General features: G+C 67.7%; 206 protein-coding genes, 1 other RNA gene, 2 pseudogenes and 1 riboswitch (2 of these 210 only partly in view). Of the genes and pseudogenes, 125 read left to right on the top strand and 84 right to left on the bottom strand.

Annotated features, from left to right (window positions below; genetic code table 11):
* Positions 1–75 carry the 3' portion of a thiamine pyrophosphate-requiring protein gene (locus JSQ98_RS08445; protein WP_211649214.1) on the top strand. 1,731 nt of this gene lie to the left of the window's left edge, so 75 of the gene's 1,806 nt are visible here — the last part of the coding sequence; its start codon lies off the left edge, out of view; it ends in the stop codon at positions 73–75.
* Positions 76–149: 74 nt separating this feature from the next.
* Positions 150–1,544, top strand: a complete 1,395-nt coding sequence (locus tag JSQ98_RS08440; RefSeq protein ID WP_211649213.1) for an aldehyde dehydrogenase family protein — start codon at positions 150–152, stop codon at positions 1,542–1,544.
* Positions 1,545–1,636: 92 nt separating this feature from the next.
* Here JSQ98_RS08440 and JSQ98_RS08435 read toward each other — a convergent pair whose 3' ends face one another.
* Positions 1,637–1,810 carry a CsbD family protein gene (locus tag JSQ98_RS08435; RefSeq protein ID WP_211649211.1) on the bottom strand — a complete coding sequence of 58 codons (174 nt, stop codon included), beginning with the start codon at positions 1,808–1,810 and terminating at the stop codon, positions 1,637–1,639.
* Positions 1,811–2,018: 208 nt separating this feature from the next.
* Here JSQ98_RS08435 and JSQ98_RS08430 point away from each other — a divergent pair, with 208 nt between their 5' ends.
* Together JSQ98_RS08430 and JSQ98_RS08425 are read left to right on the top strand one after the other, a co-directional pair.
* The gene (locus JSQ98_RS08430) at positions 2,019–3,278 is read left to right on the top strand and encodes a ferrochelatase (RefSeq protein ID WP_249290784.1); all 1,260 of its coding nucleotides are present in this window, start codon (positions 2,019–2,021) and stop codon (positions 3,276–3,278) included.
* 308 nt (positions 3,279–3,586) lie between these two features.
* The gene (locus tag JSQ98_RS08425) at positions 3,587–3,805 is read left to right on the top strand and encodes a hypothetical protein (protein ID WP_090152320.1); all 219 of its coding nucleotides are present in this window, start codon (positions 3,587–3,589) and stop codon (positions 3,803–3,805) included.
* A gap of 29 nt (positions 3,806–3,834) precedes the next feature.
* Here the strand turns inward: JSQ98_RS08425 and JSQ98_RS08420 are convergent, their stop codons facing one another.
* From JSQ98_RS08420 to JSQ98_RS08410, 3 genes are all read right to left on the bottom strand, one after another.
* Positions 3,835–4,329, bottom strand: a complete 495-nt coding sequence (locus JSQ98_RS08420; RefSeq protein ID WP_090152316.1) for a MarR family transcriptional regulator — start codon at positions 4,327–4,329, stop codon at positions 3,835–3,837.
* Positions 4,330–4,452: 123 nt separating this feature from the next.
* A complete protein-coding gene (locus JSQ98_RS08415; protein ID WP_211649209.1) occupies positions 4,453–4,917 on the bottom strand; it encodes a BLUF domain-containing protein in 465 nt (154 codons plus the stop codon).
* A gap of 1 nt (position 4,918) precedes the next feature.
* Positions 4,919–5,158, bottom strand: a complete 240-nt coding sequence (locus JSQ98_RS08410; RefSeq protein ID WP_090152312.1) for a hypothetical protein — start codon at positions 5,156–5,158, stop codon at positions 4,919–4,921.
* A 1,059-nt stretch (positions 5,159–6,217) separates the two neighbouring features.
* Here JSQ98_RS08410 and JSQ98_RS08405 point away from each other — a divergent pair.
* The 5 genes from JSQ98_RS08405 (at position 6,218) to JSQ98_RS08385 (ending at position 11,540) form a co-directional block, all read left to right on the top strand.
* A complete protein-coding gene (locus tag JSQ98_RS08405; RefSeq protein WP_211650471.1) occupies positions 6,218–7,792 on the top strand; it encodes an SDR family oxidoreductase in 1,575 nt (524 codons plus the stop codon).
* 90 nt (positions 7,793–7,882) lie between these two features.
* Positions 7,883–8,380: a MarR family winged helix-turn-helix transcriptional regulator gene (locus JSQ98_RS08400; RefSeq protein ID WP_211649207.1), complete on the top strand. Its 498-nt coding sequence runs from the start codon at positions 7,883–7,885 to the stop codon at positions 8,378–8,380.
* An 80-nt stretch (positions 8,381–8,460) separates the two neighbouring features.
* Positions 8,461–9,990, top strand: coding sequence for an MFS transporter (locus JSQ98_RS08395; RefSeq protein ID WP_211649206.1), 1,530 nt, complete (start codon positions 8,461–8,463; stop codon positions 9,988–9,990).
* A gap of 33 nt (positions 9,991–10,023) precedes the next feature.
* The gene (locus JSQ98_RS08390) at positions 10,024–10,329 is read left to right on the top strand and encodes a biopolymer transporter Tol (protein WP_211649205.1); all 306 of its coding nucleotides are present in this window, start codon (positions 10,024–10,026) and stop codon (positions 10,327–10,329) included.
* A gap of 95 nt (positions 10,330–10,424) precedes the next feature.
* Positions 10,425–11,540, top strand: coding sequence for an FUSC family protein (locus tag JSQ98_RS08385; RefSeq protein ID WP_211649204.1), 1,116 nt, complete (start codon positions 10,425–10,427; stop codon positions 11,538–11,540).
* Positions 11,541–11,793: 253 nt separating this feature from the next.
* Here JSQ98_RS08385 and JSQ98_RS08380 read toward each other — a convergent pair whose 3' ends face one another.
* On the bottom strand, positions 11,794–12,783 hold the full coding sequence (locus JSQ98_RS08380; protein ID WP_200332230.1) for an LLM class flavin-dependent oxidoreductase: 990 nt from the start codon (positions 12,781–12,783) through the stop codon (positions 11,794–11,796).
* 71 nt (positions 12,784–12,854) lie between these two features.
* Entirely contained in the window at positions 12,855–14,621 is a 1,767-nt protein-coding gene (locus JSQ98_RS08375; RefSeq protein WP_211649203.1) for an acetyl/propionyl/methylcrotonyl-CoA carboxylase subunit alpha, read from the bottom strand.
* 121 nt (positions 14,622–14,742) lie between these two features.
* Between JSQ98_RS08375 and JSQ98_RS08370 the strand changes: the two genes are divergently transcribed.
* From JSQ98_RS08370 to JSQ98_RS15055, 4 genes are read left to right on the top strand one after another with little or no spacing between them, the layout of a single operon-like run.
* Positions 14,743–15,198: an FAS1-like dehydratase domain-containing protein gene (locus JSQ98_RS08370; RefSeq protein ID WP_336661816.1), complete on the top strand. Its 456-nt coding sequence runs from the start codon at positions 14,743–14,745 to the stop codon at positions 15,196–15,198.
* A complete protein-coding gene (locus tag JSQ98_RS08365; protein WP_211649201.1) occupies positions 15,195–15,620 on the top strand; it encodes a MaoC/PaaZ C-terminal domain-containing protein in 426 nt (141 codons plus the stop codon). The genes JSQ98_RS08370 and JSQ98_RS08365 overlap by 4 nt, the downstream gene beginning before the upstream one ends.
* Positions 15,620–16,810, top strand: coding sequence for a UDP-N-acetylmuramate dehydrogenase (locus tag JSQ98_RS08360; RefSeq protein WP_090152278.1), 1,191 nt, complete (start codon positions 15,620–15,622; stop codon positions 16,808–16,810). The genes JSQ98_RS08365 and JSQ98_RS08360 overlap by 1 nt, the downstream gene beginning before the upstream one ends.
* Before the next feature lie 6 nt (positions 16,811–16,816).
* The gene (locus JSQ98_RS15055; protein WP_211649200.1) at positions 16,817–17,542 is read left to right on the top strand and encodes a DUF2520 domain-containing protein; all 726 of its coding nucleotides are present in this window, start codon (positions 16,817–16,819) and stop codon (positions 17,540–17,542) included.
* Between the two features lie 40 nt (positions 17,543–17,582).
* On the opposite strand, the pseudogene JSQ98_RS15395 reads toward JSQ98_RS15055, so the two are convergent.
* A pseudogene (locus tag JSQ98_RS15395) lies at positions 17,583–17,627 on the bottom strand (hypothetical protein); the annotation flags it as partial.
* Here JSQ98_RS15395 and panC point away from each other — a divergent pair.
* Both panC and panB read left to right on the top strand, forming a co-directional pair.
* Positions 17,626–18,411, top strand: a complete 786-nt coding sequence (panC, locus tag JSQ98_RS08350; RefSeq protein WP_346728753.1) for a pantoate--beta-alanine ligase — start codon at positions 17,626–17,628, stop codon at positions 18,409–18,411. The pseudogene JSQ98_RS15395 and the gene panC sit on opposite strands and share 2 nt — an antisense overlap.
* 1 nt (position 18,412) lies before the next feature.
* On the top strand, positions 18,413–19,258 hold the full coding sequence (panB, locus tag JSQ98_RS08345; protein ID WP_211649199.1) for a 3-methyl-2-oxobutanoate hydroxymethyltransferase: 846 nt from the start codon (positions 18,413–18,415) through the stop codon (positions 19,256–19,258).
* Between the two features lie 3 nt (positions 19,259–19,261).
* Here panB and JSQ98_RS08340 read toward each other — a convergent pair whose 3' ends face one another.
* The 3 genes from JSQ98_RS08340 to JSQ98_RS08330 form a co-directional block, all read right to left on the bottom strand.
* The gene (locus JSQ98_RS08340) at positions 19,262–20,629 is read right to left on the bottom strand and encodes an O-acetylhomoserine aminocarboxypropyltransferase/cysteine synthase family protein (protein ID WP_211649197.1); all 1,368 of its coding nucleotides are present in this window, start codon (positions 20,627–20,629) and stop codon (positions 19,262–19,264) included.
* Entirely contained in the window at positions 20,626–21,984 is a 1,359-nt protein-coding gene (locus JSQ98_RS08335) for a MalY/PatB family protein (RefSeq protein ID WP_211649195.1), read from the bottom strand. The genes JSQ98_RS08340 and JSQ98_RS08335 overlap by 4 nt, the downstream gene beginning before the upstream one ends.
* Before the next feature lie 191 nt (positions 21,985–22,175).
* Entirely contained in the window at positions 22,176–24,293 is a 2,118-nt protein-coding gene (locus JSQ98_RS08330; RefSeq protein WP_211649194.1) for a trypsin-like serine protease, read from the bottom strand.
* A 299-nt stretch (positions 24,294–24,592) separates the two neighbouring features.
* Between JSQ98_RS08330 and JSQ98_RS08325 the strand changes: the two genes are divergently transcribed.
* On the top strand, positions 24,593–25,015 hold the full coding sequence (locus tag JSQ98_RS08325; RefSeq protein WP_211649193.1) for an META domain-containing protein: 423 nt from the start codon (positions 24,593–24,595) through the stop codon (positions 25,013–25,015).
* Here the strand turns inward: JSQ98_RS08325 and JSQ98_RS08320 are convergent.
* Together JSQ98_RS08320 and JSQ98_RS08315 are read right to left on the bottom strand one after the other, a co-directional pair.
* A complete protein-coding gene (locus tag JSQ98_RS08320; RefSeq protein WP_211649187.1) occupies positions 25,012–26,109 on the bottom strand; it encodes an N-formylglutamate amidohydrolase in 1,098 nt (365 codons plus the stop codon). The genes JSQ98_RS08325 and JSQ98_RS08320 overlap by 4 nt on opposite strands.
* 54 nt (positions 26,110–26,163) lie before the next feature.
* A complete protein-coding gene (locus JSQ98_RS08315; RefSeq protein WP_090152239.1) occupies positions 26,164–26,643 on the bottom strand; it encodes a putative ATP-dependent zinc protease in 480 nt (159 codons plus the stop codon).
* 25 nt (positions 26,644–26,668) lie between these two features.
* Here JSQ98_RS08315 and JSQ98_RS08310 point away from each other — a divergent pair, with 25 nt between their 5' ends.
* A complete protein-coding gene (locus tag JSQ98_RS08310) occupies positions 26,669–27,862 on the top strand; it encodes a RimK family alpha-L-glutamate ligase (RefSeq protein WP_090152235.1) in 1,194 nt (397 codons plus the stop codon).
* Between the two features lie 20 nt (positions 27,863–27,882).
* Here the strand turns inward: JSQ98_RS08310 and JSQ98_RS08305 are convergent, their stop codons facing one another.
* The 3 genes from JSQ98_RS08305 to JSQ98_RS08295 all read right to left on the bottom strand — a co-directional run bounded on the left by JSQ98_RS08305 (position 27,883) and on the right by JSQ98_RS08295 (position 30,362).
* Positions 27,883–28,614 carry a YceI family protein gene (locus JSQ98_RS08305; RefSeq protein WP_211649186.1) on the bottom strand — a complete coding sequence of 244 codons (732 nt, stop codon included), beginning with the start codon at positions 28,612–28,614 and terminating at the stop codon, positions 27,883–27,885.
* A 148-nt stretch (positions 28,615–28,762) separates the two neighbouring features.
* A complete protein-coding gene (locus tag JSQ98_RS08300) occupies positions 28,763–29,719 on the bottom strand; it encodes a diacylglycerol/lipid kinase family protein (protein ID WP_211649185.1) in 957 nt (318 codons plus the stop codon).
* Positions 29,720–29,753: 34 nt separating this feature from the next.
* Positions 29,754–30,362, bottom strand: coding sequence for a hypothetical protein (locus JSQ98_RS08295; RefSeq protein WP_249290782.1), 609 nt, complete (start codon positions 30,360–30,362; stop codon positions 29,754–29,756).
* A gap of 61 nt (positions 30,363–30,423) precedes the next feature.
* Between JSQ98_RS08295 and JSQ98_RS08290 the strand changes: the two genes are divergently transcribed.
* On the top strand, positions 30,424–32,043 hold the full coding sequence (locus JSQ98_RS08290) for a deoxyguanosinetriphosphate triphosphohydrolase family protein (RefSeq protein ID WP_211649184.1): 1,620 nt from the start codon (positions 30,424–30,426) through the stop codon (positions 32,041–32,043).
* The gene (locus JSQ98_RS08285) at positions 32,036–32,674 is read left to right on the top strand and encodes a class II aldolase/adducin family protein (protein ID WP_090152218.1); all 639 of its coding nucleotides are present in this window, start codon (positions 32,036–32,038) and stop codon (positions 32,672–32,674) included. The genes JSQ98_RS08290 and JSQ98_RS08285 overlap by 8 nt, the downstream gene beginning before the upstream one ends.
* 29 nt (positions 32,675–32,703) lie before the next feature.
* Here the strand turns inward: JSQ98_RS08285 and JSQ98_RS08280 are convergent, their stop codons facing one another.
* The 6 genes from JSQ98_RS08280 to JSQ98_RS08255 all read right to left on the bottom strand — a co-directional run bounded on the left by JSQ98_RS08280 (position 32,704) and on the right by JSQ98_RS08255 (position 39,725).
* Positions 32,704–33,390, bottom strand: coding sequence for an NUDIX hydrolase (locus JSQ98_RS08280; RefSeq protein WP_211649183.1), 687 nt, complete (start codon positions 33,388–33,390; stop codon positions 32,704–32,706).
* Between the two features lie 39 nt (positions 33,391–33,429).
* A complete protein-coding gene (locus JSQ98_RS08275) occupies positions 33,430–33,786 on the bottom strand; it encodes an acyl-CoA carboxylase epsilon subunit (RefSeq protein WP_336661804.1) in 357 nt (118 codons plus the stop codon).
* The gene (locus tag JSQ98_RS08270; protein ID WP_090152492.1) at positions 33,783–35,375 is read right to left on the bottom strand and encodes a carboxyl transferase domain-containing protein; all 1,593 of its coding nucleotides are present in this window, start codon (positions 35,373–35,375) and stop codon (positions 33,783–33,785) included. Before JSQ98_RS08270 ends, JSQ98_RS08275 begins: the two co-directional genes overlap by 4 nt.
* 85 nt (positions 35,376–35,460) lie before the next feature.
* A complete protein-coding gene (locus JSQ98_RS08265; RefSeq protein WP_090152211.1) occupies positions 35,461–36,798 on the bottom strand; it encodes a coiled-coil domain-containing protein in 1,338 nt (445 codons plus the stop codon).
* A gap of 94 nt (positions 36,799–36,892) precedes the next feature.
* Entirely contained in the window at positions 36,893–37,627 is a 735-nt protein-coding gene (locus JSQ98_RS08260) for a PspA/IM30 family protein (protein ID WP_090152208.1), read from the bottom strand.
* Between the two features lie 64 nt (positions 37,628–37,691).
* A complete protein-coding gene (locus JSQ98_RS08255; protein ID WP_211649182.1) occupies positions 37,692–39,725 on the bottom strand; it encodes a TPM domain-containing protein in 2,034 nt (677 codons plus the stop codon).
* A gap of 65 nt (positions 39,726–39,790) precedes the next feature.
* On the opposite strand from JSQ98_RS08255, the gene JSQ98_RS08250 reads away from it, so the two are divergent.
* Positions 39,791–40,669: a biotin--[acetyl-CoA-carboxylase] ligase gene (locus tag JSQ98_RS08250; RefSeq protein ID WP_211649180.1), complete on the top strand. Its 879-nt coding sequence runs from the start codon at positions 39,791–39,793 to the stop codon at positions 40,667–40,669.
* A gap of 15 nt (positions 40,670–40,684) precedes the next feature.
* Here the strand turns inward: JSQ98_RS08250 and JSQ98_RS08245 are convergent, their stop codons facing one another.
* Together JSQ98_RS08245 and JSQ98_RS08240 are read right to left on the bottom strand one after the other, a co-directional pair.
* A complete protein-coding gene (locus JSQ98_RS08245; RefSeq protein ID WP_346728752.1) occupies positions 40,685–42,223 on the bottom strand; it encodes an amidohydrolase in 1,539 nt (512 codons plus the stop codon).
* Positions 42,224–42,419: 196 nt separating this feature from the next.
* Positions 42,420–43,853 carry an amino acid permease gene (locus JSQ98_RS08240; protein ID WP_090152488.1) on the bottom strand — a complete coding sequence of 478 codons (1,434 nt, stop codon included), beginning with the start codon at positions 43,851–43,853 and terminating at the stop codon, positions 42,420–42,422.
* A 177-nt stretch (positions 43,854–44,030) separates the two neighbouring features.
* Between JSQ98_RS08240 and JSQ98_RS08235 the strand changes: the two genes are divergently transcribed.
* Positions 44,031–44,711: a TetR/AcrR family transcriptional regulator gene (locus JSQ98_RS08235; protein ID WP_346728751.1), complete on the top strand. Its 681-nt coding sequence runs from the start codon at positions 44,031–44,033 to the stop codon at positions 44,709–44,711.
* Positions 44,712–44,821: 110 nt separating this feature from the next.
* On the opposite strand, the gene JSQ98_RS08230 is transcribed toward JSQ98_RS08235, so the two are convergent.
* Both JSQ98_RS08230 and JSQ98_RS08225 read right to left on the bottom strand, forming a co-directional pair.
* A complete protein-coding gene (locus JSQ98_RS08230; protein WP_211649177.1) occupies positions 44,822–46,234 on the bottom strand; it encodes an APC family permease in 1,413 nt (470 codons plus the stop codon).
* Between the two features lie 38 nt (positions 46,235–46,272).
* Entirely contained in the window at positions 46,273–47,919 is a 1,647-nt protein-coding gene (locus JSQ98_RS08225) for an amidohydrolase (RefSeq protein WP_211649176.1), read from the bottom strand.
* A gap of 161 nt (positions 47,920–48,080) precedes the next feature.
* On the opposite strand from JSQ98_RS08225, the gene JSQ98_RS08220 reads away from it, so the two are divergent.
* Positions 48,081–48,785 carry a TetR/AcrR family transcriptional regulator gene (locus JSQ98_RS08220; RefSeq protein ID WP_211649175.1) on the top strand — a complete coding sequence of 235 codons (705 nt, stop codon included), beginning with the start codon at positions 48,081–48,083 and terminating at the stop codon, positions 48,783–48,785.
* Here the strand turns inward: JSQ98_RS08220 and purU are convergent.
* Positions 48,782–49,669, bottom strand: a complete 888-nt coding sequence (gene purU, locus JSQ98_RS08215; protein WP_211649174.1) for a formyltetrahydrofolate deformylase — start codon at positions 49,667–49,669, stop codon at positions 48,782–48,784. The genes JSQ98_RS08220 and purU overlap by 4 nt on opposite strands.
* 124 nt (positions 49,670–49,793) lie before the next feature.
* On the opposite strand from purU, the gene JSQ98_RS08210 reads away from it, so the two are divergent.
* The 9 genes from JSQ98_RS08210 (at position 49,794) to ccsB (ending at position 58,676) form a co-directional block, all read left to right on the top strand.
* The gene (locus JSQ98_RS08210) at positions 49,794–52,064 is read left to right on the top strand and encodes a carbon starvation CstA family protein (RefSeq protein WP_211649173.1); all 2,271 of its coding nucleotides are present in this window, start codon (positions 49,794–49,796) and stop codon (positions 52,062–52,064) included.
* Positions 52,065–52,268 (top strand): YbdD/YjiX family protein, encoded by a 204-nt coding sequence (locus tag JSQ98_RS08205; protein ID WP_346728750.1) that lies wholly within the window; start codon positions 52,065–52,067, stop codon positions 52,266–52,268. It begins immediately after the preceding gene.
* 80 nt (positions 52,269–52,348) lie between these two features.
* Positions 52,349–52,436: riboswitch (ZMP/ZTP riboswitch) on the top strand.
* A gap of 47 nt (positions 52,437–52,483) precedes the next feature.
* Positions 52,484–53,767, top strand: coding sequence for a serine hydroxymethyltransferase (gene glyA / locus JSQ98_RS08200; RefSeq protein ID WP_211649172.1), 1,284 nt, complete (start codon positions 52,484–52,486; stop codon positions 53,765–53,767).
* A 3-nt stretch (positions 53,768–53,770) separates the two neighbouring features.
* Entirely contained in the window at positions 53,771–54,646 is an 876-nt protein-coding gene (locus tag JSQ98_RS08195; RefSeq protein WP_211649170.1) for a bifunctional methylenetetrahydrofolate dehydrogenase/methenyltetrahydrofolate cyclohydrolase, read from the top strand.
* A gap of 91 nt (positions 54,647–54,737) precedes the next feature.
* Complete coding sequence (locus tag JSQ98_RS08190) at positions 54,738–55,463, top strand: VTT domain-containing protein (RefSeq protein WP_211649169.1); 726 nt, start codon at positions 54,738–54,740, stop codon at positions 55,461–55,463.
* A 17-nt stretch (positions 55,464–55,480) separates the two neighbouring features.
* Positions 55,481–56,128 (top strand): DedA family protein, encoded by a 648-nt coding sequence (locus JSQ98_RS08185; protein WP_211649168.1) that lies wholly within the window; start codon positions 55,481–55,483, stop codon positions 56,126–56,128.
* A gap of 67 nt (positions 56,129–56,195) precedes the next feature.
* Entirely contained in the window at positions 56,196–56,576 is a 381-nt protein-coding gene (locus JSQ98_RS08180) for an ArsR/SmtB family transcription factor (protein ID WP_211649167.1), read from the top strand.
* 57 nt (positions 56,577–56,633) lie between these two features.
* Complete coding sequence (locus JSQ98_RS08175) at positions 56,634–57,626, top strand: SRPBCC family protein (protein WP_211649166.1); 993 nt, start codon at positions 56,634–56,636, stop codon at positions 57,624–57,626.
* 108 nt (positions 57,627–57,734) lie between these two features.
* Complete coding sequence (gene ccsB, locus JSQ98_RS08170; protein ID WP_211650469.1) at positions 57,735–58,676, top strand: c-type cytochrome biogenesis protein CcsB; 942 nt, start codon at positions 57,735–57,737, stop codon at positions 58,674–58,676.
* A gap of 30 nt (positions 58,677–58,706) precedes the next feature.
* Here ccsB and JSQ98_RS08165 read toward each other — a convergent pair whose 3' ends face one another.
* The 5 genes from JSQ98_RS08165 to JSQ98_RS08145 form a co-directional block, all read right to left on the bottom strand.
* Positions 58,707–59,345 carry a chlorite dismutase family protein gene (locus tag JSQ98_RS08165; protein WP_211649165.1) on the bottom strand — a complete coding sequence of 213 codons (639 nt, stop codon included), beginning with the start codon at positions 59,343–59,345 and terminating at the stop codon, positions 58,707–58,709.
* 59 nt (positions 59,346–59,404) lie between these two features.
* Entirely contained in the window at positions 59,405–59,719 is a 315-nt protein-coding gene (locus tag JSQ98_RS08160) for a metal-sensitive transcriptional regulator (RefSeq protein WP_090152154.1), read from the bottom strand.
* A gap of 19 nt (positions 59,720–59,738) precedes the next feature.
* The gene (gene rarD / locus JSQ98_RS08155; RefSeq protein ID WP_211649164.1) at positions 59,739–60,647 is read right to left on the bottom strand and encodes an EamA family transporter RarD; all 909 of its coding nucleotides are present in this window, start codon (positions 60,645–60,647) and stop codon (positions 59,739–59,741) included.
* A 3-nt stretch (positions 60,648–60,650) separates the two neighbouring features.
* Positions 60,651–61,103, bottom strand: a complete 453-nt coding sequence (locus JSQ98_RS08150) for a GNAT family N-acetyltransferase (RefSeq protein ID WP_200332283.1) — start codon at positions 61,101–61,103, stop codon at positions 60,651–60,653.
* A 170-nt stretch (positions 61,104–61,273) separates the two neighbouring features.
* The gene (locus tag JSQ98_RS08145) at positions 61,274–62,356 is read right to left on the bottom strand and encodes an ABC transporter ATP-binding protein (protein WP_090152476.1); all 1,083 of its coding nucleotides are present in this window, start codon (positions 62,354–62,356) and stop codon (positions 61,274–61,276) included.
* A gap of 264 nt (positions 62,357–62,620) precedes the next feature.
* Here JSQ98_RS08145 and JSQ98_RS08140 point away from each other — a divergent pair, with 264 nt between their 5' ends.
* Entirely contained in the window at positions 62,621–63,835 is a 1,215-nt protein-coding gene (locus JSQ98_RS08140; RefSeq protein ID WP_090152143.1) for an NADP-dependent isocitrate dehydrogenase, read from the top strand.
* A 215-nt stretch (positions 63,836–64,050) separates the two neighbouring features.
* Here JSQ98_RS08140 and JSQ98_RS15390 read toward each other — a convergent pair whose 3' ends face one another.
* On the bottom strand, positions 64,051–65,046 hold the full coding sequence (locus tag JSQ98_RS15390) for a LacI family DNA-binding transcriptional regulator (protein ID WP_346058360.1): 996 nt from the start codon (positions 65,044–65,046) through the stop codon (positions 64,051–64,053).
* A 202-nt stretch (positions 65,047–65,248) separates the two neighbouring features.
* On the opposite strand from JSQ98_RS15390, the gene JSQ98_RS08130 reads away from it, so the two are divergent.
* From JSQ98_RS08130 to JSQ98_RS08100, 7 genes are all read left to right on the top strand, one after another.
* Positions 65,249–66,937, top strand: coding sequence for an ABC transporter substrate-binding protein (locus JSQ98_RS08130; protein ID WP_234037525.1), 1,689 nt, complete (start codon positions 65,249–65,251; stop codon positions 66,935–66,937).
* Between the two features lie 28 nt (positions 66,938–66,965).
* Positions 66,966–67,916, top strand: coding sequence for an ABC transporter permease (locus tag JSQ98_RS08125; protein ID WP_211649161.1), 951 nt, complete (start codon positions 66,966–66,968; stop codon positions 67,914–67,916).
* On the top strand, positions 67,913–68,848 hold the full coding sequence (locus JSQ98_RS08120; protein ID WP_090152131.1) for an ABC transporter permease: 936 nt from the start codon (positions 67,913–67,915) through the stop codon (positions 68,846–68,848). Before JSQ98_RS08125 ends, JSQ98_RS08120 begins: the two co-directional genes overlap by 4 nt.
* Positions 68,848–69,693 carry an ABC transporter ATP-binding protein gene (locus JSQ98_RS08115; RefSeq protein WP_211649159.1) on the top strand — a complete coding sequence of 282 codons (846 nt, stop codon included), beginning with the start codon at positions 68,848–68,850 and terminating at the stop codon, positions 69,691–69,693. The genes JSQ98_RS08120 and JSQ98_RS08115 overlap by 1 nt, the downstream gene beginning before the upstream one ends.
* The gene (locus JSQ98_RS08110) at positions 69,690–70,565 is read left to right on the top strand and encodes an ABC transporter ATP-binding protein (protein WP_211649158.1); all 876 of its coding nucleotides are present in this window, start codon (positions 69,690–69,692) and stop codon (positions 70,563–70,565) included. Before JSQ98_RS08115 ends, JSQ98_RS08110 begins: the two co-directional genes overlap by 4 nt.
* Positions 70,566–70,632: 67 nt before the next feature.
* A complete protein-coding gene (locus tag JSQ98_RS08105; RefSeq protein ID WP_211649156.1) occupies positions 70,633–71,697 on the top strand; it encodes a C45 family autoproteolytic acyltransferase/hydrolase in 1,065 nt (354 codons plus the stop codon).
* 299 nt (positions 71,698–71,996) lie between these two features.
* Positions 71,997–72,653: an FMN-binding negative transcriptional regulator gene (locus JSQ98_RS08100; RefSeq protein WP_211649154.1), complete on the top strand. Its 657-nt coding sequence runs from the start codon at positions 71,997–71,999 to the stop codon at positions 72,651–72,653.
* A gap of 49 nt (positions 72,654–72,702) precedes the next feature.
* On the opposite strand, the gene JSQ98_RS08095 is transcribed toward JSQ98_RS08100, so the two are convergent.
* The gene (locus JSQ98_RS08095) at positions 72,703–73,722 is read right to left on the bottom strand and encodes a LacI family DNA-binding transcriptional regulator (protein ID WP_211649152.1); all 1,020 of its coding nucleotides are present in this window, start codon (positions 73,720–73,722) and stop codon (positions 72,703–72,705) included.
* A 211-nt stretch (positions 73,723–73,933) separates the two neighbouring features.
* On the opposite strand from JSQ98_RS08095, the gene JSQ98_RS08090 reads away from it, so the two are divergent.
* Genes JSQ98_RS08090 through JSQ98_RS08060 form a run of 7 tightly spaced genes read left to right on the top strand, consistent with a single transcriptional unit; the run spans position 73,934 to position 81,271 of the window.
* Positions 73,934–75,586 carry an ABC transporter substrate-binding protein gene (locus tag JSQ98_RS08090; RefSeq protein WP_211649150.1) on the top strand — a complete coding sequence of 551 codons (1,653 nt, stop codon included), beginning with the start codon at positions 73,934–73,936 and terminating at the stop codon, positions 75,584–75,586.
* A 12-nt stretch (positions 75,587–75,598) separates the two neighbouring features.
* Positions 75,599–76,570, top strand: a complete 972-nt coding sequence (locus tag JSQ98_RS08085) for an ABC transporter permease (RefSeq protein ID WP_211649148.1) — start codon at positions 75,599–75,601, stop codon at positions 76,568–76,570.
* Positions 76,567–77,439: an ABC transporter permease gene (locus JSQ98_RS08080; RefSeq protein WP_211649146.1), complete on the top strand. Its 873-nt coding sequence runs from the start codon at positions 76,567–76,569 to the stop codon at positions 77,437–77,439. Before JSQ98_RS08085 ends, JSQ98_RS08080 begins: the two co-directional genes overlap by 4 nt.
* Positions 77,436–78,314, top strand: coding sequence for an ABC transporter ATP-binding protein (locus JSQ98_RS08075; RefSeq protein WP_249290780.1), 879 nt, complete (start codon positions 77,436–77,438; stop codon positions 78,312–78,314). Before JSQ98_RS08080 ends, JSQ98_RS08075 begins: the two co-directional genes overlap by 4 nt.
* Positions 78,311–79,084 (top strand): ABC transporter ATP-binding protein, encoded by a 774-nt coding sequence (locus JSQ98_RS08070; RefSeq protein ID WP_211649144.1) that lies wholly within the window; start codon positions 78,311–78,313, stop codon positions 79,082–79,084. The genes JSQ98_RS08075 and JSQ98_RS08070 overlap by 4 nt, the downstream gene beginning before the upstream one ends.
* Complete coding sequence (locus JSQ98_RS08065) at positions 79,081–80,154, top strand: endo-type 6-aminohexanoate oligomer hydrolase (RefSeq protein ID WP_211649142.1); 1,074 nt, start codon at positions 79,081–79,083, stop codon at positions 80,152–80,154. The genes JSQ98_RS08070 and JSQ98_RS08065 overlap by 4 nt, the downstream gene beginning before the upstream one ends.
* 10 nt (positions 80,155–80,164) lie before the next feature.
* Positions 80,165–81,271 (top strand): C45 family autoproteolytic acyltransferase/hydrolase, encoded by a 1,107-nt coding sequence (locus JSQ98_RS08060; RefSeq protein WP_211649140.1) that lies wholly within the window; start codon positions 80,165–80,167, stop codon positions 81,269–81,271.
* 171 nt (positions 81,272–81,442) lie between these two features.
* On the opposite strand, the gene JSQ98_RS08055 is transcribed toward JSQ98_RS08060, so the two are convergent.
* A complete protein-coding gene (locus tag JSQ98_RS08055) occupies positions 81,443–83,098 on the bottom strand; it encodes an amidohydrolase (protein ID WP_211649138.1) in 1,656 nt (551 codons plus the stop codon).
* Positions 83,099–83,111: 13 nt separating this feature from the next.
* Positions 83,112–84,374 (bottom strand): MFS transporter, encoded by a 1,263-nt coding sequence (locus JSQ98_RS08050; RefSeq protein WP_211649136.1) that lies wholly within the window; start codon positions 84,372–84,374, stop codon positions 83,112–83,114.
* Positions 84,375–84,533: 159 nt separating this feature from the next.
* Here JSQ98_RS08050 and JSQ98_RS08045 point away from each other — a divergent pair, with 159 nt between their 5' ends.
* Positions 84,534–85,565 carry a LacI family DNA-binding transcriptional regulator gene (locus JSQ98_RS08045; RefSeq protein ID WP_211649134.1) on the top strand — a complete coding sequence of 344 codons (1,032 nt, stop codon included), beginning with the start codon at positions 84,534–84,536 and terminating at the stop codon, positions 85,563–85,565.
* Between the two features lies 1 nt (position 85,566).
* Here the strand turns inward: JSQ98_RS08045 and JSQ98_RS08040 are convergent, their stop codons facing one another.
* Both JSQ98_RS08040 and JSQ98_RS08035 read right to left on the bottom strand, forming a co-directional pair.
* Entirely contained in the window at positions 85,567–86,637 is a 1,071-nt protein-coding gene (locus tag JSQ98_RS08040; protein ID WP_211649132.1) for an LLM class flavin-dependent oxidoreductase, read from the bottom strand.
* A gap of 76 nt (positions 86,638–86,713) precedes the next feature.
* Positions 86,714–87,082 carry a DUF2568 domain-containing protein gene (locus JSQ98_RS08035; protein WP_211649129.1) on the bottom strand — a complete coding sequence of 123 codons (369 nt, stop codon included), beginning with the start codon at positions 87,080–87,082 and terminating at the stop codon, positions 86,714–86,716.
* 310 nt (positions 87,083–87,392) lie between these two features.
* Between JSQ98_RS08035 and JSQ98_RS08030 the strand changes: the two genes are divergently transcribed.
* The 7 genes from JSQ98_RS08030 to JSQ98_RS08000 all read left to right on the top strand — a co-directional run bounded on the left by JSQ98_RS08030 (position 87,393) and on the right by JSQ98_RS08000 (position 96,899).
* On the top strand, positions 87,393–88,607 hold the full coding sequence (locus JSQ98_RS08030; protein ID WP_211649127.1) for an amidohydrolase family protein: 1,215 nt from the start codon (positions 87,393–87,395) through the stop codon (positions 88,605–88,607).
* Between the two features lie 217 nt (positions 88,608–88,824).
* Positions 88,825–90,276: an ABC transporter substrate-binding protein gene (locus JSQ98_RS08025; RefSeq protein WP_346728749.1), complete on the top strand. Its 1,452-nt coding sequence runs from the start codon at positions 88,825–88,827 to the stop codon at positions 90,274–90,276.
* A 27-nt stretch (positions 90,277–90,303) separates the two neighbouring features.
* A complete protein-coding gene (locus JSQ98_RS08020; RefSeq protein WP_346728748.1) occupies positions 90,304–91,350 on the top strand; it encodes an ABC transporter permease in 1,047 nt (348 codons plus the stop codon).
* Entirely contained in the window at positions 91,347–93,893 is a 2,547-nt protein-coding gene (locus tag JSQ98_RS08015) for an ABC transporter ATP-binding protein/permease (protein WP_211649126.1), read from the top strand. The genes JSQ98_RS08020 and JSQ98_RS08015 overlap by 4 nt, the downstream gene beginning before the upstream one ends.
* A 77-nt stretch (positions 93,894–93,970) precedes the next feature.
* Positions 93,971–94,573: a hypothetical protein gene (locus tag JSQ98_RS08010; RefSeq protein ID WP_346728747.1), complete on the top strand. Its 603-nt coding sequence runs from the start codon at positions 93,971–93,973 to the stop codon at positions 94,571–94,573.
* Positions 94,573–96,261, top strand: a complete 1,689-nt coding sequence (locus JSQ98_RS08005; RefSeq protein WP_249290779.1) for an SPFH domain-containing protein — start codon at positions 94,573–94,575, stop codon at positions 96,259–96,261. Before JSQ98_RS08010 ends, JSQ98_RS08005 begins: the two co-directional genes overlap by 1 nt.
* 41 nt (positions 96,262–96,302) lie before the next feature.
* Complete coding sequence (locus JSQ98_RS08000) at positions 96,303–96,899, top strand: PH domain-containing protein (protein WP_090152017.1); 597 nt, start codon at positions 96,303–96,305, stop codon at positions 96,897–96,899.
* Between the two features lie 24 nt (positions 96,900–96,923).
* Here the strand turns inward: JSQ98_RS08000 and JSQ98_RS07995 are convergent, their stop codons facing one another.
* A complete protein-coding gene (locus JSQ98_RS07995) occupies positions 96,924–97,454 on the bottom strand; it encodes a YqaJ viral recombinase family protein (protein WP_234037590.1) in 531 nt (176 codons plus the stop codon).
* Between the two features lie 426 nt (positions 97,455–97,880).
* Between JSQ98_RS07995 and JSQ98_RS07990 the strand changes: the two genes are divergently transcribed.
* The 11 genes from JSQ98_RS07990 (at position 97,881) to JSQ98_RS07940 (ending at position 111,924) form a co-directional block, all read left to right on the top strand.
* The gene (locus tag JSQ98_RS07990) at positions 97,881–98,603 is read left to right on the top strand and encodes a response regulator transcription factor (protein ID WP_249290778.1); all 723 of its coding nucleotides are present in this window, start codon (positions 97,881–97,883) and stop codon (positions 98,601–98,603) included.
* A gap of 508 nt (positions 98,604–99,111) precedes the next feature.
* Positions 99,112–99,621 (top strand): 50S ribosomal protein L10, encoded by a 510-nt coding sequence (gene rplJ / locus JSQ98_RS07985; RefSeq protein ID WP_058593907.1) that lies wholly within the window; start codon positions 99,112–99,114, stop codon positions 99,619–99,621.
* A gap of 77 nt (positions 99,622–99,698) precedes the next feature.
* Positions 99,699–100,076 (top strand): 50S ribosomal protein L7/L12, encoded by a 378-nt coding sequence (gene rplL / locus JSQ98_RS07980; protein WP_010154996.1) that lies wholly within the window; start codon positions 99,699–99,701, stop codon positions 100,074–100,076.
* 228 nt (positions 100,077–100,304) lie between these two features.
* Positions 100,305–102,041: an ABC transporter ATP-binding protein gene (locus JSQ98_RS07975; protein ID WP_211649125.1), complete on the top strand. Its 1,737-nt coding sequence runs from the start codon at positions 100,305–100,307 to the stop codon at positions 102,039–102,041.
* Positions 102,041–104,077: an ABC transporter ATP-binding protein gene (locus JSQ98_RS07970; RefSeq protein WP_211649124.1), complete on the top strand. Its 2,037-nt coding sequence runs from the start codon at positions 102,041–102,043 to the stop codon at positions 104,075–104,077. The genes JSQ98_RS07975 and JSQ98_RS07970 overlap by 1 nt, the downstream gene beginning before the upstream one ends.
* Positions 104,078–104,162: 85 nt before the next feature.
* Positions 104,163–104,259, top strand: an RNA gene (gene ffs / locus JSQ98_RS07965) — signal recognition particle sRNA small type.
* A gap of 77 nt (positions 104,260–104,336) precedes the next feature.
* Positions 104,337–105,809 carry a phytoene desaturase family protein gene (locus JSQ98_RS07960; protein WP_090152001.1) on the top strand — a complete coding sequence of 491 codons (1,473 nt, stop codon included), beginning with the start codon at positions 104,337–104,339 and terminating at the stop codon, positions 105,807–105,809.
* Positions 105,810–105,904: 95 nt separating this feature from the next.
* Positions 105,905–108,805, top strand: a complete 2,901-nt coding sequence (locus JSQ98_RS07955) for a DNA polymerase III subunit gamma and tau (protein ID WP_211650462.1) — start codon at positions 105,905–105,907, stop codon at positions 108,803–108,805.
* 76 nt (positions 108,806–108,881) lie between these two features.
* Positions 108,882–109,478: a recombination mediator RecR gene (recR, locus tag JSQ98_RS07950; protein WP_211649123.1), complete on the top strand. Its 597-nt coding sequence runs from the start codon at positions 108,882–108,884 to the stop codon at positions 109,476–109,478.
* Between the two features lie 70 nt (positions 109,479–109,548).
* A complete protein-coding gene (locus JSQ98_RS07945; protein WP_090151979.1) occupies positions 109,549–110,826 on the top strand; it encodes an aspartate kinase in 1,278 nt (425 codons plus the stop codon).
* Between the two features lie 39 nt (positions 110,827–110,865).
* Positions 110,866–111,924, top strand: coding sequence for an aspartate-semialdehyde dehydrogenase (locus tag JSQ98_RS07940; protein ID WP_211649122.1), 1,059 nt, complete (start codon positions 110,866–110,868; stop codon positions 111,922–111,924).
* Between the two features lie 92 nt (positions 111,925–112,016).
* Here the strand turns inward: JSQ98_RS07940 and JSQ98_RS07935 are convergent, their stop codons facing one another.
* Positions 112,017–112,952, bottom strand: coding sequence for a metallophosphoesterase (locus JSQ98_RS07935; protein ID WP_211650460.1), 936 nt, complete (start codon positions 112,950–112,952; stop codon positions 112,017–112,019).
* 8 nt (positions 112,953–112,960) lie between these two features.
* On the bottom strand, positions 112,961–115,657 hold the full coding sequence (locus JSQ98_RS07930; protein WP_249290777.1) for a transglycosylase domain-containing protein: 2,697 nt from the start codon (positions 115,655–115,657) through the stop codon (positions 112,961–112,963).
* 111 nt (positions 115,658–115,768) lie between these two features.
* Here JSQ98_RS07930 and sp36 point away from each other — a divergent pair, with 111 nt between their 5' ends.
* On the top strand, positions 115,769–115,942 hold the full coding sequence (gene sp36 / locus JSQ98_RS07925; RefSeq protein ID WP_141653254.1) for a Sp36 family protein: 174 nt from the start codon (positions 115,769–115,771) through the stop codon (positions 115,940–115,942).
* A 1-nt stretch (position 115,943) separates the two neighbouring features.
* Complete coding sequence (locus JSQ98_RS07920; protein ID WP_090151968.1) at positions 115,944–116,420, top strand: RidA family protein; 477 nt, start codon at positions 115,944–115,946, stop codon at positions 116,418–116,420.
* Between the two features lie 114 nt (positions 116,421–116,534).
* Here the strand turns inward: JSQ98_RS07920 and acs are convergent, their stop codons facing one another.
* Complete coding sequence (gene acs, locus JSQ98_RS07915; RefSeq protein ID WP_211649121.1) at positions 116,535–118,523, bottom strand: acetate--CoA ligase; 1,989 nt, start codon at positions 118,521–118,523, stop codon at positions 116,535–116,537.
* A gap of 214 nt (positions 118,524–118,737) precedes the next feature.
* Between acs and JSQ98_RS07910 the strand changes: the two genes are divergently transcribed.
* The 7 genes from JSQ98_RS07910 to tmk all read left to right on the top strand — a co-directional run bounded on the left by JSQ98_RS07910 (position 118,738) and on the right by tmk (position 126,032).
* A complete protein-coding gene (locus JSQ98_RS07910; protein WP_211649120.1) occupies positions 118,738–119,760 on the top strand; it encodes a TadA family conjugal transfer-associated ATPase in 1,023 nt (340 codons plus the stop codon).
* 3 nt (positions 119,761–119,763) lie between these two features.
* Complete coding sequence (locus tag JSQ98_RS07905; protein WP_346728744.1) at positions 119,764–120,726, top strand: type II secretion system F family protein; 963 nt, start codon at positions 119,764–119,766, stop codon at positions 120,724–120,726.
* A 158-nt stretch (positions 120,727–120,884) separates the two neighbouring features.
* Entirely contained in the window at positions 120,885–121,184 is a 300-nt protein-coding gene (locus JSQ98_RS15035) for a DUF4244 domain-containing protein (RefSeq protein WP_249290776.1), read from the top strand.
* Positions 121,184–121,540 carry a TadE/TadG family type IV pilus assembly protein gene (locus JSQ98_RS07895; RefSeq protein ID WP_090151959.1) on the top strand — a complete coding sequence of 119 codons (357 nt, stop codon included), beginning with the start codon at positions 121,184–121,186 and terminating at the stop codon, positions 121,538–121,540. The genes JSQ98_RS15035 and JSQ98_RS07895 overlap by 1 nt, the downstream gene beginning before the upstream one ends.
* The gene (locus tag JSQ98_RS07890) at positions 121,537–122,337 is read left to right on the top strand and encodes a M23 family metallopeptidase (RefSeq protein ID WP_211649118.1); all 801 of its coding nucleotides are present in this window, start codon (positions 121,537–121,539) and stop codon (positions 122,335–122,337) included. The genes JSQ98_RS07895 and JSQ98_RS07890 overlap by 4 nt, the downstream gene beginning before the upstream one ends.
* Before the next feature lie 179 nt (positions 122,338–122,516).
* Positions 122,517–125,363, top strand: coding sequence for a type I DNA topoisomerase (topA, locus tag JSQ98_RS07885; protein ID WP_211649117.1), 2,847 nt, complete (start codon positions 122,517–122,519; stop codon positions 125,361–125,363).
* A gap of 36 nt (positions 125,364–125,399) precedes the next feature.
* Entirely contained in the window at positions 125,400–126,032 is a 633-nt protein-coding gene (gene tmk, locus JSQ98_RS07880) for a dTMP kinase (protein WP_211649115.1), read from the top strand.
* 79 nt (positions 126,033–126,111) lie between these two features.
* Here tmk and JSQ98_RS07875 read toward each other — a convergent pair whose 3' ends face one another.
* Both JSQ98_RS07875 and purL read right to left on the bottom strand, forming a co-directional pair.
* A complete protein-coding gene (locus JSQ98_RS07875; RefSeq protein ID WP_211649114.1) occupies positions 126,112–126,516 on the bottom strand; it encodes a PepSY domain-containing protein in 405 nt (134 codons plus the stop codon).
* Between the two features lie 817 nt (positions 126,517–127,333).
* Positions 127,334–129,664, bottom strand: coding sequence for a phosphoribosylformylglycinamidine synthase subunit PurL (gene purL, locus JSQ98_RS07870; protein WP_211649113.1), 2,331 nt, complete (start codon positions 129,662–129,664; stop codon positions 127,334–127,336).
* A gap of 188 nt (positions 129,665–129,852) precedes the next feature.
* Between purL and JSQ98_RS07865 the strand changes: the two genes are divergently transcribed.
* From JSQ98_RS07865 to JSQ98_RS07845, 5 genes are all read left to right on the top strand, one after another.
* Complete coding sequence (locus tag JSQ98_RS07865) at positions 129,853–130,938, top strand: hypothetical protein (protein ID WP_211649112.1); 1,086 nt, start codon at positions 129,853–129,855, stop codon at positions 130,936–130,938.
* A 366-nt stretch (positions 130,939–131,304) separates the two neighbouring features.
* On the top strand, positions 131,305–132,285 hold the full coding sequence (locus tag JSQ98_RS07860) for a siderophore ABC transporter substrate-binding protein (protein ID WP_211650456.1): 981 nt from the start codon (positions 131,305–131,307) through the stop codon (positions 132,283–132,285).
* Positions 132,282–133,304, top strand: coding sequence for an ABC transporter permease (locus JSQ98_RS07855; protein ID WP_090151938.1), 1,023 nt, complete (start codon positions 132,282–132,284; stop codon positions 133,302–133,304). The genes JSQ98_RS07860 and JSQ98_RS07855 overlap by 4 nt, the downstream gene beginning before the upstream one ends.
* A complete protein-coding gene (locus JSQ98_RS07850) occupies positions 133,297–134,325 on the top strand; it encodes an iron chelate uptake ABC transporter family permease subunit (RefSeq protein WP_211649111.1) in 1,029 nt (342 codons plus the stop codon). The genes JSQ98_RS07855 and JSQ98_RS07850 overlap by 8 nt, the downstream gene beginning before the upstream one ends.
* Positions 134,326–134,365: 40 nt before the next feature.
* Entirely contained in the window at positions 134,366–135,127 is a 762-nt protein-coding gene (locus JSQ98_RS07845) for an iron ABC transporter ATP-binding protein (protein ID WP_211649110.1), read from the top strand.
* A gap of 70 nt (positions 135,128–135,197) precedes the next feature.
* Here JSQ98_RS07845 and JSQ98_RS07840 read toward each other — a convergent pair whose 3' ends face one another.
* The gene (locus tag JSQ98_RS07840; RefSeq protein WP_211649109.1) at positions 135,198–136,469 is read right to left on the bottom strand and encodes a glutamyl-tRNA reductase; all 1,272 of its coding nucleotides are present in this window, start codon (positions 136,467–136,469) and stop codon (positions 135,198–135,200) included.
* 114 nt (positions 136,470–136,583) lie between these two features.
* Here JSQ98_RS07840 and hemE point away from each other — a divergent pair, with 114 nt between their 5' ends.
* From hemE to JSQ98_RS07805, 7 genes are all read left to right on the top strand, one after another.
* Complete coding sequence (gene hemE, locus JSQ98_RS07835) at positions 136,584–137,696, top strand: uroporphyrinogen decarboxylase (protein ID WP_200332351.1); 1,113 nt, start codon at positions 136,584–136,586, stop codon at positions 137,694–137,696.
* Complete coding sequence (locus JSQ98_RS07830) at positions 137,686–139,122, top strand: protoporphyrinogen/coproporphyrinogen oxidase (RefSeq protein ID WP_283242024.1); 1,437 nt, start codon at positions 137,686–137,688, stop codon at positions 139,120–139,122. Before hemE ends, JSQ98_RS07830 begins: the two co-directional genes overlap by 11 nt.
* Before the next feature lie 25 nt (positions 139,123–139,147).
* A complete protein-coding gene (hemC, locus tag JSQ98_RS07825) occupies positions 139,148–140,173 on the top strand; it encodes a hydroxymethylbilane synthase (RefSeq protein ID WP_211649105.1) in 1,026 nt (341 codons plus the stop codon).
* A complete protein-coding gene (locus JSQ98_RS07820; protein WP_211649103.1) occupies positions 140,170–141,009 on the top strand; it encodes a uroporphyrinogen-III synthase in 840 nt (279 codons plus the stop codon). Before hemC ends, JSQ98_RS07820 begins: the two co-directional genes overlap by 4 nt.
* Complete coding sequence (gene hemB / locus JSQ98_RS07815; RefSeq protein WP_200332357.1) at positions 141,006–141,992, top strand: porphobilinogen synthase; 987 nt, start codon at positions 141,006–141,008, stop codon at positions 141,990–141,992. The genes JSQ98_RS07820 and hemB overlap by 4 nt, the downstream gene beginning before the upstream one ends.
* Positions 141,993–142,081: 89 nt before the next feature.
* A complete protein-coding gene (hemL, locus tag JSQ98_RS07810) occupies positions 142,082–143,437 on the top strand; it encodes a glutamate-1-semialdehyde 2,1-aminomutase (protein WP_200332359.1) in 1,356 nt (451 codons plus the stop codon).
* 99 nt (positions 143,438–143,536) lie between these two features.
* Entirely contained in the window at positions 143,537–144,109 is a 573-nt protein-coding gene (locus JSQ98_RS07805; protein WP_211649102.1) for a GNAT family N-acetyltransferase, read from the top strand.
* 42 nt (positions 144,110–144,151) lie between these two features.
* Here the strand turns inward: JSQ98_RS07805 and purQ are convergent, their stop codons facing one another.
* From purQ to JSQ98_RS07790, 3 genes are all read right to left on the bottom strand, one after another.
* Positions 144,152–144,859, bottom strand: a complete 708-nt coding sequence (gene purQ / locus JSQ98_RS07800; protein WP_090151905.1) for a phosphoribosylformylglycinamidine synthase subunit PurQ — start codon at positions 144,857–144,859, stop codon at positions 144,152–144,154.
* Positions 144,856–145,158, bottom strand: coding sequence for a phosphoribosylformylglycinamidine synthase subunit PurS (gene purS, locus JSQ98_RS07795; RefSeq protein ID WP_211649101.1), 303 nt, complete (start codon positions 145,156–145,158; stop codon positions 144,856–144,858). The genes purQ and purS overlap by 4 nt, the downstream gene beginning before the upstream one ends.
* A 101-nt stretch (positions 145,159–145,259) precedes the next feature.
* Entirely contained in the window at positions 145,260–146,180 is a 921-nt protein-coding gene (locus tag JSQ98_RS07790) for a phosphoribosylaminoimidazolesuccinocarboxamide synthase (protein WP_211649100.1), read from the bottom strand.
* A gap of 225 nt (positions 146,181–146,405) precedes the next feature.
* Between JSQ98_RS07790 and JSQ98_RS07785 the strand changes: the two genes are divergently transcribed.
* Positions 146,406–147,251 (top strand): SRPBCC family protein, encoded by an 846-nt coding sequence (locus tag JSQ98_RS07785; protein WP_211649099.1) that lies wholly within the window; start codon positions 146,406–146,408, stop codon positions 147,249–147,251.
* A gap of 116 nt (positions 147,252–147,367) precedes the next feature.
* Here the strand turns inward: JSQ98_RS07785 and purD are convergent, their stop codons facing one another.
* A complete protein-coding gene (purD, locus tag JSQ98_RS07780; RefSeq protein ID WP_211649098.1) occupies positions 147,368–148,621 on the bottom strand; it encodes a phosphoribosylamine--glycine ligase in 1,254 nt (417 codons plus the stop codon).
* Positions 148,622–148,658: 37 nt separating this feature from the next.
* Between purD and JSQ98_RS07775 the strand changes: the two genes are divergently transcribed.
* The 4 genes from JSQ98_RS07775 to JSQ98_RS15385 are packed head-to-tail and all read left to right on the top strand — an operon-like array spanning position 148,659 to position 150,124.
* Positions 148,659–149,048, top strand: coding sequence for a sterol carrier family protein (locus tag JSQ98_RS07775; protein WP_090151892.1), 390 nt, complete (start codon positions 148,659–148,661; stop codon positions 149,046–149,048).
* The gene (locus tag JSQ98_RS07770; RefSeq protein WP_211649097.1) at positions 149,045–149,458 is read left to right on the top strand and encodes a hypothetical protein; all 414 of its coding nucleotides are present in this window, start codon (positions 149,045–149,047) and stop codon (positions 149,456–149,458) included. The genes JSQ98_RS07775 and JSQ98_RS07770 overlap by 4 nt, the downstream gene beginning before the upstream one ends.
* 30 nt (positions 149,459–149,488) lie before the next feature.
* Complete coding sequence (locus tag JSQ98_RS07765) at positions 149,489–149,683, top strand: twin-arginine translocase TatA/TatE family subunit (protein ID WP_090151888.1); 195 nt, start codon at positions 149,489–149,491, stop codon at positions 149,681–149,683.
* Between the two features lie 33 nt (positions 149,684–149,716).
* Positions 149,717–150,124, top strand: coding sequence for a Sec-independent protein translocase subunit TatA/TatB (locus JSQ98_RS15385; RefSeq protein WP_346058063.1), 408 nt, complete (start codon positions 149,717–149,719; stop codon positions 150,122–150,124).
* A gap of 80 nt (positions 150,125–150,204) precedes the next feature.
* Here the strand turns inward: JSQ98_RS15385 and JSQ98_RS07755 are convergent, their stop codons facing one another.
* Positions 150,205–150,660, bottom strand: coding sequence for a MepB family protein (locus JSQ98_RS07755; RefSeq protein ID WP_211649096.1), 456 nt, complete (start codon positions 150,658–150,660; stop codon positions 150,205–150,207).
* Positions 150,661–150,691: 31 nt separating this feature from the next.
* Positions 150,692–152,152 carry an amidophosphoribosyltransferase gene (gene purF, locus JSQ98_RS07750; protein WP_211649094.1) on the bottom strand — a complete coding sequence of 487 codons (1,461 nt, stop codon included), beginning with the start codon at positions 152,150–152,152 and terminating at the stop codon, positions 150,692–150,694.
* A 136-nt stretch (positions 152,153–152,288) separates the two neighbouring features.
* Between purF and purM the strand changes: the two genes are divergently transcribed.
* Positions 152,289–153,398 carry a phosphoribosylformylglycinamidine cyclo-ligase gene (gene purM, locus JSQ98_RS07745; RefSeq protein ID WP_211649092.1) on the top strand — a complete coding sequence of 370 codons (1,110 nt, stop codon included), beginning with the start codon at positions 152,289–152,291 and terminating at the stop codon, positions 153,396–153,398.
* A gap of 218 nt (positions 153,399–153,616) precedes the next feature.
* Here the strand turns inward: purM and ispD are convergent.
* Both ispD and JSQ98_RS07730 read right to left on the bottom strand, forming a co-directional pair.
* Positions 153,617–154,911: pseudogene (gene ispD, locus JSQ98_RS15505) on the bottom strand (2-C-methyl-D-erythritol 4-phosphate cytidylyltransferase).
* Between the two features lie 88 nt (positions 154,912–154,999).
* The gene (locus JSQ98_RS07730) at positions 155,000–155,485 is read right to left on the bottom strand and encodes a CarD family transcriptional regulator (protein ID WP_090151879.1); all 486 of its coding nucleotides are present in this window, start codon (positions 155,483–155,485) and stop codon (positions 155,000–155,002) included.
* 163 nt (positions 155,486–155,648) lie between these two features.
* Here JSQ98_RS07730 and JSQ98_RS07725 point away from each other — a divergent pair, with 163 nt between their 5' ends.
* Positions 155,649–156,266 (top strand): DNA modification methylase, encoded by a 618-nt coding sequence (locus tag JSQ98_RS07725; protein WP_211649087.1) that lies wholly within the window; start codon positions 155,649–155,651, stop codon positions 156,264–156,266.
* 102 nt (positions 156,267–156,368) lie between these two features.
* Here JSQ98_RS07725 and JSQ98_RS07720 read toward each other — a convergent pair whose 3' ends face one another.
* Both JSQ98_RS07720 and JSQ98_RS07715 read right to left on the bottom strand, forming a co-directional pair.
* The gene (locus JSQ98_RS07720) at positions 156,369–157,064 is read right to left on the bottom strand and encodes a response regulator (protein ID WP_090151872.1); all 696 of its coding nucleotides are present in this window, start codon (positions 157,062–157,064) and stop codon (positions 156,369–156,371) included.
* Positions 157,064–158,317, bottom strand: coding sequence for a sensor histidine kinase (locus tag JSQ98_RS07715; RefSeq protein ID WP_211649086.1), 1,254 nt, complete (start codon positions 158,315–158,317; stop codon positions 157,064–157,066). Before JSQ98_RS07715 ends, JSQ98_RS07720 begins: the two co-directional genes overlap by 1 nt.
* A gap of 136 nt (positions 158,318–158,453) precedes the next feature.
* Between JSQ98_RS07715 and phoU the strand changes: the two genes are divergently transcribed.
* From phoU to rlmB, 3 genes are all read left to right on the top strand, one after another.
* Positions 158,454–159,095, top strand: a complete 642-nt coding sequence (gene phoU, locus JSQ98_RS07710; protein ID WP_090151867.1) for a phosphate signaling complex protein PhoU — start codon at positions 158,454–158,456, stop codon at positions 159,093–159,095.
* Positions 159,096–159,227: 132 nt separating this feature from the next.
* Positions 159,228–160,682 carry a cysteine--tRNA ligase gene (cysS, locus tag JSQ98_RS07705; RefSeq protein WP_090151864.1) on the top strand — a complete coding sequence of 485 codons (1,455 nt, stop codon included), beginning with the start codon at positions 159,228–159,230 and terminating at the stop codon, positions 160,680–160,682.
* Positions 160,679–161,677 (top strand): 23S rRNA (guanosine(2251)-2'-O)-methyltransferase RlmB, encoded by a 999-nt coding sequence (gene rlmB, locus JSQ98_RS07700; protein WP_090151861.1) that lies wholly within the window; start codon positions 160,679–160,681, stop codon positions 161,675–161,677. Before cysS ends, rlmB begins: the two co-directional genes overlap by 4 nt.
* 62 nt (positions 161,678–161,739) lie before the next feature.
* Here rlmB and JSQ98_RS07695 read toward each other — a convergent pair whose 3' ends face one another.
* Complete coding sequence (locus tag JSQ98_RS07695) at positions 161,740–162,771, bottom strand: hypothetical protein (protein ID WP_211649085.1); 1,032 nt, start codon at positions 162,769–162,771, stop codon at positions 161,740–161,742.
* A gap of 315 nt (positions 162,772–163,086) precedes the next feature.
* Between JSQ98_RS07695 and JSQ98_RS07690 the strand changes: the two genes are divergently transcribed.
* The gene (locus JSQ98_RS07690) at positions 163,087–163,929 is read left to right on the top strand and encodes a glycosyltransferase (RefSeq protein ID WP_211649084.1); all 843 of its coding nucleotides are present in this window, start codon (positions 163,087–163,089) and stop codon (positions 163,927–163,929) included.
* Positions 163,930–163,932: 3 nt separating this feature from the next.
* On the opposite strand, the gene JSQ98_RS07685 is transcribed toward JSQ98_RS07690, so the two are convergent.
* On the bottom strand, positions 163,933–164,802 hold the full coding sequence (locus JSQ98_RS07685) for a siderophore-interacting protein (RefSeq protein ID WP_211649083.1): 870 nt from the start codon (positions 164,800–164,802) through the stop codon (positions 163,933–163,935).
* A gap of 98 nt (positions 164,803–164,900) precedes the next feature.
* On the opposite strand from JSQ98_RS07685, the gene map reads away from it, so the two are divergent.
* A complete protein-coding gene (gene map / locus JSQ98_RS07680) occupies positions 164,901–165,674 on the top strand; it encodes a type I methionyl aminopeptidase (protein WP_211649082.1) in 774 nt (257 codons plus the stop codon).
* Here map and JSQ98_RS07675 read toward each other — a convergent pair.
* The 8 genes from JSQ98_RS07675 to JSQ98_RS07640 form a co-directional block, all read right to left on the bottom strand.
* Positions 165,631–167,760 carry an acyltransferase family protein gene (locus JSQ98_RS07675; protein ID WP_211649081.1) on the bottom strand — a complete coding sequence of 710 codons (2,130 nt, stop codon included), beginning with the start codon at positions 167,758–167,760 and terminating at the stop codon, positions 165,631–165,633. The two genes, map and JSQ98_RS07675, sit on opposite strands and share 44 nt — an antisense overlap.
* Before the next feature lie 95 nt (positions 167,761–167,855).
* Complete coding sequence (locus JSQ98_RS07670; RefSeq protein ID WP_211649079.1) at positions 167,856–168,986, bottom strand: ATP-binding cassette domain-containing protein; 1,131 nt, start codon at positions 168,984–168,986, stop codon at positions 167,856–167,858.
* Positions 168,970–169,836, bottom strand: coding sequence for an ABC transporter permease (locus tag JSQ98_RS07665; RefSeq protein ID WP_211649078.1), 867 nt, complete (start codon positions 169,834–169,836; stop codon positions 168,970–168,972). The genes JSQ98_RS07670 and JSQ98_RS07665 overlap by 17 nt, the downstream gene beginning before the upstream one ends.
* On the bottom strand, positions 169,833–170,579 hold the full coding sequence (locus JSQ98_RS15380; RefSeq protein ID WP_211649076.1) for a DapH/DapD/GlmU-related protein: 747 nt from the start codon (positions 170,577–170,579) through the stop codon (positions 169,833–169,835). Before JSQ98_RS15380 ends, JSQ98_RS07665 begins: the two co-directional genes overlap by 4 nt.
* Positions 170,576–171,571: a Gfo/Idh/MocA family oxidoreductase gene (locus tag JSQ98_RS07655; RefSeq protein WP_211649075.1), complete on the bottom strand. Its 996-nt coding sequence runs from the start codon at positions 171,569–171,571 to the stop codon at positions 170,576–170,578. The genes JSQ98_RS15380 and JSQ98_RS07655 overlap by 4 nt, the downstream gene beginning before the upstream one ends.
* 46 nt (positions 171,572–171,617) lie before the next feature.
* A complete protein-coding gene (locus JSQ98_RS07650; RefSeq protein ID WP_211649074.1) occupies positions 171,618–173,627 on the bottom strand; it encodes a DUF6541 family protein in 2,010 nt (669 codons plus the stop codon).
* A complete protein-coding gene (locus tag JSQ98_RS07645) occupies positions 173,624–173,998 on the bottom strand; it encodes a DUF2304 domain-containing protein (RefSeq protein WP_211649073.1) in 375 nt (124 codons plus the stop codon). The genes JSQ98_RS07650 and JSQ98_RS07645 overlap by 4 nt, the downstream gene beginning before the upstream one ends.
* Positions 173,999–174,004: 6 nt before the next feature.
* Positions 174,005–174,700, bottom strand: coding sequence for a glycosyltransferase family 2 protein (locus JSQ98_RS07640; protein ID WP_090151793.1), 696 nt, complete (start codon positions 174,698–174,700; stop codon positions 174,005–174,007).
* Between the two features lie 216 nt (positions 174,701–174,916).
* Here JSQ98_RS07640 and JSQ98_RS15375 point away from each other — a divergent pair, with 216 nt between their 5' ends.
* On the top strand, positions 174,917–177,214 hold the full coding sequence (locus JSQ98_RS15375) for an LGFP repeat-containing protein (RefSeq protein ID WP_211649072.1): 2,298 nt from the start codon (positions 174,917–174,919) through the stop codon (positions 177,212–177,214).
* A 6-nt stretch (positions 177,215–177,220) separates the two neighbouring features.
* Here the strand turns inward: JSQ98_RS15375 and JSQ98_RS07630 are convergent, their stop codons facing one another.
* Positions 177,221–177,682 (bottom strand): DapH/DapD/GlmU-related protein, encoded by a 462-nt coding sequence (locus JSQ98_RS07630; RefSeq protein WP_211649071.1) that lies wholly within the window; start codon positions 177,680–177,682, stop codon positions 177,221–177,223.
* 118 nt (positions 177,683–177,800) lie between these two features.
* Between JSQ98_RS07630 and JSQ98_RS07625 the strand changes: the two genes are divergently transcribed.
* The 10 genes from JSQ98_RS07625 to JSQ98_RS07580 all read left to right on the top strand — a co-directional run bounded on the left by JSQ98_RS07625 (position 177,801) and on the right by JSQ98_RS07580 (position 190,224).
* Positions 177,801–178,766, top strand: coding sequence for a dTDP-glucose 4,6-dehydratase (locus JSQ98_RS07625; protein ID WP_211649070.1), 966 nt, complete (start codon positions 177,801–177,803; stop codon positions 178,764–178,766).
* Positions 178,766–179,875, top strand: a complete 1,110-nt coding sequence (locus tag JSQ98_RS07620) for a DegT/DnrJ/EryC1/StrS family aminotransferase (protein ID WP_211649069.1) — start codon at positions 178,766–178,768, stop codon at positions 179,873–179,875. The genes JSQ98_RS07625 and JSQ98_RS07620 overlap by 1 nt, the downstream gene beginning before the upstream one ends.
* Before the next feature lie 37 nt (positions 179,876–179,912).
* On the top strand, positions 179,913–181,070 hold the full coding sequence (locus JSQ98_RS07615) for a glycosyltransferase family protein (RefSeq protein WP_211649067.1): 1,158 nt from the start codon (positions 179,913–179,915) through the stop codon (positions 181,068–181,070).
* A gap of 96 nt (positions 181,071–181,166) precedes the next feature.
* Complete coding sequence (locus tag JSQ98_RS07610) at positions 181,167–182,279, top strand: DegT/DnrJ/EryC1/StrS family aminotransferase (RefSeq protein WP_211649066.1); 1,113 nt, start codon at positions 181,167–181,169, stop codon at positions 182,277–182,279.
* Positions 182,280–182,298: 19 nt separating this feature from the next.
* Positions 182,299–183,507, top strand: coding sequence for a glycosyltransferase family 4 protein (locus JSQ98_RS07605; RefSeq protein WP_211649065.1), 1,209 nt, complete (start codon positions 182,299–182,301; stop codon positions 183,505–183,507).
* An 82-nt stretch (positions 183,508–183,589) separates the two neighbouring features.
* Positions 183,590–185,368, top strand: coding sequence for an ABC transporter ATP-binding protein (locus JSQ98_RS07600; protein WP_211649064.1), 1,779 nt, complete (start codon positions 183,590–183,592; stop codon positions 185,366–185,368).
* 41 nt (positions 185,369–185,409) lie between these two features.
* On the top strand, positions 185,410–186,594 hold the full coding sequence (locus tag JSQ98_RS07595; protein WP_211649063.1) for a glycosyltransferase: 1,185 nt from the start codon (positions 185,410–185,412) through the stop codon (positions 186,592–186,594).
* Complete coding sequence (locus JSQ98_RS07590; RefSeq protein WP_211649062.1) at positions 186,591–187,724, top strand: glycosyltransferase family protein; 1,134 nt, start codon at positions 186,591–186,593, stop codon at positions 187,722–187,724. Before JSQ98_RS07595 ends, JSQ98_RS07590 begins: the two co-directional genes overlap by 4 nt.
* 76 nt (positions 187,725–187,800) lie before the next feature.
* Positions 187,801–188,925, top strand: coding sequence for a glycosyltransferase family 4 protein (locus JSQ98_RS07585; protein ID WP_211649061.1), 1,125 nt, complete (start codon positions 187,801–187,803; stop codon positions 188,923–188,925).
* A gap of 9 nt (positions 188,926–188,934) precedes the next feature.
* Complete coding sequence (locus JSQ98_RS07580; protein WP_211649060.1) at positions 188,935–190,224, top strand: nucleotide sugar dehydrogenase; 1,290 nt, start codon at positions 188,935–188,937, stop codon at positions 190,222–190,224.
* A gap of 66 nt (positions 190,225–190,290) precedes the next feature.
* On the opposite strand, the gene JSQ98_RS07575 is transcribed toward JSQ98_RS07580, so the two are convergent.
* The gene (locus tag JSQ98_RS07575; RefSeq protein WP_211649058.1) at positions 190,291–191,280 is read right to left on the bottom strand and encodes a glycosyltransferase family 2 protein; all 990 of its coding nucleotides are present in this window, start codon (positions 191,278–191,280) and stop codon (positions 190,291–190,293) included.
* Entirely contained in the window at positions 191,277–193,127 is a 1,851-nt protein-coding gene (locus JSQ98_RS07570; protein WP_211649056.1) for a LicD family protein, read from the bottom strand. Before JSQ98_RS07570 ends, JSQ98_RS07575 begins: the two co-directional genes overlap by 4 nt.
* A 133-nt stretch (positions 193,128–193,260) precedes the next feature.
* On the opposite strand from JSQ98_RS07570, the gene glf reads away from it, so the two are divergent.
* Entirely contained in the window at positions 193,261–194,400 is a 1,140-nt protein-coding gene (gene glf, locus JSQ98_RS07565; RefSeq protein ID WP_211649055.1) for a UDP-galactopyranose mutase, read from the top strand.
* Here glf and nhaA read toward each other — a convergent pair.
* The 7 genes from nhaA to JSQ98_RS07535 form a co-directional block, all read right to left on the bottom strand.
* On the bottom strand, positions 194,397–195,728 hold the full coding sequence (nhaA, locus tag JSQ98_RS07560; protein WP_211649054.1) for a Na+/H+ antiporter NhaA: 1,332 nt from the start codon (positions 195,726–195,728) through the stop codon (positions 194,397–194,399). The genes glf and nhaA overlap by 4 nt on opposite strands.
* 97 nt (positions 195,729–195,825) lie before the next feature.
* The gene (locus JSQ98_RS15245) at positions 195,826–195,957 is read right to left on the bottom strand and encodes a hypothetical protein (RefSeq protein WP_283242023.1); all 132 of its coding nucleotides are present in this window, start codon (positions 195,955–195,957) and stop codon (positions 195,826–195,828) included.
* Positions 195,958–196,002: 45 nt separating this feature from the next.
* Positions 196,003–197,397 (bottom strand): sugar nucleotide-binding protein, encoded by a 1,395-nt coding sequence (locus JSQ98_RS07555; protein ID WP_211649053.1) that lies wholly within the window; start codon positions 197,395–197,397, stop codon positions 196,003–196,005.
* A gap of 2 nt (positions 197,398–197,399) precedes the next feature.
* The gene (gene rfbB / locus JSQ98_RS07550) at positions 197,400–198,401 is read right to left on the bottom strand and encodes a dTDP-glucose 4,6-dehydratase (RefSeq protein ID WP_090151743.1); all 1,002 of its coding nucleotides are present in this window, start codon (positions 198,399–198,401) and stop codon (positions 197,400–197,402) included.
* 79 nt (positions 198,402–198,480) lie between these two features.
* Complete coding sequence (locus tag JSQ98_RS07545) at positions 198,481–199,395, bottom strand: glycosyltransferase family 2 protein (RefSeq protein ID WP_090151844.1); 915 nt, start codon at positions 199,393–199,395, stop codon at positions 198,481–198,483.
* Positions 199,395–201,362, bottom strand: a complete 1,968-nt coding sequence (locus JSQ98_RS07540) for a DUF6541 family protein (RefSeq protein WP_211649052.1) — start codon at positions 201,360–201,362, stop codon at positions 199,395–199,397. The genes JSQ98_RS07545 and JSQ98_RS07540 overlap by 1 nt, the downstream gene beginning before the upstream one ends.
* Positions 201,362–202,156 (bottom strand): glycosyltransferase, encoded by a 795-nt coding sequence (locus tag JSQ98_RS07535; protein ID WP_211649051.1) that lies wholly within the window; start codon positions 202,154–202,156, stop codon positions 201,362–201,364. The genes JSQ98_RS07540 and JSQ98_RS07535 overlap by 1 nt, the downstream gene beginning before the upstream one ends.
* A 93-nt stretch (positions 202,157–202,249) precedes the next feature.
* Between JSQ98_RS07535 and JSQ98_RS07530 the strand changes: the two genes are divergently transcribed.
* Entirely contained in the window at positions 202,250–203,230 is a 981-nt protein-coding gene (locus tag JSQ98_RS07530) for a glycosyltransferase (protein ID WP_211649050.1), read from the top strand.
* A 6-nt stretch (positions 203,231–203,236) separates the two neighbouring features.
* Here the strand turns inward: JSQ98_RS07530 and JSQ98_RS07525 are convergent, their stop codons facing one another.
* The 5 genes from JSQ98_RS07525 to JSQ98_RS07505 all read right to left on the bottom strand — a co-directional run bounded on the left by JSQ98_RS07525 (position 203,237) and on the right by JSQ98_RS07505 (position 208,561).
* Positions 203,237–204,478: a polysaccharide biosynthesis protein gene (locus JSQ98_RS07525; protein WP_211649048.1), complete on the bottom strand. Its 1,242-nt coding sequence runs from the start codon at positions 204,476–204,478 to the stop codon at positions 203,237–203,239.
* Positions 204,475–204,915, bottom strand: a complete 441-nt coding sequence (locus JSQ98_RS07520) for a DUF2304 domain-containing protein (RefSeq protein WP_211649047.1) — start codon at positions 204,913–204,915, stop codon at positions 204,475–204,477. Before JSQ98_RS07520 ends, JSQ98_RS07525 begins: the two co-directional genes overlap by 4 nt.
* On the bottom strand, positions 204,912–205,646 hold the full coding sequence (locus JSQ98_RS07515; protein ID WP_211649046.1) for a glycosyltransferase family 2 protein: 735 nt from the start codon (positions 205,644–205,646) through the stop codon (positions 204,912–204,914). The genes JSQ98_RS07520 and JSQ98_RS07515 overlap by 4 nt, the downstream gene beginning before the upstream one ends.
* A gap of 47 nt (positions 205,647–205,693) precedes the next feature.
* Entirely contained in the window at positions 205,694–206,557 is an 864-nt protein-coding gene (gene rfbA / locus JSQ98_RS07510; protein WP_211649045.1) for a glucose-1-phosphate thymidylyltransferase RfbA, read from the bottom strand.
* Between the two features lie 99 nt (positions 206,558–206,656).
* Positions 206,657–208,561: a glycosyltransferase gene (locus JSQ98_RS07505; protein WP_211649044.1), complete on the bottom strand. Its 1,905-nt coding sequence runs from the start codon at positions 208,559–208,561 to the stop codon at positions 206,657–206,659.
* Positions 208,562–208,713: 152 nt separating this feature from the next.
* Here JSQ98_RS07505 and deoC point away from each other — a divergent pair, with 152 nt between their 5' ends.
* On the top strand, positions 208,714–209,415 hold the full coding sequence (deoC, locus tag JSQ98_RS07500; protein ID WP_346728742.1) for a deoxyribose-phosphate aldolase: 702 nt from the start codon (positions 208,714–208,716) through the stop codon (positions 209,413–209,415).
* 146 nt (positions 209,416–209,561) lie between these two features.
* Complete coding sequence (locus JSQ98_RS07495; RefSeq protein ID WP_211649042.1) at positions 209,562–211,136, top strand: HNH endonuclease signature motif containing protein; 1,575 nt, start codon at positions 209,562–209,564, stop codon at positions 211,134–211,136.
* On the opposite strand, the gene JSQ98_RS07490 is transcribed toward JSQ98_RS07495, so the two are convergent.
* The gene (locus JSQ98_RS07490; protein WP_200332461.1) at positions 211,124–211,495 is read right to left on the bottom strand and encodes a hypothetical protein; all 372 of its coding nucleotides are present in this window, start codon (positions 211,493–211,495) and stop codon (positions 211,124–211,126) included. The two genes, JSQ98_RS07495 and JSQ98_RS07490, sit on opposite strands and share 13 nt — an antisense overlap.
* Positions 211,492–212,871 carry an O-antigen ligase family protein gene (locus tag JSQ98_RS07485; protein WP_211649041.1) on the bottom strand — a complete coding sequence of 460 codons (1,380 nt, stop codon included), beginning with the start codon at positions 212,869–212,871 and terminating at the stop codon, positions 211,492–211,494. Before JSQ98_RS07485 ends, JSQ98_RS07490 begins: the two co-directional genes overlap by 4 nt.
* A 71-nt stretch (positions 212,872–212,942) precedes the next feature.
* On the opposite strand from JSQ98_RS07485, the gene manA reads away from it, so the two are divergent.
* The 5 genes from manA to JSQ98_RS07460 all read left to right on the top strand — a co-directional run bounded on the left by manA (position 212,943) and on the right by JSQ98_RS07460 (position 219,494).
* Positions 212,943–214,265 carry a mannose-6-phosphate isomerase, class I gene (manA, locus tag JSQ98_RS07480; RefSeq protein WP_211649039.1) on the top strand — a complete coding sequence of 441 codons (1,323 nt, stop codon included), beginning with the start codon at positions 212,943–212,945 and terminating at the stop codon, positions 214,263–214,265.
* A gap of 57 nt (positions 214,266–214,322) precedes the next feature.
* Complete coding sequence (locus JSQ98_RS07475) at positions 214,323–214,934, top strand: hypothetical protein (protein ID WP_430413598.1); 612 nt, start codon at positions 214,323–214,325, stop codon at positions 214,932–214,934.
* Positions 214,934–215,872: a bifunctional riboflavin kinase/FAD synthetase gene (locus tag JSQ98_RS07470; RefSeq protein WP_211649037.1), complete on the top strand. Its 939-nt coding sequence runs from the start codon at positions 214,934–214,936 to the stop codon at positions 215,870–215,872. Before JSQ98_RS07475 ends, JSQ98_RS07470 begins: the two co-directional genes overlap by 1 nt.
* A 252-nt stretch (positions 215,873–216,124) precedes the next feature.
* A complete protein-coding gene (locus tag JSQ98_RS07465; RefSeq protein WP_200332467.1) occupies positions 216,125–218,284 on the top strand; it encodes a DEAD/DEAH box helicase in 2,160 nt (719 codons plus the stop codon).
* Between the two features lie 172 nt (positions 218,285–218,456).
* A complete protein-coding gene (locus tag JSQ98_RS07460; RefSeq protein ID WP_211649034.1) occupies positions 218,457–219,494 on the top strand; it encodes a 6-phosphofructokinase in 1,038 nt (345 codons plus the stop codon).
* Between the two features lie 31 nt (positions 219,495–219,525).
* Here JSQ98_RS07460 and JSQ98_RS07455 read toward each other — a convergent pair whose 3' ends face one another.
* A complete protein-coding gene (locus tag JSQ98_RS07455) occupies positions 219,526–219,801 on the bottom strand; it encodes a mycoredoxin (RefSeq protein ID WP_090151690.1) in 276 nt (91 codons plus the stop codon).
* Positions 219,802–220,065: 264 nt separating this feature from the next.
* Between JSQ98_RS07455 and JSQ98_RS07450 the strand changes: the two genes are divergently transcribed.
* From JSQ98_RS07450 to ilvA, 5 genes are read left to right on the top strand one after another with little or no spacing between them, the layout of a single operon-like run.
* A complete protein-coding gene (locus tag JSQ98_RS07450) occupies positions 220,066–221,436 on the top strand; it encodes an inorganic phosphate transporter (RefSeq protein WP_211649032.1) in 1,371 nt (456 codons plus the stop codon).
* A complete protein-coding gene (locus tag JSQ98_RS07445; protein ID WP_090151685.1) occupies positions 221,433–221,729 on the top strand; it encodes a hypothetical protein in 297 nt (98 codons plus the stop codon). The genes JSQ98_RS07450 and JSQ98_RS07445 overlap by 4 nt, the downstream gene beginning before the upstream one ends.
* 23 nt (positions 221,730–221,752) lie before the next feature.
* Positions 221,753–223,168, top strand: a complete 1,416-nt coding sequence (locus JSQ98_RS07440) for an aldehyde dehydrogenase family protein (protein WP_211649031.1) — start codon at positions 221,753–221,755, stop codon at positions 223,166–223,168.
* Positions 223,169–223,203: 35 nt separating this feature from the next.
* Complete coding sequence (locus tag JSQ98_RS07435; RefSeq protein ID WP_090151678.1) at positions 223,204–224,400, top strand: AI-2E family transporter; 1,197 nt, start codon at positions 223,204–223,206, stop codon at positions 224,398–224,400.
* On the top strand, positions 224,397–225,668 hold the full coding sequence (gene ilvA, locus JSQ98_RS07430; protein WP_090151674.1) for a threonine ammonia-lyase: 1,272 nt from the start codon (positions 224,397–224,399) through the stop codon (positions 225,666–225,668). Before JSQ98_RS07435 ends, ilvA begins: the two co-directional genes overlap by 4 nt.
* Before the next feature lie 259 nt (positions 225,669–225,927).
* Here the strand turns inward: ilvA and JSQ98_RS07425 are convergent, their stop codons facing one another.
* The gene (locus tag JSQ98_RS07425; protein WP_211649030.1) at positions 225,928–226,527 is read right to left on the bottom strand and encodes a TetR/AcrR family transcriptional regulator; all 600 of its coding nucleotides are present in this window, start codon (positions 226,525–226,527) and stop codon (positions 225,928–225,930) included.
* 329 nt (positions 226,528–226,856) lie between these two features.
* Here JSQ98_RS07425 and JSQ98_RS07420 point away from each other — a divergent pair, with 329 nt between their 5' ends.
* Entirely contained in the window at positions 226,857–228,572 is a 1,716-nt protein-coding gene (locus JSQ98_RS07420) for an amidohydrolase (RefSeq protein WP_211649029.1), read from the top strand.
* Positions 228,573–228,599: 27 nt separating this feature from the next.
* Positions 228,600–230,012 (top strand): APC family permease, encoded by a 1,413-nt coding sequence (locus JSQ98_RS07415; protein WP_200332485.1) that lies wholly within the window; start codon positions 228,600–228,602, stop codon positions 230,010–230,012.
* Positions 230,013–230,076: 64 nt separating this feature from the next.
* On the opposite strand, the gene greA is transcribed toward JSQ98_RS07415, so the two are convergent.
* Positions 230,077–230,111, bottom strand: the final stretch of a protein-coding gene (gene greA, locus JSQ98_RS07410; RefSeq protein ID WP_090151660.1) for a transcription elongation factor GreA. 451 nt of this gene lie beyond the right edge of the window; 35 of the gene's 486 nt are visible here — the last part of the coding sequence; its start codon lies off the right edge, out of view; its stop codon occupies positions 230,077–230,079.

Genomic DNA, 230,111 nt, shown 5'->3' with positions numbered 1-230,111 from the left:
GAAGGCGCTCGCGGCACCGAGGCGCTTCGTCTCCTCGAAGCGTACGAGCACATTGCCGCAGCCGCTGAGCAGTGAGGCCCGCGCTGGCAACGGCGCACAGCCCGACCACCGAGAACTCCCCACCAACCACTGATCCAAGTACAGAAGGGATGCGCGTGCATCAGAGCGACACGAACGCAGCCGCCGAGAGCGAACTGCACATCACGAATCCGGCGGACGGCACGAGCGTCGGCAGCATCGCTAAGACCGGGGAGGCCGAGATCCGCGAGACCATTCAGCGTGCGCGGGAGGCGTTTCCCGGATGGCGGGGAACCTCGGCGGGCGAGCGAGGACAGGCGCTTCGCGCAGCCGGTCGCGCGCTGGCAGAACGTGAAGCGGAGGTCGCCGAGCTCCACCGCCGAGAGACGGGGAAGGATCTCGAAGGCGCGCTCGGCGGAGTGCGGGCAGCTGTGGACACCCTGCTGCAGTACTCCGAACTGGCACCCGTGCACCGGGGGAAGAGCCTCTTGGGCTCTGGCACGTCGCTCGACGTGATGCGCCCAGAGCCCCGCGGGGTCGCCGCGATCGTGACGCCGTGGAACGACCCGGTCGCGGTGAGCGCCGGTCTGCTCGGAGCCGCGCTCGCGATGGGGAACACCGTCGTCCACAAGCCGAGCGAGCGCTGCCCGCACCTGGGAGTGCTGCTGGGTGAGATTCTCGCCGAGCACTTCCCGCACGGCGTGCTCTCGACCGTCACCGGCGGCGCCCGAGAGGGCGAGGTGCTCGTCGGCTCTGCAGAGGTGGACCTCGTCGCCCACGTGGGATCCACGCATGCCGGTGAGCGGATCGCGCGGAGCGTCGCGCTCACCGGAGCCCACCTGGTGCGCGAGAACGGCGGAAACGACGCCTTGATCGTCGATTCCGGCGTTCCCGTGCAGTGGGCTGCCGAGCAGGCGGCGATTGGGGCGTTCACGAACGCCGGCCAGATCTGCACCTCTGTCGAACGCATCTTCGTCCATCGCGACATCGCGGCCGACTTCATCGATGCGCTCGCCGCCGAGGCGCAGCGATGGGACGCCGAAGAGCGTGTTCCTCCGCTCGTCGACGATCGGATGCGGGACGAGGTGCATGAGCAGGTGCGCTCGGCGATGGATCGCGGGGCGCGAGCGCGCGTCGGCGGTGTGGTGCCGGAGGGGCCGGGGAGTCGGTATCCCGCCACGGTGCTCGAAGCGTGCACACCCGACATGGCCGTGATGCGGGAGGAGACGTTCGGACCCGTCGCTCCGGTCATGGTCGTCGATGATTTCGCGGAGGCGCTCGAGCGTGCCGCAGCAGACGAGTACGGTCTCTCGGCGTCGGTGCTGACGTCGAGTCTGGGGCACGCCAACGCCGCGATCGATCGCTTGGCGGTGGGTACCGTGAAGATCAACAACGTCTTCGGTGGCGCTCCCGGAGGGGCCGCTCAGCCTCGCGGCCGCAGCGGCGCCGGGTTCGGGTACGGGCCGGAATTGCTGGACGAGATGTCGACGGTGAAGGTCGTGCATCTCGAATCAGTGCCCGAATAGCGTGGTGCAGGCCGCCGCTCGAAGGAGGGCCTCACGCACAGGGGTGGGGCGCGGAACTCACGTTCCGCGCCCCACCTGCGTACTCCCGAGAATCACTTCTTGAAGGCGTCCTTCGCCTTTTCGGCGGCCTGCTTCATATCGGCCTTCGCCTGATCGGCGCGCCCTTCAGCTTCGAGCTTCTCGTTGCCCGTCGCCTTGCCAGCGGCTTCCTTCGCCTTGCCGCCGAGATCTTCAGCTGCGTTCTTGATCTTGTCGTCGAGTCCCATGATGATCCCCTTTCGTCGGTTGGTTCGGGCCGGAGCCCGCTTGCGGTGACACCACCGCGATCCAACACTTCCTTTGTAACACAGTTTCTTTCTCATTTGCTGAGAGGCGTCCATCTCGTGAGCCGGTGCCTGCTGCTGAGAAGCCTGGCAAGAGTGCTCATAGATCAGATCTATGCTGATTGGAGCAGGTGTGATGGGAGGAACCGTGATGGACAGTAGTGACGCATCGTTGACCGAGAGCGCTCCAGGGGAAACGGGCTACCGGCCTACGGGTCGCCGGGAGACGAAGCCGCCCGCAGCGACTCGGGTGCATCTCGACCCGGGCGCACGCGTGCCGAGTGCGACCTCTGCGACGAAGGACGGACCAGAGCACACCACAGTGCCGTTCGCCTACGACGCGATCCTGCTCTCGGGGTTTGGCGGCCCGGAGGGTCAGGACGACGTGCTGCCGTTCCTGCGCAACGTCACACGCGGGCGCGGAATCCCGGATGAGCGTCTGGAAGAGGTGGCGCACCACTACCGGCACTTCGGCGGCGTGAGCCCGATCAATGATCACAACCGGGAGTTGCTCTCGGAGCTGCGCTCGGCACTGAGCGCCGCGGGCATCGACCTGCCCGTGTACTGGGGCAACCGCAACTGGGCGCCGTATCTCGATGAGGCGCTCGCAGCAGCCGCCGCGGACGGGGTGCGCACGATGCTGGCGATTCCGACGAGCGCGTACTCCTCGTACTCGTCGTGCCGTCAGTACCGGGAGGACTGGGCGGATGCGCTCGAGAGTGCTGGCCTGCAGGAGACGCTCCGCATCGACAAGGTGCGGCAGTTCTTCTCCCATCCGGGCTTTCTGCAGCCGTTCGTCGAGGGGGTGCGTGCCGGCGTCGAGCAGGCGCTCGCCGCGGGGAACCGCGGGGATCAGATCGAGATCATGTTCGCGACGCACAGCATTCCGACCGCTGACGCCGAGCTGTCCGGCGCCGGTCTCTTCCCTGACTCTGATGGCGGAGGGTACGCCGCGCAGCACCTGGCCGCAGCCGCCGAGATCATCGCTCAGGCCGCCCCGGAGTTCTCGTGGCAGTTGGTGTATCAGTCCCGTTCCGGCCCGCCGTCGCAGCCGTGGCTCGAGCCCGACATCAACGACGCGATCACTGCACTCGAGGGCCGCACGGCTGTGGTCATCGTTCCGCTCGGGTTCGTCAGCGATCACATGGAGGTGATGTGGGATCTCGACGAGGAGGCGACGGAGACGGCGACCGAGCGCGGGCTCTGGGTGACGCGCGTGCCCACTCCGGGGGTGCACGCCGCGTTCGTCGAAGCCCTCGTCGATCTGGTGCAGGAGCGCATCGAGGGGCGGCCGGTCGAGGAGCGTGCGAACGCCACGTCGATCGGTCCGTGGTTCGACGTCTGCCGCCCCGGGTGCTGCGAGAACCCGCGGCTCGGCTTCAAACCGGCGATCGCAGGGTTGCAGCCCTAAGCGAGGTGATCTGAGCCGCCGTTGCGCTCGCGTGTTCGCGGGATGCAGCGGCGGCTCGACGCTCGCGGGAGAGCGTGGCCCCTCGCGAAAATTGGATTTGGTTTAAGAAAGAATTAAAGTCAACTTCTTACCTTTCGCGGCGCGCCGCGTGACCGAACTGTGATCTCCTGGCACGCTACCGGTGGAGTCGGTGACGGCGACTTTGATCCGCGGACCCCTCGAACGGGTGCGCGGCGACCGATCAATGGCGCACCGGCACAGCCTCAGTGAGCCGTGCGCCCGAGGGGAGACCAGCGTTGCAGTACCCGATGAGCCCGAGCGAACTCGCCGATGAACTCGGCCACACCCCAGGGGTGCATCCCGGGCATCGCGTGCGCAAGTTTCTGCGCCTCCGCTACCCCGATCATCCGAGCCACCAGCCCTGGGTGCTCGATGAGCAGATGGCTGATGCCGTGCGGGCGCACTTCGAAGTGCGCAGTCACTTCGACCGCCGGGCGGGTCGGCGACCGCGGCTCCTCGATCGGTAGCTCGGGCCGGCCACCCCCGGCCTCAGCGGTCACGCGACGTCGTTCAGTGCGGCGGTGAGTTCGCCGAGCACGCGAATCGTGGTATCCACGTCCTTCTGCGGAATGCCGTTCGCGGCGGCGATCAGTGCGGCATGATGCTCTTCGAACGCGGCATCGACCTCATTGATCGCGACCCCGGTCGGCTTCAAGAACCGCGCGCGCCGGTCGGTCGGGTGCGGATCACGCGTGACCAGCGACTTCTTCACGAGGCGGTCGATGACGTTGGTCACATTCGCGCTCGACGTCTTGAGCATGGTGATCAGATCCTTCGGGCTGATCGGCTGCCCGCTGCGGTCGGCCTGCACGATGTAGCGCAGCGCGCGCAGGTCCTGACTGTGCAACCCCGACTGATCGAGCGACCGGGCCTCCTGGCGCTGCTGGGCGCCTCGCAACTGCTGCATCGCGGTGATGAGCGCGCGCGCGGAGTCCGTGATGGGCTCCGTGGAGTACAGATGCTCCTCTTCGCTGCTGATGATGCTCTTCACGACACTTCCTTCACGCGCGTATTCTTGGTCCCCTGACCATTTTAAGTCAGGTTTTAGTACAGAATACGACTATTCCAGTGCCTGCGAGCTTCCGGTCGCCTGCGACAGCGGCTTTCCGACTGGTCAGCGAGCGGATCGAACTTTGAACCAGAATGTGAGCTCGCTCGCCGCGCGAGCGGTGATCACGTCATCTGCGCCCTGCTCGAGGTCCGTGAACGTATCGCGGAACCCCGCGGGAACGGGTGTCTCGGTCGTGCGCATGCGCTGATACCCCATGGTCCAACTGGAGAACTGCCGCTCCGCGATGCGCTCGTCGATGAGAATGCGCACGTCCGTGTGGCGCGGGTCGGCCTCGATATCGGCCATGAGTTCCGCGACGTGCTCTTCGGAGCCTTCGAGGAACTGGATGAAGCTGCCACCGCGGTACGAGAGCATGCCAGTCACACCCAGTGCCTCGTTGCGCGCACGCGCCTGCAGCAGCAGGGCGTCGAGTTCGGCATCGTTGAAGGGGGCGACGGCGACGCTCGAATAGACGAGCGACTTGAGCGTCTCGGTGCGCGTCTCGGTGGATGCGATGTTGGTCTGCATATCAGGCGACTCCTGTCTGTTCGAGAGCGGCGAGCGATGCGTCGCTCAGCGCGGCCATCGCGCTGTCGAGCTCCGAGTACTGCCCGACCGGACGAGAGAACTGGTTGCAGACCACGTACATGCCGGATTCCTCGATATCGATGAAGCCGAGGAACTCGCCGTCCCTGCTCCCGACGAAGAAATCGTCTTCGATTCTCGCCCACGTGATCGCTCCCGCGAGGCTGCTCGTACTGACGTTCATTGCGTACCTTTCAAAAATGCCATCGACACGAAGTCGCACAGAACGCGATGGGCCACAGCGAGGGGGCGACGCGAGTCGCCCGCAGCAATCTTATCGCTCACGTACCGCGGCCGACAGGATAGGTCGCGCCATGCCTCCGTGTGGGCCGCGACGTGGGAGGCATGTCGCTTGTCACGCCGGCCTGAGCGCGATACCGTCGCACGCGAGCAGGAACGTACTGCCACGGCGACCAAGTGACCTCGGGCCGCGGTGCGATGACGATCTCGGGGGGAAACGACGAACACGAACGCGCCGCCAGTCCCAGCGCCTCGCGCGTCGACGAGCGCCCCGGCCGAGCGCCGCTTCAGCACCGTGCGGCGCCTGGCCTGGTGGGCCGCGGATTATGTCTACGCGGTGCGCCGGCAGGCTCGCGCGCTCTGGGATCGCTCGGGTCCGCGCGATTTCCTGAACGGCTCGGAATCGCCGGTCGTCGTGATTCCCGGCGTGTACGAACCCTGGCGGTTCATGCTGCCGCTGATCCGACGGCTGCATCGCGACGGGCACCCCGTGCACGTTCTCGACCCGTTGCGCAACAACCGCGTTCCGGTCGCCGAGGGGGCGCGAATCGTGGACGAGTATCTCGCCGCGGCCGGGCTGGCCGACGTCGTGCTCCTGGCGCACAGCAAGGGCGGGCTCATCGGCAAGCACGTGATGGCGTTCGGGCGGCACGCCGACCGGGTGCGGTCCATGGTGGCCATCGCCGCTCCGTTCGGCGGATCCCGGTACGCGCGATACCTGCTCGGGCGCACCCTGCGTGCGTTCTCCCCTGTCGACCCGACCATCGTGCTCCTCGCCGAGGCTCCTGAGGTGAATGCGCGCATCGTCTCGGTCTACGCCCGGTTCGACCCCCACATTCCCGAAGGCAGTGAACTCGCGGGAGCGCGCAACGTGCCGATCGACACAGGAGGGCACTTTCGCGTCCTCGACAATGTCAAGACCATCGCGGTCGTGCGGGAAGTCGCGGATCATGGGGTGGAGCGCGAGACGGGTGCCGTCTCGGCCGATGATGTGGGGGAGCGGATGAAGAGCAGCGCAGATCGTTCAGGGGGCGAAGAGGGCCTCAGCGCCCCGACCGGGCAGGAAGAAGTGCTTCGTGCGATCCCTCGCCCCGATGGGGAGATGCCGCGAGTGCTCGTGCTCGGAGCGACCGGGTATCTCGGCGGGCGGCTCATGCCGCGTCTGCTGAATGCGGGATATCGCGTGCGCACGCTCTCTCGCTCGGAAGAGCGCATCCGCGCCTATCCGTGGTCGGAGGAGACGGAGATCGAGGTCGGCGACGCGGGCGATGCCGAGGCGATGGCCAGGGCGGTGCGCGACGTCGACATCATCGTGTACCTGGTGCACTCGATGTCGAGTGGGGCGGAGTTCGCCGAGAAGGATCGCGAGATCGCCGAGAATGTCGCCGCACGGGCGCGCGAGGCCGGGGTGTCGCGCATCGTCTACCTCGGGGGCCTGCACCCCGAGGGGGTGCGGCTCTCTCCCCATCTCGCGTCTCGCACAGAGGTGGGAGAGATTCTGCTCGCCTCGGGAGTGCCGACGCTCGAACTGCAAGCCGGGGTCGTGATCGGATCGGGATCCGCATCGTTCGAGATGGTGCGCCATCTCACGGAGGTGCTCCCGTACATGCCGGCCCCGAAATGGGTGCGCAACTTCATCCAGCCGATCGCGGTGCGGGATGTGCTGCACTACCTGCTCGCCGCGGCACGGGTGGAGCACGACGTCAATCGAGCGCTCGACATCGGTGGGCCAGACGTGCTCAGGTACGGGCAGATGATGAACGGGTATGCCGTCGAGGCGGGTCTGCCTCAGCGAGGAATCGCATCCCTGCCGGTGCTGACCCCCCGGCTCGCCTCGCACTGGGTGGGGTTGGTGACGCCGGTGCCGACGTCGATCGCCCGGCCGCTCGTCGAGTCGTTGCAGCATCGCTGCGTCATGCAGAACCACGACGTCGATGCGATCCTGCCGCAACCGGAGCACGGCCTGACTCCCTATCGCGAAGCCGTGCGGCTCGCGCTCGGCCGGATCGAAGTCGACGGGGTCGAGACGAGCTGGGTCGACGCTCGCGTCGCTGCGCCGAGCGAGCCCTTGCCGAGCGACCCCGAGTGGGCGGGGCGCACCGTCTTCACCGATCAGCGCGAGCGCGAGTCGACGGCGTCCCCCGATGCGGTGTGGTCGGTGATCACGCAGATCGGCGGTGAGACCGGCTGGTACTCGTCACCGCGGCTCTGGGCGCTGCGCGGCTGGTACGACCGCATCACCGGGGGTGTGGGGCTGCAGCGCGGGCGGCGCTCGCGCACTCGGCTGGTCGTCGGCGACGCCGTCGATGTGTGGCGCGTCGAGTCGATCGAGCCCGGCCGTCTGCTGCGACTCCGTGCAGAGATGCGGGTTCCCGGGCTGGCGTGGCTCGAACTGTCCGTCGAGCCGACGGGCCGCGGTTCCGTGTACCGGCAACGCGCGGTGTTCTTCCCGCGCGGACTCACGGGCCGGCTGTACTGGCTCGCAATGCTGCCCTTCCACGGATTGATCTTCAGCGGCATGGTGGCGCGCATCGTCGGTCTGGCGGAGGAGGAGCGCAGTCGTGGCGCTGATAGCTGAGACGACCTTTTGATTCAGCAATTAGACTGCATATAACTTGTGTAATATGCTGAGTATCGAAATGGAGTGGCGCCTGCTGGAGGGGTGACGATGCCGCAGAACATCATCTTGAACGAATCGGAGCACCTGTACGCGCCCGAGCCCGCCTCGGAAGCCGGACGGGCGCTCTCGGCCGCGCTGCTGCGGATGCGCCGGGCGGAGCAGCGCCAAGAAGCCAGAGCGCTCGGGCTCTCGGGTCTCTCCGATCTCGACCTGCGTGCGCTCCGATACCTCGTGCAGGCGACGAGGGACGAGCGAAACCTCGGGCCGAAAGACCTCATCGGCATGCTCGGCACGTCGAGCGCGAACGTGACCAACGTGGTCGATCGACTCGTGAAGCGGCACCTCGTCGCGCGGGTCGAGCACCCCAGCGATCGTCGTGCCCACTACCTGCGGCCCACCGCGACGGCGATCTCCAACGTCGAGGCGATCTTCATGCGTCACCACGCCGCGCTCGTCTCCGAGATCGAGGAGATCGACGACGCGGATGCCGGCACGGCGGCGCGGGTGCTCGAACGATTGACCCGAGCGCTCGACGAACTCGACTGACCTCTCAACCCTCCCACCACCTTCCATCACCGTGGTCTCGCATTCGCCTTCCATCGATGCGGAAACCGAAGGAGCAGCGCATGCACATCCCACCCGATTCGAACGGCGCCGGAGCCTTCTGGCGAGGATGGTTCGCTCGCTTCCAGGCGAAGAGCGCTGAACCCAGGCGGCTCACCGTCGACGATGTCCACGTCGTCGACCGTCCCATGCTCAAGCGCGCGATCGCCGGGACGGTCGTCGGCAACCTCATGGAGTGGTACGACATCGGGATCTACGGGTACCTCGCGGTCATCATCGGTCGCGTGTTCCTCCCCGAAGCCTCGGGAGGGGCGCAGGCGCTCTTCTCCCTCGGCGTCTTCGCCGTCACCTTCGTCGCCCGCCCGCTCGGCGGCGTCGTGCTCGGCCAGCTCGGCGACCGAATGGGTCGGCAGAAGGTGCTGGCGTTCACGCTCATCATGATGGCGGCCGCGACCTTCCTCATCGGCGTCCTGCCCGATTACTCGGTCATCGGCGTCTTCGCCCCCATCCTCCTCATCGTGCTGAAGCTCGCGCAGGGGTTCTCGACCGGCGGCGAATACGCCGGGGCCACGACCTTCATCACCGAGTACGCACCCGATCGGACGCGCGGCTTCTACGCCTCGCTGCTCGACATGGGTTCGTACCTGGGCTTCGCGATCGGCGCCGCGTTCGTCTCGATCCTGCAGCTGACCGTCTCGGCAGAGGCCATGGAAGGCTTCGCCTGGCGCATCCCGTTCCTCGTGGCGCTGCCGCTCGGCCTGATCGCGATCTACTTCCGCCTCAAGATCGAAGACACGCCAGCGTTCAAGGAGGCGCGCGACGCGGCGGAGCGCGCCACGGAATCCGCCGAGGCATCGCCGGAAGCCCCGAAGAGCGTGCTCGCGCTGGTCCGCGCGTACTGGCGCGAGCTGCTCACCGCGTTCGTGCTCGTCGCCGCCGCGAACACCGTCGGGTACGCGCTCACGTCGTACATGCCGACCTACCTCACCCAGACCCTCGGCTACGACGAAGTGCACGGCAATCTCCTGACGCTGCCCGTGCTCGTGGGAATGGCACTGTGCATCCCGCTCACCGGCAAGCTCTCCGACCGGATCGGTCGACGCAAGGTGCTCTTCATCGGCTCGAGCACCGCGATCGTGCTCGCCGTTCCGGCCTTCCTCTTCATGATGCACGGCGAGACGTGGTCGACGCTTCTCGGGCTCGCCCTGCTCGCCGTGCCCGTGACCTTCTACGTCGCCAATCTTGCGTCTTCGCTGCCCGCGCTCTTCCCGACCTCATCGCGATACGGCGGAATGGGCATCTCGTACAACCTCTCCGTCGCACTCTTCGCGGGGACCGCGCCGGTGATCATGGAATCGCTCGTGCAGCTCAGCGGGTCCGCGCTGGCACCGGCGTTCTACGTGATCGGCACCTCGATCGCGGGCTTCGTCGCCGTCGCCCTGCTGAAGGAATCCGCACGGCGCCCGCTTCCCGGCGCCATGCCCAGCGTCGGCACCGATGCAGAAGCGGCTGCACTCGTGGAAGGACAGGACACGAACCCGGATCTCGACCTCGACGAGTTGTTCCCGGAGCGAACCGCGGACCAGGCGTAGCGACCCGGCCGCACGCGATCCCGCATCGAAACCATGAACGCAACCAGCGGACCCGAGCGCACCCCAGACGGTCGGCACATCATCGTCGGCGGACGCCGATGGCGAGCCATGGATCCGGCACTGCCCGAACGCCTCACAGCGCCGCTGAAGTCGGAACTGGGCAGCGCGCGCTCACGCATTCGCACCGCCCCCGACGACGCAGGGCGCGCGGCCCTCAGGGACCGCGTGCAGCTCGCCAAGGAGGGGCTCGGAGAACGCGGCACCGCATGGTGGGAGATGGACGAGGGCGACCGCACCTCGAGAGCGGAGGATCGACTGCGACGCCTGCAGGAGGAATGACGACGGGAGCATGACGGCGGAACGGGGGCTAGCACGTCCGTCCACGGTGACCAAGGGGGTGTCTGCGACCGCCCCCGCCCGGGCATGCTCATCCTGTGCCGAATGGTGAGCGAACCGAGACCTCGCGCGTGGCGGTCGTGCTGCGCCGCGGGCTGAACACCGCGCGACCGATCTTCACGCGCTTTCGCCTCCTCCTCGCGCTCAAAGCCGCGATCGGGGTGACAGCCGCCTGGCTGATCGGGCGGCTGCTCCCGGGCGAACTGAACGAGTACGCGTACTACGCCCCGCTGGGCGCGCTGCTCGGGGTGGCGCCGACCATCGTGAGCTCGGTGCGCACGAGCGTCGAGCTCATCACCGGCATCGTCATCGGGTTGGGCATCGGATGGGTGCTCGTCGCGACCGGCAGTCCCTGGTACGTGCGCGCGCCCGTCGCCGCCGGCCTCGGCATGCTCATCGCGGGCGTGCGCAAGCTGGGCGAGGGCCGATCGTACGTCGCAATCGCCGCGGTGTTCGTGGTGATCATCGGCGCGGGCGACCCCGACTCCTACGTCGCGGGGTACGTCGCGCAGTTCGGGATCGGCTTGTTCGTCGGCACCGTCGTCAACCTCGTGTTCATCCCGCCGCTCATGTACGGATACGCCCGATCGCGCATCGCCGACTTGAAGAGCGATTTCGCTGCCGCCGCGGAAGACCTCGCAACGGTGCTCACGACGGCGTGGCCGCCGGATCGCGCCGACTGGCTCGACGACGCCCGTCGTCGTCAGCGCTCCGTCGACGACGCGGAGGAGATGGTGCGGGAGGCGAAGGAGAGCGGTCGCGGCAATCCGCGCAACATCTGGCGGCGGTTCGACGCGTCGAGCGATGACGCCGATATCGAGGCGCTGCGCTACGTCGGGCTCAGGCTCGCCGATATCTCAGACGCGCTCGGGGGCGCGATCTGGCATCAGCCCGTGGCTGTGACGATTCCCGACGAGGCGATCGATTCGCTCGGTCGAGCGCTGAGCGCACTCGCCGAGTACATCCGCGCGTGGAACACGGACGTGGACGTCGACGAGGCGCGGGAGACGTACGCCGCCGCAGTGCAGGATGTCGGCGACGTGTTCGAGCGGGCCGAGACCGAGTCCGGCTTCGGCACCATCGTCTTCGCGCTCCGCAGCATGCTGGGGCGCATCGACGAGCGCATCGAGGAGTCGAGCGCCGCGGCGGAGTGAGGCCGGTCCGCCGTTCGGCAGCGCTGCCGCGCCTCCGCGCCTCTGCGCCTCCGCGGCTCCGCGGCAATCCCCACCGCAGCCGGGTCACTTGGAGAGTGTGTTGCGCCAGGTCGACGGGGCGACACCCTCCCCAAGTGACCCGGCTCTGATGGAGCGGGAGGATCGGACGGAGCGGGTGGCTCGGACGAATCGGGCGGAGCGGGAGGAGCGGGCGGTGCGGGCGGCTCGGGAGAACCGAGTCGAGCCGACCGGCCTAGGCCTGCGACGCGATTGCGGCGATGCGCACGGACTCGAGCTGCTCGGCCCGGGTCGGCGCGATGTGCACCGTGACGAGTTCATCGACATCGGCGAATTTCGCGAACGCCTCGAGTTCTTCGTGCACGCGAGTGGGGCCGCCGATGGCGGTGTACTGCATCATGCCGCGGATCTCCCGCCCGGCGGGCGTCTCGATCAGCTGCGACGCCTCGTCGAAGGTGAGCTCGCGTTCACGGCCGCGCGACAGGAAGCGCCGCACACGATCGACCTCGGCCCGCGCGAACAGGGATTCCGCTGCGGTGTCAGTGTCGGCCGCCACCACGTTGATGCCCGCGCTCGCGTAGGGTTCGGGGTGGGCCTCGCTGGGCACGTACTGGGAGCGGTAGTGCTCGATGGCCGCTTTCAGCGCCTGCGGCGCGAAGTGCGACGCGAACGAGTAGGGGAGGCCGTACTGAGCGGCAAGACTCGCGCCGAACAGGCTGGATCCGAGGATCGTCAACGGCACCCGCGTTCCGCGCCCGGGGTATGCGTTCACCGCATTGCGCGGCAGCTCGTCCGAGAGGTACCGCTGCAGCTCCGCGACGTCGCTCGGAAAGCTCTCCGCCGCCTCGTAGGTACGGCGGAGCGCGCGGAATGTCGCACCGTCCGTTCCGGGGGCGCGACCGAGGCCGAGATGAATGCGCCCGGGGTGGAGCTCGGCGAGCGTGCCGAACTGCTCGGCGATGACGAGCGGGGAGTGATTCGGGAGCATGACGCCGCCCGCGCCGAGGCCGATCGACGCGGTCTGCGACGCGATGTGGGCGATCAGCACGGACGTCGCGCTCGAAGCGATGGACGGCATGTTGTGATGCTCGGCGTACCAGATGCGGCGGTATCCGCTGGCTTCCGCCAGTCGTGCGACGTCGACGGAGTGCCGGAATGCGTCGGCGATCGTACCGTCCGCTTCGACAGTCGCCAGATCCAGAATCGAAAGCGGGGTTGCAGTCATGGTGAGTGCAACCCCGCTCGATCAGCGCCTATTCCTCGGCGGCGGCCTCAGGCGTACGCCGTCAGCTGAACTCAGGCCGGGTCGATGATCGACAGCAGCAGGTGACCGTTCGAGACCGTCTGGCCGACCGGCGCGTCGACGCCCGCGACGACGCCCGAACGGTGCGCGTAGATCGACTGCTCCATCTTCATGGCCTCGAGTACGAGGAGCAGATCGCCCTCTGCGACCTCCTGGCCGTCTGCGACGGTCACCTTCACGACGGTGGCCTGCATCGGGGCAGCGACGCCGTCGCCGGCCGAAGCGGCGATGCCGGCTCCCTTGGCGCGGCGGGGTGCGGGCCCGCGGGTGACCTCCTGGTCGACGAGGGGCAGCAGCGTGGCGGGCATCGTGACCTCGACACGGCGGCCCTCGACCTCGACGGTGACGCTGCGGCGCTTCGCGTCCTGACCGATCGGGGGCACCTCGCCCTCCCAGGGCTCGATGTCGTTCTCGAACTCGCGCTCGATCCAGAGGGTGTAGACACCGAACGTGCCGTCGGGCGCGGTGAACGCGGGATCGCGCACGATCTTGCGGTGGAACGGCAGCACCGTTGGCAGGCCCTGGATCTCGAATTCGTCGAGCGCGCGGCGAGAGCGCTCCAGCGCTTCCTCGCGGGTCGCGCCGGTGACGATCAGCTTGCCCAGCATCGAATCGAAGGCGCCGGAGACGACGTCGCCCGACGCGACGCCCGTGTCGATGCGCACGCCCGGCCCGGCGGCCGGCTTGAACAGTGCGACCGGGCCTGGGGCGGGGAGGAATCCGTTCCCGGGATCCTCGCCGTTCAGCCGGAACTCGAAGGAATGGCCGCGGGGTTCGGGGTCGGCGTAGTCGATGGTGCCGCCCTCAGCGATGCGGAACTGCTCGCGCACGAGGTCGATCCCGGTGACCTCCTCGGAAACGGGATGCTCGACCTGGAGGCGCGTATTGACCTCGAGGAAGGAGACCGTACCGTCTTTCGCGACGAGGAACTCGCAGGTACCGGCGCCGACGTACCCGACCTCCGCGAGGATCGCCTTCGACGCCGCGTAGAGCTGGGCGTTCTGGTCATCGGTGAGGAACGGGGCGGGCGCCTCTTCGACGAGCTTCTGGTGCCGACGCTGCAACGAGCAGTCGCGGGTGGAGACGACGACGACGTTGCCGTGCTGATCGGCGAGGCACTGCGTCTCGACGTGGCGCGGCTTCTCGAGGTACTTCTCGACGAAGCACTCGCCGCGACCGAAGGCGGCCACGGCTTCACGGGTCGCCGACTCGAAGAGCTCTGCGACCTCGTCTCGTTCGTATGCGACCTTCAGACCACGGCCGCCTCCGCCGAACGCCGCCTTGATCGCGATCGGGAGACCGACCTCATCGGCGAAGGCGAGCACCTCGTCGGCGTTCTGCACCGGGTCGCTCGTGCCGGCGGCGAGCGGTGCGCCGACCTTCTCCGCGACGTGGCGTGCCGAGACCTTGTCGCCGAGACGCTCGATCGCGTCGGGGCCCGGCCCGATCCAGGTCATGCCCGCATCCATGACGGCTCGCGCGAAATCGGCGTTCTCTGCGAGGAAGCCGTACCCGGGGTGCACCGCATCGGTGCCGGAACGCCGTGCGATGCCGAGGATCTTCTCGATGACGAGGTACGTCTCGCTGCTCGTGGTGCCGCCCAGCGCGTACGCTTCGTCGGCGAGCTGCGCATGCATCGCGTCCCGATCTTGATCCGCGTACACCGCCACCGAAGCGATTCCGCTGTCAGCAGCAGCTCGAATGATACGGACGGCGATCTCACCGCGGTTGGCGATGAGCACTTTACGGATGCGCGACATGAGGTACAGCCTATTCGAGGGCCGGGGCGGAGCCTTGGATATATGGCACAAACCTTTTCGTGATTCGTTACCGGAATCAGCCTGTATGCGCGCCAGATGCACCGCTCGGTACACTTGCACCGTGGTGAATCCAGAGATCGCAGGCCGGGTGTATCCGTCGACCGCTCCCTATCTCGTGGGGCGCGAGAAGGTGCGCGAGTTCGCGCGCGCCGTGTGCAGTGCGTCGCCGCTGCACCATGATGCAGAGGCGGCTCGTGCTGCCGGGTACGCCGATGTCGTCGCACCGCCGACCTTCGCGGTCGTGGTGCAGGAGGCGACGCTCGCCCAGCTCCTCGCCGATGATGCAGCCGGTGTCGACTTCTCGCGCGTCGTCCACGGCGACCAGCGGTTCACCTACACGCGGCCCATCGTCGCCGGAGATGAATTGACCGCGACGTTGACGATCGCCGCCGTGAAGCAGCTCGGCGGCCACTCGATGGTGACTGCATCGAGCGATGTCGTCGATGCTGCGGGTGAGCACGTGGTCACGGCGACCTCGACGCTCGTCGTACGTGCTGCTGAGGAGGAGACCGCATGACCGCGCCTGATTTCGCATCCCTGTCGACCGGCGACGTCGTCGCCGAGCGAGAGTTCGAGCTGACGCGTGATCGCCTGGTCCGCTACGCGGGAGCCTCGGGAGATTTCAACCCGATCCATTACCGCGACGACATCGCGGTCTCGGTCGGACTTCCCGGCGTGCTGGCGCACGGCATGCTGACCATGGGGATCGCGGGGTCGGTCGCGACCGATTGGCTCGGCACGACCGGTAGCGTGCGCGACTTCCAGTCCCGATTCACTCGTCCCGTGCCCGTGGATGCCGTCGACGGCGCCCGTGTCACGGTGACCGCGACGGTCGGCGCGGTGGACGCCGATGCGCGCACCGCGCGGATCGACCTCCGGGTGACGTTCGACGGGGCGACCGTGCTCGGTAAGGCGCAGCTCGTGGCGGCGTTCGCGTGATGCTTCCCGAGATCGGACCGGAGCCCGCGGGTGACGGCACCCCGTTCTCGGAGCTCACGACGATGCGCGTGGGCGGGCCGGCAGAGCGCGTGCTCGTGGCGCACGCCGTTGATGAGCTCGTCGCCTATGCGCAGGGCCTCTGGGATACGGATGAGCCGTGGATGCTGCTCGGTGGCGGCTCGAACACGGTGATGCATGATGACGGCTTTGCCGGGACCGTGCTGCTCGTGCGCACGAACGGGATCGCACCCGTCGCGGACGACGCGCTCCCCGAAGGCAAGATCCGGTTGCGCGTGCAGGCCGGGCACGACTGGGACCACCTGGTCGCCGCCTGCGTCGACAACGGCTGGTCTGGCGTCGAGGCTCTCTCGGGCATCCCCGGTCTGGCGGGAGCCGCGCCGGTGCAGAACATCGGAGCGTACGGCCAGGAGCTCTCGGACGTGCTCCACTCGATCGAGTTCCTCGACCGCGAGCGCGGGCACGCCCGCCGGATCCCGGCCGACGCGCTCGGCCTGGCCTATCGCGACTCGGCGATCAAGCAGGGGCTCGAAGGCGTCGTTCTGTCGATCGACATCGTGTTGAGTGTGGGGGAGGAATCCCCGGGCCGGCGAGCGCACGCGGCACCAGAGGTGCTCTCCGAGCCCATCGCTTACGAGCAGCTCGCGAGTGCGCTCGGCGTCGAACTCGGCGAACGCGTGCCGATCCGGGATCTGCGCGATTCCGTGCTGCGGCTGCGGGCATCGAAGGGCATGGTGCTCGACGCCGCTGATCACGACACCTGGAGTTGCGGCTCCTTCTTCACCAACCCGATCGTCTCCGAGCATTTCGCGCGCGAGCTGCCGGAGAGCGCTCCGAGGTTTCCGCAGCCGGTGCCCGAGCCCGAAGACGCGATCACGACGTTCGCCGAGCTCGAGGCCGGGCTGCCCGTGCGCGTTCCACCGCCGCCGCCGGAGCGCATGGTGAAGCTGTCGGCCGCTTGGCTCATCGATCGTGCCGGGGTGCGGCGGGGGTTTCGGCTGCCGGGATCCGGTGCCGCGATATCGTCGAAGCACACCCTCGCGATCACGAATCAGGGCGGGGCGAGTGCGGGCGACGTCGCCGAGCTCGCGCGCTTCGTCGTGCAGCGGGTGCAGCAGGAGTTCGGGGTGATCCTGGCCCCCGAGCCGAACCTGTACGGTCTCGAGCTGTAGGCGGCGATGCGCGTTCAGGTCGTCGGAGCTGGTCGCATGGGCCGAGCGATCGATGGCGCCCTGCGAGCGGCCGGAGCCGCGATGCTTCCGATCGGCGGTCGAGGCGCCGACGGGGCGGGTGCAGATCTCGTGCTCCTTGCCGTTCCGGATGCTGCGATCGCCGAAGCATCGGCGATGATCGCGCCGGGGCCGATCGTCGGCCACCTGTCGGGGATCACGACGCTCGCACCTCTGGTCGGGCATGAAGCCTGCAGCGTGCACCCGTTGCTCTCAGCTGCAGGTTTGCACACGCGATTCGAAGGGGCGTGGGCGGCGATCGACGGATCGACGGAGCGCGCTGTCGACGCCGCGGCCGAGGTCGCTCGCCTGCTCGGGTTGCGAGTGTTCCGCGTGCGCGACGAGGATCGCGCGGCGTATCATGCGTCCGCCTCGATCGCGGCGAATTTCCTCGTCGTGCTCGCGGCGACTGCGGAGCGGGTTGCGGCGACGGCCGGCGTCCCGCGGGAAGCGCTGATCCCGCTCGCCGAACGGTCGCTGGCGAACTGGGCGCGACTCGGGCCTGCGGAAGCGCTCACCGGCCCGGTCGTCCGCGGCGAAAACGAGACGCTTGCGCTGCAACGCGCGGCGATCGGGGAGCGCGATCCGGCGAGTGTCGCCCTGTACGATGCGATGGTGGACGCGAGCCGGCGACTGCTTGATCAGCCCGCTGCGCCGGCGGAGGAGGCCGAATGAAGATCGTACGCAGCGTGAGCGGAGTGCGTGCAGCGGTGCGACTGGCGCGCACGAGCGAGAGGTGACCGTCGTGCAGCGCCCCCATGGTCGGAACGAGCCCGACACGGGCGACTCCGTCCGTGCGCGCCGCTCAGCACGGCAGCGATCTCGTCGTGATGTCGATCTTCGTCAACCCGAAGCAGTTCACGGAACTCTCCGACCTCGAGCGGTACCCGCGTCAGGAGGCCGCGGACGCGGCACTCGCCGAGGCCGCCGGAGTCGACATCCTCTTCGCGCCGGAGCCGTCCGAGCTGTACCCGGACGGCTTCGCGACGACCGTGCATGTGGGCGGACCGCTGACGCAGACGCTCGAAGCCGCGGGCCGAGGGCCCGAGCACTTCGACGGCGTCGCGACCGTCGTGTCGAAGCTGCTGCTGGCCGTCGACGCCGACACCGCCTACTTCGGGCAGAAGGACGCTCAGCAGGTGATGGTGGTGCGCCGCATGGTCGCCGATCTGAGCATCCCCACCGAGATCGTCGCGTGCCCGACGGTGCGCGACGCCGACGGCCTGGCGATGTCGAGCCGCAATGTGCGCCTCAGCGCCGAGGAACGAGCGCAGGCCACAGCGATCCCGCGCGCGCTCGAAGCCGCCGAAACGGCGTTCGCGCTGGGGGAGACTCGGGTCGAGCACGTGCACGCGCGAGTCGTCGCCGTGCTCACCGCCGGCGGCATCGCCCCCGAGTACGTGGCGTTCGTCGACGCCGACTCGTTCGTGCCCGTCGCAGAGATCGCCGGGCCCGTGCTCTGCGCGATCGCGGCACGAGTCGGTGCGGTGAGGCTCATCGACAACACCCTGCTGACCCCGCCCGATGTGATCGAGGAGCACTGACATGCCACAGGTGACGATTCCCGCGCTCGCACAGAAGCGCGCGGCCGGCGAGCCGATCGTGATGGTGACCGCCTACGACTTCCCGGGAGCGCGCGCCGCGGAGCGTGCCGGGGTCGACATGGTGCTCGTCGGCGATTCTGCGGCTCAGGTGGTACTCGGGTACGGCTCGACCGTGCCGGTGACCACCGACGAGATGCTGGTGCTCGCACGAGCGGTGCGTCGCGGCACCGAAACGGCGTTCCTCGTCTGCGACGTTCCATTCGGCTCGACCGAGGTCTCCGACGCGCAGGCCGTCGACACGGCCGTGCGGTTCGTGAAGGAGGCCGGAGCTGACGCTGTCAAGCTCGAGGGCGGCTCTGAGCCGCGCTTGAGTCGGATTCGCGCGATCGTCGCCGCAGGCATCCCCGTGGTCGCCCACCTGGGCCTGACCCCGCAGACGGCGACGGCCCTCGGGGGGCTCCGCGCTCAGGGGCGCACCGAGGCGACCGCGACGCGACTCGTGCGCGAGGCGCGTGGCGTGCAGGAGGCCGGAGCGTTCTGCCTGGTGATCGAGGCGGTGCCGGCGGAGATCACGGCGCTCCTGCGAGAGCATCTGAGCATCCCGATCATCGGCATCGGGGCCGGCGACGCCGACGGCCAGGTGCTCGTGGCGCACGACCTGCTCGGCATTACCGAGGGTCGGGCCGCGAAGTTCGTCAAACGGTACGCCAGCATCGGCGATGATGCCGCCGCCGCCATCGAGGCGTACGCGGCAGACGTGCGCTCCGGCGCGTTCCCGGCGCCCGAGCACCGTTACGCCGCCACGGACGAAGCGCTCGCCGCGGCGCGCGCCGAACTCGGCGTGTGACGATCAGCCCGCGAGAGAGATTGCGGGCATCGCGAGTGCGGCGACGCGATCCAGCCCGGCGCGAAGGTCGCGCTTCAAGTCGTCGACCGCTTCGAGACCGATCGAGAGGCGCAGCAGACCCGGAGTGATGCACAGCCGATCATTGATCTCCTGCGGGAACGTCGCGTGGGTCGAGGACAGCGGATGAATCACCATGGACCGGGTGTCGCCGATGCCCGTCATGCGCGAGAAGACGCGCAGACCGTTGACGAACGCGCGGGCGCCGTCGATGCCGCCGCGCACGGTGACCCCGAAGACGGAGCCGGTGCGGCCGTCGTAGTCTCGCAGCGCGAGCCCGTGCAATGCGTTCGAGGGGAGACCGGCGTAGTCGACCGACTCGACCTCCGGCTGCTGCTCGAGCCACGCGGCGATGGAGAGCGACGAGTCGACATGCCGCTCCATGCGCAGCGACAGCGTCTCCATGCCCTGGTGGAGCAGGAAGCCGTTGAAGGGCGACAGAGAGGGGCCGATGTCGTTCACGACGGCTTCGCGAACGGCGCGTGCATACGCGCCCGTGCCGAACCGGTCGAGCATGGACCCGAGACCCGGCCGGGGCGCGGCCGTGATGAGCGGGTACGCGCGCCCAGCCCGTTCGGCCGCCGCCCAGTCGAAGCGGCCCCCGTCGACTACGGCACCGCCGACGGCGGCGCCGTGCCCGGTGAGGAACTTGGTGGTCGAGTGCACGACGATGTCGGCACCGTGCTCGAACGGGCGGATGAGCGCTGGCGTGCCGACCGTGTTGTCGACGACCACCGGCAGGTTGTAGCGGGCCGCGATCTCCGAGATGCGTCGAAGGTCGGTGACGTCGTTGCGCGGGTTCGGAATCGTCTCCGTGAAGATCGCCTTCGTGGTCGGCCTGATCGCGCGCTCCCATTCCGCGTCGTCATCCGCGTCCCAGACGTAATCGAATTCGATGCCGAACCGTTTGAAACTGCGCCCGAACAGGATGCGCGTGCCGCCGTAGATGGACGCCGTCGAGACGATGTGGTCGCCGTGCTGCGCCAACGCGAAGAGCGCAGAAGAGATGGCTGCCTGCCCACTCGAGACGGCCACCGAACCCGTTCCGCCCTCGAGCGACGCGAGGCGCTCCTCGGCGACCGCATTCGTCGGGTTCCCCTGGCGCGAATAGATGGGGTCGATCGATCGTCCGGCGAACCGGTCGACCTGATCGTCGAAGTCGTCGAAGACGTACCCTGCGGACATGGCGATGGGGGGCACGCGAAGACCGGTGTTGCGGTCGGGGTACTCCCCGGCGTGCACCTGCCGGGTGTCGAAGGAGTAGCCCTCCCAATCCGTGACCGGCTGGGCGGCGTCGTTGGCTGATTCACTCATCGGGATTCCTCCAGATCGAGATTGGGCGAGCGGGTCTCCGGTGAGGCCCCGCCGTCGAAGGGCGGCAGGATCGACGCGATGCGATCCACCGCCGCATGTATGGTCTGCGGCGCGCACGCCACGTTGATGCGGGCGTAACCGGCCCCACCAGCACCGAAAGCGGCGCCGTCGTTCAGGGCGACGCGAGCGTCGTGCAGGATCCGGCTGTACGGGTTCGAACCCAGCCCGGCCCCCCGCAGATCGAGCCAGACGAGGTACCCCGCTTCGGGGGCGACGAGACGCACGCCGGGGAGGCGCCGTGAGACGAGGTCCGTCAGCAGCGCGACATTCGCCTGGACCTGTGCGATGGCGCGATCGAGCCACTCTCGCCCCGCGGTGAATGCGGCCGCGTTCGCGTGCAATCCCAGAATGCTCACACGCGTGACGGTTTCAGGAGGCAGCCGGCGAAGCAGCTCGTTGGCGGACGCATCGGCGGCGACGAGCACCGCGCACTTCGCGCCCGCGAGATTCCAGCCCTTGCTCGCCGAGAGGGTCGACACGGAGAGTGCCCCGGCCTCGGCCGCGAGCGGAGCGAACGGAGTGAAGCGCGCGCCGGGGAAGGTCAGCGGGGCATGAATCTCATCGGAGACCACGAACACGTCATACGCGGCGGCGAGACGAGCGAGCTCAGCCAGGTCCGCCTGCGTATGCACGAGGCCGTGGGGGTTGTGCGGGTTGCAGAGGATGAAGGCGTCGATCCCAGGGTCGCTTGCGAAGGCGCGCTCGATCGCCGCGAGGTCGAGACGCACCGGCGGGGCGAGCACGGCCGAGCCGCTCGTGGCGCAACCTGGGGCATCGGTCCCCGCGCCTGCATCTCCCGTGAGCGGCACCTCGACGACCTCGAACGGTACCTCCTCCAGCATCTCGAAGAACCCGGGGTAGGCGGGCGTCGAGATCGCGAGACGCCCACCGGCCGGGCGCCCGACGCGCAGGGCCTCGACGACGGCCGTCGCGACATCGGTGGCGAGATGCACATGCTCGTCCGGAACATGCCAGCCCCAGCGGTCCAGGGCGAATGCGGTGAATGCCGGAGCAAGCGCGCCTGCGCCGTCCACGTACCCCAGATCGGATGCCTGCACGCGTTCGATCATCGCGCGCTGAATCTCGGGCGCGATCGCGAAATCCATCTCGGCGACGAAGAGCGGCAGCACGTCCGGGGCGAATCGCGTCCATTTGAGGCTCGTGCGCTGCTCGCGGAGGAGGCGAGGATCGAGTGCCGCGAAGGGGACGCCTGCAGGATCGGCGGTGGCCTCGGTTGACGGGGGCACCGACGGGTCGACGGCAGTCGGGCTCGGTGCACAGTCTGCGTCGCTCATGCCCCCATCGTCTCGCGGAGCCGCTTCCGGGCGCGAACCGCGAAGTAACGGGCCGTCATCTACCCGCGAGACGTCATGGGTGCTTCCACTGACCTGAAGCCGTGCAGTCGCCGGGTGGAAACACGACAGCGGGCCCCGATCCGAAGATCGAGGCCCGCTGTGCTGCGCGACTGCGTCAGCCGATGCGCGGATTACTCCGCGGCGGTGGCCTGCAGACGACGCTGGGTGAAGACGATCGCGCCGCCGCCGAGGATCAGCATGCCGAGCGCTGCGAGCCCGAAGGGCAGCATCGAGAAGCCGGTACCGGTGTTGACGAGCTCTGCTCCGCCGGTGCCACCCTGTCCGCCCGGGGCAACCGGGTTGGAGGGATCAGCCGGTGCGCCCGGGGTGCCCGGGTCAACCGGTGCGACCGGTGCAGCGGCCACGTTGAAGACGAGGCTCGTCGCGCTCGAGGTCGCGCCGTTGATCGCCTGAGTGGCCTCAACGGTGTAGGCGCCTGCACCGAGCTGAGCACCGAGATCGATCGTCCAGGTGCCGTCCGCGCCGACGACTGCTGCCTCAGCCGACACGCCGGACTCGGATGCCGCGCCACCTGCGGTTGCGGTGCCGACCTCTTCACCGTTGAGCTTCACGATCACCGTGGCACCCTCGATGCCGGTCCCGGAGATTGCGGAAGGAGCATCGGCGGCCTCGAAGGTAGCACCGGGCTCGACCGAGGTGATTGCGGGGGCTGCGGGAACCACTGCGACCGTGCCCGTGCCAGCATCAGAGGTCTGACCCTCGAAGGTCTGCGTTGCGGAAACCGTGTAGTTGCCGTACTCGAGCTCGGTTGCGACCGACCACGTACCGTCTTCCTTCACCGTAGCGGTGAGCGAGACGGGGTCCGCGCCCTCGCGGGTCACGGTGATGTCGAGCTCGGCGCCGGGGACGCCGGTTCCGGTCAGCGTGACGTCGGACTCTTCAGAGGTGATGTCGTCGACGCCGGGGGCTGCGAGGACTACCTCGAAGTTGACCTCGACCGACTCCGACTTGCTGAAGCCGTTCGTAGCAGTGAGGGTTCGCGTGTACTGGCCCGGCTCCTGCGGAGCGGGGAAGGACACCTCGGTGCCCTCGACGGGGATGACCTCGCCCGACTGGCCCTGGCCAACGGAGAGCTCCTTGGCGTTGCTCGGGACGGTCACGACGATGTCGCTGCCGCCGGCCACGCCGTTCGAGACGTCGGTCTTGACGACCGGCTCGTCGATGTCGAGTGCGACGGTGTAGCCGTCGGTGAAGCCGAGTGCCGGCTGGAGCAGGGTGTACCAGGCGTAGTCATCGGTGCCTGCGGGAACCTCGTCCGGACCGCCGCTGACGACGCCGACTGCGGTCTCGCCCTGGAACACTGCGCCGCCCGAGTCGCCGGGGCTGGTGGTCGCGCCGCCGATGAAGCCGTGGACCCAGCGGTTCGAGACCTGCATGTAGCCGTCGAGGATCTCGGTCGCACGAATGCTTCCATCGCTGTAGCGCAGGTTGACCGTGGTGTTACCCGTCGACAGACCAGTGGTGCGGCCCGACTTCGAGATGGTGCCCGACTGCGGCAGGCCGACGGACTTGATCGGCGTCGTGCTCAGCGACAGATCGTCCTGCGCAGCCGTCGTCCAGTCGGTGACCTCAGGGAGCAGGTTCAGCGCATCGTTGGTGATGTCGATCACAGCGATGTCGGTCGAGTTGGGATCGTTCTCTGCTCCGGGGGTGTTTCCCACTCCACCGAACTGGCTGAAGGCGAAGCTTCCGGCGATGCCGTTGCCGTCGGGTTCGATGAACTCTCCGCCGGCCGCATCATTGGAGGGATCGCTGAACTGCACATCAGTGACCGCGCCATCGCTCGAGCAGTGCCCGGCGGTGATGAGTGCGGGCTCGCCCTCAGGCGTGAAACCGGTGAATCCGGTGGAGCAGGTGCCCACCCGATCGTCGGAGAGCTCGCCGAAGTATCCGGCGCCGGCGACGATGTCGGTCGATGCGTGCGAAACGACGTTGCCGACGATGGCAACGTTGCTGACGCCGTGCTCAGCGGCAAGCGCTTCGATCTGGTCGGCGTTCTTGGCGGTGACTTCTTCAACCATCACGATGGGCTGGCCATCGGTCGTGGTGCCGGCACCGACTGCGGGTGCTTCAGCTACTTCCTTGTTGATCTCAGTAACTGCTGCCATTGCCGAAGCAGTGGTGTCAACGGTCGGCGTCTCCTCTGCCATTGCCGGTGCGGCAATGAAGAGACTGCCGAAACCGAGCACCGCGGCCGCGCCAAGCGCGAGTGGGCGACGTTGTGTCACGTGTTTTCCCCTAAGCGTTCAAATGTATGAATTGGGCTTCTGATTCCGTACTCGTCGACGCCGATCAGTTCGTGTTCGCGCTACCCACACGCGACCACCTCGGCTCGACACCAGAGGCCAAGGAAACGGTAACCTGATAATTTGCACCATGCAAGGGGTGAGACCTCTGGGTGGTGTATCAATTCGTTATAAACCCCAGGTGCCCGTCCGATTCGAGAATTTCGGATGGAGTGCGCATCTCGCGTCGTTACGATACCGCTATAGGTACGGAAGCAATGTGGTCAATGCGGGGGAGAGCGATGAAGCGACGCACGAGAATGGCTGCCGGCGTCTTCGCGATGACCGGCGCGATCGCGCTTCTGGCGGGATGCGCAGCGCTGAACGGCGGCGGTGCAGGCACGGATCCGGGAGCGGGGGACGACGAGATGGGTGCGCAGTCAGATGTGGTGGGCACGTGGACCTCTGATGAGAAGGGCAAGCCGACGCTGACCTTCGACGACGCCGGGAAGGTCTCGGGCACGGACGGGTGCAACGGCATCGGTTCCACGTACAAGGTCGAGGGCGATCGCGTGCTCATCGAGAGCTTCGTGTCGACGATGATGGCCTGCCCGGGGGTCGATGACTGGCTGCGCGGCGTGCGCGAAGTGCAGCTCTCGGGCGACGAGCTCCAGGTGTTCAACAGCTCGGGCGCCGAGATCGGCACCCTGCAGCGAGAGAGCTAGCTCCCGTCGCGGAACGCGTCCCAGGCTCGCTTGCAGGCATACGCGAGGAACTCGACGCGCTCGTGATCCTCCTCCACCCATGCTTCACCCGGCTCGGAGAGCTCGTCCAACGCACGCGGCCCGAGCACGTATGCGCGGGAGAACTCGGCCTGCACTGCGGCGAATGAAGCGTCGGCGGGTCCCGTCTCGGCGGAGACGCGGGCGAAGCGCTCGGCGGCGTCGAGAATCTCGTGACTGCCGCGGTACGGCCGGTTGAGGGTCACGGCTTCCGGCTCGGCGACCTCGAATTCCCGGCGGTGCGCCTCGGCGAGACGTCGCAACTCGACGGGTGCCATCGTCACGGGATCGGCAGCACCGCATGGCTCGCCGGCCTCGTCGCCGTAGTTCGACAGCGCCACGACGGCGGGCATCTCGGCCTGCACCGCCGGATCGTCGTTGAGGGCGCCGTCTGCGCGCATGGGCGCGTGCATCGAATCGTGGAACGACAGGCGCGTGAACGCGCCGCCCTGCGCGAGCACCTTCGTGATGAAGAGATCGGTGAGCTCTTCGCGCGTGGCCTCGTACACGTCGAGCCCCTGGGACGCGACGTGCGAGAGCGTCTCGACGAGCCGTGCGAGTTCGACGTCACTCCGAGGGGCGGAGAGAATGGGGAAGGACGAATAGGTGACGGGCCGCACCGCATCGACCCCCGTGAGGTCGGCGTCCCGGCGAGGGCCCGCCGCGCGCACGCGATCGAAGGCTTCCCGCACGTCGGCGCGCAGATCGGACGGCTGCACTCGGTTCGGGTCGCGCACGAGCCGCGGATGCGGATTGATGACGGCGACGATGCGCGGGTCGATCTCGGCCCACCGCTTGACCACGGCCGCTGTCGCGATGTCCGAGAAGTCGACCTGCAGGCGACGGGTGAGGTCAGGTGAGAGGAAGCCGGCGAGCTCCTCCGGAATCGCGGCGCCGGCATGCGGAGCGGTCACGAGCACATCGGCGTCCGAGATCGCCTGCGCCAGATCCCGCATGTCGGGGTCGGCGTAGTGGATGATGTCGGCCGGCGAGAACACCGTGCCGGCAGGGATCAGATCGACATCATGCGCGTCCATGGCACCAGCGTAGTGGTCTCGCAGGCGGCAAGTCCCGGCGCTGGCGCCGCGGCTTCAGGCTTTCCCGCGATTGCGGCGTCGAGTGTCCCGGGGCGGCTTGCCGCCGAGGAATGAGGCCGACGAATCGACGACGAACCCCTGTCGGAGCGCTTCGCGGCCGATGAGCATGCGGAAGCCCATCTCCTCGCGATCGGTCAGGGTCACCTCAGCCTTGATCCTGCGGCCGGCGAGCGTGATCGTCATGAGTACGACGGGGCGCAGCTGAGCATGCCCCGACGAGCTGCGCACGGTGCGGCGGTCATGCACTGGCAGCTCCACCTCGACCGCGTCGTCATCCGTCACCTGCCAGGGCTGCACGAGGAAACGCACCCACGACGCGCCCGAACGTTCGAACTCGGTGATCTCGGTCGCGTGCATCGCCGATGTCTGGGCTCCGGTATCGATCTTCGCTTTGATCCACGGCACGCCGATTCCGATGAGCTTCACCCATTCACGCCACCCCGTGAGAGTGCTTGAATGGTCGGGTACGGTCACGCATCTATCTTGGCAGGAAATCACGATGAAACTCGCGATTCTTTCGCGCGCCCCGCAGGCGTACTCCACCCAGCGCCTGCAGTCCGCGGCTCTCGAGCGCGGGCACACCGTGCGCGTGCTCAACACCCTGCGTTTTGCGATCGACCTCGCGGGCGAGGCGCCCGACCTCCTCTACCGCGGCAAGCAGCTCAGCGACTACGACGCCATACTGCCGCGCATCGGCAGCTCGATCAGTTACTTCGGCACGGCCGTCGTGCGGCAGTTCGAGCAGATGGACGTGTACACGCCGAACACCTCGAACGGCATTGCGAATGCGCGGGACAAGCTGCGGGCGAATCAGATTCTGTCCCGCCACAACATCGAGATGCCGGCCACGGCGTTCGTGCGCAATCGTGCGGACGTGCGGCCCGCGATCGAGAGCGTCGGCGGCGCGCCGGTCGTGATCAAACTGCTCGAGGGCACGCAGGGGATCGGCGTGATTCTCGCCCCGCAGGTGAAGGTTGCCGAAGCCATCATCGAAACGCTGCACTCGACCAGGCAGAACGTGCTCATCCAGCGTTTCGTGTCGGAGAGTCGCGGTCGCGACGTGCGCGCTCTCGTGATCGGCGATCGCGTGGTCGCTGCGATGCGGCGCACCGCGGGTGGAGACGAGTTCCGGTCGAACGTGCACCGCGGCGGCACCGTCGAGCCCGTCGAGCTCGACGCGGTGTACGAGCAGACGGCCGTGCGCGCGGCGCAGATCATGGGTCTGCGCGTTGCCGGGGTCGACATGCTCGAGGGCGACGAGGGGCCGCTCGTCATGGAGGTCAACTCCTCGCCGGGCCTGCAGGGGATCGAGAGCGCGACCGGTCTCGACATCGCCGGTGCGATCATCGACTTCATCGCCAACCAGGTGAACTTCCCCGAGATCGATCTGCGGCAGCGCCTCAGCGTTTCGACCGCGTACGGGGTCGCCGAGTTGACCATGCACGGCTCGGAATATGTCGGGAAGACGCTCGGCGAACTCGGCCTCTGGGATCGCGACGTCACGGTGCTGACGCTGCACCGGGGCGTGCAGGTGATCCCGAATCCTCGCAAGAGCCTCGTGCTCGAAGCCGAAGACCGACTGCTCTGCTTCGGGAAGCTCGAGGAGATGCGATCGATGCTTCCCGAGCGTCGGCGTCGCCGGACGCGCGTGCGCAAGCTGTCGAAGGCCGCGCGCGAACTCGCCGACGGGTAGCCGGCGAGCAGCGGCACCGGCTACCGCTGCGCTGGTACGGCGGTCAGCTGGAACTCGACCGCGCCGCTGTCTTCCACCGACACGAATCCGAGACTCGGTGCTTCGACGCCGAAGTCCGAGAAGGTGATGGGGATCGAGCCCGCGATCTCGGCGGTCTCTCCGTCGCTGCGCACCTCGATCTCAGCGGTGACGGTCTGCGTCTCGCCGGCGATGGTCAGCTCACCCGTCGCCTCCGTCTGCACGACATCGCCCAGGGCCGGAGCGCCGTCGAGCGTCACCGGCTCGCTCAGCACGAACGTCGCCTCTGGAAACTCGTCGGTCCGCAGCGCCTCGCTGCGGAAGTACTGGTCGCGGTTGCTGTTGTCGGTCGCGATGGTGGCGACGTCGACGGTGAGGTCGGCTGCCTCGAGCGTGAGCCCGGTGTCGCCGATGGTGAATGAGCCCGTCACGTCATCGGTGCGCCCGGTCACCGTGACGTCGGTGCCGTTGAGCACCTCGTCCACGCGGTATCCGGCCTCCGAGTCTTCTGCGACGTTCCAGTCGCCGACGAGGAACCGGGGGTCGAGCTCCGCGACCGCATCATCCGTGTTCCCGGAGCCGCCGTCGGCCTCATCCGACGCCAGAGATGGAGCATCAGCGGCGGGGGCTGCGATCAGGTCTCGATAGATCGTCGGTCCGGCGATGACCGCGACCGCGGCCAGCACGATGACTCCCGCGCCGACGCCGATGAGGATTTTCTGGGACTTCTTCACAGTGTCTCCTGTGGCCTGGAGCGGGTGGGGGCTGCCCGTGCGCTGCGTTCGATGGACCTCAACCATGGCAGCGCGTCCCAGGAGCACCCCCGGGGAACCCGGTGAAGAAGCTGGGAACCCCCGGTTTCTCTCTCGCATGCGCCTGCGCTCAGCGCAGGCGCAGGGCTCCGGGCAGGATCTCCACGGTGAACGCCGTGACCTCGCCCACCTCGTCCCCGTCGACCTCGAAGGCGAGTGGCAGCGGCAACGCGACTGAGACGGATCTGGCCGTGAGATGCTCGATCGCGTCGGCGCTCTCCGCTGTCTCAGATCGCGTGAGCATCCGCTTCAGGCCGTTGTGCCAGACGAGGTTGTGCATCGTCTCGAGCCACGCGGCCACGCCATCGGCGCGCAGTACGAGCAGATCGAGGTCGCCGTCGTCGGGGCGCGCATCCGGAAGGAGTGTGATGCCGCCCTGAATCGATCCGCAATTGGCGATGAGCAGCGTGTGCGCGGCGACCGTCTCGGCCGGCGCATCATCGAGCTGGAGCGAGAACTCCACGACCTCCGCGCCCGACGCCGCTCGGCCGAGCGACTCCACGTAGGCCAGCCAGCCGGCCTTCGCCTTGAGCTCGTCGTCCGTCTCGACGATCATCTGCGCGTCGATGCCGAATCCCACCATCACGACGAAGCCGTGTCGTTCCTCGACACCGGCGGCGTTCGTGAACGTCACGCGTCCGAGGTCGAGGGGAGACGCATGCTGCGTGAGCACCCGTGCGAACGCTGCGCGCGGATTCGCGAGCGGGATGCCCAGATTGCGGGCGAGCAGGTTGCCGGTACCGAGAGGGACGACGCCCAGCTGTGCGCTCGATGATCCCGAATCGCCCAGTGCCTCCGCCACCGCTCGGATCGTGCCGTCTCCGCCGGCGGCGATCACGACATCGCACCCATGCTCGAGAGCCGATGCGGTCGCACCGAGTCCGGCGTCTTCCGGATCGGTCTCGAACCACAGGGCCTCGGGTGCTGGTCCGCTCACGCGGGAGACCGCCGCTTCCCAGGCGGCACGGATCTCGTGCTCCGCGACCTTCGATGGGTTCCACACGATGCCGATGCGTTCAGCAGACATACTGCACTCCCTCATTCCCCATTGGGCGGTGCGATCAGAGCGCCGCGAGCAGCGACTTCCAATGAGCGCGCCATACTTCAATGCGCTCACCGTCCGCGAGGCCGTCCTGGCTGATCGCGAGGGTCACCTTCTCGCCCTTCGGAGACGCGGACACCTCAACCCTGCCAGCGCCCTCGAGGCCGAACCGCCAGAAACTGCGCTTCTCGGTGCGCGACGCCCGCGCATCGACCACCGCGTGCCCGAGATGTTCGACGCGTGCGCCGTGCGCCTTGCGCCACGCCTCGATCGCCGCATCCCGATCGAACGGCAGGGTGCGACTCGCGCTCACGCGGAACGTTCCCGAGGACGACTGCCCCGGCACGCGCAGGCCGGCGTGCTGCTCGTACGCGATGGCGATGGCCTGCGCCCACCAGTCGGGATTGCGCAGTTCGTCGGTCAGCGCTGCGCGAGCGATCTTCGCGATCGCAGGGTGCTGCAGCGTGGGGGCACCTTGCGCTTCGAACAGGGTCACCCAGGCGCTCCACTCGCGCCCGGTCGCCCGCTCGATGCCGGGAATGCTCTCGGCGCGGGTGCGGTTCGACCCCGTCGCCGATGCCCCGGACTCGTTCGGAGCGACGTCTGAGGATCCGGCTGCATCGCTCATGGAAGACCCCTTTCGCCGTTGCGATCAGTGTAGTGGCGCGGCGCATGCTTGAATAAGGGGTATGCAGGGAGTGGGGGGCGGGCGCGAACACCGGCGCTATGTGGAGCACGTCTCGTCGCAGCACCGCCCGGCCGGAATCGCCGACTCGCAGTGGCCCGCCGACGTCGAGGGGCTGTCGGTCGAACCGCAGGAGTACCGGGTCGACCTCGAGCGCATCCGCTTCTCGTCGTACTTCGCCCGCCTCTCCGATGTGACGCAGGTCGTGCCCCAGACGGGGGTCGGCCCCGTGATGCACAACCGGCTCACGCATTCGCTCAAGGTGAGCGCGGTGGCGCGGGTGATCGCGGCGCAGCTCGCGGGCCGCGCCGCGCAGCACGTCGAGTTCATGCGCGGCAACCGCGGGGAGGACGACGCGATCGGGGCGATCATCACGCGCCTCGGCGGCTGCGACACGATCGTCGCGCAGTCCGCGGCTCACGCCCACGACCTCGGGCACCCGCCGTTCGGGCACCTCGGCGAACGCGTGCTCGATCGTGTCGCCCGGGAGCGCCTCGGCCTGGCCGAGGGGTTCGAGGGGAATGCCCAGAGCTTCCGCATCCTCACGCAGCTCGACACCCTCGGGCGCGACTTCCCCGGGCTCAACCTCACCGCGGCGACGCGAGCGGCGACCCTGAAGTACCCCTGGACGCGCGGGGCATGGGTCGGGGTCCCCACGAGCACGCGACCGGCGGCGGATCGACCCCGCGGCGTCGGGGTCGATGTCGCGGGTGGTGCCGAGAAATTCTCGGTGTACGCGCTCGACGTCGCGGAGATGGAGACCGCTCTCGCTCCGTTCGGGCGCATCGCCGACGGTGTGCAGACGGTCGAGTGCGCCGTGATGGATCTCGCCGACGACATCGCCTACGCCGTGCACGACCTCGACGACTTCACCCGGGCGGGCGTGCTGCAGCAATCGTCGGTCGCCGGGGAGTTCCGCGCCTGGCTCGATCACGCGGGGGCGCTCGCGACCGAAGCGGATGACGCTGTGGCGGCGGAGTGGCGCACGCCGGGGCGCTCGCTGGAACTGCTGTGGCGCAGGCTGCACGCGAAAGACAGCTGGATCGCGGATCGCGACGCATTCCGCGCCGCGGTGCGCCGAGTGAGCGAAGAGGTGGGGCAGACCCTCCTCGCCGCCCCCTACGACGGCGGCATCGACAGCGAGCGATCCGTCTCCGACTTCACCCGACGCTGGATCGACCACCTGCGGACCTCGATCGTCGTCGAGGAGTCTCCCCACGTGCGGAGCGGCCACGTGCGGCTCAACACGCAGGCCTGGCACGAGGTCATGGTGCTCAAATTCGTCCACGCGCATTTCGTGCTCGAGCGGCCGGAACTGGCGCAGCCGCAGCGCGGGCGGGCGAAGATGGTCGAGCAGCTCGCCATCGGGTTCGACGCCTGGCTCGCCGACCCCGACGACGCCGGTCGTGCGCCCCGCCGCCTCCTCGAATGGGCCGACGAGGCCACCGAGGCGGGGTTCGCCGTGCGCCGCGACCGACCCGAGCTGCTGATGGGCGACACGAGCGACGCCGGCATGCGGCGACAGGGGCGCAGTCGCGCGATCCTCGACTATGTCGCCTCGCTCAGCGACCAGCAAGCCGTGACCACCTATCGTGCGTTGACCGGAGGAGTGACCAGTGAGTGAGCCGTTGCGGGATCGGGACCGACTCGTCGAGGAACTGATCGAAGTCGGCCGCGACGCCGTCGGGCGGGGGCTGGTGCTCGCGAGTGCCGGCAACCTCTCAGCGCGCATCTCGGATCGGGAATTCGTCGTCACCGCGTCGGGCACCTGGCTCGATCGCTTGACCCCCGCAGACTTCGCGGTGCTCTCGCTCGATGCCTCCGAGTCGGGGGACGCAGCGCTTGGCGGGCCGCGCCCGTCGAGCGAGTGGAAGTTGCATCACCGGGCGTACCTGGCGCGGCCCGACGCGGAGTGCGTGCTGCACCTGCACCCGCGAACGGCTGTGGTGCTGGCCAGCGTCGGCACTCCCATCCGGCGGCTCACCCTCGATCACGCCTACTACCTCGGCGAGATCGCCGTCGTCCCGTTCTACCACAACGGCACCGACGAACTCGCCGACACGGCAGCCGTGGCCCTGCGCGATCACAACTGCGTCGTGATGCAGCATCACGGATGCTCGGTCGTCGCTGACACCGTGCAGATGGCGTACCGCAGGGCGCTCAACCTCGAGGACGCCGCGCAGGCGACCGCCCTGGCCGTGCAGCTCGGCGACACCACCACCGCGTTCCCCGAGGACGGGGCGACGCACGCCTGACCGGGAGCCGGGCTCGGCGGGGCCGGCGGCTACGGGGCGACCGGGAACTCCTGCCGGGGGTCCCACGGCTCCGCCCACCCGAGCTCGTCGAAGAGGCTCGCGAGGGTCATCCCGGTGAACCCCCACACGAGGTGCCCACCGAGGTGCGGGCCGAGGGCGAACGCTGCGCCCCGATACGTGGAAGCGCCGTGCTGCAGCACCGATGTGCCGCGTGCGGCCGGGTCGAGCATCTCGGCGACGGGAGCTCGGAACACCTCCACCGACTCCGCATGGTCGGCGGCGACGGCGCTCGCACGGCGCCACCACCCCACGACCGGAGTGACGAGATTGTTGCTCACCGGGATGTGCACGGGCTGGAGCGATCCCAGCACTTCGACGCCCGATGGATCGATCCCCGTCTCCTCTGCGGCCTCCCGAAGGGCAGTTTCTGAGGCATCGCGGTCCTGAGCCTCAGCGCCTCCGCCCGGAAACGCGATCTGGCCCGCGTGATGCCGCATGCTGTCGGCGCGGCGAGTCAGCAGCACGTCGAGTTCCGGCGGCACCGTGCGGGCGCCGTGCTCGGCGGGGCGACGGTCGAGGGCGCCGAACAGGATCAGCACCGCCGACCGCCGAAGCGGCCGGTCGGTGCGGGGGGCCTGCGGTTCGTACGAGACGGCGACGCGGCGGCTGAGGAGCGCGCGGAGCTCGCCTTCGGTGTCGGCAACGGTTCGCGGCATACCCGTCACCCTACAACCGCCCGCTCGGCTCGCGGACGGTCAGGCGTCGGCGAGCAGGTCGTAGATGCTGTCCGGTACGCGCTGGGAGCGCGCCCAGGGCTCACGGTCGCGTCGGGCAACGCGCTTCACCTGGTCGGACTCCTCAGCCCGCACCTGCGTGAGCACAGCGATCACCGCAGCGCGCTCCGTCTCGTCGACCTTCCCGGTGACGAAGCGGATGTCGTCGCCGTGAAGCACGTCGTCGAGCGCCGCATCTCGTTTCGCCGCATCGCGCTCGGAGGCATCAGGGGGCAGGATCGGCCGGTCGATGTCGGTCTCGACGTCGGTGGGCGGTGCAGCGTGCTTGGCCACGTGGTGCTCGCTCTCGGTGCTCGTGCTCGGAGACGGCCCGCTCACAGCGGGATGTTGCCGTGCTTCTTCGCCGGCTGCTCGGTGCGCTTGCCGCGAAGCCCGCGCAGGGCCTTGATCACGGCGAGGCGGCTTCCGGCGGGCTCGAGCACGTTGTCGAGCTCGCCGCGTTCTGCGGCGAGGAAGGGCGACGTCACATCGGCGGTGTACTTCGCGGTGAGCTCGGCGCGCAACGCCTCGACGTCGTCGCCGCGTTCGGCGGCCGCTGCGAGTTCCTTGCGGTAGAGGATGTTCACCGCTCCCGCGCCGCCCATCACGGCGATCTCGGCGGTGGGCCAGGCGATGTTGAAGTCGGCCCCCATCTGCTTCGACCCCATCACGATGTACGCGCCGCCGTAGGCTTTGCGCGTGATGATGGTGACGAGCGGCACCGTCGCCTCGGCGTAGGCGTAGAGCAGCTTGGCGCCGCGACGGATGACGCCCTGGAACTCCTGGTCGGTGCCGGGCAGGTAGCCGGGCACGTCGACGAGCGTGAGGATCGGAATGGAGAATGCGTCGCAGAAGCGCACGAAGCGCGCCGCCTTCTCGCTCGCATCGATGTTGAGCGTGCCCGCCATCTGGTTCGGCTGGTTCGCGACGATGCCGACGGTTCGGCCCTCCACGCGACCGAAGCCGATGAGCATGTTCGGGGCGAACAGCGGCTGGACTTCGAGGAAGTCGCCGCCGTCGAGAATCGCGCTGATGACCGTCTGCATGTCGTAGGGCTGGTTCGCGCTGTCGGGGATCAGCGTGTTGAGTCGACGGTCTGCGTCGGTGATCTCGAGCGCCGTGTCGGTGTCGTAGATCGGCGCTTCGGCCAGGTTGTTGTCGGGGAGGTAGCTGATGAGCGCACGGGCGTAGTCGAGCGCGTCGTGCTCATCGCTCGCGAGATAGTGGGAGACGCCGCTCGTCTTGTTGTGCGTGAGCGCGCCGCCGAGCTCTTCGAAGCCGACCTCCTCGCCGGTGACGGTCTTGATGACGTCGGGGCCGGTGACGAACATGTGGCTCGTCTTGTCGACCATGATGACGAAGTCGGTGAGCGCGGGGGAGTACACGGCGCCTCCGGCCGACGGGCCCATCACGATGGAGATCTGCGGGATCACTCCCGAGCACATGGTGTTGAGCCGGAAGATGCTCGCGTACTTGGAGAGCGCGACGACGCCCTCCTGGATGCGCGCGCCACCGGAATCGAGAATGCCGAGCACGGGAGCGCCGGTCTTCAGCGCGAACTCCATGGCTTTCACGATCTTCTCGCCGGCGACCTCGCCGAGCGATCCGCCGAAGGTGGTGAAGTCCTGCGAGTACACGACGACCTGGCGGCCGTGGATCGTTCCCGCGCCGGTGACGACGGAGTCGCCGAACGGGTGGGACTGCTCCATGCCGAAGCCCTGCGAGCGGTGCTTGACGAACTTGTCGAACTCGACGAACGAGCCGGCATCGAGGAGGGCCGCGATGCGCTCGCGCGCGGTCATCTTTCCACGCGCATGCTGCTTCGCCGCGGCGGCTGCATCGCGGTCACCCACGGCTTCCTGGTACTTGCGGCGATGATCCGCGATGCGGTCGGCGGTCGTCGCGGGTGCGATGTTCTCTGCAGTCACGCCTGCCAGCCTAGCGCGGAGCACCACCCCTGACCCTCCGAACCTCTCCAACGGAATCGAAACTCCTTGGTGCGATACCTACGAATCAGTCGAAGATATCGCCGAGCAGCCCGCCGAGCAGTACGCCGCCGATCACCGGTCCGAGCATGCCGCCACCGCCTCCGCCCGCGCCGCCGCGACCGCGACCTCCGCCGCCCCACTGGCCGCCTCCGCCTCCGCCGCCCCAACCCCAGTCGTCGTCGTCGGGTCGGGACGAGTCGATGTCACGCTGGGCCAGCCGCAGCGACTCGTCGGCGAGATCGGAGGCGCGGCGTGCGAGCTGCAGCACCTGCTCGCGGGTGTCTTCGGAGACCGGCAGTGCAGCGATCTCGCTGCGGTGGCGACGCGCCTCCGCGAGCCGTGTGCGGGCGTCGGCGCCGATCCAGCCGCGGTGTCCCTCGATCAGGCTGGCGGCGATGCCGATGGCGTGGTCCGCTGCCGAGACCCCGTGCTGCACCTGCGCGGCCGACGGCACTGGCTTCGCCGCGCGCGCACGAGCGGCGTCGAGCGCGGAGTTGGCCGATGATACGAGGGCGAGGTCGGCGAAGGGGTCGCGCTGGCGGCCCGTGCTCACCTCCGCGAGCGCCTGCTCGAGCCGCTCGATCGCGGCGTCCACCGTCTCATTGCGGGGTTCGGTGCGGGCCGATGCGATGTCGCCCCGCGAGTCGTCGATGACGTCGGCGAGCGTGTTCTGCGCGCGCAGCGCCTCGATCTCGAAGCTGTCGACGCCGTCGAGAATGGAGGCCGCCCGGCGCACGGTCTCGGTCGCGGTCTCGAGCGCGAGGTTCGCGTCGGCGAGTGCGCCGGCCGTGCGGCGACGATCCGAGAGATCGGCGGAGTGCTCGGCGAAGTCGAGCAGCTGCTCCACGTCCTCCGAGTGCAGACGCACGCGCTGCAGCGCTGACGGGCTGTAGCGCTCGGCCAACCGGGCGGCAGCGCGCTGCGCGTCCGGCACCCGCGCGCGCAGGGCCGCGGCGTCGGCGCGCACGCGCTCCACCATCTCCGGCGCGCGGCGGGCGCGCTCCACTCTCGCCTGCAGCGCCGTCGTGCGCTCGTCGAGCACCGACTCGGCCCATTCGCACAGCTGCAGAATGCGCGCGTTGCGGGTGCGCACCTCGTCGGGCGTATCGGGGATGTGATCGTGGTTGAGCTGATGCAGCTGGAACGCCTCGCTCAGGTGCTCGCGCACGGAGTCGAGGCCGGCCCGCAACTCGGCGGTGGCGTCTTCGCCGAGCTCCGCGGTGGCGAATGCCAGTTCGTCGCTCGTCGCGCGGATCCGCTCATCGGCGGCGACGATCGCACTGCGGGCGCGCTGCGATTGCTGCGCGTCGGAGGCGTGCTGTCGTTCCTGCGACTCGCGGTCTCGGCGTCCCCAAAATGCCACGGTGTGTCCTGTCTGCTTCGTGCGATGGCTTACTGCGGTTCGATGGAAGAGCGGAGCGAACCCGCCTCGGTCCGCTCCGCTCGGTTCTCCGTGGTTACTGCTCGAGCGCCTGCGGCGTGCGGCCGGCCTTCAGTGCGGCGAGCCGCGCTTCGACCTCGGTGACGGCTTCGAAGTTCTCGAGTTCGTTGAACTGCGAATCGAGCGTCGACGCCGCGATCTCCTGCTTGCCGCGTGCGAGCGCCTCCTGACGGCGGATCTTGTCCTCGAACCGGCCGAGATCGCTCGTGGGGTCGAGCACGTCGATTGACTTCACGGCGTCGGCGACGCGGTTCTGCGCCTCTGCGGTCTTGGCGCGGGCGACGAGTTCAGAGCGCTTGGTCTGCAGCTGCTGCAGCTTCACTCGCATCCCGTTGAGGCCGTCCTTCAGCTTCGCAGTGACCTCGCGCTGCGCGGCGATGGTGGGTTCCGCGGCACGAGCCTCGTTCTCCTCGGTGATCTGGCGCTGGAGCGCGACCTTCGCGAGGTTGTCGAACTTGTCGGCGTCGACGGAGTTCCCGGCGGAGCGCAGCTCGTCGGCCTTCGAACTCGCCGCAATCGCCTTGCGCTCCCACTCGCGAGCGGTGCGCACGTCCTCGTCGTAATCCTGCTCGAGCAGTCGGAGGTTGCCGATGGTCTCCGCGATGGCCGTCTCGGCGTCTGAGATGTTGGTCGAGAAATCGCGGATCAGCTGGTCGATCATCTTCTCGGGGTCTTCGGCCGAGTCGAGCATCGAGTTGACGTTTGCGCGGACCAGGGTGGTGATGCGCCCGAGGATGGACTGCTTCGACATGTGAGTTCCTTTCGGCGGAGCGGTTTGGATTGAGTGTAGGGATCAGTACTGGGGAAGCGCCGAGTTAGAAGCGGCCCCCGCCGCTGCGACCCGACCGGCCGCCGCTGGAGCGGCGCGAGGATCCGCCCGAGCGTCGAGACGATCCGCTCGAGCGTCGCGAGGTTCCGCCCGAGCGTCGGGAGGAACCGCCGCCCCAGGAGCTGCCGGAGCCGCTGCCCCAGAAGCCTCCGCCCGAGCCGCCGTAGCTGGAGCCCCCGCCGCTGCCGAGAATCCCTCCGAGGACGGCGGCGAGGTCGCCCGATGCTGACGGGCTTCTGCCTCCGTACCCGAAGCCGGAGACGTCGGATTGAGCGGCGGAGAGCGACTGGTGGGCCAGCTGGCTCGCGCGTTGCGCATCTGACAGCGCAGTGGCGGGGTCGGCGCCGCGCGCGGCCCCGGCACGGGAGAGCGCTGCCCGTGCTTCGGAGGCCCGGGTGCGCGCGATCGAGCCGACCGCTCCGCGACGCGCCTCGATGAATGCCTCGGCCTGGCGCACGTCGCCATCGGCCTGGATGAGCTGCGCGTCGAGGAGTTGTCGAGCGCGCGCCGCCTGCTGGGCGGACTGCACGACGCCGTCGATGTGCGCGTTCGCGGCCTCGAGGGCGGCGACGGCGCGCGACGGTCGGCGCCCGGCGCCCGAGAGATCGTCCCGTGCTTCGGCGATGCGCCCCTGCGTCGCAGCGATCGCCGCCGCGACGGCGCCATCCGCATCCGGGACGGACTGGGCCCCAGCGATGTCGGCCTCCAACTCGCTGATCAATTCGGCGCATCGCGCTTCGACGCCCGCGAGTTCCGGGCCGCGCGCCGCGATGGACTGGTGGATCGTCTCCGCCTGCGCGATCGCTGCCTCTGCCTCGCGGATCGACACGGCGGCAGCGCCGGATTCCGGTGGCGTGGCGCTGAGCGCGGAGGCCGCGGCGTTCTCCCGCTCCGCGGCGAAGGCGAGCAGTGCCTCCGCCTGCTGGGGGGCGCCCTCGAGGGCGGCGAGCTCTTCCGGGGCGAACGTCGCCGTGAGGCTGGCGACCTCGGCAGCGGTCTGCGCCGCCTGCGCGGCCGCCTGTTCCCGGCGTGCCGCCGCAGCGGCGAGCGCAGCCGGAGCGTTCTGCTCGATCGCGCGCAGCCGCTCGAACGATTCAGCCTGCGCGTCGAGCTCGTCGTCGACGGAGGCGCAGAGCTCGATGACCCGTTCCAGCCATTCCCGCCGCTGAGCGTCGGTGTCGGGAGTGGCGTCGTCGAGTTGCTGACGCAACGCGAAGGCTTCGAGCAGGCGGGCTCGCACCGACTCGATCGATGCGGCATAGGCCGCGACCGCGGCATCTCCGAACTGAGCGCGGGCGAACTCGAGCTCTTGCGCACTGCTCTTCACGGCATCGTCGGCGGCGACCAGCGCGGAGCCCGAGACGCGCTCGAGCTCCGCGAGCTCCTGCTCGGCTGCCTCCTCGGTGCGGCGCTTGCGCACGACGCGCGTGATGCCGTAGGCGGCTCCACCGAGACCCAGCACTCCGGCGCCGATCCCGACGGCGACCGCGGTGTTGCGGCCGGGAGCCGCCTGCTCCGCTTCAAGCTGGTCGGCGGCGGCGGCGATCGTGCCCGCCCAGTCCTCGTCGCGGAGCTCGGGAAGCAGCTGCTGCTCGATGCTGTCGAGCGCGTCGTTGCTCAGCGCCCCGTTCTCCGGCGAGGAGATGTAGTACTGGCGGCCCTCGGTCGCGACCGCGAGCAGATACTGCGTATCTCCGAGACCGTTGCGCTGCGCGGTCTCGTCGGCCCACGCGATTCTGTCAGCCGGATCGGTGAACTCGTCGACGAACACCACGAAGAGGTCGAGCCCCGTCTCGTCGAAGGCGGCGGCGAGACGAGCGTTCGCGGTCTGCTCCTCAGCGGGGTCGAGCACGTCGACGGCGTCGGTCACGTACTCGGTGCCGAGGGAGCCGGGAGCGACAGCAGCAGCGCTCGACGCGCCGAGCGCGAGCAGTCCGACGCCCATCAGCGCGCTCGCCCACCAGCGCCCGATGCGCGGCCGATGAGGATGCGGACGGGGGGACAAGCCTGAGTGCTCCACAATCGGAGTGTATTCGTGCCTCGGCATCCGGGTCCAATTGTTTTCCAAGCGCTAACGTAAAGCTCATGGAGCTCCTTCGCACGCGTGCGGCACTGCCCGACGTCAGATGGGCAGAGACCTCGCCCTCCACGAACGCCGAGCTCCGCGCTCTCGTGGTGACTGAGACGGGTCGAGACGCTGCCGGCATTCCGCACGGCACGTTGGTGGCCACGAGTGATCAGACCGCTGGCCGGGGTCGTCTCGACCGCGGGTGGGTGACTCCGCCGAACACCTCGATCGCGGCCTCGTTGCTGGTGCGCGGATTCGGAGCGAGCGGACTGGGGGTGAGCTGGCTTCCCCTGCTCGCCGGCTCCGCCATCGTCACCGCGCTGCAGCCGTGCTTCACGGCAGCTGCCGAGGCCGCAGGCGGCGAGGCGAAGCGCGTCGGGGTGAAGTGGCCGAACGACGTGCACGTGCGCGATGAGGAGGACGCGATCGCCGGGAGGCCGGGCAAGAAGCTCTGCGGGATCCTGTGCGAACTGCTGCCGGGCGACACGACCGGCGGGCACACCGTCATCGTCGGCACTGGCATCAATCTGCTGATCCCCGAGTGGGAGCTGCCCACCGACCGCGCGACCTCACTGCTCGCAGCGGGCGCCGACACGGGTGGCGCTGAGAGTCTCGCCGACGCCGCGGGCCGGGATCTCGCAGACCGCGTGCTCTCCGAGTACGCCAAAGAGCTGCTCCGGCTCGTGCGCCTCGCCGCCGACGACCCGGGGGCCGCACGGGCGCGGATCGCCCGCCACTCGCTCACGATCGGCACCGAGGTGCGGGTGCACCTGCCCGGTGACCGGATCGTGGACGGGCGCGCCCGGGCGCTCGCCGCCGACGGGTCACTCGTCGTCGATCTGCCCACCGGTGGCGAACTCACCGTGTCTGCTGGTGACGTCGAGCACCTCAGGTGACGGCGTCGCGCCGCGTCACTCCGCCCGGTAGAGCTCCTCGCCGAGCACCGTGGTGCTGCGAACGCGCGAGGTGAGCAGCGCCTCGGGTGCCGCTTCGAGCGGGTTCACGTCGAGCACGATGAAATTGGCGCCGAGGCCCGGTCGGATTCGGCCCGTCGTCGCATCCATCTCGCCGGCGAACGCACCGCCTGCGGTGATCGCCGTCAGCGCGTCCGCTGGGCTGAAGGCGCGCTCCGGGTGGTACGGGGCCCGTTCGGGATCGAGCGCTGAAGCGCCGGTGAGCGCGATGTAGAGGTTGGGAATCGCCTCGTGCGGCGCCGTCGGCGCATCGGTGCCGAGGGTGATCGCAACGTTCGCCGCGCGGAACTTGTGCCAGGGGAACCCGAGTTCCTGGCGTTCGTCGCCGAGCTGCGCCTTCCAATTGTCGAGTACGGCGGGATCGCAGTGCACCGGCTGCATCGACGCGATGACGCCGAGCTCGCCCATGCGGATGATGGTGTCGTCCGCGACGCTCTCGAGGTGCTCGATCCGGTGGCGACGAGCGCGGGGCCCGTTCATGCGCACGCAGTGCTCGACCACATCGAGGGCGATCTGACTGGTGCGATCGCCGATCGCGTGCATGGCGATCTGCAGGCCGGCTCGATCGGCGGCCTCGGCGACGGGGAGGATGCGCTCAGCTGTCCAGATCGGCTCCGCGTTGCTGCCGTTCGCGTAGGGCGCGAGCATTGTGGCCGTGCACGCGTCGATGACGCCGTCCATGATGAACTTCACTCCGGCTACCCGCAGCCAGTCGGCCGCACTGCTCGCGGCGATCTCATCTCGGAGCGTCGCGATGCGCGCTGCGCCTGCCACGTCGCGCGCCGCGTCACCCGTCGGCTCGAGGATCCAGTGGGCGGTGATGGGGAAGGGGAGACGGCCGTCCCGGTCGATGATGGCGCGCAGCCCGTCGATCTCCGCCGCATTCAGCGACATCTCGGTCGCTCCGGTCACGCCGGCCTCGAGATAGCTCGCGAACGCGCGATCGAGCGCGGCGACGACATCGGCTTCAGTCGTCTGGGAGAGCAGGAACGCCGAGGCGTATTGCGTACCGGCGGTCTCCAGCAGCAAGCCCGTCGCATCGCCCGCGGCGTCTCGCACGACCTCGCCGCCGACGGGATTCGCGGTGTCGCGCGTGATGCCCATCTCTCGGAGCGCCGCACTGTTCACCCAGACCGAGTGGAAATCGTTGGCGTCGAGATACACGGGCACATCGGGCAGCACCCGATCGAGCATCTCGGCGGTCGGCATGCCGTCGCCGATCGCGTCGAACAACCAGCCGCTGCCTAGCACTCTCGCCCCGGCCGGGTCGGCGGCTCGCGCAGCGACCAGGCGTTCGTGCATCTCGGCGAGCGAGGCGCAGTCGCGCAGCTGCACGCGGGCGAGCGATTCGCCGAACCCGACGAGGTGGGTATGGGAATCGATGACGCCGGGAGCGACGAATCGCCCCTCGAGGTCCACCTCGACGACCTCCCGCGATCCGGCGCCGCCTGCGACCCCTCCGACGGCCGTGCGCACGTCGTCGATCGACCCGACGGCGATGAAACGTCCGTGCTCGACGGCGAAGGCCTCGGCGATCGGGGTGGGCTGCTCGGGGTGGGGTCGGCGGTGAAGACGACGGCGTTGCGGTACAGGGTGGTCGTCACGGTGGCTCCGGAGGTCAGGTGGTGAATGGGGGATCGGGCGCGCGCTCGTGCGGCGCCCCCTGCACGGGCTAGCGCTCTGAGCGCGCCTCTGCCGCGTCGAGCGGGTACTCCGCCGAGAGGGCGTCGATCGCTTCGGTCGACGGGATCTCCTCAGAGAAGTTCAGCTTCGGCACGGGCTTGCGGAAGAAGCCGGTCTTCAGCGCCAGAATGACGACGCCGATGAGCATCCAGATGCCGCCGACGATCCAGGTGAGGCCCTCGAGCGAGGTCCACAGCCAGATGGTGAGCCCGAATCCGATGAGCGGGATCACGCCGTACCGGAACCAGCCCCACGCCGAGACGGGCTCGGTGCGGCCGCCCTTCGGGAAGAGGTAGGTGCGGATGACGGAGAGGTTGACCATGGCGAATGCGGCGAGCGCGCCGAAGCTGATCATGAACGCCGCCTGGTCGAGGCTGACGAAGAGGCTCGCGAGGGCGACGATCGAGACGGTGGTCGCGGCGACGATCGGGGTGCCGAAGCGCTTCGAGAGGATGCCGAGCGGTTTCGGGAGGATGCCGTCGCGGCCCATCGAGTAGAGGATGCGCGACACGGCGACCTGGCCGGCGAGGCCGGAGCCGAAGCAGCCGGCGACGGTGATGATCACGAAGATGGCTGCGAGCACTTCGCCTCCCACATGGCTGAAAAGCACGGCACCGGCCGCGTCGAGCAGCTCGGTCGACGCGGTGCTCCAATCGTCGAGGTAGTACGCGCGTGCGCCGACGTACGAGACGACGATGAAGATCAGGCCGCCGATGATGGTCGTGAGCATGATGGCGCGGGGGATGTCGCGGCGCGGGTTCTTCGCTTCTTCGGACAGGGTCGACACGGCGTCGAAGCCGAGGAACGAGAGCGCGAGGATGGCGGCGCCCGTGAAGATCGGGCTGTAGCCGACGGAGCCGGGGATGAAGGGTTCGAGCAGTGACGGCGCGTTCGGGTCGTTGATCGCTGCCTTGATGGCGAGGATCGCGAAGACGATGACGGCGGCGAGCGAGACGACGACGATCACCGTGTTGATCTTGCCGACCAGCGAGATGCCGAGCACGTTGAAGACGAACACGGCGATCAGCGCGGCGAGCGTGAACACCCACGTCGGGACGCTCGGGAACTGGGTGCTGGCGTAGAGCCCGAGAATCAGGAAGTTGATCATCGGGATGAAGAGGTAGTCGAGCATGAGCACCCAGCCCGTGAGGAAGCCGGTCGTGCCCCCGAAGGCCTGCTGCGAATACGTGTAGGCGGATCCGGCGACGGGATAGCGGCGCACCATCGCCGCGTAGCTCGCCGCGGTGAACAGCATGACGACGAGGGCGACGATGTAGGAATCGACGAGGTGGCCCTCGGTGAGCTGGTTCACGATGCCGTAGGTCGTGAAGACGGTGCCGACCGCCATGTACGAAAGCCCGAACAGTGTGAGGGTGATGGGGCCAAGAGTGCGCTTGAGATGCGCCCCGGTTGCTTCGCTCACTGAATCTCCTGTGATGTGGCGGCTGGTGCCGGTGCCGTGCGCCGATTCCGTCTGCGGAACGACCACCAAAATGAACAAGGTTCTTTTTGACGTGACTAGACTAGACGGAGATCGTCGGGAGCGCGAGTCGAGTGCATCTGGTTCGCGCCGCGAAGCGTCAGCGAAGGAGTGATGCGCGTGACTGAGTCAGTGCGGCGACGCGTGGGGCGCCCGAGCGAGCAGGTGCTCTCGCGGGTCAGGATCGTGGAGACCGCGCTCGATCTGCTCGACGAGCACGGCGAGGGCTTCGGCATGCGCGACCTGGCGCGCGAACTCGGGGTGCGACCCTCAGCGCTCTACAACCACGTGGAGAACAAGGAAGACGTCTTCCGCGGCATCCGCGAGGTGATCGCGGGCCGGGTGTCGCAGCGCGAACTGGAGCACGAGCCCTGGGACGTGGCCCTCGCCGCTTGGGCGAGATCGTATCGAGACGCATTCGCCGCGCACCCTCCGACGATCGCACTGCTCGCCGTCATGCCGTTCGACCCCGGCTCGCACGTATTCGCCTCGTACGATCGCATCGTCGCGCTGCTGACCTCGGAGGGGTGGAGCCGGGCGGCTGCCCTCAACATCCTCGTCGCCTTCGAGTCATTCATCCTCGGCTCCGCGCTCGATGCGGCTGCCGCGCCCGACATGATGCACGCGCGCGACCGCGACGACGTTCCGAACTTCACGGCGGCGTACGAGGAGCGCGATCGGCAGGGCTCGGACACGTGCACCGGGCCCGCGGACCAGGCCTTCGCCGCCGGCCTCGAGCTGCTGCTGCGCGGCCTCCGATCCGAGCAGCGCGAACGGGGGGACCAGCTGGATCCTCGCTGAACAGCGCGGAGCCACTGCGCGAGCGCGAGCGCGAGCGCGAGCGCATGCATAAACGCACAGCGGCCCCCACCCGTGCGGGCCGGGGGCCGCTGTGCGCGCGGCCGCAGTGACTATCGCGGGTCGAGCGGGTAGTCCTCCGCCAACTGATCGATCTGCTCGGTGCTCGGATCGCTCTCCGAGAAGTCCATCTTCGGCACGGGCCGACGGAAGCCGCCGGTGACGAGCGCGATGATGACGACGCCGACGGCCAGCCAGATCCCGCCGACGAGCCAGGTGAGGGCCTCGAGCGAGCTCCAGAGCCAGATCGTGAGCACGAACCCGATGAGCGGCATGACGCCGTACCGGATCAGGGCCCAGGCGCCCTCCGGTCGCTTGCCGTGCTTCGGGAAGAGGTAGGTGCGGATGACCGAGAGGTTGACCATCGCGAACGCCGCGAGGGCGCCGAAGCTGATCATGAACGCGACGGTGTCGAGCGAGAGGAAGAGCGCGGAGAGCGCGAATACCGACACGACCACCGCGGCGATCACGGGAGTGCCGAAGCGGGAGTGCAGTCGCGAGAGCGGCTTCGGCAGCATGCCGTCGCGGCCCATCGCGTAGAGGATGCGCGACACCGACACCTGGCCGGTCATACCCGAACCGAAGGCGCCCACCACGTAGATGGCGACGAAGAACGACGTGAACCAGCTCGTGCCGAAGCTGTCCATCACGGTCGTTCCCGCAGCGTCGATCTGAGCACTGCTGAGGGTCGACCACTCGGGGTTGAACGCCAGGGCGCCGGCCCACGAGACGAGGATGAAGAAGAAGCCGCCGAGCATCGTCGCGAGCAGGATCGCGCGAGGGATGTCGCGGCGCGGGTTCTTCGCCTCCTCGGACAGCGTCGACACCGCGTCGAAGCCGAGGAAGGAGAGCGCGAGGATCGCGGCTCCCGACGCGATCGCGCCGATGCCGCCCTCACCGAAGGTGAAGGGGTCGATGAGGCCGACCGACTGGTCGCCGCCGAGGTACTGCTTGAATGCGAGCGCGACGAAGACGACCACGAGCACCACGGAGAGGGCGATGATGACGAAGTTGACCTTGTTCACGAGCGTGATGCCCAGAATGTTGAAGACCAGCACGAGCACCAGCGCGACGAGGGTGAAGACCCAGATCGGAATGGCCGGGAACTGGGTGTTCATGTAGATGCCGATGAGCATGAAGTTGATCATCGGGATGAAGAGGTAGTCGAGCAGCATGACCCAACCGGTCAGGAACCCGGCCGCGCCCCCGAAGGACTGCTGCGAATAGGTGTACGCCGATCCCGCGACGGGATACTTGCGCACCATCGCCCCGTAGCTCGCCGCCGTGAAGAGCATGGTGATGACCGCGACGACGTAGGCCGCGGGGAGGTGCCCATCGGTGACCTGATTGACGATGCCGTAGGTCGTGAAGACGGTGATGACCGTCATGTAGGTGACCCCGAAGAGGGTCAGGCCGGTGAGGCCGAGTGCCCGCTGCAATCGGGGCTTGGACTGGGTGTCGCTCACGATGGTCTCCTTTGATTCGTGCAACGTCGAGGAACGGGTCAGGTGGTGATGGAAGTGCTCAGGAAGGTGGTGTCGCCGGCGAGCCAGGTGCCGTTGACGACGATCTCGGCGATCGCCTCCGGGGAGATGGTCAACGGGTCGGCCGAGAGCCAGGCGGCGTCGGCGACGCGGCCCACCTCGAGGGTGCCGCGATCATTCGCGAGGGCCTGCCGCGCGATGCCGGTGGTGTAGGCGCCGAGCGCGGCCGCGGCGCTGATGCGTTCCTCCGGCAGCCAGGCGTCGGCGTCGGGCTCGGTGTGGCTGTGGCGGGTGATGGCCGTGGAGAGCGCCGGCCGCCAGTCGCGGGTCGTCACCGGCCAGTCGCTGCCGAACGTGACAGTGGCTCCGCTGCGATGCACCGACCCGATGAGGTACTGCCATCCTTCGCGGGAGTGGCCGAGATGCGGGATCGTGAGGTCGCGCATCACCGCGTCGCACTGCGCCCAGTACGGTTCGAAGTTCGCGATGACCCCGAGTTCGGCGAAGCGCTGGACGTCGGCGGGATCGAGCAGCGCGACGTGAGCGATGACGTCGGCGCGCTCCCTGGCGGGGTTCGTCGCGCGGGCGTGCGCGAGCGCATCGAGCGCGCTGCGGTTCGCGGCGTCGCCGATCGCGTGGAGGTGCAGTTGGAATCCCTCCGCGTCGAAGGCGCGCACGGCCTCGGCGAGCTCGGCGTCGCTCCAGTTCGGCAGCCCGCGATCATCGGGCCGGTCGGCGTACGGCTCGATGAGTGCGGCGGTGTGGCTCTCGATGACCCCGTCGAGGAAGAGCTTCACCGTCTCTCCGCTCAGTCGCGGGTGGTCCAGCGACCTGACGCGGTTGCGGTTCGTGACGAACTCGGCGACCTGCTCGCGCCAGCGCGCCGGGTCGGCGCGGAATGCGAGGTTGACGCGCGTGTGCAACCGTTCCTGCTGCGCCGCTTCGAGGTAGAGCTCGAGGTCGGCCGGCTCCACCCAGGCGTCCTGAATCCAGGTGGTGCCCTGCTCCGCGTAGCCCCGGGTCGCCCGTTCGAGCGCTTCGAGCCGCTGATCCAACGCGAACGGGGGCACCACGTCCGCGATGAAATCGTTGGCCGCCGCCTCCTGCAGGGTGCCGAGCGGTGCGCCATCGGCCCGGCGCACGATGCGGCCGAGCTCGGGGTCGGGGGTGTCGGCGGTGATGCCGCCGGCGGCCAGCGCCGCACTGTTCACCCACGCGGTGTGGTAATCCCAGGCGCGCAGGATGGTGGGGGTGCTCCCGGTGACCTCGTCGAGCCAGCGCGCGTCGAACAGACCGCCTTCGGAGAAGGTCGCGTCGTAGCTCGCACCCACGATCCACTCGGCGTCGGGGTTCTCGGCCTTCCACGCTGCGACGGCGGAGACGATGCCTGCGAGGTCGGCGGCTTGCCGCACCTGCGGACCGAGCGCCTCGACGCCGCCCAGGACGGGGTGAGCGTGGCCGTCTCCGATGCCGGGCACGAGCGCGCCCCCGGCGAGATCGATCACGGTCGTCGCCTCAGCGGTGAGCGCCCGCGCGTCTTCCCCGATCGCGGCGACCCTGCCCGACCGGAAGGCGATCGCGTCGCTCGTCGCACGGTCCGCGCCCCCCATCGGATCGACGATGACGGTTCCGTTCACGAAGACGGTGACGTGCGAGGCTTCACTCATGCTGCATCCTTGCTGCTCGGTGCCGGAGGGCGGGAGGTCTAGAGTGGTAAACGAACGGGGTTCGTTTACCGGCGGGTCGAGAATAGTACGGATTCTCCGGCAGAGCGAGCGAACGCACGGATTCGTTGCGCAATCCGTATCGGCGAGCACGAAGGAGTGGCATGGCCAGCGAGGAGTCTGCGAAGCGGCGGCGAGCCGGCCGGCCCAAGCAGAACGTGCTGTCGCCTCGGCTGATCCACGAGACGGCACTCCGCCTCATCGACCGGCACGGAGTCGAGGGCGCGGGAATGCGGGCGATCGCGGCTGAGCTCGGTGTGCGGCCCTCATCGCTCTACAACCACGTCGCTGGTCAAGCCGAACTCATCGCGGGCGTGCGCGACCTGGTGAGCGAACGGATCCCCACCGCCCCGTTCGCCGAGCTGCCGTGGGATGCGGCGCTCGAGCAGTGGGCGCTCGGGTACCGGCTCGCCTTCGCGTCGCACCCGCCGACGATCGCGCTGCTCGCCGTGCAACCACTCGACCCCGATTCGAGCACGTCGTTCATGTACGACGCGGTCGCGGCCGGCCTGGTGCGCGCTGGATGGCCGCAGGAGCGGGCGCTCTCGGTGATCGTGGCCTTCGAGTGCTTCATCCTCGGGGCGGCGCTCGATCTCGCGGCGGACCCGGCCATGCTCGATCCGGGGCGGCGGGGCGATGTGCCGGCCTTCTCAGGGGTCTACCGCGCGCGAAGCGAGGCGCTCGAGGCCTCCGGGACCAGCCCGGCCGACGACGCGTTCGGCATCGGCCTGCGTGCGATGCTCGCGGGCCTCCGCGCCGAGTACGCCGCTCTCGCAGCGCAGAAGAACGACGATCGGCGACACTCCTAGAAGATGATCGTGCGATCGCCGTCGACGAGCACGCGGTTCTCGGCGTAGGAGCGCACGGCGTGGCGCAGTACGCGCGCCTCCACGTCCTGGCCCAACTGCGTCAGCGACCGCACCGTGTAGCCGTGATCCACGCGGATCGTGTCCTGCTCGATGATCGGCCCCTCATCGAGATCGGTCGTGACGAAGTGCGCTGTCGCCCCGATGAGCTTCACGCCCCGCTGGTGCGCCTGCTTGTAGGGGTTCGCGCCCTTGAACCCCGGCAGGAAGGAATGGTGGATGTTGATCGCGCGTCCCTCGAGCGCGGCGCAGAGCTCGGGCGAGAGGATCTGCATGTACCGCGCGAGCACGACGAGCTCGATGTCGAGCTCGTCGACCGCCTCCAAGACGCGCGCTTCGAACGCCGCCTTGTCGTCGCCGCCGGCGATGGCGCGGTGCTCGAACGGCACGTCGTAGAACTCCGCGATGTCGCGCACCGTCTCGTGATTCGAGAGCACGAGGGGGACGTCGATGGCGAGCTGGCCGGCGCGGCGACGGTAGAGCAGGTCGTTCACGCAGTGCGTCGCCGTCGAGGCGAGGATCAGCGTGCGCACCGGTCGGTCCGCACGATCCAGGCGCCAGGTCATGTGGTAGCGCTCCGTGACCGGGGCGAGCGCAGCGGCGAACCGCTCATCGAACGTCTCCGGCTGGGCGACGGCCTCCACCTGCAGCCGCATGAAGAAGCGGCCGGTATCCGCCGAGGCGAATTGCTGGCTCTCCACGATGTTGCCGCCGGCTGCCACGATGGCGCCGCTGATCGAGTGCACGATCCCGGGTCCGTCGATGCAGGAGAGGGTCAGGACCCACTGGGTGTCGGAAGCGGTGGGAGGTGCGGAGAGCGTAGTCACGGTCTCCAGGGTAGTGCGTGCGCCGTATCGGCCCAATTTTGCTACAGTGACGCCAGGGGCGGCGCCCGGAGTTGCGCGCAGAGCATCAACCGGGCGGCGAGCATCAGCGCAAAGGAGTGAATCGATGTCGCAGCTACGTACCGGCGAATCGTCTGACCCGATCTTCGAGCAGGACCCCGGCCTTCCGCCGGTCGCGCTCAGCGATGACGAGCGCGCGGAGGACGCGGGCAGGCACCGCGGTCTGAAGATCGCGATCTGGATCGCGGTCGGCGTCCTGGGAGCGGTCGGCTGGACCATGCTCGCCCTGGCGCGAGGCGAGACGGTGAACGCCATCTGGTTCGTGTTCGCGGGCGTCTGCACCTATCTCATCGGATACCGCTTCTACTCGAAGTTCATCGAGTGGAAGATCGCGAGACCGGACGACCGCCGTGCGACACCCGCGGAGTACCGGGCGAACGGCAGCGACTACGTCGTCACCGACCGGCGCGTGCTCTACGGCCACCACTTCGCCGCGATCGCCGGCGCCGGGCCGCTCGTCGGTCCCATCCTCGCGGCGCAGTGGGGCTTTCTCCCCGGAACGATCTGGATCGTCGTCGGCGTGATCGTCGCAGGCGCCGTGCAGGACTACCTGGTGCTGTACTTCTCCATGCGCCGCGGAGGCCGCTCCCTGGGGCAGATGGCCCGCGACCAGCTCGGCCGGATCGGCGGGACGGCGGCGATTCTCGCGACCCTCGTCATCATGGTGATCATCGTCGCGATTCTCGCGCTCGTCGTCGTCAACGCGCTGGCCGAGAGCCCGTGGGGCGTCTTCTCCGTCGGGCTCACCATCCCCATCGCGCTCTTCATGGGGGTGTATCTGCGCTACCTGCGCCCGGGGCGCATCACGGAAGTGTCGATCATCGGATTCGTGCTGCTGATGGCCGCCATCATCTCCGGCGGATGGGTGGCCGAGACCGAGTGGGGCGCGGCCCTGTTCACCCTGGACAAGACGACGCTCGCCTGGTGCATCATCATCTACGGCTTCATCGCGGCCGTGCTGCCGGTCTGGTTGCTGCTCGCGCCGCGCGACTATCTCTCGACCTTCATGAAGATCGGCGTGATCCTGCTGCTCGCCGCGGCGGTGATCCTCGTCATGCCGAACGTCGAGGCCCCGGCGCTCAGCCAGTTCGCCTTCACGGACACCGCTCCGGTCGTGACCGGCAGCATCTTCCCGTTCCTCTTCGTCACGATCGCGTGCGGCGCCCTCTCCGGATTCCACGCGCTCATCGCGAGCGGCACGACCCCCAAACTCGTGCAGAAGGAACGGCAGACCCGCGTCATCGGGTACGGCGGCATGCTCATGGAATCATTCGTAGCGCTGATGGCGCTGGTCGCCGCAGTGACGCTCGATCAGGGCATCTACTACGCCATGAACGGATCCGCAGCAGCAACGGGCGGCACCGTGCAGGGCGCGGTCGACTTCGTCATGGGTCTCGGCCTCGCCGGAGTCGACGTCTCAGCGCAGCAGCTCACCGACATGGCCGCCGCTGTCGGCGAGGAGAGCATCGTCTCGCGCACCGGCGGCGCCCCGACCCTCGCGCTCGGCCTGGCGAACATCATGAAAGATCTCATCGGCGGCACGGCCATGATGGGCTTCTGGTACCACTTCGCGATCATGTTCGAGGCCCTCTTCATCCTGACCGCCGTCGACGCCGGCACGCGAGTCGCCCGCTTCATGCTGCAGGACTCGATCGGCAACGTCGCGCCGAAGTTCGGCGACAACTCGTGGCGTCCAGGGGTGTGGATCACGACCGCGATCATGGTCGCGGCATGGGGATCGATCCTGATCATGGGAGTCACCGACCCGCTGGGGGGCATCAACACGCTCTTCCCGCTCTTCGGGATCGCCAACCAGCTGCTCGCGGCCATCGCCCTCGCCGTCGTCATGGCCATCGTCGCGGCGCAGAAGAACTTCAAGTACCTCTGGGTGGTCGTCGTGCCGCTCGCCCTCACCGCCGTCGTCACGATCACGGCCTCGGCGTTCAAGATCTTCTCGCCCAATCCGGCGATCGGCTACTGGGCGAATCACGTCGCATTCCGCGAGGCGCTCGCCGCAGGGGAGACGTCGCACGGCACGGCAGAGGGAGTCGAGGCGATGAGCGCCGTCGTGCGCAACACCGCGATCCAGGGGACGCTCTCGATCCTGTTCGTCACGCTCGCGATCATCGTCATCATCGCCGCCGTACTGGCGGTACTCCGCTCGCACCGAAGCCCGGAGGCCGTCGATACGAGCGATCCGCCGGTCGCATCCCGCACCTATGCTCCTGCCGGCATACTGGCGACTCCGAACGAGCGCAGGCTCGAGCGCCGATGGGCCGACGACCAGCCGCATGCGGCGCGCGCGAGGGGGCACTGAGTGCGTCAGCTCGTGCGCGCGATCGGGGCAGGCGGGGCGCGTCTGCGCTGGTTCTGCCGCGAGCTCTTCGGCGACGCCAAGTACGAGCGCTACGTTGCGCATCTTCGGGTCGCGCACCCTGACGCGCCGGTGCCCGACGTGCGCACCTTCTGGCGCGAGCACTACGCCGAGCAGGATCGGAACCCCGGCGCGCGCTGCTGCTGACCGACGAGCCGGCGGCGCACCGCGATACGGCGAGCGGGCGAGGCCCGACCGCTCGCCGCCGCCGTCGCGGCTTGCTAAGCTGAGCCCGTCGCGACTGGCGTACAGATGGTCACCATCGGGAAACGACACACTGCTTGCATGGGACGGCCGCTCGCCTGGGTCGGATCCGGAAATGTTGCCGCGCTCGCGCGCGAATCACCACCGAGGAGCATTGCATGACCACCCAGTCAGCCTTTTTCAACGAGCCGCTCGAAGTCGTCGATCCTGAGATCGCCGAGGTCCTCAAGAACGAGCTCAACCGCCAGCGTTCCACGCTGGAGATGATCGCCAGTGAGAACTTCGTACCCCGCGCCGTGCTCGAATCGCAGGGTTCCGTGCTCACGAACAAGTACGCAGAGGGGTACCCGGGCCGCCGCTACTACGGCGGCTGCGAGTTCGTCGACGTCGCCGAGGATCTGGCGCGCGAGCGCGCCAAGTCGCTCTTCGGTGCGGCGTACGCCAATGTGCAGCCCCACTCCGGCGCGTCCGCCAATGCCGCCGTGCTCTCCGCGATCGCGGAGCCGGGCGACACGATCCTCGGTCTCGAGCTGTCGCACGGCGGGCACCTCACGCACGGCATGAAGCTGAACTTCTCCGGCAAGCTCTACAAGGTCGCCTCCTACGGAGTCGACCCCGACACGTTCCTCATCGACATGGATGTCGTGCGCCAGCAGGCGCTCGAGCACCGGCCCAAGGTGATCATCGCCGGGTGGTCCGCCTACCCCCGTACGCTCGATTTCGCGAAGTTCCGCGAGATCGCCGACGAGGTGGGAGCCACCCTCTGGGTCGACATGGCGCACTTCGCGGGTCTCGTCGCTGCGGGCCTCTACCCGAACCCGGTGCCGCACGCGCACGTCGTCTCGTCGACCGTGCACAAGACCATCGGCGGGCCCCGTTCTGGTTTCATCCTCACCAACGATCTCGACCTGCACAAGAAGCTGAACTCGAACGTCTTCCCAGGGCAGCAGGGCGGGCCGCTCATGCACGTGATCGCCGCGAAGGCGACCGCGTTCAAGCTCGCCGCGACGGAGGAGTTCGCCGACCGCCAGGTGCGCACCCTCTCGGGAGCGAAGCTCGTGGCCGAGGCGCTGACGACCGAGGCCGCGCGCGGAGCCGGCGTCGATGTGCTGACGGGCGGCACTGACGTGCACCTCGTGCTCGCCGACCTGCGCGACTCGTCGCTCGACGGGCAGCAGGCGGAGGATGCGCTGCACTCGGTCGGCATCACGGTCAACCGCAACGCCGTTCCCTTCGATCCTCGCCCGCCCATGGTCACGTCGGGCCTGCGGATCGGCACGCCCGCGCTCGCGACCCGCGGATTCGGCGACGCCGAGTTCGCCGAGGTCGCCGACATCATCGCACTGACGCTGCAGCAGTCGGGTGACGTCGATGGGCTCTCGGCCCGCGTCACGGCGCTCGCTGACGCGTTCCCGCTGTACCCCGGTCTCGAGGAGTGGTAACCGATGGCCGCTGAACTCCTGGACGGGAAGGCAGCTGCCTCGGCGATCAAGCAGGAGCTCACGGGCCGCGTGTCGGCGTTGCGCGAGCGCGGAATCGTGCCCGGGCTCGCGACGGTGCTCGTCGGAGACGACCCCGGATCGCAGTGGTACGTCGCCGGCAAGCACCGGGACTGCGCCGAGGTCGGCATCGCGTCGATCAAGCGCGACCTCCCGGAGTCGGTGACGCAGGAGGAGCTCGAGGCCGTGCTCGATGAGCTGAACGCCGACCCGGCGTGCACCGGCTACATCGTCCAGCTCCCGCTGCCGAAGCACATCGACACCGATCGGATCCTCGAGCGCATCGATCCCGACAAGGACGCCGACGGGCTGCACCCGACGAACCTCGGGCGGCTCGTGCTCAACGCGAACCGGCCGATCGAGTCGCCGCTGCCGTGCACCCCGCGCGGTGTGATCGAACTCGTGGAGCGCAACGGCATCTCATGGGCGGGCAAGCACGTGGTGGTGGTGGGCCGGGGTGTGACCGTTGGGCGACCGATCGGTCCGCTGCTGACGCGTCGCGAGTACAACGCGACGGTGACACTGACGCACACGGGAACGCAGGATCTCCGCAGCATCCTGCAGCAGGCCGACGTGATCGTCGCTGCGGCCGGCTCCGAGGGCATCGTGCGCGCGGAGCATGTGAAGCCCGGCGCGATCGTGCTCGACGTCGGAGTGTCGCGCAAGACCGATCCGGTGACGGGGAAGAGCCGTGTCGTCGGAGACGTCGATCCCTCGGTCGCCGAGGTCGCGGCGTGGGTCTCACCGAATCCGGGTGGCGTCGGGCCGATGACGCGTGCGCTTCTGCTGCAGAACGTCGTGGAGATGGCGGAACGGGCCTGACGCATTCCCCCGGACTGGTCGTTCAGGCGGGCGCGGCATACTGGTGTGCGTCGTGCCCGCCGCCCATCCCGACGAAAGTTGAGCTCCGCACGTGACATCGACGACCACCGCACTCTCCATGACCGTGACGGTCCCTGCGCTGCTCGGCATCGACTGGCTCGATCCGGAGACCCTGCTTGAGGCCGGTGGGTGGATCGCGCTGGTGCTCGCGTGCGCCTTCGTGTTCCTGGAAACGGGCGTGCTCGTGCTGGCGTTCCTCCCCGGCGATTCGCTCCTCTTCACGGTCGGGCTCTTCAGCGCGACGGGCATCATCGATGTGCCGATCGGGATCACGTGCGCCCTCCTCTTCCTCTTCGCCTTCGCCGGCGACCAGATGGGCTTCATGATCGGGCGGAAGCTGGGACCTGCGGTCTTCAACCGGGAGAAGAGCCGCCTCTTCAACCCCGAGAACGTCGCGCGTACGCACGCGTTCTTCGAGAAGCACGGACCGAAGGCGATCATCATCGCGCGCTTCCTCCCGATCTTCCGAGCATTCGTGCCGGCTGCTGCCGGCGTCGGCAAGATGGAGTACCGCCACTTCGTCCTCTACAACGCGATCGGCGCCCTGCTCTGGGGCGTCGGGGTGACCCTTCTCGGGTTCTTCCTCGGGCAGATCCCCTTCGTGCGCGAATACAGCGAGGTGTTCATCATCGTCCTCGTGCTGATCCCGGGCATCCCGATCCTCATCGAACTCTTCCGCGCCCTCTCGCATTGGCGTGCGAAGCGCGGGGCTCCGGTCGCGGCGCCCGTCTCGCGCGACGGCGACGAGATCGCCTGAAGAGGACGCGCAGACAGATGAATACGCACCCGGGCAGCGAGTACGAGGGCCTCATCGGCTGGATCCTGACGCTGATGGAGCGCATCGGCGAGTGGGGGGTCGGGCTTGCCGTCTTCCTCGAGACGTTCATCCCTCCGATTCCCTCGGAGGCGCTGCTTCCCGGCGCCGGCTTTCTCGCGTACGAGGGGCGGCTGAATTTCTGGTTCGCGTGGGCGATGGCCACACTCGGGGCTCTGGTGGGCGCCTGGGTCTGGTACGCGATCGGCGCCGCCTTCGGCCGGGACCGGACCCGTCGGGTCGTCGGCAGGATCCCGCTCATGGACCACGACGACTTCGATCGTGCGGAAGTGTTCTTCTCGCGGTGGGGAGGCACGGCGGTGCTCCTCGGCCGCTGCGTCCCTCTCGTCAGATCCTTCATCTCTATTCCCGCGGGCATCGAGCGCATGTCGATCGCGAAGTTCAGCATGTACACGCTGCTCGGATCCGGTGTCTGGAACGGGATCTGGATCGGACTGGGGTACGCGTTCGGGCCGGCGATCAAGCCGATACTCGAGCAGTGGAGCGGCGTGCTCTCCGACGCCATCATCGTGATCATCGTCGCGCTCTTCCTGTGGTTCGTGATCGCCCGACTGGTGCGCAACGCGCGCCGCAAGCGGGCCTCGTAGAGCGCTCGGCGTACGATCGGCATTCGCCGGTTGACGGCGCGCTGATCCTGCCTTAAAGTACAACCAAATGGTTGCACAAATCTCGCCCCAGTCCGCTGACGCCAGCGCCGAGCCCGCGCTCGGGCTGACGGACGAGCAGGTGAACCGCGTCTTCCGCGCCCTCGCCGACGCGACACGGCGCGACATCGTGCGACGCACCCTGACCGAAGAAGCCTCGATCTCCGAGCTGGCGGCCGACTACGACATGTCGTTCGCGGCGGTGCAGAAGCACGTCAGCGTGCTCGAAGCAGCGGATCTCGTCGCACGAACCCCCAAGGGAAGGGAGCGCATCATCTGCGGCAACCCCGAGACCATCCGTCGGGTCCAGGAACTCCTGGGCCACTTCGAGCAGATCTGGCGCTCGCGCATCGATCGGCTCGACGCGTTCCTCTCCGAACGCCCCGAGTAACCCACGTCGGCGCTGCACCGACGCAGCGATCCCGGCACGCGAAGAAAGGTCGACATCATGCCCATCACCTCCGTCACGACCGATACCGAGGCGTACACCCTCACCGTGGTCGCCGATTTCACCGTCCCGGTGCGCCGCCTCTGGGACGCCTACGTCGATCCCAGGCAGATCGAACGCTTCTGGGGGCCGCCCGAGTACCCCTCGACGTTCACCCGGCACGACGCGGTCGCGGGCGGCGTGAGCAACTACATCATGACGGGCCCGGGCGGAGACCGGAGCTGCGGATACTGGGAATGGGAGTCCGTCGACGCACCGCACTCGTTCGCGGTGCGAGACGGCTTCGCGAACGACGACGGCACGCCCAACACCGAGTTCCCCACCGTGCGCATGGAGTTCGCCTTCACCGAGTCGGCTCTCGGCTCCAGACTCACCACCGTCTCCCGATTCGGTTCGCTCGAAGCGCTCGAACAGCTCAAGGCGATGGGAATGGAAGAGGGCATGCGCGCTGCGATGGGGCAGATCGACGCGGTCGTCGAGGACCTCCGATCGTTCGCCGCCGGGCGCGAGACCGAAGTGCAGCTGCTGGGCGAGACGCAGGCGCGGGTCTCCCGCATCATCCGCGGGTCGGTCGAGCAGGTGTGGCAGGCGCACGTCGACCCCTCCCTCTTGCAGCGCTGGCAACTGGGGCCCGACGGCTGGAGCATGCCCGTCTGCGAGTACGGCGCCGAAGTCGGCCAGCGCCTGCGCACCGAATGGCAGAACGACGAGAGCGGTGAACGTTTCGGCTTCGCCGGGGTCGTCGTCGAATCAGCCGCACCGCACCGGCTCGTGACGACGGAGCGGATGATCTCGCCGCAGGATCCCGAGGGCTCTGGCAGCCCCGAGACCCTGAATGAGATGACGCTCGTTCCCGTCGACGGCGGCACACTGCTCGCCTACGTCATCACGTACCCGGACGCGACGGTGCGCGAGGCGGTGCTCGCCACCGGCATGGCCGAGGGCATGGAGACGGGCTACCAGCGTCTCGAGCAGGTCGTGCTCGCAGGCTGAGCGAACGACGGGCTCGACGGGCCCCGTTCACAGCGGGAGCGGCTACTCTAGGGGACTGTGCTGCTGACGGAACTGGAAAACTACTCGACCATCGCCCTGTACTCGGCGATGATCGTCTACGCCATCGCCTTCGTGTTCTACGCGGTGGATCTCGCGAACCGCAGCGGTGACGCCGCAGCGGTCCGTACGCCGGCCGCCGACGCTGAGGCGGCGACGGCCGGCGGCGGCGTCGCGACGATGGTGCGGACGGCGCCGCCGAGCCGCGCCATCGGTACCGTGACCAAGCCTCGGCGATCACGCTCGCTGCGCATCGGGTTCTCGCTCACCGTCCTCGGGTTCCTGCTGCACCTCGGAGCGACCGTGCTGCGCGGCATCGGGGCGGAGCGCGTTCCGTGGGCGAACATGTACGAGTTCGCGCTGACCGCGACCTGCGCGATCGTACTGATCTTCCTGGTCGTGCAGTTCTTCGTCGACCTGCGCTTCCTCGGCGCGCTGATCACGGGCATGACGATCCTGTTCCTCGGCGTCACGAAGGTGAACTTCTACGTCGCGATCGTCCCACTGCAGCCGGCGCTCGACTCGTACTGGCTCGTGATCCACATTCTCGTCGCCGTGCTCGCAGTCGGGTTCCTCACCCTCTCGTTCGGACTGTCGGTGCTGCAGCTGCTCCAAGCCCGACGCGAAGCGCGCGATGTGCAGGGCGCCACGCCGACCATGCGGTTCCTCTCCACCTTCCCCGCAGCCGTGCGTCTGGAAGATCTGGCCTACCGCCTGGCGATCATCGGGTTCGTCTTCTGGACGTTCACGCTCATCGCCGGCTCGATCTGGGCGGAAGCCGCGTGGAGCCGTTACTGGGGCTGGGACACGAAGGAAGTCTGGACCTTCGTCATCTGGGTACTCTACGCGGGGTACATCCACGCCCGCGCGACGCGCGGCTGGCGAGGAACGCGATCAGCATGGCTGTCGGTCATCGCCTACACGGCGGTCATCTTCAACTTCACGATCGTCAATGTCTTCTTCAAGGGGCTGCACGCCTACTCGGGCCTGTAAGCGGGAGACCAGCGGCGGTGGGCCGATGGGCTACTGCAGCACCTCGACCATTTCCGCCGGATCGATGAGGCGGCCCGCGATCGTGCCGCCGGTGACGCCCGAGCGGTCGCCCGCGTCGCGCAGATGGTCGACGATCCAGACGAGCTCGTCGGCCTCACGGGTCACGATCCAGTCGGTGTCGCCGATGCCGCAGGTGGCAGCCGACTGAACCGAGACGGCCGCCGAGGCGCCGGCCAGGCCCGGCCGGTCGCTCGCCCCGCTCACGGAGAGCCACTGCTTCGGCGACTCATCGGCTGCGGCAGCATCGACGACGACGCCGAGAGAGCTCCAGGTGCGAATGAGGGGCTGCACGATCGCCGTGCGCCGCAACTGACGCAGGGACCACTGCAGATCCTCGGGTGCGGCCCCCTGCAGCCAGACGAGCACGTCGGCGTCTGAGCGCACTCCGCTGACGTCGTACCAGCCGCGGACGACGACGCCCTCATCATCGATCTCCCGCGACACGTCTTCGAGCTCGCGGACGATGCCGGGCACGTCACGACCGTCGAGCACGACCGGGTGCGACGAACTCACGCGGAATGCTGCGAAGAGCGAGAACGTGGTCTCAGGCACGCCGCTCTCCAGCGCTTCAGAAGGGATGGCTGCGGGATCGATTCCGAGTTCGCTCATGCCTCCATCGTGGTGGCCGGAGGCGAGGGATGCAAGGGGCGGCGACTCGGCCGCGATGGTCAGCGCACCAGCCGGGCGATCGCAGCCGAAGCCTCATGCAGCTTCTCGGCGGCCACTGCCCCGCCCTCCGCAGCGGCAGACGCGACGCAGTGACGCAGGTGATCGTCCAGGAGCTCGAGCGCCACGCGCTCCAGGGCCTTCGTCGCCGCCGAGACCTGCGTGAGGATGTCGATGCAGTACTCGTCCTCCTGCACCATGCGCTGGACGCCGCGCACCTGGCCCTCGGCGCGGCGCAGCCGCTTCAACAGTTCGTCTTTGTGCTCGATGTAGCCGTGCGTGTGCTCAGCGCAGGCAGCATCCATGACTTCGCTCATGCGAGAACTGTACCCGGGTTCAGCCGTCCGTTCGCCGACGGCGCAGCAACCCGACGACACCCCCGCCGATCAGCACGAGCACGGCCGCCCAGATGGCGAGGTAGAGCGGATACTCCTCAGGCGCGATGCGTTCCCCGTTGAGCATCGATGCGACGACGAGGAGTGCCGGCTCGAGGTAGCTGAGCAGCCCGAACACGCTGATCGTCAGCAGTCGAGAGGCGAGGATGTAGCAGACGAGCGCGATGCCGGTGCCGATGCCGAAGACGGGTCCCAACCAGAGGAGATTCGGGTTGACGGCGAGGGACGTGCCCGTGACGAGCTCGCGCGCCAGCAGGATCGCGGCAATCGGTGTCATCGCGAGGAACTCCCAGAACATGCCGCCCAGGTGCGCGAAACCGAGTGCCCTCCTGAGCACGAAGTACACGGGGTAGCCCACGGCGACGAGCAGCGTCTCCCAGGAGACGCCACCGGCGCGCACGAGTTCGAAGCCGACGCCGATCGCGGCGATGCCCGCGGCAGCCCACTGCCACCACAGCAGGCGATCGCGGTACAAGAACTTGCCGACGAGCACGAGCATCAGGGGGAGGAGGAAGTACCCGAGGGCGACCTGCAGGCCGCGCCCGTGCAGCGGCGCCCAGGTGAACACCCAGAGCTGAACGGCGATCAGCGCGCCGCATGCGATCACTCCGAGCACGAGCAGCGGCGTGCGCCGGAGTCTGCGGCCGAGCTCGGCGACGAGATCCCACTGCCGTGCGGCGAGGAGCGCGAGGGCGATGATGGGAATCGCGCAGAGCGTGCGCAGCGCCCAGATCGCCTCAGCCGGGGCCGGGGCGAGCAGCGGCGTGACGAAGTAGATTCCCGCGAACAGTACAGAAGAGGCGACCGAAACGATCGCCCCTCTCGAGTCGCGGCTCAGCGAGCCGGTCACTCCTTAGAGATCGATTGCGCCGATGACCTCGCCGTACGGCGTCTCGCCGATCGGGGCGAAGCCGATGTGCAGGAAGAACCCCTCCGGCCCTTCCTCGCCGCGCTCCCAGAGCACCGTGACGCGCTCGAACCCGCGGCGCCGAGCCTCTTCGATGAGCGCCTTGACGGCGAAGGTGCCGACGCCCGTTCCCTGCTCCTCGGCGTCGACGTTGATGCGCCAGAGCGCTGCCTTGAACTCCTCCTGCGAGGCGTCGGGATCGAAGTTGCCGTGGATGAACCCGACGACCTCGTCATCGCGCAGGACGACGCGCTGCCACGCCGTGTGCGCGGGCGTGACCGCCGCCGCAGCAGCGTAGGAGACGGGCGTGATGAACTGCTCCTGGCCCCGCTTCAAGCCCAGCGTATTCACCGCGACGATGGTCGCTGCGGAAAGCTCTTCGAGTCTCAGGTCGCTCATGAATCAAGGCTAGCGCCTCGCGCCGCTCGCGCAAGGAGGAGGTGCAGGATCTTCGGCGGCCGCTCCGCGGCGCCGGCGGCGGGCCCGACGCGGATCGGGGTCGGTTTCGGGGCGTCGCCGGGTCGGCGAGTGCCCGGAGATCGACCCCGATCCGGAAGCGGGCGCGAGCGTCAGGAGAGGCGAGCGCCCGACTCCCCGTCGAATACGTGCACGCGCGAGGGGTTGGGGGCGAGGGTGACGGTCTCGCCGGCCTCCGGGTGCACGCGCCCGTCGACCCGCGACACGACCTCGGTGCGCACTCCGTCGACGTCGGCGTGCCCGTACAGATAGCCGTCGGCGCCGAGCTCCTCGACGAGATCGACCTCCACCCGTATCCCGGCGTCTCCCTCCGGCACGACCGTCAGATCTTCCGGCCGCATGCCGATGGTGAGCGCCCCGCTCGCCGCGGCGCTGCGGATGGAGGGCTCCAGGGGAATATCGAGCGAGCCGGATCGCGCCGCGTCGCCCGTGATCGTCGCAGGCAGCAGATTCATCGCGGGCGACCCGATGAAGCCGGCCACGAACACGTTGTTCGGGGTCTCGTACAGGTCGCGCGGAGTGCCGATCTGCTGCAGCACCCCCTCTTTGAGCACAGCGATGCGATCGCCCATGGTGAGCGCCTCGGTCTGATCGTGCGTCACGTAGACCGTGGTCACGCCGAGCCGGCGCTGCAGGGACGCGATCTGCGTGCGGGTCTGCACGCGCAGCTTCGCGTCGAGGTTCGAGAGCGGTTCATCCATCAGGAAGACCTGAGGCTGGCGCACGATGGCGCGGCCCATCGCGACGCGCTGCCGCTGGCCGCCCGAGAGCGCCTTCGGCTTGCGGTCGAGGAACTCCTCGAGGTCGAGCATCCGGGCGGCCTCGCGCACGCGCTCCTCGCGCTCCGTCTTCGAGACGCCGGCGATCTTGAGGGCGAAGCCCATGTTGTCGGCGACCGTCATGTGGGGGTACAGCGCGTAGTTCTGGAAGACCATCGCGATATCGCGATCCTTCGGGGGAACGTCGGTGACGTCGCGCTCGCCGATGAGGATGTGACCGCCGTCGATCTCCTCCAGCCCGGCCAGCATGCGCAGCGTGGTGGATTTGCCGCAACCCGATGGGCCGACCAGCACGAGGAACTCACCGTCCCCGATGTCGAGGTCGAGCGCATCGACCGATGGGCGCGAAGCACCCGGGTAGACCCGGGTGACGTTGTCGAACGTAACTGTTGCCATGATGAACTCCTCTGCCGGCAGGCACGTGCCGGACGATCCGTTGCAGTGGAAGACGGCTGCATCGCCGTCGGTACCCGGTTCGGGTGAGACCCACATTAGGGGAGCGATGGGGCCATGCGCTACGGGCGAGGCGCACGCGATGTGCGGCGGCAGGAGGGCCGCAACGGGGCGGCAGCGGAGCGAATATATCTCGATGTCGAGATACTCAAACGGACTCGGGTAGAATGAATCCCGGCTCATATACGACGAAAAACGGGAGAAGCGTTGGCGAAGATCAAGGTTGAAGGCACGGTCGTCGAACTCGACGGCGACGAGATGACCCGCATCATCTGGCAGTTCATCAAGGACCGCCTCATCCACCCGTACCTCGACGTCACGCTCGAGTACTACGACCTGGGCATGGAGCACCGCGACGCCACCGACGACCAGGTGACGATCGACGCGGCCAACGCCATCAAGAAGCACGGCGTCGGCGTCAAGTGCGCGACGATCACGCCCGATGAGGCCCGCGTCGAAGAGTTCGGCCTGAAGAAGATGTGGCGCAGCCCGAACGGCACGATCCGCAACATCCTCGGCGGCGTCGTCTTCCGCGAACCCATCATCATCTCGAACATTCCCCGCTTGGTGCCCGGCTGGAACAAGCCGATCATCATCGGCCGCCACGCGCACGGCGACCAGTACAAGGCGACCGACTTCAAGGCCGGCCCGGGCAAGGTCACACTGACCTACGAGCCCGCCGACGGCTCCGAGCCGCAGCAGTTCGAGGTCGTCACGCTGCCCGAGAACGGCGGCGTGATCCAGGGCCAGTACAACTTCAACGACTCGATCCGCGACTTCGCTCGCGCATCGTTCAAGTACGGTCTCTCACGCGACTACCCGGTGTACCTCTCCACGAAGAACACCATCCTCAAGGCGTACGACGGCCAGTTCAAGGACATCTTCCAGGAGGTCTTCGACGCCGAGTTCAAGGAGCAGTTCGAAGAGCGCGGCCTCACCTACGAGCACCGACTCATCGATGACATGGTCGCCTCGGCCATGAAGTGGGAGGGCGGCTACGTCTGGGCCTGCAAGAACTATGACGGCGACGTGCAGTCGGACACCGTGGCGCAGGGCTTCGGCTCGCTCGGACTCATGACCTCCGTGCTGATGACCCCCGACGGGCAGACGGTGGAGGCGGAGGCCGCCCACGGCACCGTCACTCGCCACTTCCGTCAGCACCAGCAGGGGAAGCCGACGTCGACCAACCCCATCGCCTCGATCTTCGCCTGGACGCGCGGCCTCGCGCACCGCGGCAAGCTCGATCAGAACCAGGAGCTGATCGCCTTCTCCGAGACCCTCGAAGACGTCGTCATCAAGACCGTCGAGTCGGGCAAGATGACGAAGGACCTGGCGCTGCTCGTCGGCCCGGATCAGGGCTACCAGACGACCGAGGAGTTCCTCGCTTCGATCGACGAGAACCTGGCTGCCCGTCTGGCCTAGTGCGTTCGGCGCGAAGGCGCGCGGTGAAATGGGGATCGGTGCTTCGGCGCCGGTCCCCGTTTTCGTGTGCTCGGGATGAGCGGGTCCGGCTTCGGTGGGAGATTCGGCTTCGGTGAGAGCTGAGCCCGGCTGTACGACTCACCGAAGCCGAATCTCACACGGCGGCAACGCGATGAGCGGCAACGCGATGGGCGGCACCGGGATGAGCGGCGGCCTCAGCCCCGCATCGTCGACTCGCGCACGTCGAGCGTGGCTCGAGGTACTTCGAGCGGCACCGTGAGCGGCGTGCCCTCGGCGAGGTGCACGGCGACTTCGACGGCTCGCGCCGCGATCCCCTCCGGGTGGAGGTCGAGGGTGGTGACGCTGGGCTGTGAGATGCGGTTCTGCAGCGCTCCGGAGCCCGCGGCGAGCAGCAGGTCCTCCGGCACGCGGATCCCGTGGCGGTGTGCAGCGGCATTCAGTCCGGCGGCGTGGCGGCCGGTCAGGCAGAAGAGTCCGTCTGGGCGGGTTCCGGTCGCCGCGCCGAAGAACCGTTCGATCGCGGCTTCTCCGATGCGCTCGCCCTCCGCTTCGGGGAACGCTGCGATGTCGGGTGTCTGGCCCCGACGCTCGCACCAGGCGAGGTAGGCCTCTTCCGACTCCCGGTTCCAGGCGTTCTGATCGGTGCCGGTGAGCAGTGCGACGCGTTCGGCGCCCGCCTCGGCGAGGTGGTCGAGTGCGAGCTCCGTCTCCTCCCAGTCGCGCGTCGCGAGCTCGATGAACTGGCCGCGCCGCGCGGGGTCGGAGCCGACGGAGACGAACGGGATGTGGCGTTCGGAGAGCATCGTGAGCACCGGGTCGTTCGCGAAGGGCTCCGACACGATGTACGCGTCTGCTGCGGTGGCGCTCAGCGGCGCACCGGGGCGGGTGGGGTCGTCGACGAGCATCATGCTGTAGCCGCGCTCCATCGCCGCGAGTGAGGCCGCGCCGGCCATCCTGAGGAAGTAGTCGACGCCTTCCGGGAGGAAGGTGTCGAGCGATCGCAGTGGCCGGATCACGAGTGCGAGCAGCCCGAGGCGGGAGTTCTGCAGCCCTCGGGCGATCGGACTCGGCCGATATCCGATCTGGCCCGCGACGAGGGCGATGCGGTCGGCCGTCTCCTGCCGCACGACGCCCTTGCCGTTGAGGGCGTGCGAGACGGTGGTGGGCGAGACGCCGGCGGCTTTCGCCACGTCTTTGATGGTTGGTCGCCCGCTCGCTTGCACCTCGTCAGAATAGCCGGTCGGCTGTGGGCCGGCAGAACGATTCCCAGGCGGCCCTCGGCCGATCCGTCACCGAAACGTGATAACCAAACCGTTTTTCACAAACCGTTTTGGGTGCTAGCATCGCCGGTGGGTCTTCGCTCGGCGGGTGTCGGGATGAGGAGCTTCAACGATGAAACTTCGAATGGAGAACAACGTGAAATTCGCACCGATTCGGGCGTCTATCGCCCTGCTTGCCGTCGGGGGCCTCGCCCTCGCGGGCTGCGCGACCGGAAGCCGCGGAGGTGACGCCGCGACACCGTCGGAAGACACGGAGCTGCTGCAGACCACGCCGGAGGCCACCGCGGAAGCCGACACCGTCGCCTGGAACTCGACCTACGGTGAGCTCGCCAGCCTCGACCCGGTCAAGGCCTTCAACTATCCCGAGAACACGATCGTGTCGAACCTCTGCGAGCCGCTCTTCGAGATGCAGCCGGACTTCTCGGTGCAGCCGAACCTCGCGACCGAGTCCAACACCGATGACGGGAAGACCTGGGTCTTCGGCATCCGCGACGACGTGACGTTCTGGGACGGCACACCGATGACGGTCGACGACGTCGTGTACTCGATCAAGCGCCACCTCGATCCCGCCGAGGGCAGCTACTGGGGCGGTGGCGTGGTCGCCAATATCGCCGAGGTCGCTGCCACGGGTGAGAACGAGGTCACGATCACGCTCCAGACCCCCGACTACACGCTGCCGTCGTCGCTCAGCACGATCATCGGCGTCGTCGTGCAGCAGGCGCAGCGCGAGGCCGCGGGCGAGAACTACGGAAACCCTGAAGCCGGCGTGATGTGCACCGGCCCCCTGAAGTTCACGCCGGGCAACTGGAAGCAGGGGCAGTCGATCACGCTCGAGCGCTACGACGACTACTGGGATGCCGACGGAAAGGCGATGGCGAAAGAGGTCAGCATCGGCTTCGTCGTCGACCCGACCGCCATCGCGAACGGTCTGAGCACCGGCGAGATCCAGGGCTCCTACGACGTGCCGCTGCCCGCCCTGAATCAGCTGGGATCGAGCGAGACCGGCGAGCTGTACGCCGGCCAGGGCATGCAGAACATGGCGATCATCTCCACCGGCGAGGGCGTCTTCGGCGACCCAGCGGTGCGTCGGGCGCTGACTCGCGCCACGGATCGTCAGGCGATCGCCGACACCGTCTACGAGGGCACGGGAACACCGGCGCGCTCGGTCGTCCCGCAGTCGCCGTGGGACGCGGTCGAAGAGACGTCGCCCGGCATCGCCGACCTGCGCGACGAGCAGCTCCCGGACCTGAGCTTTGACATCGAGGCCGCGAAGGCCGAGCTGGAGGACGCGGAGGTCGACCTGACCCAGCCGATCAAGATCGCCTACCCGAGCGAGCGCAGCTTCTACGCCGACATCCTGAACGAGATGGCGAACGGCGCGAAAGAACTCGGCATCACGCTGGAACCGACCGGAGTGCCGAGTGCCCAGTTCGGCGCCTTCTTCTCCGATCCGGAGGCGCGAGCGGGGTACGACGGGTTCGTCACCACCAACTACCTGAGCGCACCCGATCCGCTGCTGCATCTCATCAGCGTCGCCAAGACCGGCAGCGATCAGAACTACTCCGGCTTCTCCGATCCCGCCGTCGATGCGGCGCTCGACGCGGCCATCGGCGAGAGCGACGATGCCGAGCGCGCGAAGCTGACGGTCGAAGCTGAGGCTCTGATCATGCAGGAGCAGCCGTGGGTGCCGATCAACGACCTCGCGGTGCGCATGTACATGGACGAGAGCATCACCGGTGCTCCTGCGTCGTTCGTGTACCTCTACTACCCGTGGGCCGCTGACCTCGGCGCCACCGCCTGAGCCGAGTACCAGCAGGAAGGGATCGTCCATGGTCTACGTGTTCAAACGGCTCGGCGCGCTGCTCGCCGTGCTGATCGTCTCGAACTTCATCGTGTTCTCAGGCATGTACCTGGCTCCGGGAAGCCCCGAGCAGTTCCTCGTGCAGGGGCGAACGGTGAGCCCTGAGGTGCTCGCCTCGATCCGTGCGCAGTACGGCCTGGACGATCCCTTCCTTCTCAGGTACTGGCATTGGCTGATCGATGTGCTCCAGGGCAACCTGGGGCGCTCGCTGGTCACTCAGCAAGACGTCACGACGCTCGTCGCGACCCGCATCCCGACGACGCTGTACCTCGCCGGTTTCGCGGCCCTGCTCATCATCGTGTTCGGGATCGGCCTCGGCGTGCTCGCCGCGACCCGTTCAGGCGTGTTCGAGAAGATCGTCGTGTTCGGATCGAACCTCGGGTTCGCCGTCCCCACGTTCTTCGCCGCACTGGTGCTCATGTTCATCTTCGGATCCAATCTCGGCTGGTTCCCCGTCTCGGGCTCCGGCGAGGGATTCCTCGATCGGCTCTGGCACCTGACGCTCCCCGCAATCGCGCTCGCGTTCCCCGGCATCGCCGTGGTCGCGAGGATCACGCGAACCGCGGTGCGCGAGGAGCAGGGATCCGAGCACGTGATCATGGCGATCGCGCGCGGAGTGCCGAAGCAGCTGGTGCTGTGGCGGCACACGATCCGGAACTCGATGCTGCCGGTGACGACCGTCATCGGCACGCAGGTCGCGGGGCTGCTCGCCAGCGCCTTCGTGATCGAGTACGCGTTCACGCTCGACGGCATCGGATCGCTGCTCGTGAACTCCGTTCAGAAGAAGGATTTCGCGGTGGTGCAGGCGATCGCGCTGGTCATGGTGCTCGCATTCGGCATCGTCAACCTCATCGTCGATCTGCTGTACTCCGTGATCGATCCCCGAGTCCGTCTCAGCAAGGGAGTGACGACACGATGACATCCCAGAAGCCCGCGAGCGAGCCCGGCACCGGCACTCGCTCGCAGAACACCATCGCGGTGCAGCTGCTCCGCAAGCACCGGGGCGACGTGCCCGTGTCGGGCTGGCGTCTGCTGAGGCGCCGCCTCGGGCCGGTCGGCGTCGGCAGCCTCATCGTCATCGCGCTGGTGGTGCTCATGGCGATCCTCGCTCCGATCATCGCCCCCTACGATCCGTACGCCGGCGCCGTCACGGCCCGCCATGAGGCGTGGAGCCTCGCGCACCTGCTCGGCACCGACCAGTCGGGCCGCGACATCCTCTCCCGGATCATCTGGGGTGCCCGCACGAGCCTCATCGGCCCGACCATCGTCACGATCGTCACCGCGGTGCTCGCGACCCTGCTCGCACTCACGGCGGTCTGGTTCGGCGGAAAAGTGGACGCCTTCATCAGCCGCATCCTCGACATCCTGTTCGCGTTCCCCAACATGCTGCTCGCGATCCTCGCCGTCGCCATCTTCGGGCCGTCGATCCTCACCGCCTCCCTGGCGCTCGCGATCGGGTTCGTCCCGTACTCGGCGCGCGTGATCCGCTCGGTGGCGCTTCGCGAGCGCAATCTGCCCTACGTCGCCTCGGCGCGCCTGCAGGGGATCTCGGGCTTCCTCATCACCGTTCGCCACATCCTGCCCAACGTGCGCACGCAGATTCTGACCGGCATGACCATCAACTTCGGGTACGCGATGATCGAACTCGCGGCGCTCTCCTTCCTCGGGCTCGGCGTGCAACCGCCGACTCCCGACTGGGGGCTCATGGTCTCCAACGGTCAGGCTTCGCTGCAGCAGGGGTTCTGGGAGCAGAGCATCTTCGCAGGCCTCGCCATCGTCATCACCGTGGCGGCGTTCGGCTACGTCGGTGAGCAACTCGGCGGACGTCGTGCCGCAGGAAGGATCCGCTGATGCTGCAGGTCGATTCACTCGTGCTCACGGTCACCGACCCGGATTCGGGTCAGGCCACCGAGATTCTGCACGGCAACTCCTTCACCCTCCGCTCGGGCGAAGCGCTCGGCCTCGTCGGTGAATCGGGCTCGGGCAAGTCGATGACCCTGAAGTGCATTCTCGGCATCGAACCCTCGAGCGCGCGCGTCGAAGGCTCCATCGAGCTCGACGGCACCGACCTGCTCGGCTCGGGCGGCGAAGAACTCCGCCGGATCCGCGCCAATGATCTCGCCCTGATCTCGCAGAATCCGCACGGATCGCTGAACCCCGTGCTGCCGGTCGGCCGCTTCCTGATCGAGGGCATGAGCGACGCCCGTTCGCTTCCCGCCGCGCAGGCGCGAACGCGTGCGGCGGAGCTGCTGCGCCAGGTCGGCATCGATGACACGGAGCGCGTGCTGCGTTCCTATCCGCATCAGCTCTCGGGCGGCATGCTGCAGCGCGTCGTGATCGCGGGAGCCATGTCGGGCGACCCGAAGCTGCTGCTCGCCGATGAGCCGACCACCGCTCTCGACGTCACCACCCAGGCCGAGGTCGTCGCGATCCTCGATGAGAAGCGCCGCGAGCACGGGCTCTCGATGATCTACGTCACCCACGATCTCGACCTCGCGGCGGCGATCTGCGACCGGCTCGCGGTGATGAAGGACGGCGAGATCCTCGAGATCGGCACTCCTGAGGAGATCCGGGATCGGCCGAAGACGGAGTACACGAGGGCGCTCATGTCGGCGCGGCCGCAGCTGTACCCCGATGGGGCTCCGCAACAGGCTCCCGGCACCGGCCCACTGACGAACACGGAGGATCGAGCATGACCGAGACGTCCCCTGCCCAGTCGGCGACGCGGGGCGATGCAGCCCCCATCATCGAGGTCGAGCACCTCGAGCGCACCTTCCACCTCAGCCGCACCGCGAGCGTCACCGCGCTCGACGATGTCTCGTGCGCGCTGCGAGCCGGCACCTGCCTCGCGGTCGTCGGCGAATCGGGTTCCGGGAAGTCGACCCTGGCGCGCGTGATCGTCGGGCTCGAGACGGCGGACGCCGGGGAGGTGCGGATCGCAGGGACGCCCGTGCGGCCCACCACCTCGCGACGGGCGCTGCACGAGCGCGCCAAACTCGTGCAGATGGTCTTCCAGGACCCGCAGGGGTCGCTCAACCGCTCCCTGCCCGTCGCGGCGACGATCAACGAGATGCTGCAGGCGCACCGCCCCGATCTCGACCGGGCCGGGCGCCGCGCACGTCTGCTCGAGCTCTTCGCGGAGGTCGGTCTCACCGAGCGTCACGCCGACGCCAAGCCGGAAGCACTCTCCGGCGGGCAGAAGCAGCGCGTCGCGATCGCGCGAGCCCTCGCGGCCGAGCCGGAGGTGCTCGTGCTCGACGAAGCCGTCTCCGCGCTCGACGTGTCGGTGCAGGCGCAAGTGCTGGATCTGCTGAAACGGCTGCGGAGCGAGCACGGCCTGTCGTACCTGTTCATCACCCACGATCTCTCGGTCGTGCGCGACATCGCCGACGACGTCGTGGTGATGCGCACCGGGCGCATCATCGAGCGCGGCACGGTCTCCGACATTCTCGACCACCCCACGGATCCGTACACCCGCCTCCTCCTCGCCTCGGCGCCCCGCCCCGGCTGGAAGCCCCGCCGTGGGCTTCGCGACGCTCTCATCGGCGGGGCTGATCGCACGCCGTGACACCGGCGACGACGTCGCCCTCCGCTCCGCGGGCACTCGCCCGACCCTCCACAGAAAGCACTGCTGCATGACTACACAGACCGATCGCCTGCACCTCGACGTCACGGGTGCGACCGCCCATGAACTCGGGGTGAGCCGCGGCTCAGCACTCCGCGGCTCGCTGCCGACGGCATACGCGAAGTACGCCGAACTCTTCCGCATCCTGGGCGTCTCCGAGGAGATGGAACGCGATGGCGTCTCTCGCGTGGTGGCAGCGGTGGATTCGTGGCGCCCCGAGCTGCTCGAGCAGCTCAGGGGTGTCGCTGACGGAGCCGGTGTGCCGTTCGAGCACGTCGTCGCACTGAACGCGCGCACCGAGCTGATCGCACTCGGCACCCGAGGCGCGAGCGAGTGCTCGACCGTCACGGCCCGCCTCGGGGATCACCGGCTCGGCGTGCAGACCTGGGACTGGCACGTCGAACTCGACGCGTACTGGCACACGCACACCGTGACGGGGCACGGGCTGCGGTATGCCGGTCTCACCGAGCAGGGGATCCTGTCGAAGATCGGCGTGAACGAGGCCGGGCTGGCACTGCACTTCAACATCCTCGGTCACGCGAGCGACGGACCGGATGGCATCCCCATGCATCTGCTGTCGAGCACGGTGCTGTCGGAGTGCGCCTCGGTCGATGAGGCGGTTGCGCTGGTGCGCTCGGCGCCGATCGGATCGTCGTCGGCCTTCACCATGCTCGACGCCGCGCGCGCGGTCTCGCTCGAGATCAGCCCGGTCGGGATCTTCGAGATACCGGAAGTCGAGGGGTCGGTGCAGCGAACGAACCACTTCCAGCACGCTGAGCCGCTGATGGCGCAGAAGAGCGAGATCTACGAACCCGATTCGACCGAGCGGCTCGATCTCGTGCGCGAGCGGCTGGCCGCTGGAGTACCGGAGTCGTCGACCGAGCTCGTGCGCCTGCTGCGCTCCGAACCCGGTCAGCCACCGCTCACCTGCATTCCCGACATGTCGAAGGAGTACGGCGATCGGTGGGGCACGCTCGCGACGATCGTCACCGACCCCGACGTCCGGACGATTCGGATCTTCGACGGCATGCCGCAGGCCAGTGAAGCCGGGGAATGGCGCGTGCTGACCGTCTGACGGGCGCGGCCGCTCTGGGCGGCCGCAGCTTGGCGTCGCCGCAGCTTCGGGCCCCCGCAGCGGGTCGCCGCAGCTACGGTGAGCGATTCGGCTTCGGTGAGACAGTTTGCTCGCCGAACTCCTCACCGAAGCTGTATCCCGCACCGATGCCGCGGGGGACGGCCGGCACTGGCATGGGCATGCGGGACACTGCTGCCTGCAGCGCGCCACTGGCATAAAACGTTTTACTTGCCTAGGCTGACGGTACGCACCGCGTCCGATGTGATGCGCAGCGCCGCTCACGCCGCAAGGAGTCCCTCATGCACACCTATCCGAGTTACGTCGCTCCGTCAGGTCGCGCCATCGTCGAGTTCGTGAGGGATCACCCCTTCGCCGTGCTCGCGACGTCGACCGGTGGGGCGCCCGTCGCGACCCACGTCCCCATCGTCTTCCCACCGGAGGTCGAGCCGGGGGAGACTCTGGTCGGCACGCGCCTCTGGGGGCACATGGGGACGGCGAATGCGCACTGGCGGCAATTCGCTGAGCGGCCTCATGCGCTGCTCGTCTTCGCGTCGTCCCACGCCTATGTGTCGCCCAGCGTCTACGAGTTCACCCCGGCCGTGCCGACGCTCGACTATGCGACGGTGCACCTGACCGGCCGCGTCACCGTGCTCGAAGCGGCGGAGGCGAATCTCGCCGTCGTGGAGCAAACCGTCGCGCAGCTCGAGGGCGCGCGGGGAGAGCCGTGGGACCCCACGGAATCGAGGCACGTGTTCGAGAAGATCCTCGACGGGGTGGTGTCGTTCACGATCGACATCGAGAGCGAAACGGCGATGTTCAAGCTCAGCCAAGACATGCCGGCGGACGTGCACGGCCGCGTGCGGCACGACTTGCTCGAGGGGGATCACCTGCACCCCGACGTCGCCGAGCTGATGGAGCAGGTCGGGATCGACTGCCCGCACCGGGCGCGAGAGTGAGGCACGGCAGTCGGCGCACTGCACTGGGCTGACCGCGCCTGGTCCTGCCTCACTCCGCGCGTTGCGACGACCTCCGCACGATGAGTTCGGAGGCGACGAGGCGCCGCCCTTCCGGGGCCTGGCCGCGCGTGATTCGCGCCAGAAGCTCGACCGTCTCCCTCGCGAGCACTTCGGGCCTCAGGTCGATCGCGGTGATCGGCGGCTCGGCGGTTCGCGTCTGCGCTGCATCCGTGCCGCAGGCGAGGAGGTAGTGCTCGGGGGCGACGTAACCGCGCTCTCGCATCGCCTCCTGGATTCCGGCGGCATGGCGCCCCGTCAACGAGTAGATGGCATCGGGCACGCCGTTCGCGAGGAGCTGCGGAACGAGGTCCCGCCCCCCGGCCTCGCCGAGCCCCTCCGGGCTGCGGAAATGGCGCGGGGTGGCGCCGTGTTCTGAGCACCACTGCAGGTACGCCGATTCGGCATCGGCGTTCCACGAGTTGTCGTCGGTGCCCCCGACGAAAGCGATGCTGCGGGCGCCGCCTGCTGCCAGGTGATCGAGCGCGGTGCGTGTTGCGGCAGCGTCGTCCGAGGCGACCCAGTTCGATGCCTCGGGCTTGCCGGGGTCGCGCCCGAGGGTGACGTAGGGGATCGACCGGCTCTCGAGGAGATCCACGACGGGGTCGTCGCGCACGGGGTCCGTGACGACATAGCCGTCGAGTGAGAACGCCAGTGGTGTGACCGGCCCCTTCACGAGATCGGCCACCTGCATCAGGCTGAGGCCGTGGTCGAGCGCGCTCACCGCGGCGGCGCCGGCGAAGCGGAGGAAGTAATCGACGCCGGGCGGGCTGTAGTTCGCGAGCGCGTCGAGCGGTCGGAGCACGATGCCGATGACGCCGATCTGCGAACGGCGGAGACCGCGCGCGAGCGCGTCGGCCTGGTAGCCCATCGCGGTGGCGATCTCCCGGATGCGCGCACGAGTCTCCTCGGAGAGTGTTCCCTTCTCGTTGAGGGCGTGCGACACCGCCGTGATCGATACGCCAGCTCGAGCGGCGACGTCCTTGATGGTGACGTTGCGGTGACCGGCCATTCGTTCTCCTCGCATCCTGTGAACGACCCTAGTGGCAATGGCGGGCATAAATCGATACATGCATCGTTTGATGACAATTCGGTTACGTGATTGCATAAAACGATTTGTGAAGCTAGCTTGATGACTCAGGGCATTCCGCACCGAAGCGGAGCCGCGGGACTCGTCACGCTGCGAACCCCACTCACCACAGTCTGTCGAAGGAGTCACTACGGTGTTGAAACTCTCACGAACGCGCGTCAGGACCGCATCCGGCGCCGCACTGGCACTCGGGCTCGCCTGCATGCTCAGCTCTTGTGCAGCGCCGCCTTCGAGCGGCCCAGCCGCAGCGCAGGAGGAGGCGGCTCCCGGCTTCTTGGCGGTCGCCGACTCGGCGCTCGACGGGCAGGGCGCGCTCACCGTGCAGCTCGACTACGACACGAGCGAAGCCGACGGTCTCGACCCGGCAACAGCGCAGACCGCCCGCTCATGGAGCATCATGGGCCTCGTCTACGAGACGCTCGTCACCACCGACGAGAACTTCGAGATCCAGCCCGAGCTTGCCACTGCCTGGGAGCAGCCCGACGACACCACGTACGTGTTCACCATCGACACGACCGCGACCTTCTCGAACGGGCGGGCCGTGACCGTCGACGACGTCGTCGGCAGCCTGCAGCGCCAGGTCGACAGCATGAGCGTCTGGTCGGGGCAGATGGGGCCGATCGAGTCCATCGAGGCCACGGGCGACGATCAGGTGACGGTGCGACTCAGCAGCCCCTACGCGCCGTTCCTCGCGGCGCTCGCCAACACCCCTGCCGCGATCCTGCCCATGCAGGAGGTGAACGACGGCAGCCTCGACCTCGCAACGACGATGCTCGGCACCGGACCGTACGTCGTCGACGCGCATCGGCAGGATGAATCGTGGACGTTCACGGCCAATGCCGATTGGCGCGGAGGCGACGACCTCGCCGTCCAGACGCTGGAGCTGCAGATCGTCGATCAGGAGACCACGCGTCAGGCCGCACTGCGAGAGGGCAGCGCGGGTCTTGCGAACTTCGGCAGCATCGACGCGCTCACCCAGCTCGCCGATGCCGGCGACGTGCAGGTCGTCAATCAGACGCAGAGCGACTTCTACTACGTCAACGTGAATTCCCAGGTCGAAGGCTCACCGCTGCAGGATCAAGACGTGCGGTTCGCCATCAACACGGCGATCGACCGTCAAGCGATCGCCGATATCGTCTTCGCAGGTGAGACGACTCCGACGGGCGCGACCCCGTCGAACCTGCCAGGGGCGTGCGCCGTGGACGCACTCCCGTCGGTGCAGGCCAGTGTCGAAGACGCGCAGAAGCTCATCGAGGAGTCGGGCGCCGGCGACGTCACGCTCGACATGGTCGTCTACACCTCGGAGCCGGTCATGGGTCAGATCGCCCAGCTCGTGCAGCAGCAGCTCGCCGAGATCGGCGTCACCGTCAACATCGAGCAATTCGACACCGCGACCTACAACGCTCGCGTCTTCACCGCACAACCGGGCGACTTCGATCTGTCGCTGGGCTGGTTCGCGGGGTACGTCGACCCGTCGATGGTGACGAAGTGGTGGAATCCGGAGCAGGCCGGCTTCAACCTCGGATTCACCGGTCAGCATGACGACCTCAACGCGCTCATCGCTGAAGGAGCGGAAGTCACCGACCCCGATGAACGAGCCGAAGTGCTCACGGAACTGTGCGCGACTGCGGATGAGTACTCCGAGATCGTGCCGCTCGTGCACCGTCCATCGATCGTCGGGTACGACGCCGGAGCGGTGAGCCCGACGATCCAGAGCAACGAGGGCTACGGCGACATCTTCCGGGACATCACCGCGTACCGCCTTCCCGACACGGCTTCCGAGTAACGAAGGACGGGCATGCTGCAACAACTCCGCTGGTCGGCCGGGCGGGTGATGAGTGCGCTCATCACCCTGCTCGGTGTGTCGATCCTGATCTTCACCGCGGTGAGACTGATGCCGGGAAGCTACGAGGACATCATTCTCGGCCCGCTCGCCTCGCCGGAGGAGCGGGCGGCACTCGCCGCGGCCTACGGCCTCGATCAGCCCCTCATCATCCAGTACTTCTCCTGGATCGGCCAGATCGTCTCCGGCGACCTGGGGACCTCGTTCGTCACCCAGAGCCCGGTCAGCGCCGAACTCGGCGCGCGGATCCCGGTGACGGCCCTGCTGACCGTCATGGCCCTCATCATCACGGTCGTGATCGGCATCCCTCTCGGAGTGTGGACCGGGGTGCGCGCAGGGGCGAAACAGGGCGGTGCCGTCGGTCGCATCGTGTCGGGCCTCGGCATCAGCGTGCCGGAGTTCGTGCTCGGCAGCGTGGTCGTCTTCGTCTTCTCCCGATTGGCGCTCGGCATTCAGGTCGGCGGCTTCTCACGCATCGGCTCGGGATTCGGGCCGACGTTCCAGGCGCTCCTGCTCCCGGCCGTCGTGCTCTCGGTGTTCTGCGTCGCGGCCGCGGCCCGCACCACGCGCGACGCCGTGATGAACGTGCTCGTCGAGCCGCACATCGCCGCCGCGGTCGCCCGAGGTGAGACGCCGTGGCACATCGTTCGCAACCATGTGATGCGCAATGCCGGCATCCCCATCCTCACCCTCCTCGCCACCATCACCGCTTACCTGCTCGGCGGTGCCGTGATCGTCGAGACCATCTTTAACATCCCCGGCCTCGGCTCCTTCATGGTGACCGGCCTCGACCGCCGCGACTTCGCCGTCGTGCAGGCATCGGTGCTCTTCGCCGCGGCCGTATTCATCGTGGTGAGCCTCGTGCTCGATCTGATCACGAGCGCGCTCGACCCTCGTGTCGCAGTCACCGGGAAGGCAGGATCATGACCACGTATTCGCTCCCGCTCGTCCGCCGCAAGCGGCCGCCGAGCACGCGCCCCGCCAGAGACGGGCTCTTCGTCGGCGCAGTGGCGACGCTGACCGCGATCGTCGGCATCGCCGTCGTCGCCGCGATCGTGCCGTTCGCCGGCGACCCCGCCAAGATCGTCGGCCCCCGGCTCAGCCCGCCCTCAGCGGCGGCACTGCTCGGCACCGATGCGCTTGGCCGCTCGGTGCTCGCCCGGCTGCTCGAAGGCATCGGGACCACGCTCGTGCTCTCCGCAGTGGCCGTGCTCTGCACCGCGGTGATCAGCATCGTGCTCGGCATGGTCGCCGGGTACCTGGGAGGGTGGACGCGCGAGGGCGTCATGCGCTTCGTCGACGTGCTCTACTCGTTCCCGTCGATCGTGCTCGCCATTCTCATCGCGGCGGTCGTCGGCCCTGGCCAGGTTGCTGCTCTTGCGAGCATCGTCCTGGTGACCGTGCCGCTGATGACGCGTATGGTGAGTGCAGCTTCCCTGGCGGTCGCGAAGCGAGACTTCGTGACGACCGCCAAGATCAGCGGCGTCTCCGGCCCGGTGATCCTCTTCCGCCACGTGCTGCCCAACATCAGCGGCACGATCGCAGTGCAGGGCACTTACGCGCTGTCAGTCGGCATCCTGGTCGAAGGCGGCTTGAGTTTCCTCGGGTACGGCGTGCAGCTGCCGCAGTCATCGCTGGGGCTGCTGATCCAGGAGGGGTCGAGCTACATGGTGCAGGCGCCCTGGCTGCTGTTCGCACCCGCCGTCGTGCTGGTGCTGGCGATCCTCGCCATCAATCTCGTGGGCGACACCCTGCGGGATCGCCTCGACCCGCGCGAGACAAGGAGTCTGGTATGAACGCGGACGCACCCGAGCCATTCGTCTCGATCTCGAGCCTCAGCGCGGAGTACCGTTCGCGGCTCGGAGTGACCCGCGCCCTCGAAGACGTCTCGCTCGACATCGCGCCCGGCGAGCTCGTCGCGATCGTCGGGGAATCCGGATCGGGCAAGACGACGATCTCCCACGCCATCGGGCGCATGCTGCCTCGCGCATGCCGCATCACCGCGGGCGAGGTGCGCGTGCTCGGGCACGACCTGGCATCGCTCGCCCCCGACGATGTGAGGCGGATACGCCGTGAATCGCTCGGCTTCATCCCGCAGGATCCGATCGCTTCCCTCAACCCGACGATGCGCATTCGGCGCCAGCTCGAGCTCGCACTCGCCCCGCTGGGGCGCCCGACGGACGCGGCCTCGCTCACAGCGCTGCTCGGGAGCGTGAAGATTCTCGAACCCGAGCGCGTGCTTCGCCTGTTCCCGCACGAGGTCTCTGGCGGCATGGCTCAGCGCATCGCGATCGCGCTCACCATCGCCCGCGAACCGCGCATCCTCATCGCCGACGAGCCGACCGCGTCGCTCGACGCCCAGGTGCGCGACGAGATCCTCGAACTGATCGTCGACTTCGTGCGGCGCTCAGGCGCGAGTCTCATCTGGATCAGCCACGACCTCGGGGCCGTGCGCAAGTGGTGCGATCGAGTCGTGGTGATGCACCGCGGCCGGATCGTCGAGACCGGACCGACCGCACGGGTGCTCGACGCGCCAGAGGCCGAGTACACGCGCGCCCTCGTGGCGGCGATCCCGGCGCGCAAGGGACCGGACGGCACGACGCCGGATCGCGCGCGGGCCGCATCCAGCACCAGTCGTGCGACGTCGCACCATTCGGAGGAGATCTCATGACGGCGACCGAGACGAACGCGGTACTCGAGATGCGCGATGTGAGCGTCTCGTTCACGAGTGGCGCCGGCGCGAAACGACGCACGGTACGAGCGATGAACGGCGTCACGCTCGACGTCGCTCCCGGCGAGACCCTCGGCCTCGTCGGCGAATCCGGGTCGGGCAAGACCACGACGGCCGCCGTAGCGCTCGGACTGCGCGCGCCCGACAGCGGCGAGGTGCGTCTGCTCGGCCGACCACTCAGCCGGTCGCGGAGAGCCACGGCCGGCAAGATCCAAGCGGTTCTCCAGCACCCCCACTGGTCGCTCAACCCACGGCGACGGGTGGGCGAATCCGTGCGCGAACCGCTCACCGTCGCGAGACGAGATCTCTCGCGCGAGCAGCAGCGGGCGAGAGTGGGCGAGATGCTCGAGCATGTCGGGCTGAACCCCGGGTTCGCCGAACGCTACCCCCACGAACTCTCGGGCGGGCAACGGCAGCGAGTCTCGGTCGCACGCGCACTCATCACGGAACCCCGCTTCATCGTCTTCGATGAAGCGGTCAGTGCGCTCGACGTCGCGGTGCAGTTGCAGATCCTGTCACTGATTCGCGAACTCCAGCAGGAGCACCGCTTCGGCGCGCTCTTCATCTCGCACGATCTCGGTGCGGTGCAGCGCGTGGCGGACCGGGTCGCCGTGCTGTTTCGAGGCGATCTCGTCGAAACCGCGCCCACCGAGCACTTCTTCGACGCCCCGGCCCATCCCTACTCGCAACAACTCCTGGAGTCCCTGTGAACACCTCATCCCACGAACCGCACGCGCTCGCAGACATCGACTCCGGCGCGGTGATCGACCCAGCACCGCGCCTCGCCGGCGCACCCGTCTTCGGCGGACCGGGCAACGGCGACTTCGACCTCGTGCCGCAGCGGAGTGACGGACGCGAACGGCTGCGCTTCGACTTCCCCGGTGTGCGCATCGGTTCGGCGCATTACGCGGAGGGGCCGACCGGGGCGACCGTGATCCACCTGCCGGCAGGCGCACGCACCGCGGTCGACGCGCGCGGCGGCGCAGTCGGGCTCGCTGGCGGCTACGACTTCAATCACGCCATCTGCCTCGCCGGTGGCTCCGTGTACGGGTTGGAGGCAGGAGCCGGTGTCAGCGATGCGCTGCTCGAGCGCTTCGAGAACCGCACCGGGTTCGCCGACCTGCAGCTCGTCTCGTCGGCGATCATCTACGACTTCTCAGCGCGCTCCACATCCGTCTACCCTGACCGGGAGCTCGGCCGCGCCGCGTTCGACTTCGCGGTCGAGGGCGAGTTCGCGCAGGGCCGCGCCGGCGCCGGAATGAGCGCCTCTTCCGGGAAGGTGGATTGGGAGCGCACGGAGATCACCGGTCAGGGCGCCGCATTCAGGCAGATCGGGGATGTGCGCATCCTCGCGGTCGTGGTGCCGAATCCCGTCGGAGTCATCCTCGATCGCGCCGGGCGCGTGGTCCGGGGAAATTACGATGCGGCTACGGGAGAGCGCCGCCATCCCGTCTTCGACTACGCCGAGGCGTTCGCCGAGCACCGGGCGGCAGAGACGCAATCGGGCAATACGACCATCAGCGCGCTCATCACGAACGTGAAGATGAGCACCGTCGAGCTGAACCAGTTCGCGAAGCAGGTGCACAGCTCGATGCACCGGGGTATCCAGCCCTTCCATACCGACATGGATGGCGACACCCTGTTCGCGGTGACGACCGATGAGATCGACCTCCCCATCAGTCCCGGCTCATCACGAGGCCGGCTCTCGGTCAATGCCACCGCGCTCGGAGCAATCGCCTCCGAAGTCATGTGGGACGCGCTGCTCGAAGCGGCGAAGTAGCGGGGGACGAATGGACATCATCACGACGACCGTTGCAGGAGTCGGACCGCGAGCGCGCGGCACCGAGATCGGGGTGCGCTTCGGCGCCGAGATCCGCGAGACCGTGGGTGGCTACCTCGACTTCTTCGGGGTGCGCGGACTCACTGAGGATCGCGTGCGCGAGATCGCAGACAGCTGCTTCGACGCGTTGCGCGCCTGGGCTCCCCACCTCGCCGTCGAGCTCGAGGCGACCGCGCTCGCCGCTGAGGTTCCGCTCTGGCAGCTGGCCGCGCTGAACGCCCGAACCGAGGTGCTCGCCGTCGTCGAACCCGACGCCGAGGGGGAGTGCTCGACCGCGGTCTTCGCGCCGCGCGGCCCTGGTCTGCCGGAGAGCATCCAGACCTGGGACTGGCACGAGTACCTGTGCCGCGCGGGGCTCGTCATGTCGTACACGCCGGATGCCCCGGCGGGGGCGTCGGCTTCCACGAGGGTGGGGCGCGTCACGCTGTTCACCGAGTTCGGCGTGCTCGGCAAGATCGGCGTCAATGACGCGGGCGTCGGCGTCCACTTCAACATCCTGCATCACGCGAGCGATCGCGGTGTCGGGGGAGTGCCGGTGCACGCGATCGCCCGGCGCGTGCTCGACGAGGCGACCTCCGTCGATGCGGCGGAGGCCATCATCGCATCGGCGCCGGCCAGTGCGTCGACGGTGCTCACCGTCGTCGCCGGGGCGGACGCCGAGCACCGCGCTGCGTGCTTCGAGATCTCGTCGGACGGGCTCGCTGCGGTGCGCCCCGACGAGCAGGGGTGGCTCGCGCATACGAACAACTTCCTCGCCCCGTCCCAGGTGCCGGGGGAGGCGACGACCGACACCTCGACGACCTACGCGCGCTTCGACCACGTCGTCGCACAGCGGCCGCACATGGCTGGGCTCCCCATCGAGCAGCGCGCTCGGGCGATGGCGGGTGAGGCGGGCGCGTTCGCTCCCATCTGCTTCCGCCCCGACCCCTCCGAGCCGCTGCACGAGCAGTGGTCGACGCTGCTCACGGTCGGCTTCGATCTCGCGGCGGGCCGGCTCGAGTACTACCCTGGCTCACCCGTCGCGATGGCGGAGCACGGCGCGAGCCGATTCGGCTGACCGCCTGACGCTCACCAAATTAGCGGTGGCTTCGCCGCTGGGGCTTCTCCGTTGGGGTTTCGCCGGCCCGGCTTCGGTGAGCGATTCGGCTTCGGTGAGGCGCTTCGTGCACCGAGCTCCTCACCGAAGCCGGATCATCCACGGGCGAGCGCGGCGCCGGCCGCGCGCGGTTCAGCGCACCACGGGCACCCCGTCGACGTACGTCGCGACGACGCCGATGGTGGCGAGCTCCTGCGCTGAGACCGAGAGCGGGTCTGCGGAGAATACGGTGAACGCCGCGCGGGCGCCTGGCCGCACCTCGCCCTCGTCGACGACCCCGATCGCGCGGGCCGCGTGGGAGGTGTACCCCTCGAGCGCCTGCGTTGCGGTGAGCGCCTGCTCCGGCTGAATCGGGGCGAGTTCGGGCCGGGCAATCGGGGCGCGGAGGATCGCCTCTGCCATCATCACACGCGGGTCGTACGGGGTGACCGGCCAGTCGCTGCCGAGCGCCAGCACCGCCCCCGAGTCTCGGATGTCGCGGCACCGCCACCCGTGCGACGCGCGCTCCTCGCCGAGTCGCACCGACCAGTTGTCGGTGCGGTCCGCCCGCGTGTGGCGCGTGCCGTGGATGGGCTGCATGCTGGCGGCCACGCCGAGCTCGGCGAAGCGCGGCACTGTGCCGTCGGGGATCGTCTCGATGTGCTCGATGCGGTGCGCAGCCAGGCGGGCGACCGCTCCGAGCGATTCGATCGCGTCGAGCACGAATGCCACGCCCTGATCGCCGATCGCGTGCGTCGCCGTGGCGATCCCCCGCTCCGCGAAGAACCCGAGTGCCTCCCGGTAGGCTGCCGGGTCGGTCCAGATGGAGCGGCGCCCCTGGCCGTAGCAGTCGGGCTCGTGCAGCCAGGCCGACCCGTTGTCGACGGTGCCGTCGATCATGAACTTGACGCCTTCCACGCGCCACCTGCGTCCGTGCAGACCCTGCAGTGCCGCGATCTGCTCCAGCGTCGCCGTGGTCGATCCGGGCGGCACCATCGGTGAGAATCGCAGCCGGATCGGCAGGTCGCCGCGCGACTCGAGCGTTTCGAGCACCTCCCGGCTGCCCGGGTGGAAGTCCATAACGTGCGTACCGGTGATGCCGCTCGCCGCCATCCCGTCGAGCACGACGCCGAGCCGGTCGGCGAGTTCGTCGGTGCCCTCGCTCGGGATGTGCGCCAGCACGAGGTCCATCGCGGCGAGCTCCAGCAGGTACCCGGTGGGGGCGCCCTGCTCGTCCACGCCGACCGCCGACTCGTCGGGGAACGTCTCGCGCCCGGTGAGGCCGACGGCAGCGATGCCAGCGCTGTTGATCACGGCCGAGTGAGCGTCGCGCAGGCGGAGGAACGCGGGATGCCCGGCGGCGGCGTCATCGAACAGCTTTCCGGTGAATCCCGTCTCGGTGAAGATGTTCGGGTCGGTTCCCCACCCGAAGATCCACGTGCCGGGAGCGGCCTCGGCAACGGCACCGGCGATGCGATCCTGCGCCTCTGCGAGCGTGAGATCGGTGAGCTGCACGCCTCGCGTCAGTTCGAGCCCGAACACGATGTGCGTGTGGCCGTCGACGAGGCCGGGCACCAGCGTCGCACCGGGGTGCTCGTCGATGACGGTGCGGTCGCCGACGTGGATCGCCAAATCGTCTCGCGAGCCCACGGCGATGATACGGCCGTCACGGATCGCCACGGCGTCGGGGTCTGCCGGGTGGGAGGCCGCCGCGTCCGCGAAGGTGCGGATGCGGTCCACGGCGATCACGCGGTCCGCGATTTCGAAGGGTTCGGCGGTTGCCGCGGGGGAGGAGGCTGAGTGGGTCATGCTGGTCTCCGGGTCAGTGCTGCTGGACGGGAGCGGTGTCGGGGTGCGCGGCCGCTGCTTGAACGACGGGCACGGCAGTGGTGTTGCCCTGCTCGAACTTGCGGCTGCGGCGCGCGATGACGAAGAGCGCGGCGGCGAACACCACGCTGGGAATCGACACGGTGATCGCGTACTGCAGCGGGGTGAGCAGCCCGACGAGCTGGCCGCCCACCAGGGGGCCGAATGCGACGCCGGCGAGGTAGAAGCCCGACACGAGCACTCCGGTGCGGCCGGTCACGTCCATGATGGCGGCGAGACCGGTGAACAGCACGAGGATCGCGCCGTACATGACGCCCCAGATGAGGATCGCGACGGTGTACGCGAGCGGGGTCGTGCTCGTCACCATGATGAACTTGGTGACGGTGCTGACCGCGATGATGATGGCGAATGACCAGCTGCGTCCGAGCCAGCGCAGTGCGAGGGGTGCGAGCAGCGCTCCGACGAGACCGCCGAGCACCTTCCCGGCGAGCAGCGAGCTGTTCGTCTCGGGGCTGATGTCGGATTGCTGCGCGAGCACGCTCGTCATCGAGTAGACCATGTCTTCGGTCAGCGACCAGAGCAGGATGGAGACGGCGAAGACCAGAGCGGCGGCTCCGATGGTGGTGCGCACCCGGCCGTCGCCCCTGTCGATGGCGCCGGTCGCGTCGAGTGCGCTCGCCGGCAGGTTGGGCAGGCCGCCGGCGAGCAGCAGCCCGATGACCCCGAGCGCAGCGATCACGATGAGCACGGTGCGCAGGTCGTTGTGGAAGATCGGGGCGATGGCGAGCAGCGCGGCCGCGCCGAGGCGGTTGATCACCATGATCGTGGTCACCGTGCGATCGGGGTTGCGGGTCGATGACGCTGCGGCGGTGCCGGTCGCGATCATGATGCCTGCGCCGATGCCGCCGACGATCAGTCCGATCATCACGGTCGGTGTGGTGAGGATCGCGGCGGGAAACCCGTATCCGACGATCATCAGGAGGAGGCCGACCCGTCCGAGCTTCGGCCGGTCGGCGCGGGCGATGAAGCGGTTCGTCACGAACATGGCGAGCGCGGATCCGGCGGTCATGCCCGTCGCGAGCGCGCCGGCTGCCGCGATGTCGACACCGAGGTCTTGCACCATCGCCGCGATGAGCACGGGCACGAGGTTCGCGGCCATGAGTGCGAACACCCAGGTGCCGACGAACCCGAAGACGACCCTGCCCGTGAGTGCGGCGAGACCGCTTGCGGCGGGATTCGGGGGAGAGGTGTTCGACATGGGACTCCTTCGTCGCGTGATCGGGGTGAGCGCGGCGGGCGCCGACGGCGCTCACAAGTGCGGGAACGTTCCCGCAACGCCTGCAAATATACGTCGCGCGAGTCGTGCCCGCAACTCGTCCGCGTCGCCGGGCCGGTGCGCGGACCGTACACTGAGGCTATGGCGAGTGAGGGATCCGGGGTCACGATCGTCGACATCGCACGCGCCTTGGGCATCTCGAAGACCGCCGTATCGGCGGCGCTGCACGGCAGCGGCCGCGTCTCAGAGGCGACGAGGGACCGCGTGCTCGCGGAGGCCACTGCGATGGGGTACGTCTCCAATCGAGCCGCGCAGCGCCTGCGCGGCGGCCGGAACGGCGCCATCGGACTGGGCGTTCCGCACGATGTGAGAGAACTGTCGTTCTACATGGAACTCGCATTCGGCGCCGCCGACGCCGCGGCCGAGGCGGGAAGCGACCTGCTGCTGCTCGCGGACACCGTGCCAGGTGCCGCGAGGAGACCCAGCATGGACGGCGTGATCGTGGTCGATCCCACGCCGTCCGCGTTCCCGCGACTGCTCGAGCGCATCGGCGACGTCCCGGTGGTGACCGTCGGGGAGTACCTCGGCCCGGAGCGGCAGCGGATCTCGGCGTGGATCGCCGCCGATCATCGGGCGCTCGTCGCCGAAGTGCTCGACGGCTTGGCCGAGGCGGGGGCGACGGCGCCGGCACTGGTGGCGCTCCCCGCCGACCGCGAACCGGCGTGGGCGCACGATGTCGCGGAGGGGTATCGCTCCTGGTGCGCGGCGAACGACGCGCGGCCGGTGCTGCTCCGATCAGTCCTCGACCCCGACGAGACGGAACTCGCCGAGACGATGCGCCGCGCCGTCACCTCGGGCTCCGACGGCATCGTCTGGGTGGCGCAGGGCCTCGTGCTCCGAGCACTCGCCGCGCAGTCGGCCGGCCGAGGCGGCCGTCCGGGCGGGGCGAAGGGGACGGCCGGCGTCGAGCGCGACGGCAGCGGAGCTCCGGGATCGCGACTCGTGATGGCCACGATGGCCGCGGAGCCGGGCGCTCCCGGAGTGGCGGGAGTCGACCTCCGTGCGCGCGAGTACGGCCGATCAGCGGTGCGGTTGCTGCTCGGAGTGCTCGACGGGCGCGTGGCACCCGGAACACGCGAGGTGCACGACGCCCGGGTGATCCGCCCCGCCTAGATCACGACGCGGCGAGCAGCTCCCGCACGCGCGGCATCACCTCGGTCGCGTAGAGCTCGATGCTGCGCATGAGCAACGCGTGCGGCATCGTGCCGTTGGCGTACTTCAGGTCGAACCGATCGGCGGCGAGACTGCGCACCGTGGCCGCGATGCGCTGAGCCACGGTCTCGGGGGACCCGACGTACAGCGAGCCGCTGTCGGCCTCGCGCTCGAATTCTGCGCGCGTGGTGTTCGGCCAGCCGCGCTCGGCGCCGATGCGGTTGCGATTCTTCTCGAAATGCGGCCACAGCTGCTCCCGCGCCTCGGCGTCCGTCTCGGCGATGTGTCCGGGGGAGTGGACTCCGAGCGGCATGGCTGCGCGACCGAGTTCGCGCTGGGCCTTGCGATACAGATTCGCGAACGGGGCGAAGCGAGACGGGTCGCCTCCGATGATCGCGAGCATCATGGGGATGCCCATCTGCACCGAGCGCACGACCGACTCGGGGCTGCCGCCCACCCCCACCCACGCCCGCACGCCCTCGGGCTGCTCGGTCTTCGGGTAGACGTGCTGGTCGACGAGCGCTGCGCGATGCTGCCCCGACCAGGTCACCGGGCACTCCTCGCGGAGCCGCGCGAAGAGGTCGAGCTTCTCCGAGAAGAGCGCATCGTAATCGTTCAGATCGTAGCCGAAGAGCGCGAATGACTCGATGAAGGATCCCCGGCCGAGCACCGCCTCAGCGCGACCCGAGCTCACAGCGTCGAGGGTGGCGAATCGTTCGTACACGCGCACCGGGTCGTCGCTCGAGAGCACGGTCACTCCCGTGCCCAACAGGATGCGCTCGGTGCGACCGGCGATGGCGGCGAGCACGATCTCGGGCGATGTGAGGGCGAAATCGTCCCGGTGATGCTCGCCGAGCATGATCGCGTCGACGCCGAGGCGGTCGGCGAGAACGGCCTGCTCGATGACGTCTCGGAGCACCTGCGCGTGCGACTTCCGCCCGCCCGCGTCGTCGAATGTCACGTCACCGAACGTGTCGAGGCCGAGGATGAGCTGATCGGGGGTGGCGCCGGCGACGGCGCGAAGCGGGGTCATGCCGGTGAGAACACCGACGGCGCCCCTGCTATTCCGACCGCGGCGCTGAGACGCGGTGCGGAGAGACGCGGTGCGACTACGCGCGGCGGCTTGAGACGATGAACCCGACAGCTGCGGCGGCGACGCCGAAGGCGGCCGGCCACATCCAGAACACGCCGAGCGCGAGGAGGGCGGCGACCGCAGCGGCGATGAGGCACAGCTCGAACAGCGCCTGCGCGAAGCGATCCACGCGCAGGACCGGCTTCGGCGAGAGGAAGAGCGCCCAGAGCAGTACCGCGAGTACGAAGAGTCCGAGGCCCGTGAAGATGCCGGGGAACGGCAGCGGCCAGGCGAGGAAGCCCCACACGGTGACGATCACGATCGCTGCGAGGTGGAAGAGACCGCGCGCAAGCAGCAGCGCGGGGCTCGCAGCGTGCGGGGCGGGTGTCGAAGAACTACTGGTCACCGAACCAGTCTACTCACCGCCGCCTGCGTCCCCCGCGCCCGCCCCCATCCCCCACCCCCCACCCCGGGATCCGGGTCACTTTCGGAGCGTGTCGCTGGTCTGACCGTGTGGGACACCCTCCGAAAGTGACCCGGATCGGGATGGGGCAGAGAAGAGGGGAAGGGCGGCGCTCGGTGGGCGACGTGGTCCAGCGCCTGGGTCGGGAAGTGGTTCACTCACGGGGGCTTCCATATGGTGATGAGATAGACCACACTTCCGCGCCGCACGCATTCCCAGCACCGCCCACCGACATCACAGTTGAAGGAGCACCATGACGACAGCGACGTTGCGCGTCATGGGCGCCCACGGCGACTTCTCGGCGCCGCAACGGGTGTCCTGGCACGGGGGACGCTTCACGGCGATCGGCGACCCCGCCAACGCGGCGCAGTCCGGAGCTCTCGGCACGGCGGCGCCGCGCATTCCCACTGAGGCCCGCTGGATCATGCCCGGCCTCGTCGACGCCCATCTGCATGCCGCGTGGCACGCCTTCGACGCGGCGGATCGCGCGCAGTTCACGGAGGAGGAGGCGCACCGGGCGACGGCAGACGCGCTCCGTCGCACGCTGCGCGCCGGCTTCACGAGCGTACGCGACGCCGGGGGGCTCGCGACCACGACCCGTGAGCGCATCCCGGCCGAGTCCAGGCCCAGAATCGCATGCTCGGTGGTGCTCATCGACCGGGAGCGAGCCGATGCTGCCGGGGGGATCGACCGTGCGGTGGAGGAGGTGCTCGAGGCGGGAGCGGCCTGGGTCAAAATCGTCGCCACCGATGGAGTGGGATCACCGGCGGGCGCGTCCCTCCAGTCGCACTTCTCGGCGACCGAGTTCGCGAGCGCCGCTCGCCGAGCGGCATCGGCCGGGGCCGGCGTCATGGTCCACGCGTGGGGCGGGGACGCCATCGACTTCGCCATCGAGTCGGGAGCGGCGAGCATCGAGCACGGCATCTACCTGACCGTCGAGCAGGCCAGACGCGCCGCTCAGTCGGGTACGGCGTTCGTGCCCACGCTGCGCATCTACCGCCTCGTGCAGCAGATGATCGCCGCGGGGAAGCTCCCCGCAGGGCTCGCGGCCCGAGTCGACGCGGCGGTGGCTGCGCACCCCGACGCGGTGCGCATCGCCCGCGACCAGGGCGTGGCGATCGCGCTGGGCACCGACTTCGGCACTCCTGAGCAGCACGGCACCAACCGCGTCGAGTTCGATGCGCTGGTCGAAGCCGGGCTCAGCGTCAGGGAGGCGCTGGTCGCGGCGACGGCCTCCGGAGCAGCACTGCTCGCGCGTGCGAAGGATCCCGACGCGCCGAGTCACCCTCCGCCGTTCGGAGTGATCGCGCCGGGAGCGGTCGCGGACGCCGTGCTGCTGGCCCGCGATCCCCGCGAACCCGGTGCCCTGTCCGACCCCGCGTCGATCGTCGGCGTGCTGCTCGAAGGGCGGCTGATCGATCCGCGGCGCCCCGATTTCCCACCCCATCCTCGAGAGGACCACCTGTGACCCCGCCCTCCGTCTCCGCACGCCCGGTGCCACTGAGCCCGGTGCCACCGAGCCCGGCGCGATTCAGCTCCGCGCCGCCCAGCACGCCCCCCGCCCGAGCCGACGCGCCGGCCGTCGCACTGCGACCGCAGCTCTCGCGCTCTCCGCTGCACTGCTGCTGAGCGCGTGCGCGGGAGGATCGTCGAGCGGTGCCGGCTCCGGCGACGCCGGTGATCCGGTGAGCGGTGGCACGCTCGAGTTCGGGCGGGTCGCCTCGGTGACCGATCTCGATCTGAATCAGCAGATCACCGCGAACAACGCGTTCGCGATCGACAAGATCTTCGAGCCGCTCGTCAGCTTCGACTCGGACGGCGAGATCGTTCCGTGGCTCGCGGAATACGCGGAGTCTGCAGACGGGCTCACCTACACCTTCACGCTGCGCGACGGACTCGCGTTCTCAGACGGCACGGAGGTCTCTCCCGCCGACGTCGTCTTCTCGCTCGAGCGGCATATCGAGGTGGGCGGGCCGTTGCCGCTGGAAGCTCCGATCGACGCCATCACCGAATCGGGCGAGCGCGACGTGGTCATCACGCTGAGCGAACGCTACACCCCGTTCCTCTCGGAGCTCGCGAGCTTCTCGAACGGCATCTTCCCGCAGGACTTCGGGGGCGCGAGCGAGGAGGAGTTCTTCGAGGATCCGATCGGTACCGGCCCGTTCGTGGTCGAGACGTGGGATCCGAACGGGGACCTCGCCTTCGCGAAGAACGAGCACTACTGGCAGGAGGGCAAGCCCTACGTCGACTCCCTCGTGTACAAGCTCGTGGCCGATGACACGCAACTGCAGCAGCAGCTCGCGGCCGGCCAGCTCGATGCGATCGACGACGTGCCTGCGGCGAATGCGGCGCAGGTCGAGAGCGGTGACGGCACGGTGCTGTCGCAGACGAGCGGATGGTCGACGGAGCAGGTCTTCTTCAACACGCAGCGGGAGCAGTTCGCGGATGAGCACGTGCGCCGCGCCGTCGCGCTCGCGCTGGATCGCGAAGGCATCACGCAGGCGACCACGTTCGGTACGGCAGAGGTGGCCAACGCGCTGCTGCCGCCGACCATCACGGACTCGGCCAACGAGACGGTGCGGCCGCTCGACTTCGACCTCGATGCCGCACGGGAGGAGCTCGCGAAGTCGCCGTATCCTGACGGGTTCTCCGTCACGCTGCTGCTCGCGAGCGGTGACTCGCAACGCGCGCAGATCGCGCAGATCGTGCAGGAATCCCTTGCGCAGATCGACGTCGACGTCGAGATCGAGCAGATCGACATCGCCGCCTTCCGCGAGCGCTTCTTCGCGTACGACTTCGACTTCATGCTCAACAGCGGGCAGTCCGACGCCCCCGACCCCAACGGGTTCATCACCTTCCAGGCCGACCCCGACGGGTTCAGCAAGTCGTACTGGACGCACTACTCGAACGAGCGGGTCACCGAACTCATGCGGCAGGGACGCACGACTCCCGAGGGTGAGGAGCGCACGGAGATCTATCAGGAGATCCAGCAGACCCTCGCCGATGAGGTGCCCTATATCCCGCTGTTCTTCCCGGCGAACCTGAAGGCGACGCGCGACGACGTGCACGGCTTCACCGTGCTTCCGAACGGCAGCGTGCGCTTCGAGGACGCGTGGCTCGCCGGCGGCGCCCAGTAGCCGGAGGCGACGCCATACAGTGGGATCGTGGTGAAACGGGGAGTGCAGGCCGCGGGGCGCGTCATCGCCCGGATCGTGCCGGTGATGCTGGGGGTCGTCGTCGCGACATTCTTCCTCCTGCGCCTCGTTCCCGGCGACCCCGCGGCCATGATCCTCGGCGAGCGCGCGACGCCTGAGTCCGTTGCCGCGCTGCGCGCGCAGCTCGGCCTCGATCTGCCGCTGTGGCAGCAGTTCACCGATTTCCTCGGGCAGGTGGTGTTCAACTTCGATACGGGCGCCTCGCTGGTCACCGGGGTGTCGACGCGGGAGCTCATCCTGGACACAGCGCCCGTGAGCGCCGGCATCGTGGCCCTCGCCCTCCTGCTCGCCGTGCTCATCGCCGTGCCGCTGTCGCTCGTCGCCGCGCTGCGCCGCGACGGCCTGGCGGATCACCTCGTGCGGATCCTCCCCGCCATCGGCATGGGAATGCCGCTGTTCTGGGTCGGACTCCTCCTGATCATCGTCTTCGCCGTGCAGCTCGGCTGGTTCCCCGTCGGGGGCGTCGGGTCGGGGCCGGCCGAGCCGCTCCGCAGTCTGTTCCTGCCCGCGCTCGCCGTCGCGCTCGGCATGGCGCCGCCGCTCATCAGGTCGCTCCGCGCCCAGCTCATCGATGTGCTCGAAGCGGAGTTCGTCACGACGCTGCGGGCGGCGCGCATCCCAGAACGGCGGATCGTGTGGCACCACGTGATGCGCAGCGCTTCGCTCCCCACGCTGACCCTGCTCAGCGTGAACACGGCGTATCTCATCGGAGGAACGCTGGTCGTCGAACGAGTCTTCGGCATCAATGGCCTCGGCTCCCTCCTCTTCCAGTCGATCAGCACGCGCGATTTCCCCGTCGTGCAGGGGATCGCCCTCTACTGCGCGGTCGTCGTCGTACTGATCACGACGCTCGCGGAGGTGCTGTCGAGCGCGCTGGATCCCCGCTTGCGGGTGGGCGACGCACGAAGTCCCATCGGCGGTGCGGGATCGAATGCGCGGCTCCTGCCCTCCGGCGAGGCCGCACTCCCACCCGACCCGACGGAGGACGAGCGATGAGGGATCCGAGCGCCGCACGCGGCGCCAGCCGGTCGCCGGCGCTCGTCGTCGGCGCGATCCTCACCGGTCTGTTGCTGATCATCGCGCTCGCCGCGCCCGCCCTGGCGCCGTACTCGCCGACGGAACAGCATCTCACGCAGGGACTGCTGCCGCCCTCGGCGGAGCACTGGTTCGGCACCGACCAGCTCGGCCGCGATGTGCTCTCCCGCATGCTCTACGCTGCGCGGATCGACCTCGGAATCGCCGTGCTCGCCTCGCTCGCCCCGTTCGTGATCGGTGTGGCCGTCGGTCTCATCTCCGGCTACTCCGGGGGCGCAGTGGATTGGGTGGCATCGCGCGTCACCGATACCGTCATCGCTTTTCCGTTCTACATCATCGTGATCGCGCTCGTCTTCGCCCTGGGGGCGGGCGCGGGAGGGATCGTCGTCGCATTCGCCCTCGTCGGCTGGGTCGGGTACGCGCGCGTGCTCCGGGCGATGACGGCCTCCATGCGCGACGCCGGCTGGGTGCGGAGCGCCCGGGGAGGCGGCCTCTCCCACGCGCGCGTGCTGCTCCGCCACGTGCTGCCGAACGTGCTGCCGCAGGCCATCGTGCTGCTCGCCTCTGAGATCGTGCTCATCATGGTCGCCATCGTGACCCTCGGGTATCTCGGTCTCGGCATCCGACCGCCGACGCCCGACTGGGGCACCATGATCGCCGATGCTCAACAATTCGTGACGACGCACTGGTGGCTGGCGGCCCTCCCCGGGTGCGCGGTGGTGCTCACCGGCATCGCGCTCTCACTGCTGGGCGACGGCATCGGCGATCTGATGCGCGTGGGCGGCGCGCGCAGCCGGGTTTCCCCGGTGTCGCCCTCCCTCACCGGCACTCCCGGTGCGCGCCGCCGCGAGCGTTCGCTCAGCCGGGAGCATCCGCGCCGCCGGCTGCGCGAGCACGTCGCGCCCGAGCGCGGGACCGTGAGCATCCGCGGATTGCGCATCGCGACGACGAGCGGCGCCGTGCTCGTCGGGGAGCGCGCCGGTATCGACCTCGAGCTGCAGCCGGGTGAGGCTCTCGGTATCGTTGGCGAATCCGGCTCGGGCAAGAGCCTCACCCTGCGCGCCGTGCTCGGCCTGATGCCGCGCGGACTCCGCATCGCCTCCGGGAGCATCGCGGTCGGCGGCTCGGTCGGCATGGTGTTCCAAGAACCGCTCACCGCGCTCGATCCGTTGACCCGAGTCGGCAGGCAAGTGCGCGCCGCCGTGCGCTCCGCAGATCCGGGTCTCAGCGCGCGTGCCGCAGACGAACGTGTGCACGACCTCCTGGATCAAGTGCGTCTCGTCGACACGGTGCGCATCGCCAGCTCCTATCCGCATCAGCTCTCGGGGGGTCAGCGGCAGCGGGTGGTGATCGCGCTCGCGCTCGCCGGGTCGCCCGACGTGCTGCTCTGCGACGAGCCGACGACGGCACTCGACGTGACCGTGCAGCGCGACGTGCTGCTCCTCCTGCGCGAGCTGCGCGTGGAGCGCGGGCTCACGCTCGTGTTCGTGTCGCATGATCTCGCGGTGGTGGCGGCGATGTGCGAGCGGGTCGTCGTCATGGCGCGGGGCGAGATCGTCGAGTCCGGCGCCGTCGCCGCCCTGGTCGCCGCGCCGAGCGCAGCGGAGACCCGCGCGCTGCTCGCGGCGGTCCCGGCGCTCCCGAGGCTCGCCGCACGCCAGGCTCCCGCCGAGCATTCGGATCCCGCCTCGAGACCCGGCGAAGCGCAGGCCCAGCACGCGCTCGGCGTCGACGCGCACCCCTCGCTCCTCGAAGTGCGTGACGCCGCCGTGAACTTCGGAGCGGTCAGCGCCGTGTCCGGTGTCTCGTTGCGCCTGAGCGCCGGCGAAGTGCTCGGAGTCGTTGGGGAGTCGGGCTCGGGCAAGACGACGCTCGCGCGCGCCATCGCCGGTCAAGCCACGCTCTCCACAGGCGAGGTGCGGCTCGACGGGGTCGCGCTCGGCACGCGGCGCGGTCGGTCGGAGCGGCGGCGGATCCAACTCGTGCCCCAGGATCCCTACTCGTCGCTGACGCCGCGTCGCACGATCGGCAGCGCGCTCGACGAGGTGCTGCGACTGCGACGCGCCGACACCGCGCGCGAGGCGGGATCGCGCGGTCTCGCGCCTGCTCGGGCGGTTCGGATCGCGGAACTGCTGCGTCAGGTCGGGCTCGATCCAAGCCTCGCCGGCGCCACGCCCGACCGGCTGTCGGGTGGTCAGCGCCAGCGCGTCGCGATCGCCCGCGCGCTCGCCGCCGACCCGCAGGTGCTGGTGGCCGACGAGCCGACCTCCGCGCTCGACACGACCTCTCAAGCCCGTGTCATCGAACTGCTGCAGAGGCTGCGCGACGATCTCGGACTCGGCATCGTCTTCGTCTCGCACGATCTCGCGGTCGTGCACGAACTCTGCGATCGGGTGCTCGTGATGCGCGATGGTGCGATCGTGGAATCCGGCGACCGCGCCTTCTTCACGGATCCCGGAACGGATTACGGCCGAGCGCTGCTCACCTCGGTCGTGCGGCTCTGAACGATCTGGATCCCCGAGCGCACCCCTGAGGATGCTCGACCGTTGCGCGCTGGCAGCGGGCGCTTGGTACGCTGCCAGTGACAGCCATCGAGGGGGCGGCCATGGACGGCATCATGAACTGGATCGAGCGCGTGTTCGACGGCTCGCTGTTCGATGGCGGAATCTTCCTCATCATCGGTGTGATCGGCGGCGTGCTGCTGCTGATCTCGCTCCTGCTCGACGGCATCTTCGATGCTTTCGACTTCGGCGACGGGCCGCTGAGTCTCACGACCATCGCAGCATTCACCGCGATCTTCGGATTCGCGTCGTTCGCGAGCGTCGGCGCCGGCATGTCGACCCCCGTCGCGACGATCGTGGGCGCGCTCTCCGGCCTGCTCGGAGCCGCAGCCGCGTGGTGGCTCTCCCGAGCCATCAGAGGGGCAGAGTCGAATACCGCCGTCAGCGGCACCGACCTGGTCGGATCCACCGGCGCCGTCGTCCTCGCGATCCCGGCGAACGGACTCGGCGAGGTCGCGGTCACGCGGCACGGCGAGCGAATCTCCCTCTCAGCGTCCGCCGAGGCTCCCGTGCCCCGAGGCGCGCAGGTGCGCATCGTGCAGGTCGTGACCTCGACCTCGGTGCGCGTCGAACCCGTACTCCCTGAATCCCACGCCCAACCGTTACCCCGAACGGAGACGTAATGTTCCTCGCAAGCCCGGCGATCATCGGCATATTCGGTGCGGTGATCGCACTCGTGCTGATCGCGCTCGTCATCATCAAGCGATACCGGATCGCAAAACCGGATGAGGCGATCATCGTGACCGGCGGCAAGGGCAAGGAGGTCGTCGACGCTGCCGGCAACCGCGGTCGCGACCTCTCCGGTCAGAAGGTCGTGACCGGCGGCGGTGTCTTCGTCGTCCCGTTCGTGCAGAAGTCGTTCACGATCTCCCTGCGCTCGCGCCGACTCTCGATCACCACGGAGGCCCAGACCACCGACGGCATCACGATGCAGGCGCAGGCCGTCGCCGTCGTCAAGGTCGGTGGAACGCAGGAGATGATCCGCGCCGCCGCCCAGCGATTCCTGTCGAACTCCGATGAGATCGACGAGTCGACGCAGGAGGTGCTGTCGGGTTCGCTCCGCTCCATCATCGGCGGCCTCACGGTACTGCAGATCATTCGTGATCGCGCTGTCGTCGCGCAGAGCGTGCTCGAAGCGGCGGAGGAAGCCCTGACGAAGCAGGGCCTCGTCGTCGACACACTGCAGATCCAGGAGATCCGCGACGGCGCGGATTACATCTCGAACATCGGCCGTCCTGAGGCGGCCAAGGTGCGCCAGGCCGCCGACATCGCCGAGACCATCGCGTACCAAGCATCGCAGGAGGCGAAGATCGGCGCCGAGCGCGTGCTGCTCGACCGCAACCGCGAGTTGAAGCTGCGTCAGGCCGAGATCCAGGTCGAGACCGATAAGGCCACCGCGCAGGCATCGGCCGCCGAGCCGCTCGAGCAGGCGATCCAGCAGCAGGCGATCGTCGAGCAGCAGCAGATTACCGCTCAGAAAGAGGTCTCGCTGAAAACCGAGCGACTGAACGCCGACGTGCGCGCGGTCGCCGAGGCAGAGGCGTACCGCGTCGAGGCCCTCGCGAAGGCTGAAGCCGCCGCATCCGTGTCAGCGGCCGAAGGTCGCGCGAAGGCCGTCGAGCGCGAGGGCATGGCGAGCCGCGTGGCGCGTATCGCCGCCGCAGAAGCGCTCGAAGCCGAGGGTCGCGCCGAGGCTGCGGCACTCGAAGCGAAGGGTACCGCGGAAGCGACGGCGATCGACGCGCGCGCCCGCGCACTCGAGACGCAGTCCCAGGCGGTGCTCGCCCAGGAACTCATCCACCTGCTGCCCGAGATCGCGGCGGAGTACGCGCGCGCCATCGGCGCGATCGAGCACATGACCGTCGTGTCGGCCGACGGAACGTCGAAGGTCGCCGGGGAGGCCATGGGCAATATCAAGGGCCTCCTCGAGATGGCGAAGGACACGGTCGGCATCGACCTCGCTGGCATGCTGAACGGGGCGGTCTCGGGAAGCGCCGCGGGTGCTGCCGCCGGTCGCGCGTCGCGGGATGCGTCGGAGGGCGGCCGCGGCGATCACGGCGATCGCCGCGCGGGGGATCGATTCGATTCCGGGTCCTCCGAATCGTTCCGGCAGTCCGATCTGTCGGAGAGCTCTCGCCGGGTCGCGGGGAGTGCGACCAGCGCGGCGTCTGCAACCGCGGATGCAGCGGCGGACGCGGCGGACAGCGCAGCGCAGGCGGCGAATGACGCGGCGCGCACAGCTGCTGCTGCTGCAGAGCGTGCCGCTGCCGCCGGCGACCAGACGAACCCGTTCGGCGGGGGATCCCAGTAGGCCCCGCCGGAGCTCCAGGCTGAACGGTGCAGAATAGGGGCATGCCCTCACGCAACCCGCAATCGCTGACGTCGGAGGTCGAGTCCGTGCTCGGCCCTGCGCCCGCGGATTACGGTCAGCCCGAGGTCGTGCTCCTCCGGTTCCGGCGGCACGGACGCAGACTCGTGCTGCCGGTACTGGTGCTCGTCGCTCTCTCGAGCGGAGCGGGCTACTGGGTCGGCGCCTTCGCCGAAGGTTGGATGAATCTGCTGGCGGGTGTGGGAGCGGTCGTGCTCGCGCTGCTGCTCGGCGTCTTCCCCGTGCTCCGGTGGCTGACGTATCGCACGACGGTGACGACGCGGCGGGTGATTCAGCGGCACGGCGTCTTCTCGCGCCATCGCAGCGAGGTCTCGTTCGTGCGCATCCGCGAGGTGCGCACCCGGCGCTCGCTGCTGCAACGGCTCTTCGGGGCGGGAGACGTCGACCTGTTCATCGGCCCGGAGCGCACGACGATCCCCGATGTGCCTGGAGTGTCGGCGGCAGCGGATGCCCTGCAGGAACTCGTCGAGCGCAACTACGCCCACGCGACGCGCGTCGAGCGCCGAATGGGAGAGTTCCGGCCCACCTCCAACGTGGCCTTCACGAACCTCGAGGCGTGAACACGCAGCGTGCTCGGTGCCGGGTCAGGTCGTCCGGGCGATGAGCACGTCGATCAGCTCGCCCGCCAGCTTCACGAGGCGCTCGATCTCGTTCTCGTCGCGATCGACCCATCGGCACTCGGGATCGCCCACTGGCACGAAGTTTTCGTGCCGCTCCCAGACCATGAGCGTGCGCTCCGCGCCCAGCACGTACTGCTGCCACCACACCTGGCGCAGGTAATTGCGGGGGATGGAGCGCCATTCCTTGTTCGTGGTCTTGATCTCCGCCAGTTCGATCGCGCCCGTGCCGCGGAATGCGAGCCCGTCGGGTGTCGCGAGATGCCTGAGATCGGTTTCCGCGTGGAAGAGCGCCTGGCTCGGTTCGATCTCGTACTCGCGCAGCACCCAGGATGCGATCTCGGGCTCGCGGAGTTTCCCGTGCTCGGTGTAGACGTTCCCCATGAAACGACTGCCGTGCAGTTTCTCGTGCGCGGCGGCGGCGATCGAGCGCGAGGTCGACAGCTTCGCGACGTCGGTCGCGGTGATGCCGCGGGCACGGGCTCGCATCCACGCCATGCGATCGGACCCATCGGTCACGATGCGCTGGAGATGAACGGGAGCTGGGGCGAACACCCCTTCAGTTTCTCACGGCTCGCTCTCCGCGGCGCGCAACGCGCGGTCCGGCAGCAGCTCGCGCAGTGCGCGAATCGGGGGATCGCGACCGCCCAATGCGGGGCCGTGCCTCGGCGCAACCGCGTCCGGGGAACCGGCCGGTGACCCGGTGCAGACGCAGCATTCGCATAGGTGACACATGGAAAAACACTGGTTCTAGAGGTTTGAAGCAGGCGAAAACGCAGGTGAGGTGAGTATTCTGAAGCCCGCAACATTTCGCCGCACTCCGCGCAGGGGTGCCGCGAATCGGGAAGACGAAGCCAACCGCTTGCGACGCGCGTTCAATTCGGGAGCGCGCGATCATATCGGCTGAGAGGAGCGTTCCGAGGAATGGAATCATCATCGCTGCAGCGTGCTGACGGAGGCAAGATCCGCGCCCTGGTCGTCGACGACGAGGAGTCGATCACGCAGCTCGTGGCCATGGCGCTCCGGTACGAGGGCTGGCAGGTCGAGACCGCTGCGACGGGCCGGGAAGCGCTCGAGAAGATCGCCTCGTTCAATCCGGATGTCGCTGTGTTCGACATCATGCTGCCAGACCTCGACGGCATGCAGTTGCTCGCTCGACTCCGCTCGGCTGGGGAGATGTTCCCGGTGCTCTTCCTGACAGCGCTCGATTCCGTGGAGGATCGCGTCAACGGGCTCACTGCCGGGGGCGACGATTACGTCGTCAAGCCCTTCAGTCTGGAGGAGCTCATCGCTCGCCTCCGCGGCCTCGTGCGCCGTTCTCAGCTCACGCTCGCGCAGCATCCCGACCCCGTGCTGCGTGTCGGGGATCTCACGCTCAACGAGGACAGTTACGAGGTGGAGCGAGCCGGTGAGCCGATCACGGTGACCAACACGGAGTTCGAGCTGCTGCGCTATCTCATGCGCAACCCGAATCGGGTGCTCTCGAAGGCGCAGATTCTGGATCGGGTCTGGGCGTATGACTTCACGGGGAAGTCGACCGTGGTCGAGCTCTACATCTCATATCTCCGCAAGAAGATCGATGCCGGCCGCGTGCCGATGCTCCACACGGTGCGTGGCGCGGGCTACATGCTCAAGCCAGCGGCTTGAGCATCGCAAGAGCATCGCTCTTGCGCAGCCCGCGGCGCGGCATCGCCGCGGCTCACGGAGCGCAGCGAGGAGTGGCGGGCTACATGCGGGGGCCAGCGGCTTGAGCATCGCAAGAACATCGCTCTTGCGCAGCCCGCGGCGCGGCATCGCCGCGGCTCACGGAGCGCAGCGAGGAGTGGCGGGCTACATGCGGGGGCCAGCGGCTTGAGCATCGCAAGAGCATCGCTCGCCTCACCCACCTTTTGCGTTCCCTCCTCTGTGGTGGTAGAGTCTCCCCTGGCCCAAGACCGCCGGTAGGATCCGCAAGGATTCCGGAACGTCCGCGAGAGCGGAGACCTGCGCAGGTGCAGAACTCCTTGAGTACGGGATCTCGATCCCGATCTTATGAAGCTCCGTGCATGCGCGCCGGAGCTTCTTTTCGTTTCGGTGAATTTCCGAGCGAATCGCTTCGAGCGGCGCGGCCCCCGAGCGGCATCCGCCGCGCGGGTACGACAAGCTAGGGAGCGCCATGGCTACGAAGGACGCTACGGTTACCGATCTTCAGCAGAAGTTTGAAGAGTCGAACGCCGTTCTGCTGACTGAGTACCGCGGTCTTTCGGTTGCTGAACTGCGGGAACTCCGCGACAGCATCCGCGAGCACGCGACGTACGCTGTGGCGAAGAACACGCTGACGAAGATTGCGGCCAACAACGCCGGGATCACCGCATTCGATGACGAGCTCGCCGGTCCTTCGGCTCTCGCCTTCGTGCACGGTGACACCGTCGCGGTCGCAAAGTCGCTGCGTGACTTCGCCAAGGCACACCCTCTTTTGGTGGTGAAGGCGGGCTACTTCGATGGCAACGCCATGACCGCCGCTGAGGTAGGCAAGCTTGCCGATCTCGAGAGCCGCGAGGTGCTGCTGGCCAAGGCTGCCGGCGCCATGCAGGCTGCTCTGGTCGGTGCTGCACAGCTGTTCGCCGCCCTGCCCGCCAAGGCCGCACGCGGCTTCGGCGCGCTGCAGGAGAAGCAGGACGCGTAAGACTCGGCTCACGCCGGATCGGTTATACAACCCCGCCCGCACGCTTCGCGTGAGGGCACACATCAAGGAGAAACATTATGGCTAAGCTTTCCACCGAAGAGCTGCTCGAGCAGTTCAAGGAGCTCACCCTCATCGAGCTCTCCGAGTTCGTCAAGGCATTCGAGGAGACCTTCGACGTCTCCGCTGCTGCTCCGGTTGCCGTTGCTGCTGCTCCGGCTGCCGCTGCTGAGGCCGTCGAGGAGAAGGACGAGTTCGACGTCGTCCTCGAGTCGGCTGGCGACAAGAAGATCCAGGTCATCAAGGTCGTGCGCGAGCTGACCGGCCTGGGTCTCGGCGAGGCGAAGTCGCTCGTTGAAGAGGCTCCCAAGAACGTGCTCGAGGGCGCGAAGAAGGAAGCCGCTGAAGAAGCGAAGGCAAAGCTCGAAGAGGCTGGCGCTGGCGTCAAGCTCGTCTAACGAGCGGTGATGGGGCTCAGTCGCTGAGTCTTGTTTCCTGTGGGGGTGGGTTCGCCGTAAGGTGGACCTGCCCCCACTTGTTTTTCCACCCGGCACGGGAGTTGCCCCGTCGCCGGTACGACTGCTGGTACAGCCGTCGCAGAGTGAGTACCGTGTTCCGGCCGCGCAGGCTCGGCGCCCACGCTTCGGGTGCGTCCCCGCCCCGCGACACTTGGAGAAAGGATCCCCGTGGCTCTCATCGCCTTGACGTTCCGCCACGCGAAGCAGTACTGGCCCTTCATCGCCGCCGTGCTCGGGCTCCAGCTGCTGTCGACGATCGCCGCTCTCTGGCTGCCGAGCTTGAACGCCCAGATCATCGATCAGGGCATCGCGCGCGGAGACACGGGCTTCATCTGGAACACCGGTGGCACGATGCTGCTGGTATCGCTCGCACAGGTCGCCACGGCGGTGACCGCAGTGTACTTCGGCGCGCGCACCTCGATGGGTGTGGGGCGAGATCTGCGTCGCGAGGTGTATCGCAAGGTCGACTCGCTGAGCACGCTCGAAGCCACCAAATTCGGGGCGGGCACGCTGATCACGCGAGGTACGAACGATGTGCAGCAGATCCAGATGCTGGTGCTCATGACGCTCAACTTCATGGTCACGGCACCGATCATGGCGGTCGGCGGCATCATCATGGCGCTTCGCGAAGACGCGGGGATGTCGTGGCTCGTCTGGGCGTCTGTGGCGATCCTCGCCGTCATCGTCGGGTTCCTCGTCTGGATCCTGCTGCCGCTGTTCCGCACGATGCAGACGCGGGTCGACACGATCAACGGGGTGCTGCGCGAGCAGATCATGGGGATCCGCGTGGTCCGCGCGTTCGTGCGAGAGAACTTCGAAGCGGATCGCTACGAGCGGGCGAACCGTGACATCACCGAGGTCTCGGTCAAGGTCGGCAACGTCTTCGTGCTGATGTTCCCCGTCATCATGATGGTGCTGCACTTCGCGACTGCCGCGGTGCTGTGGTTCGGCGGGCATCGCGTCGACGACGGCCTCGTCCAGGTCGGGTCGCTGACCGCGTTCCTGCAGTACCTGCTGCAGATCCTGATGGCGGTGATGATGGGCGTCTTCATGACGATGATGATTCCGCGCGCGGTCGTCTGCGCAGAGCGCATTCGTGAGCTGCTCGACACGCGTTCGACGCTGTCGTTCCCGTCTGAGCAGACGGTGCCGACGCCCGCGGCCGGTCGCATCGAGTTCGATCGGGTCACCTTCGGGTTCCCCGGTGCGGAGAAGCCGGTCATCACGGGCGCGAGCTTCGTCGCCGAAGCCGGGAAGACGACGGCGATCATCGGGTCGACCGGCGCGGGGAAGACGGTGCTGCTCAACCTGCTGCTCCGCCTCTACGATCCGCAGGAAGGCTCGATCACGATCGATGGAGCGCCCGTCGATGCGCTCACTCGCGCGCAGCTGGCCCAAGCGGTGAGCCTCGTTCCGCAACGCCCGTACTTGTTCTCCGGCACGATCGCGTCGAACCTCCGCTTCGGGCGGGCCGATGCGAGCGACGAAGAACTGTGGGAGGCGCTGCGCATCGCGCAGGGCGACGATTTCGTGCGCGAGAAAGAACTCGGGCTCGACGAGCCCGTGTCGCAGGGCGGCACGAGCGTCTCCGGCGGACAACGGCAGCGACTGTCGATCGCCCGCGCGCTGGTGGCGAAGCCGCGGGTGTACCTGTTCGACGATTCGTTCTCGGCGCTCGACGTCGCGACCGACGCGAAACTGCGGGCTGCGCTTCCGCACGCGACCGCCGGAGCTACGACGATCATCGTCGCCCAGCGCGTCTCCACGATCACGGAAGCCGATCAGATTCTCGTGGTGGAGGCCGGCGAGATCGTCGATCGGGGCACTCACGCGGAGCTGCTCGACACCAGTGAGGTGTACCGCGAGATCGTCCGGTCTCAACTCGAAGCGACGGAGGCGGCGTAATGGCCCGGAAGCACTCTTCAGCCGAGGCTCAGAGCACCGAAGACCTCGAACTGCCCGACGACTACCAGCCCGATAACGACGACTGGACGGGCAGTCAGCCCGTCAAGAAGGCGAAGCACTTCTGGCCGTCGGCGAAGCGCCTCGTCGGGTTGCTCGCGCCGCACAAATGGCAGTTCTCGCTCGTCGTGCTGCTCGTGATCGGCTCGGTGGTGCTGACCGTGATCGCGCCGAAGATCCTCGGCCAGGCCATGGACGTGATCTTCAACGGCATTCTCGGCAAGCAGCTGCCCGCTGGCATCACGCTGGACCAGGCCGTCGACGCCGCGCGCGCATCCGGCAACGAGCAGTTCGCCGACGTGCTGGCCGGCGCGCAGATCGTGCCGGGCGAAGGGATCGACTTCGACCTGCTCGGTCGCCTGATCCTGACCGTGCTCGGCATGTACCTCGTCGCATCGGTGCTCATGTGGCTGCAGGGGTTCATCTTGAACCGCCTCGTCATGAAGGTCGTCTACCAGCTGCGCGCCGACATCGAGGCGAAGATCAATCGTCTGCCGCTCAGCTACTTCGACGGCCGTCAGCGCGGCGACGTGCTCTCGCGGGTGACGAACGATGTCGACAACATCCAGCAGGCGCTGCAGCAGGCCCTGTCGCAGCTGGTGCAATCGCTGCTGATGGTGATCGGCATCACGGCGATGATGTTCATCGTCTCCTGGCAGTTGGCGCTGATCGCGCTGATCGCCCTCCCGCTGTCGGGCATCATCGCCGGAGTCGTCGGGGTGCGCGCGCAGAAGCTCTTCGTCGCGCAGTGGAAGCACACGGGCGACCTGAACGGTCACATCGAGGAGTCGTTCACGGGCCACGAGCTGGTGCGCATCTTCAACCGCGATGCCGAGATGCTCGAGGAGTTCGACCGGCGCAACGAGGGGCTCTTCGGCGCCGCGTACCGGGCCCAGGCGCTCTCCGGCACCATCATGCCGGCGATGCAGTTCGTGCAGTACCTGAGCTACGTGCTCATCGCTGTGGTGGGCGCGCTCCGGGTGACCGGCGGGCAGATGACGCTCGGCGATGTGACGGCATTCATCCAGTACTCGCGGGAGTTCTCCCAGCCCATCGCCGAAATGGCGGGGATGGCGAACATGCTGCAGTCCGGCGTCGCATCCGCCGAGCGCACGTTCGAGCTGCTCGACGCCGATGAGCAGGACGCGGATACGGCTTCGGAGCGCTTGCCCGAGCGCACGAGCGGTCACGTGCAGTTCGAAGACGTCGCCTTCAGCTACGAACCGAATCAGCCGCTGATCGAGGGGTTGTCGCTCGAGGCGAGCCCGGGGCACACGGTCGCCATCGTCGGGCCGACCGGCGCGGGCAAGACGACGCTCGTGAATCTCGTGATGCGCTTCTACGAGCTGGATCGTGGGCGCATCCTGCTCGACGGCATCGACATCACCCATCTGTCACGCGCGGAGCTGCGAGGCCAGGTCGGCATGGTGCTGCAAGACGCGTGGCTCTTCGAAGGGTCGATCCGCGAGAACATCCGGTACGGGCGACTCGATGCGACCGACGACGAGGTCGTCGCAGCCGCTGAGGCGACGATGGTCGATCGGTTCGTGCGGCAGTTGCCCGATGGGTACGACACGGTGATCTCGGAGAACGCGTCGTCGTTGTCGGCGGGGGAGCGACAGCTCCTCACCATCGCTCGGGCCTTCATCGCGAATCCGTCGCTGCTGATCCTCGACGAGGCGACCTCGTCCGTCGACACGCGCACGGAGGTGCTCGTGCAGCAGGCCATGAGTGCGTTGCGCGCCGATCGCACCTCGTTCGTGATCGCCCATCGGCTGTCGACGATTCGCGACGCCGACACCATTCTCATGATGGAGCGCGGCAGCATCGTCGAGCAGGGGTCGCACGATGAGCTGCTCGCTCGTCGCGGAGCGTACTACGCGCTGTATCAGGCGCAGTTCGCGGGCGAGGACGCCGAGGCGCATGCGGAAGAGGTGCTGGCGGCCGAGGCGCAGCCGGCGGGCGACGCGCAGGCGTAGCGGCGCTCCTGCCGGGGTCGGCGGGAGCGCCGCCCGGCGCGGTGCTGGCCGCGTACCGAACGGGGCTCAACGTCGGGTAGACTGGACTGGCTCCCCACGTGGCGCTATCTCAGGGAACTCCCCCAGGTCGGAAACGAAGCAAGGGTACCTGGGCTCTGGCGGGTGCGTGGGGAGTATTTTCATTCCCACGCCGCCCCTCTGAAGCCGGTCCGACTCGGCGTTTCGGCGTGGGAGCGCATACGAAGAGTACGATCGGACTATGCAGTCTTCTGGGGGAGCGGCCGTCATCGGTGCGGGCCCGAACGGGCTCGCCGCCGCTGTGACGCTCGCGCGGGCGGGTGTTCCCGTGACGGTGTTCGAGGCCGCCGAGACGATCGGCGGTGGCACGCGCACCACCGAACTCGTGGAGCCGGGGGTGCTGCACGACGTGTGTTCCGCCATCCACCCCATGGCGCTCGCGACGGGGTTCTTCCGGGCCTTCGAGATCGAACGACGCATGGAGTTCGTGGTTCCGGCTGCCTCCTACGCGAATCCGCTCGACGGCCGAGCCGGGGGCGGGGCGGATCGCGCGGCGATCGCGTACCGCGACCTCGATCGCACGATCGCCGAGCTGGGGCGCGACGGCGCGGCCTACGGCCGGTTCTACCGACCGCTCCTGCAGCATCTCCCCGGAGTGCTCGACTTCACGCTGGGGGGTGGCATGCTGCGGTGGCCAGCGCATCCGATCGCCGCGCTGCTCACCGGTCTTCGCGCGCTCGAACAGGGCACTCCGCTGTGGAATGCGCGATTCCGCGAGGCCGCTGCCCCGGCCCTGCTCTCCGGTGTCGCCGCGCACAGCATCGGCAGGCTCCCGAACCTCGCGACCGCGGGCGTCGGGCTCGTGCTCGGCGCGCTCGCCCACACAGTGGGGTGGCCGGTGCCGGTGGGGGGATCCCGCGCCATCACCGACGCACTCGCGGCTGATCTGCTCGCGCACGGAGGGCGCATCGAGACGGCGCACCCGGTCGATGACGTCCGCGAGCTCTCGTCGTTCCGGGTTCGCGTCTTCGACACGTCGGCGCGCGGGCTCGAGCGGATCGCAGGATCAGAGCTCCCATCGCGGTACCGGCGCGCCCTGCGTCGCTTCTCCTACGGTGACGCTGCGACGAAGGTCGACTTCGTGCTCGACGGACCGATCCCGTGGAGCGATCCGCGCGTGGCGCAGGCGCCCACGGTGCACGTCGGCGGCAGCAGACCGGAGCTCGCAGCGTCGGAACGCGTCGTGGCCTCGGGCGGGCACCCCGCTCACCCCTATGTGCTGCTCGCGCAGACCGAGGAGTTCGATGCCGGCCGCAATGCTCCAGGAGTGAACGCCGTATGGACGTACACGCACGTGCCGAGCGGGTCGACGGTCGACATGGGCGAGCCGGTGATCCGGCAGATCGAGCGCTTCGCTCCCGGGTTCCGCGACCGGATCCGCGCTGTGCGCGTGACGACCGCGGACGAGATGTCGCGCTACAACCGCAATTACCACGGCGGCGATTTCAGCGCGGGAGCCATCACGCTGCCGCAGCTGATCGCGCGGCCGACCCTCTCAGTCGACCCTTGGCGCACTCCGGGCCGCGGCATCTACCTCGCGTCGTCATCGACGCCTCCGGGCCCCGGCGTGCACGGGTTGTGCGGCTGGTACGCGGCGAAATCGGCGCTGCGCCACGAGTACGGGCTCGAAGCGCCTGACCTGAGCCTCAGGTAGCCCTCGGCCCCGGCCAGAATGTCGGCGGCCGCCGGTAGCATGGTGTCGTGGTTGCCGCACTCTATCGCCGATATCGGCCAGAAGCTTTCTCCGAGATGATCGGGCAGTCGCAGGTCACCGAACCGTTGATGACGGCCCTGCGCACCGGTCGCATCGGGCACGCCTATTTGTTCAGCGGCCCGCGGGGCTGCGGCAAGACGACCTCGGCCCGCATTCTTGCACGGTGCCTGAACTGCGCCGAGGGGCCCACTGATACGCCGTGCGGAGTCTGCCCGAGCTGCGTCGAACTCAGCCGCGACGGTGGCGGTTCGCTCGATGTCGTCGAGATCGATGCCGCGAGCCACGGCGGCGTCGATGATGCCAGGGACCTGCGCGAACGCGCGGTCTTCGCCCCGGCGCGCGATCGGTTCAAGATCTTCATCATCGACGAGGCGCACATGGTGACGCCCGGCGGGTTCAACGCGCTGCTCAAGATCGTCGAGGAGCCGCCGCCGCACGTGAAGTTCGTGTTCGCGACGACCGAGCCAGACAAGGTCATCGGCACGATCCGCTCGCGCACCCACCACTATCCCTTCCGCCTCATCGCACCCGGCACCCTCATCGACTACGTGCAGTCGCTCTGCGACAGCGAAGGCGTGCAGGTCGAGCCCGGCGTGCTTCCCCTCGTCGTGCGAGCGGGCGGCGGATCGGTGCGCGATACGCTGTCGATTCTCGACCAGCTCATCGCGGGGTCCGAGACTCCGCTCGTCACCGCCGACCGCGCAGCCGGCCTGCTCGGCTTCACCCACGCAGAGCTGCTCGACGACGCCGTCGCCGCATTCGGGGCGCATGATGCCGCCGCAGCATTCCGAGCGACGGATCGTGTCGTGCAGACTGGGCAGGATCCGCGTCGCTTCGTCGAGGACCTGCTCGAACGCCTGCGCGACCTCATCGTGGTGAATGCCACGACCGTCGACGGTGCTGCAGCGATCTTCCGCGGCGTGCCGCAGGATCAGCTCACGCGGATGTTCGAGCAGGCCCGCGCTTTCGGGCCGGGCGAGCTGTCGCGCATCGCCGATGTCGTGAGCGCTGCCCTCGACAAGATGGCGGGTGCCACCGCGCCGCGGCTGCAGCTCGAACTCATGATCGCGCGAGCCCTGGTGCACGCCGCGCAGCCGGTGGAGCGCACTGAGCCGCGTGCGCAGTCGGCGCAGTCGGCGCAGCCCGGCTCGGTGCCGACCGGCGAGCGGCCGTCGGGTGCAGCTCCCGCGAACGCCGCCGCGCCGGCCCAGCCGGCGCCCGATCCCATGGCCGCGCTCGCGGCGGCTCGCAGCGCTGCGGTTGAGCAGACGGAAACGCCTCGGCCGGCGCCGGCTCCGGGCGATCCGGCCGCGCCGAACGCTGCACCTGGCACCCCGAATGCCGCGCAGACGGCAGCATCGATCCGGGAGTTCCTGTCGCAGGATGCGCAGGGCGGGGAGGCAGCGCGGCCAGCAGCGACGGCGCAGGCGCCTACTCCTGCGCCGTCGCCTGCTCCTGCTCCTGTGCCCTCACCTGCTCCTGCGTCCGATCCTGAGACTGCGGGGGCGACTGCAGTCGAAGACACCGCGACTCCGCCAGCCGCGCCGAGAGCCGCGCCGCCTCGACTGGAGACCCCGCACGCCGGAGCACCGCATGCTGGAGCACCGCATGCTGGAGCTCCGCATGCTGGAGCTCCCCATCCGAATGAGGGCGCAGCGAAATTCGGCCGTCCGATCTCGGCAGTGCTCAGCTCGGCGCAGATCGAGAGCATCGGCAACGATGCACCGGCACCCCGGCCGGCGGCGCCCGCAGCAGGGGCCACCGTCGGTGGCACCGTCGGTGACACCGCGCCGGCTCCGGCTGAGCAGGCGGCCGCGGCCGAAGGGCCCGTCTCTGACGAGGCCGTGACGGAGTCCGACGCCGAAACCTCCGGCGGGTACGAAGACCTGATGGAGGTGTGGCCCGATCTGCTCGAGGAACTGCTCGAGCTCGATCGTGATGCATGGAACGCCGTGCGAGTGATCGCGCCGCTGGCGCTCGAAGGCGACGTGCTCACGGTCGGCCTCGCCTCGGAATCCGATCTCGCCGCATTCAAGACGACCGGAGCCGGTCCGCTCCGAGAGACGATTCTCTCCGCCGTTGGCATCAGCGTGAAATACAAGCCGAAGCGCATGACCGCCGGCGAGGCGGCTGCCGGTCACGGCGCCGCGCGCGAGCCAGAGGCCGCAGCTGACGCAGAGGAGCCTCACCCAGCCGGGCATACGCCTGATACCGCATCCGACACACGCTCCTCCGAACCGCAGGGCGTGACCGTCGCCGCCCCAGACGCGAACGACCCGATGGTTCGGGCAGCGGCACGCCTGAGCGGCTTGGGTCCGGCTCTCGCTGCTCCCGCCTGGGCAGATCCGCAGCCCGAATCTGCGCCACCGGCCGCATCGAGCTCGATCGACGCTCCGACCCCCGCATCGAACTCGAACGATGCTCCGACCACCGCTGAGCAAGAACCGTCGGCCTCTGCCGCCGCGGCGACGCGCGATGAGGCAGCCATGACGCAGGACGCAGCCGAGGCACAGCCCCCAGCGGGAGAAGCGCCTGCGGCCGCGCGTGCAGCGGTCGACGCAGATGCGGCGCCCGCACGGTTCGCAGATCCGGCGGAGTACGGCGACCCCTATGCGGGAGACCCCGGCGAAGCGCCGGACGACTCGGCGGAGGGCGACCCGTACGCACCGACCCCGGCATCTTCGGCAGGTGTCGCATCTACGCTCGGCCAGGCGCCCGCAGCCGTCCCTCCCGCCCCTGCCGCGCCGTCGGCAGCCCGGATATCGTCCGGCGGCCAGGCTCCAGCTCCAGCTCCAGCTCCAGCTCCAGCTCCAGCTGCCGCTGCCGCCCCCGCCTCGCCGGCGGCTCGGCCCGCATTCACACGGTACGGCGAGTCAGTGGTGCGCGAAGTGCTCGGGGCCCGGTTCGTCGAGGAGCGCCCGCTCCCGCCGCGTTGAGCGGCCCATGCAACGTCGCGACTAGGGTGTGTGCTGAACGGCGCGCGTCACGTCGTCAACCCGAGGAGGCTCCACCGTGTACGACGGCATCGTCCAAGACCTGATCGACGAGTTCGGTCGGCTGCCTGGCATCGGTCCGAAGTCGGCGCAGCGCATCGCGTTCCACATTCTGCAGACGCAGAACTTCGACGTCTCCAAGCTCGCCGAACTGCTCAGCGAGGTCCGCGAGAAGGTGCGCTTCTGCGACGTGTGCGGCAACATCACGGAGCACGAGCGGTGCTCGATCTGCCGAGACCCGCGCCGCGACGACAGCATCATCTGCGTCGTCGAAGAGCCGAAAGACGTGGTCGCGATCGAGCGCACGCGTCAGTTCCGCGGCCTGTATCACGTGCTCGGCGGCGCCATCAGCCCGATCGACGGCGTCGGACCCGACGATCTCAGCATCCCCGCACTGATGCGTCGCGTCGGTGAGAACCACGTGCAAGAAGTGATCATCGCGACCGATCCGAACCTGGAGGGCGAAGCCACCGCGGCGTACCTGTCGCGGCTGCTGACCTCCATCGAAGTGCCGGTATCGCGTCTGGCCTCGGGGCTTCCCGTCGGCGGCGACCTGGAATTCGCCGATGAAGTCACACTCGGACGCGCCTTCGAAGGCCGCCGTAAGGTGGAGTAACCGGAGACATCACCCGAAGTTCTGGTCCGATAGACTGAGCTTTCGGCTCGGATATTCAGGAGGAACCCGCGTGGCGTTGATCGTGCAGAAATTCGGGGGCTCGTCCGTAGCCGACGCCGAGAGCATCAAGCGCGTCGCGAAGCGCATCGTCGAGGCGCGTCGCGGGGGCAACGAGGTCGTCGTCGCCGTGAGCGCCATGGGCGACACCACCGATGAACTGCTCGAACTCGCAGCGGCGTGCACGCCGATCCCCGCACCGCGAGAACTCGACATGCTCCTCACCGCGGGTGAGCGCATCTCGATGGCCTTGCTCGCGATGACGATCAAAGGCATGGGCATCGAAGCGCTCTCTTTCACGGGCAGCCAAGCGGGAATGATCACCACCGCCGAGCACGGTTCGGCGAAGATCGTCGATGTGACGCCCGGCCGCGTGCGCGAGGCCCTCGACCAGGGCGCCGTCGCCATCGTCGCAGGCTTCCAAGGATTCAGTCGCGACTCGCGAGACATCACCACGCTCGGGCGCGGCGGATCCGACACGACCGCCGTTGCACTCGCCGCCGCCCTCGGCGCCGATGTATGCGAGATCTACACCGACGTCGACGGCATCTTCACGACCGATCCTCGCGTCGTGCCGCTCGCGCGGAAGATCGACGCCATCACGGCGGAGGAGATGCTCGAACTCGCGGCGTCCGGCGCGAAGGTGCTGCACCTGCGCGCCGTCGAGTACGCCCGCCGCCACGGCGTCGTGCTGCACGTCCGCTCCTCGTTCTCCGACGAGCCGGGCACCATCGTCTACGACCCCGCCAAGGGGCATCCGAAGGGAGATCAGGTGGAAGAGCCGATCATCACTGGTATCGCCGCTGAGAAGAGCGAGGCGAAGGTCACCGTGGGCGGTGTGCCGGACATTCCGGGCAAAGCTGCCCAGATCTTCGAGATCGTGGCGAAGACGCACGCGAACATCGACATGATCGTGCAGAACGTCTCGGCGGCGCAAACGAACCGCACCGATATCTCCTTCACGGTCCCGCTCGGCGACGGTCGGAAAGTCATCGAGGCGCTCGAAGCGGAACGCGAAGCACTCGGATTCGAGAGTCTGCAGTACGACGATCAGATCGCCAAGCTCGCCGTCGTGGGCGCCGGCATGCGCACGAGTACGGGCGTATCCGCGCAGCTCTTCCGTGCGCTGTACGAGGCCGACATCAATATCGAAATGATCTCGACTTCGGAGATCAGGATCTCGGTCGTCACCCGAGCCGACCTCCTCGACAAGGCGGTCCGCGTACTCCACACGGCGTTCGGCCTCGATGCCGAGACCGAAGCCACGGTCTACGCCGGCACCGGCCGATAACTCTTTCACGGCGAAACACAGAACAGGATCTCGAAACACATGGCTGCACAGCAGGGACTCTCGATCGCCGTCGTCGGCGCAACCGGTCAGGTGGGCGCAGTGATGCGCCGTTTGCTCGACGAGCGGGACTTCCCGATCGCGAACATCCGCTTCTTCTCCAGCGCGCGCTCGGCGGGCTCGACGCTTGAATTCCGCGGCGAGAGCATCGTCGTCGAGGACGTCGCGACAGCGGACAAGAGCGGCATCGATATCGCGCTCTTCTCCGCCGGTGGCGCCGCTTCGAAGCAGTACTCGCCGGAGTTCGCCGCCGCGGGTGCCACGGTCATCGACAATTCGAGTGCGTGGCGACTCGACCCGGACGTTCCCCTCGTGGTGAGCGAGGTCAACCCGCACGCGATCGACGAGGCGCGGAAGGGGATCATCGCGAACCCGAACTGCACCACGATGGCAGCCATGCCGGTGATGAAGGCACTCGACTCCGAGGCCGGGCTCGAACGGCTCATCGTCACGACGTTCCAGGCCGTGTCGGGCTCAGGCCTCGTCGGGGCCCGCGAGCTGGCCGGTCAGGCCGTTGCAGCCGTCGAGTCGGGCGAGCTCGAGCAGCTCGTACATGACGGGGGCGCCGTGGACTTCCCGGCTCCCGAGGTCTACACCAAGACGATCGCATTCAACGTACTGCCGCTCGCCGGCTCCATCGTCGAAGACGGCGAGGGTGAGACTGACGAAGAGAAGAAGCTGCGCAACGAGAGCCGGAAGATCCTCGAGCTCCCCGAGCTGCGAGTCGCCGGAACGTGCGTGCGCGTGCCGGTCTTCACCGGGCACTCGTTGTCGATCAGCGCCGAATTCGCTCGCGAGATCTCGGCGGATCGTGCTCGTGAGGTGCTCGCAGCAGCTCCCGGCGTCGAACTCACCGACGTCCCGACGCCCCTCGAGGCGGCAGGCAAGGATCCCTCGCTCGTCGGGCGCATTCGCGCTGACCAGTCCGCTCCCGACGGCCGCGGTCTGACGCTGTTCATCTCGAACGACAATCTGCGCAAGGGTGCAGCGCTGAACGCGGTGCAGATCGCTGAGATCATCGCGGCGCGGCGGGCCGAGTAGGGGCGGGTCGCCAGTACAGCATCAGGCCCCGGTCGTTCACGTCGACGACCGGGGCCTGATGTTTGTCTCGAGGCTGGAGTGCGTTCTCCGGCCTACCGCGATTCCAGTGTGATCAGCGATGCCTCGGGGCGGCAGGCGAAACGCACCGGCGCGTAGATCGAGTTGCCCAGCCCCGCGCTGACGTTCAGGAACGCGGCGCGGTGCGCGTCGAACCAGACGCTCAGGCCGCGTGCTTGCTCGGTCGGGAGGTCGCAGTTCGCGGTGAGCGCCCCGACGCCCGGTACGCGCACTTGGCCGCCGTGCGTATGCCCGGCCAGGATCAGGTCCGATCCGGCCGTCAGCAGCGCGCCCAGGGACTCCTGATAGGGCGCGTGCACGACGCCGAGGCGCACCGGGGCCGGGTCGGCTTCGACGGCTGCGCCCTCGTTCTGCGTCAACGCTGCGGCGGCCGCGCGCATACGATCTGCGTCGTCGTAGCGAATGTGCGGGTCGTTCAGGCCGAACAGCTCGACGCTGCTGCCGCGAATGGAGAGCCGAACCGCATCGTTGTTGAGGTCGATCGCGCCCAGCTCGGTCAGCCCGCGGGTGATCGCACCGTTGTCGAGATCAGGGGTGCGCGTGCTCTGCCTACTCGGCTCGAGCAGGTACTTGACGGGGTTCTTGAAGAGCGGACCGTAGTAGTCGTTCGAGCCGTGAACGAACACCGTGGGCGTCTGCTCGACGAGCGGCCGCAACGCATGCAGCAGCGCCGGGAGCGCTTCGCGATGGCCCATGAGATCTCCGGTCAGCACGACCAGGTCGGGGCGAAGCTCCGCGAGGGAGCGCACCCAGTCGACCTTCTGCGCTTGCCATGGCGCCAAATGCAGGTCTGAGAGCTGCAGTACCCGGATCGGACTGCGGGAGTCCGGCAGCACGGGCAACGTATGGCGCCGCACCGTGAACAGCCGTCGCTCGATGAGCGTGGACCAGGTCAGTACGCCGACGGCGGCCGCTCCGAGAACGGCCGCCGTCGAACGCGCGGGATGCATTGCCAAGGTCAGTTCTTCTTGCCGCAGGCGAGCGCCAGCGTCACCGTGTCACCACGGTTGACCTCGGCGCCGCTTTCGGGGCTGACCGAGAGCACCTTGTTCGATTTGGGTTTCGAATCGCTGCCGGTGCCGCAGGCGAACTCGACGTTGTCGAACCCTGCGCTATTCAGTGCAGACTTCGCGTTGTTGCCCGTCTGACCCACGAGCCCATCCGGGATCTTCGACGCCTTGCCGTTGCTGCGGTAGAGAGTGATTCCCGAACCGAGACCAACCGACGAGCCTGCCTCCGGATCGGTGCGAGCCGCCAGGCCTTCGGCCTCCGACGATGGGACTTCGCCGCCATCATTCACCGAGAATCCGAGCTGTGTCAGCATGCCCGTCGCCTCTTCAACGGATTTGCCCTTCACGTCCGGCACCGAAACCATCGTCTGGCGGATAGCGGCCTCCGAAGGCTCGGGGAAGGCGTCACCGCCATACCGCGCGTCCGCGGTGTTCATGATCGCTGGCCAGATCGTCTGATCGGCGTACATCAGGTTGCCGAAGCCCATCGTCGACACTCGGGAGCAACTGTCGGGGTTGGCGGGATCGACACAAAACGGATCCGCGTTTCCCACCCAGGTCGCCGTGGCGACTTTCGTGCTCGCACCGACTGTCCAGTTGTCGATGACATCATCAGTCGTTCCGGTCTTCGCGAGATGCGGAACACCGGTCGACGACCTCGCGTGGTCAGCGAGACCCGCCGTTACCGCGTTCTGCAGGGCGAACGCCACGCCGGCAGCCACCTCCGGTGCGATGGCTTGCGAGCATTCGCTCTTCGTGAAGGGCACTTGCTCGCCGGAGTCATCCACGATCGATTCGATGGGAACCGGGGTGCAGACGGTCCCGTCGCCCGCAAACGCGGAGTACGCCGCTGCCATGGTGATGGGAGCGATCTCGTCGACGCCGCCGTATGTGTTCGACGGCACCATCGAGAGGTCACGCGGATCATTGGTGAGTGTCGGGACCTTGGTGGTACCGAGGAGCTCCGGCGGAGCCATTCCTTGATCGATCTCTTCCTGTGACCAGACCGGAAGGTCCGAAGCTCGATGTATGCCGAGAGCTTTGGCCGTCTCGAACGTGCCGCAGAGGTCCATCTTCTGCTGCATCGAGACGATACCGCCATTGATGGAATTCGCGATGGTCGTGAGTACGGACTGGTTGCCCTTGATGCCCTCATTGTCGTTCGAGAAGTCGAACGAGCCGTAACTGTAGACTCCGTCTGGCATGCAGGTCGCCTGGAACGACTGGTACGGGACGCCCTTTCGGCTGTTGACATTGACAATGTCACGCACTGAGTGCCCCGTGCGGATCCACTCCGCGAGGGTAACCGGTTTGAAGGTTGAACCCACCTGGAATCCGCTCGAGCCGCCGAACTCCTCATCCGTGTTGTAGTTCACCGGCGTGAATTCGGGATGCTCCTTCAAGAACGATTCGGCGTTGTTGAAGGGGCGATTCTGCACCATTGCGCGCACCTTGCCGGTGCCGACCTCGACGCTGCTCGACGCCGACCCGACCTTGATCCCGTCCATGAGCGCGGGAACTGTGCCGCGCGTAGCATCATTGCCGGCGGCCTGCATGTCGAGGTCGATGGTCGTATAGATCTTGTATCCACCACGACTGAAATTGAACTCGCGTTCTGTCGGGGTGTCACCGAAGTTCGGATCCGCCTTGATGTACCGCTGCACGTAATCGCAGAAGGCTCCGAGGCCGTAGTTCTGTTCTGCGACGTTGCACCCCTGAATGCGAGGGGTGATGTTCGGAGTGACAGGGGTCGCTACCGCTTCTTCATGCTGAGCCTCTGTGATCTTTCCGTGGCTGAGCATGCTGTCGAGAATCTTGTTGCGACGCTCGGTATTGGCAGGGAGATTCGCCTCGACATCGATTTGCAACTCAGACGGGTTGTTCACGATCGCCACAAGGCTCGCGGACTCCGCGAGCGACAGATCGGCGGCCGATTTGCCGTAGTAGAACTTCGCGGCTGATTCGATGCCGTAGATCTGTCGACCGAAGAGCGCAATATTCAGATACCCGAGCAGAATCTCGTCCTTCGGGTACTTCTTCTCGATGGAGATCGCGTACTTCATCTCTTTGAGCTTGCGGTCGACGTCCTGACGCATCGCGTCTTCGTAGGCTTCCTTCTGCGCTTCCTTGTCGGGAATCGCGATGGCCTCCTGAATCAGCACGTTACGCACGTACTGCATCGTGATCGTCGATGCGCCCGAGAGGTTCTGCCCCGCTGCGTTCTGCAGCACGGCACGGGCCGTTGCGAGCACGTCGACGCCGCCGTGGGTGTAGAAGCGGGGATCCTCCTCTGCAACTGCAGCATCTTTCACGAACTGCGGAATCTGGGCCCACTCCAGCGTCTCGCGATCCTGATCGTAGAATGTCGCGACCTCGACATTATTTCCATCGCTCGTCGTAGCGAAGATCGACGACGGCTCGGCGAGCTTGCCCGGGTCCAGATGGTCGGGCAGGCTCTCGAAGATGCCGACTGCGGATTTCGTGGCCGTGCCGCTCAGAGCGACCACCGGCGTCACAGCTGCGGTGACGAGAACACCGGCGATCACGCTCATGGCGAGCGCGCCGAGGAGCCCGGCGAGGGCCCCTCCTGCGGTGCGAGGTTTCTGCGAGCGCACGCGCGAAGACTGAGATGTCTGACGGGTCATAGAATCAAGGGTAAGCGACGTAGCTGACAAAACAGCAACGCGCCCGTCCGCGTCGCGGCGATGCCGGTCGCCGGCATGCGCTGCACACCGTCTACCGAGGGAGATCCGCACGTGAGTGAATCCGCCGAAGCCGCCCCGACCTGGGAGTACTTCGTGACGCCGCTGCTGCTGCACAACGAGGCGCAGATTCTGAACAACTGGGGTGCGCAGGGGTGGGAGCTCGTGCAGATCATCGAGGGCCCGGCCGGCGGCAACGTCGCATACATGAAGAAGAGGAAGGCCTGACATGGCATCTGTGATCGAGGACCGGCTGCGCGAACTGGGATACGAGATCCCCGAGGTCGCAGCGGCGGTCGCCGCGTACGTGCCCGCGCTGCGTGACGGCAACTACGTGTACACGGCCGGCCAGCTCCCGTTCGTGAACGGTGCTCTGCCCGAGACGGGCAAAGTGGGTCTGGGAGCAGGGCTCGTGTCGCCCGAGCGCGCGGAAGAGCTCGCGCAGCTCTGCGCGTTGAACGCCCTCGCCGCCGCTCGAGGCGTCATCGGGTCGCTCGACAAGATCTCTCAGGTCGTGAAGGTCACTGCCTTCATCGCATCCGATCCGTCGTTCACGGGTCAGCCCGCCGTCGCGAATGGCGCCTCGATGTTCCTGGGTCGCGTCTTCGGCGATCTCGGCATCCACGTGCGTTCAGCCGTCGGCGTCGCCGTCCTCCCGCTCGACGCGCCCGTCGAGATTGAATTCGTGTTCAAGATCGAGGACTGACACCGCGCGCTCCGTGCAGCGAACCCGCGCACGTGCGAAACGACCGAGGCCGGGAACCCTGAAGCGGGTTCCAGGCCTCGGTCGTGTGTCGCCTGCGGTTCGGTAACGTGCGGCTCAGTCGCCGCGCTCGCTGCGCACGCGATCCGAGATCGTCTGCATCACCGATGTGTCGGCGAGCGTGGTCGTGTCGCCGACCTCTCGGCCTTCTGCCGCGTCCTTGAGCAGCCGCCGCATGATCTTGCCCGACCGTGTCTTCGGCAGTTCGGAGACGATGAAGATCTGGCGCGGCCGCGCGATCGCACCGATCTGGGCTGCGACGTGCTTCTTCAGCTCGGGCTCGGCGTCATCGAGCGACAGGATGCTCTGCTGCGACTTCAGAATGACGAAGGCGACGACGGCCTGTCCCGTCGTCTCGTCATCCGCCCCGACGACCGCCGATTCGGCGACCGCGTGGTGCTCGACCAGCGCCGACTCGATCTCCGCGGTCGAGAGTCGGTGGCCCGACACGTTCATCACGTCGTCCACGCGTCCGAGCAGCCAGACGTCGCCGTCCTCGTCGAGACGGGCGCCGTCGCCCGCGAAGTAGCGGTCGCCGAACTTCGCCCAGTAGGTGTCGATGAAACGCTGATCGTCGCCCCAGATCGTGCGCACCATCGACGGCCAGGGGCGCTGCACGACGAGCAGGCCGCCCTGCCCGTTCTCGACGGGGGCGCCATCCTCGCCGACCACCGTCACCGAGATCCCTGGCTGCGGCACCTGCGCGCTGCCCGGCTTCAGGGGCGTGAGGCCCGGCAGCGGTGAGATCATGATCGCGCCGGTCTCCGTCTGCCACCACGTATCAACGATGGGGGCGGTGCCCGCGCCGATGACCTCGCGGTACCAGCGCCACGCCTCGGGGTTGATGGGCTCGCCGACCGAACCGAGCACCCGGATCGACGAGAGGTCGTACTGCTCCGGAACCTGGCGCCCGACCTTCATGCAGGCGCGAATGGCCGTGGGCGCGGTGTAGAAGATCGTCACACCGTACTTCTGAATGATCGACCACCAGCGGCCCCAATCGGGCGTCTCCGGGGTGCCCTCGTAGATCACCTGAGTCGCGCCGTTCGCGAGGGGACCGTAGACCACGTAGCTGTGCCCGGTGATCCATCCGATGTCGGCTGTGCACCAATACACGTCGGTGTCGGGCTTCAGATCGAAGACGTCGCGGTGGGTGGTCGACACCTGGGTGAGATATCCGCCCGAGGTGTGCAGGATGCCCTTGGGCTTGCCCGTGGTTCCCGAGGTGTACAGGATGAAGAGCGGGTTCTCGGCGGGGAAGCCCTGAGCTTCGTGCTCGCCGTCGAATGCGGTGATCTCGCGGTGCCACCAGAGGTCGCGATCCTCATCGAAGGCGACGTCATTGCCCGCGCGTTCGACGACGAGCACGCGAGAGACGGTGCTGCCTCCGCCGTTCAGCGCGAGCGCATCGTCCACGGTCGGCTTCAGCGCAGACACGCGTCCCTTGCGCCATCCGCCATCGGCCGTGATCACGAGACGCGCCTCAGCGTCGTCGATGCGAGCGCGCAGACTCTCAGCGCTGAAGCCGCCGAAGACCACCGAGTGCGCTGCGCCGAGGCGCGCGACGGCGAGCATGGCGATCACCGTCTCCGGGATCATCGGCATGTAGATGGCCACACGGTCGCCCTCGGCGACGCCGAGGCTGGTGAGCATGTTCGCGGCGCGCTTCACCTCGTGCGTGAGCTCGGCGTACGTGAGGGTGCGCGTGTCGCCCGGTTCGCCCTCGAAGTGGAGCGCGACGCGGTCGCCGTTGCCCGCTGCCACGTGGCGATCGAGGCAGTTCGACGCGACGTTCAGCTCGCCGTCCTGGAACCACTTCGCGAACGGCGGGTTCGTCCAATCGAGCACCTCACTGAACGGCTTCGTCCACTGCAGGTTCTGGGCCTGCTCCGCCCAGTACCCCTCGGGATCCTGCGCGGCCTTCCAGTAGACGGACGGGTCGGTGACGTTGGCCTGCTCGCGGAACTCCGGACTCGGAGCATACGTCTCCGCCGTTGCTCCCTTGGGGAGGTGGTGGCTTTCAATACTGCCGGTCTGATCGCTCATTGACGCCCTTATCTTCGATCGATTCCCGGGGCGATCGCTCGCTCCCGGCCCCTCAGTCGCGTACGGGATCCGTACCATCCCGAAAACGCAGAACCAGGCTATACCTTTCGTCTATCTCCGCTCACATCGGTGAGCCCGCGACGGTGTTGCCGCGACAGCGCACAGATGCTCGGGCGAGCGGTCTGGTCGTGGCGAACCCTGCTGGTATGGGCTCATGCCCCCTGCTGAGATTCCGGATCACCCACGGCCTCCCGACCCACGGCCCTCGGTGTCGACACGATCTGCGGCGCTCAGTCGCGCCGCGAAGCGTTCGTTCGGCGGCCTGCTGCCCCTGCTGGATGACCCCGATCTGCGAGATCTCATCGTGCAGGTGCGCGGCGGCGCTGCTCGACTGTGGCTGGACCGATGCGGAGCGCTGCAGGAGGTGCCGGATTGGCAGGCTGATCCTGAAGCGGTGCACGGGTTGGCGACCGGGTTGATCGCTGCTGGCGGGCGCCACCTCGACGAGCTGCACCCCTGCGCCGACGTGAGGCTGGGCGATGGCATTCGAGTGCACGCAGTACTGCCCCCGATCGCCGTCGAGGGCGCGGCCGTATCGATTCGGCTGCCCCGCATCTCGCCCCCTCGGTTCGATGAACTCGTCGCCGGCGGCCTCTGCGCGACGAGCACAGCAGAGATGCTGCGCCGGGTGATCATCGACCGCAGCAACATTCTGATCACCGGAGGCACCGGAAGCGGAAAGACGACGGTGCTGGCCGCACTGCTGGATCTCGCCCCACCGCACGAGCGCATCCTCACGATCGAGGACGTGGCGGAGCTGCGGTTGAGGCATCCGCACGCCGTGTCTCTCGAAACGCGTCAGGCGAGCGCGGAAGGGGTCGGGGAGGTCTCGGTCGATCGACTGCTGCGGGAAGCGTTGCGCATGCGGCCCGACCGCATCGTGCTCGGCGAGTGCCGCGGTGCCGAGATCTCGACGCTCCTGGCGGCACTGAACACCGGCCACGACGGCGGCGCCGGAACCCTCCACGCGAGCCGTCTGGAAGAAGTGCCCTCGCGCCTCGAAGCGCTGGGTGCGCTCGCGGGATGGACGCCGGAAGCGCTCGCTCGACAGGCCGTCAGTGCACTGCACGCGATCGTCCACGTCGAACGGGGTGCTCTCGGCCCTCGGGTGCGCGCGATCGGCGGTCTCGAGCTCACCGGTGACCGGTTGCTCGGAGTGCGAAGGGTGGTGGCGTAGCGCGTGTGGAAGCGACTCCGGTCCCTCGCCCGGTCACGAATCGTTTCAGCTTCGGGCTCGGCTTCGAGCGTCACCGCGCATCAACGGAATGAGGCGACGGTCGTCGCGGAACGAGCAGCGGCGCTCCTTCGCGGGGGAGTGCCGCCCGGTCGGACGTTCGCAGTGATCGCCGCCGACGCAGAGCCGACCTCTGCCACGGGAATCATCGCCGCCCGTGTGGCAGACGGAGTCCCGGTCGCCTCCGCGCTCGCAGCGACCCCCGATCCGGAATGGCGCGTGCTGGCAGTCGCCTGGCGCCTCGCCGAAGCATGCGGTGCTCCGCTCGCCCCCGCGCTCCAACGCATCGCGTATGCGCTGCGCGAACTCGACCAGTTGCGGGAACGACGTTCCGTGCTCCTGGCGGGTCCGCGGGCGACGGTGCGCATGGTTGCGGCCCTGCCGATCCTCGCGCTGCTGCTCGGCCTGCTGCTCGGATTCGATCCGATACCGGTGCTGTTCAGCGGGATGGGGGCGGCGATCGCGGCGATCGGCATCGGTCTGCTCGGCATCGGCGTGCACTGGTCTCGCGCCATGCAGCATCGAACCGCGAGTGACGATCACATCGCCGGTCTGCCGTTCGAACTGCTCTGGGTCGCGCTGGGAGGCGGCGCCCCTCCTTCCGCGGCACTGAGACACGTGGTGGATCGCGTGGACCAGTACGGGGCCGAGTGGATCGCCTTCGACGACTTCTGTTCCGGGAGCCCGCTGCTGTCGACGATCGCCGCTGCGGAAGCCGCCGGTGTTCCGATGCGCCCGCTGCTGCTCGAACACGCGGGTGCAGAGCGCGTGGCCTCAGCTGCGCGACTGGAACGGGAGGCGGAACGCCTCGGCGTGCGCGTGCTGGTGCCCCTGGGGGTCTGCGTGCTGCCCGCCTTCATCGTGCTCGGCGTGCTGCCGGTGGTGCTGTCCATGTTCGGGGCTGTGTGATGCTTCCCGACAGCGTTCGTACTCCACAGGGGATGGCGATCGCATCGGCGTTCGGGTTCTCCACAGATCGTTCGTCGGGCCGCGTCGGGCCGAGCCTCTCCCGTGAGGATGGATGCACCGGCGATCGCCGGGGCCGTGCGAGGTCAAGGAGGTTCCCGATGCAGCCCACACTCCAACTCGTATCCGACCGAGGTGCGACATCCACGGAAGGCGGGCCCGAGCGCCGCCGCACACGTCTGCAGCGCGTCCGTCGCGGAGGCCGACGACGCGGGCGGGCGTTCGTCGGCGAGATGCGCGCGCTCGCCGACGATGAGCGCGGCGCCGTGACAGCGGAGTACGCGATTGTCATCATGGCCGCCGTAGCATTCGCCGGTCTGCTGGTTGCCATCATGCGGTCGAGCGAGATCCGAGCGATGCTCGTGGAACTCGTCGAGAACGCGCTCGGCGCAGGGTCCTGATGCTCGCGGCGCTGCGGCACGACGAACGCGGCACGGTCACGGCGGAATTCGCGATCGTCGTGCCCGCAGTGCTCGCCGTACTCGGGCTCGTGATCGGCGGCATCTACGTGGCGGCGCATCGCATCACCCTCGTATCGGCGTCGGCTGAGATCGCGAGATCAGAGGCACGCGGTGATGCCGAGCTCGCCCAAAAACATCTGGACTCGCTCGGTGATCGAGTGGAGATCGAACGTGTGGAAGACGGCGTGCTGCACTGCGTCACGCTTCGGTCGCGCCCGGGTGGAGGACCCCTCGCCCGCATCGCGGTCGAATCGCGCTCGTGCGCCGCCCGAATCGGTGAGGGAGCGACCTCATGAGCGCACCGGCGACCCTCGTCTGCGCAGCCGCTGCGATATGTCTCGGCCTACCGATCATCGCGGCGTCGTCGCACCTCGAAGCCTCCCACCGTGCAGCAGGGGCCGCTGACGCGGCAGCGCTCGCCGCAGCCGACTCGGCCGCCGGGTTTCTCGCGGGAGACCCCTGTGACCTGGCGGGGGCTGTCACGAGTGCGATGAGCAGCGAACTCGTGTCCTGCGAGCTCGATCCCGCCCTCGCCGACGCCCGCGTGAAGGTGGTGGCGGACGGGCCGCTCGGGGCCGTCGGCGCGTCGGCGCACGCTGGTCCACCGCCGAGTTCCGCGATGCCGGGAGGTGCGGTCGGCGCGAATGGCTGGGCGTGGCCCAGCTCGGAGTCGGGCATCACGCAGGGGTTCCACGACGGCTACTCCATTGATCTCCGTGCGGTTGAAGGGTCACCGCTCTACGCTCCCTACGACGGCGTCGTCGTCGCAGCCGGAACGGACAGCGGTGGGCCGCCCGAGAAGTGCGTCGCCGAACCCTCGTGGTGGCATGGCCCGAATCACACGATCATCATCAGACACAGCTATCGGGGGGAAGTGCTCTTCAGCTCCCACAATCACGTGGCCCCCGGATCGACCGACGCCTTCGGGCTATCGCCGGGCACTGCAGTGCGAGCCGGACAACCGGTGGCCCTCGCAGGCATGAGCGGATGCACGTCGGGGCCGCACTCGCACTTCACGCTGTCGACCACCCCGTCGAACGCGTTTCCCGACGTGAATCCATACCTCTATATCGGTGGCCCTGAGATCCGTTGACGCAGTGCGCAGAAACTCCAATGCGAGTACTTCGGCCGGCGACGGACATAATGAAGAGAGAACATGCGTGGAATCCCGCAGGTGGATTCTCACGCCAGAATGTGTATCGTGTCGGAGCAGAACCCTCAGCCGGTCCTGGCGGAGCAGCCCTACACTGCGTGAAGCAACGAAGGAGACCCGTGAAGGGTACGAAGAAACTCGTCATCGTCGAGTCACCGACTAAGGCGAAGACCATCGGCGGCTACCTCGGAGACGACTACGAGGTCATTGCATCGGTCGGACACGTTCGTGATCTCGCCGAGCCATCGGCCCTGCCCGCGGAGCTCAAGAAGGGCGCATTCGGGAAGTTCGCGGTCGATGTCGAGAACGACTTCGCCCCGTACTACGTTGTCAATGACAACAAACGCAAAACGGTCTCCGAGCTGAAGCGCGCGCTGAAGGGTGCCGACGAGCTGTGGCTCGCAACTGATGAGGACCGCGAGGGCGAGGCCATCGCGTGGCACCTCCTCGAGGTGCTCCAGCCCAAGGTGCCGGTGCATCGCATGGTGTTCCACGAGATCACGCAGGACGCCATCGAACAGGCCAAGCAGAACACGCGCGACCTCGACACGGCGCTGGTCGATGCGCAGGAGACGCGACGCATCCTCGATCGCCTGTACGGGTACGACATCTCTCCGGTGCTCTGGCGCAAGGTCGCGCCCAAGCTCTCCGCAGGCCGAGTGCAGTCGGCGGCGACGCGACTCGTCGTCGACCGCGAGCGCGAGCGCCAGGCGTTCCGCGCTGCCGAGTACTGGGACCTCACCGCGACCTTCCGACCCGACGACAGCGCTACCGACACCACGGCGTTCCAAGCTAGGCTCGTGCGGCTCGACGCCCAGCGCGTCGCCACCGGCGCCGACTTCGGCGACGACGGCAACCTGACGGCTCGTGCGTCGAAGGCGGGGGTCATTCCGCTGGAGCAGGAGCGTGCCGAGCGCCTCGCATCCCTGCTCGCTGCGGACGCCAGGGGAGAAGTCGTCTCCGTCGAGACGAAGCCGCACACGCGTCGCCCTGCAGCGCCGTTCACCACGTCGACGCTGCAGCAGGAGGCCTCTCGCAAGCTCCGCTACAGCTCACGGCAGACGATGTCGTTCGCGCAGTCGCTGTATGAGAACGGCTACATCACGTACATGCGTACCGACTCGCCCTCGCTCTCGAAGCAGGCAGTGCAGGCGGCCCGGTCGCAGGCTGCGGAACTGTACGGCGCGCAGACGCTGCCCGAGAAGCCGCGCGTGTACACGGGCAAGTCGAAGGGCGCCCAGGAGGCGCACGAGGCGATCCGGCCGGCCGGTGAAGTGTTCCAGCGTCCGAGCTCTCTCAAGGGGAAGCTCACGCAGGGCGAATTCGCGCTGTACGAGTTGATCTGGAAGCGCACGGTTGCCAGCCAGATGGCAGACGCCAAGGGCTCCACCGACACCGTGACCCTCTCGGCACAGGTGTCGGAGGCCGGAAGCGCTGCACCGACCGCTGCGGAATTCACGACCAGTGGCACCGTCATTACCTTCCCCGGATTCCTCCTCGCATACGAGGAAGGCCGCGATGAGAACCGCGGCGACAAGTCCGGCGATCAGAATGCGAAGCTCCCGCAGTTGTCCTCGGGTCAGGGGCTCGGCATCGAAGAGCCGACCGCGAAGGGCCACGAGACGAGCCCGCCGCCGCGCTACACGGAGGCCAGCCTCACCAAGCGACTCGAAGAACTCGGCATCGGCCGTCCGTCGACGTACGCCGCGATCATCAGCACGATCATGGATCGCGGTTACGTCACGAAGAAGGGGCAGGCGCTCGTTCCCAGCTGGATCGCCTTCTCCGTCGTACGACTCCTGGAAGAGCACTTCAGCGAGCTCGTCGACTACGACTTCACAGCCGAGATGGAGAACGACCTCGACCGCATCGCTTCGGGCGAGGCGGATCGCGGCAAATGGCTCGGCGAATTCTACTTCGGCACCGACGCGCACCCCGGCCTGCGCGGCGTCGTCGACAACCTGGGCGAGATCGACGCGCGTGCGATCAACACGATCAAGATCGATGATGAGATCTCGCTCCGCAACGGCAAGTACGGCCCGTACCTCGAGGTCTTCGACGACAAGTGCGAGGTCGATGAAGACGGCGTGGTGAAGCCGCGCAGCGTCAACATCCCCGACGGCCTCGCGCCCGATGAACTGACGCCTGCCAGAGCCCACGAGCTCGCCGACGCCGAACCGGCCGAGGATCGCGTCGTCGGTCTCCACCCGCAGACTTCGAAGCGCATCGTCGCGAAGAACGGGCGCTTCGGTCCCTACGTCACCGAGCTCCCCGATGAGGGCGAGGAACTGCCGAAGGGCCAGAAACCCCGCACGGCGTCCCTGTTCAAGAGCATGGACCCCGCCACGATCGAGCTCGACAGCGCGGTCGCGCTGCTCGACCTTCCCCGTGTCGTCGGAGTGGACCCCGAGTCCGAGGCTGAGATCACCGCGCAGAACGGGCGCTACGGCCCGTACCTGAAGAAGGGAAGCGACACGCGATCGCTTCCGAGCGAGGATGCGATCTTCTCGATCGATCTCGCCGGAGCCCAGGAGCTGTTCGCTCAGCCCAAGTACGGCGCCAAGCGCGCGTCGAGCGCGCTGAAGGAATTCGATGCCGACCCCGTGAGCGGCAAGCCGATCAAGGTCAAGGACGGCCGTTTCGGCCCGTACGTCACCGACGGTGAGACGAACGCGACCATCCCGCGCGGCGACAGCGTGGACGAGATCGACTTCGCCCGCGCCGTCGAGCTCCTGGCGATCAAGCGCGCGAAGGGCCCCGCGAAGAAGAAGGCTCCCGCGCGGAAGCCCGCGGCGAAGAAGGCGGCGACGAAAAAGCCTGCAGCGAAGAAGCCGGCGACGAAGAAGCCTGCAGCGAAGAAGTCCGCTTCGGGCGCGAAGGCGGTGGACCCGGCGCGGTCGGCAGCTGCGAAGAAGGCGGCGGCGACCCGAGCCGCGAACCGAGCTGCCGCAGAGTCCCAGGCATAACGACGAGTGCGGCCGCGTGCGGTCGCGGAGGAGCACATGAGCGGAACCTTCATCACCCTCGAAGGCGGCGACGGCGCGGGGAAGACGACGCAGGCGGAGTTGCTCGAGCAGTGGCTCGAGGGCCGCGGGCTCGAAGTCGTCCGCACCCGTGAGCCGGGCGGCACCCGTCTCGGAACCGAAGTGCGTCGCCTCCTGTTGCACGGAGGCGACGAGATCGGAGAGGTCGACGTGCGCGCTGAAGCCCTGCTCTACGCCGCAGACCGCGCCCAGCACGTCGCAAAAGTCGTGCGCCCCGCCCTCGAGCGGGACGCAGTGGTGGTGCAGGACCGGTACATCGACTCCTCGCTGGCGTACCAGGGGGCGGGGCGCGTGCTCGACGTCGACGAGGTGCGCCGCATCAGCGAGTGGGCGACCGGGGGGCTCTGGCCGGACCTCACGATTCTGCTCGACCTCGACCCCGAGACCAGCTCCGGCCGCCGCCGCGACCGCGGTGGGAGCAGCGACCGCCTCGAGTCAGAAGCAGTGGACTTCCATACGGCGGTGCGCGACGGCTTCCGTGCGCTCGCGAAGGCGGACCCGCACCGCTTCTTCACCATCGATGCTGCACTGCCCGTCGATGAGATCCACACGCGCATCGTGGGACGCGTTTCGGGGTTCCTTACGCGGTGACGCCGGCGCTCAGGTCAGTGGAGCGAGACAAACGTCCGAGCCGTCTGACGATGAGGAAGCCCTCGGCGAGATTGACGGGTTAGTCGTCGATCTCCACCACGTCGCCGGTGAACGCGTCAACGTCGATCTCACGATCTTTGCCCTCGAAGTCCACCTGGTAGACGAGCCTTCCGTCAGAGTGGGTGAGGGTCCAACTCTCGACAGGCCCGTCGATGATCGTGTTCGCGCTCTGCATCGCATCCTGCGCGTCGATCACGTCCGAGAGGGAGATCGCGGGGTCAGCCGGATCGAATGAATCCGATCGTTCGATGCGCGAATCGAGCAACACTCCGTCCGTAGCGTCCACCACGACGTCCGCTTCGTTCTCCGCCGTGGCGAGTTCAACTCGGTACACGACGCCACTGCGGGTGGTGGTGAGTTCAAGTGATTGCAGATCACCCGGGTGTGATTCCTGAGCAGTGGCTACGGCCTCTCGGGGCGTCACTCCGGGTGTGTGGTTCCGCAGATCCGTGGACGACGAAGAACTCTCGTTCGCTCGTTCCGAGGGCGCCGATGTCGCAGGCGCCGGAGAATGGCTCTCGGTGCTACCAGTGCCGCCTCCACACCCAGAAAGCAGGAGGGCGGCAACGAGGGTGGCGGGCAATGCAAGTGCAGTGGTTCGACGATTCATTGGTGTTCCTTTAAAGCGCGCGGGACAGGTTCATGTGCTTCCAGGGCGTGCGCCCACGTGAAGACACTGGGTTCGACGATAGGGTGACGAACGGACGGAACATCTCGGGTGCGTGCGTGGTCAGCTGAAAATCAGTAGGACTGCAAGGGGATTTCCGCGCATGATGGTCGGAAAAGCAGTGTTGTGGGGTGCACTCGCGGGAATGTCCACACATTCGCGCGGCCGATCATGGCGCCGCCACCCGTCCGATCCACCCACCCGGGGCCAGTGGGGGCGTTCTCGGGCAACGTCCCCCACCGACTCCGAAGTTCGCGGGTACGAACGAGAGCGAGGCGCGCCGCGGCACGAACTCCGCCGCTCGCGCGTCTGTGCTGAGTGAAAATCCGGAGCTAGCCGCCACCCCGCGCTTCGCTCCGTGGGCTGGCGCTGTAGCGCCACCGCGGTCGCCGGCCGAACGCGGTGCGTTCAGCCGATGACCGCCACCCCGCGCTTCGCTCCGTGGGCTGGCGCTGTAGCGCCACCGCGGTCGCCAGCCGAACGCGGTGCGTTCAGCCGATGACCGCCTCCCCGCGCTTCGCTCCGTGGGCTGGCGCTGTAGCGCCACCGCGGTCGCCGGCCGAACGCGGTGCGTTCAGCCGATGACCGCGCCGAAGCGATCGGGAAGGGTGGCGCGAGACGCGGCGCCGAGCTCGGAGAGCGGCAGGGTGAAGCGATCCTGCACCTCGATCGCGGCATCCGCCCCCGCACCATCCGTGACACCGATGCGCAGCACCGGGAAATCGCGGCCCGAGCAGAGCCCGCGGAACTTCACCTCTTCCTCGTGCGGCACCGCGACGAGCACGCGCGCCTGAGATTCCGAGAAGAGTGCAGCGGTGGCGTCGACGTCGTCGCGCGACATGATCTCCTCGATCCACACGCGGGCACCGACGCCGAAGCGCAGCGCGCCATCGGTGAGTGCCTGAGCGAGGCCGCCCTCCGAAAGATCCACAGCCCCGGAGATGAGTCCGCCCTGTGCGCCCGCGTGCAGCAGCTCGGCGAGCGCGCGCTCCTCGGCCAGGGAAGCGATCGGCGGGCGGCCGCCGAGGTGATCGTGCACGGTCTCGGCCCAGGCTGATCCGTCGAGCTCGTCGCGGGTGGTGCCGAGCAGGTAGAGGTGCTCGCCCTGATCCTGCCATCCGCTGGGCACGCGGCGCGCGACGTCATCGATGATGCCGAGCACGCCGACGACGGGCGTCGGATAGATCGGGGTGTCGCCGGTCTGGTTGTAGAGCGAGACGTTGCCGCCGGTGACGGGCACCTCGAGAGCGAGGCACGCATCCGAGAGTCCTTCGACCGAGCGCGAGAACTGCCACATGACCTCGGGGTTCTCGGGGCTGCCGAAGTTCAGGCAGTCGGTGACGGCGGTGGGAACGGCGCCGGACGTGGCGACGTTGCGGTACGCCTCGGCGAGTGCGAGCTGCGAGCCGACGTACGGGTCGAGCTGGCAGTAACGGCCGTTCGCATCGGTGGCGATGGCCACGCCGAGGCCGCTCTCCTCATCGACGCGGATCATGCCTGCGCCGTCGGGGAACGCGAGCGCCGTGTTGCCGAGCACGTACTTGTCGTACTGGTTCGTCACCCACGAGACATCGGCCTGGTTGGGCGATGCGGCGACGGCGATCATCTGCGAGCGCAGCTCATCGCCGGAGTCCGAACGCGCCAGGCCCGAGGCGTTGACGCCGGAAGCCTGCAGCGCATCGATCCATGCGGGGTACTCGACGGGGCGCTCGTAGACGGGGCCGTCGACGGCCACAGTCGAAGGATCGACGTTGACGATCTCCTCACCGCGCCAGTTGATGACGAGGCGGCCGGTGTCGGTGACCTCGCCGAGCACGCTCGTCTCGACGTCCCACTTCGCGGTCACGGCGAGGAACGCGTCGAGCTTGTCGGGGTGCACGACCGCCATCATGCGCTCCTGGCTCTCCGACATGAGGATCTCCTCGGCCGTGAGCGACGGATCGCGCAGCAGCACGCTGTCGAGCTCGATGAACATGCCGCCGTCGCCGTTCGCCGCGAGCTCGGAGGTCGCGCACGAGATGCCAGCGGCACCGAGATCCTGAATCCCCTCGACAAGCTCATCGCGGAAGAGTTCGAGGCAGCACTCGATGAGCACCTTCTCAGCGAACGGATCGCCGACCTGCACGGCCGGGCGCTTGGTCGGCCCGCCCTCGCTGAAGCTGTCGGAGGCGAGGATCGACGCCCCGCCGATGCCGTCGCCACCCGTGCGAGCGCCGAAGAGCACGACCTTGTTGCCTGCGCCGGAGGCGTTCGCGAGGTGCAGATCCTCGTGGCGCAGTACGCCGACGCCGAGCGCGTTGACGAGCGGGTTCGCCTGGTAGACGCTGTCGAAGACCGTCTCGCCGCCCAGGTTCGGGAGGCCGAGGCAGTTGGCGTACGACGAGATGCCTGAGACGACGCCGTGCACGACGCGTGCCGTATCCGGGTCATCGATCGCGCCGAAGCGCAGCTGATCCATGACCGCGACGGGGCGAGCCCCCATCGAGATGATGTCGCGGATGATGCCGCCGACGCCGGTCGCGGCTCCCTGGAACGGCTCGATGTACGAGGGGTGGTTGTGGCTCTCGACCTTGAAGGTCACTGCCCAGCCCTCTCCGATGTCGATGACGCCGGCGTTCTCACCCATGCCGACGAGCAGACGCTCGCGCATCTTGTCGTTGACCTTCTGGCCGAACTGCCGGAGGTAGATCTTCGACGACTTGTACGAGCAGTGCTCCGACCACATCACCGAGTACATGGCGAGCTCGCCGGAGGTGGGACGCCGGCCGAGGATCTCGCGGATGCGGTCGTACTCGTCGGGCTTCAACCCGAGTGCGCCGTACGGCTGCTCCTTCTCGGGCGTCGCGATCGCATCGGCGACCGTGTCGGGGCGGGGGCCGCTCTGGGTGGCGTCGATGTCTGTCACGCTCGATGTGCTCCGTGGATCGGGGGTGGTTTCGGCGCACGGGAGCGCCGAACGTACGGGGTTCAGTCTACGTGGTCGCGTCACCCGGCTCGTCCCGTACTGCTCCCTCATCGCGGGAGCATTCCCGAGCCTGCAGGGCTGACAGTCTAGGGTGGAGATTGTCAGCAGATCAGGGGAGACTGAACGCCATGAGCGATCCGAATACTCACGCAGCAGGCCAGACGCCCGTTCCGCAGCCGAGCGATCATGCGCAGGCCCCGTCGTACACGCCGGACGGAGCGCGCCAGGCGTCGCGGCAGGCCGCACGGCCCACGGCGGGCCCGGCCTCCGGGGCGGCGAATCAGCAGCGCAAGCTCTCGACCTTCTTGAAGGTCAGCATCATTCTGCTCGCCGGTCTGACCATCGCCTCGATCTCGTTGCTGTTCATCGGTGACTTCGAGGGCAAGTTCGAGCGCGTCTTCTCGACGTTCGCGCTGTTCGCGGTGTTCGTCATCTTCACGGCGCTCGACACGCGGCGGGAGCAGAAGTCCGAGTGGTACGCGCCGGTCGCCCTCATCGCGAACGCCTACATCCTCGGCCTGCTGATGATCGTCATCTGGATGACGCCTTACAACCCGTACTCCTTGCTCTGGGAGATCTTCTGGAAGTCGTTCTTCGTGATTCTCGTCACGCGACTGGTCATCCTCTGCGCGCAGCTTCTGCTGCGGGTCGGAGCCGAGCGCTCCGAGACGATCACGCGGTTCGCCTTCGTGACGAGCGTGCTCGCGGTGCTCTCGGGCATTCTGTTCACCGCGCCGGTCGGCATCGAGGCATTCGAGCTCAATGTGCCGGATATGTACTGGAAGATCGCGACCGCGATCCTGATCCTGACCGCGCTCGGCCTGTCGATCACCCTGCTGCTCCGCTGGTTCTTCGGCGCGGATGAGCGTGATGCGGCTCGAGCCGCGCGCGCCAGCATGCGCCAGGGCGCGCCGGCGCCGTACATCGCGCAGCAGCCCCACGGGCGCGCGCAGCAGCAGCGAGCGCAGCAGCAGAACTCCCAGGCGCAGCAGGCGCAGCAGCAAGCCCAGATGCAGCAGCAGCATCAGTTGCAGCAGCAGTCCCAGCTGCAGCAGCAGCCCCAGGCGCAGCAGCAGCCTCAGGCGCAGCCGAGCGGCCAATCCGAGCTGCTGCCCTGGCCGACCTTCGCCGACGGCCGCCCGATTCCGGCCGGGCCCGACGGCCAGCCCGACTTCTCGGTGCCGGGCGCGCCTCGTCCGCCCCAGGCGAGGTAACCGCCCGCGAGACAGGGCCTGCGGCAATCCGGCGTTCATTCCGGGCCGTTCTTCACTGCTCCCTGGGCAGTGGGCTTCGATGAGATCGAGTGCCTACTGCACAGGGAGCAGTGGTCTGTCATGCACGGGATGCACTCGCTCGGCTCCCTCCGAGGCTCAAGAATTGAAATCCATAACACCCGTCTGACCGGGGGCGATGCTGATCTGATCGGCTGAGGCGAACCCCTTCGGCTTGAACATCAGATGAAACGTTGGCTAGGCTAACTCGGGGCCGCGAGAACGTGCGCGGCCGCTGCGATCCGATGCAGTCGTCGGCGCAGATCGATGAGACCCGAGACGAAAAGAGCAGCCATCGTGTCCACCCAGATGTTGCGCGGCGCGGGCTTCGCAGCCCTTGCCCTGACCGCTGCGTTCACGCTGTCGGCGTGCGCCCCCGGCGCGGAGGCGAACGAGGAGCAGGCCGCGCCGGCCGAGACCACGGTGACCATCACCGACAACCACGGCGAGGTCGAGGTCCCCGTGAACCCCGAGCGCGTCGTCGCGCTCGACAACCATGTGTTCGAGACCCTCGATGAGTGGGACGTTCCACTGGTCGCGGCTCCGAAGGGCATCATGGGCACCGCGTGGCCCGACTACACGGACGACGCCGAGGTGGCAGACGTCGGGACGCATCGCGAGCCCGACCTCGAAGCCATCGTCGCCGCTCAGCCCGACCTCATCATCGGCGGCTACCGCTTCTCCGAGTCGTACGACACGATCGTCGAGCAGAATCCCGACGCAGCCGTCATCGAGATCGCACCTCGCGACGGTGAGGACCCGATGGAGGAGCTCAAGCGCGAGACCGAGATTCTCGGGCAGATCTTCGATCGAGAGGACGAGGCCGCAGAGATCACGTCCGAGCTCGACCAGTCGATCGCCGATGCGAAGCAGGCCTACAACGGCACCGACTCCGTGATCGGGCTCATCACCTCGGGGGGAAAGATCGAGTTCGCCGCTCCCGTCACCGGCCGCAGCGTGGGGCCCGTGTTCTCGGCTCTCGGCCTGAAGCCCGCGATCGAGCAGCAGGCGGAGGACACGTCGCACGGCGACGACATCAGCGTCGAGGCGATCGCAGCGGCGAACCCCGACTGGATCGTCGTGCTGGATCGCGATGCGTCATTCGCCGAACCAGAACCGGGAGCTGTGCCGGCGGATGAGCTGATCGCCGGCTCTGAAGCGCTGCAGGGTGTGACGGCCGTCGAGCAGGATCAGATCGTGTACCTCGACTCCGACTTCTACCTGACGGAAGACATCCAGGCGTACACCGAGCTGTACGAACAGCTGCAGGAGGCGTTCGCGGGCGCATGAGCGTGACGCAGCAGGCAGCGCCAGCAGCCAGGGACGGGGCCCGCACCGATGGTGCGGGCCCCGCTCGCCGTTCGCGCTGGAAGGGCTCCCTCGCGCTGGTCCTCGCGATCCTCATCGTCACGGGCCTGCTCGTCGCGTCGCTGCTCATCGGGGCGTACGACATCGCGGGCGGTGAGCGCGGCGGCGAGATGTTCTGGATCACCCGAGTGCCGCGCACCCTGGCGCTGGTGCTGGCCGGTGCGGCTCTGGCGACCAGCGGTCTCGTGATGCAGATGCTCACGCAGAACCGCTTCGTCGACGCGACGACCTCTGGCACCACCGAATGGGCGGCGCTCGGACTCCTCCTCACGGTGCTGATCGCGCCCCAGGTGGGCCTCGTCGGCCGGATGATGATCGCAAGCCTCTCGGCGTTCGTCGGCACGCTCGTCTTCATGGCGATCCTGCGTCGCATCGTCATTCGCACGACGCTGGTGGTGCCGCTGATCGGGATCATGCTCGGCGCTGTGGTGAGCGCGCTGACGACATTCCTCGCTGCGCAGTTCAACCTCCTGCAGATGATCGGCACCTGGTTCATGGGCAGTTTCACGGCGGTGGTGCGCGGACGGTATGAGGTGCTCTGGATCGTCGCCATCGTCACGCTGCTGGTCTTCGTCCTCGCCGACCGCATCACCGTCGCCGGCCTCGGCAAAGATGTCGCGACGAGCGTCGGCGTGCGCTATGAAGTGGTGCTGGTTGCCGGCACGGCGCTCGTCGCGGTGGCGGCGGGAGTGACGACGGTGGTCGTCGGGTTCCTGCCGTTCCTCGGCCTCGTGGTGCCCAACGTCGTCGCCATGATCCGCGGCGATCACGTGCGCAGCAACCTGCCATGGGTGTGCCTCGGCGGCATCGCACTCGTGACCGTATGCGATGTGATCGGGCGCACCGTGCGCATGCCGTTCGAGGTGCCCGTCTCCATGGTGCTCGGCATCGTCGGATCGGCGGCCTTCATCACGATTCTGCTGAGGCAGCGCAATGCGTAGCGTGGTGGGGGAGCAGCGGCTCGCAGGATTGCCGCGCGGCAGCCGTTCACGGCGCGCATGGGTCGCCGAGCACCGCGCGGTGCTCCTGGTCGGTGCGACGGCGGCCGCGCTCGCCATCGCGATCCTGGTCTACGGCAATCCGGCGGCCCCCGGATCCGACGGGTTCTGGATCATCGTGCGCTCCCGGCTCACGTCGCTCGGAACCATCGCGCTCGTCTCGGTGTGCCAGGCGGTCGCGACCGTGCTCTTCCACACGGCGACGGCGAATCGGATCCTCACCCCCTCGATCCTCGGGTTCGACGCGCTGTACGTGCTGTCGCAGACGGCGCTCATGTTCGTCTTCGGCATGGCGGCGGTCGGCATGGAGGGGATCCCGAAGATCATCGCGCAGAGCCTCCTCATGATCGCGTTCGCGACGGTGCTCTACGGGTGGTTGTTCTCGGGGAAGCGGGCGAACCTCCACCTGCTGCTGCTCGTCGGCGTGGTGCTCGGCATCGGATTCGGCTCACTGTCGACATTCATGCAGCGCCTGCTGACTCCCAGTGAATTCGACGTGCTCAGCGCGCGCCTCTTCGGCAGCATCGGCAAGGGAAACCCCGATTACCTTCCGATCGCCGGCGCAATCGTCGCCGTGCTGCTGGTGATCATCTGGAGGAGGCGCCGCCTCCTCGACGTCGTCGCGCTCGGCCGCGATGTGGCGACCGGGCTCGGGGTCGCGTACCGCAAGGAGGTCGTGCTGATCCTCGTGACCGTCGCGGTGCTGATATCGATATCGGCGACGATGGTGGGGCCGATGACGTTCTTCGGGTTCCTCGTGGCGACGATCGCGTACCAGTTCACCCGGGAGGATCGGCATGCCGAAACGCTCCCGCTCGCCATCGGAGTGGCGCTCGTCACGCTGCTGGGCGCCACCTTCGTGCTGAAGCACGTGTTCGCCGCCGCGGGGCTGGTGACCGTGATCATCGAGTTCGCCGGCGGTCTCCTGTTCCTCGCGATCCTGTTGAGAAAGGGGCTCAGATGATGAGCCGTCCCACTGTTCGCCGACCGAGAGGAGACCGCGCATGATCGCGCTCACGGGGGTCGAGAAGCACTACGCCGGGCACCGCGTGCTCGGCCCCATCGATCTCACCATCGAACGCGGCGGAGTCACGGCGCTGATCGGACCGAACGGGGCCGGGAAGTCGACCATGCTCACGATCATCGGGAGACTGCTCGACGCCGACTCCGGCAGGGTGACGATCGGCGACCTCGACGTGCGCGCTGCGAAAGCGCGCGAACTCGCGCGCGCGGTGTCGATTCTGCGCCAGGAGAACCACTTCATGTCGCGCCTCACCGTGCGGCAACTCGTCACCTTCGGGCGCTTCCCGCACTCCGCGGGACGACTCACCGAAGCCGACGCGCACGCCATCACCTCCGCCATCGAATTTCTCGATCTCACGGCCATGGAGCATCGCTTCATCGACGAGCTCTCCGGCGGGCAGCGACAGCGGGCGTTCGTCGCGATGGTGCTCGCCCAGGACACGGACTACGTGCTGCTCGACGAGCCGCTCACGGGGCTCGACATGCGCCACGCCGTCTCGATGATGGCGCAGGTGCGAGCCGCGGCCGATGCGCTGGGCAAGACCGTCGTGCTCGTCATCCACGATGTCAACTTCGCCGCGGCGTACGCCGATCGGATCGTGGCGCTCGCCGAGGGCCGCGTGGTCGCGTCAGGTACGCCCGACGAGATCTTCACCCCGGAGGTGCTGCAGCGCGTCTTCGACACTCCCGTCGAGGTCGTCGAGCACGGCGGGGGGCGTATCGCGGTGTACTACCGCCCGTAGAGCTCGGACGCTGGGCGTGACGGCCCGGACGCGACCCGACGCGAGAGCGCGCGCGCCCCGCCCAGCGCGGTCAGGAGCGTTCGGCAGACTCCAGACCGAAGAGCGCGGAGAGCGCTTCGGAAGCCTCCGATGCTCGCCCCTCCCGGCCGAGCGACCGGATGCGCGTGGTGGGGGCGTGCAGCAGGCGGCCGGTGAGGCGCCGCAGCGCCGCCTCGACATCGGCGGCAGTCGCATCATCCTCGTCGTCTCCGGCACGACGGGCGCGGCACAACTCGTCTTCCAAGATCGCGTTCACATGGCCGCGCAGCGCGAGCAGTACCGGCAGGGTGTCGCGCTCCGCCTGAGATGCGCCGAACTCGACCGCAGCATCGTGGACGATCTCGAGAGCCTCGTGCTCGGTGCCGAGCTCGGTCACCGGAGCGTGCCGTGCGACAGTTTCGAGATCGAGCAGTTCGATGCCGTCGATGCGGGTGACGGCCGGGTCGATATTGCGAGGCATGCCGAGGTCGATGAGGAGGCGCGGCGAGACCGGCCTCGAGATCCCAGTCGTCGCCGTCGCGCCCGGTTCCAGAGGCGCGAAATCGGCCTCGGTGAGCAGTGGCTCCTCGGTTCGGCTGCACGCGATGATCACATCAGCGGCGTCGAGCGCGCTGCGCAGCTCGGCGGGATCGACGGGGGTGAGGTCGTGGCGCTCGGCGTACGCTGCCGCCCGGCCGGAGGGGGAGTGCACGCTGATGCGTTCGGCGCCCCGTGATCGCAGCGCCGCGATCGTCGCGCCGGCGTACGCGCCCGTGCCGATGAGCAGCACGCGGGCATCCTGCCAGACGGGCACCCGGCTCTCCGCGAGCCGGAGGGCGAGACGCACGAGCGAGCGCCCCTGGGAGTGGATCTCCGTGCGGTGCTTGACGGTGCGCGACGTGCGCGTGGCCGTCTGGAAGAGGCGTTCGAGGTGGTGCGTCACCGTGCCGCGCTCGCGAGCGTCGACGTGGGCGCGGCGCACCTGCCCGGCGATCTCCTCCTCGCCGACGACCGCTGATTTGAGACCGGACGCAACGGCAAAGAGATGCTCGGCGGCCCGGTGATCCAACTCGACATCGACCGCCATGGAGAGCGATGACACCGGCACGCCGGCGACCTGCGAGATCAGTTCGACCATCGCCTCGCTCGTGTCCCGCCCGGCCTGCGCGTACACCTCGAAGCGGTTGCAGGTCGACAGCACCACGACGCCGTCGAGGTCATTCGACGCGGTCAGCGCCTCGGTGATCTCCGGGGTGCGCGCAGTGAGGCGCTCCAGCAGAGGGAAGGAGCACCCGCGGTGATCGAAGGAGAGGCACAGCAGCATAGATAATCGATACGTTTTCTGATCAGGGATTCGTGGTTGTTTCGCGCGGCATTTCGCTCGAATCTGAACACATCAGATGTGACACATCAGATCTATAAGCTAGCATCTCGACCGATGAACTTCCTCCCAGCTTCGCACCCGCTCGTCGACGGCCGAACGGGCGACGCGCCATTGATCCGAGCCCTGAGGGGCGACCGACCCGAGTCTACGCCGGTCTGGTTCATGCGCCAGGCCGGTCGCTCGCTGCCCGAGTACCGCGCCATCCGCGCCGACCACCGCATGCTCGATGCGTGTCTCACCCCTGAGCTGGCCAGCGAGATCACGCTGCAGCCCGTGCGTCGGCACGGCGTCGACGCCGCGGTGTTCTTCAGTGACATCGTCGTGCCGATGAAGCTGGTCGGGGTGGACGTCGATCTCGTCGCCGGCCGAGGGCCCGTGTTCGCGAACCCGGTGCGCACCGCGGCTGACGTCGCACGGGTGCGCGAGGAGTTCACCCCCGAGCGGCTGCGGGCGGCGCTCGACCCGGTGCGCGACGCGGTGCGTCTGACCGCCGAGGCGCTCGGCAGCACACCGCTCATCGGCTTCACGGGGGCGCCGTTCACCCTGGCCGCGTACCTCGTCGAAGGCGGGCCCTCGCGCGACCACCTGCGGGCCCGCACCCTCATGCACGCCGACCCCGAGACCTGGGCGTCGTTGCTCGACTGGGTCGCCGACCTCTGCGGCGTGTTCCTCGAAGCGCAGGTGGAGGCGGGCGCGAGCGCCGTGCAGCTGTTCGATTCGTGGGCCGGATCGCTGTCGCCTGCCGACTACCGCGATCGAGTCGCCCCCGCCTCTCGGCGCACACTCGAGCCCGTGCGCCGACTCGGTTACGCAGCGGGTGAGGGGTACGCGGCCGCGGCGCGCGCCGTCCCGATCATCCACTTCGCCGTCGGTTCCGGCCACTTGCTCGAAGAGCTGGCCGAGGTCGGCGTGGACGCGCTCGGCGTCGACTGGCGCACGCCGCTCGACGAGGCGAACCGCAGGCTCGGCGGCGCTTTCCCGTTGCAGGGCAATATCGATCCCGCGTATCTCGGTGCTGCGACCGACGTGCTCGAAGCCCACGTCTCCGATGTGCTGCGCCGGGGCCGCAGTGCGCCCGCCCACGTGCTGAATCTCGGTCACGGGGTTCCGCCGGAGACCGACCCCGATGTGCTCACCCGCATCGTCTCGTTCGCCCATGGAGCCTGACTCTCCCCGACCGCGCATCGCCGTCGTCGGCGGTGGCGTCTCCGGCTTGACTGCGGCGCGCGAGCTCGCCGTCGCGGGCGCCGACGTGGTCGTGATCGAAGGCTCCGAGCGGCTCGGCGGCCGCATCCGGGGCGCCGCGCTCGCCGGAACGACGATCGACATCGGCGCCGAGTCCTTCGCGACCCGCGGAGGCACCGTGGCCGAGCTGATCGACCAACTCGGTCTGTCCGACGAGGTCGTGCGGCCCGCGCCGCTCGGCTCCTGGGTGATCGACGGTGCGCGGTCAATCCCGCTGCCGGCCGCCGGGACCCTCGGGATCCCCGCCCAGCCGCTCTCCCGCGCCACCGTTCGCGCGCTGGGGATGCCGGGCGCACTGCGGGCAGCCGTGGAGCCGCTGCTGCCCCGAAGCGTCGGGAGCGAGGCCGGATCGCTCGCCGAGCTCGTGCGCGCGCGGCTCGGATCACGCGCCCTGCATCGCCTCGTACGGCCCGTTGCGCTCGGCGTGTACTCGGCCGACCCTGAGCGCCTCGGTGTGGCCACCGTGCCGGGGCTCGCCGCGGCCTACGCGAAGCGGGGAACGCTCATCGCCGCCGCTCGTGATCTGCGAGACGGCCAGGCAGCGGCGGGCGGAGCGGTCGCGGGCCTGCGCGGCGGGATGACGCAGCTGATCGACGGGCTCGAAGCCGACGTGCGGCGTCGCGGCGTCGCCGTGCTCCGAGGAACGAAGGCGCGGAGGATCGAGGCGCGGAGGATCGAGGCGCGCGAGACCGCTGCAGCGGGCGCCGGCACGTGGCTCGTGCTCGGCGATGACGATGCCGTGCTCGCAGCGGCCGACCGTGTCGTGCTCGCGGTGCCGGAGAACGTGGCTCGACGGCTCGTCGGCGGGACGGGTGCCGCAGGTCAGGCGACCGACCGCATCGAAGTCGTCGCGCTGGCCATCGATGATCCGAGGCTCGACCGTGCGCCGCGCGGCACCGGTGCGCTCGTCGCGCGGGACGCCGTCGGGGCCGGTGCGCGCCGTGAGAGCGGAGCGGCTCCAATCCTCGCGAAGGCGCTCACGCACGTCACCGCCAAGTGGCCCGAGCGTGCGCGCGAAGCAGGACCCGGCCGTCACATCGTGCGCCTCTCGTACGGCCGGGCCGGCTCGGCACCGGAGACCGTCGGGCTCGATGATGCGGAGGTGCGTGGGATCGCCCGGTACGACGCCTCACGCATTCTCGGCGTCGATCTCCGCGCCGACACCGTCGTCGACCTCGTGCGGTGCACGTGGCGCATGGGCCGCCCCCCGGGATCGCGCGACGCTCGCCCGTTCACCGCTCCCGCCGGCGTGACGCTCGCCGGAGACTGGGTCAGCGGCACCGGCCTCGCGGCGATCGTGCAGGGGGCCCGCACCGCGGCAGCCGCCGCCCTCGCCGCCTCCCACTGACGAATCGAATCGAAAGACCTCTGAAATGAACGCATCGCTTCCCTCCCCGTCCGGCCGAGTCTTCCGGTCAGACGCGCCGCTCGCGCCCGCTCCCGGGCTGCTGCGCGTCGGAACGCGGGGAAGTGCCCTCGCCGTGTCGCAGACCACGATGGTCGCCGAGCAGATGGCGACGGCGACCGGCCTCGATGTCGCCCTGGTGATCATCACAACGCACGGCGATGTCACGCGCGCACCGCTCTCGCAGCTCGGCGGCACCGGCGTCTTCGTGAGCGCGCTCCGAGACGCCCTCCTCGCCGGTGAGTGCGACCTCGCCGTGCACTCGCTCAAAGACCTTCCGACCGGGGCGTGCGCGGGCATCTCGCTCGGTGCCGTTCCCGTTCGCGCCGATGCGCGCGACGCCCTGTGCGCGCGCGACGGTCTCACCCTCGCCGACCTGCCGGTCGGCGCGCGGGTCGGCACCGGTTCGCCGCGCCGCGCCGCGCAGATCCGCGCCCGCCGCTCCGACATCGACGTGCACGACCTGCGCGGCAACGTCGACACCCGACTCGGCCGCGTGGGGGTCGACCTTGACGCCGTCGTGCTGGCAGCAGCGGGACTCGATCGCCTCGGCCGCGCCGATGCCATCACCGAACGGTTCCCCCTCACCGACGTTCCGGCAGCCCCCGGACAAGGTGCGCTGGCGATCGAGGTGCGCGCGGCCGACGCGACGACCGAGCCGTACATCGCTGCCCTCTCGGCTGTCGACGACGCCGAGGCCCGGGCGACGGCGCTCGCCGAGCGGTCCTTGCTCGCAACGCTCGAGGCCGGCTGCGCCGCACCGATCGGGGCGTGCGCCGAAGTGACGGGCGACGAGCTGCGGCTGCGCGCTGTCGTGTATCGCGTCGACGGATCGGAGCAGTTGACCGCCGAGGCCTCGCTTCCGTGGAGCACGACCGCGCCGGACTCCGGGGTGCCGGTGCCTGAGGTGCCGGCCGAACTCGGGCGTCGGGTCGCGGCCGAGTTGCTCGCGGCAGGGGCGGCCGATCTCGCGCCGCTCGGGGGCCGTGCATGACCGACGCCGACCGCGCCGGGCTCGCCGACCGCGCCGACCGCGCCGGGCTCGCCGGCGTCCGGGTGCTCATCACGCGCGGCGGCGCCGCGGGTGAGCGCGACGCTGCAGAGGTGCGGGGCCTGGGCGGGGAGCCGCTGCTCGCCCCGCTCACCGACATCGCACCCCCTGCGGACTCCGGTCCGCTCCGCGATGCCGCGGCCGCATGGAATCGCGGCGACTACGACTGGCTGCTGATGACGAGCGCGAACGCTGCCGACGCATTCGCTGCCGCGGGGGCCCGTGCCCTGCAGAGCGACACCCCTGCCGCGTCGTCGGCCCGCATCGCGGCCGTCGGCCCGGCCACGGCTGACGCGCTCCGGGCGCACGGCCTCGACCCCGATCTCGTGCCTCCTGCCGACTACTCGGCCGTCGGTCTCGCAGCCGCGCTGCTCGAACTCCCGCTCGACGGCTCCCTGCGGTTCCTCCTCCCCGTCTCGGAGCTCGCCGATCGCACGTTGGAGACGGCGCTCCAGGGCGCGGGCCATCGCGTCGATCGCGTGACGGCCTATCGCACGCTGCCGGCCTCCCGGGATACCGCGATCGAGGAGCGCGTCGCCAGAGGTGAGATCGACGTGATCCTCGTGCTCAGCGGGTCGGGAGCGCACGAGGTCGCCCGGCGTTTCGCCCCGCTGCCCCCGGGCGTGCGCCTCGCAGCGATCGGCGCCCCATCAGCGCGCGCGCTCGCGGAGCACGGACTGGTCGCCGATATCGTCGCCGAACCGCACACCGTCTCGAATCTGCTCGATCGCGTCGCGCTCACATCGTTCCCGAGTACCTCCGGAGGTAGCCCAGCATGATCCCCACCGTTCGCCCCCGCCGGCTCCGCACCAGCCGAGCGATGCGCCGTCTCACCGCAGAAACCCGTCTCCATGCCGCTGACCTGGTACTGCCGCTCTTCGTCCGCGAGGGCATCGCCGAGCCGCAGGCCATCTCCTCGATGCCCGGGGTCCACCAGCACACTCTCGACTCCCTGCGCCGAGCCGTTGCCGACGCGGCGGAGGCCGGGGTCGGTGGAGTCATGCTGTTCGGCGTGCCAGAGGTGCGCGATGCGGTCGGCAGCGCGGCCGACGACCCCGATGGCATTCTGAACGTCGCGACGCGCGCGGTCGCCGAAGAAGTGGGCGACGCCCTCGTCGTGCAGACCGACCTCTGCCTGGACGAGTTCACCGACCACGGCCACTGCGGGGTGCTGCGCGTCACATCGAGCGACAGCGACCAGATCGTCGTCGACAACGACGCGACGCTCGAGCGCTACCGGGACATGGCGCTCGCTCAGGCGGCCGCCGGGTCCGCTCTGCTCGGGCTCTCGGGCATGATGGACGGTCAGGTCGCCTCCGTCCGCGACGCCCTCGACGCGAACGGCTTCTCTGACACGGCGATCCTCGCCTACTCCGCCAAGTACGCGTCCGCCTTCTACGGACCGTTCCGCGAAGCGGTCGACTCGCAGCTCGTGGGCGACCGGCGCACCTACCAGCAGGATCCCGCCAACCGCCGCGAGGGGCTGCGCGAGGCAGAACTCGATCTCGCAGAGGGCGCTGACATCGTCATGGTGAAGCCCGCGATGAGCTACCTCGACGTGCTCGCCGACGTCGCGGCCGTGAGCCCGGTGCCCGTGTGGGCCTACCAAGTGTCGGGGGAGGCTGCGATGATCGAGGCGGCCGCGGCGAACGGCTGGATCGATCGCGAGCGCGCCATCGAGGAGGCGGTGGTGAGCATCAAGCGCGCCGGCGCCGACACGGTGCTCACGTACTTCGCCACCGAGCTCGCTCGTCGCATCTGATACCGCCCGCTGGCCTTCGCCCGAGTCTCCCGAGCCCGCCCGCCGATGCTGAGCTCGCCCCACCGCACCCGAATCGCAGGATGGAACCCATGAACGCACACCTGATTCCCCACCCAGATGCCTCCGGCAGCGCCGCCCTCTCCGAGCGTGCCGCTCGCGTGATTCCCGGCGGGGTGAACTCGCCGGTGCGCGCCTACGGGTCGGTCGGGGGCACGCCGCGATTCCTCGTATCCGGCTCTGGCCCCTACGTCACCGATGTGGACGGCAACGAGTACGTCGACCTCGTGGCCTCCTGGGGGCCGGCGCTTCTCGGGCACGCGCACCCCGCGGTCGTCGACGCCGTGCAGCAGGCTGCCGCACGCGGCCTCGGGTTCGGTGCTTCGGTTCCTCAGGAGGCCGAGCTCGCGGAAGAGATCATCTCCCGGATGCCCGTGATCGAGCGCGTGCGCCTCGTCTCGACGGGAACCGAGGCGACGATGACGGCGATCCGCATCGCCCGCGGTGCCACCCAGCGTCCGCTCATCATCAAATTCGCCGGGCATTACCACGGGCACTCCGACGGACTGCTCGCGGAGGCGGGCTCCGGGCTCGCGACTCTCGCGATGCCGGGGTCGGCCGGCGTCACAGCCGAGACCGCCGGGCAGACGCTCGTGCTGCCCTACAACGATCTGACCGCGCTCGAGGCGGCTTTCGCCGAGCACGGGGATCGCATCGCTGCGATCATCGCCGAGTCCGCCGCAGCCAATATGGGCGTACTGCCGCCGATGCCGGGGTTCACCGAGGCGATGATCCGGCTCGCGCACGCCCACGGCGCACTGGTGATCCTCGACGAGGTGCTCACCGGGTTCCGCGCCGGACCATCGGGGTTCTGGGGCATCGAGCAGGATCGCGTCGCCGCCGGCGTCGCACCCGACCTCCTGACCTTCGGCAAAGTCGTCGGCGGCGGGCTTCCCCTCGCCGCGCTCGGAGGGCGCGCCGATCTCATGGAGCTGCTCGCGCCGCTCGGACCGGTGTATCAGGCGGGCACGCTCTCGGGCAATCCTCTGGCCGTCGCGGCCGGCCTCACCACGCTCCGCCATGCCGACGCCGACGCCTACGCTCGGCTCTCGCACGCCGCGGACGTGCTCACCGGAGCCGTGACCGCGGCTCTCGAGGAGGCTGGGGTGCCGCATCGCGTCCAACGCGCAGGCACCCTGTTCAGCGTGCTCTTCGGCGACTTCCCGTCGGCGCCGCGCGGTTACGCCGAGGTGCAGCGCCAGCACGTCGGCGCGCATCGTGCGTTCTTCCACGCGATGCTCGAGCGCGGGGTGAACCTGCCTCCGAGCGCGTTCGAGGCGTGGTTCGTGACCGCGGCGCATGATGACGTCGCTCTCGCCCGCATCATCGAGGCTCTCCCCGACGCGGCGCGCGCAGCAGCCGGAGCCTCGGGAGCAGACGCGCGCTGAGTCGTGCGCAGGGCTGGCACCCAGCCGTGCGCTGAGCCGTGCTCGTCCGGCGCGACCGGCGCCGTGCGCGCACCTCGTGGAGAGGAGTAGGCTTCCGGGGTGCAAGAAACGATCACGATCCGGCGCGTGAGCCCCGACGAGTACGCCGCGGTGGGCGCGATGGTGCGGGCGGCCTACGAGGGCGACTACACGCTGAACGACGAATACCTCGCTGAAATCGAGGACGTCGCCGGGCGCGACCAGATCTCCGAGGTGCTCGTCGCCGTCGACCGTGCGAGCGGTGAGCTGCTCGGCTCGATCACGGTCCCCCTCCCGGGCGAGCGGCTGATCGAAGACACCGAGGAGAACGAGTTCGACGTGCGTCTGCTCGGCGTCTCGCCAGCCGCTCGCGGGCGAGGCGTCGGCAGAGCCATCATGCGGCATGCAGCAGATCTGGCGCGGACGCGAGGGCTCGACCGGGTCGTGCTGCACACCGGTGAGCAGATGGTCGCGGCCCAGCGCCTCTACGAGCGCCTCGGATTCGTGCAGATTCCTGAGCGCGAGTTCACCATCGAACGCGAGATCGGCCCGTTGCGCATCCTGTCGTACGGCCTCGACATCGGCCACTCGGACGAGTCGCCGTCGAGCGGCCCGATCGGGGTCGTTCTCGGGGCACCGCGAGGGCAGCGATAGCCCGGACCTCGACCCCCATCGAGGGGTGAGGCCGAGTCGCGCTCAGGCCGCGCGAGCCACCAGCGCTTCGACGGCGCTCTCGAAGAAGCGCAGACCATCGATGCCGGATCGCATCGCTTCCGGCGTATCCGGCCCGAAACCCGCTTCGACGGCGTGCTCGGGGTGCGGCATGAGGCCGACCACGTTGCCCCGCTCGTTCGAGAGCCCGGCGATGTCGTTGAGCGACCCGTTGGGGTTCACGCCCGCGTAGCGGAAGGCGACGAGACCTTCTCCCTCGAGGTACTTGAGCGTCTCGTCGTTCGCGATGTATCCGCCGTCGCCGTTCTTCAACGGGATGACGATCTCCTCGCCCGGCTGGAAGCGATGCGTCCACGCCGTATCCGCGTTCTCCACGATCAGCTTCTGATCGCGGCGGATGAACTGCTGGTGGGCGTTGCGAATGAGCCCCCCGGGCAGCAGGTGCGACTCGACGAGCACCTGGAAGCCGTTGCAGATTCCGAGCACGGGGAGGCCGCGGTTCGCGGCGGCGACGACCTCGGTCATGATCGGCGAGACCGCGGCGATCGCGCCGGGGCGCAGGTAATCGCCGTAGCTGAAGCCGCCCGGAAGCACGATCGCCTCGACATCCTGCAGATCGTGATCGGCGTGCCAGAGCGCGACGGGTTCGCCGTCGGCGCGGCGGATCGCGCGCTGCGCGTCACGGTCGTCGAGGGAACCGGGGAAGGTGACGACCCCGATCCGCGGCATCAGCGAGCCTCGCCCGCGAGCGCGTCGGCAGCGGGTGCGTCGGCGGAGACCTGCACGCCGTCGACACTGATCGCGACGACGTCTTCGATCACTCCGTTCGACAGGATGTCGTCTGCGACCTGGCGCACCTCGGCGAGCACGGCGTCGGTCACCTCGCCGGCGACCTGGAACTCGAACCGCTTTCCGATGCGCACGTTCTCGAACTTCTCGTGGCCGAGACGAGCGAGCGCCCCCGTGGTGGCCTTACCCTGCGGGTCGAGCAGCTCGGCCTTGGGCATGACATCAACGACAATCGTGGGCACCCGGGATCTCCATTTCTCGTGGTGAAGCTACTGCATATTCTCGCACGGATCACGCTCAGCCCCGCGCGGAAGGCGGCACGAGGCGCAGGGCCCCGGTCTGCTCAGATCGCGACGGGCGCGACGGGCGGTTCGTCGCCGGTGAGCCGCACGTACAGTTCGCGGTAGCGGTCATAGGTCTTCGCGACGATCTCATCGGGCAGTGCGGGTGGCGCTCCCGCCCGGTCCCAGTGCTCCGACAGCCAGTTGCGCACGATCTGCTTGTCGAACGAGGCGAGGCGATCCTGCCGGGAACGCGCCGCGTCGTGATACGCCGAGGCGTCCCAGTACCGCGACGAGTCGCTGGTGAGTACTTCATCGGCGAGCACGAGTGCCCCCGTGAGCGGATCGCGCCCCAACTCGAACTTCGTATCGGCGAGCACCACGCCGCGCCCGGCAGCGAGATCGCGTGCTGCGGTGAAGATCTGCAGCGAGGCATCGCGCAGGGCGGCCGCGGCCTCCGGCCCGACGAGTTCGACGCTGCGCTCGAACGTGATGTTCTCGTCGTGCTCCCCGAGCGGCGCCTTGTAGGCTGGCGTGAAGATCGGGCGGTCGAGCAGATCGCCGTCGTCGAGGCCGCTGGGCAGTTCGATGCCGCACACCGCTCCGGTGCGCTGGTACTCGGCGAACCCCGACCCGGTGAGAGCTCCGCGCACGACGCACTCGATCGGGTACATCTCGAGCCTGCGGGTGAGCATCGCGCGGTCGGCGACTTCCGCTGGCACCGCCGGAGCGTCGGATTCTTCGGCGACGAGATGGTTTGGGAGATCGATGCGCGCGAACCACCAGTTCGACAGCGCCGTGAGCAAGGCCCCCTTCCCGGGGATCGGCGGCTCGAGAACGTGGTCGAACGCGCTCACGCGGTTGCTCGCGACGACGAGGAGGTGCGCATCTGATCCGTCTGCGGGGGTGTACAGGTCGCGCACCTTGCCGGAATAGATGTGGCGCCAACCGGCGAGCTGCGTGGGTGCGGGAAGAAGGGTCACCCGTTCATTCTCGCACTGCGCGCACGGCTCATGGTGTCGTGAGGCGCGGGATGGCAGGATGCCCGCCCATGACCCCTTTTCCGCAGCAATACCACGACAGGCGCCCGATTGGAACCTGGATGTCAGGGGGTGCGGTTACGCTCTGTAGAGAGACGGAAACTCGCGCGTGCGCTGAGCTTCCGGTTGCCGGTCGGAATGACCGGCGCGAGCGAGATGAGGAGAACTATGATCCCGCTGGGGCCTGTAGTGGCGCGAAGTCGAGTGGGCGTCGCGCGAGCTGCTGCCTGGACGTATCTCGCGGAGCAGCATCGCCGCTCGGAGTGGTGGCCCGAGCTGCAGCTCGAGCCGCACGTGGGCGGCACCGTCGCCGAGCGGTGGTCCGAGGGTGAAGGCGACGCCGCTGTCAGCCGCGACGCCTCCGGCACCGTCGACGTCTGGGTCGAGGGCCATGCCATCGGCTTCACCTGGCGCGAAGCGGGCGACGAGCGAGACACCGCCGTGCTCATCACCCTGCGCACGCAGGGGGTCGACACGGGCATCACGGTGACCGAGACGGGGTTCGACGCGCTGCCTGCGGCGAGCGAGCGGGCGGCAGCCTCCCAGGAGGGGTGGCAGGTGCTGCTGAACGATCTGGTGACGGCGCTTGAAGCCGCCCAGGCGGCCGGTGCATTCGGTGAGCGGGAGACGCCCGCAGCCGGTGTGGGCGAGCTCGAGGTCGTCGAGCCCGAGGTCGTCGGTGAGATCGATGAGGCTGCCGAGCCCGTCGATCAGGCGGACGCCGACGAGATCGAGCTCGAAGCCGAGCCGACGGTGGGCGACCACCCCGAGCTCGAGACCGGCCCAGTGGCCGTGGTCGCTGGAGCAGACGACGCAGCATCCGGCGCGCCACTCGATCTCGACGAGACGATTCAGATCGACCGCGCGCAGCTCGACGCCGCGCTGGCCCAGCCCGGGGAGTCCGTCGGCGATGCGGGGGAGATCCCCGCGGACGAGGGAGACGCATCGGCGGAGCAGCGCCGCGCTGAGCGGCCCGACGAGCCCGACTTCGACACCCTGATCCGCGGCAACTGACGCGGCTCGCAGAACGGGCCCGAGATCGACGATCCCGGGCTCGTTCGTGCTCGCACGCGCCGCGGCGCCGGTCTCGGACGTGGGCCCAGGATGCGGAGCGCCGCCGATCGCCGGCGTCAGACCACGCGGGCCGCGATGTCCGTGCGCGACTGACCACCTGCGAGGGCGATTCGCGAAACGCCCGCGTACGCCCGATCGCGGGCCTCGGCGAAGTCCGCGCCGCGCGCGACGACGCCGAGCACCCGTCCACCCGTCGCGATCCACCCGCCGTCATCGGTTCGCGCGGTCGCCGCGTGCACGACGTGCACGCCCTCGAGAGCTGCAGCCTCTTCGATGCCGGTGATCGAGCGACCGGTCACCACGTCGCCCGGGTAGCCCTCGCTCGCGACGACGACGATTACCGCTGGGTCGGGAGAGAACACCGGCTCCGGCTCAGCAGCCAGCGCACCGTTCGCAGCTGCCAGCAGATACCGGCTGAGCGGCGACTCGAGTCGGGCGAGCACGACCTGGGTCTCCGGGTCGCCGAAGCGCGCGTTGAACTCGATCACCCGCACACCCTGCTGCGTGACGATGAGCCCGCAGTACAGCAGCCCGACGAACGGGGTTCCCTCGGACTCGAGCTGTCGGACGGTCGGCAGTGCGACCGTCCGAGTGATCTCCGCGACGAAGTCATCTGCGACCCAGGGGAGCGGAGAGTAGGCGCCCATACCGCCCGTGTTCGGCCCCGCGTCACCGTCGAAGATGCGCTTGTAGTCCTGCGCCGGGCTGAGCGGCAGCACGTCGTGGCCGTCGGCGAAGAAGAAGAGCGACACCTCCTGCCCGTCGAGGAACTCCTCGATGAGCACCTCTCCGTGGGGCGCCCAGGTCTCGACATGCGCCAGTGCCGCATCCCGGTCCTCGGTCACGAGCACGCCCTTGCCAGCGGCGAGCCCGTCGGCCTTCACCACGTACGGAGCGCCGTACTCGTCGAGCACCGCCCCGGCCTCCACGGTCGACGTCACGCGCGACGCACGACCCGTTGGCACCTGCGCCTCGTCCATCACCCGTTTGGCGAACGCCTTCGAGCCTTCGAGTTGCGCAGCGGCCCGGTCGGGCCCGAATACCGGAACCCCTGCGGCGCGCAGCGGATCCGCCACTCCGGCGACGAGCGGCGCCTCAGGGCCGATCACCACGAGATCGAATCCGCGATCCTGCACGAAGGAGGCGACGGCCCGGGGATCGCTGTACTCCAGCTCCGGGGTTTCGACACCGCTCGCAGAGATGCCGGCGTTCCCGGGCGCGCAGACGATCTCGTGATCGGCGCCCTCGGCGAGGAGAGCGAGGACGATGGCGTGTTCGCGGGCACCCGGGCCCAGGACGAGGATCTTCACGCCGTCCAGACTACCGAAGCGCGGATAGGCTTGACCCGTGGCCAAGCGGAGGATTTCCATCGATGACGGGCGCGCGGCGCTCGCCGCAGTGCGTGCGGGCGGCACGGCGCGCAGCGAGGTGGCGACCGCCGTGCGCTACCTCCTCGAGGAGCTCGCCGAGCGTGCGCCGGGGAACACCGTCGAGGTGCGCGTGCCGCCCTACGGGGCGACGCAGTGCGTGAGCGGCCCGCGGCACACCCGCGGCACCCCGCCGAACGTCATCGAGACCGACGCGCAGACCTGGATCGCGCTCGCGTGCGGGGAACTCGACTGGAGCACCGCGGTCGGCGATGCACGGGTGGTCGCATCGGGATCGCGGGCGGCGCTCGTCGGCCTGCTCCCGCTCGTGCGCGAGCACCCAGTCGAAGCTGAGACACTAGAGGTATGAGTCAGTCCGATCTTCCGACGGGTCTCCCAGAGCAGGAGCCAGCCGACGCTGCACCAGCGGGGAGCGCGCCCGCACCGCAATCCTCCGACGCGCCGCTGGGCACCGACCCCGGCGAGCGGGAGCCCGTCGTCGAGGTCACGGAGCGGGAGGTGACGCTCGAGCGCTCGGTGCGCGTCGGTCGCATGGTGATCGGCGGCATCATCGCCGGTGCGGTCATCGCGATGATCGCGTGCCTGTTCTTCCCGATCGAAGAGGGCGCCGAGTACACGCTCGGCCAGGTCGTCGGGTTCATGGCGCTCATCGGCGCCGCGATCGGAGCCTGTCTGGGTGGGGTCTTCGCCCTGCTGCTCGGCCTCGCCGTGCGGCGTCAGCGAGGCACCGGTATCGCCATTCAGTCCGACGTGCGATAATCCACTCAACTACGATTCGGAGACTCAGCCATGCTCGGAAACCTCACAGGCGTGCACCTCATTGCCATCCTCTTCATCATCCTCCTGATGTTCGGCGCTCCGAAGCTTCCGGCGCTCGCTCGGAGCCTCGGCCAGTCCATGAAGATCCTCCGCAAGGAGGTCGGCGGCGACGCTGAAACACCAGTGGAGGCGCAGCCCTCCAACACCAAGACGGACGCCTCGTAAGCGTCTCGCCGCAACGATCGGAGCCTGTTTTCCATGATCGGTAATCTCTCGGGACCGACGTTGATCGTCATCCTCTTCATCGTGCTGCTGCTGTTCGGCGCACCGAAGCTTCCCGCGCTGGCGAAGAGCCTCGGGCAGTCGATGAAGATCCTCCGCAAGGAAGTCAGCTCGGATCGCGACGGCGCAGCGGGCGACGCTGCTCCCGCAGAACCGACATCGCCGGCCGTGCCGAAGAGCCCGGTCGATCCGGAGCGCCAGGCAACGCCGCCGGCCGCGCCCGCCGTGCCGCAGAGCCCCGCGAACCCGGCCGGCACCGCTGAGCCGACCGCTTCACCCGCGGTCCCGCAGAGCCCCGCTCACGATCCCGAGCAGCCCGTGACTCCGCAGGCGCCGCCGGCCGTGCCGCAGAGCCCCGTGGACCCGGAAGAACCGAAGCGCTGAACGCCCGCTGAAGCACGAAGCACCCCCTGCCCGCGATCTTGGACAGGGGGTGCTTCATGTGTGCGGGACGCGCCGCTCCGTCACATCGCGGGGAGTTCGATGAACGCCGACGCCTGCGCCGCCTGGCTCGCGGCCGCGCGCTCGTTCAAATCCCGGCACCACGCGGGGTACACGCGGAAGCCGCGCTTGCCGGGGCGGCGCGCCGTCGCCGTCACGCCGAGCCCGCGCAGATGCTCTGCAGTGAAGCGGAAGACGCCGCGGCGCTCCCCATCGGCGACGAAGACGAGCAGGCCGCGCGCCGGGTCGTCCATCGGCAGCGGAACCGTGTTGCCAGCCGCGTCTCGCGACCAGACGGCGACGAACGCGCCTGGCTTCTTCGGGGTGTTCCGCGCGGTGCGAATGTGCCAGCGCTCGTTATCGATGACGGCGAGCCCCGATTCGTAATCACTGTTCTGCTCTTCCGGCACGACCGAGCGCACGCAGTCGGCAGAACCGAATGCGTGCGCGACGTACTGCTCGAACGCGGTGAACGCCATGATGAGGGAGCGGGCCGAGGTCTGCGGATCCTCAGCTCTCCTGCGTCGCCTCGACCCAGGCGAGGTACTCCTCGTCGACGCTGCCCGTGATGTACTCGCCGGTGAAGCAGCTCTGCTCGAGCTCGGTCACGCGATCCTGCCCCGCGAGAATGGCCCGATTCATGCCCTCGACGCTCATGTAGACGAGGTGATCGGCGTTCAGCTCGGCGGCGATCTCGGCGGGCGTGCGACCGTGAGCGATCAGCTCGCCCCGCGACGGCATGTTGATGCCGTAGACGTGCGGGAAGATCACGGGGGGCGCCGCCGAAGCGAAGATGACCGACTTGGCGCCAGCGGCGCGAGCCATCTCGACGATCTCGCGCGACGTGGTGCCGCGCACGATCGAGTCGTCGACGAGCAGCACATTCTTGCCGGCGAACTCCGAACTCATGGCATTGAGCTTCTGACGCACGCTGCGCTTGCGCACCGCCTGACCGGGCATGATGAACGTGCGGCCGATGTAGTGGTTCTTGAAGAAGCCCTCGCGATAGGGAACGCCCAGCCGCTGCGCGAGCTGCATCGCACTCGGTCGGCCGGAGTCGGGGATCGGCATGACGACATCGATCTCGACGGCCGGCAGTTCAGCCTGCACCTGCTCGGCGAGCACGTCGCCCAGGCGCAGACGCGCCTCGTACACCGAGATGCCGCTGAGCACGGAGTCTGGGCGGGCGAGGTAGATGTACTCGAAAGCGCAGGGAACGAGCTTCGTCTGGGTGGCGCACTGCTGCGACTTCATGGTGCCGTCCGGGGAGATGAGGATCGCCTCTCCCGGTTCGACATCACGCACGCGCTCGTAGCCGCCCGATTCGAGCACCAGCGACTCAGAGGCGACGACCCACTCGTTGCTGCCGTTCGCGCCGGTACGGCGCCCGAGCACGAGCGGACGAATGCCGAACGGGTCGCGGAACGCGAGGAGCCCGTACCCCGCGATGAGCGCGATCGCCGCGTACGAGCCCTCGACGCGCTCGTGCACGCGCGAGACGGCCGCGAACACCTGCTCGGCGTCGAGCGAGAGCCCGCTGATCGTCGACTGCAGCTCATTCGCCAGCACGTTGAGCAGCAGCTCGGTGTCGGAGTGCGTATTGAGGTGACGGCGGTCCACGTTGTAGAGATCAGCCGTGAGCTCGCGGGTGTTCGTGAGGTTGCCGTTGTGCACGAGGATGATGCCGTAGGGGGCGCCGACGTAGAACGGCTGCGCCTCGTCCTCGGCGGCCGCCGAGCCGCGCGTCGCGTAACGCACGTGGCCGAGACCGACGTTGCCCGTGAGGCTGCGCATATCGCGGGTGCGGTAGGCCTCGCGCACCTGGCCCTTGGCCTTCACCATGTGGAAGAAATCGCCGTCGAGCGTGGCGATGCCCGTCGAGTCCTGCCCGCGGTGCTGCAGCAGCAGGAGGCTGTCGTAGATCTGCTGGTTGACGGGTTCGGGCGAAACGATACCGACGATGCCGCACATGCTGTAGTGAATGCTCCCTGCGAAGTGGGTGGTGCGTCGAGTCGAGGTGACGCACCGCCTAGTCTCCCACACGCAGCCGGGCGATCGATCGGCGCGACCAATCGCCGTGCGCTGCACCGCAAGGTACGCTGGTCGGGTGAGCGAAAACGCGTCGATCTATGCCCAGTCCGGAGTCGATACCGCTGCCGGCGACCTGGCCGTCGAGCTGATGAAGTCCGCGGTGACGCGCACCCACGGCCCCGAGGTGATCGGGGGCGTCGGCGGATTCGCCGGGCTGTTCGACGCCTCTGCCTTGAAGGAGTACCGTCGACCGCTGCTCGCGAGCGCGACCGACGGGGTGGGTACGAAGGTCGCCATCGCCCAGGCCATGGACATTCACGACACCATCGGGCAGGACCTCGTCGCCATGATCGTCGACGACATCGTCGTGGTGGGCGCCAAGCCGCTCGCGATGACCGACTACATCGCCTGCGGCAAGGTCGTGCCGCAGCGCATCGCCGACATCGTGCGCGGGATCGCCGAGGCCTGCGAGGCCACCGGCACTGCGCTCGTCGGCGGTGAGACCGCGGAGCACCCCGGGCTGCTCGGACCGGACGACTACGATGTCGCCGGCGCCGCGGTCGGCGTGGTCGAGGCCGATCGCGTGCTCGGGCCGGAGCGCGTCGCCGACGGCGACGTGATCCTCGCCCTCGGCGCCTCCGGACTGCACTCGAACGGGTTCTCGCTCGTGCGCCACATTCTCGCGTCGAAGGGCGTCGCGTACACGGATGCGAGCGCAGACCTCGGCTCGAGCTACGGCGAGGCGCTGCTCGTGCCGACAGCGCTCTACACCTCGCCGCTGCTGCGCGTGCTCGAGGACCCAGCGCTCGACGGTGCGATCCACGCCCTCTCCCACGTGACCGGCGGAGGCATCGCGGCGAACCTCGCCCGGGTGCTGCCCGTCGGCATGTGGACCGAATTGGATCGCGGTGCCTGGTCGCCGCTTCCCGTCTTCCGGCATCTCGCCGATCTCGGCGGGCACTCGCTCGAGTCGGTCGAGGGCGCCTGGAACCTCGGCATCGGCATGTTCGCCGTGGTCGACGCAGCGTCGGCGCAGCATGTCGCCGCCGCGCTCACCGCCGAAGGGCTCGACGTGTGGGTCGCGGGTTCGATCTCCGCATCCACCCGCGATCTCGCCGGCTTCGAGCAGGGAGCCAAGGGCGTGCAGGGCGGCGCAGTGCGCCTCGTGGGGTCGTACGCGGCGTAGGGTCCCGCACGTCGCGCGGGTGGCCTCGCGCCCCGAGCGGCTTCGCGCGCTCGGCCCGTGCGCTCGGTCCCTCGAGAGCGCACTTTGTGCTGAGTCGTGCGAGCTATCGGTGCTGAAGCGCGCTCTCGCCGACCCGACAACGCGCGGGGGTCGGCAAGCGCGCAGGCAGGCATACGGGGGAGCGAGGCGCAGGGCCGCGGCTCGCGGTCTGCTCGCGCTCAGGCGTCGGCGCGTGCGATGAGCGCCGTCGCGATGACCGCGAGGCCCTCGCCCCGGCCCGTGAAGCCGAGGTGATCGGTCGTCGTTGCGGAGAGGGTGACGGGAGCCCCGACGAGCTCCGACATCACGAGCTGAGCCTCGTCGCGTCGTGGTGCGAACCGCGGCCGATTGCCGACGATCTGCACGGACACGTTCACCGGCGACCAGCCGTTCGACGCGAGCCGTTCGAGGGCCGTCGTCACGAATCCCGTGCTCGCCGCCCCGGCCGTGCCGGGCTCGTCGACTCCGACCAGCCCGCCGATATCACCGAGGCCGGCAGCCGACAGCAGGGCGTCGACCACCGCGTGGCAGACCGCGTCGCCGTCGCTGTGGCCTGCGAGCGCCGGCTCGCCCGGCCAATCGAGGCCGGCGAGTCGCAGCACGGGTTCGGCGCGGGCCTGGCCGTCCGCTGCGGCCTCGGCGTCGGCGTCGGCGTCGGCGTCGGCGTACGCGTGCACGTCGAATCCCGTGCCGACGCGAATCACTGCTCAGTCTCCAGCCCGGCGATGTTCGCCGCCAGAAAATGCTCGAGGATCGCGATGTCATCGGGCGTCGTGAGCTTGTGGGCGCGCAGCTCGCCCGGCACCGTCCGCACCCGTCCGCCGCCGCGCTGCACCACGGCCGCATCATCCGTCGGGGGATCGCTCTGCAGCTCGGCATCTGCGTACGCTGCAGCCAGCACCTCGCGCGGGAACCCCTGCGGAGTCTGCACCCCGACGAGCGCATCGCGATCCACCGTCTCGTGGACGAGGCCGTCGGCATCGACCCGCTTCAAAGTGTCGGTGACGCGGAGCGCCGGCACGATGCCGTCTCCCGTCGCCCGCACTTCGGCGATCACGCGCTCGAACAGGCCGACGCTGGCGAACGGACGCGCCGCATCGTGCACGAGTACCGTGTCGATCGATTCGGGCAGTGCGTCGAGGCCGAATCGCACGGATTCGTAGCGTTCCCGGCCGCCGGGGACCACGGACACCTCCCACCGGGTGCGATCTGGCAGCACCTGCTCAACGAGATCGAGCGTCTGGGCCGCATGAGTCTCCGGTACCACGACCACGAGGTGCCCGGCGTGCGGAAGCGAGGTGACGACGCCGATGCCGAACTCGATCAGCGGACGGCCGTGCAACTCGAAGAACGCCTTCGGCTGCGCCGCGCCGAGGCGCTGCCCGCTGCCCGCACCGACGAGTACGACCCCCAGTGTCGCGAGCGGGTGCGGAACGGCGTCGTCCGCTTCGGTGAGAAAAGCTGAGCTGCTCATGCGCCCAGGCTACTCGCGCGGAGACCCGAGGCGTAGCGCTCGGGGTGACGGGCTCGGCCCTGCTCGGCCGGAGGGAAGGCGGCGAGGCCTAAGAGGCGAGTACCTCGTCGACGAGCGAGCCGGCCTGCAGCTCGTCGGTCTTCTCGGCGAGCGCGATCTCGGAGACGAGAATCTGGCGCGCCTTGGCGAGCATGCGCTTCTCGCCCGCGGAGAGCGCGCGGATATCGCGGTCGCGGCGCCACAGGTCGCGCACCACCTCCGACACCTTGAGCACGTCGCCCGACGCGAGCTTCTCGAGGTTCGCCTTGTAGCGCCTCGACCAGTTCGTCGGCTCCTCGGTGAAGGGAGCGCGAAGAACGTCGAACACCCGCTCGAGTCCCGCTCGGTCGATGACGTCGCGGACGCCGACGAGCTCGCAGTTCTCCGCGGGAACCTCGATCGTGAGATTGTCTTCGCTGACCCGCAGCTTCAAGAACGTCTGCTCTCGGCCACCGATCTTGCGCTGCTTGACATCGATGATTCTCGCAGCACCGTGGTGGGGGTACACGACGGTTTCTCCGACCTCGAATTGCATCGAACGGCTCCTTCACGATCCGGGTCCAGAATATCACAGGGCGCCGCTGAAGTTAGGAGAGCCTAAGCTGCAGGCCGGCGATGCCGCCGATAAGATGATCTCAACTGTGCGCTTGTGATTCAGCGCGCACATCGCGGATCACCATACGGCTCGGAGGACCACCTTGAAGACTCGGATCGCCTCGACCGTCGCTGTTGCGGCGGCCATCGTGCTCGGCGCGACCGGCTGCAGCCTCGTCGCTCCGATCGCCACCGCAACCCCTTACGGTCCGAGCGACGGAGTCAACGTCGATGCGGGCCCCGTCGATGTGCGCAACATCATGCTCGTCGCGGACGAGTCGGGCGACAACTTCAACGTGGTCTTCGGCGCGGTGAACCGCAGCGGCGAGCCGCAGGATCTCACGATCACGTTCATGGGCTCCGGATCGCAGCAGGCGAGCGCCGATTTCGAGGTGCCGACGGGCAACACGCTCTTCGGTGATCCCGAGGGCGAGGAGACCCCCGTGCTCGTGTCCATCGACGGGCTCAAGGTCGGCGCGACGATCGAGGCGTACTTCCAGGTCGCGGGCGCCGCTGAGGTTCCCTACAAGGTGCCCGTACTGGACGGCACGCTCGAGGAGTACCGCAAGTACGTACTCCCGGCAGACTTCACCGCGAGCAAGAGTGAAGACAGCACCGTGGGCGAGAAGATCACCGAGGCCGACGAGATCGCGGATCAGTCGAAGACCGGCGACGATGTGACCGACGAGGAAGCCGCCGCCGGGGAGACCGACTCCGAGTAGACCGACGCTGAGTCGACCGACTCCGAGCGGTCGTTCGAAGAAGCCCCCGGATCCGTCAGGATCGCGGGGGCTTTCTCATGCGTCGCGCGCCCGCGTCGCCGGCTACCCGAAGCGGTACCCGACCCCGCGCACGGTGGAGATGAGCTTCGGCTTCGAGGGCTCCTCCTCGATCCGGGCGCGGATGCGCTTGATGTGCACGTCGAGGGTCTTCGTGTCGCCGTAGTAGTTGCTGCCCCAGACGCGGTCGATGAGCTGACCGCGGGTGAGTACGCGACCGGCGTGACGCATGAGCATCTCGAGCAGTTCGAATTCGCGCAACGGCATCGAGATCTCCTCGCCGCGCACGGCGACCGCGTGCCGCTCCGAGTCGAGGCGCACGCCGAGCTCGTCGAGTACGAGGGCGTCGAAGTCGTCGACGCGTTCCTCTTCGGCGGATCCCGAGCGCCGCAGCGCCGCCCGCACGCGGGCGAGCAGCTCGCGGGTCGAGTACGGCTTCGTGATGTAGTCGTCGGCGCCGAGCTCGAGGCCCACCACGATGTCGATCTCGCTGTCTTTCGCGGTGAGCATGATCACCGGCACCTGCGAGGTCTGGCGGATCGCGCGGCAGACTTCCGTGCCGGGCAGGCTGGGCAGCATCAGGTCGAGCAGCACGAGGTCGGGCTGTGCGGCTGCGAAGGTCGTGACCGCTTCGGCGCCGTCGTCGACGACCGTGACCCGGTATCCCTCGCGCTCGAGCAAGAAGGAGAGCGGCCGGGAGATCGACTCCTCGTCTTCGACGAGCAGGATGTGTTGTGCCACTACTGTGGTCCCTTCTCATGGTCCGGCTCCGTGGGAACCGGTGGAATGGTGCGAGCCGCCTCGTTCGCGCGCACGGCCGTCTTGAACGCGCGCTTCGCCTTCTTGACGCGCTTCGCGCTCTTCGTCGGATCGTTCTCGAGCTGCAGCGGGAAGGTCAGCGTGAAGCTCGATCCGACGCCCTGCTGCGACCACACGTCGACGTCGCCGCCGTGCGCCCGCATGGTGTGCCGCGCGATGCTGAGGCCCAGACCCGTGCCGCCGTCGACGCGGGTGCGCGCCCCGTCGACCCGGTAGAAGCGTTCGAAGATGCGGGGGAGGTGCTCTGACGGGATGCCCTCGCCCTGGTCGGTCACCGTGACGACGAAGCGGTTCTTCTCCCGTGCCATGCCGACGCCGACGCGTCCGCCCTCGGGGGAGTGCCGAATGGCGTTGCTGAGCAGATTGGCGACGGCCGAGCTGAGCGAGGCCGGGCGGCCGAGGATCACCGCATCGCGATCCTTCGAGTTGTCCGCCGTGATGACGAGGTCGACCCGGTGCTGCTCCGCGAAGGCGCGGTGGGTCTCGACCTCCGCGCGCACGAGGTCGATCAACGAGACCGACTCGCGATCCTCCGGACGCAGCGTCGACTGGGCTTCGGAGAGCTGGATGATGTCGCGGGAGAGCTCGCCGAGCCGGCGGGACTCCTTCACCAGGCTCTTCGCGAAGTCTCGCACCAGCACCGGCTCGTCGGCGGCCTCCTGCACCGCTTCGGAGAGGAGCCCGATCGCCGCGATCGGCGTCTTCAGTTCGTGACTCACATTCGCGATGAAATCGCGGCGCATCGCGTTCACGCGCTGCTCCTCGCCCATGTCCTCGGCGAGGATCACCACGAAGCGCTGCTGCAGGCGCACGATGTGGATGCGCACGGTGTCCGACGGATCGCTGGGGTCGGGATCGTGCGTGTCGGGGATGCCCGACGACATCACCCGGCGCACGCGAGCGAGGAACTCGGTGTCCATCAGCTCGTCGTCGCTCAGGTGCCGCTCCTGGCGGGCGACCGGGTTGACGTAGACCGGCGCGAGGGCCGAGTCGAGTACCACGGCGAAGGTGTCGACTTCGTCGAGGATGGCGGTCGCCACCTCCGGCAGTTCCGGCCGCATCTCCTTGGCCCGCCGAACCCCTGCCGCGCGAGCCCCCACGATTGCTAGGGTGGTGCCTACGCCGATGAGTATGCCGAGTGCTGTCGCAGCGAGTACGAGCAGGGTCGGGTCCATGTCTCTCATCGTAGATGCGCGCACAGAGTCGGGACCCCAGAGTTCAACTGTTGTTTACCTGTTGGTGCGCCATGGTTCATCGGTCGCGCCCAAACTGGTTGAGGTTGCGCGTCTGCGCAGACAGAGAGGAAACCCCATGCGTGAGGTCTTTCAGCAGTCGCTTCGCGATGTGCAAGATCGCCTGGTACTGATCGCCGAACTGGTCGAGCAGGCCATCACCGAGGCGACTACCGCCTTCGGCAGCTCGGACGTCGCGATCGCCGAGAAGGTCATCGACCGCGTCGACGAGATCGAGATCCTGGCCGCCGAGCTCGATCAGCTGACCATCGACATCCTGGCCCGCCAGCAGCCGGTCGCCTCCGATCTGCGCCTGATGGTGGGGTCGTTGCGCATGAGTGCGTCGCTCGAGCGCATGGCCGACCTGGCGCAGCACATCGCCCAGCTCGCCCGCTACCGGTACCCCGAGAGCGCGATCCCCGCGGGGCTCACCAAGACGTTCGCCCGCATGGGAGCGCTCGATGTGGAGATGGCGAGGAAGATCGTCGATCTGCTGCGCACGCAGGAGCCCCGCATCATCGCCGAGGTGCGCGACCTGGACGATGATCTCGACGAGCTCCACGCGAAGGTGTTCGAGAAGGTGCTCAGCGACAACCTCGCCGAGACCCCGGCGAACGTGGTCGATTCGACGCTCGCGAGCCGGTATCACGAGCGCTTCGGCGATCATGCCGTCGGTATCGCACGTCAGATCCAGTACTTCATCAGCGGCTCGCTCGACTGAGACCCGCTATCATCCGTGCCCCGTTCGGCTCTGCGCCGGACGGGGCGCAGTCGCTTCTGCGGCGGGCCCAGCACACGGCTGCCGTGCGACGGCAGCGGGCCGCTCGCGAGCACCGGCGGTAGGCTGATACCCGTGACTCAACGCATCTACGACTCGCGCGCGCAGGCGATCGTCGACTTCATCCCGCTCGAAGCCGGCAGGGTCGGTCTCTACGTGTGCGGCCCGACCGTGCAGTCCGCGCCCCACATCGGACACCTCCGCAGCGCACTGGTCTACGACCAGATGCGGCGGTGGTTCGCCGCGACCGGGCACGACGTCACCCTCATACGCAACGTCACCGACATCGACGACAAGATTCTCGACAACGCGCGGCTCGCACAGGCGGAGCAGGGCTCGAGCGAGGAGTGGTGGGCACTGGCCTACCGCGTCGAGCGGGTCTTCTCCGCAGCGTACGACGCGATCGGCGTGCAGGCCCCCACCTACGAACCGCGCGCGACGGCCAACATTCGCGAGATGGTCGAGCTCATCGAGCTGCTGATCGAGCGCGGTCACGCATACGCGGCAGCGGACGGCTCTGCGAGCGTCTACTTCGACACGGCGAGTTGGCCCGACTACGGCGCCCTCACACGGCAGCAGCGCGATCAGATGGAGGACGCCGCAGACTCCGAGCCGGTCGGCAAGCGCGACCCCCGGGACTTCGCGCTGTGGAAGGCGCACCGCGACGGCGAACCGCTGACGGCGGCGTGGCCGTCGCCGTGGGGTCTCGGACGGCCGGGCTGGCACATCGAGTGCTCGGCGATGGCGACGCGCTACCTGGGTGAGGAGTTCGACATCCACGGCGGCGGGCTCGACCTGCGCTTCCCGCATCACGAGAACGAGCTCGCGCAGTCGCAGGCAGCGGGCCACCCCTTCGCGCGGCACTGGATTCACAACGGCCTCGTGAACACGGGCGGCCAGAAGATGTCGAAGTCGCTCGGCAATTCGCTGTTCGCCGAAGACCTGCTCGCGCAGGCGCGCCCCATCGTGCTGCGCTATTTCCTCGGCTCGGCGCATTATCGCTCGGTGCTCGAATTCTCGGAGACGTCACTCGCCGAAGCCGAAACGGCGTTCTCGCGCATCGAGGGATTCCTCGAGCGGGTGGCGGAGCTGCCCGGCTTCGACACGACGACCGGGGACTCCGACGCGGGCAGCGCCGCCGACCGCCTTCCCGCTGCGTTCGTCGCTGCGATGCTCGACGACTTCGCGATCCCGCAGGCCCTCGCCGCAGTGCATGACGCGGTGCGCGCCGGCAACTCGGCGCTGGCGGAGGGCGATGCTCAGCTCGCGGCACACCACGGCGGCGAAGTCTCGCGTATGCTTGACGTTCTCGGCTTGCATCCGCGCGACCCGCACTGGGCTGCGAGCAACGCCGACACGAGCAACGCCGAGTCCGCACTCGGCACCCTGGTCGATGACCTCCTCGCACAGCGCACCCGGGCGCGCGCCGATAAAGACTTCGCTACGAGCGACGCGATCCGCGACCGGTTGCTGTCAGCCGGCATCGCGCTCGAAGACACCCCGAACGGACCCCGCTGGAGCCTGACATGACGAATAAGAAGAGCCGCACTGGCGCCGTACGCAAGAAGGGCCTCGGCAAGGCCGTCGGTTCGGGTGGTCAAGGGCGCCAGGCGCTCGAGGGTCGCGGCCCCACGCCGCGCGCCGAAGACCGCGAGTACCACGCCAAGTACAAAGAGAAGAAGGCCCGCGAGCGCTACGACGCCGCGAAGGCCCGGTACACCGAGCGCACCGGCCGCCCGGCCGAGCGCGGTGGCCGCAACAAGAAGGACGAGAGCGAACTCGTCACCGGCCGCAACGCCGTGCTCGAGGCGCTGCGGGCGAAGATTCCTGCCACCACGCTCTACATCGCGGCGCGCGTCGAGATGGACGACCGCATGCGCGAGATCCTGCGCAACGCGACGAACCGCGGCCTCGCCGTGCTCGAGATCATGCGCCCCGAGATGGACCGCATGGTCGAGCGCGACACCGTGCATCAGGGCGTCGTGCTCAAGGTGCCGCCGCTGGAGCACGCGCACCCGATGGAGGTGCTCGACGAGGTGATCGATCGCGGCGAGACACCGCTGTTCGTCGCCCTCGACGGTGTGACCGACCCCCGCAACCTCGGTGCCATCATTCGTTCGGTCGCCGCGTTCGGCGGACACGCGGTCATCGTGCCGCAGCGGCGTTCGGCGAGTCTGAACTCGGCGGCGTGGAAGACGTCGGCCGGCGCGGCAGCGCGCGTGCCCGTCGCGATGGCGTCGAACCTGACGCAGACGCTCAAGGAGTTCAAGAAGCAGGGCGTGTTCGTCGTCGGGCTCGACGGTGACGGCGAGGTGTCGCTGCCCGGTCTCGAGCTGGCGGATCGCCCGGTCGTCGTCGTGGTCGGCAGCGAAGGCAAGGGGCTCTCCCGTCTGGTCACCGAGACGTGCGATGCGGTCGTGTCGATCCCGATCTCGTCGGCAACTGAATCGTTGAACGCGGGCATCGCCGCGAGCGTCTCGCTCTACGAGATCGCTCGTCTCCGCGCCGAGCGCGCCGGAGCGTAAGCCGCGTCGCGCCCCCGTGAGCGGCCACTTTCGCCCGGGCGCCTCGTGCCGCCGGTGAGCGGTCAGTAATGTGCACTATTCGCGGGTTTGGTGCACGTTACTGACCGATCGCGCGTCATTGGGGTCCAACCGCGGTCGCGCAGCGCCGATTCCACGCGCGAACGGAGCACGAGCGCGCGACCGTACTGCAGCGATCCCGTGATTCGGATCGCCCGCCAACCCGCGCTCTCATACGCGTGGTACTTGTCGATATCGCGGTTCCACTGCGCTGCGTGCACGCGATGGTGCGACCCCTCGTATTCGAGGGCGATCTTGTACTGCGGATACGCGAGTTCGCTGGCGCCGAGTAGGCGACCGGCCGCGTTGTACACGTCGACGTCGAGCTCGGGTTGCGGCAGGCCCCACTCGTGCAGCTTGAGGCGCAGGTGGCTCTCGGGGGCTGAGGCGCTGCCGGTCACCAGGAGCGGAAGCGCCTGGCGCAGTGCCGCGTTGCCGCGGCGGCGCATCGCGGTGATCACCGCCTCGAGGTCGGCGAGCGTCGCGAGCGGTGCGCGCTCGAGCCGCTGCGTTCCGGGAATGCGCGGGCGGCGGATCACGGCGTCGCCGAGGGCGACGAGGTCGGGGAGCGAAAGCTCGTCGCCGAGCATTGCCCAGACGTCTGCGGGCGACGCAGTCGGAAGGCCACGAGCGATACCCACACGCACGAGGCCCGGCGCGAGACGATGACTGCGCACCCCGGGGGCCCGCGACACCCACCGGTCGGCGCTGCAGGCCGCATCGATGTCGTTGTCCGCACGGTGCGGCACGGGCAGCCCGAGGATCACGGCAGCGGTGGCGTGACTGAAGTACTGGCCGTGGGAAAGCGCCCTCAATATTGCGCAAGCTTTCGTGAACTGCAGCTGGCGCCAGCGCTCCGCAGGATGGAGGTCTGATGCATCGCCGGCACCGAAGTCGATGCGGCGGTACACGCCGCGCACGACTCGTTCGATATCGGGACCGGCCAGTCGCCGCGACGAGACACCGGCAGCGCGCGCTTCCGAGGTGGTGAACGTCGCCCCCAAACACCCGGGAAGCGGTGCGTGGGGCCTTGCCATGCATTCAGTCTGCCGTTCGGTGTTCGCTCAATCAGGAGTGGTGCTCGATCTCTGAAGAACCCGGCGCACAAGGCGTTCGCGGGCCCCTGTGAGCGAAGCAAACGCGCTGCCCTGCCCCGCCCTTCCCGTGCGGTTGTCGGAGCCCGTGCACCCGCTCCCCCCGTGAGCGGTCATAAAAGTGCACGATCCGCGGGTTTGGTGCACCTTACTGACCGCTCACGGGGGTGGAGGGAAGGGGGCAAGGGGAGCAGGAGGAGCAAGGGGCAGGGCCAGGGGCCAGGGGCCCGGTGAACGCCACGCGCTAGGGTGGATAACGTGCCGACCGCCGATTTCTCCCTGCTCCTTCCGGTGTACGCCGGTGACGATCCCGCATTCGTGCGAACCGCGTTCCGAAGCTCGGTGGGGGAGCAGACGCTGAGTCCGGCCGAGGCCGTGATCGTGCAAGACGGGCCGGTGCCCGACGCGCTCGCGGCCGAACTCGACCGCATCGTGGCCGAGAGCCCCATTCCCGTTCGGCTCGTGCGCCTCTCCGAGAACCTCGGCCTTGCCGAAGCGCTCAATCGCGGGCTCGACGCCGTCAGTCATCCGGTCATCGCTCGCATGGACGCCGACGACGTCTCCGTGCCCGAGCGCTTCGCCCGGCAGTGGGAGCTGATCGAGGCGGGATTCGACCTGGTGGGCACGGGGATGGCGGAGTTCGAGTCCGATCCGGATCGCCCGGCCTCCGTCCGCACACCGCCCGTCGGGGCCGCCCGCATCCGGGAGCACGCGCGCACTCACAACCCGTTCAACCACCCGACGATGATGTACCGCGTCTCGGCGCTGGAGCGGATCGGTCGGTACGAGCCCTTCGGGCGAATGGAAGACTATTGGCTCGGTGTGCGCCTCATCGACTCGGGGGCGCGCGTCGAGAACATCGCGGAGCCGCTGCTGCGGTATCGCGTCGGCTCCGGCTCGTTCGCGCGCCGCGGCGGATGGCGCGAAGCCCGCACCGAGTGGAAGTTGCAGCGGGAGCTGCTGCGCATGGGCTTCGTGACCGTGCCGCAGTACGCGCGCAACGTCGCGATGAAGGGCGCGTACCGCCTGCTGCCCGCGGGTGTGAAGCGCGTGCTGTTCAGGCGCCTGATCAGCCGAGGGCTTCCCGGGGATCGCGCGTAGCGTCTAGTCGCTCTCGAAGATCTGCCCGGCCGCGTTGCGCTTTTCTGCCTGGAAGCCGTCCTCAGCGCGGCCGAGGGCCCAATACGCGGAGAGTGACAGCGCGCGTCGTTCGATGCCCCAGGTGTCGTGCAAGAGAACGCGAAGTTCTTTCATCGCTCCTCGTTCACCGTGGGCGAAGACCTCGGGAGTGACCTCGGGGGCCGGCAGCTCACATGCCGCTGCAACCAGCGTCGTACCGTGCACTGCGCTGGTGCCATCGGCGTGTTCGCGGAACAGCCATCTCACCTCGATCCCGGCGGGGCGACGCAATTCGATCCGATCCGCTTCGCTTCCCACTTCGAGGAGCACGAGTCCGTGCGCGCTCGCGGGCGTGGCTTCCAGTGCTGCCGCGATCGCGGGGAGCGCTGATTCGTCCCCGAGGTACAACCTGGGCACGAGGGAGTTCATGGAAGGTTCGAACACTCCGCCCGGGCCCGAGAAGCAAAGAAGATCACCCGGTTTCGCAGATGCCGCCCAGGGCCCTGCGATGCCCTCGTCGCCGTGCACGACGAACTCGATGGCGAGCGTCTGGGTCGCCGCGTCAATCGAGCGGATCGTGTAGGTGCGTCGTACCGGCAGGTCTGCGAGCGGCAGGCACTCCCGGAGCGCTTCGAGATCATACGGAGGCTCGAGACCGAGTTCGGGCTTCGCGAACAGCAGCTTCACGTACTTGTCGGTCTTCGTAAGGCGGGCGGGATCGGCTTCGCCTATGAACGCGGCGAAGTCCTCGCCACCGAGGTGCACGCGCACGAGGTGCGGGCTGACGCGTTCGGTGCGTTCGACGGTCAGGACGCGCGGTGGGCCGACCCGTCGACGGGCAGTGGTTTCATTCATCCCTTCACCGTATCCCTGCTGAGCTGCTCTGCTCTAGCTTCGTCGGACGAATCACAGGCTCGACCGTGCACGCGCAGTCACGAGTACGATGAAGATCGATGATTGAAATATTGAACGACGACCAGTTGAGCCGCGCGCGACGCGCGGGGGCCCTTGTCGGTGCTATTCTCCAGACGCTCCGGGAGCGCGCAGCCGTTGGTACCAACCTGCTCGAGCTCGACCAACTGACGGGGGAGATGATTCGCGACGGAGGCGGCGTCTCCTGCTACGTCGACTACGCGCCCTCGTTCGGCAATGGGCCGTTCGGTCACTACGTCTGCACGGCGGTCAACGATGCTGTCCTGCACGGCATGCCACACGACTATGCTCTGGTCGATGGCGACTTGCTCACCCTCGATCTCGCCCTCTCCGTCGACGGTATCGCAGCCGATTCCGCCATCAGCTTCATTGTCGGGGAGACGCGCGACCCGGCAGACGTCGCACTGATCGAGGCGACGGAAGAAGCGCTTCGCGCAGGCATCGCCGCGGCGCGGCCCGACGCTCGCCTGGGTGATATCTCGAGCGCTATCGGCAGGGTGCTCACAGGCGCCGGGTACTCCATCAACATGGAGTTCGGCGGCCACGGCATCGGCTCGACGATGCATCAGGATCCACACGTCGCTAACAACGGCCGCGCCGGACGCGGCTATCGGCTGCGACCGGGTCTGCTGCTCGCGATCGAGCCATGGGTGATGGCAGACACTGACAAGCTCGTCTTCGACGCCGACGGGTGGACGCTGCGGAGTGCGACGGGCAGCCGCACGGCGCACTCCGAGCACACGGTCGCGATCACCGAGAGCGGCGTTGAGATTCTGACGCTCCCCCCGAAGTAGCGCCGAGATCGTCGACCGCCGCAACGAGTTCGCGGTGGATGACAGGCTCGAGCGTGTCGAGGTAGAACGTGCTGAGGTGATTCTTATCGATGTACACGACTACATTTCCGATTACCGCAGGGCAGGCGTCAGGGCAGTAATAGGTGCTGAAATCGAGCGCGGCGACATGCCCTGACTTCAGCTCGTCGAGTGGATTCGTTCGAGCCAGTGTCTGGTGCGCCTGAATCCCGCATTCGGCGTTGACATCGCGGTTTCCCTCTTCGGCCTCCTCAACGCATTGGTAAACGTTGTACGTGAAACGCGGATTGTCGCGCACCAAGATCGTCGGAATCCCCATGCGTCCGAGGCGCTTGACGGCGCGCTCGAGCCCGTCGGGCACCGATTCGCTCTCCCCGGCTGTGCTCGGACTCTCGGAGTCAGCCGCCACGGTCCGCGTACCGATGGTGAAGACAACGTCGGGGTCGATCTCCTCGATGAGGTCCATGACATCTTCGTTCCAATCCCGGCATTCCTGCCGGGAGTACCCGTCGGTGTCCGGCTGCACGTCTCGCAGGCCGAACGCGCATGCGCCGAGGAGAAATGAGACGACGCGCCAGTTCTCACGTTTCCCGATGGTGTCGATTGGTGCGAGCATCTGCTGTGCGTGCGAATCGCCGACGACGACGATGGTGCGATCGGCCTCGCGCTCGGAGATCTCGTTGTCGAGGCAAGCGGGCACGCTCGAAGGAATATCGACGATGCTTCCGTCTCCGCAGTTACGGGACAGTGTGCCCCACTGGTCGGCTACTTCAGCTGGGCGGGGGCGCAGCGGGACGTTCGTCGCTATCCTGCCCGTCCAATCGTCAAAGAGCACGCGGGCGCCCGGGTTGCGGTACGTGCGCTGCTCCTTCGCCCGCTGTTCAGCCTCCGCGAGCGCGGTCGCTTCAGTTTCTGCTAATCTGCGCGCCTCCAACTGCGCGGGCGCGATGATTGCAGCGACGAGCGCGATGGAGAGGACGATGACTCCAGCACCTCGCCAGTTCGAACGATTGACCCACTCGAGTCGGCGCAGTGGAGTATCGACGATTGCGGTGAGTAGGCGAGCGACGGCGATAGCGCAGAGGATCACGATCAGGCCCTCGATGAGATTGAGCGGTGCACCGTCTCGGGCCGCCAGGATGAAGACGAGTGCTGGCCAATGCACAAGATACAGCGCATATGAACTCCTTCCGAGTGCCAGAACGAGCGGCTTCTCGAGGAGCATCGCGGGCCCATAACGACGGTCCTCGTCGTTTCCGGAGACAATGACTGCGGCAACGCTCACCACGGGCCAGAGGGCGAGATACCCCGGAAACCCACCCTGCACGTCGAGCACGAGGCCACAGGCGATGAGGGCGGCGAGTCCCATCCAGCCGATGACCGCGCGTGCGATCACGGGGAGCCGCAGTCGGTGGATCGTGAGGGCGAGGATCGAGCCGGCCGCGAACTCCCACAGCCGCGCACCTGTGTTGAAGTACGCCAGGGTCTGGTCGGCGGCCGTGCTCAGGATCGAGTACGTCAGCGAGATCGCGAAGATCGCCCCGAAGACGGCGAGGGCGATGCGGCGCGCAGGGATCCTGCCGCGCGCGAACCTCGCGATCAGCGCGATCAGCACGAACAGCAACGGCCACACGATGAAGACCTGCCCCTGCACGGAAAGGGACCAGAAGTGCTGGAGGGGGCTCGCCTGGGAGTGGTCGGCGTAGTAGTCGGCGCTCTCGAAGGCGAGCAACCAGTTCTCCGAGTAGAAGAGCGACGCCCAGGCATGGCGCCAGAGCGACTCGTGCGTCGAACCGGGCAAGATCTGTACGCCGATGGTGACCGTCGCCGCGATGACGATTGACGCAGCAGGCAACATGCGTTTGAAGTTGCGGATCCACTGCGTCGGGGCCCGCACACCGCCGGTCGACTCCAACCGGCGCATGAGCGAACCTGTCAGCAGGAACGCTGAGATCATGAGAAAAGCGTCAACGCCTCCCGAGACCCGCCCGAGCCAGACGTGGTACACCACGACGAGCAGCACCGCGATGGCGCGGAGGCCGTCAATGTCGTCGCGGTATGCTGGCACGCCCAGGCCGCGCGATACTTCCACTGCGGGTGGCGCGCCCGCTCGGCCCATCGCGGTCGGTGAGTCTGATCGCCGCTGCACGGGCTGCGATCCGGTCAGTTCTTGGTGAACCGCAGACCGCCCTCGATGGCGAACCCTGCCGTTCCGTTCTGGAATTCCATGGTGCGCACTTCGAAGTTCTCCAGGATGCCGGTCGGCGCGCCCGCCATGAACCCCCAGGGGCCAGCTGGTCCGCCCGCCCTGCGGTATGCGGCGAGGAAGACGCCGTTGCCGAGGCCGACGGTGCCGTCTTCGATGCCTCGTCGCGACGCAAGCGCGTGCGAGGTCGTGATCATGCCGTGGTCGAACTCTTGCACGAAGCCACCGCCGTTCTCCGAGATCTCGATACGAGGTCCGGTCGGGCGACCCCATCTTCGCGGGTCGCGCTGATAGAGGTCGTAGATCGCGCCGGTGATTTCGTGAACATTCTGCTCGTTGTCATCGCGAGGCTTCACGAACTCGACGGCCTCGTCGATCGGGCCGTCGAAGATCATGCGACCGTGCTCGAGGACGATGCCGCGTTCGCACAGCTCCTGCACTTGACTCGCGTTGTGGCTCACGACAAACATCGTCTTGCCCTGATCTTGCAACTCGAGCATCCGAGTCGTGCACTTCTTGCGGAACTGCGCATCGCCGACTGAGAGGATCTCGTCGACGAGCAGAACATCGAGCTCGGTGTGGATCGCAACCGAGAATCCAAGACGCGAATACATGCCGGACGAGTAATGCTTGACTTCTGTGTCGATGAAGTCGCCGATCTCGGAGAAGTCGAGTATGGACTGAAAATGGTCGTCGGTTTCTTGCTTGTTCATGCCGAGAATCGCGGCGTTGAGATAGACGTTGTCTCGACCCGTGAGGTCGGGATGAAAACCGGCTCCGACTTCGAGGAGACCGGCGACTCGGCCTCGGGTGCGCACCCACCCCTGATCCGGCGCCATAACTCCGGAGAGCAGCTTCAGCGTCGTCGACTTGCCAGACCCGTTCCGGCCGAGCAATGCAACCGATTGTCCTTCCCCGACGGTGAAAGAAATACCGTCGAGTGCATTGAAAGCGCTCGAGAGCGGCTTGCGGCGTATCGAAGCGATGAAGGTCTCTTTGAACGAGTGCGTGTGCTTGATCGTGAAGGTCTTGCGCACGTCTTCGAGTACGATCGCAGGCTTAGTAGTGACTTCAGAGGCTCTGGGCAAAGGAACCCTCCATTTTGCGGAAGACGATCTGACCAATCATGAGAGTGACAAGCGAGATTGCGAAGCCGATCAGCACGTATACGAGGAAGTTGTCGGGCCGGGCAATCGATGGCTCCAGCGGCAGCCAGAAGGCATCGTGGAAGAGTTCAACGGCGCCCGTGATGGGGTTCGACATATAGACGTGATAGAGCCACAGCGGGGCCCGGTCATACACGAGGTTCCAGACGTACAGCACGGGAGAGGCCCAGGTGGAGAACATCAGGATCAGATCCACGAAGTTGCGCGCGTCGCGGTAGGCAACGTTGATCGCGCCGAAGAACAAACCGAGTCCGAGCGCGAATAAGACGATGATGAGCGTGCCGATGACGAAGGCGACGATCTGCAACCAGCCGAAGGTCCATCCGCACAACAGCGCGACGATGAAGAGCAGTGCCGCCTGCGGCAGGAAATGCACCAGTGCGACCCCAGTCGCTGCGACCGGGAAAAGCTCGCGCGGCAGATAGATCTTCTTGATCAGCGACGCATTGTCGACGACAGCGTTCGTCGTGTTGCGCAGCGTCTCGCTGAAAAGGTTCACCGCGACGATACCCGCAAAGAGATACACCGGGAAGAACGACATCCCGTGATCGGCCTGCAGAATAACCCCGATCACGAGGTAGTACATCAAGAACTGCGCTCCGGGCCGCACATACGACCAGACCCAGCCCAACACCGAGCCGTGGTAGCGGGTGGCGACTCCCTTCTTCAGCAGAAGCGTGAGCAGATACCGGTGCCGGAAGACGTCGAAGAGACCTCGACTCGCGCCTGGCACGCGAAAATCGGGGTCATTCAGCAGGGAAGCTTCGCTCACAACGAGATTCTATCTGCGACAGCTGAAGGAACGAGCGCACCGTGCGAGCGCCACCATGCTACTGGGGCGGCGAGCGGTTCGAGGGCCTCCGGGATAGCGCCGCTCACGAGCTGATCATTCCCGCGATAAGCGAGCAGCAGTGCGTCGAGAACGTCCGCAGAGAATCCGGCGCGCTCCAAGCCGACTGCATTGATGCCGGTGATGCGTGGCGGTGTGCCGTACACCTTCGAAAACGGTGGTACGTCGCGGGTAACCGGGGTGCCCATTCCGATCATCGCCCCGTCCGCGATGATGCGACGCTGGTGCACGACGGCGTTCATGCCGATGTTGACTCGATCGCCGATTGCGCAGTGCCCACCGACGCTCACGCCCGCGGAGACTGTGGAATCTGCTCCGAGGAGCACGTCGTGCGCGAGGTAAGCACGGTTGAGCACCCAGCTGCGGGCACCGACGGTGGTCGCACGGTAGCTTCCCTGATGGATCACCGCGCCTTCTCGTATGACGGCGCCGGAGCAGATACGCACTCCCGCGTGCGCCAGCTCGCCGGTCCATGCAGGGTTCTGTCGGAGGTTGCTCATCTCTGGAGGTGAGCCGATCAGGGCGCCCGCTCCGATCCACACCCCGTCCTCGATCACGGTGGGACCGAGGATCACTGCGCCGGGGCCGACCGAGACGCCCGCGCCGAGCTCGACGCCCTCGCCGATGAAAGCGTGGGAGCTGATCGCGGTGTCGGGGCCGCTCACGATCCGGGCCTCAGGTTCACGGCAGCACCCGCCTGCGCCGACTCGATCACGGCCTCAGCGACACGGAGGGTCTCAGTCCCCTCTCGCAGTGTGACCGCATCTTCACGGGTGCCGAGAATGGCATCGCGGAACGCCTCGTGCTCACTGCGCAAGGGTTCGCGTTTCTCGAGCGAGAACCGCGTCACCGTGCCCTCGCTCACGCCCCTGAATGCGGCGACGGTGTCCCACGATCCAGCGTGGGTGCCATTCTCGAAGAACGTGAGATCTGCCGTGATCGTGTCGGCGACGAACGCGCCGAACTCTCCCGTGACAACTGTCAGGCGCTCCTTGAACGGGGTGAGCCAGTTCACAAGGTGATTGATCATGATGCCGTTCTCGAGCTTGCCGGTGATCGAAACCATGTCTTCATGCTCACGTCCGGAGCGATGAGCCGTCTGCGCGGAGAGGGTCGCATAGGGAGATTGTGCGAGCCAGGAGGTGAGGTCGATATCGTGGCTGCCGAGATCCTTGACCACACCGACATCCGCGATGCGCGCTGGGAAGGGCCCCTGCCGGCGCGTCTGAATCTGGTACACGTCGCCGAGATCACCGTTCTCGATGCGCTCGCGGAGGCTGATGAGCGCCGGATTGAAGCGCTCGACGTGCCCGACTGCCGCGACTCGCCCGGCCGATTCGAACGCCTCGACGAGGCGTTCGGCAGCGGGCAACTCGTGAGCCACCGGCTTCTCTATCAGCGCGTGGATGCCGGCTTCTGCGAGTGCGAGACCGACCTCCTCATGGTATTTCGTCGGAACGGCGACGACTGCCGCGTCCACCCCTGCGCGGATGAGGCCCTGCACCGAGTCGAACATGGGCGTTCTCCCCGATACACCGTGCGGGTCTCCCATGGCGTCAGCAACAGCGATGAGCTCGATCCCCTCGACCTCTCGGATCACCCGCGCATGGTGGCGGCCCATCATTCCGAGGCCGATCAGGCCGTACTTGATTGTCACTTCTTCTCCAATCGGTTCAGGCGTCGATCGCGATCGACGAATCTGTTCAGTCCGCACGGCACCCGGTGATGCGATACAGCACTGCGCCACCCTCACGGTCGACCTCGGTGAGCGTAGCGGAATCCTCGACCCCAGAAATTCCGAAGTACGGCTCGGCGCGCGGTGTCTCCGGGAAGACGAACTCCCGGCCGAAATCGAGCACGTACTCGACTTCGAGAGCGGCGGCGGCGGCACAAGCCTCGGGGGTGCCCCGGTCAATACCACTCGTGATGTCGGTGATGCGCGGGTCATAGTTTCCGCCTGTGTGCGGCACGAGCACCTCTTGACCGGTCAGCGCGTAGACGAGTGCGCCGCCGTTCCACGGGTTGTCAGCCACCACGGAGTCGGCTGGCACGTGCTCGGGGAGGCGTTCGATCAGCGCCCTCTCATCGGGGCTCAGCAGGGGCGACCAACGGTCGAACTCGTATTTCGAGCTGACGTAGTTCACTCCGGCGAACGCGCCGGCGCCCTGCGTCGCGGCGAGGAGGAAAAGCGCGGCGATCGCGCCCAGGGAGAGACGGCGTGCACGGGCGTTCCGTCCGGGGAACATCCGGGAAGCGCGACGTATCGCTGGCCCGGCAACGGCAGCAACCGTCGAGGCTCCGAAGACCGCGAGTGGCAGGGCGCCTAGGGGGACGAGCGCCGCGAGCCGCCAAGGATCGTTGTACCAGGGGGAGAGGAAGAAGGTGCGCCATTCAGACGTCGGAAAGCCATCGGCGATGACGTAGAACGTGATCAGCACCAGCGAGACGCCGAGGAGCCAACGCTGCCTCTTACGCAACGCGACGAGTGCGGCGCCCAAGATCACGAGCACGGCGATCGGCCAGTTGTGCCCTTCGATACGAGGGGTCGTTCCGACTGCGTCGAGTATGGCTCCAAATGGGGTGGGATGTCCGCCTTCCCATGGGTTCGTGCTTGTGCGCCCGATGTACCACGCGGCGATGACGATGGCCCCGAATGCACCGAGCCCGGCTGCCGCGAAGGCACCGCGGAGTGCGCGACTGCGGCTCGGCAGCACGAGCAGGCCGGAGTCGTTGGCAATCCGGCCCCCGCGCAATGCGCGCATAGCGGCCGTCAAGACGGGTACCGCGAGCCACAGGCAGAGCACATGAATCGCGTTCGGGTGCGCGAGCACTGCGGCTCCGAGCGCGCCGATGCCGAGCAGCCATCGCCCGCCAGAGCTGAGTGGAAGAGCTCGCCTGGCCCATCCGAGGTCGAGCAGTTGCAGCGCCGGGACGAGCACAAACGGAAGGAGTGCCAGCGAGAGCAGATTCGGGTACAGCACACCGAAGCCGGCGAGCGAGAGTGGAAAGTTCGGAAACGCGGCGGCGACGACACCTGAGACGATCGCGACGCGCGTCGCCGGCCCAGCAATAGCCTGCCCGAGAGCCACGACGCCGATCGGCCAGATTACGGCGCAGACGGTGAACAGCACGGCGTTGGTTGCAACGGGGATCGAAGCGCCTGAGAGTTGCGCGACGAGAGCGACGAAGCCGTGCCACAGGGTGGGATAGAACGCAGGGTTTCCGGGTGACGCGAGATCCATCGCGAATGGGGATGCATTCCCACTATCGAGAATGAGCCGCACCGCGTTGAGATGGAAAATCGCGTCATACGTCTGTGAAATCGCATCGGCAGATTTCAGGCTGAGCATGAGCGTCGTCGCCGTGGCGGCGCCCCCGATCGCGGCGGCGCCGAGGGGGAGCCAGAATCGCTGCGCCGGAAGCAACCGGCCGAACTCACGGAACGCACGGGGGTGCCCGACCCATTTGCGCACACTGAAGAGCACGAGGGCGAGCGCTGCAGCTACGGCGACCGGAGACAAGAAGCTCCATGGGATACCGATCGCTCCCGAAATGATCGGTGCAATGGCAAGCACCGCAAATGCTGCGGGAACGGCGACGATCGCGAGAGCGAAGCCGCGAAGCCGGAGTGCGAAGGCGGTCGGGAGACCGAGCACCGCGATGATACCGACCGCGAGAAGAGCCGGCAGGATCAACGGAAGCCAAGCGCTCACGCTTCGCCGCCCCTGTCTCGTCCGGTCTCGTCACGATGCTCAGTGAGGCGCGCCTCAATGAGTGCCACGGCGCGTGCCAACTGGGTCACGCGGGCGTCGCTTCGGGCTTTCGCTCGGATGACGGCCACGGCAAACGCGAGTACGGCGACGATGAAGATGTAGAGCAGGAGGTCGGTACCACGGCCGATTCCGAGCACATTCGCAACGGCGGTAAGTGCGTTCGGGAACAGAATGGCGAGTGCCGCTGCGATGACGAAGAGGATTGCGAAGATGCGCTTCAGCGCGAGCGAGCGCTCGCCCGGCAGGAATCGGACGGCGAGAGTCGCGATGCACACGATGCCGAGAATGAGCAGTAACTGAAAGATCGACATGGCCGCCTACCGGATGATGAGGTCGATGAGGATGTTGACCGAGTTGAGCAGAGACTGACCCTTCGCCTTGGAGTATTCGCTGTAGATGACCTCGACGGGCTCCTCTGCGTACGGAAGGCCGGTGCGACCGAGTTGCACGACGATCTCGGTGCCGTGCGCCATACGGTCTTGTCGCAGATGGATGCGACGAAGCGCGTCCTCTCGAATCACTCGCAATCCGTTGTGCGCGTCGGTGAGGCGGGTGCGAGTCGTCCAATTCGTCACGATGACCGCCGTCTTCAGGACGATTTTCTTCAATACGCCGGCCTGCGTGCGGTCATCGAGGAATCGGGATCCGAAGACAATGGCGAGGTCATCGTTCTGGGCTCGCTCTAGCATGAGCGCCGCGTCGACGACGCGATGCTGTCCGTCGGCGTCGAATGTAACGACGTACTTCGCCCCGCGCTCGAGCGCGTACTGGAACCCGGTCTGGAGCGCCGCGCCCTGACCGAGGTTGATGGGGTGGTTGACGACATGTGCTCCGGCCGCTCGAGCGACAGTGCCTGAACCGTCCCGTGAACCATCATCGATGCAGACCGTCTGAGGGAATACGGGCAAGAGCTCCGCGAGTACACCGCCGATCACGGTCGCCTCGTTGTAGAGAGGGATCACCACCCAGACATCGTCAGCGAACCGCTTCGAGGCGGTCGGGGCAGCGTTCATAGCACCTATTCTGGCAGACGAGCGAGTGACCGCTTATTCTTAACGACTAAGAGTACGTCGAAGCTGAGGCTTCACAACGGGGGAGCCTCCATGCGATCGAGTATGAAGAAGTGGGAAGGCGTGCGCGCTGCGATGTTGGGCGCGTTGACGATCATCGCTCTCGCAGCCGCGATGATTGTACCCGGAGTGGGCGCGAGCCCCGCGCAGGCTGCGAACGTGACGGACGGCTTCAGCCCCGGCAATATCGTGTCGGACGCGAATTTCTATGACGGCCGAGCTCTCGACGCGGGACAGATCCAAACCTTCCTCAATCAGCGCGTGCCGCGCTGCACAATCGGAGACCCGGGTCGAACCGCCGGCATGAAATGGGGAGAAACGAGAATCGCCTCTCAATGTCTGCGAAACTTCTCGATGAACACTCAGAGCCGTCCCGCGAATGCGTACTGCGCCGCGTATAGCGGACGAAGCGGCGAAAGCGCGGCCCAGATCATCGCGAAGGTCGGCCAGGCGTGCGGCATCAGCCAGCGAGTTCTGTTGATCATGTTGGAGAAGGAGCAGAGCCTCGTCACTGATTCGTGGCCGACGGTACGCCAGTTCGACGTCGCGATGGGGTATGCCTGCCCAGATTCAGGGCCCGGAGGGAGCGCGAACTGCGACCCCACGCAAACCGGCTTCTATCAGCAGGTGTACCGTGCCGCCTGGCAATTGCAGGTGTACCGGGCGAACCCGAACAGTTACAACTACAAGCCGTTCCAGAACAACCGCATCCAATGGCACCCGAATGCGGGCTGCGGTACCTCCAACGTTTACATCGAGAACTGGGCGACTGCCGCGCTCTACATCTACACGCCGTATCGCCCGAACCAGGCTGCGCTGAACGCAGGTTGGGGTACGGGCGATAGCTGTTCAAGCTACGGCAACCGTAATTTCTACAACTTCTACAAGACCTGGTTCGGTGATCCCAGACAGTCCATTCCGGTGCTTGCTGATATCGCTAAGTACTGGAATGCGCGCGGAGCCGGCCAAAGCACGTATGGATTCCCGACCGCCCCGCGAGCGTTCTACAGCACCCGCTTCCAGGGAGGGGTCTGGCTGCAGCACTTCGAGGGCGGGATCATCACGACGGAGATGCGCAGCGGAAAGACCGTGGGCATCCCATACGGCAGGGTGTTCACCCACTACAACGGGCAGACTGGCGGCGTCAGAGGCGAACTCGGCGCTCCGGTCGCGGAACCAGCACAGTACACGACGAATGGTGGAGGCGTGCTGCAATGGTTCCAGGGAGGTTTCATCACGACTTCGACTGCTGCCAATGTGACCGCGAGCATGACGTTCGGCCCCGTGTACGACCTCTACAACAGCCCAGAGGTGGGTGGTATCTACGGTGAATTGGGATTCCCGGTGTCAGTGTGGCAGTCATACACCGGCGGTAAGCTGCAGAACTTCCAACGCGGCTTTATCGCGCAAGCGACGGGCGCGAAGAGGCCGGTCTTCATGGCGCCTGGCGCGATCTACTCCACGTACAACACCGCCGCCGTCGGGGGCATCAGAGGTCGTCTCGGGTATCCCATGAAGAACGCTGAGACCGTCGCTCCAGGAGTGATTCAGCAGGAATTCCAGAATGGTCTGCTGGTACAGCGGGGTGGCGCTGTGATCGAGGTAAGCGGCGCCGAGTTCCGTGCCTATCGCGCGGCAGAGACCGCCGGGGAACCGCTCGGGCTGGTCACTGCTCCGAAGCGGTCGTACACCGCGAACGGCGGAGGCGACTTGACTCAGTTCGAGAGGGGCATCATCACGACCGAACGCAAGTCCCAGAAGACCAGCTACATCACGGGCGCGCATTTCCAGCACTACAACGATGTGCTCGGCGGAATCTACGGCGACTACGGATTCCCTGTAGCGAACCCTCGTGCTTATGCGGTCAACGGCGGCGGAACCTTGCAACTCTTCCAGAACGGCCTGCAGATTGTGGCTGACGGCTCGAGCACTGTGGCTGCGATGTCGTATACGAGCCCCGTATACGCGCGGTACAACGATCAGGAGGGCGGCATCTACGGATGGTTGGGCTTCCCGATCGCGGATGAAGTGCGGAGCGGGGACGGGGCGCGCACGCAGCAGTTCCAGAACGGCACGGTTGTCGTCGACGCGCAGGGGCGTGCCTCAGCGCTGCCCAAGGGGACCTCCGAACGGTACGTCACCGCGGGCGGGGCCGCGGGCGAGCTCGGAGAACAGCAGGGAAGCCCTCGGCGTTACACCGTGCAGGGGAAGGGAAGTGCATGGCTGAGTCTCTTCGCCGGGGGAATGATCGTGCAGGCGGATCAAGGCGGCGTCGCTGTGATCATGCGCTACTCGAGCCCCATCTATCGGTACTACAACGAGCAGGCCGGCGGCATCTACGGAACTCTGGGCTATCCCCTCGGTGACGAGTTCTCCCGGGCGGGGGTCGTGTCGCAGCAGTTCCAGGGCGGAACGCTCATTCTGAAGGACGGGAAGGTAAGTGTGCAGCCCAGGTGAGGCGCGTCAGGAAGGTTCGTTGTCGAGTTCGCTCACATGCTCGGCAGCGAATTTGCGAGCCGCGCCTGGGATCACCTGCGCAGGAACGCCGCGCAGGACGCTGAAAGGCGGTGCGGTTGTGCCTTCCGCAACGACCGCACCCGCCGCTACTACGCAGTGGTCTCCAATCACGCTACCCATCAGGATCACGGCATTCGCCCCCACGTATACATAATCGCCGAGGGTCGTGGACCGGCGCTCGATGGGGCGCTCGCCCTCTGAAATGCAGCGCGCGACGGTGGAATGCGTGTAAATCTGTGTGCCCGCAGAGAGGTTGCACCCCCTCCCGATCGAAAGGCCACCGCTTCCGTCGATGACGCAGAACGCCCCGATCCAGCAGCCTTCGCCGATGCGGGGCTCGCCAACGAACCAAGCATGTGGGTGGAACGGATTCGCGGGAAGCCCGCCGTGGCCCTCGGGGTGGTTCATCGGTGGAACTCGCTCTCTCGACGGTGCAGCGGGTGCGGATAGACAAGATGTTAGTCTGTGAGCTGGCTTCAGAACGTGCTGCCCACTGGGTGCAGCCGCCGCAGGAGAGGAAGTTTCAGTGACTATTCGAGATCGCTCCGTGCTCGTGACGGGCGGCGCCGGCTTCATCGGCAGCCATCTGGTCGACCGACTCGTAAAAGAGGGCGCTCGCCGAATCGTCGTGGTCGACAACTTCTTCCTCGGCAATGAGCACAACCTCGATGACGCGAAGCGCACCGGCGCCGATCTCGAGGTGGTGCGCCTCGATGCGTCGAACCTCTCCGCAATGCAAGACGTGGTGGAGCAGCACGAGGTCGAGACCGTGTTCGACCTCGCGACGATTCCCCTGCCCACTTCGCTGAGCTACCCGCACTTCACCATGCAGACGAACATCGGCATCACGAGCGCCTTCTGTGAGATCGCGCGCCGCGGCTCCATCGAGCGCCTCGTGCATATGTCGAGTTCGGAGGCCTACGGTTCGGGACGATACGTGCCCATGGACGAGGATCACCCGCACGACGCGCTCACGCCGTATGCCGCCGCCAAGTCGGCAGAGGATCACATTCTGCGCGCGTTCGTTAGCACCTTCGGCATCGATGCGACGATCGTGCGGCCGTTCAACAACTACGGCCCCCGTCAGAATCCTGGATCTTACGCTGGAATCATTCCGATCATCGTCCAGAAGGTGCGGGCGGGCGAACCGATCCTGGTGCACGGTGACGGAGAGCAGAGCCGCGACTTCACCTTTGTCCGCGACACCGTTGATTTTGCTGTCACCATCCACGACACGCCAGGGTGCCGTGGTGAAGAGATCAATGTGGCGACAGGCGTCGGCACGTCCATCAACACGCTGATCGCCCGCATGCTTGAGATCATGGGAAAGCCGGATCACCCGATCGAGCACGTCGCGGAGCGACCCGGTGACGTGCGCCGGCACATGGCCGACGTTTCGAAGCTCAAGGAACTGGTCGGCAGACAGCCTGAGGTGCTGAACGCCGACGCGCTCGCGGAAACCATTGACTTCTACGAGCGGGTGCTCGCCTGATGATGCGCTTGAATGTGCCGCTGACCGGGGCGGAAGAGCTCTCTGCCGTTGCTGAGGTACTCGAGTCGGGTTATCTCACTCAGGGGCCGCGCGCCGCAGAGTTCGAGCGCCAGGTCGCCCAGCTCGTCGACGTTCCGCACGCCTTCGCTACGAGCTCCGCGACCACCGGCCTGCATCTCGCGCTGCATGCGGCGGGCGTGGAAGCGGGCGACGAGGTCATCATCCCCGACTTCAGCTTCCCGGCCACCGCGAACGCTGTGATTCAGCAAGGCGCGGTCCCGGTGTTCGTGGATATCGACCTTGCCACGTTTAACATGAACCCGGAGCTCATTGCTGCTGCGGTGACCGAGCGCACGAAGGCGATCATGCCGGTGCACGCGTTTGGCCTCCCAGCGGATATGGACGGGATCAATGCCTCGGCAGCAAAGATCGGTGTCCCGGTCATCGAGGACGCCGCTTGCGCGCTGGGCGGAACATATCGGGGACGGCAGGCAGGATCTCTGGGAACCGCCGGGGTCTTCTCCTTCCATCCCCGCAAGATCATCACCACGGGCGAGGGCGGGCTGATCACCACTGCGGACGACGAGCTTGCGGAGCGCGTCGCGGTGCTGCGCACCCACGGTGCGGTGCGAGGCAGCCACTACATGTCGTTCATCGACGCAGGGTACAACTATCGGCTCAGTGACGTGCATGCCGCGATTGGCGTCGCGCAGATGGTGAAGCTGGAGTACATCCTGCAGCAGCGCCGAGCACTTGCGAAGGTATACGCCGATGCGCTCGCCTCGATCGAGAGCGTCGCTGCACCCGTGGTGCCGGAGGGGACAGAGCACGCCTACCAGTCGTACGTCGTGCTGCTCGAAGCAGGCATCGATCGGAACTCGGTCATCGACGCCATGCGCGAGGCTGGAATCGAGACCACGCTCGGTACCTACTCCATGCATCTGCAGCCCTACTTCCGAGAGCGTTACGGCATCGTCGACGAACAGCTGCCGAACGCGACGCGAGCGCATCACTCTGCGCTCACTCTGCCGCTCTACCCCCAGTTGGGCGAGGAAGAAGTGCGGCGCGTGGTCGACACGCTCAGAAATGTACTCGAGGCGCAGGCCTGAGGCCTCTGCCCGGTGAAGGCCTAGAGGAAGCGAAGTAGTGTCCGCGTTGGTGCGCAAGATCGTCGTGCCGCTGCAGCGCGTGATCGCGGCGGTGTCGTTTCGCAGAGCTCGAAGGCGATCGACTGTGGCTCCGATCAGCTGGGTGATCGGTCCGGAAGAGACGGCGACCATGGTTCGCAGTATGGCGCAGTCGCTGCCCGGTTCGTATACCGCTGTGCTCAAACCGCACCCGTTCTACGCGGGCGGCTACGACTATGAGCCCAGTCCTGTGCCGGGCGGGTGGGCTGGAAGCGCCATTCGCGACGCCTGGATTTTCGGGAAGCTCGCGGCGCGGGCTCGCGGCTTCATCTACGTCGGACCGGGAGGGTTTCTCCGCGCACAGTCCGACCTCCGCGTATTCGAGTTCTCATTCCTGAAGGAGCGAGGGGTGAAGCTGGTGTGCTACTTCACTGGTTCCGACATCCGTTCGATCCCGATCATGCGCGCTCACGAACGCGATACGGGTCTGCCGAACATCGCGACGTACTTGCCCGAGATCAAGCCGATCTTTGGAACCGAAGCCTACGATCGCGTTCGACGTGGAATCGCGGAAGCCGCGGATCGGTACGCCGACGTGATCTTCACCGCGGCAGTCGATCAGTGCGGATATCTCACGCGCGACACTGAGCCGTTCCGCTACTTCTACCCGCAGGAGCGCATCGCCGCGGACCTCACGAAGTTCAACCTACCCGGCCCTCGCGTGGTGTTGCACGCACCTTCGTCTCCGATCATCAAGGGGACTCAGCTGGTGCGCGCGGCCGTTGCTGCGCTGCGTGCCGAAGGTCTTGCATTCGAGTACGTGGAACTCTCCGGCGTGCCGCACACTGAGGTCACGGAGGCTCTCGAACGCTCCCACATCGTGCTCAATCAGTTCTATGCGCATATGCCCGGAATGTTCGGCGTTGAGGCGATGGCCGCCGGCGCGGTCATGATGTCGAGCGCGGACGAACACGTGGAAACGGACCTTCCCGTCGGATCGAATGACGCCTGGGTCGTGACGCGTCATTACGAGGTGACCGAGAAACTGCGAGAACTTCTCCAGATGAGACCTGAACAGCTTCTGGCGCAGGCCGAGGCAGGGCAGCGCTGGGTGCGCCAGCACGCGACTGCCGAGGTCTCCGGAAAGGTGCTGCGTTCGTTGCTTGACGCGCTGTGAACCGTCTTGCCCGGCTCGCTGAATGAGCCCTGCGTCGCCAAACGGTATCCTCGTAGGGGACACGCATGATTTCGCCGAAGAGAGGCCGAAGAACGTATGGCAACCGAATTTATCCCTCCGGCACAGCCGATCATCGGTGATGAGGAGCGGGAAGCCGTCGACCGAGTGCTGCGCTCTGGCATGATCGCGCAGGGCCCTGAGGTTGCTGCATTCGAACAGGAGTTCGGTGCGCACTTCGCGGCAGGGCGTGCGACGGTTGCGGTGAACTCGGGAACGAGCGGTCAGCACCTCGGACTACTCGCCGCCGGAGTCGGCCCGGGTGACGAAGTCATCGTCCCGTCCTTCACCTTCGCAGCGACCGGCAATTCGGTCGCGCTCACCGGTGCGACTCCGGTGTTCGTGGATATCGAGCCCGACTTTTTCACGCTTGATCCCGACTCCGTGCGCGCCGCGATTTCCCCACGCACAAAGGGCATCATGCCTGTGCACCTGTACGGCCACCCGTTTCTCGTCGATCAGATCGAAGCTATCGCTCACGAGCATGGCATCGCGATTTATGAGGACGCGGCTCAGGCACACGGTGCCAGCTGGGGAGGCCGTCAGGTGGGCGCCATCGGAGACTTCGCCATGTTCAGTCTGTACCCCACGAAGAATATGACGTCCGGCGAAGGCGGCATGGTCACATGCGAAAACGAGGAGCTCGCACGCAACGTTCGCCTGCTTCGCAATCAGGGCATGGAAACTCAGTACGCGAACGAGGTGATTGGCTTCAACGCGAGGATGACGGATGTTCACGCAGCCATCGGTCGCGTGCAGCTCACGAAGGTTGACGGGTGGACAGCGCAGCGTCAGCGCAACGCAGCGGCGCTCAACGAGGGCCTCGCAGGGGTCGCGGGGGTTCGGACGCCAAGGGTGCACGAGCAAGCATCGCACGTCTACCACCAGTACACGGTGCGACTCGATGCTGGCGAGCGAGATCGTATTCGCGAGGCGCTCAAGCAGGAGCACAACATCGGAACGGGCGTCTACTACCCAATCCCCAACCATCGATTGCCATCTCTCGCGAAGTTCGCTCCTGGCCTCGAACTGCCTGAGACCGAACGTGCCGCCGCAGAGGTCCTGTCGCTGCCGGTGCACCCGTCTCTCAGCGGCGGGGATATTGATCGCATCATCGCTGCGGTGACTCAGGTCGCCGGGGCGGGGTCATGATCTCGGGGGCCGCGTCAGCTTGAGGATCGCAATCGCAAGTCGCATTTTCGATCCCGAACCGAGCGCTGCTTCGTTCCGGCTCGCTGCTCTGGCGCGGGCCTTGGTCGAGGCCGGACATGACGTCGACGTACTTACGGTACGCCCGCCAGCTCGGCTTCGCGCTGGAGTGGCCCAGCCGGAAGCGACGGGATACCGTGTCAGGCGGTTTCCCGTGCTGCGCGATTCCAGTGGCTATGTTCGCGGATACCTCCCGTATCTGAGCTTCGATGTCCCCTTGTTCTTTCGCTTGGTGTTCGGGCCGAAGCGGGACCTCGTCATTTCCGAGCCCCCACCGACGACCGGCTTTTTTGTTCGCCTCGCTTCGTGGGTGAGACGCACTCCATATGCCTACTATGCTGCTGACATCTGGTCCGATGCCGCGGCTCAGACGGACGCGCCGGCGTGGATGGTGCGCATGGTGCAAGCGCTCGAACGTTGTGCGCTTCGTCGTGCTCGTGTCGTCATCTCCGTTTCTGCAGGAGTGACGGAGCGCGTCTCGGATCTGACTGATGCTAACGTGGTAACGGTCGGCAACGGCGTAGACGCAGCACGTTTCACCCGGGCACTCGCGGGATCTTTCGAACTCCCCCTGAAACGTGGCGAACATCACGAATTTGTGTACGCGGGAACTGCCTCTGAGTGGCACGGCGCAGACGTGTTCGTGGACGCCCTGCCAGCTGTCTTACACGATGTCCCGCTGACGAGATTGCGGTTCATTGGCGGCGGCTCCGAACGCGAGGCTCTCCGGACCCGTGCCCAGGAACTTGACGTGTCGCATGCGGTGACCTTCGAACCTGTTCTGGGGGCTGCAGAAATCGCTCCCATTCTCGCGCGGGCGACTGCGGCGGTGGCCAGTGTGCGGCCAGGGGCTGGATATGATTTCGCGTTTCCGACCAAGCTGTATAGCGCGGCGGTGTGCGGTGCTCCCTTGATCTACTCGGGATTTGGTCCAGCAGAGGAATTCGTTCGCACGGAAGTCGAGGGCTCCGCATTGGGAACTGCGGTCGCTCCTGATTCCGTGCAGGTGGCTGCTGCTATGGTGTCAGCCGCGCGTGCTGTAGCCGAGTCGTCTCCGGAGAGTGTCGTGGCGCGTCACAACGCAGTATCCCGTTGGGCAATTCAGAACGTCGGTCTCGACGCTGTGGCTGAGCGCGCTGTACGCGCGCTCGACGAGTCCGTGGGCGGATGAAGTACCGTGCGATGGCGGGAGCAAGCTGCCTCACGGCACGCAGGTGTCCGCCGGGCAGTCCAATGATGAAGGAGATACATCGATGAAGCAGTTATGGCGCACGCTGGTCGGGCTCTTCGACGTACTCCCGCGCGGAGCCAAGCCGTTCTATGTCTGGTATTCGATTGTCACGGGCGCGCTCTCGATCCTCGACACGCTCGCGCTTGCGCTGATTGTAGCTGTGGTCACCCCGATTGCGGGCGGAGACCCGATTGCATTACCCGTCATCGGTCGCATCGATCCCGATTCCACGGTGTGGATCATCGTCGTCATCTTCGGGTTGTTCCTTTTGAAGAGCGCGCTCGCAATCGTGCTGCACTGGTTTGCCACCCGGCGCTTCGCGCGCTACGAATTGCAGGTCGGCAACGAGCTCTTCCGGGCCTACACGCACTCGAGCTGGGAGCAGCGAGCCCGAATCAGTACCGCGGAGGTGACGCGTATCGTGGACAGCTCGATGGCGAACGCGAACCTCGGCTTCATCTTGCCGCTCTCGCAAGTTCCTGGCAACGTGCTCACCTTCGTCTCGGTCCTCAGCGTGCTGGTCATCGCGCAACCGTCAACAGCCATCGTTGCACTCATCTACCTAGCCGCGTTCTCGGCGCTGATGCTCCTCGTAATCTCCCGACGCGCGCGTCAAGCCGGCATGGACAACAGGAAGTACGCCTACCGAGTCGCCACGATCATGACCGAGATGGTAGACGCGCTCAAAGAGGTGACCCTCCGCGGGAAACTCGACGAGATCGGCGATGTCATCTCGAAGAACCGGCGGGTAGCTACCCGTGCGCGCGCAAATATCTCCTTCTTGGGCATTGTGCCGAAGTACGCATTCGAAAGCGCACTGATCGGTGGGTTCCTGGTGGTAGGTGGGAGCGCCTATCTCATGGGAGGCATGGCGTCTGCCCTTACAGCGGTAGCGCTTTTCGCCGCAACGGGATTCCGCATGATTCCGGCGATGACAACGGTTCAGTCCGCCTTCACGACCGCGGGCGCCAATGAGGTGTATGCCAAAGACGTGATCCGTGAACTCTCGGCAGTGAATCGCGAAGTGGCGGAGTCTGCGCAGGCGCAGGACCGTGGGGTGCTGCCGACGCGTGCACGGTCCATCGAATTGCGCAACGTGAGCTTCCGCTACCCAGCTGCTGAGGCGAACGTACTAGACAGTGTGTCGTTGATGGTGCCGTTCGGGTCAAGCCTCGCGATCGTTGGCCCGTCCGGTGCGGGCAAGTCGACACTCATCGACATCCTGCTCGGACTGAGTGTGCCGACTTCGGGTGAGCTCGTTGTCGACGACATTCCCATCACCGATGTGATGAAGCAATGGCGATCCCGGGTCGGATACGTTCCGCAGCGAGTCGCGCTCTTTGATGCTTCTATCGCCCAGAACGTCGCCCTCACCTGGGAAAATGACTACGACCCGGAGCGCGTGCGAGTAGCGCTGGAACGAGCGCACCTGGGCGAGCTTGCTCGTCGAGGAAAAGGCATCGAAGAACTCATCGGGGAACGGGGCGCTAGTATCTCGGGCGGCCAGCAGCAACGACTGGGAATCGCCCGTGCGTTGTACTCAGATCCGCTCGTGATGGTCATGGATGAAGCGACCAGCTCCCTTGACACTGCCACTGAGAACCGAGTTACCGAGTCGATGCGCGAATTGCAGGGCGAGGTGACGTTTGTCACGGTCGCACATCGATTGGCCACAGTCCGCGATTACGATCAAGTCTGTTATCTCGATAGAGGCAGCATTCTGGGACGGGGCACCTTCGAAGAAGTCGTTGCACAGGTGCCCGAGTTTCGCTTGCAGGCTGAGTTGGCGGGGCTGCTATGAACCGTCAGCCCGGCGCGCGCCCTTCGGCAGCTACAAGAGGGATGAACATTTCCAAGCGTGTTCGCGACGGTGGAAGCGATGCGCAGCGCCCGACGCTTCTCATCGTCTCCTTTTCACGAATCGTTGCTGATGCTCGGTTGTTGAAGCAGATCCGGGCATTCACTCCTGACTACGAAGTGACGACGTGCGGGTACGGCCCGCAGCCGGACGAGAATGTGGCGCACATTGAGATCGATGATGCCGTGAGCACGCAGCTCAAGCAGCTGCAGGGCATTGCGCTTCGCGCACGCCTGTATCGCTTCGCCTACTGGGTGAGCCCGCAGGCGCGTCAGGCGCGACGTCTATTGCGGTCCGCAACATTCGATGCGGTCCTCGCCAACGACCTCGACACCGCTGGTGCCGTACTCGCGGTGTTCGAATCGCGTCGTATTCATCTCGACCTGCATGAATTCTGGCCGGGGCGTCATGACGACGTCGCCGAGTGGACCGCGTTGCGAGCCCCGTTCTACTCGTGGCAACTCCGGAAATGGGCGACACAGGCCCGTTCCGTGACGACGATCAACGAATCGCTCGCGGAACGTTACTCCGACGATTTCGGTCTCCGGTGCGGTGTGGTGACCAACGCGACCGAGTTCCAGGAGCTTGCGCCTGGGTCGGTGAAGCAACCAATTCGCTTTGTGCATTCGGGCGCCTCGCAGGTAAACCGCCGTCTCGAACGGATGATGAGGGCCGTGGCCCGGAGCACGACGGGCGCCACGATTGACCTGTACCTGGTCGGCACCGGGTCTGCCTACTATCGGTCGCTACAGGATCTTGCTCGTGACCTGGGTGAGCGCGTACGTATCTTGCCTCCGGTGTCGCATGCGGATCTGGTATCGACGCTCAACCAATACGATGTCGGGCTCCCGTTCCTTCCGCCGACGACCACGAACATCAGAATGTCGTTGCCGAACAAGTTCTTTGACTACGTGCAAGCTCGTCTCGCCATTCTGACCGGCCCGACCCCGCCGATGAAGGAATTGGTGGAGAAGTTTGACTTGGGTGTGGTAACTGCAGACTTTGAAGAGGAATCACTCGTCCGAGCCATCGAGACGCTGGACGTCGAACGAATTCAGAGTTGGAAGCGGAACGCTGACGCCGCCGCCGAGCCCCTTTCCGCTGAGCGCCAGAATGCCGGCTGGCTCGAACCCATCTCGCACATCGCAGAGGAGACGCGACAACGATGACGGCTGAGAAACCTCTCATGATCTTTCACGTTGCCTACCGTCTCAACCCCGACGCGAAGAGTGCAAGTGGCATTCGGCCACTCAAGATGCGTCAAGCCTTCGAAGAGATTGGATACCGCGTTCTTGAGATCTCGGGGCGTCACCCTCAGCGTCGGGCTCAAATCAAACGCATTCGTGGATTGATCGCAGGTGGCCTGCGCGTTGACTTCGTCTATTCGGAATCGGCTACCGCCCCGACGGGCCTTGGTGAACCAGTCACCTCAGCGACGAGCTTGAGTCGAGACATTCGCTTCTTGCGGTTTTGCCGACAGTCGGGGATACCTGTAGGGCTGTTCTACCGCGATATCTACTGGAACTTCCCGATCTACACGGAGGTCTTGTGGTGGCCGATGTATGTGCTCATGCGCATGTTGCACCGCCGTGATCTACGCGGCTACCGCCGGGCGAATATCGATGTCTATGTGCCCTCGATGGAGATGAGCGAGTGGGTGCCGATCATTGATCGCGCACGTTTCCGTGAATTACCGCCCGGCGGTGAGATTCGGGATTCGACCGTTGAGACGCAAGGCGCCGACGATTCTTCTTCCGAGTCAAGTGCACGCGCGAGCCTTCGTTTGCTGTACGTGGGCGGGTTGAGCGACAACTATCGCCTGCACGAGAGTGTGCGCGCGATCGCAGGACGAAAAGGTGTATCGCTCACCATCTGCACTCGAGAGGCTGAGTGGCAGGCGCGGGAGTCCGAATATCGAGACCTGATGGCTCCGAATATTCGAGTCGTGCACCGCAGCGGAGACGAGCTGCGCGAGCTCTACGACGAGGCGAACGCCTGTCTGCTCGCCGTTGAACCGATCGTGTACTGGACGTTCGCCGTCCCGGTGAAACTCTTCGAATATCTCGGCAACGGGAAACCGGTCATCGCATCGGCGGGCAGCTACTCGGGGCGCTTCGTGCGCGACCAGAGTGTGGGCTGGACGGTCGCATACGGAGCCGACGAGTTCGCGGATACACTCGATCGCCTCGTCGAGCGCCCGGAAGAACTGGAGGCAGTTACGGAGTGGGTGCGCACGGTGCGTCGCGACCATACGTGGCAGGCCCGGGCCAAACAGGTGGTGGCGGATCTCGTCGTCTGAACTGGTCGGCATCGCCAGTTCGCCGATGTGCCTCGGCACCACCGCTTGGCTGTGGAACGGGCCGTAGTGTAGGTGTATGCGCGTTCTGGTCGTCACTCCCTGGTTTCCCTCCCGTATGCACACGGGATCCGGCGTGTTCAACCTGAGAGACGCCGAAATGATCGCTGCGAAGCATGACGTGCGAGTGCTGCACCTCATTCGACCTGACTGGTTCCTTGAAACGGAAGAGTCGCGGTCCGATCTGGATGTGCGACGAGTGCCATTCTCGATCACCGAGCCGCGCACGTGGGCGAGGGCGCGCAGAGCGATCCGCGACGAGCTCGCAGGTGCCGAACTGCTTCACACTATGGCCTTCCCCGCCCTAGTGCCATTCTCCGGGGTGCGTGTCCGAGTGCCCTGGCTGCATACTGAGCATTGGTCCGGGCTCACAAAACCGCTTGGCGGGCTGAAAGCTATGTTGAAACGACTGCTGTTCCGCCGATTGCGTCGCCCAGATGTTGTCGTAGCGGTGAGCGAGTCGCTCGCCGACACTATTCGCCCCTGGTGCAGATCGGTCCCTCTGATCATCGAGAATGCGGTTCCAATGCCTGAGCGCGGATGCATGTCCGAACCGTTCACATCGGGAGCTTCCCTCCGCTTGATTTCGGTTGGAGGTCTGGTGGCCCACAAGGGCCCGATTGCCGCGGTGCAGGCGACGGCAGAACTCGTACGCCGAGGTTTCGACGCCCACCTCCGCTGGGTCGGCCAAGGGGCCGACCGTGCGGAGGTGGAAGCTGCAATTGTGGAAACCGGATTGTCCGCTCGCGTGCAGCTCGTCGGCCAAGTCGATCGCACGGAGCTCGAACACCACTTGCTCTCGTCGCATGTCTTCATGCTTCCCACTGCCGGGGAGACCTTTGGCATCGCCCTTGCGGAGGCGCTCGCGTGCGGCCTGCCCGTCGTGACTTCCGGAACTGGTGGCCACACGTTTATGATCAAGGACTTCGATGCCGCGAAAGTGGCGCATCGAAACCCCTCGGATCTCGCAGATGCTGTCGAGGAGCTGCTTGCCCAGGACAACGCTGACCTGCGGCGGGCAACGACGCTACGAGCGCGGGAACGCTTCTCCGAAAACCGCCGTATCGAGGCGTATGCTGCGGCTTATGAAGCGACGTTCGCAGGCATGTCGAGCAGACCGCGCACCAACCATAGCTGGCGCTAGACTGAAGGTGTGAAGATTGCAGTTGTCGCCACCGGTAAGATCGGGCTTCCGCTCGCCACGCAGTACGCCTCGATGGGGCACGAAGTCGTTGGAGTCGACGTCAACCAGGCGTTGGTCGATTGCATCAACCGCGGGGAGGAACCGTTCCCGGGTGAAGCCGGCCTTGCGGAGAAGCTCGCCGAGCAAGTGCCTGCGGGCACACTCCGTGCGACGAGCGACTACGCTGACGCCATTCCCGGGGCGGATGCGGTTGTGCTCGTCGTCCCGTTGCTCGTCGACGAGGAGACCTGGCAGCCCGACTTCAAATGGATGGACGCCGCGACGCGTTCCCTGGCCGATCACCTGACGCCCGGAACTCTCGTATCTTACGAAACAACCCTTCCCGTCGGCACGACGCGCAGCCGTTGGAAGCCGCTCATCGAGGAGGTCTCCGGCCTCTCTGAGGGCACTGATTTCCACCTCGTATTCTCGCCCGAGCGCGTGCTCACCGGTCGCGTCTACGCCGACCTGAAGAAGTACCCTAAGCTTGTCGGCGGCCTGAACGAGGCCGGCACGCAGAAGGCGATCGAGTTCTACGAGTCGGTGCTCACCTTCGACGAGCGCACCGATCTGCCTCGCCCGAACGGGGTCTGGGACATGGGCACCGCCGAGGCGGCGGAGATGGCGAAGCTCGCCGAGACGACCTACCGCGACGTGAACATCGGCCTCGCGAATCAGTTCGCTCGGTTCGCCGACACCGCGGGCATCGACGTGTACAAAGTGATCGAGGCCTGTAACTCGCAGCCGTTCAGCCACATTCACCGGCCGGGCATTGCCGTCGGTGGGCACTGCATTCCGGTGTACCCGCGCCTGTACCTGTCGACCGACCCCGACGCCGACATCGTGCGCACCGCGCGCAACTACAACGCGACGATGCCTGCGTACGTGGTCGATCGCGTCGAGCAGACGATCGGCGATCTGTCGGGTCAGCGCGTGGTCGTGCTCGGAGCCGCGTATCGCGGAGGCGTGAAGGAGACGGCGGTCTCCGGCGTCTTCCCGACCGTCGAAGAACTCGCGAAGCGCGGAGCGATCGTGACCGTGCACGACCCCCTGTTCTCCGACGAGGAACTGGCGGGCTACGGTTTCACCGCGCACACGATCGGAGATCCGGTCGATGTGGCGATCCTGCAGGCGGATCACGTCGACTACCTCGAGCTCGGCCCAGCCGACTTCCCGGAGATCAAGCTCTTCGCAGACGGACGCAACGCGACGAATCCCACGAAGTGGACCGGCGTGCCGCGCATCGTCATCGGGGCCTGAGCGCCCCTCTGCATCAGAACGCCCCCGTAGATCATATTCGCGGGGGCGTTCTCGTTCGCAGATCGTTCAGCGCTGATAGCGCGGATCGTTCGGAAAACGCGGCTGCGGGTCGAACGCGCGAGCCGCCTTGAGTGCGCGGAAGATCCGCTTGCGCACGGGCTTCGCAACGCCGCCTTCGCGCATCTCGAGGAAGAGCCGCCGGTAGTACAACAGATACGAGACCCGCCCCTCCCGGTGCAGGCGGTATGAGGCCTGGTTGCGTGCGCCCTTCTCGAATTTCCAGACGTTGCCCTCGTCGATGAAGCGGTAGTTCACGCCGGCGTTCACCCCCATGTCGTGCACCACTTCGCTGTCGAGGGCGATGATCCCCGGCCCGTACGCGTGGGTGAGTCGCTTCGTGTACTCCTTGTCGTCGAACCAGATGAAGTACTCGCCGAGGGGGAGGCCCTGCTCTTCGATGGCCCAGCGCGGCACCAGCACCGAGACGAACGTGCACTCGACGATGAGCAGCGATTTCATACCGGTCAGGTAGGCGCGCGGCCAGTCCCACGTGGTGATGGGATTGTTCATCTCGCAGAGTGAGCCGTCGATGTACTTGACGAGCGAGCACGCGAAAGGTACTTCGCGGCCGAGCGCTCGGGACGACGCGTCCCGCTGTTCGAGCAGTATGGCCAACGCGTCAGGATCGGGGTAGCAGTCGTCGTCCATGATCCAGACGTAATCCGCGCCGAGGTTGAGGCCGTGGGCCATGCCGTGCTCGAAGCCGCCCGCGCCGCCGAGGTTCTCGTCGAGGTGCAGCACCACGAGGCGGTGGTCGTTCAGCCCGTCGAGGTACTCTCTCGTGCCGTCCGTCGAGGCGTTGTTCACGACGACGATCCAGTCGCACTCGTGGGTCTGCGCCCCCACGGTCGCCAACGTCTGGGGAAGCTTCGGCAAGCGGTTGAACGTCACGATGACCGCGGCGACCCGCGCGCGCTCCGCATCCGCTGAGAGCGCTGCGCCGACCACAGGAATCGGGTGGGTGCCCGGATGTACTTCGGATTCGGATTCGGTCATGCTTCTGCTTTCGGTGTGTGACTGGATTCGGGCAGTTCGTGGTCGCCGTGATTCCCGTCGCCAGGCGGGGGCGTGAGGCGCTGCTCGGCGAGGTCGAGCAGCTCGGCGACTCGGAGGCTGTCGCGGCGGTATTCATCAAGCTCATTCTCGAGCTGGTGCACCCGTTCGGTGAGCGTTTCGAGCTGCGCGCGAGCCCCCCGCGGGCGGGCTCGCATGACGAGACGTTTGATCTGTTGTTTCATCGAAATCTCCTTGCGAGTGAGCGGCGGTACTCCGAGCGTGAATCGGATCCCGTACGGTTGTCGGTCCAGCTCGTGCGGCATCGGGGGAATTGCCTCGGTCTCAATGTTGAGACCGTAGCGTCGGGCTTCTCTGGCGAGGTCGATGGTGCTGAGATGCCACGTAGTCGGATCATCGAACGAGACGTCGGAAGCGTGCTCCCGGTACACGGTGGCGATCGCGGTGCCTCCCGTGCGCAGCGACATCCGGATGAGACGCAGAGTGTTGGCGCGCGCAATGTGTCCCACTTGCTCGAGCAGGTGATTGGCGACGATGTCGACCGGGCCGACGATGTTCAACCGACGGAAGATATCGAGCGAGAGAGTTCGATAGAGGTTCAGGTGCGCGGTCTCGAAGCTGCTGTCAGGGGGGCCGGCCAACGCCCGTGCTCGCGCGACGGCAAGCGCATCAGCCGAATAGTCGGTGGCGATGACGCGAGGCGTCCGCCTCGACTCCGTCGCAGTCATCAGATGTGCGGCGAGCGCACCGCTTCCGGCCCCGAGGTCGAGCACGGTCGGGGCGCTCAGCAATTCTCGCTGCCGTAGAATCCAGTCGGCGCCCGAGCGCCATTGATCGTCAACCTCGTCGTCGCTCGGCGCGCCGACATCCGCGCTGTCCAAGGCATCCTTGTAGAACTCGTTCCAGAAATCGCGCTTGAAGTGATAGGAACCGAACCAGCTCTGGAAACGGCGTGCCGTGCTGCGGGGTGTTCCGAGGTGGTAGCCGGGAATCGGCGTGCGCCAGTTCTCGTCGTAGTTGATGACGAGCCAGGCTTCGGAGTCTGCCGGGGCTGGAAACGGCCGACCGGCGATTTGCACGGTGGTGAACGGCAGCATCTGGTCTTCGCGCAGTGGCCCGCGCACGTGAAACGGCTGATTGATGTTGCCATCGTCGGTGAAGAACGCGGTGAAGACGTCGACGTAGTGGTCGACCGACCCTGATGCGCCTCGGAAGTAGATCTGCATGTGGGTGGCGCTGTGACGCACGACCTCGTAGCCGAGCTGCTGCAGGCGATGCCCGACCGCGAAGCCCTCGCGCGCGACGTCGGCGGGATTCGTGAGTTGCGATAGGTACGCGACGTCGGCGTCATCGTCGTGCGGGAGCAACGCACCCTCTCGCACGCCGCCGAGTAGCGTGCCCCCCACCACAAAGGGTCGCAAGCCCATCTCGGTGAGGTGCGCGATGATCTCCTCGGTACGGTCGAGAATTCGTTCCTGCACTCCGGCGTTCGCGGTCCCGAGTGTCTTGCCGAGACGGCCCCACTTGTTGATCGACAGCGGAATGCCTTCCGCATCGACGATCTGCGTCTCGTGCGGGTCGTCAGTGAAGGCGACGCGCGATGCGCCGAGTACCTCGTCATCTCCCGAACGCCGCAGCACCACTTCGGCGGAACCGGTGAGGTGGGGGTGGAGCGCGGGGGGCCAAGGGAGGGCCTTGGTCGGGGCTTCGTTACGGTCGCGAAGATCGATCGACCACACCCGATGTTCGCCGATGTGGACGTCGACGGAACGCACGTCCTCGGAGAGGTCGGGGAGGGTCAGTCCACGCGGGGTCGCTATGAAGGGCATGGCCGAGAGTGCTGCTCATTTCTGCGCCGTTCATCTGACGCTCGCTGAAAGTTTACGCGCATCTCGCACGCGTTGCGGTGGGCGCGGCGGTGGGTGCAGAACGTCGGCGCGTGCCGCCGGTATGCTCGTTGCTATGGATCTTCTTGTCGTCGGATCAGGTTTCTTCGGACTCACCATCGCCGAGCGCGCTGCGAGCGCCGGCAAGCGAGTCGTGGTGATCGATCGCCGCTCGCACATCGGCGGAAACGCCTACTCGGAGGCGGAGCCGGAGACCGGCATCGAGGTCCACCGATACGGCGCGCATCTCTTCCACACCTCGAACGAGACGGTGTGGGAGTACGTCAACCGCTTCACCACGTTCACGAACTACGTGCACAAGGTCTACTCGAACTTCAAAGACGAGGTGTACCCGCTGCCGATCAACCTCGGCACCATCAACCAGTTCTTCCGCGCAGCGTACGGCCCGCAGCAGGCGCGCGAGGTCATCGCCAAGCAGGCGGAGGAGTTCGACACGAAGTCGGCTCAGAATCTCGAGGAGAAGGGCATCTCGCTCATCGGGCGCCCGCTCTACGAAGCGTTCATCCGCGACTACACCTCGAAGCAGTGGCAGACGCCGACGACCGACCTGCCGGCCGAGATCATCAGCCGTCTGCCCGTGCGGTACACCTACGACAACCGCTACTTCAACGATACGCACGAGGGCCTCCCCACGGACGGCTACACGGCATGGCTCGAGCGCATGGCCGATCACCCGAACATCGAGGTGCGCCTCAACACCGACTTCTTCGACGAGAGCCAGCCGCTGAACAAGCGAGCCGTCATCGGCACCGTTCCCGTCGTGTACACCGGCCCGGTCGACCGCTACTTCGACTACGCAGAAGGCGAGCTCGGGTGGCGCACGCTCGACTTCGAGCAGGAGGTGCTGCCCGTCGGCGACTTCCAGGGGACCAGCGTCATGAACTACGCGGGAGCGGACGTACCGTACACGAGGATCCACGAGTTCCGCCACTTCCACCCCGAGCGCGAATACCCGACCGACAAGACCGTCATCATGCGTGAGTTCTCGCGCTTCGCGACGCGCGACGACGAGCCCTACTACCCGGTCAACACCCCGGAAGACAGGGATCGCCTCCTCAAGTACCGTCAGCTCACTGAAGGCGAGAACGGCGTGCTCTTCGGCGGACGACTCGGCACGTACCAGTACCTCGACATGCACATGGCGATCGGTTCGGCCCTCACCATGTACAACAACAAGCTCGCGGACGTGCTCTAAACGCTCTCCTGATACACGTCGGGCACGCCGTCGCGGTCCGCATCGATCCGATCGCGGCGCTGCACGCGCCCGTAGTGGCGGTTGCGCACGCCGAGGAGCACGGCCGCGAGTGCTGCGGCGACGACCGACGCTGCGAGAATCGCCACCTTGGCCGTGTCATGGGCGACCGAACCCGCCTCGAAGCTGAGCTCGGCGACGAGCAGCGACACGGTGAAGCCGATGCCGGCGAGGAGCCCGACTCCCGCGATGTCGATCCAACGAAGTGCTGGGTCGAGCGCCGTGCGCGTGACCTTCGTCACCAACCAGGTGGTGACGAGAATGCCGATGGGCTTTCCGAGCACGAGGGCCGCGACGATGCCGAACGTGACGGGATTGAGGGCTGCTGCTCGCACTCCGTCCCAGCCGCCGATTGAGACTCCCGCCGCGAAGAACGCGAAGACGGGCACCGCGAACCCCGCCGAGATCGGGCGGAACCGATGCTCGAAGCCCTCGGCGAGACCCGGGGTGGAGCGCTGCTCGTGCTTCCGCGCGTGCAGCACGGGAATGGTGAAGCCGAGCAGTACCCCGGCGATCGTCGCGTGGATGCCGGAGGCGTGCATGAGCGCCCACGCGGTGACGCCGATGGGCAGCAGCACGACCCACGCGGCGAACGGCCGCGTGCTGAAGAACCCGCGGAAGATCTGCGCGATCACTCCGTAGACGGCGATCGCGAGCAGCGCGAAGAGCAGCGGCGCGACGGCGATCGTGTCGGTGTAGAAGATCGCGATGATGCTGATGGCGAGCAGATCATCGACGACCGCGAGCGTCAGCAGGAAGATGCGCAGTGCGGCCGGAAGTTTCGAGCCGATGATCGCGAGCACCGCCACGGCGAACGCGATGTCGGTCGCGGTGGGTATCGCCCAGCCGGCCCGGAGTTCCGGGTTCTGCCAGACGATCGCCGCGTAGATGCCGGCGGGAACGACGACGCCGCCGATTGCGGCAGCGATCGGCAGCATCGCCGTGCGGAAGTGCTTGAGATCGCCGGCGACGAATTCCCGCTTGAGCTCCAATCCGACCAAGAAGAAGAAGACGGCGAGCAGCCCGTCTGCTGCCCAAGCGCCCAGGCTGAGCCGCAAGTGCCACGGCTCGTAGCCGATCTCCCAATCGCGGAGGGCGAAGTAGGAATCGGCGGCGGGCGAGTTCGCCCAGATGATGGCGATGGCGGCTGCGCAGACGAGCAGGACGCCTCCGACCGTCTCCTTGCGCAGGATCGTCGTGATCCTGCGAGCTTCGGAGAAGGTTCCGTAGCGGGGTACGGTCTGGTCGTGTGTTGGGGGCGTGGATTCCACAGCGTCTCCGTTGGTTCGTTCGCAGTCTGGACCGTTTCTGAACGGCAGAACGCGACGTCGAGGTCTGCGGTGCAGACCACGTCGACCGCGCGCCGTACTAGGCTGCGACGAATGTGGGAGTGGTGCCCGAGAGCATCGCTCCCCAGGAGGAGACGTATCCGTTGGTGCCGGGGTGCGACAGCGTCCACTCCATCGGAGTGAAGGTTCGCGGGAGCCCGTGGGAAGTCATCCCTCCCAGGATATCAAACCTCACGACTTGAGCGATGCGAGGCTCCTACGCGTTCGCGAGGTAGGCGACGAGCGCGGTTTCGGCGTCTCGCGGCGCGAAGCCGGTCGCCGTGATCTTGTCGAGGGAGAGCGTGCTGCGGAGCGGGCGTGGCGCCGCTTCCTTCCCTGCGAAGTAGTCGGCGGTGCTCACGCCGGAGACCCGGTGCGGATCGTGCCCCGCGAGTTCGAAGACGCGTCGCGCGATGTCAGCCCACGAGACTGAGGGCCCGGCGTTCGTGAGGTTGTACGTGCCGTAGTCGGGTCGCGTGCGGAGCAGGTGCGCGATCCCCGCGGCGATGTCTTGCGTGAAGCTCAGGCGTCCGATCTGATCGTCTACGACGCTCGGATCGATGCCGCGCTCAGCGAGGCTGCGCATGGTGCGCACGAAATTGCCGCCCTCCCCGATGACCCAACTGGTGCGCACGACGTAGTGGCGCGGCACCGTCGCCACGACCGCATCGCCGGCGGCCTTCGTCTGCCCGTATACGCCGAGCGGCGAGAACGGCTGGAGCTCCGAGGCGCTCTCGTGCGTGCCATCGAAGACGTAGTCGCTCGACACGTGCACGAGGGTGAGCCCGTGCTCCGTCGCCGCGCGCGCGAGGCGGCTCACTCCCACGACGTTCGCCCGCCAGGCGTCGGTGCGCCCCGATTCCGTCTCCGCCTCGTCGACCTTCGTGTACGCCGCAGCATTGATCACCGTGTCGTAGTCGGCCCATCGCACGCCGTCGAACGCAGTGGGGTCGGCGAGGTCGATGCGATCCCGTGCCGCGAAGTCCGCGTCGGGAATCACCTCGCGCAGTGCGCGTCCCAGCTGTCCGTTCGCGCCGAGCACGAGGGTGCGCTTCGGCGCCATCGGCACCACATCGGGGAGCTCGGGGTGCGCGAGATCCTTCCCCGAGCGTTCTGCTTGCTCCAGCGGTATCGGCCACGGGATCGCCGCGGTCGGGTCGGCCAGATTCAAGAATGTGTACTCGCTCTGCGCCTCGGCGCTCCAGTGCGCGTTGACGAGGTACACGTAAGCAGTGTCGTCTTCGAGTGTCTGGTATGAGTTGCCGACGCCGCGGGGCACGAAGATGGCGGTGTCGGGGCCGAGCTCGGCGGTGAATACCGTCCCGAAGGTGTTGCCCTGCCGAAGGTCGACCCATGCGCCGAAAATGCGACCCGTGGCCACCGAGACGTACTTGTCCCAAGGCTCGGCGTGGATGCCGCGCGTCGCGCCGGCCGCGTCGTTGAAGGAGATGTTGTTCTGCACCGGGCCGAAGTCGGGCAACCCGAGCGCCACCATCTTCTCGCGCTGCCAGTTCTCCTTGAACCAACCGCGGTTGTCGCCGTGCACGGGCAGGTCGAGCAGCACCAGGCCTGGGATGGAGGTCTCCTGGATCTTGAGCGGTTTCGTCGCCATGCTCACTGCCCCTGTTCGCGGTACTTGGCCTCGGTTGCGGCCTTCTGCGGGCGCCACCAGTCCTCGTTCCCGCGATACCAGTCGATCGTCGCGGCGAGGCCTCGCTCGAAATCGGGGAATGAAGGTCGCCAACCGAGCTCGGTGCGGAGCTTTGTCGAATCGATGGCGTAGCGCAGGTCGTGGCCCGGCCGGTCGACGACGTGATCGTAGGCGTCGCTCGGCTGACCCATTCCAGTGAGAATCAGCTCGAGCACCTGCCGGTTGTTCTTCTCGCCGTCTGCGCCGATGAGGTACGTGTCGCCGATCCGGCCCGCCTCGACGATGCGCAGCACAGCCGAGGAGTGGTCATCGGCGTGGATCCAGTCGCGCACGTTGAGCCCTTCGCCGTAGAGCTTCGGGCGCTCCCCGACGATGATGTTCGTGATCTGGCGGGGGATGAATTTCTCGACATGCTGCCGGGGGCCGTAGTTGTTCGAGCAGTTGGAGATCGTCGCTTCGACGCCGAAGGAGCGCACCCAGGCGCGAACCAGCAGGTCGGACCCGGCCTTCGTCGACGAGTACGGGCTCGATGGGTTGTACGGCGTCGACTCGGTGAAGCGCTGCGGATCGTCGAGTTCGAGATCGCCGTATACCTCGTCGGTGGAGATGTGGTGGTATCGCGTGCCGTGGCGACGCACGGCCTCGAGCAAGGTGTACGTGCCGATGATGTTCGTATCGAGGAACGGTTTCGGGTCATGCAGCGAGTTGTCGTTGTGTGACTCCGCGGCGAAGTGCACGAGTACGTCGCTCACCGCGACGAGGTCGTCGACCAGCTCGGCGTCGCAGATGTCGCCGTGCACGACGGAGACGCGATTCTCTGGCAGGCCGGCGAGCGAAGCCGCGTTACCGGCGTACGTGAACTTGTCGAGCACGGTCACCGTGTCGTCGGTGTTCGCGACAAGAAAATGCACGAAGTTCGATCCGATGAAGCCGGCAGCGCCGGTCACGAGAATCTTGCGGGCCACGGAGTTCCTCCAGGGATCGGTTCGTCAGACGGTGCGGGCACCCGCTCACGGCGTGCGCGTAGTTCAGTCTAGCTTCAGGTTATGGGCCGAAGGCATGACGCAACATGCGGCCAACGGCGGCGAGCTTGCCACGCAGCAGCGCACCGGGCGCGAGACTGAGCGCGTGTGCACGGGAGGTGAGATGCAGGCGAGCGGCTCGCCGCGTACGGGGCCACCGGTGTCTCTGCGCGAGCGAAGCCGCCAGCCTGAAGAACGAGCGTTCGCCGGCGAAACGGCTGCCGTCGAGCAGCAGCAGCGATGACGCGCTCTCGTCGTGCCGGCGGTAGGCGAACACCTCGTCGGGAACGACGAGCAGCCGTTTGCCGGCGAAGAACATGTCCATGAGCAACGCGAGGTCTTGAATGACCGCGAACTCGTCGCGGAAGGAGAACGCGCGGATCGCTTCGGTGCGGAACGTGAGCGATGGCCAGTAGAGCCAGTCGCCGTGCATGAGTCCGGCCCCGAGCCGGTCGCCAGCAAGCAGCACCGGCCTCGTGGCGCGCGGTCGCAGCAACCGTTGCTTCACGGAGTCGACAAGGGTGGCCGCGGGGGCGCCCTCCGCGTCGATCACGCGGACGCCAGGCTGAATGATATCCGCCTCCGGGGCGACCGCTGAGGCGCGCAGGATCGTCGCAACGTATTCGGGCAGAAGTTGGTCGTCATTCCCCATGACGGTAACGAGTCCCGTCGACGCTGCGGCGACGCAGCTGCGGAAGTTCGCCGTGATGCCCTCGTTGTGCTCTTTCTTCACGTACGCGATGCGCGAATCGTCGAATGACGCGACGAGCTCGCGCGCCGCGTCGCCCGGGTATGCGTCATCGATGATCGTGAGGTGCCAACGCGGGTCAGTCTGCGCGATGACGCTCGCGATTGCTTCCCGGAGGTAGTCGGGCTCGCCCCAATGGGGAATGCAGATGTCGATCGCGGGGGACACTGCGCCTGGAGTCGTACGCATCAGTCGCACCCGACGACGCGGTACAGTTTGGCCTCGCCCTCATGGTCGATGAGTTGCACAGCAGACGAGTCTTCGAGATCTTCGAGCCCGGGCATCTCGTGCACCTTGTCGTGAACCTCGCGTTCGCCGAAGTCGAGCACGAATTCGATGTTCTCGTCCGCGATCGCCTGGCACACCTCGCTACCGGGCTCGGCGTCGCGCAGCTCTTGGTTGACGAGCAGCGTGTTTTCCGTGAAATCGATCATCACGTGCGGCATGGTCACCCACCGGTCGGCAAACGCGTACGCCATTCCAGCTCCGGTCCAGCCGTTGCCTGCGATGGTCGCATCTTCCGGCACCTGTTCTGGCAGGCGTTGGAGGAGGGCAAGTTCATCGGAGGAGATGAGATCTGAGTCTTCGGCGTAGGCGAAGTTCTCGCGGATGTAATCGGTCGCCTTCTGGATCGCCGGGTCGAGCTGGGTGGCAGCGAGCACCCCGAACGCGATGCCGAGCGTCAGCCCTCCGGCGATGACGCGGCGGTCACCCGCGAGTTTCGCGACGGCGCGAATGATCGTGCTCAACCCCAATACGGCAAGTGGGAGCGTCGCAAGGACGGTGATCGATTCGATGCGCGGAATGTTCTGGTACCAGATACCCGTGATCCAGAATCGCAAGCCCCAATGCGGAATGCCGGCCGCAACGACGTAGAGAATCAGTGCGAGGCCGTACGCGCCGAGCATCGCGATCGACACCCGGTCGTGCCGCACGATCGCGACGACGACCCCGACGAGCACGAGAGCCCCGACCACGTACGGGGTCTCGCCGCGCATGAGTTCCGAGGTGACGAACTGCAGCACCGCACGCATCGGGCTGACCTCGCTCTGCCAGAAGGCTTGCTCGCGCGGTGGCCGTACGATCAGGAACATCGCGAATCCGCCGACGAGATACGCCAGCGACGCGATGACGACAGGCCACCGAGGCCGGCCGTCTCGTCGGCGATCGCGAATCGCGTTGAACGACCAGACCAGCACGAAGGGCACTGTGCACGCGAGCAATGCCATGAGCGCGCCCGGGTGCGTGATCGCGAGGCCCGGCACCAGTCCGGCAAGCAGCAACCAGCGGGTGGGGAGCGCGAGTGTTGTGGGGATCCGCTCGAACCCGATCAACCCGACGACGACGGCGAGGGCAGCGGGGATGAGAGAGAACCCGAGGAACATCGGGTACAGCACCCCGTACGCGATCATCAGCATCGGGAACGCCGGGAACGCGGCCGAGAGTACGGCAGCCGAGAGCGCAACCGCTATCCCGCGCCCCAGCAGGGTGCGTGTGAGGAGCACGATTCCAGCACCCCAGATGAAGGCTGCGACGGCCAGGGTGACCGCGTTGGTCGCGACGGGAACGCTGGCGCCGCTCAGATCGACGACGAGCGAGACGACGGCGTGCCACCCGGAGGGGTAGAAGCCGAGGTTGCCCATCGGTGAGTTCATGAGTCCGATCTTCAGCGGGGAGGCGTCGCCCTGGTCGAGCACGAACTGCACCGCGTTGAGATGGAAGATGTTGTCGAATGTCTGCGAGATGTTGTCGGGAGCCCCGATCGCGCGCCCGATCCGCCCCACCATAATGACGCTCACGAGGACGAGGGTTCCGACGAGCGAGATCTTGGCCCCGCGCGACAGGCCGAGCGGGGCGCCGGCCGGCACATAGTCGGCGATCCGCATCACCGGTTGTTTGAAGACGAAGCGCACGAGCATGCCGATCAGCACCGCGAAGACGAGACTGACAGCGAGCACCGAGAGTGCCCCCCAGCGCACGCCGATGAGCGACAGGATGACCGACGACATCGCGATGACGCTCACGGCGATGGGGCCGGCCGTGGCCCACAACCAGAGCCCGCGCAGGCGGAGCGCGACGCCGATCAGGAGCCCTGGGATGAGAATCACCGCGGAAGCGGCGAGGAACGCGGGGACGATGGAGAACCACTCGGTCATCAGCTGAGCTTTCGCTGGTTCGGAGATGCGCCACGGCGCCGAAGAGCCGTTGCGATCATGCGGAGTACGAGCAGACGCGAGCGGAGCACCTGCGGAATCGCCCGGGGCCGGGCTGAAGACGCGTTGCGGTCATGCAGACGGCGCAGCGTGGTGACGTCATCGATGTGGGCGATGCGGCCGGCCAGATTCCCCGCGAGCGCGAGCCAGAGATCGTGCGATTCGGTGAGCCACGACGGGAAGGGCAGTACCCGATGTGCGAAGGAACGCCGAAACCCCATGGCGCACCCGAAGTACGGCATCATGCCGCCGAGCACGCCGAGCGTATTGCGCACCGGAGCCCGGCGGCCGACCCGCGGCAGCCGCCACTCGCGAATGCCGAAGGGCCCCGAAATGGGGCGGTGCTCACCGAGCAGGTCGAGATTGCTCGCCACGACGTCGGCGTGCTCGAGCGCTGCGCGCATTGCATCGACGCGACCGGGCGCCCATACGTCGTCCTGGTCGGAGAGCAGCACCAAGTCGCCGCGCGCCTCCGCGAGGGCATGCTCGAAGGTGCGCACGTACCCGCGATTGACCGGCTGCTCGATGACTCGAATGCGATCGTCGCCGATGGCGCGGATCACGGAGACGCTGTCGTCGGGCGACGCGTCGTCGACGACGACGACCTCGTCGTACTGCCCGAGTTGACCGAGAATGCTCTCGAGCTGCTCGCGGACGAAAGCGGCGCCGCGATAGCTCGCCAGGCATACCGACACCCCCGGTACGGGGTCGGGTGATGCTGGGTCTCTCGGCTGCACTTGCGTATCGTCTCCTCGTGACCGGGCGGCGGCCGCTGGTCGTGTCCCGGGCTCCGGAAGCCGGAGCACCCTCCAGGATAGAGTAAACGCATCATGAATGATGCGAAGCACCTGGATGCGGAACGACGGCCCACGGCACAGCGAGTGGCAGCCATCGTCACCTCCTTTCGGCCTGATGCGTCGCTCGTCGAGCACTGCGCCCTCCTCTCGGAGCAGGTCCACCGCGTCGTCGTCATCGACGACGGCAGCGGCGCCGCTGCAGATGAGGTGCTGACCGCGCTCGCCGACGCCGGCGTGCAGGTCGAACGGCAGCCGCAGAACGCCGGCATCGCGAATGCCATCAATCGCGGGTACGCAGCGATGGAGGCCTTCGACCCCGAGCTCGTGATCACCTTCGACCAGGATTCGAGGGTGACCCCTGGCTTCGTCGAGGCACTCGTCGCGCAGTACGATCGCAGCCTCGAGGCGGGGATCCGGGTCGGTATGGTCGCTCCGGAGTACTTCGCGGGGTTCAAGCAGACGCAGATGCCACAGCGCAACGGGTACCTCGAGGCGTATCAGCCCATTCAGTCGGGGTTGCTCATGCCATTGGCGGTGATCCGAGTGCTCGGGCCGCAGCGCGGCGACTTCTTCATCGACTCGGTCGACACCGAGTACTACCTGCGCGCCATCCGGGCGGGTTACGCCTCGGTCTGCGCGCCGAAGCTTGACATGCCTCACAGCCTCGGACACAAGTTGCACGTGCGCGTGCTCGGCCGCACGCTCAAGAACAAGCGGGGCAATCCGCGTTCCATCTCCGTGAGCAGCCCATTCCGGTACTACTACCGCATCCGCAACCGCATGGTGCTCAACCGCGAGTACCTCTCACTCCAATCGCATCGCGCGCTCATGCTGCGCGACACGTTCCGCGAGTATCTGCACTACTGCTTCGCGCTGTACTGCTGCCGTGGCAAGGCAGCGCTCGTGAGCGTGCTCTGGGCGGGCTGCCGTGCCGGTAGGAAGCGCCGCATGGGCAAGATTCCTGATGCCGTGGCCGCTCGCTCGCGCAAGGTCACCTGGCGCAACCCCGCCTGACCCGAGCTACTCCGCTCCCCTCGGAGGCTGAGTGCGCGCAACCTTGCGCAGCTCGACGATCGCCGGCGGCAGCAGCACGGCGAAGATCAGAAATTCGGAGGCGGCGAGGCCTGCCGCGATTCCGGCGGACGATCCGGCGATGCCGAGTGAAATCATCAGCGCGAGGCCGATCACCGCCGCTACGACGGTCGCCACGAAAACCTGACGGAAGCGCGCAGCCGGGATCATGATATTGCGTATCAGCGGCGTCGTTGCCGAGATGAAGAACAGCGACACCCCGAAGAAGAACGACTGGGCGTGCGTAGCGGCAACTGCTTCGCCGAACACGAAGCCCGTCACCGAAGGGCCGAGGATCGCGATGAGCGTACCGCCGACGAGCCCGAGGGCGGAGTGCGCGGTGATGGCCGCGAGGTGCCGTCTGATTGGGCTCGTCGCCGCCGGCTCGAGCACCCACCCCTGAAACGCGTCTCCGAGGGCGGTGACCGCCATGATGGAGATGCGGTAGAGGCGCTCCGCGGAGCTGAACGAACTCGCATCAGCGGGACGGAGCGTCGCCGTCGAGATCGGAACGGGCGTCGACCCGTAGGAGTTGCCGGTGAAATCGATCAGCGCCGTTGGCATCAGCGAGCGAAGCTCGGAGCGCACGAGCCTCAGAGAATAGCGCTCGCGCTCAGAGCCGCGCAGCACCATGCGCGTGAATGCCCATACGGAGCCGATGCTCACGGCGATGAGCGTGACCGGATAAAACCACACCCACCCCGTTGCGAGTAGTACGGGCACTGCCGCAAGCGAGACGATGAGGCGCGGAATGGCGTCGTACTTACCCATGAGCATCGGGCGGCCGACCCCGATGCAGAACCAGTTGGGGCTCAGTCCGACGAGGACTCCGCCCACCGCCATCAGGATCGACTCCAGCCGATAGGCTTCGCTCGTGACGAGCAGCGTCGCGATGACCGCTGCGGGCAGCACCAAGCCGATGATGCTCAGGCGCGTGTGCAGACTGACGCGGTAGATGCGCTGCCGCTCAGCGGCGCCGGTGGCCTTCGCAATCCGAACCGGACCGAGCACCCCCCAGCCGAAGAGTACGCCGATCGCGCCGAGCGTGCCGATCGCCTGACCGGCCGTATAGTTCGCCCAGCCCCCATCTCCCAGGATGCGGGAGATGATCGGCAGGAGGAGGAACGGCGCGATGAGGGCGAGGAGCGGAAAACCGGTGAAGCCCGCGAGCCGCTTGAGTACGGTCTTCATCGCTGCAGCTCAGACGAAGGGCGGCCCTCGTCGTCGCCGGGGGCGTCGTGCGCATCGTCCGAGCGCGGCGCGCGATCTCCGACCCGCTCGAGCGCTGCGACTCGGTCGGCGAGCTGCTCGCTCTCGAGCCGATTGATGGCGCCTTCCTCGGCGAGGCGCCGGATCTCGGCTTCGGCCCGCGAGAGCTCCCAGGAGAGGTGCAGCGCGACGCCCACGAGCAGCACGATGGCGCCCCCGAAGATGAGATTGGACGGCAGCTGCACGCGAAGTGCGTCAGTGATCCGCTCGAGTAAGCCGGGAACCACCGTGACGATGATGGCGGCAATGCCGATCACGAGCCACATGACCGCGTACTTCTCGCTCAGCTGGCGCTTTGAGAGCAGTACGAGAACGATCGCGACCATGACAATCGCGAGTGCGGCGCCGAAGGCGATCATGCCTGGTGCTCCTTGACGTTCGAGGAGGCCGGTCGCGTGACGGCCATGAGCAGCGCGAACGCCGAGCGCAGCAGGTAGACCGTCGAACCGACGGCTCCTTGGCTGGGCTGGCCGAAACGGCGCGGTCGCATCGCGACTGGCACCTGAGTGACTGTAAGGCCGGCGCGCAGGGCGCCGACGAGCGAATCGACTGTGTCGCCCAGGTACTCGGCCGGGTAGTAGGCGACGTATTGCTGAATCGCGCGGGGACCTGCGGCGCGGAATCCTGAGGTGACGTCGGTGAGGCGCGTACGGGCGATCCGCGAGAGCACCCGCCCGAGCAGCACCATCGCCCACTTGCGCGGGCCTCGTGCCGTGTACGTCCCGACGTCGGCGAAACGCGCGCCGATCGCGATGTCAGCCGAGCCGAGCGCAGCGACGATCTGAGCGATGTCGGCCGGATTGTGCTGCCCGTCGGCGTCGACCTGGATCGCGGCGCTGTACCCGCGACGGAGGGCGTAGTGGAAGCCGGCGCGCATGGCGCCGCCGACACCGAGGTTGAAGGGGAGTACGAGCACGCGCGCCCCGGCGCGCCGCGCCGCGCTCGCCGTGTCGTCGACCGAACCGTCGTCGACGACCAGAACGTCGTAGCGGGCGTCAGCGGCGCGGATCTCGTGTACCGTTTCAGCGACGTTCTCGCCCTCGTTCCACGCCGGAACAATGACGAGTACACGCGGAGCCTGCTCGTTCATCGGGTTCGGTCGGCCTCGGACGGCGCCGTGGTGCAGGGGCCGTCCGTTCACTGTTCGAGCAGGCGTTTCAGATACGAGCCGTAGCCGCTCTTGACCAGCGGCCCAGCGAGCTCCTCGAGCTGCGCGTCATCGATCCAACCGTTGCGCCATGCGAGCTCCTCGACGCACCCGATCTTGAATCCCTGGCGCTCTTCGATGATGCGCACGTATTCACCCGCCTGCATCATCGACTCAAAGGTGCCGGTGTCGAGCCATGCCGTGCCGCGGTCCAACACCTGCACGCTCAACTCACCGGCGACGAGGTACTGCTCGTTCACCGACGAGATCTCCAGTTCGCCACGCGCGCTCGGCTCGATCGTCTTCGATATCTCGACCACCCGGTTGTCGTAGAAGTAGAGCCCTGGCACCGCGTAATTGCTCTTCGGATGCGCTGGCTTTTCCTCGATCGAGAGCGCCGTGCCCTGCTCGTCGAACTCGACGACGCCGTACGCCCGTGGGTTCGAGACTGGGTAGGCGAAGACGCGGGCGCCTTCGATGTCGCTGTTGTGACGCAACGCGGTGCCGAGGCCGGTGCCGTGGAAGAGGTTGTCGCCCAGCACGAGAGCTACGCTTTCGTCTCCGATGAACTCCTCGCCGATGATGAACGCCTGCGCGAGGCCGTCCGGGGAAGGCTGTACCGCGTACTCGAGCCGCATGCCCCACGCGCTGCCGTCACCCAGGAGCGCCCGGAACTGCTCGTTGTACTCGGGGGTGGTGATCACGAGCACCTCACGAATTCCGGCCGCCATCAGCGTCGCGAGAGGATAGTAGACCATCGGCTTGTCATAGATGGGCATCAGCTGCTTGGAGATGCCCTTGGTGATCGGCCACAACCGGGTGCCCGAGCCGCCGGCCAGAATGATTCCGCGCATGTCTACCTGATTCGTTCTGTCGATGGATGAGAGAATTGCACTGATTGTAGCCGGAGGCGACTGTGCGGCCGCGCCCAGTGACCGGCATCCGGCGGAATTTCAGCGTCCCTCGAAGGTGCGTTTCCACTCCGCGACCGAGGTGATCTCGGGGAGCGCGGCGCGGTACTCGTCGGCGAGGCGATCCCAGTTCTTCTCGATCTCACGCACGAGCGCGCGCGACTCTTTGAGGAGTCGACGGAACTTCTCACGGTCATGCCGGTACCACATCTTGCCGCTGCCGTCGGCGGCGCCGATGAGTACGCTCGAGTGCCTCGGAATGCGCCACCAGAGCGCATCGACCTTCGCGTACTCGAGCTCCGGGGTCTGCGCATCGTCTTCGCTCACGGTGCGACGCCAGTGCGTCGGAACCATGCGAGCCGTGTAGCCCCCGAGCCGCAGCCCCGTGGGGTAGTCCTTCGGCTTCTTCAGTAACGGCAGGGCGCGGCCGCCTCGCGCGTACGGAGTGTCGGCGTCGCCCGACCGATACACATGTGTCTCCGGGAAATCCGCGGCCCTGGCGCGGGCCGCAGGCATCGCCTTCGGGAGATCCGCGTGGAGGTTCTTCGGCCCGCGCAGCACCGAGCGCATACCGTCGACCGCGAGCTGCGTCGCATAGTACTGCATGTTCAGCAGCTTCTTGATATCTTGTCGACCGCTGTTCTGCAGCAGCTTGCCGCCTTGCGGCTGTCCGGAATGGAGCAGGCCCGCGATGATGCGGTTGCGCGTGTGGAAGAACGCCTGCCAGTCCTGCGAATCGTCTTTGTCGATCCAGGAGACGTGCCAGAGCGCGACGCCGGGCATCGAGACGGTGCGATAGCCCGCGTTCCGGGCGCGCAACCCGTACTCCGCGTCATCCCACTTGATGAACACCGGAAGTGACAACCCGATGTCGGCGATGATCTTCTTCGGAATCATGCACATCCACCAGCCGTTGTAGTCGGAATCGAGGCGGGCGTGCATCCATGGCGTCTGGCGCAGATTGCGCTTGCGGAAGTCGTGGCGGTGCTGCTCTTCGAACGACGGTCCCCAGAGGAACGGGCCCGGTCGCACGACCTCGGCCCATGCGTGCAGCACGGGCTTATCGAGCAGATCGAACATGTGCCCGCCCACGATCACGGGAGTGCGGCTGAAGCGGCCGAACTGCAGTGCGCGCAGTGCGCTCTCAGCCTCGAACTCCACATCGTCGTCGAGCAGGAGCAGGAAGTCGGTATCCTCGCGTTCGAGCGTCTCCGACATGGAACGAGCGAAACCGCCCGAGCCGCCGAGGTTGCCCTGTTCGATGACCTGCAGCTTCTCGCCGAGCGCCGCAGCGACATCGTCGAAGCCGGCTTCGTCGCGCACCTTCTGCGTGCCCTGATCGACGAGGAAGATGCGGTCGATGCCCTCCAGCAACCCCGGGTTCTCGGCGACGTTGCGGAGCGTGCCGACGCAGTAGTCGGGCTTGTTGTACGTGGTCATCCCGAGGCTGAGCTTGCCCGTCTCGACCGGCTGCGCCTCCGTCGACCAGCGACCGCCCTGAAGCTCGAGGTCTTCGGTGCTCGCGATGAGATCGAACCAGTACCAGCCGCCATCGCTGAAGGATCGCAGCGGAAGATCGAAGGCGGAGGTGGCGTCGCCCGTCACGGCCCGCGAATCGACGCGCTGCTGCACGCCCGACGCGTTCGAGCGGTAGACGATGATCGTGCCGGGCCCCTGGGTGCGCAGCTCGAGCTGCACCCGATCGACCACGGTCCAGCGCTGCCAGTACGCGGCCGGGAAGGCGTTGAAGTAGCTGGCGAACGAGACGCGATTGCCGGAACGCACGCGCATGCTCTCGCGCGAGATCACGTTGTCGATGTGCGCGTTCTCGCTCAGCCGGACGGGCCGGTTCCGCACCGTGGTCCAGGTCTCGGCGTCCGCGTAGAGCGGCAGCACGTCTGGGTCTTTGGCAACGGGGAACACGACGTTCTGCAGGATGGTCGGCATCGGGAACGAGCCTCTCTGGGCGTGCGGCGGGCAGAATACCGGATCAGTCTACTGGCGAGGAGATGAGAGCCGGGTTGAGCCGTCGCGTCATAGAGTGGCAGGGAGCGCCCCCGTCCCGGGGCGCTGATCCTCGTCTCGAACTGGAGCACCACGTGGCCGCACCCGATCTCGCCCCCGCTTCTGGCTCGACTTCCGAGCTCGCCCGCACGATCGATCACACGTTCTTGAAGCCCGAGGGGCGCCGCGCAGATGTCGAGCGGACCGTCGCCGAAGCAGCCGAGCTCGGCGTCTACAGCGTGTGCCTCTCCCCGAGCGAGCTTCCCCTGACCCTGCCGGAGGGAAGCGACCTGAAAGTGACCGCGGTGTGCGGATTTCCGAGCGGGAAGCACGCGTCATCCGTGAAAGCGGCCGAGGCCGCGCTTGCCGTAGCCCAGGGCGCCGACGAGATCGACATGGTGATCGACTTCGGAGCGGCCATCGACGGCCGGATCGCCGCGGTCGAGGCCGACATTCGTGCCGTCCGCGCGGCGGTGCCTGCACCGACGGTGCTGAAGGTGATCATCGAGTCGGCGGCACTCGACGATGACACCATCACCGCGGTCTGCGGCGCCGCGGAGGCCGCCGGTGCGGATTTCGTCAAGACGTCGACCGGCTTCCATCCGGCAGGCGGGGCGACCGTGCACGCCGTCGAGGTGATGCGGCGAGCGGTGGGGGATCGCGTGGCGATCAAGGCGTCGGGCGGCATCCGCAACCGCGAGGACGCGGAAGCGATGCTGCGGGCCGGTGCGAGCCGGCTCGGTCTCTCGTCGAGCCGTACCGTGCTCGAGGGCGGAACGGGTGCGCCCGGCTACTGAGCGAGGTGCTGGGGTCGGCTGGGGTGGAGCGGCTGGGTTGGAGCACTCTGTGTGTAGGTTCCTCAATAATCTGCGCCGGGAATCTTTGGATCCGCAGCGTCCTTCGGGCCGCGATGAATGTCGGCGGCCGCCGGCAGAGTTGATGCATGGAGGCCTCACCGCACATTCGCGAAGCGCAGAGCAGCGAGCTCGATGCGCTCGTGAACGAGCTGGCCTCGGTCGAGCAGCAACTTCGAGGGCTCGAGGCGCGGAAGCGGGCGCTGCTGTCGCGCGTCCGTGCAGTGTCCGACACGGTCTGCGCCGAGGAACGGCGTACCGGTCGATCCGCGGAACTGGTCCATCGGGCTGCTGCGGCCGAAGTGGGCTTCGCGCTCCGAATCGCGGACCGGAGCGCCGAGGGGTTGATCGAGCGCTCCTTCGACCTGTGCACGAAGTTCCCGGCGGCCCATGCCTCGCTGGCTGCTGGCCGCATATCAGCGGCTCACGCGGCCGCAGTGGCGGATGCGGGGCTGCTCGTCACGGATAGCGCGGCTCGGCGCGCGTACACGCGGGCGGCCGTGGATATCGCGGAGGCCGAGACACCGAATCGGGCACGACGAGCCGCGAAGGTGCTGGCTGAGCGCTTCGCTGGACGTGCGTTCGCGGAGCGGTGCGAGCGGGCCGCGGCGGAGCGGCGGGTGTGGGTGACCCCGCTCGACGACGGCATGGCGGAACTGCACGCGGTGGTCGACGCGGTGCTCGCGTCGGCGTTGCACGATCGGCTGACGCGCGTGGGGCAGGCGCAGGTCGCCGCAGACCGCGAGCAGGCCGATAGGTTCACGAGCGGGCAGGGCGCCGGTGCCGGTGCTGGAGGTGCGGATGCTGGGGGCGCTGGTGCTGGAGGTGCTGATGCTGGGGGTGCCGGTGCTGATGCTGGGGGTGCCGGTGCTGGTGCTGGAGGTGCTGGTGCTGGAGGCGCTGATGCCGTCGCGGCCCCCGCCGATGACGCGGTGGTCGTGCGCACACTCGACCAGGCGCGGGCAGACCTGTTCGTCGACGTGCTCCTCAACGGCGATCCTTCCGAGTTGTGGCGTTCGCGAGGAGGGGTGAGCGGGGAGCGGATCGACGCACGGGTCCAGGTGATCGTCCCGGTGAGTGCGCTGGTTGGTGATCGTGCGGGTGCCGGTGCCGGTACGAGTCGCGTTGCTGGTGTCAGTCCAGGAGTCGAGGCCCCAGGCTCCGGCGGCTCCGACGGCTCCGGGGGTTCAGGCGGCTCCGACGGCTCCGCGCCCGCGATGCTCGCCGGATACGGCGTGATCGGATCGGATCGGGCGCGATTGCTCGCGGGGCTCGCGCGCGGGTGGGATCGGGTAGCGGTCGATGACGCGTCGGGCGCCGTGCTGGCGGTCGATCGGTATCGACCGTCGGAGGAACTGCTCCGATATCTGCGAGCGCGAGATCAGCATTGTCGGTTCCCGGGGTGTCAGGTCGTGCCGTTTCGGGCAGATGTCGACCACACGCATGATGCTGCCCGTGGAGGGGCGACGTCGGTCGTCAATCTTGCGGTCCTGTGCCGGAGGCACCACACGATGAAGCACCATGCCGGGATGACGATGACGCAGCATCCCGACGGAGACATCGAATGGGTGACGGCGCTCGGTCGACGAAAACGCGAGCGGCCACCATCTCGAGTGATGTTCGCTCCCGCGCCTGCGCACGAGCGATCGCGTCAGTCCCCGTGAACCTGCAGCTCCTGTCCCGCCCGCCACACCGCGACGGTGAGCGGGGGAGCGCTGGCGGCGATCTCGCGGAGAAGCTCGAACTCGACGCGATCCGCGTTCTGCTGGTGGATCCGGGCGTCGGAGCCGCCCGCCCGAGCGGCGAGTCGCGCGAGGCCGAACTCGGCGAGGAGCCCGCGATCCTCGAGCATCTCGTCGCGCAGCGCGCGCACCACGAAGTCGTCGACCTCTGGAGTCTCTGCGTAGGCGGTGGCGGGGTCTTCGCCGTCGCGCACGAGATGCTCCATGATCGTCTCGCGTTCAAGGCGGGCGTCGGAGCGCAGCTGCACGAGCCGCTCGGTGGTGAGATGCAGGGCGTTCATCGCCTCAGTCCAATGGTGTCGGTGTCGTGCGTGATGGGGATCCGTCGCCACGGCAACTGCGTGGGCTCGGCTTCGAGCGAGGGCAACTGAAAGTCGAATCGCGACTTGACCGCGAGCAGTACCAGGAGCAACCAGTTGCCTTCGATGATGAGGCGGCTCTCCGTCAGCGACTGCACGAGGAGTGCGATCATCACGAGGAACGGCCAGAGCGCGCTGGTCGCGTAGGTCAGCGGAGGGCCGTACCCGCGTCGCGGCGGGTCGACCGCGCGGAACCAGACGCGCCACGTGGTGAGCACGATCACCGGTGCGAACGCGAGCAGCCCGACGATGCCGAGCTGCAACCACACGTCGAGCCACGCGTTGTGGGCGCTCATCACCTGGATACCGGCCTTCTCGTCGAGCGAGGCGAACGGCTCGGCCCAGGGCGCCCAGTAGCTGATCCAGCCCCATCCGAACCACGGCCGCTGCTCGGCCAGGTCGATGACCTTCTGCCAGGTCTCGACGCGCCCCGTCAGGTCACCGCTCTTGCCGAGCAGCCCGAAGACGAAGTCGCGCGCGAACAGCACCAGGCCGATCGCCACGGCCAGCACCGCGCCGCCCGTCACGTACAGCGGCACCCGGCGCTCGGGTCCGAGGCGGCGCGCCCAGAGCGCGAGGACCAACCCGACCACGACCGCTGCCAGCGCCACCCATACGGTCGCACCGCGCGTGAGCAGGATGGTGACGAACGAGAGCACCAGCCAGAACCAGCCCCGCACCGGGCGCACGAGCCCCGCGCGCAGCTGGATGCCGAAGATGATGACGCCGAGCAGCGCGATGAAGCCGAGCAGCACCGAACTCGCGACGAGCCCCTGTATGGGGCCGCCGACGAACAGCAGGTCGCGGCTCCAGTAGAGCAGCTTCGGGATCTTGCCCGATTCGGGCACGTCGATGAAGTTCTGGAAGACGGGGTGCTGCACGAACACGGCGACGATCAGCTCGAAGACGAGCGACAGCCCGATGAGGTACCGCAGCGCGGTGCCGAGGGTGCGCAGCACCTCGTGCCAGGAGAGCACGAACGCGATGACCACCGCGAGCAGCGTGGTCGCGAGCTGTCCGATGACGCCGAGCACGCTCTCGACCCGGTACTGAGACCAGAAGATGGAGAGGATCGCCAGCCCGAGGAACCAGTAGAGCGGCGCCGGCAGCCGGTACCACCGGAAGCGCTCGGGGCGTTCGCGCGCGAAGATCACGATGCCCCACACGACGAGGGCCACCGCGAGGCCCAGAAAACCGGGCCATCCCACGAGATTTCGGAACCCGTTGCTGCCCAACGCCAGAACGAAGACGCAGATCGCGTACGCACTCACACCGAGTCTGGTCTTGCTCTCCGACATAGTCGGTATGGTAGTTCATGCCTCGCGGCGGACGGTGTGCGACGGCCGGTCTGCCGAGGCGGAGGAGAGATGTGCTGATCTTCATCGAGAACACCCCGCGTGCGTATGCCTGGGGCTCGACGGATGCGCTCCCCGACATGCTGGGAACGGCGCCCACCGGCGAGCCGCAGGCCGAGCTCTGGCTGGGCACCCATCCCGGCAGCCCCGCGCATGTCGCGAAGGCGACCCCCGTGCAGCACACGCTCATCGATCTGGTCGAGAGCGACCCCGAGCGCTACGGCGTCGACGGCGGCCCGCTTCCGTTCCTGCTGAAGGTGCTCGCGATCGGCGCGCCGCTCTCCCTGCAGGTGCACCCGAACCGCGAACAAGCGGCGGAGGGGTTCGCCGCCGAGGAGGCCGCAGGCGTGCCTCGCGACGCCCGCGAGCGCAACTACTGCGATCCGACCCACAAACCCGAGCTCCTCGTCGCCTTGAGCGAGGTGACGGCCCTGAGCGGGTTCCGCGATCTCGCGAATGCCCGCGCAGACCTGCTGCTGCTCGCCGCCGCTGCTCGGGAACTGGGGTTCCTCTCGGGGGCCGAAGGGTTCGAGCGCGCCGCCTGCCGTCTCGTCGGCCGTGAGGCGGGGGAGTTGCGACGCACCTTCTTGACGTGGGCGTTCAGCGGTGAGCCGCGCATCGTCGAGGCGCTCTCCTGCTTGCCCGAGGTGCTGGCTGCCGCTGAGTCTGACGCCGTCGGTTACTGGGAACGAGCCGTCGATGAGGGCACGGTCGATCCGGATCGCCTCGCCGCCCTCCGCGCGCTCGCCGCCGCGCACCCCGGCGATCCCGGAGTTCTCGTCTCGCTGCTCCTCCATCTCGTTCGGCTGGCCCCCGGTGAAGCGATCTTCCTCGGAGCGGGGCAGATCCACGCCTACCTGGGCGGCGTCGCCGTCGAGGTCATGGCCTCCTCCGACAATGTGCTGCGCGCCGGTCTGACGCAGAAGCACGTCGACATCGATGAGTTGTGCCGCATCGTCGACACGGGCGAGCTCGCCGACCCGCGCTTCCCGGCGGAGCGGCTCGGTCACGGCCTCCTCGCCTGGCGACCCGCGGTGCCGGAATTCCAGCTCGTACGGGCGCGCCTGCGCGAGGCCGAAGCCGAGGCGGGAGCCGGCTACGCCGACGCCGACGCCGCCATCCGCATCGATCTCCCGGCAGAGGCGCCCGTCGTGCTCGTCGTCACCGCCGGCAAAGTCCGCGTCGAGCGCCCCGATGCTCGTCCCGCCGAAGTCGCGAGCGCTCGGCGCGGGCAATCGCTGTACGTGTCGGCGGGGGAACCGATCTGCATCACCGGCCACGGCGAGGTCTTCCTCGCCACCATCGGCGATGGCTTCGGCGGCCCCGCAGCCCGGTGACCTCACCGGCCGCGGCGGACGTCGGGCGGGCCGCCGAAGGCGAGTACACTGATCCGCGTGTCGAACGCCGAATCCGAAGCCTCCGCATCGCCCGCTGCACCCGCCGCGCGACCCGCGGCGCACGGCCAGGGCGAGCCCGGTTCCGCCGAGCCCGGGCGGCTCGGCTCAGATCCGCTCGGCTCCGATCGGCTCGGCTCCGATCGGCTCGGTGGCCTGGGGCGCGTGCTCATCGCGGTCTACATCGTCCTCGCGCTCGCCGCGACCTTCCGCTCCGTCTACCAGATCATCGCGAAGTTCGACGAGGCTCCACTCGCCTACTCGCTGTCGGCGCTGTCGGGCGTCGTGTACATCATCGCGACGATTGCGCTCATCAAGCGCCGCGGCATCTGGCGCTCGATCGCCTGGGGAGCCCTCATCTTCGAACTGAGCGGCGTACTCGTCGTCGGCCTGCTCAGCATCGTCGAGCCGCAGCTCTTCGGCCATCCCTCCGTCTGGTCGTTCTTCGGCAGCGGATACCTCTTCATCCCACTGGTGCTGCCGGTGCTCGGCCTCATCTGGCTGCGCAGTACGGGGAGAGCCGCCGCGGCGCAGGCCGCCGAGCGGAGTCCGGCACGAACCTCGGCGGAGACGTCGACGCAGACCTCGGCGAATCCCGGAGGATCCGCCTGATGCAGATCATCGAATCGCTCGAAGCGATCCGACGCAGCGATTTCTCCGCCGGCAGCTGCATCGCGATCGGCAAGTTCGACGGGTTGCACCTGGGGCATCAGGCGATTCTCGAGCGCATGCGTGCCACGGCGAACGAGATCGGTGCGCGCAGCGTGGCGTTCACGTTCGCGAACCATCCCCTGAGCTATCTGCGACCGGACGCCTGCCCGAGACCCCTCATGAGCCGGGCGCAGCGACTCGAGGCGATCGCGGGCCTCGGCCTCGACGCCTGCGTGATGGTGGAGTTCGATGCCGACTTCGCCGCGATCCCGGCCGAGGAGTTCGTCGTCGAGGTGCTCGTCGGCAAGCTGGGTGCGAAGCACATCCTCATGGGCGCTGATTTCCGCTTCGGGCACCACGGCGCCGGTGACGGCGCTCTGCTGCGCGCGCTCGGCGAGCAGCACGGCTTCGTCGCGGAGGTGCTCGACTGGGTCGAAGACGACGAGGAGGGGCAGGTCTCGTCCTCGCGCATCCGCGAGGCGCTGCTCGCAGGCGACGTCGAGGGCGCCGGCCGCATGACGGGCCGCCCCGTGGCGGTGCGCGGCGAGGTGGTGCACGGCGATGCGCGGGGCCGCGAGCTGGGGTTTCCGACCGCTAATCTCGGTGGCCGCATCGAGGGGCTCGTGCCGGCGGATGGCGTCTACGCGGGATGGGCGGTGCTCGACGGGGTCACTCACCAGGCCGCGATCTCGGTGGGCAACAACCCGACCTTCACCCCGGATGAGGTGTCGCGCGTCGAAGCGTACATTCTCGATTTCTCCGGAGACATCTACGGCCGCACGCTCGAGATCCGCTTCGCGCATCGCCTGCGCGGCACCGAGCGGTTCGACGGTCTCGACGCGCTCATCGTGCAGATGAACGCCGACGTGGCGCTGGCGCGCACCCTGCTCGAAGGCTGACCGCGCGCCCGGGTCTGTGCTGGCACTGCCGCCGCGCCCACGGGACCGCACCCCCTCGAGCAGCGGCCGATCCCCGCCTTCTTGAGAGCGCTCTCGCGATCCCCTCCGCACCGGATGCTAGAATCGGTAGCACGGTCGCGCTTTCTGCGGTTCGCGAGTCCCATGCCGCGCATGAGGTCAGGCTCCGAACCCGCGAGCGGCCCGCGACTCGGTACGCGTTCCGAGACTGCAACTCGCCGATCAGGAGATCCATTGGCATCCACCACTGCCACGCGTCAGCCCCAGACGAAGAGCGGCGCGCAGCGCGGCCAGTCGCGCTCGAACGGGCGCCGCAAGCACACGCACAACGAGGGCATCATCCCGCTGCTCGCACGCGCCGTCCGCGAGGTCGAGGCTTCGGCTCAGCGCGGCAAGGCGACGCCGGCGAACCGCACGAAGTTCCATGTGATCGCGCTGCTCATGCGCGAGGAACGCGCCCGCGTCAAAACCGATGAGCAGGTCAGCGACTCCGAGCGCGCGGAGACGCTGAAGCGGCTCGACGGCGTGGCCTCGATCCTCGCGAAGACCGCCGCCCGCGACACGAGTCTGATCACCCTCCTCGAGCCGACGGCGCCGATCACCGAGGCGACGCGCCTCCTGAAGCGCAAGATGCTGGCGCAGGCCGGCATCGAGCTCCCCGAAGAGGAGAAAGCAGCGCCCGAGCCCGCTCGTGCGATCGTGCCGCCCGAGCTCGCCGAGCGTCAGGTCGAGCCGGCCGGCATCGAGGCGCGCATGCTCGCGAATCCGTTCTTGAAGCCCGACCTCGCCCCGCCGAAGCAGCCGACCCCGGTCGTGCGACTCGCGAACTGGGAGCTGCTCGGGCCCCTCCTCAAGTCGTTCGAGCAGGGCGGCGGCGGATCGGCGTGCATGGACCTCCCCGAACCCCCGGTGCCGGATCGCCTCGCCCCGGCCGGGCGCGAGCTCATGCCGCATCAGGCGCGTTTTCTCGCCAGCGTGCGCGACGGGCACCGCAGCTTCCTGCTCGCCGACGAGCCGGGCCTCGGCAAGACGGCTCAGTCGGTGCTCGCGGCCTCGGTCGCCGATGCGTATCCGCTGCTGGTCGTCGTCCCCAACGTCGTGAAGATGAACTGGGCGCGCGAAGTGGAGCGGTGGACGCCGCAGCGCCGGGTCACGGTGATCCACGGCGACGGTCATGACATCGACGCCTTCGCCGACGTCTTCATCGTGAACTACGACATCCTCGATCGCCACCTGAGCTGGATCTCCGACTTCGGGTTCAAGGGCATGGTCGTCGACGAAGCGCACATGATCAAGAACGTGCAGTCGCAGCGCTCCCGCAACGTGCTCGCGATCTCGGAGCGCATCCGCGAACGCACGCCGGGGGTGTCCCCGCTGCTCATCGCCCTGACCGGTACCCCGCTCATCAACGACATCGACGACTTCCGGGCCATCTGGCGGTTCCTCGGCTGGATCGAGAGCGATAAGCCTGGGCCCGAGCTCATGGCGCAGCTCGAGAACAACGGCTGGACGCCGGCGGACTCGTCGTTCTACCCCGAGGCGCGCCAGAGCGTCATCGACATGGGCATCGTGCGCCGCCGCAAGATGGATGTCGCCTCCGACCTTCCCGCGAAGCGGGTCGTCGACCTGCCCGTCGAGCTCGACGACGAATTCGGCCGCGGCATCCGGGACGCCGAGGCGCAGCTCGCGAAGAAACTGCTCGATCGCTTCCGCATCGTCAAGCGCGGCAAGCTGGGCGAGAAGCTCGATGATGCGGCGATCATCCGCATGGTCGCATCGCAGGAGCTCGAAGAATCGCACTCCTCCGCGGACGGCCTCAACATCTTCACGATGGTGCGGAAGATCGGTCAGGCGAAGGCCTCGCTCGCGGCGGACTACGCCGCGCAGCTCGCGCGATCGGTCGGCAAGGTCGTGTTCTTCGCGAAGCACATCGACGTGATGGATCGCGTTGAGCGCCAGCTCGCAGAAGCCGGGCTCAAGACGGTCTCCATCCGCGGCGACCAGACCGCGGCGTTCCGCCAGGAGCAGATCGACGCGTTCAACCAGGATCCGGAGGTCGCGGTCGCCGTCTGCTCGCTGACCGCCGCCGGCGTCGGCGTGAACCTGCAGGCCTCGTCGAACGTGGTGCTCGCGGAGCTCAGCTGGACGGATGCCGAGCAGACGCAGGCCATCGACCGCGTGCACCGCATCGGGCAGGACGAGCCCGTCACGGCATGGCGCATCGTGGCGGCCCAGACGATCGACGCGAAGATCGCCGAGCTCATCGACGGCAAGGCCGGCCTCGCGGCCCGTGCGCTCGACGGTGCAGCAGCTCCGGCGGAGGACGCCGATTCGGTGCAGCTGATCGCGCTCATCAGCGTTCTCACGCAGGCTGTGGAACGCTCGCGCGCATAGCTCGCAGGCGATCCCAGCGCGGTCGGACGGAGATACGCCCGGCCGCGCTGGACTGGCCGATTCTGTGCCGAAATTTGGCGAGAATGGCGGTGTCCGCTTCGATCCTGCCAAAGCTAGGGTGGAACGGGGCGAACTCGCCCCGGAACTCGCGCGCCACAGAATGAGGAGTCGCATGCGCATCGGTGTCCTGTGCTCAGGGGGAGACAGCCCCGGAATGAACGCTGCCATCCGCGGAGCAGTGCTTCGCGGTGTCGAGGTCCACGGCTTCGAGATGGTCGGATTCATGGACGGGTGGCGCGGCTTCCACGAAGACGACCGCGTGCCGCTCGATCGCGCAGCAGTGCGCGGCATCTCTCCGCTCGGCGGCGTCATTCTCGGAACGAGCCGGGTGCAGCCGTTCCTGTCGGGGCGCGGCGATGAGGCAGACATCCAGGCGATCCGGGATCGCGTCGAGGAGTACGGCGTCGACGCCTTCCTGCTGATCGGCGGAAACGGCACGCAGACCGTCGCGCAACTCCTCACCGAGCACGGCATTCCCGCGATCGGCCTCCCGAAGACGATCGACAACGACCTCAGCGGCACCGACTACACCTTCGGCTTCGACACCGCGGTCTCCATCGCCTCCGAGGCGATCGACCGCCTCCGCACCACCGGTGATTCCCACCGCCGCTGCATGGTGCTCGAGGTGATGGGCCGCGACGTTGGCTGGATCGCATTGCACGCAGGCATGGCCGGTGGCGCGCAGGTCACCCTCGTCCCCGAGTTTCCCGAGTCCATCGAGCAGATCAGCGAATGGGTGCTGAGCGTGCGCGATCGCGGCAGATCCTCACTCGTCGTCGTCGCCGAGGGCTTTCGACTCGCGGGAGATGAGGCGCAGACCACGCGCGACGGGCTCGACGGGTTCGGGCGCAAGCGCCTCGGAGGCGTCGCCGAGGTGCTCGCTCCGCTCATCGAACAGCGGACGGGGATCGAGACGCGGGCCACAGTACTCGGGCACGTGCAGCGGGGCGGATCCCCGACCGCCTTCGACCGCGTGCTCGCGACCCGAACGGGAATCGCGGCGGCCGACGCCGCAGAAGCGGGGCAGTGGGGCACCATGGCCGGCCTGCGGGGCGATCGCATCGCGATGGTGCCGCTCGCCGAGGCCGTCGGCCACTTGAAGACCGTGCCGGAGGCGCGCTACGAGGAGGCGCGCCTCAACTTCGGGTGACGCGCTCCGCTCCGAGTGGAGAGCGGACCGCTCAGACGGAGAGTCGCTCCTGCACGTCCTTGAGCGTCGGGTTCGTCGCCGTGGAGCCGTCGGGGAAGACGAGGGTCGGCACGACCGCGTTCCCGCCGTTCACGGATTTCACGAGCTCTTCCGTTCCCGGGGTGTCCTCGATGTCGACCACGGTGTACCCGATGCCTGTCTTGTCGAGCATCAGCTTGAGGCGCTTGCAATAGCCGCACCACACGGTCGAGAACATCGTGACCGTGCCGGCTTCCGGGGTGAACTCGCTCAGCGTCGCAGTACTCATGAGCACAGCGTACTCGCCGAAGCATGAGGACGCATGAGTCGCCGCACCGAGCCGGGCGGAGGTTCGCTGACGGCATGCACCCACCCGTTTCCGACATCCAGGTGAACGGAACGTGAACGGGGTACGGCCAGCTTGACCTGCCAAGGGCGAGGTGGAACCATGATTACGGCGCTTGCGGGCCAACCCGGGTTTACGGGAACGTGAACACGAGATGACTTCGCCGGTGTTCGAAAGGACCCCCCGACCCCGAACCGAAAGACGCCGGTGGAACTCACCATCATCGTGCTGCTGGTCATCGTACTGGCCCTCTTCTTCGACTTCACGAACGGTTTCCACGACACCGCGAACGCGATGGCAACGCCCATCGCGACCGGTGCGCTGAAGCCGAAGACCGCGGTGACGCTCGCCGCGATCCTCAACCTCGTGGGGGCGTTCCTCTCCACCGAGGTGGCCAAGACCATCTCGGGCGGCCTGATCAACGAGGGCGGCGACGGAGTGCTCATCACTCCGGAACTGATCTTCGCCGGGCTGATCGGTGCGATCGTCTGGAACCTCGTGACCTGGCTCTACGGCCTGCCCTCGAGCTCGTCGCACGCCCTCTTCGGCGGCCTGATCGGTGCGGCGATCGTCGGTGCCGGCGTGGCGGCGATCAACGGGGGAGTGTTCCTGTCGAAGATCCTGATCCCGATGGTCGCCGCCCCGCTCACCGCCGGCATCGTCGCGTTCACCGCGACCAAGGTGGCCTACGCGATCACCCGCCGCCACGACGGGAAGAAGGACGGACGCGGCCGGTTCCGGTACGCGCAGATCGCGTCGTCCTCGCTCATCGCGCTCGCGCACGGCACGAACGACGCCCAGAAGACGATGGGCGTCATCACGCTGACCCTCGTCGCAGCGAACCTGCAGGAGCCCGGCACCGGCCCCCACCTCTGGGTGGTCGTCGCCTGCGCGCTCGCCATCGCGATCGGCACGTACTCGGGTGGCTGGCGCATCATCCGCACCCTCGGCGCCGGTCTGACCCAGGTGAAGCCCGCGCAAGGCTTCGCAGCCGAGACCAGCAGCGCCGCCACGATCCTCGCCTCGAGCCACCTCGGGTTCGCGCTCTCCACGACCCAGGTCGCTTCCGGATCCGTCATCGGCTCCGGCCTCGGCCGCCGCGGCTCCAGCGTGCGGTGGCGCACCGTCGGCCGCATCGCCTCCGGCTGGCTCTTCACGCTGCCGGCTTCCGGCGCCGTCGGCGCCATCGCGGCCGCGATCGCGCACACCGGAATGATCGGCGTGATCATCGATGCCGTACTCGGGCTCGCCTTCATCCTGTTCATCTTCTGGCGCTCGAGCCGCAACAAGGTGGACCACTCCAACGCGATCCCAGCGCCGGACGTCGCCGAATCGGGGTATGCCGTGCGAATCCGAAAGGGCAAGGTCAAGCCGCCGAAGACGAAGACCGGATCGGTGAAGCCGCTGAGCCCCGTCGCGCAGACGGCGATCCGCGACGACGAGGCGGCGAAGGAAGCGGCGCGCGAAGCCGCACGTCAAGCAGCTCTTGAAGCCGAGCGCGCGGGCGACGCGATGCCCGGCGGGTACGGGCCGATCCCGACCGCGCGAGCGCAGCAGCAGCAGGAGGGCGACCGATGATCGACTGGATGGCATTCATCATCGTCTTCGGGGCGGCGCTCGTCTCGGCGCTCTTCGTGGTCTCGCTGTACTCGCTCGGACTGAGGTTCCTCGCGACCCCCGCGCCCGCGCCCCGGCTGGCCGACGGCTCGGTCGCGCCGAACGGCCCCTCGCGCGACGATGAGGACGACGACGTCGACGCTGCCGGTCGCCCCACCTGGGCGACCGTGCTCGCGAACATCTGCTTCGGGCTCTCCGTGCTCGTCGTGCTCGTCGGCATCTTCCTCATCATCCCGGCGCTGCACTTCTGGTAAGCCGTCCGGAGTAGTGTGACCGCATGACTGCGACCGCACTCGACCGGATTCCGATGATCGTCGCCGGGCTGCGGCACAGCTTCTCACGAGGCATCACGCGCCCCGAGGTGTGGCGTCGCGAGCAACTCATGCGCCTCCGGGCTCTGCTGCAGGATCGCGGCGCAGACTTCGAGGCGGCACTGCGTTCTGATCTCGGCAAATCGGGTACGGAAGCCCAGCTCACCGAGATCGGCTTCCTCGTCTCCGAGATCGATCACGCCCTCGCGCACCTCTCCCGCTGGATGCGGCCGAGACGCGTGCGCGTCCCCCTCGCCGTGCAGCCCGCCTCCGCGCGCATCGTGCCGGAGCCGCTCGGAGTCGTGCTCGTGATCGCCCCCTGGAACTACCCGCTGATGCTCGCCCTGTCGCCCGTCGTCGGCGCACTGGCCGCGGGCAACTCGGTCGTCATCAAACCGAGCGAGCTCGCTCCCGCGACCTCGGCGCTGATCGCGCGCCTCGTGCCCGACGTGCTGGACCGACGCGCCGTCGCCGTCATCGAGGGGGCGGTGCCCGAGACGACGGCACTGCTCGCCGAGCGATTCGACCACATCTTCTACACGGGCAACGCCCGCGTCGGCCGCATCGTGGCGCGCGCCGCGGCCGAGCACCTCACGCCGGTGACGCTCGAGCTCGGCGGCAAATCCCCGGCGTACGTCGACGGGACGGTGCCGCTGCACCTCGCGGCGCGTCGGATCGCCTGGGGAAAGTTCATGAACGCCGGTCAGACGTGCGTGGCACCCGACTACGTGCTCGGACGCCCGGAGGTGCTCCGAGCACTCGCCCCACTGCTCGCGGAAGCCGTGCATGATCTCTACGGGAGCGCTCCCGAGAAGAACCCGGACTACGGACGCATCGTCAACGCCGCCCAGTTCGACCGACTCGTCGCCTACCTCGATGACGGCGAGATCGTACTCGGCGGAGCGTACGATGCCGCACGGAGATTCATCGCCCCGACGGTTCTCGTCGGCGTCGAGCGAACGGCGGCGGTGATGCGGGACGAGATCTTCGGGCCGATCCTGCCCCTCGTCGAGGTCTCCGGGCTCGACGACGCGCTGGCATTCGTCGCCGGCCGCGAGAAACCACTCGCGGCCTACGTGTTCAGCGAGCGCACCGCAGTGCGGCGGCGGTGGGAGCGCGAGACGAGCTCGGGCGCGCTCGGCTTCGACGCACCGGCGCTGCACCTGGTCGTTCCCGAGCTGCCCTTCGGCGGGGTCGGTGAGAGCGGCATGGGCGCGTATCACGGCGAACGGTCGTTCCGCGCCTTCAGCCACGAGAAAGCCGTGCTCGCAAAACCGCTCATCCCTGACACGCTCTCCTCGACGATCATGCCGCCGTTCACGTCGCGGAAGGATGCGCTGGTGCGCCGGTGGCTCGGCAAGCTGCGCGAACCCGGCATATGACCAGCTTCGAACCGCCCCGTCGCTAGGATTGCCCTGTGGAAGACCCCCAGAACAGCCGAGACCTCGATACTCGAGGCGACGCGGCGCACGAGCTTCCCCTCGGAGTGAGGGTGGCGGCGGCATGGTCGTGGCGCCTGGTACTGATCGGCATCGCCCTCGCGGGCTTCCTCTGGCTCGTCGTGCAGGTGCGGATCATCGTCATCCCGCTGCTGGTCGCGATCCTGCTCACCGCGCTCCTCGCCCCCATCGTGCACTGGTTCGAGCGGCAGAAGCTGCCGCGCTCCCTCGGCGTCGTGTTCGCCCTCGCGCTCTTCATCGCGCTCGTCTGGGTGCTGCTCACGCTGATCATCACCCAGCTGCGCGACGGGCTCGGCGACGTCACGAGCCGCTCCGAGGAGGTGTGGTGGGAGATGCTCCGCTGGGCGGAGGCCACGTTCGGCATCTCGGCCAACGAGATCGGGGCCTTCACCGACCAGATCTGGAAGACCGTCCAAGAGCATCAGTCGGAGCTCTGGAACGGCGCGCTCGGCGTCGCCACGTCGGCCGGCCAGTTCGTCGCCGGCCTCCTGCTCACGCTCTTCTCCCTCATCTTCATGCTGATCGACGGCCGTCGCATCTGGAACTGGGTCCTCGGGTTCCTTCCCGCCCGCGCGCACGCGCCGGTCGACGCGGCCGGGCGCGCCGGGTGGGTGTCGGTCGGACAGTACGTCCGGGTGCAGATCTTCGTCGCCTTCGTCGACGCGGTCGGCATCGGCGTTGGCGCTGCGGTGCTGGGAGTGCCTCTCGCCATCCCCATCGCGATCCTCGTCTTCCTCGGATCCTTCATCCCGTTCCTCGGCGCGATCAGCACCGGCCTGCTCGCCGCCTTCGTCGCCCTCGTCTACAACGGGCCGGTCAACGCGCTGCTCATGCTCGGCGTCGTGATCCTCGTCAATCAGATCGAGGGCCACGTGCTCCAGCCGCTGGTGATGGGAAGCGCGGTGCGCGTGCACCCGCTCGGCGTCGTGCTCGCCGTCTCGACGGGCGCTCTGCTCGCCGGCATCCCGGGCGCCCTGTTCGCCGTTCCTCTCGCCGCGGCAGCGAACTCGATCGTCAATGTTCTCGTCAAGCGGCAGTGGGAGACGGGCGTCGACCCCGTGGCCGACTACCACCGCAGATATCAGTTGCAGCATCGCGCCAAGCATCGCGCGCGAGCCGTCGCCAAGATGCGACGCAAGGAAGGACGTTCATGACCGAGCAGACCCCAGCACCGGTGCTTCCCGTGCAGGCCCCCGCGCCCACGCTCGCCGATTTCGAGCGCGCGCTCGAGGTCGTGCACCAGGTGACGCAGCGCACCCCGCTCGAGAGCTCGCGGTATCTCGCCGAGATTCTCGACGTCCCGACGGTGTACATGAAGTGCGAGAACCTGCAGCGCACCGGGGCGTACAAGCTGCGCGGCGCGTACTACCGACTCACGCAGCTCACGCCGGAGGAGCGCGCTCGCGGCGTCGTCGCCGCGTCGGCCGGGAACCATGCCCAGGGCGTCGCGTTCGCGGCGCGCGAGCTCGGCATCAAGGCGACGATTTTCACGCCGCTCGGCGTCGCGCTGCCGAAGCTGCAGGCGACCCGAGGCTACGGGGCTGAGGTGGTGCTCGAAGGCGCGACCTTCCACGAGACCAACGCGGCAGCGCAGCGGTTCGTGGCCGAGACGGGCGCCGTGTTCATCCCGCCCTTCGACCACGAGGCTGTGATCCACGGCCAGGGGACCGTGGCCCTGGAGATCCTCGACTCAGCGCCTGAGATCGAGACCATCGTCGTGCCGATCGGCGGCGGCGGCCTCGTCTCCGGCGTCGCCGCGGCGGCGAAACTGCGGGCCGAGCGCGACGGAACCCCCATGCGCATCATCGGCGTGCAGTCGGAGAACGCGTCGCCCTTCGTCGCGTCGCTCGACGCCGGAGAGCCGGTCACGATCCTCACGAAGCCGACGATCGCCGATGGCATCGCCGTCGCGCGCCCGGGCGACCGCACCTTCGAATACGTGCGCGACTACGTCGACGAAGTCGTCACGGTGAGCGACGACGACATCGCTCGAGCCATCGTCGTGCTGCTCGAACGCGCCAAGATGGTCGTCGAGCCCGCCGGAGCCGCCGGTGTGGCCGCGATGCTCGCCGGGAAGGCGCGGGTCAGCGGGCCCACCGCGGTGATCCTCTCGGGCGGCAACATCGACCCGCTGCTGCTGCAGCGCGTCATCGGCCACGGTCTGGCTGCGTCGGCTCGCTACCTCAAGCTGCGCATCCTGCTCCCCGACGTGCCCGGCCAGCTGGTGCGCACGGCGTCGATCGTCGCCGAGCACAACGCGAATGTCGTCGAGGTGATCCACACCCGTCACGCGACCGAGCTGCCGATCAGCGAGGTGGAGCTCGAACTCCACATCGAGACGCGCGGTCACGACCACGGGGAGATCGTCGCCCAGGCCCTGCGCGACGCCGGCTACATCGTGCGGGTGGGCGAGCGCTACTGAAGCGGCACGCGTTGCGTGGCGCCGGAGCGCTCGGTGCCGCCCACGGCGGCAGCCCACGGAGTGAAGCGCGGGGTGGAGCGCTACTGAAGCGGCACGCGTTGCGTGGCGCCGGAGCGCTCGGTGCCGCCCACGGCGGCAGCCCACGGAGCGAAGCGCGGGGTGGAGCGCTACTGAAGCGGCACGCGTTGCGTGGCGCCGGAGCGCTCGGTGCCGCCCACGGCGGCAGCCCACGGAGCGAAGCGCGGGGTGGAGCGCGGCATCAAGCCGGGAGTGGGGCGCCGGCCTGCTGCGCATAGAGCGCGATCGCGCGCCGCGCGTCGGCGACCGTGATGCTGCCGCCCCCGGTGATGTGCAAGCCGTAGGCGTCTTCGAGCGCTACGAGATTCATCGCGATGTCGTCGAGCGGGCCGGTGAGCGAGAAGTCGCCCGCTTCCACGCCCTCTGCCAGGATCTCCCGGTAGAGCGCGAGCTGCTCCCCGTAGAGCCGCTGCACGAGCTCGTCGTGCAGCGGTGATTTGCCGCCCAGCACGTCGAATTCGTAGAGCAGGCTCATCAGGGCGTCGTCGGGGCCGGTCGGCAAGCCGGCCGTGATGGCGACCGCGAGCTTGGCGGGGGCGCCGACCTCCCGCGCGACGAGGGCGGCGCGCTCGGCTCCCACGCGCTCCATGCCGGCGGCGTGCGCCTCGACGAGGATCGCGTCGAGGTCGTCGTAGTAGTACAGCAGTGCGCCGCGGGTCACGCCGGCCTGGTTCGCGACGTCCGTGAGCGACAGGCTGCGGAGCCCGTGCTGCGCGGCGGCCGCGAGCGCTGCGTCGACGACCTCTTTGCGGCGCTGCTGCTGGGTGCTCGGTCGGGCCATGCCTGCCAGTATGCCAGCCGAGGCGCGGGCGAGCGGGCGGGCGGGCGCGCGGGCCGCGGTCCGTCCGTTCCTCGTGCCTCGCCCGAGGCGGGTCAGTTGCGGAGCGTGTTGCGGGGGATCGGGGGAGCGACACCCTCCGAAAGTGACCCGGCTGCCGGCGCGGCGGGCTGGGTGTCGCGCCGGCTGAGTGCCGGCCGGCTGGTGGCTGGACCTGGGTGTCGGATCCGTCCGACGGCGCAGCCGCATTATTTGACAAACGAGTAAATTAATTTACTCTTGAGTAAAAGAACTCGGCGGATCGCCGTCGAGCCGAGCGCCGAGGAGCTGACATGGCCGTCGACACCCTGTTTACCGGTGGGAGCATCCGCACCTTCGATCCCGCGCAGCCCTGGGCCGAAGCGGTCGGCGTGACCGGTGATCGCATCTCGTACGTCGGTTCCGCGGCGGACGCTCCCGCCGCTCGCCGCGTCGTGCAGCTCGAAGGGCGCCTGCTCACGCCGGGCGTCGCCGATACGCACAACCATCTGCTGCTGGGCTTCGACGACCTCGCGGTCAGCCTCGATCAGGTGCAGAGCCTCGATGTCGTGCGTGCGCGCATCGCCGAGTTCGCCGAAACGCACCCAGAGCTCGACTGGATCTGCGCGGAGAACGCCCTGTACTCCGTGGTCGAGGGCCGCCGCCCCCGGGCCGACGACCTCACCGGCGTCACCGACCGCCCGGTCTTCATCACGACCTACGATCAGCACTCCGTGTGGCTGAACCGGCCCGCGCTCGCGAAGCTCGGCATCCTGAACGGTGGCGACATCGCGTGGGGCAACCCCGAGATCGACGCTGCGACGGGCGAGCCCACCGGGTGGGTCACCGACTTCTACACGAGCGCGATGACCATCGACGGTCTGGCCGAGCTGCAGCGCGACATTCCGATGTACTCGCCCGACCGGCGCTACCGCAAGATCACGAACAGCCTGGAGATGGCTGCGCGATCCGGCATCACCTCGGTGGTCGAGCCGCAGGTGCCCCTCGCAGAACTCGACCTCTTCGCCCGTGCCGAACGCGAGGGCAAGCTCACGAGCCGTACCACGGCCGCCATCTACCACCCGGTCGGCGCCGACGGCGACTTCCGCGCGCGCATCACCGAGGCCATCCGAGAGACGCCGCAGCACGAGCGCTTCACGCTCGGCCCCGTGAAGCTGTACGCCGACGACGTCATCGAACCGCACACCGCCGCGATGCTCGAGGACTACGCCAACCGCCCGGGCCACCGAGGGCATCCGAGCCTCGAACCGACGGAGTTCACGAAGCTCTTCGTCGAACTCGATCGGCTCGGCTACCAGGTGCACACCCATGCCACTGGCGACTGGGGGATCCGGCTGACGCTCGATTCGATCGAGGCCGCCCAGCGCGCGAACGGACGGCTCGACACCCGCCACGGCATCGTGCACGTCGAGTGCCTCGCGCCCCAGGATCTCCCGCGCTTCGCCGACCTCGGCGTCGTCGCCGCCATGCAGCCGCGGCACGCGTCACCCGACCTGGTGGCCGGCACCTGGATGGAGAACGTGGGCGAATCGCGTTGGGATCGCGCGTGGCGCTTCAAGTCCATGCTCGATTCCGGCGCGCGCGTGACGTTCTCCAGCGACTGGCAGGTGGGCGAGATGGATCCCTTGATCGGCCTGTACAGCGCTATGACCCGCGCCCGCCTCGACGGAGGCGATGCCTGGACCCTCGGGGAGCGGCTCGATCTCGACCGCGCGCTGCGCGCGTACACCCTGGGCGGCGCGGAGGCCTTCCACCGCGAGCACGAGGTCGGCGCACTGCGCGTCGGAGCGCTCGCCGATGTCGTCGTCTGGTCGGGCGATCTCTACGCGATGGAGCCCGCCGAACTGCTCGAGCAGCGGGCCGACCTGACCGTGGTCGGCGGTGCTGCGATCCACGATGCCCGCGGCGAACTCGGCGGTGCTGCTGCGGCCGCACTGGCGACCGATCCGGCCGGCGCCGGGCAGGCCTGCTCCGAGCCCGCGGCGAGCGCTCACACGCACACCCACTGATTCAGCACACCGAATAGAGGACCCCAGATGTCAACGATGCCATCCCACTCAGCAGTCGCCGTCGGCGACGAACGTCTCGCCCACGAGGTCGCAGGCGAAAGCGGCTCCCTCAAGCGCACCCTGAAGCTGCGTCACCTGGTCTTCATCGGCCTGGCCTACATGGCGCCGCTCGCAGTCTTCGACATGTTCGGAATCGTGGCCGATGTCACGAGCGGCCACGTCCCGCTCGCCTACCTGGTCGTGATGATCGCGGTGCTCTTCACCGCCTTCAGCTACTCGCGCATGGTCCGGTTCTTCCCGATCGCAGGATCCGCCTACACCTACGCCAAGGAGGCCATCAACGCGCACCTGGGCTTTCTCGTGGGATGGGTCGCGACGCTCGACTACCTGTTGCTGCCGATGATCAACGCCATCCTCTCCGCGATCTACATGACCGCGGTGATTCCGGGGGTGCCCTTCTGGGTGTGGGTGCTGCTCACTGTCGCGATCTGCACGGTGCTCAACCTCGTCGGAGTGAAGCTCGCGGCGAGCATGAACGTGATCCTCGTCAGCATTCAGCTCGTCGTCGCCGTCGTCTTCGTCGTGCTCACGATCATCAATATCGTGAACGGAGCGAACGGGGCGGAGTTCACCGCGCGCCCGTTCATCTCGAGCGATGTGCAGGGCGCCGCGATCGCCGCGGGAGCCGCGATCCTCGCCCTGTCGTTCCTCGGCTTCGATGCGGTCTCGACCCTCGCGGAGGAGGCGGAGAAGCCCGAGCGCGACATTCCCCGCGCCATCTTCATCATCATCGCGGTCGCCGGTGCGTTCTTCATCACGGTCACCTACGTGATGCAGACGCTGTTCCCCGACGTGACGCAGCTCGCCGATATCGTGGGCGCGTCGCCCGAGATCGCGAAGTACATCGGCGGGGCCGCATTCCAGGCGATCTTCGTCGGCGGGTACATGATGGCCGTGCTCGGGTGCGGGATCACGCAGCAGATGAGCGCTGCCCGCCTGCTCTACGCGATGGGCCGCGACGGTGCGCTGCCGCGCCGGCTCTTCGGCACCGTGAACCCGCGCACCGGCGTCCCCGTCGTCAACGTGCTGATCGTCGCGCTGGTCGCGCTCACTGCGCTGTTCGTCGACCTCGATCAGGCTGCGTCGATGATCAACTTCGGCGCCTTCATCGCGTTCACGTTCGTGAACCTCTCCGTGATCTTCGTGTTCTTCCGCTTCCTGAAGCGGCGCACGGCCGGAGCCTGGGTCACGTTCGTCGCCGTTCCCGCCGTCGGCGTCGCGATCAACGTGTGGCTGTGGCTGAGCCTCGACTCGATCTCCATGATCATCGGCGGCATCTGGTTGGCGCTCGGCATCGTCTACCTGCTGGTGAAGACGCGGGGCCTGCGGGCGCCGGCGCCCGATCTCACGGGGCCGATCAACATCTCGATGTACGAGTGAGGGCGAGGCCGCTGATGCGGCCCCGCCCCGGAAGTATGGTGCTGATCTTCAGCGCTGCGCCGGATCAGCCCGCGTAGGTGTCGACTGCGACGATCTTCA

The sequence above is a fragment of the Leucobacter manosquensis genome (genome assembly GCF_018304845.1).
Classification (GTDB): domain Bacteria; phylum Actinomycetota; class Actinomycetes; order Actinomycetales; family Microbacteriaceae; genus Leucobacter; species Leucobacter alluvii.
The sequence above is the reverse complement of the archived record's forward strand: the minus strand, read 5'-3'. Positions and strand labels throughout refer to the sequence as shown.

What these genes read in the sequence shown, in the direction of transcription:
- JSQ98_RS07505 (WP_211649044.1), bottom strand. Translation starts at nt 208,561, where the DNA reads ATGCCGACCATCCTGCAGAACGTCGTGTTCCCCGTTGCCAAAGACCCA.
- hemE (WP_200332351.1), top strand. Translation starts at nt 136,584, where the DNA reads ATGAACTTCCTCCCAGCTTCGCACCCGCTCGTCGACGGCCGAACGGGC.
- JSQ98_RS07415 (WP_200332485.1), top strand. Translation starts at nt 228,600, where the DNA reads ATGTCAACGATGCCATCCCACTCAGCAGTCGCCGTCGGCGACGAACGT.
- JSQ98_RS07895 (WP_090151959.1), top strand. Translation starts at nt 121,184, where the DNA reads ATGCTCGCGGCGCTGCGGCACGACGAACGCGGCACGGTCACGGCGGAA.
- JSQ98_RS07920 (WP_090151968.1), top strand. Translation starts at nt 115,944, where the DNA reads ATGGCATCTGTGATCGAGGACCGGCTGCGCGAACTGGGATACGAGATC.
- JSQ98_RS07695 (WP_211649085.1), bottom strand. Translation starts at nt 162,771, where the DNA reads ATGGCAAGGCCCCACGCACCGCTTCCCGGGTGTTTGGGGGCGACGTTC.
- JSQ98_RS08030 (WP_211649127.1), top strand. Translation starts at nt 87,393, where the DNA reads ATGACGACAGCGACGTTGCGCGTCATGGGCGCCCACGGCGACTTCTCG.
- JSQ98_RS08105 (WP_211649156.1), top strand. Translation starts at nt 70,633, where the DNA reads ATGACTACACAGACCGATCGCCTGCACCTCGACGTCACGGGTGCGACC.
- JSQ98_RS07495 (WP_211649042.1), top strand. Translation starts at nt 209,562, where the DNA reads ATGGAGGCCTCACCGCACATTCGCGAAGCGCAGAGCAGCGAGCTCGAT.
- glf (WP_211649055.1), top strand. Translation starts at nt 193,261, where the DNA reads ATGGATCTTCTTGTCGTCGGATCAGGTTTCTTCGGACTCACCATCGCC.
- JSQ98_RS15385 (WP_346058063.1), top strand. Translation starts at nt 149,717, where the DNA reads ATGATCGGTAATCTCTCGGGACCGACGTTGATCGTCATCCTCTTCATC.
- JSQ98_RS07890 (WP_211649118.1), top strand. Translation starts at nt 121,537, where the DNA reads ATGAGCGCACCGGCGACCCTCGTCTGCGCAGCCGCTGCGATATGTCTC.
- JSQ98_RS08125 (WP_211649161.1), top strand. Translation starts at nt 66,966, where the DNA reads ATGGTCTACGTGTTCAAACGGCTCGGCGCGCTGCTCGCCGTGCTGATC.
- JSQ98_RS07640 (WP_090151793.1), bottom strand. Translation starts at nt 174,700, where the DNA reads ATGAACGCTGCCCCGACCGCCTCGAAGCGGTTCGCTGACGATGTCTGG.
- JSQ98_RS08220 (WP_211649175.1), top strand. Translation starts at nt 48,081, where the DNA reads ATGGCCAGCGAGGAGTCTGCGAAGCGGCGGCGAGCCGGCCGGCCCAAG.
- JSQ98_RS08120 (WP_090152131.1), top strand. Translation starts at nt 67,913, where the DNA reads ATGACATCCCAGAAGCCCGCGAGCGAGCCCGGCACCGGCACTCGCTCG.
- JSQ98_RS08210 (WP_211649173.1), top strand. Translation starts at nt 49,794, where the DNA reads ATGTCGCAGCTACGTACCGGCGAATCGTCTGACCCGATCTTCGAGCAG.
- JSQ98_RS07715 (WP_211649086.1), bottom strand. Translation starts at nt 158,317, where the DNA reads ATGGACCCGACCCTGCTCGTACTCGCTGCGACAGCACTCGGCATACTC.
- JSQ98_RS07935 (WP_211650460.1), bottom strand. Translation starts at nt 112,952, where the DNA reads ATGCATCCCGCGCGTTCGACGGCGGCCGTTCTCGGAGCGGCCGCCGTC.
- JSQ98_RS07960 (WP_090152001.1), top strand. Translation starts at nt 104,337, where the DNA reads ATGCAGTCTTCTGGGGGAGCGGCCGTCATCGGTGCGGGCCCGAACGGG.
- JSQ98_RS07860 (WP_211650456.1), top strand. Translation starts at nt 131,305, where the DNA reads ATGTTGCGCGGCGCGGGCTTCGCAGCCCTTGCCCTGACCGCTGCGTTC.
- JSQ98_RS08075 (WP_249290780.1), top strand. Translation starts at nt 77,436, where the DNA reads ATGAACGCGGACGCACCCGAGCCATTCGTCTCGATCTCGAGCCTCAGC.
- JSQ98_RS15035 (WP_249290776.1), top strand. Translation starts at nt 120,885, where the DNA reads ATGCAGCCCACACTCCAACTCGTATCCGACCGAGGTGCGACATCCACG.
- JSQ98_RS07850 (WP_211649111.1), top strand. Translation starts at nt 133,297, where the DNA reads ATGCGTAGCGTGGTGGGGGAGCAGCGGCTCGCAGGATTGCCGCGCGGC.
- JSQ98_RS07555 (WP_211649053.1), bottom strand. Translation starts at nt 197,397, where the DNA reads ATGGCGACGAAACCGCTCAAGATCCAGGAGACCTCCATCCCAGGCCTG.
- JSQ98_RS08375 (WP_211649203.1), bottom strand. Translation starts at nt 14,621, where the DNA reads ATGTCGCGCATCCGTAAAGTGCTCATCGCCAACCGCGGTGAGATCGCC.
- JSQ98_RS08400 (WP_211649207.1), top strand. Translation starts at nt 7,883, where the DNA reads ATGCCGCAGAACATCATCTTGAACGAATCGGAGCACCTGTACGCGCCC.
- JSQ98_RS07855 (WP_090151938.1), top strand. Translation starts at nt 132,282, where the DNA reads ATGAGCGTGACGCAGCAGGCAGCGCCAGCAGCCAGGGACGGGGCCCGC.
- JSQ98_RS07440 (WP_211649031.1), top strand. Translation starts at nt 221,753, where the DNA reads ATGACTGCGACCGCACTCGACCGGATTCCGATGATCGTCGCCGGGCTG.
- JSQ98_RS08260 (WP_090152208.1), bottom strand. Translation starts at nt 37,627, where the DNA reads ATGTCGAAGCAGTCCATCCTCGGGCGCATCACCACCCTGGTCCGCGCA.
- JSQ98_RS07940 (WP_211649122.1), top strand. Translation starts at nt 110,866, where the DNA reads ATGGCTGCACAGCAGGGACTCTCGATCGCCGTCGTCGGCGCAACCGGT.
- JSQ98_RS08280 (WP_211649183.1), bottom strand. Translation starts at nt 33,390, where the DNA reads ATGCCGCGAACCGTTGCCGACACCGAAGGCGAGCTCCGCGCGCTCCTC.
- JSQ98_RS08070 (WP_211649144.1), top strand. Translation starts at nt 78,311, where the DNA reads ATGACGGCGACCGAGACGAACGCGGTACTCGAGATGCGCGATGTGAGC.
- JSQ98_RS07770 (WP_211649097.1), top strand. Translation starts at nt 149,045, where the DNA reads ATGAGTCAGTCCGATCTTCCGACGGGTCTCCCAGAGCAGGAGCCAGCC.
- JSQ98_RS08300 (WP_211649185.1), bottom strand. Translation starts at nt 29,719, where the DNA reads ATGTCTGCTGAACGCATCGGCATCGTGTGGAACCCATCGAAGGTCGCG.
- JSQ98_RS07455 (WP_090151690.1), bottom strand. Translation starts at nt 219,801, where the DNA reads ATGAGTACTGCGACGCTGAGCGAGTTCACCCCGGAAGCCGGCACGGTC.
- acs (WP_211649121.1), bottom strand. Translation starts at nt 118,523, where the DNA reads ATGAGCGATCAGACCGGCAGTATTGAAAGCCACCACCTCCCCAAGGGA.
- JSQ98_RS07955 (WP_211650462.1), top strand. Translation starts at nt 105,905, where the DNA reads ATGATCGGGCAGTCGCAGGTCACCGAACCGTTGATGACGGCCCTGCGC.
- JSQ98_RS07425 (WP_211649030.1), bottom strand. Translation starts at nt 226,527, where the DNA reads ATGGCCCGACCGAGCACCCAGCAGCAGCGCCGCAAAGAGGTCGTCGAC.
- JSQ98_RS07995 (WP_234037590.1), bottom strand. Translation starts at nt 97,454, where the DNA reads ATGGCGTGGATGCGAGCCCGTGCCCGCGGCATCACCGCGACCGACGTC.
- JSQ98_RS08440 (WP_211649213.1), top strand. Translation starts at nt 150, where the DNA reads ATGCGCGTGCATCAGAGCGACACGAACGCAGCCGCCGAGAGCGAACTG.
- JSQ98_RS07840 (WP_211649109.1), bottom strand. Translation starts at nt 136,469, where the DNA reads ATGCTGCTGTGCCTCTCCTTCGATCACCGCGGGTGCTCCTTCCCTCTG.
- JSQ98_RS08115 (WP_211649159.1), top strand. Translation starts at nt 68,848, where the DNA reads ATGCTGCAGGTCGATTCACTCGTGCTCACGGTCACCGACCCGGATTCG.
- JSQ98_RS07620 (WP_211649069.1), top strand. Translation starts at nt 178,766, where the DNA reads ATGATGCGCTTGAATGTGCCGCTGACCGGGGCGGAAGAGCTCTCTGCC.
- JSQ98_RS08055 (WP_211649138.1), bottom strand. Translation starts at nt 83,098, where the DNA reads ATGACCCACTCAGCCTCCTCCCCCGCGGCAACCGCCGAACCCTTCGAA.
- JSQ98_RS07755 (WP_211649096.1), bottom strand. Translation starts at nt 150,660, where the DNA reads ATGGCGTTCACCGCGTTCGAGCAGTACGTCGCGCACGCATTCGGTTCT.
- glyA (WP_211649172.1), top strand. Translation starts at nt 52,484, where the DNA reads ATGACCACCCAGTCAGCCTTTTTCAACGAGCCGCTCGAAGTCGTCGAT.
- JSQ98_RS08325 (WP_211649193.1), top strand. Translation starts at nt 24,593, where the DNA reads ATGAAGCGACGCACGAGAATGGCTGCCGGCGTCTTCGCGATGACCGGC.
- JSQ98_RS08195 (WP_211649170.1), top strand. Translation starts at nt 53,771, where the DNA reads ATGGCCGCTGAACTCCTGGACGGGAAGGCAGCTGCCTCGGCGATCAAG.
- JSQ98_RS08005 (WP_249290779.1), top strand. Translation starts at nt 94,573, where the DNA reads ATGTTCCTCGCAAGCCCGGCGATCATCGGCATATTCGGTGCGGTGATC.
- ccsB (WP_211650469.1), top strand. Translation starts at nt 57,735, where the DNA reads ATGATCGTCTACGCCATCGCCTTCGTGTTCTACGCGGTGGATCTCGCG.
- JSQ98_RS08050 (WP_211649136.1), bottom strand. Translation starts at nt 84,374, where the DNA reads ATGTCGAACACCTCTCCCCCGAATCCCGCCGCAAGCGGTCTCGCCGCA.
- rplJ (WP_058593907.1), top strand. Translation starts at nt 99,112, where the DNA reads ATGGCTACGAAGGACGCTACGGTTACCGATCTTCAGCAGAAGTTTGAA.
- JSQ98_RS08165 (WP_211649165.1), bottom strand. Translation starts at nt 59,345, where the DNA reads ATGAGCGAACTCGGAATCGATCCCGCAGCCATCCCTTCTGAAGCGCTG.
- JSQ98_RS08150 (WP_200332283.1), bottom strand. Translation starts at nt 61,103, where the DNA reads ATGAGCGACCTGAGACTCGAAGAGCTTTCCGCAGCGACCATCGTCGCG.
- JSQ98_RS08110 (WP_211649158.1), top strand. Translation starts at nt 69,690, where the DNA reads ATGACCGAGACGTCCCCTGCCCAGTCGGCGACGCGGGGCGATGCAGCC.
- JSQ98_RS07585 (WP_211649061.1), top strand. Translation starts at nt 187,801, where the DNA reads ATGCGCGTTCTGGTCGTCACTCCCTGGTTTCCCTCCCGTATGCACACG.
- JSQ98_RS07570 (WP_211649056.1), bottom strand. Translation starts at nt 193,127, where the DNA reads ATGCCCTTCATAGCGACCCCGCGTGGACTGACCCTCCCCGACCTCTCC.
- JSQ98_RS08085 (WP_211649148.1), top strand. Translation starts at nt 75,599, where the DNA reads ATGCTGCAACAACTCCGCTGGTCGGCCGGGCGGGTGATGAGTGCGCTC.
- JSQ98_RS07490 (WP_200332461.1), bottom strand. Translation starts at nt 211,495, where the DNA reads ATGAACGCCCTGCATCTCACCACCGAGCGGCTCGTGCAGCTGCGCTCC.
- JSQ98_RS15245 (WP_283242023.1), bottom strand. Translation starts at nt 195,957, where the DNA reads ATGACTTCCCACGGGCTCCCGCGAACCTTCACTCCGATGGAGTGGACG.
- JSQ98_RS07645 (WP_211649073.1), bottom strand. Translation starts at nt 173,998, where the DNA reads ATGTCGATCTTTCAGTTACTGCTCATTCTCGGCATCGTGTGCATCGCG.
- hemB (WP_200332357.1), top strand. Translation starts at nt 141,006, where the DNA reads ATGATCCCCACCGTTCGCCCCCGCCGGCTCCGCACCAGCCGAGCGATG.
- JSQ98_RS08130 (WP_234037525.1), top strand. Translation starts at nt 65,249, where the DNA reads ATGAAACTTCGAATGGAGAACAACGTGAAATTCGCACCGATTCGGGCG.
- JSQ98_RS07865 (WP_211649112.1), top strand. Translation starts at nt 129,853, where the DNA reads ATGAGCGATCCGAATACTCACGCAGCAGGCCAGACGCCCGTTCCGCAG.
- JSQ98_RS08430 (WP_249290784.1), top strand. Translation starts at nt 2,019, where the DNA reads ATGGACAGTAGTGACGCATCGTTGACCGAGAGCGCTCCAGGGGAAACG.
- JSQ98_RS08185 (WP_211649168.1), top strand. Translation starts at nt 55,481, where the DNA reads ATGAATACGCACCCGGGCAGCGAGTACGAGGGCCTCATCGGCTGGATC.
- JSQ98_RS08360 (WP_090152278.1), top strand. Translation starts at nt 15,620, where the DNA reads ATGCTTCCCGAGATCGGACCGGAGCCCGCGGGTGACGGCACCCCGTTC.
- JSQ98_RS08290 (WP_211649184.1), top strand. Translation starts at nt 30,424, where the DNA reads ATGCAGGGAGTGGGGGGCGGGCGCGAACACCGGCGCTATGTGGAGCAC.
- purF (WP_211649094.1), bottom strand. Translation starts at nt 152,152, where the DNA reads ATGTGCGGCATCGTCGGTATCGTTTCGCCCGAACCCGTCAACCAGCAG.
- JSQ98_RS07540 (WP_211649052.1), bottom strand. Translation starts at nt 201,362, where the DNA reads ATGACCGAGTGGTTCTCCATCGTCCCCGCGTTCCTCGCCGCTTCCGCG.
- JSQ98_RS07595 (WP_211649063.1), top strand. Translation starts at nt 185,410, where the DNA reads ATGAACATTTCCAAGCGTGTTCGCGACGGTGGAAGCGATGCGCAGCGC.
- JSQ98_RS08225 (WP_211649176.1), bottom strand. Translation starts at nt 47,919, where the DNA reads ATGAGTGAAGCCTCGCACGTCACCGTCTTCGTGAACGGAACCGTCATC.
- JSQ98_RS08180 (WP_211649167.1), top strand. Translation starts at nt 56,196, where the DNA reads ATGGTTGCACAAATCTCGCCCCAGTCCGCTGACGCCAGCGCCGAGCCC.
- panB (WP_211649199.1), top strand. Translation starts at nt 18,413, where the DNA reads ATGCCACAGGTGACGATTCCCGCGCTCGCACAGAAGCGCGCGGCCGGC.
- JSQ98_RS08175 (WP_211649166.1), top strand. Translation starts at nt 56,634, where the DNA reads ATGCCCATCACCTCCGTCACGACCGATACCGAGGCGTACACCCTCACC.
- JSQ98_RS07545 (WP_090151844.1), bottom strand. Translation starts at nt 199,395, where the DNA reads ATGCGTACGACTCCAGGCGCAGTGTCCCCCGCGATCGACATCTGCATT.
- JSQ98_RS08340 (WP_211649197.1), bottom strand. Translation starts at nt 20,629, where the DNA reads ATGAGTGAATCAGCCAACGACGCCGCCCAGCCGGTCACGGATTGGGAG.
- JSQ98_RS08425 (WP_090152320.1), top strand. Translation starts at nt 3,587, where the DNA reads ATGAGCCCGAGCGAACTCGCCGATGAACTCGGCCACACCCCAGGGGTG.
- JSQ98_RS08390 (WP_211649205.1), top strand. Translation starts at nt 10,024, where the DNA reads ATGAACGCAACCAGCGGACCCGAGCGCACCCCAGACGGTCGGCACATC.
- map (WP_211649082.1), top strand. Translation starts at nt 164,901, where the DNA reads ATGATTGAAATATTGAACGACGACCAGTTGAGCCGCGCGCGACGCGCG.
- JSQ98_RS07445 (WP_090151685.1), top strand. Translation starts at nt 221,433, where the DNA reads ATGATCGACTGGATGGCATTCATCATCGTCTTCGGGGCGGCGCTCGTC.
- JSQ98_RS07420 (WP_211649029.1), top strand. Translation starts at nt 226,857, where the DNA reads ATGGCCGTCGACACCCTGTTTACCGGTGGGAGCATCCGCACCTTCGAT.
- JSQ98_RS07515 (WP_211649046.1), bottom strand. Translation starts at nt 205,646, where the DNA reads ATGAACGAGCAGGCTCCGCGTGTACTCGTCATTGTTCCGGCGTGGAAC.
- hemL (WP_200332359.1), top strand. Translation starts at nt 142,082, where the DNA reads ATGAACGCACACCTGATTCCCCACCCAGATGCCTCCGGCAGCGCCGCC.
- JSQ98_RS08405 (WP_211650471.1), top strand. Translation starts at nt 6,218, where the DNA reads ATGAAGAGCAGCGCAGATCGTTCAGGGGGCGAAGAGGGCCTCAGCGCC.
- JSQ98_RS08080 (WP_211649146.1), top strand. Translation starts at nt 76,567, where the DNA reads ATGACCACGTATTCGCTCCCGCTCGTCCGCCGCAAGCGGCCGCCGAGC.
- JSQ98_RS07685 (WP_211649083.1), bottom strand. Translation starts at nt 164,802, where the DNA reads ATGAATGAAACCACTGCCCGTCGACGGGTCGGCCCACCGCGCGTCCTG.
- JSQ98_RS07930 (WP_249290777.1), bottom strand. Translation starts at nt 115,657, where the DNA reads ATGACCCGTCAGACATCTCAGTCTTCGCGCGTGCGCTCGCAGAAACCT.
- JSQ98_RS07575 (WP_211649058.1), bottom strand. Translation starts at nt 191,280, where the DNA reads ATGACCGAATCCGAATCCGAAGTACATCCGGGCACCCACCCGATTCCT.
- JSQ98_RS07530 (WP_211649050.1), top strand. Translation starts at nt 202,250, where the DNA reads ATGAATGATGCGAAGCACCTGGATGCGGAACGACGGCCCACGGCACAG.
- JSQ98_RS07485 (WP_211649041.1), bottom strand. Translation starts at nt 212,871, where the DNA reads ATGTCGGAGAGCAAGACCAGACTCGGTGTGAGTGCGTACGCGATCTGC.
- JSQ98_RS07765 (WP_090151888.1), top strand. Translation starts at nt 149,489, where the DNA reads ATGCTCGGAAACCTCACAGGCGTGCACCTCATTGCCATCCTCTTCATC.
- rlmB (WP_090151861.1), top strand. Translation starts at nt 160,679, where the DNA reads ATGACGAATAAGAAGAGCCGCACTGGCGCCGTACGCAAGAAGGGCCTC.
- rfbA (WP_211649045.1), bottom strand. Translation starts at nt 206,557, where the DNA reads ATGCGCGGAATCATTCTGGCCGGCGGCTCGGGCACCCGGTTGTGGCCG.
- JSQ98_RS15055 (WP_211649200.1), top strand. Translation starts at nt 16,817, where the DNA reads ATGCGCGTTCAGGTCGTCGGAGCTGGTCGCATGGGCCGAGCGATCGAT.
- JSQ98_RS08410 (WP_090152312.1), bottom strand. Translation starts at nt 5,158, where the DNA reads ATGAACGTCAGTACGAGCAGCCTCGCGGGAGCGATCACGTGGGCGAGA.
- JSQ98_RS08045 (WP_211649134.1), top strand. Translation starts at nt 84,534, where the DNA reads ATGGCGAGTGAGGGATCCGGGGTCACGATCGTCGACATCGCACGCGCC.
- JSQ98_RS08160 (WP_090152154.1), bottom strand. Translation starts at nt 59,719, where the DNA reads ATGAGCGAAGTCATGGATGCTGCCTGCGCTGAGCACACGCACGGCTAC.
- JSQ98_RS07610 (WP_211649066.1), top strand. Translation starts at nt 181,167, where the DNA reads ATGGCAACCGAATTTATCCCTCCGGCACAGCCGATCATCGGTGATGAG.
- phoU (WP_090151867.1), top strand. Translation starts at nt 158,454, where the DNA reads ATGCGTGAGGTCTTTCAGCAGTCGCTTCGCGATGTGCAAGATCGCCTG.
- JSQ98_RS08415 (WP_211649209.1), bottom strand. Translation starts at nt 4,917, where the DNA reads ATGCAGACCAACATCGCATCCACCGAGACGCGCACCGAGACGCTCAAG.
- JSQ98_RS08100 (WP_211649154.1), top strand. Translation starts at nt 71,997, where the DNA reads ATGCACACCTATCCGAGTTACGTCGCTCCGTCAGGTCGCGCCATCGTC.
- JSQ98_RS08060 (WP_211649140.1), top strand. Translation starts at nt 80,165, where the DNA reads ATGGACATCATCACGACGACCGTTGCAGGAGTCGGACCGCGAGCGCGC.
- JSQ98_RS07590 (WP_211649062.1), top strand. Translation starts at nt 186,591, where the DNA reads ATGACGGCTGAGAAACCTCTCATGATCTTTCACGTTGCCTACCGTCTC.
- JSQ98_RS08000 (WP_090152017.1), top strand. Translation starts at nt 96,303, where the DNA reads ATGCCCTCACGCAACCCGCAATCGCTGACGTCGGAGGTCGAGTCCGTG.
- ilvA (WP_090151674.1), top strand. Translation starts at nt 224,397, where the DNA reads ATGACCGAGCAGACCCCAGCACCGGTGCTTCCCGTGCAGGCCCCCGCG.
- panC (WP_346728753.1), top strand. Translation starts at nt 17,626, where the DNA reads ATGGTCGGAACGAGCCCGACACGGGCGACTCCGTCCGTGCGCGCCGCT.
- JSQ98_RS07820 (WP_211649103.1), top strand. Translation starts at nt 140,170, where the DNA reads ATGACCGACGCCGACCGCGCCGGGCTCGCCGACCGCGCCGACCGCGCC.
- JSQ98_RS07785 (WP_211649099.1), top strand. Translation starts at nt 146,406, where the DNA reads ATGATCCCGCTGGGGCCTGTAGTGGCGCGAAGTCGAGTGGGCGTCGCG.
- JSQ98_RS08395 (WP_211649206.1), top strand. Translation starts at nt 8,461, where the DNA reads ATGCACATCCCACCCGATTCGAACGGCGCCGGAGCCTTCTGGCGAGGA.
- JSQ98_RS08310 (WP_090152235.1), top strand. Translation starts at nt 26,669, where the DNA reads ATGAAACTCGCGATTCTTTCGCGCGCCCCGCAGGCGTACTCCACCCAG.
- JSQ98_RS07830 (WP_283242024.1), top strand. Translation starts at nt 137,686, where the DNA reads ATGGAGCCTGACTCTCCCCGACCGCGCATCGCCGTCGTCGGCGGTGGC.
- JSQ98_RS08145 (WP_090152476.1), bottom strand. Translation starts at nt 62,356, where the DNA reads ATGGCAACAGTTACGTTCGACAACGTCACCCGGGTCTACCCGGGTGCT.
- JSQ98_RS08040 (WP_211649132.1), bottom strand. Translation starts at nt 86,637, where the DNA reads ATGACCCCGCTTCGCGCCGTCGCCGGCGCCACCCCCGATCAGCTCATC.
- tmk (WP_211649115.1), top strand. Translation starts at nt 125,400, where the DNA reads ATGAGCGGAACCTTCATCACCCTCGAAGGCGGCGACGGCGCGGGGAAG.
- JSQ98_RS08435 (WP_211649211.1), bottom strand. Translation starts at nt 1,810, where the DNA reads ATGGGACTCGACGACAAGATCAAGAACGCAGCTGAAGATCTCGGCGGC.
- JSQ98_RS08365 (WP_211649201.1), top strand. Translation starts at nt 15,195, where the DNA reads ATGACCGCGCCTGATTTCGCATCCCTGTCGACCGGCGACGTCGTCGCC.
- JSQ98_RS07470 (WP_211649037.1), top strand. Translation starts at nt 214,934, where the DNA reads ATGCAGATCATCGAATCGCTCGAAGCGATCCGACGCAGCGATTTCTCC.
- JSQ98_RS08250 (WP_211649180.1), top strand. Translation starts at nt 39,791, where the DNA reads ATGGAGCTCCTTCGCACGCGTGCGGCACTGCCCGACGTCAGATGGGCA.
- JSQ98_RS08295 (WP_249290782.1), bottom strand. Translation starts at nt 30,362, where the DNA reads ATGAGCGATGCAGCCGGATCCTCAGACGTCGCTCCGAACGAGTCCGGG.
- JSQ98_RS07910 (WP_211649120.1), top strand. Translation starts at nt 118,738, where the DNA reads ATGCCCCCTGCTGAGATTCCGGATCACCCACGGCCTCCCGACCCACGG.
- JSQ98_RS08015 (WP_211649126.1), top strand. Translation starts at nt 91,347, where the DNA reads ATGAGGGATCCGAGCGCCGCACGCGGCGCCAGCCGGTCGCCGGCGCTC.
- JSQ98_RS08335 (WP_211649195.1), bottom strand. Translation starts at nt 21,984, where the DNA reads ATGAGCGACGCAGACTGTGCACCGAGCCCGACTGCCGTCGACCCGTCG.
- JSQ98_RS07460 (WP_211649034.1), top strand. Translation starts at nt 218,457, where the DNA reads ATGCGCATCGGTGTCCTGTGCTCAGGGGGAGACAGCCCCGGAATGAAC.
- rplL (WP_010154996.1), top strand. Translation starts at nt 99,699, where the DNA reads ATGGCTAAGCTTTCCACCGAAGAGCTGCTCGAGCAGTTCAAGGAGCTC.
- JSQ98_RS07630 (WP_211649071.1), bottom strand. Translation starts at nt 177,682, where the DNA reads ATGAACCACCCCGAGGGCCACGGCGGGCTTCCCGCGAATCCGTTCCAC.
- JSQ98_RS07990 (WP_249290778.1), top strand. Translation starts at nt 97,881, where the DNA reads ATGGAATCATCATCGCTGCAGCGTGCTGACGGAGGCAAGATCCGCGCC.
- JSQ98_RS07525 (WP_211649048.1), bottom strand. Translation starts at nt 204,478, where the DNA reads ATGAAGACCGTACTCAAGCGGCTCGCGGGCTTCACCGGTTTTCCGCTC.
- JSQ98_RS07970 (WP_211649124.1), top strand. Translation starts at nt 102,041, where the DNA reads ATGGCCCGGAAGCACTCTTCAGCCGAGGCTCAGAGCACCGAAGACCTC.
- JSQ98_RS07730 (WP_090151879.1), bottom strand. Translation starts at nt 155,485, where the DNA reads ATGCAATTCGAGGTCGGAGAAACCGTCGTGTACCCCCACCACGGTGCT.
- JSQ98_RS07520 (WP_211649047.1), bottom strand. Translation starts at nt 204,915, where the DNA reads ATGATCGCCTTCGGCGCCGCACTCGCGATTGTCATGGTCGCGATCGTT.
- hemC (WP_211649105.1), top strand. Translation starts at nt 139,148, where the DNA reads ATGAACGCATCGCTTCCCTCCCCGTCCGGCCGAGTCTTCCGGTCAGAC.
- JSQ98_RS07600 (WP_211649064.1), top strand. Translation starts at nt 183,590, where the DNA reads ATGAAGCAGTTATGGCGCACGCTGGTCGGGCTCTTCGACGTACTCCCG.
- JSQ98_RS08095 (WP_211649152.1), bottom strand. Translation starts at nt 73,722, where the DNA reads ATGGCCGGTCACCGCAACGTCACCATCAAGGACGTCGCCGCTCGAGCT.
- JSQ98_RS07845 (WP_211649110.1), top strand. Translation starts at nt 134,366, where the DNA reads ATGATCGCGCTCACGGGGGTCGAGAAGCACTACGCCGGGCACCGCGTG.
- JSQ98_RS08320 (WP_211649187.1), bottom strand. Translation starts at nt 26,109, where the DNA reads ATGGACGCGCATGATGTCGATCTGATCCCTGCCGGCACGGTGTTCTCG.
- JSQ98_RS08380 (WP_200332230.1), bottom strand. Translation starts at nt 12,783, where the DNA reads ATGACTGCAACCCCGCTTTCGATTCTGGATCTGGCGACTGTCGAAGCG.